General features: G+C 71.9%; 217 protein-coding genes, 4 tRNA genes, 2 pseudogenes and 1 riboswitch (1 of these 224 cut by a window edge). Of the genes and pseudogenes, 117 read left to right on the forward strand and 106 right to left on the reverse strand.

What is annotated here, in order from left to right:
- Positions 1-234: 234 nt before the first annotated feature.
- On the reverse strand, positions 235-1,095 hold the full coding sequence (locus tag ACFYYW_RS35405; RefSeq protein WP_352319460.1) for an amidohydrolase: 861 nt from the start codon (positions 1,093-1,095) through the stop codon (positions 235-237).
- 241 nt (positions 1,096-1,336) lie between these two features.
- Between ACFYYW_RS35405 and ACFYYW_RS35410 the strand changes: the two genes are divergently transcribed.
- Positions 1,337-2,320 carry a LacI family DNA-binding transcriptional regulator gene (locus ACFYYW_RS35410; RefSeq protein ID WP_352319462.1) on the forward strand — a complete coding sequence of 328 codons (984 nt, stop codon included), beginning with the start codon at positions 1,337-1,339 and terminating at the stop codon, positions 2,318-2,320.
- Here the strand turns inward: ACFYYW_RS35410 and ACFYYW_RS35415 are convergent.
- Both ACFYYW_RS35415 and ACFYYW_RS35420 read right to left on the reverse strand, forming a co-directional pair.
- Positions 2,262-3,593 (reverse strand): aromatic amino acid lyase, encoded by a 1,332-nt coding sequence (locus ACFYYW_RS35415; protein WP_387655439.1) that lies wholly within the window; start codon positions 3,591-3,593, stop codon positions 2,262-2,264. The genes ACFYYW_RS35410 and ACFYYW_RS35415 overlap by 59 nt on opposite strands.
- A gap of 11 nt (positions 3,594-3,604) precedes the next feature.
- Positions 3,605-3,985, reverse strand: coding sequence for a phage holin family protein (locus ACFYYW_RS35420; protein ID WP_352319465.1), 381 nt, complete (start codon positions 3,983-3,985; stop codon positions 3,605-3,607).
- Between the two features lie 115 nt (positions 3,986-4,100).
- Here ACFYYW_RS35420 and ACFYYW_RS35425 point away from each other — a divergent pair, with 115 nt between their 5' ends.
- Complete coding sequence (locus tag ACFYYW_RS35425) at positions 4,101-4,376, forward strand: hypothetical protein (RefSeq protein WP_352319467.1); 276 nt, start codon at positions 4,101-4,103, stop codon at positions 4,374-4,376.
- Positions 4,377-4,383: 7 nt separating this feature from the next.
- Here the strand turns inward: ACFYYW_RS35425 and ACFYYW_RS35430 are convergent, their stop codons facing one another.
- Positions 4,384-5,157 carry an FAD:protein FMN transferase gene (locus ACFYYW_RS35430; protein WP_352319469.1) on the reverse strand — a complete coding sequence of 258 codons (774 nt, stop codon included), beginning with the start codon at positions 5,155-5,157 and terminating at the stop codon, positions 4,384-4,386.
- 50 nt (positions 5,158-5,207) lie between these two features.
- Positions 5,208-5,930: a hypothetical protein gene (locus ACFYYW_RS35435; RefSeq protein WP_387655444.1), complete on the reverse strand. Its 723-nt coding sequence runs from the start codon at positions 5,928-5,930 to the stop codon at positions 5,208-5,210.
- A 52-nt stretch (positions 5,931-5,982) separates the two neighbouring features.
- On the opposite strand from ACFYYW_RS35435, the gene ACFYYW_RS35440 reads away from it, so the two are divergent.
- The 4 genes from ACFYYW_RS35440 (at position 5,983) to ACFYYW_RS35455 (ending at position 10,203) form a co-directional block, all read left to right on the forward strand.
- Positions 5,983-6,375 carry an OsmC family protein gene (locus ACFYYW_RS35440; protein WP_352319472.1) on the forward strand — a complete coding sequence of 131 codons (393 nt, stop codon included), beginning with the start codon at positions 5,983-5,985 and terminating at the stop codon, positions 6,373-6,375.
- Positions 6,376-6,661: 286 nt separating this feature from the next.
- Complete coding sequence (locus ACFYYW_RS35445) at positions 6,662-7,585, forward strand: nucleoside hydrolase (RefSeq protein WP_387655447.1); 924 nt, start codon at positions 6,662-6,664, stop codon at positions 7,583-7,585.
- Positions 7,586-7,626: 41 nt separating this feature from the next.
- Positions 7,627-7,703: transfer RNA gene (locus tag ACFYYW_RS35450), tRNA-Lys, on the forward strand.
- Positions 7,704-7,803: 100 nt separating this feature from the next.
- Positions 7,804-10,203, forward strand: coding sequence for a helicase-associated domain-containing protein (locus tag ACFYYW_RS35455; protein ID WP_387655450.1), 2,400 nt, complete (start codon positions 7,804-7,806; stop codon positions 10,201-10,203).
- Here ACFYYW_RS35455 and ACFYYW_RS35460 read toward each other — a convergent pair whose 3' ends face one another.
- A complete protein-coding gene (locus ACFYYW_RS35460) occupies positions 10,204-10,764 on the reverse strand; it encodes an NADAR family protein (protein WP_387655453.1) in 561 nt (186 codons plus the stop codon). It abuts the gene before it with no gap.
- Positions 10,765-10,911: 147 nt separating this feature from the next.
- Between ACFYYW_RS35460 and ACFYYW_RS35465 the strand changes: the two are divergent.
- A pseudogene (locus ACFYYW_RS35465) lies at positions 10,912-10,998 on the forward strand (IS5/IS1182 family transposase); the annotation flags it as partial.
- Positions 10,999-11,086: 88 nt separating this feature from the next.
- On the opposite strand, the gene ACFYYW_RS35470 reads toward ACFYYW_RS35465, so the two are convergent.
- Together ACFYYW_RS35470 and ACFYYW_RS35475 are read right to left on the reverse strand one after the other, a co-directional pair.
- The gene (locus tag ACFYYW_RS35470) at positions 11,087-11,713 is read right to left on the reverse strand and encodes a hypothetical protein (protein ID WP_387655456.1); all 627 of its coding nucleotides are present in this window, start codon (positions 11,711-11,713) and stop codon (positions 11,087-11,089) included.
- A 130-nt stretch (positions 11,714-11,843) separates the two neighbouring features.
- Positions 11,844-12,692 (reverse strand): DUF4429 domain-containing protein, encoded by an 849-nt coding sequence (locus tag ACFYYW_RS35475; protein WP_387655458.1) that lies wholly within the window; start codon positions 12,690-12,692, stop codon positions 11,844-11,846.
- A gap of 31 nt (positions 12,693-12,723) precedes the next feature.
- On the opposite strand from ACFYYW_RS35475, the gene ACFYYW_RS35480 reads away from it, so the two are divergent.
- Positions 12,724-13,308, forward strand: coding sequence for an HD domain-containing protein (locus ACFYYW_RS35480; protein WP_352319481.1), 585 nt, complete (start codon positions 12,724-12,726; stop codon positions 13,306-13,308).
- Here ACFYYW_RS35480 and ACFYYW_RS35485 read toward each other — a convergent pair.
- The gene (locus ACFYYW_RS35485) at positions 13,296-14,015 is read right to left on the reverse strand and encodes a FadR/GntR family transcriptional regulator (protein WP_352319483.1); all 720 of its coding nucleotides are present in this window, start codon (positions 14,013-14,015) and stop codon (positions 13,296-13,298) included. The genes ACFYYW_RS35480 and ACFYYW_RS35485 overlap by 13 nt on opposite strands.
- A 138-nt stretch (positions 14,016-14,153) precedes the next feature.
- On the opposite strand from ACFYYW_RS35485, the gene ACFYYW_RS35490 reads away from it, so the two are divergent.
- The 5 genes from ACFYYW_RS35490 to ACFYYW_RS35510 are packed head-to-tail and all read left to right on the forward strand — an operon-like array spanning position 14,154 to position 20,559.
- Complete coding sequence (locus tag ACFYYW_RS35490; protein ID WP_387655462.1) at positions 14,154-15,758, forward strand: ABC transporter substrate-binding protein; 1,605 nt, start codon at positions 14,154-14,156, stop codon at positions 15,756-15,758.
- Positions 15,755-16,714 (forward strand): ABC transporter permease, encoded by a 960-nt coding sequence (locus tag ACFYYW_RS35495; protein WP_357996617.1) that lies wholly within the window; start codon positions 15,755-15,757, stop codon positions 16,712-16,714. The genes ACFYYW_RS35490 and ACFYYW_RS35495 overlap by 4 nt, the downstream gene beginning before the upstream one ends.
- Positions 16,714-18,645, forward strand: a complete 1,932-nt coding sequence (locus tag ACFYYW_RS35500; protein ID WP_387655465.1) for a dipeptide/oligopeptide/nickel ABC transporter permease/ATP-binding protein — start codon at positions 16,714-16,716, stop codon at positions 18,643-18,645. The genes ACFYYW_RS35495 and ACFYYW_RS35500 overlap by 1 nt, the downstream gene beginning before the upstream one ends.
- Complete coding sequence (locus ACFYYW_RS35505) at positions 18,638-19,630, forward strand: oligopeptide/dipeptide ABC transporter ATP-binding protein (protein ID WP_387655468.1); 993 nt, start codon at positions 18,638-18,640, stop codon at positions 19,628-19,630. Before ACFYYW_RS35500 ends, ACFYYW_RS35505 begins: the two co-directional genes overlap by 8 nt.
- A complete protein-coding gene (locus ACFYYW_RS35510; RefSeq protein WP_352319492.1) occupies positions 19,627-20,559 on the forward strand; it encodes a dihydrodipicolinate synthase family protein in 933 nt (310 codons plus the stop codon). Before ACFYYW_RS35505 ends, ACFYYW_RS35510 begins: the two co-directional genes overlap by 4 nt.
- 7 nt (positions 20,560-20,566) lie before the next feature.
- On the opposite strand, the gene ACFYYW_RS35515 is transcribed toward ACFYYW_RS35510, so the two are convergent.
- The 3 genes from ACFYYW_RS35515 to ACFYYW_RS35525 form a co-directional block, all read right to left on the reverse strand.
- Positions 20,567-22,231 carry a catalase gene (locus tag ACFYYW_RS35515; RefSeq protein WP_387655471.1) on the reverse strand — a complete coding sequence of 555 codons (1,665 nt, stop codon included), beginning with the start codon at positions 22,229-22,231 and terminating at the stop codon, positions 20,567-20,569.
- Between the two features lie 85 nt (positions 22,232-22,316).
- Positions 22,317-23,261: a sugar kinase gene (locus ACFYYW_RS35520; protein WP_387655474.1), complete on the reverse strand. Its 945-nt coding sequence runs from the start codon at positions 23,259-23,261 to the stop codon at positions 22,317-22,319.
- Positions 23,258-24,025 carry an IclR family transcriptional regulator gene (locus ACFYYW_RS35525; RefSeq protein ID WP_387655477.1) on the reverse strand — a complete coding sequence of 256 codons (768 nt, stop codon included), beginning with the start codon at positions 24,023-24,025 and terminating at the stop codon, positions 23,258-23,260. The genes ACFYYW_RS35520 and ACFYYW_RS35525 overlap by 4 nt, the downstream gene beginning before the upstream one ends.
- A gap of 110 nt (positions 24,026-24,135) precedes the next feature.
- On the opposite strand from ACFYYW_RS35525, the gene ACFYYW_RS35530 reads away from it, so the two are divergent.
- From ACFYYW_RS35530 to ACFYYW_RS35540, 3 genes are read left to right on the forward strand one after another with little or no spacing between them, the layout of a single operon-like run.
- Complete coding sequence (locus ACFYYW_RS35530) at positions 24,136-25,386, forward strand: extracellular solute-binding protein (protein WP_387655480.1); 1,251 nt, start codon at positions 24,136-24,138, stop codon at positions 25,384-25,386.
- The gene (locus ACFYYW_RS35535; protein ID WP_364412564.1) at positions 25,383-26,273 is read left to right on the forward strand and encodes a sugar ABC transporter permease; all 891 of its coding nucleotides are present in this window, start codon (positions 25,383-25,385) and stop codon (positions 26,271-26,273) included. The genes ACFYYW_RS35530 and ACFYYW_RS35535 overlap by 4 nt, the downstream gene beginning before the upstream one ends.
- A complete protein-coding gene (locus ACFYYW_RS35540; protein WP_387655483.1) occupies positions 26,270-27,091 on the forward strand; it encodes a carbohydrate ABC transporter permease in 822 nt (273 codons plus the stop codon). Before ACFYYW_RS35535 ends, ACFYYW_RS35540 begins: the two co-directional genes overlap by 4 nt.
- Here the strand turns inward: ACFYYW_RS35540 and ACFYYW_RS35545 are convergent.
- Both ACFYYW_RS35545 and ACFYYW_RS35550 read right to left on the reverse strand, forming a co-directional pair.
- Complete coding sequence (locus ACFYYW_RS35545; RefSeq protein WP_387655486.1) at positions 27,062-28,168, reverse strand: winged helix DNA-binding domain-containing protein; 1,107 nt, start codon at positions 28,166-28,168, stop codon at positions 27,062-27,064. The two genes, ACFYYW_RS35540 and ACFYYW_RS35545, sit on opposite strands and share 30 nt — an antisense overlap.
- 50 nt (positions 28,169-28,218) lie before the next feature.
- Positions 28,219-29,349, reverse strand: coding sequence for an alpha-hydroxy-acid oxidizing protein (locus ACFYYW_RS35550; RefSeq protein ID WP_387655489.1), 1,131 nt, complete (start codon positions 29,347-29,349; stop codon positions 28,219-28,221).
- A gap of 81 nt (positions 29,350-29,430) precedes the next feature.
- On the opposite strand from ACFYYW_RS35550, the gene ACFYYW_RS35555 reads away from it, so the two are divergent.
- Positions 29,431-31,128, forward strand: coding sequence for a protein kinase (locus ACFYYW_RS35555; protein ID WP_387655492.1), 1,698 nt, complete (start codon positions 29,431-29,433; stop codon positions 31,126-31,128).
- Positions 31,129-31,141: 13 nt separating this feature from the next.
- Here the strand turns inward: ACFYYW_RS35555 and ACFYYW_RS35560 are convergent, their stop codons facing one another.
- From ACFYYW_RS35560 to ACFYYW_RS35570, 3 genes are all read right to left on the reverse strand, one after another.
- Positions 31,142-34,405: a protein kinase gene (locus ACFYYW_RS35560; protein ID WP_387655494.1), complete on the reverse strand. Its 3,264-nt coding sequence runs from the start codon at positions 34,403-34,405 to the stop codon at positions 31,142-31,144.
- Positions 34,406-34,501: 96 nt separating this feature from the next.
- The gene (locus ACFYYW_RS35565) at positions 34,502-35,056 is read right to left on the reverse strand and encodes a GNAT family protein (RefSeq protein ID WP_352319509.1); all 555 of its coding nucleotides are present in this window, start codon (positions 35,054-35,056) and stop codon (positions 34,502-34,504) included.
- Between the two features lie 12 nt (positions 35,057-35,068).
- Positions 35,069-35,578: a shikimate kinase gene (locus ACFYYW_RS35570; protein ID WP_387655496.1), complete on the reverse strand. Its 510-nt coding sequence runs from the start codon at positions 35,576-35,578 to the stop codon at positions 35,069-35,071.
- Between the two features lie 38 nt (positions 35,579-35,616).
- Between ACFYYW_RS35570 and ACFYYW_RS35575 the strand changes: the two genes are divergently transcribed.
- Both ACFYYW_RS35575 and ACFYYW_RS35580 read left to right on the forward strand, forming a co-directional pair.
- On the forward strand, positions 35,617-35,898 hold the full coding sequence (locus ACFYYW_RS35575; protein ID WP_352319513.1) for a hypothetical protein: 282 nt from the start codon (positions 35,617-35,619) through the stop codon (positions 35,896-35,898).
- A gap of 13 nt (positions 35,899-35,911) precedes the next feature.
- Entirely contained in the window at positions 35,912-36,295 is a 384-nt protein-coding gene (locus tag ACFYYW_RS35580; protein ID WP_352319515.1) for a ChaB family protein, read from the forward strand.
- A gap of 5 nt (positions 36,296-36,300) precedes the next feature.
- Here the strand turns inward: ACFYYW_RS35580 and ACFYYW_RS35585 are convergent, their stop codons facing one another.
- A complete protein-coding gene (locus ACFYYW_RS35585; protein ID WP_387655500.1) occupies positions 36,301-38,127 on the reverse strand; it encodes a transketolase in 1,827 nt (608 codons plus the stop codon).
- A 125-nt stretch (positions 38,128-38,252) separates the two neighbouring features.
- Entirely contained in the window at positions 38,253-38,633 is a 381-nt protein-coding gene (locus ACFYYW_RS35590; protein ID WP_352319519.1) for a helix-turn-helix domain-containing protein, read from the reverse strand.
- Between the two features lie 130 nt (positions 38,634-38,763).
- On the opposite strand from ACFYYW_RS35590, the gene ACFYYW_RS35595 reads away from it, so the two are divergent.
- Together ACFYYW_RS35595 and ACFYYW_RS35600 are read left to right on the forward strand one after the other, a co-directional pair.
- Complete coding sequence (locus ACFYYW_RS35595) at positions 38,764-39,171, forward strand: RidA family protein (protein WP_387655504.1); 408 nt, start codon at positions 38,764-38,766, stop codon at positions 39,169-39,171.
- A 137-nt stretch (positions 39,172-39,308) separates the two neighbouring features.
- On the forward strand, positions 39,309-39,824 hold the full coding sequence (locus ACFYYW_RS35600; protein WP_387655507.1) for a GNAT family N-acetyltransferase: 516 nt from the start codon (positions 39,309-39,311) through the stop codon (positions 39,822-39,824).
- A 423-nt stretch (positions 39,825-40,247) separates the two neighbouring features.
- On the opposite strand, the gene ACFYYW_RS35605 is transcribed toward ACFYYW_RS35600, so the two are convergent.
- Both ACFYYW_RS35605 and ACFYYW_RS35610 read right to left on the reverse strand, forming a co-directional pair.
- Positions 40,248-41,252 carry an SDR family oxidoreductase gene (locus ACFYYW_RS35605; RefSeq protein ID WP_352319525.1) on the reverse strand — a complete coding sequence of 335 codons (1,005 nt, stop codon included), beginning with the start codon at positions 41,250-41,252 and terminating at the stop codon, positions 40,248-40,250.
- A gap of 8 nt (positions 41,253-41,260) precedes the next feature.
- Complete coding sequence (locus ACFYYW_RS35610) at positions 41,261-41,527, reverse strand: hypothetical protein (RefSeq protein WP_352319527.1); 267 nt, start codon at positions 41,525-41,527, stop codon at positions 41,261-41,263.
- A gap of 54 nt (positions 41,528-41,581) precedes the next feature.
- Here ACFYYW_RS35610 and ACFYYW_RS35615 point away from each other — a divergent pair, with 54 nt between their 5' ends.
- The 3 genes from ACFYYW_RS35615 to ACFYYW_RS35625 are packed head-to-tail and all read left to right on the forward strand — an operon-like array spanning position 41,582 to position 43,616.
- Positions 41,582-42,589 carry a DNA topoisomerase IB gene (locus tag ACFYYW_RS35615; RefSeq protein ID WP_387655512.1) on the forward strand — a complete coding sequence of 336 codons (1,008 nt, stop codon included), beginning with the start codon at positions 41,582-41,584 and terminating at the stop codon, positions 42,587-42,589.
- 45 nt (positions 42,590-42,634) lie between these two features.
- On the forward strand, positions 42,635-42,883 hold the full coding sequence (locus tag ACFYYW_RS35620; protein WP_352319530.1) for a BON domain-containing protein: 249 nt from the start codon (positions 42,635-42,637) through the stop codon (positions 42,881-42,883).
- Positions 42,876-43,616, forward strand: coding sequence for a metallophosphoesterase (locus tag ACFYYW_RS35625; RefSeq protein ID WP_352319532.1), 741 nt, complete (start codon positions 42,876-42,878; stop codon positions 43,614-43,616). The genes ACFYYW_RS35620 and ACFYYW_RS35625 overlap by 8 nt, the downstream gene beginning before the upstream one ends.
- A gap of 11 nt (positions 43,617-43,627) precedes the next feature.
- Here the strand turns inward: ACFYYW_RS35625 and ACFYYW_RS35630 are convergent, their stop codons facing one another.
- Both ACFYYW_RS35630 and ACFYYW_RS35635 read right to left on the reverse strand, forming a co-directional pair.
- A complete protein-coding gene (locus ACFYYW_RS35630) occupies positions 43,628-45,409 on the reverse strand; it encodes a PP2C family protein-serine/threonine phosphatase (RefSeq protein ID WP_387655516.1) in 1,782 nt (593 codons plus the stop codon).
- A 136-nt stretch (positions 45,410-45,545) separates the two neighbouring features.
- On the reverse strand, positions 45,546-45,695 hold the full coding sequence (locus ACFYYW_RS35635) for a GPGG-motif small membrane protein (protein WP_165959640.1): 150 nt from the start codon (positions 45,693-45,695) through the stop codon (positions 45,546-45,548).
- A 71-nt stretch (positions 45,696-45,766) separates the two neighbouring features.
- Here ACFYYW_RS35635 and ACFYYW_RS35640 point away from each other — a divergent pair, with 71 nt between their 5' ends.
- Positions 45,767-46,720 carry a TIGR03557 family F420-dependent LLM class oxidoreductase gene (locus ACFYYW_RS35640; RefSeq protein ID WP_387655518.1) on the forward strand — a complete coding sequence of 318 codons (954 nt, stop codon included), beginning with the start codon at positions 45,767-45,769 and terminating at the stop codon, positions 46,718-46,720.
- A gap of 87 nt (positions 46,721-46,807) precedes the next feature.
- On the opposite strand, the gene ACFYYW_RS35645 is transcribed toward ACFYYW_RS35640, so the two are convergent.
- Positions 46,808-47,293, reverse strand: coding sequence for a DUF1360 domain-containing protein (locus ACFYYW_RS35645; RefSeq protein WP_352319538.1), 486 nt, complete (start codon positions 47,291-47,293; stop codon positions 46,808-46,810).
- A 151-nt stretch (positions 47,294-47,444) separates the two neighbouring features.
- Here ACFYYW_RS35645 and ACFYYW_RS35650 point away from each other — a divergent pair, with 151 nt between their 5' ends.
- Positions 47,445-47,996 (forward strand): nucleotidyltransferase, encoded by a 552-nt coding sequence (locus ACFYYW_RS35650; protein WP_352319540.1) that lies wholly within the window; start codon positions 47,445-47,447, stop codon positions 47,994-47,996.
- Positions 47,997-48,152: 156 nt separating this feature from the next.
- Here the strand turns inward: ACFYYW_RS35650 and ACFYYW_RS35655 are convergent, their stop codons facing one another.
- Positions 48,153-48,497, reverse strand: a complete 345-nt coding sequence (locus ACFYYW_RS35655; RefSeq protein WP_352319541.1) for a PRC-barrel domain containing protein — start codon at positions 48,495-48,497, stop codon at positions 48,153-48,155.
- 133 nt (positions 48,498-48,630) lie between these two features.
- Here ACFYYW_RS35655 and ACFYYW_RS35660 point away from each other — a divergent pair, with 133 nt between their 5' ends.
- The 5 genes from ACFYYW_RS35660 (at position 48,631) to ACFYYW_RS35680 (ending at position 54,393) form a co-directional block, all read left to right on the forward strand.
- Complete coding sequence (locus tag ACFYYW_RS35660) at positions 48,631-49,446, forward strand: SAM-dependent methyltransferase (RefSeq protein ID WP_387655522.1); 816 nt, start codon at positions 48,631-48,633, stop codon at positions 49,444-49,446.
- Positions 49,447-49,637: 191 nt separating this feature from the next.
- Positions 49,638-50,507, forward strand: coding sequence for a DMT family transporter (locus ACFYYW_RS35665; protein ID WP_387655525.1), 870 nt, complete (start codon positions 49,638-49,640; stop codon positions 50,505-50,507).
- Positions 50,508-50,674: 167 nt separating this feature from the next.
- Complete coding sequence (secA2, locus tag ACFYYW_RS35670) at positions 50,675-52,825, forward strand: accessory Sec system translocase SecA2 (RefSeq protein ID WP_352319546.1); 2,151 nt, start codon at positions 50,675-50,677, stop codon at positions 52,823-52,825.
- Positions 52,826-52,879: 54 nt separating this feature from the next.
- Positions 52,880-53,254 (forward strand): VOC family protein, encoded by a 375-nt coding sequence (locus ACFYYW_RS35675; RefSeq protein ID WP_352319548.1) that lies wholly within the window; start codon positions 52,880-52,882, stop codon positions 53,252-53,254.
- A gap of 164 nt (positions 53,255-53,418) precedes the next feature.
- Positions 53,419-54,393, forward strand: coding sequence for a DMT family transporter (locus ACFYYW_RS35680; RefSeq protein WP_387655529.1), 975 nt, complete (start codon positions 53,419-53,421; stop codon positions 54,391-54,393).
- Here the strand turns inward: ACFYYW_RS35680 and ACFYYW_RS35685 are convergent.
- Complete coding sequence (locus ACFYYW_RS35685) at positions 54,362-55,522, reverse strand: FAD-dependent monooxygenase (protein ID WP_387655532.1); 1,161 nt, start codon at positions 55,520-55,522, stop codon at positions 54,362-54,364. The genes ACFYYW_RS35680 and ACFYYW_RS35685 overlap by 32 nt on opposite strands.
- A gap of 82 nt (positions 55,523-55,604) precedes the next feature.
- Between ACFYYW_RS35685 and ACFYYW_RS35690 the strand changes: the two genes are divergently transcribed.
- Positions 55,605-56,177: a TetR/AcrR family transcriptional regulator gene (locus ACFYYW_RS35690; protein ID WP_387655534.1), complete on the forward strand. Its 573-nt coding sequence runs from the start codon at positions 55,605-55,607 to the stop codon at positions 56,175-56,177.
- Between the two features lie 42 nt (positions 56,178-56,219).
- Here the strand turns inward: ACFYYW_RS35690 and ACFYYW_RS35695 are convergent, their stop codons facing one another.
- From ACFYYW_RS35695 to ACFYYW_RS35705, 3 genes are all read right to left on the reverse strand, one after another.
- Positions 56,220-56,345 carry a hypothetical protein gene (locus tag ACFYYW_RS35695; RefSeq protein WP_352319556.1) on the reverse strand — a complete coding sequence of 42 codons (126 nt, stop codon included), beginning with the start codon at positions 56,343-56,345 and terminating at the stop codon, positions 56,220-56,222.
- 169 nt (positions 56,346-56,514) lie between these two features.
- Complete coding sequence (locus ACFYYW_RS35700; RefSeq protein ID WP_387655537.1) at positions 56,515-58,911, reverse strand: hypothetical protein; 2,397 nt, start codon at positions 58,909-58,911, stop codon at positions 56,515-56,517.
- A 24-nt stretch (positions 58,912-58,935) separates the two neighbouring features.
- Positions 58,936-59,511, reverse strand: a complete 576-nt coding sequence (locus ACFYYW_RS35705) for a GNAT family protein (protein ID WP_352319560.1) — start codon at positions 59,509-59,511, stop codon at positions 58,936-58,938.
- Between the two features lie 107 nt (positions 59,512-59,618).
- On the opposite strand from ACFYYW_RS35705, the gene ACFYYW_RS35710 reads away from it, so the two are divergent.
- From ACFYYW_RS35710 to ACFYYW_RS35720, 3 genes are read left to right on the forward strand one after another with little or no spacing between them, the layout of a single operon-like run.
- Positions 59,619-60,821 (forward strand): acyl-CoA dehydrogenase family protein, encoded by a 1,203-nt coding sequence (locus ACFYYW_RS35710; protein WP_387655540.1) that lies wholly within the window; start codon positions 59,619-59,621, stop codon positions 60,819-60,821.
- Positions 60,818-61,981, forward strand: coding sequence for an acyl-CoA dehydrogenase family protein (locus tag ACFYYW_RS35715; RefSeq protein WP_387655543.1), 1,164 nt, complete (start codon positions 60,818-60,820; stop codon positions 61,979-61,981). Before ACFYYW_RS35710 ends, ACFYYW_RS35715 begins: the two co-directional genes overlap by 4 nt.
- Complete coding sequence (locus ACFYYW_RS35720) at positions 61,978-63,033, forward strand: acyl-CoA dehydrogenase family protein (RefSeq protein ID WP_387655546.1); 1,056 nt, start codon at positions 61,978-61,980, stop codon at positions 63,031-63,033. The genes ACFYYW_RS35715 and ACFYYW_RS35720 overlap by 4 nt, the downstream gene beginning before the upstream one ends.
- On the opposite strand, the gene ACFYYW_RS35725 is transcribed toward ACFYYW_RS35720, so the two are convergent.
- On the reverse strand, positions 62,992-63,606 hold the full coding sequence (locus ACFYYW_RS35725) for a TetR/AcrR family transcriptional regulator (RefSeq protein WP_387655549.1): 615 nt from the start codon (positions 63,604-63,606) through the stop codon (positions 62,992-62,994). The genes ACFYYW_RS35720 and ACFYYW_RS35725 overlap by 42 nt on opposite strands.
- Before the next feature lie 149 nt (positions 63,607-63,755).
- Here ACFYYW_RS35725 and ACFYYW_RS35730 point away from each other — a divergent pair, with 149 nt between their 5' ends.
- Positions 63,756-64,520 carry a nuclease-related domain-containing protein gene (locus tag ACFYYW_RS35730; RefSeq protein WP_352319568.1) on the forward strand — a complete coding sequence of 255 codons (765 nt, stop codon included), beginning with the start codon at positions 63,756-63,758 and terminating at the stop codon, positions 64,518-64,520.
- Between the two features lie 6 nt (positions 64,521-64,526).
- Here ACFYYW_RS35730 and ACFYYW_RS35735 read toward each other — a convergent pair whose 3' ends face one another.
- Positions 64,527-65,906, reverse strand: a complete 1,380-nt coding sequence (locus ACFYYW_RS35735; protein WP_364412518.1) for a VWA domain-containing protein — start codon at positions 65,904-65,906, stop codon at positions 64,527-64,529.
- A complete protein-coding gene (locus ACFYYW_RS35740; RefSeq protein WP_352319572.1) occupies positions 65,899-66,738 on the reverse strand; it encodes a MoxR family ATPase in 840 nt (279 codons plus the stop codon). The genes ACFYYW_RS35735 and ACFYYW_RS35740 overlap by 8 nt, the downstream gene beginning before the upstream one ends.
- Before the next feature lie 101 nt (positions 66,739-66,839).
- Between ACFYYW_RS35740 and ACFYYW_RS35745 the strand changes: the two genes are divergently transcribed.
- From ACFYYW_RS35745 to ACFYYW_RS35780, 8 genes are all read left to right on the forward strand, one after another.
- Positions 66,840-66,913, forward strand: a tRNA-Lys gene (locus ACFYYW_RS35745).
- A gap of 212 nt (positions 66,914-67,125) precedes the next feature.
- On the forward strand, positions 67,126-68,265 hold the full coding sequence (locus ACFYYW_RS35750) for an aminotransferase class V-fold PLP-dependent enzyme (RefSeq protein ID WP_387655553.1): 1,140 nt from the start codon (positions 67,126-67,128) through the stop codon (positions 68,263-68,265).
- Positions 68,262-69,572, forward strand: a complete 1,311-nt coding sequence (locus ACFYYW_RS35755; protein WP_387655556.1) for an ABC transporter substrate-binding protein — start codon at positions 68,262-68,264, stop codon at positions 69,570-69,572. The genes ACFYYW_RS35750 and ACFYYW_RS35755 overlap by 4 nt, the downstream gene beginning before the upstream one ends.
- Complete coding sequence (locus ACFYYW_RS35760; protein WP_364412512.1) at positions 69,569-70,438, forward strand: sugar ABC transporter permease; 870 nt, start codon at positions 69,569-69,571, stop codon at positions 70,436-70,438. The genes ACFYYW_RS35755 and ACFYYW_RS35760 overlap by 4 nt, the downstream gene beginning before the upstream one ends.
- Positions 70,435-71,244 carry a carbohydrate ABC transporter permease gene (locus tag ACFYYW_RS35765; protein ID WP_352319580.1) on the forward strand — a complete coding sequence of 270 codons (810 nt, stop codon included), beginning with the start codon at positions 70,435-70,437 and terminating at the stop codon, positions 71,242-71,244. Before ACFYYW_RS35760 ends, ACFYYW_RS35765 begins: the two co-directional genes overlap by 4 nt.
- A 2-nt stretch (positions 71,245-71,246) precedes the next feature.
- A complete protein-coding gene (locus ACFYYW_RS35770) occupies positions 71,247-72,890 on the forward strand; it encodes a glycoside hydrolase family 36 protein (protein ID WP_387655560.1) in 1,644 nt (547 codons plus the stop codon).
- Entirely contained in the window at positions 72,891-73,907 is a 1,017-nt protein-coding gene (locus tag ACFYYW_RS35775) for a LacI family DNA-binding transcriptional regulator (RefSeq protein WP_364412506.1), read from the forward strand. It abuts the gene before it with no gap.
- Complete coding sequence (locus tag ACFYYW_RS35780) at positions 73,904-75,244, forward strand: hypothetical protein (RefSeq protein ID WP_387655563.1); 1,341 nt, start codon at positions 73,904-73,906, stop codon at positions 75,242-75,244. Before ACFYYW_RS35775 ends, ACFYYW_RS35780 begins: the two co-directional genes overlap by 4 nt.
- A 46-nt stretch (positions 75,245-75,290) precedes the next feature.
- Here ACFYYW_RS35780 and ACFYYW_RS35785 read toward each other — a convergent pair whose 3' ends face one another.
- Positions 75,291-75,911, reverse strand: coding sequence for an L-threonylcarbamoyladenylate synthase (locus ACFYYW_RS35785; RefSeq protein ID WP_387655566.1), 621 nt, complete (start codon positions 75,909-75,911; stop codon positions 75,291-75,293).
- Positions 75,912-75,995: 84 nt separating this feature from the next.
- Positions 75,996-76,760 carry a hypothetical protein gene (locus ACFYYW_RS35790; RefSeq protein WP_387655568.1) on the reverse strand — a complete coding sequence of 255 codons (765 nt, stop codon included), beginning with the start codon at positions 76,758-76,760 and terminating at the stop codon, positions 75,996-75,998.
- A gap of 236 nt (positions 76,761-76,996) precedes the next feature.
- Between ACFYYW_RS35790 and ACFYYW_RS35795 the strand changes: the two genes are divergently transcribed.
- The 5 genes from ACFYYW_RS35795 (at position 76,997) to ACFYYW_RS35815 (ending at position 83,983) form a co-directional block, all read left to right on the forward strand.
- The gene (locus ACFYYW_RS35795; RefSeq protein ID WP_387655571.1) at positions 76,997-77,623 is read left to right on the forward strand and encodes a hypothetical protein; all 627 of its coding nucleotides are present in this window, start codon (positions 76,997-76,999) and stop codon (positions 77,621-77,623) included.
- Positions 77,624-77,759: 136 nt separating this feature from the next.
- Entirely contained in the window at positions 77,760-79,469 is a 1,710-nt protein-coding gene (locus ACFYYW_RS35800) for an ATP-binding protein (protein WP_352323316.1), read from the forward strand.
- 10 nt (positions 79,470-79,479) lie between these two features.
- Positions 79,480-80,619 carry an exonuclease SbcCD subunit D gene (locus tag ACFYYW_RS35805; RefSeq protein ID WP_387655574.1) on the forward strand — a complete coding sequence of 380 codons (1,140 nt, stop codon included), beginning with the start codon at positions 79,480-79,482 and terminating at the stop codon, positions 80,617-80,619.
- A complete protein-coding gene (locus tag ACFYYW_RS35810; RefSeq protein WP_387655577.1) occupies positions 80,619-83,039 on the forward strand; it encodes an AAA family ATPase in 2,421 nt (806 codons plus the stop codon). The genes ACFYYW_RS35805 and ACFYYW_RS35810 overlap by 1 nt, the downstream gene beginning before the upstream one ends.
- Positions 83,036-83,983, forward strand: a complete 948-nt coding sequence (locus ACFYYW_RS35815) for a hypothetical protein (protein ID WP_358288212.1) — start codon at positions 83,036-83,038, stop codon at positions 83,981-83,983. The genes ACFYYW_RS35810 and ACFYYW_RS35815 overlap by 4 nt, the downstream gene beginning before the upstream one ends.
- A 5-nt stretch (positions 83,984-83,988) precedes the next feature.
- Here the strand turns inward: ACFYYW_RS35815 and ACFYYW_RS35820 are convergent, their stop codons facing one another.
- Both ACFYYW_RS35820 and ACFYYW_RS35825 read right to left on the reverse strand, forming a co-directional pair.
- Entirely contained in the window at positions 83,989-85,176 is a 1,188-nt protein-coding gene (locus tag ACFYYW_RS35820) for a HAMP domain-containing sensor histidine kinase (protein ID WP_352323320.1), read from the reverse strand.
- Positions 85,173-85,829, reverse strand: a complete 657-nt coding sequence (locus tag ACFYYW_RS35825; protein WP_352323321.1) for a response regulator transcription factor — start codon at positions 85,827-85,829, stop codon at positions 85,173-85,175. Before ACFYYW_RS35825 ends, ACFYYW_RS35820 begins: the two co-directional genes overlap by 4 nt.
- A 135-nt stretch (positions 85,830-85,964) precedes the next feature.
- On the opposite strand from ACFYYW_RS35825, the gene ACFYYW_RS35830 reads away from it, so the two are divergent.
- From ACFYYW_RS35830 to ACFYYW_RS35845, 4 genes are all read left to right on the forward strand, one after another.
- Positions 85,965-86,486, forward strand: a complete 522-nt coding sequence (locus ACFYYW_RS35830; protein WP_387655581.1) for a hypothetical protein — start codon at positions 85,965-85,967, stop codon at positions 86,484-86,486.
- On the forward strand, positions 86,486-87,616 hold the full coding sequence (locus ACFYYW_RS35835; RefSeq protein ID WP_387655584.1) for an efflux RND transporter periplasmic adaptor subunit: 1,131 nt from the start codon (positions 86,486-86,488) through the stop codon (positions 87,614-87,616). Before ACFYYW_RS35830 ends, ACFYYW_RS35835 begins: the two co-directional genes overlap by 1 nt.
- 107 nt (positions 87,617-87,723) lie before the next feature.
- Entirely contained in the window at positions 87,724-88,491 is a 768-nt protein-coding gene (locus ACFYYW_RS35840) for an ABC transporter ATP-binding protein (RefSeq protein WP_387655586.1), read from the forward strand.
- Positions 88,491-89,705, forward strand: a complete 1,215-nt coding sequence (locus ACFYYW_RS35845) for an ABC transporter permease (RefSeq protein ID WP_387655588.1) — start codon at positions 88,491-88,493, stop codon at positions 89,703-89,705. Before ACFYYW_RS35840 ends, ACFYYW_RS35845 begins: the two co-directional genes overlap by 1 nt.
- Positions 89,706-89,780: 75 nt before the next feature.
- Here ACFYYW_RS35845 and ACFYYW_RS35850 read toward each other — a convergent pair whose 3' ends face one another.
- The 4 genes from ACFYYW_RS35850 to ACFYYW_RS35865 form a co-directional block, all read right to left on the reverse strand.
- Positions 89,781-90,245 (reverse strand): hypothetical protein, encoded by a 465-nt coding sequence (locus tag ACFYYW_RS35850; protein WP_387655590.1) that lies wholly within the window; start codon positions 90,243-90,245, stop codon positions 89,781-89,783.
- A 90-nt stretch (positions 90,246-90,335) separates the two neighbouring features.
- A complete protein-coding gene (locus ACFYYW_RS35855) occupies positions 90,336-90,905 on the reverse strand; it encodes a DUF421 domain-containing protein (protein WP_387655592.1) in 570 nt (189 codons plus the stop codon).
- Positions 90,902-91,933: a rod shape-determining protein gene (locus tag ACFYYW_RS35860; RefSeq protein WP_387655595.1), complete on the reverse strand. Its 1,032-nt coding sequence runs from the start codon at positions 91,931-91,933 to the stop codon at positions 90,902-90,904. Before ACFYYW_RS35860 ends, ACFYYW_RS35855 begins: the two co-directional genes overlap by 4 nt.
- Positions 91,934-92,017: 84 nt before the next feature.
- Positions 92,018-92,515 carry a helix-turn-helix transcriptional regulator gene (locus ACFYYW_RS35865; protein ID WP_387655598.1) on the reverse strand — a complete coding sequence of 166 codons (498 nt, stop codon included), beginning with the start codon at positions 92,513-92,515 and terminating at the stop codon, positions 92,018-92,020.
- A gap of 56 nt (positions 92,516-92,571) precedes the next feature.
- Here ACFYYW_RS35865 and ACFYYW_RS35870 point away from each other — a divergent pair, with 56 nt between their 5' ends.
- The 4 genes from ACFYYW_RS35870 to ACFYYW_RS35885 all read left to right on the forward strand — a co-directional run bounded on the left by ACFYYW_RS35870 (position 92,572) and on the right by ACFYYW_RS35885 (position 96,387).
- Positions 92,572-94,026: an MDR family MFS transporter gene (locus ACFYYW_RS35870; protein WP_387655600.1), complete on the forward strand. Its 1,455-nt coding sequence runs from the start codon at positions 92,572-92,574 to the stop codon at positions 94,024-94,026.
- A gap of 47 nt (positions 94,027-94,073) precedes the next feature.
- On the forward strand, positions 94,074-94,274 hold the full coding sequence (locus tag ACFYYW_RS35875) for a DUF5302 domain-containing protein (protein ID WP_387655603.1): 201 nt from the start codon (positions 94,074-94,076) through the stop codon (positions 94,272-94,274).
- A 165-nt stretch (positions 94,275-94,439) separates the two neighbouring features.
- A riboswitch (cyclic di-AMP (ydaO/yuaA leader) is annotated at positions 94,440-94,574 on the forward strand.
- A 175-nt stretch (positions 94,575-94,749) separates the two neighbouring features.
- Positions 94,750-95,457 (forward strand): hypothetical protein, encoded by a 708-nt coding sequence (locus tag ACFYYW_RS35880; protein WP_387655606.1) that lies wholly within the window; start codon positions 94,750-94,752, stop codon positions 95,455-95,457.
- 54 nt (positions 95,458-95,511) lie between these two features.
- Positions 95,512-96,387 carry an alpha/beta fold hydrolase gene (locus ACFYYW_RS35885; RefSeq protein WP_387655608.1) on the forward strand — a complete coding sequence of 292 codons (876 nt, stop codon included), beginning with the start codon at positions 95,512-95,514 and terminating at the stop codon, positions 96,385-96,387.
- A 78-nt stretch (positions 96,388-96,465) separates the two neighbouring features.
- Here the strand turns inward: ACFYYW_RS35885 and ACFYYW_RS35890 are convergent, their stop codons facing one another.
- From ACFYYW_RS35890 to ACFYYW_RS35910, 5 genes are all read right to left on the reverse strand, one after another.
- Entirely contained in the window at positions 96,466-96,837 is a 372-nt protein-coding gene (locus tag ACFYYW_RS35890) for a hypothetical protein (protein ID WP_352323333.1), read from the reverse strand.
- A gap of 26 nt (positions 96,838-96,863) precedes the next feature.
- On the reverse strand, positions 96,864-97,235 hold the full coding sequence (locus tag ACFYYW_RS35895) for a roadblock/LC7 domain-containing protein (RefSeq protein ID WP_352323334.1): 372 nt from the start codon (positions 97,233-97,235) through the stop codon (positions 96,864-96,866).
- Between the two features lie 32 nt (positions 97,236-97,267).
- On the reverse strand, positions 97,268-98,095 hold the full coding sequence (locus ACFYYW_RS35900; protein WP_387655613.1) for a DUF4388 domain-containing protein: 828 nt from the start codon (positions 98,093-98,095) through the stop codon (positions 97,268-97,270).
- A gap of 3 nt (positions 98,096-98,098) precedes the next feature.
- A complete protein-coding gene (locus ACFYYW_RS35905; protein ID WP_352323336.1) occupies positions 98,099-98,473 on the reverse strand; it encodes a roadblock/LC7 domain-containing protein in 375 nt (124 codons plus the stop codon).
- A 137-nt stretch (positions 98,474-98,610) separates the two neighbouring features.
- The gene (locus tag ACFYYW_RS35910) at positions 98,611-98,961 is read right to left on the reverse strand and encodes a helix-turn-helix domain-containing protein (RefSeq protein WP_357978540.1); all 351 of its coding nucleotides are present in this window, start codon (positions 98,959-98,961) and stop codon (positions 98,611-98,613) included.
- Between the two features lie 54 nt (positions 98,962-99,015).
- Between ACFYYW_RS35910 and ACFYYW_RS35915 the strand changes: the two genes are divergently transcribed.
- Positions 99,016-99,618, forward strand: a complete 603-nt coding sequence (locus ACFYYW_RS35915) for an NAD(P)-dependent oxidoreductase (protein WP_387655617.1) — start codon at positions 99,016-99,018, stop codon at positions 99,616-99,618.
- Here ACFYYW_RS35915 and ACFYYW_RS35920 read toward each other — a convergent pair.
- A complete protein-coding gene (locus tag ACFYYW_RS35920) occupies positions 99,612-100,829 on the reverse strand; it encodes a DUF4032 domain-containing protein (protein ID WP_352323339.1) in 1,218 nt (405 codons plus the stop codon). The genes ACFYYW_RS35915 and ACFYYW_RS35920 overlap by 7 nt on opposite strands.
- A gap of 23 nt (positions 100,830-100,852) precedes the next feature.
- Between ACFYYW_RS35920 and ACFYYW_RS35925 the strand changes: the two genes are divergently transcribed.
- Positions 100,853-102,421 carry a DUF885 domain-containing protein gene (locus ACFYYW_RS35925; protein WP_387655620.1) on the forward strand — a complete coding sequence of 523 codons (1,569 nt, stop codon included), beginning with the start codon at positions 100,853-100,855 and terminating at the stop codon, positions 102,419-102,421.
- A 77-nt stretch (positions 102,422-102,498) separates the two neighbouring features.
- Here the strand turns inward: ACFYYW_RS35925 and ACFYYW_RS35930 are convergent, their stop codons facing one another.
- Positions 102,499-103,137, reverse strand: coding sequence for a class II aldolase/adducin family protein (locus tag ACFYYW_RS35930; protein ID WP_387655623.1), 639 nt, complete (start codon positions 103,135-103,137; stop codon positions 102,499-102,501).
- Between the two features lie 54 nt (positions 103,138-103,191).
- Positions 103,192-103,776, reverse strand: coding sequence for a TetR/AcrR family transcriptional regulator (locus tag ACFYYW_RS35935; protein ID WP_352323342.1), 585 nt, complete (start codon positions 103,774-103,776; stop codon positions 103,192-103,194).
- Between the two features lie 73 nt (positions 103,777-103,849).
- Here ACFYYW_RS35935 and ACFYYW_RS35940 point away from each other — a divergent pair, with 73 nt between their 5' ends.
- The 4 genes from ACFYYW_RS35940 to ACFYYW_RS35955 all read left to right on the forward strand — a co-directional run bounded on the left by ACFYYW_RS35940 (position 103,850) and on the right by ACFYYW_RS35955 (position 107,965).
- A complete protein-coding gene (locus ACFYYW_RS35940; RefSeq protein ID WP_387655627.1) occupies positions 103,850-104,770 on the forward strand; it encodes a carbohydrate kinase family protein in 921 nt (306 codons plus the stop codon).
- On the forward strand, positions 104,767-105,981 hold the full coding sequence (locus ACFYYW_RS35945; protein ID WP_387655630.1) for an aminotransferase class III-fold pyridoxal phosphate-dependent enzyme: 1,215 nt from the start codon (positions 104,767-104,769) through the stop codon (positions 105,979-105,981). Before ACFYYW_RS35940 ends, ACFYYW_RS35945 begins: the two co-directional genes overlap by 4 nt.
- Positions 105,982-106,756: 775 nt before the next feature.
- Positions 106,757-107,593, forward strand: coding sequence for a hypothetical protein (locus tag ACFYYW_RS35950; protein WP_387655633.1), 837 nt, complete (start codon positions 106,757-106,759; stop codon positions 107,591-107,593).
- A 123-nt stretch (positions 107,594-107,716) separates the two neighbouring features.
- Complete coding sequence (locus ACFYYW_RS35955; protein WP_387655636.1) at positions 107,717-107,965, forward strand: hypothetical protein; 249 nt, start codon at positions 107,717-107,719, stop codon at positions 107,963-107,965.
- Positions 107,966-107,974: 9 nt separating this feature from the next.
- On the opposite strand, the gene ACFYYW_RS35960 is transcribed toward ACFYYW_RS35955, so the two are convergent.
- Complete coding sequence (locus tag ACFYYW_RS35960; RefSeq protein ID WP_387655639.1) at positions 107,975-108,418, reverse strand: NUDIX hydrolase; 444 nt, start codon at positions 108,416-108,418, stop codon at positions 107,975-107,977.
- Between the two features lie 92 nt (positions 108,419-108,510).
- Between ACFYYW_RS35960 and ACFYYW_RS35965 the strand changes: the two genes are divergently transcribed.
- Both ACFYYW_RS35965 and ACFYYW_RS35970 read left to right on the forward strand, forming a co-directional pair.
- Complete coding sequence (locus ACFYYW_RS35965) at positions 108,511-109,053, forward strand: RNA polymerase sigma factor (protein WP_387655641.1); 543 nt, start codon at positions 108,511-108,513, stop codon at positions 109,051-109,053.
- Positions 109,050-110,033 carry a hypothetical protein gene (locus ACFYYW_RS35970; RefSeq protein ID WP_387655644.1) on the forward strand — a complete coding sequence of 328 codons (984 nt, stop codon included), beginning with the start codon at positions 109,050-109,052 and terminating at the stop codon, positions 110,031-110,033. The genes ACFYYW_RS35965 and ACFYYW_RS35970 overlap by 4 nt, the downstream gene beginning before the upstream one ends.
- A gap of 33 nt (positions 110,034-110,066) precedes the next feature.
- Here ACFYYW_RS35970 and ACFYYW_RS35975 read toward each other — a convergent pair whose 3' ends face one another.
- On the reverse strand, positions 110,067-111,431 hold the full coding sequence (locus ACFYYW_RS35975) for an alkyl sulfatase dimerization domain-containing protein (RefSeq protein ID WP_387655647.1): 1,365 nt from the start codon (positions 111,429-111,431) through the stop codon (positions 110,067-110,069).
- Between the two features lie 155 nt (positions 111,432-111,586).
- On the opposite strand from ACFYYW_RS35975, the gene ngcE reads away from it, so the two are divergent.
- From ngcE to ACFYYW_RS36005, 6 genes are all read left to right on the forward strand, one after another.
- Complete coding sequence (ngcE, locus tag ACFYYW_RS35980; RefSeq protein ID WP_352326099.1) at positions 111,587-113,035, forward strand: N-acetylglucosamine/diacetylchitobiose ABC transporter substrate-binding protein; 1,449 nt, start codon at positions 111,587-111,589, stop codon at positions 113,033-113,035.
- Positions 113,036-113,039: 4 nt separating this feature from the next.
- Positions 113,040-113,957: a sugar ABC transporter permease gene (locus ACFYYW_RS35985; protein ID WP_352326100.1), complete on the forward strand. Its 918-nt coding sequence runs from the start codon at positions 113,040-113,042 to the stop codon at positions 113,955-113,957.
- Entirely contained in the window at positions 113,957-114,811 is an 855-nt protein-coding gene (locus tag ACFYYW_RS35990; protein ID WP_352326101.1) for a carbohydrate ABC transporter permease, read from the forward strand. Before ACFYYW_RS35985 ends, ACFYYW_RS35990 begins: the two co-directional genes overlap by 1 nt.
- Positions 114,812-114,891: 80 nt before the next feature.
- Positions 114,892-115,437 (forward strand): superoxide dismutase family protein, encoded by a 546-nt coding sequence (locus ACFYYW_RS35995; protein ID WP_387655652.1) that lies wholly within the window; start codon positions 114,892-114,894, stop codon positions 115,435-115,437.
- A 48-nt stretch (positions 115,438-115,485) separates the two neighbouring features.
- Positions 115,486-116,592, forward strand: coding sequence for a low temperature requirement protein A (locus tag ACFYYW_RS36000; protein WP_387655655.1), 1,107 nt, complete (start codon positions 115,486-115,488; stop codon positions 116,590-116,592).
- Between the two features lie 8 nt (positions 116,593-116,600).
- Complete coding sequence (locus ACFYYW_RS36005) at positions 116,601-116,939, forward strand: nuclear transport factor 2 family protein (protein WP_387655658.1); 339 nt, start codon at positions 116,601-116,603, stop codon at positions 116,937-116,939.
- Here ACFYYW_RS36005 and ACFYYW_RS36010 read toward each other — a convergent pair.
- The 4 genes from ACFYYW_RS36010 to ACFYYW_RS36025 all read right to left on the reverse strand — a co-directional run bounded on the left by ACFYYW_RS36010 (position 116,932) and on the right by ACFYYW_RS36025 (position 119,583).
- Entirely contained in the window at positions 116,932-117,297 is a 366-nt protein-coding gene (locus ACFYYW_RS36010) for a hypothetical protein (protein ID WP_387655660.1), read from the reverse strand. The two genes, ACFYYW_RS36005 and ACFYYW_RS36010, sit on opposite strands and share 8 nt — an antisense overlap.
- Positions 117,294-117,842, reverse strand: a complete 549-nt coding sequence (locus tag ACFYYW_RS36015) for a MarR family transcriptional regulator (protein ID WP_352326106.1) — start codon at positions 117,840-117,842, stop codon at positions 117,294-117,296. Before ACFYYW_RS36015 ends, ACFYYW_RS36010 begins: the two co-directional genes overlap by 4 nt.
- A gap of 65 nt (positions 117,843-117,907) precedes the next feature.
- The gene (locus ACFYYW_RS36020; protein WP_387655663.1) at positions 117,908-118,879 is read right to left on the reverse strand and encodes a pirin family protein; all 972 of its coding nucleotides are present in this window, start codon (positions 118,877-118,879) and stop codon (positions 117,908-117,910) included.
- 65 nt (positions 118,880-118,944) lie between these two features.
- The gene (locus ACFYYW_RS36025) at positions 118,945-119,583 is read right to left on the reverse strand and encodes a GntR family transcriptional regulator (RefSeq protein WP_352326109.1); all 639 of its coding nucleotides are present in this window, start codon (positions 119,581-119,583) and stop codon (positions 118,945-118,947) included.
- 112 nt (positions 119,584-119,695) lie between these two features.
- Between ACFYYW_RS36025 and ACFYYW_RS36030 the strand changes: the two genes are divergently transcribed.
- Genes ACFYYW_RS36030 through ACFYYW_RS36070 form a run of 9 tightly spaced genes read left to right on the forward strand, consistent with a single transcriptional unit; the run spans position 119,696 to position 131,109 of the window.
- Complete coding sequence (locus tag ACFYYW_RS36030; protein ID WP_352326110.1) at positions 119,696-121,642, forward strand: beta-galactosidase; 1,947 nt, start codon at positions 119,696-119,698, stop codon at positions 121,640-121,642.
- Positions 121,639-122,970: an aminomethyl-transferring glycine dehydrogenase subunit GcvPA gene (gcvPA, locus tag ACFYYW_RS36035; protein ID WP_387655666.1), complete on the forward strand. Its 1,332-nt coding sequence runs from the start codon at positions 121,639-121,641 to the stop codon at positions 122,968-122,970. Before ACFYYW_RS36030 ends, gcvPA begins: the two co-directional genes overlap by 4 nt.
- Positions 122,967-124,523: an aminomethyl-transferring glycine dehydrogenase subunit GcvPB gene (gene gcvPB / locus ACFYYW_RS36040; protein ID WP_352326113.1), complete on the forward strand. Its 1,557-nt coding sequence runs from the start codon at positions 122,967-122,969 to the stop codon at positions 124,521-124,523. Before gcvPA ends, gcvPB begins: the two co-directional genes overlap by 4 nt.
- Positions 124,524-124,526: 3 nt before the next feature.
- A complete protein-coding gene (locus ACFYYW_RS36045; protein ID WP_387655669.1) occupies positions 124,527-125,729 on the forward strand; it encodes an ATP-NAD kinase family protein in 1,203 nt (400 codons plus the stop codon).
- Entirely contained in the window at positions 125,726-126,481 is a 756-nt protein-coding gene (locus ACFYYW_RS36050; RefSeq protein ID WP_352326115.1) for an SDR family NAD(P)-dependent oxidoreductase, read from the forward strand. Before ACFYYW_RS36045 ends, ACFYYW_RS36050 begins: the two co-directional genes overlap by 4 nt.
- 34 nt (positions 126,482-126,515) lie before the next feature.
- Positions 126,516-127,805: an extracellular solute-binding protein gene (locus ACFYYW_RS36055; protein ID WP_387655672.1), complete on the forward strand. Its 1,290-nt coding sequence runs from the start codon at positions 126,516-126,518 to the stop codon at positions 127,803-127,805.
- Positions 127,806-127,808: 3 nt separating this feature from the next.
- A complete protein-coding gene (locus ACFYYW_RS36060) occupies positions 127,809-128,738 on the forward strand; it encodes a carbohydrate ABC transporter permease (protein WP_387655675.1) in 930 nt (309 codons plus the stop codon).
- 10 nt (positions 128,739-128,748) lie between these two features.
- Positions 128,749-129,570 (forward strand): carbohydrate ABC transporter permease, encoded by an 822-nt coding sequence (locus ACFYYW_RS36065; RefSeq protein WP_387655678.1) that lies wholly within the window; start codon positions 128,749-128,751, stop codon positions 129,568-129,570.
- Positions 129,571-131,109, forward strand: a complete 1,539-nt coding sequence (locus ACFYYW_RS36070) for a glycogen debranching protein (RefSeq protein WP_364412455.1) — start codon at positions 129,571-129,573, stop codon at positions 131,107-131,109. It begins immediately after the preceding gene.
- 9 nt (positions 131,110-131,118) lie between these two features.
- Here the strand turns inward: ACFYYW_RS36070 and ACFYYW_RS36075 are convergent, their stop codons facing one another.
- A complete protein-coding gene (locus tag ACFYYW_RS36075) occupies positions 131,119-132,471 on the reverse strand; it encodes a serine hydrolase (RefSeq protein WP_387655681.1) in 1,353 nt (450 codons plus the stop codon).
- 133 nt (positions 132,472-132,604) lie between these two features.
- Between ACFYYW_RS36075 and ACFYYW_RS36080 the strand changes: the two genes are divergently transcribed.
- Positions 132,605-134,335, forward strand: coding sequence for a GAF domain-containing sensor histidine kinase (locus ACFYYW_RS36080; protein WP_387655684.1), 1,731 nt, complete (start codon positions 132,605-132,607; stop codon positions 134,333-134,335).
- Positions 134,328-135,005 (forward strand): response regulator, encoded by a 678-nt coding sequence (locus ACFYYW_RS36085; RefSeq protein WP_387655687.1) that lies wholly within the window; start codon positions 134,328-134,330, stop codon positions 135,003-135,005. The genes ACFYYW_RS36080 and ACFYYW_RS36085 overlap by 8 nt, the downstream gene beginning before the upstream one ends.
- A 60-nt stretch (positions 135,006-135,065) precedes the next feature.
- On the opposite strand, the gene ACFYYW_RS36090 is transcribed toward ACFYYW_RS36085, so the two are convergent.
- Positions 135,066-135,887: a spermidine synthase gene (locus tag ACFYYW_RS36090; RefSeq protein WP_387655690.1), complete on the reverse strand. Its 822-nt coding sequence runs from the start codon at positions 135,885-135,887 to the stop codon at positions 135,066-135,068.
- Positions 135,888-135,936: 49 nt separating this feature from the next.
- On the opposite strand from ACFYYW_RS36090, the gene ACFYYW_RS36095 reads away from it, so the two are divergent.
- The 4 genes from ACFYYW_RS36095 to lat all read left to right on the forward strand — a co-directional run bounded on the left by ACFYYW_RS36095 (position 135,937) and on the right by lat (position 140,128).
- Positions 135,937-137,469 carry a penicillin-binding transpeptidase domain-containing protein gene (locus tag ACFYYW_RS36095; protein ID WP_387655693.1) on the forward strand — a complete coding sequence of 511 codons (1,533 nt, stop codon included), beginning with the start codon at positions 135,937-135,939 and terminating at the stop codon, positions 137,467-137,469.
- Positions 137,470-137,544: 75 nt separating this feature from the next.
- Positions 137,545-138,192, forward strand: coding sequence for a hemolysin III family protein (locus ACFYYW_RS36100; protein ID WP_352325192.1), 648 nt, complete (start codon positions 137,545-137,547; stop codon positions 138,190-138,192).
- Between the two features lie 58 nt (positions 138,193-138,250).
- Positions 138,251-138,793 carry an HdeD family acid-resistance protein gene (locus ACFYYW_RS36105; RefSeq protein ID WP_387655697.1) on the forward strand — a complete coding sequence of 181 codons (543 nt, stop codon included), beginning with the start codon at positions 138,251-138,253 and terminating at the stop codon, positions 138,791-138,793.
- Between the two features lie 66 nt (positions 138,794-138,859).
- Entirely contained in the window at positions 138,860-140,128 is a 1,269-nt protein-coding gene (gene lat / locus ACFYYW_RS36110; protein WP_364412447.1) for an L-lysine 6-transaminase, read from the forward strand.
- A 22-nt stretch (positions 140,129-140,150) separates the two neighbouring features.
- On the opposite strand, the gene ACFYYW_RS36115 is transcribed toward lat, so the two are convergent.
- Entirely contained in the window at positions 140,151-141,377 is a 1,227-nt protein-coding gene (locus ACFYYW_RS36115; RefSeq protein ID WP_387655700.1) for an NAD(P)/FAD-dependent oxidoreductase, read from the reverse strand.
- 117 nt (positions 141,378-141,494) lie between these two features.
- On the opposite strand from ACFYYW_RS36115, the gene ACFYYW_RS36120 reads away from it, so the two are divergent.
- Complete coding sequence (locus ACFYYW_RS36120) at positions 141,495-142,163, forward strand: pyridoxamine 5'-phosphate oxidase family protein (protein ID WP_387655703.1); 669 nt, start codon at positions 141,495-141,497, stop codon at positions 142,161-142,163.
- 12 nt (positions 142,164-142,175) lie between these two features.
- On the opposite strand, the gene ACFYYW_RS36125 is transcribed toward ACFYYW_RS36120, so the two are convergent.
- The 8 genes from ACFYYW_RS36125 to ACFYYW_RS36160 form a co-directional block, all read right to left on the reverse strand.
- Positions 142,176-142,409 (reverse strand): helix-turn-helix transcriptional regulator, encoded by a 234-nt coding sequence (locus ACFYYW_RS36125; protein ID WP_352325186.1) that lies wholly within the window; start codon positions 142,407-142,409, stop codon positions 142,176-142,178.
- A gap of 155 nt (positions 142,410-142,564) precedes the next feature.
- Positions 142,565-142,640 (reverse strand) — tRNA-His (locus ACFYYW_RS36130).
- Between the two features lie 68 nt (positions 142,641-142,708).
- Positions 142,709-143,302, reverse strand: coding sequence for an oligoribonuclease (orn, locus tag ACFYYW_RS36135; protein WP_352325185.1), 594 nt, complete (start codon positions 143,300-143,302; stop codon positions 142,709-142,711).
- Between the two features lie 68 nt (positions 143,303-143,370).
- The gene (locus tag ACFYYW_RS36140) at positions 143,371-144,537 is read right to left on the reverse strand and encodes a DUF2510 domain-containing protein (RefSeq protein WP_387655706.1); all 1,167 of its coding nucleotides are present in this window, start codon (positions 144,535-144,537) and stop codon (positions 143,371-143,373) included.
- Between the two features lie 46 nt (positions 144,538-144,583).
- On the reverse strand, positions 144,584-145,993 hold the full coding sequence (locus ACFYYW_RS36145) for a hypothetical protein (protein WP_364412438.1): 1,410 nt from the start codon (positions 145,991-145,993) through the stop codon (positions 144,584-144,586).
- 22 nt (positions 145,994-146,015) lie between these two features.
- Positions 146,016-147,680 (reverse strand): protein kinase, encoded by a 1,665-nt coding sequence (locus ACFYYW_RS36150; RefSeq protein WP_387655709.1) that lies wholly within the window; start codon positions 147,678-147,680, stop codon positions 146,016-146,018.
- A gap of 114 nt (positions 147,681-147,794) precedes the next feature.
- Entirely contained in the window at positions 147,795-150,158 is a 2,364-nt protein-coding gene (locus tag ACFYYW_RS36155; RefSeq protein ID WP_387655712.1) for a protein kinase, read from the reverse strand.
- 85 nt (positions 150,159-150,243) lie between these two features.
- The gene (locus ACFYYW_RS36160; protein WP_387655715.1) at positions 150,244-150,882 is read right to left on the reverse strand and encodes a pyridoxamine 5'-phosphate oxidase family protein; all 639 of its coding nucleotides are present in this window, start codon (positions 150,880-150,882) and stop codon (positions 150,244-150,246) included.
- 71 nt (positions 150,883-150,953) lie between these two features.
- On the opposite strand from ACFYYW_RS36160, the gene ACFYYW_RS36165 reads away from it, so the two are divergent.
- A complete protein-coding gene (locus ACFYYW_RS36165; protein WP_387655718.1) occupies positions 150,954-152,348 on the forward strand; it encodes a PLP-dependent aminotransferase family protein in 1,395 nt (464 codons plus the stop codon).
- 41 nt (positions 152,349-152,389) lie between these two features.
- Entirely contained in the window at positions 152,390-153,109 is a 720-nt protein-coding gene (locus ACFYYW_RS36170) for a hypothetical protein (protein WP_387655720.1), read from the forward strand.
- Here the strand turns inward: ACFYYW_RS36170 and ACFYYW_RS36175 are convergent.
- Both ACFYYW_RS36175 and ACFYYW_RS36180 read right to left on the reverse strand, forming a co-directional pair.
- On the reverse strand, positions 153,081-154,211 hold the full coding sequence (locus ACFYYW_RS36175) for a DegT/DnrJ/EryC1/StrS family aminotransferase (RefSeq protein ID WP_387655723.1): 1,131 nt from the start codon (positions 154,209-154,211) through the stop codon (positions 153,081-153,083). The genes ACFYYW_RS36170 and ACFYYW_RS36175 overlap by 29 nt on opposite strands.
- Entirely contained in the window at positions 154,208-155,290 is a 1,083-nt protein-coding gene (locus tag ACFYYW_RS36180) for a GNAT family N-acetyltransferase (protein ID WP_387655726.1), read from the reverse strand. Before ACFYYW_RS36180 ends, ACFYYW_RS36175 begins: the two co-directional genes overlap by 4 nt.
- Before the next feature lie 157 nt (positions 155,291-155,447).
- Between ACFYYW_RS36180 and ACFYYW_RS36185 the strand changes: the two genes are divergently transcribed.
- From ACFYYW_RS36185 to ACFYYW_RS36200, 4 genes are all read left to right on the forward strand, one after another.
- A complete protein-coding gene (locus tag ACFYYW_RS36185; protein WP_358288035.1) occupies positions 155,448-156,485 on the forward strand; it encodes a phosphotransferase family protein in 1,038 nt (345 codons plus the stop codon).
- Between the two features lie 16 nt (positions 156,486-156,501).
- The gene (locus tag ACFYYW_RS36190) at positions 156,502-157,254 is read left to right on the forward strand and encodes an SDR family NAD(P)-dependent oxidoreductase (RefSeq protein WP_364412426.1); all 753 of its coding nucleotides are present in this window, start codon (positions 156,502-156,504) and stop codon (positions 157,252-157,254) included.
- Positions 157,255-157,344: 90 nt separating this feature from the next.
- The gene (locus ACFYYW_RS36195) at positions 157,345-158,736 is read left to right on the forward strand and encodes a xylan 1,4-beta-xylosidase (RefSeq protein WP_387655730.1); all 1,392 of its coding nucleotides are present in this window, start codon (positions 157,345-157,347) and stop codon (positions 158,734-158,736) included.
- A gap of 186 nt (positions 158,737-158,922) precedes the next feature.
- Positions 158,923-159,702: a class I SAM-dependent methyltransferase gene (locus ACFYYW_RS36200; protein WP_387655733.1), complete on the forward strand. Its 780-nt coding sequence runs from the start codon at positions 158,923-158,925 to the stop codon at positions 159,700-159,702.
- A gap of 175 nt (positions 159,703-159,877) precedes the next feature.
- On the opposite strand, the gene ACFYYW_RS36205 is transcribed toward ACFYYW_RS36200, so the two are convergent.
- Positions 159,878-160,453 (reverse strand): TetR/AcrR family transcriptional regulator, encoded by a 576-nt coding sequence (locus ACFYYW_RS36205; RefSeq protein ID WP_387655736.1) that lies wholly within the window; start codon positions 160,451-160,453, stop codon positions 159,878-159,880.
- Positions 160,454-160,505: 52 nt separating this feature from the next.
- Between ACFYYW_RS36205 and ACFYYW_RS36210 the strand changes: the two genes are divergently transcribed.
- Positions 160,506-160,970 carry a DUF2867 domain-containing protein gene (locus tag ACFYYW_RS36210; protein ID WP_387655739.1) on the forward strand — a complete coding sequence of 155 codons (465 nt, stop codon included), beginning with the start codon at positions 160,506-160,508 and terminating at the stop codon, positions 160,968-160,970.
- Here the strand turns inward: ACFYYW_RS36210 and ACFYYW_RS36215 are convergent.
- The 14 genes from ACFYYW_RS36215 to ACFYYW_RS36280 all read right to left on the reverse strand — a co-directional run bounded on the left by ACFYYW_RS36215 (position 160,960) and on the right by ACFYYW_RS36280 (position 177,202).
- Positions 160,960-161,934, reverse strand: a complete 975-nt coding sequence (locus ACFYYW_RS36215; protein ID WP_387655742.1) for an NAD(P)-dependent alcohol dehydrogenase — start codon at positions 161,932-161,934, stop codon at positions 160,960-160,962. The two genes, ACFYYW_RS36210 and ACFYYW_RS36215, sit on opposite strands and share 11 nt — an antisense overlap.
- A 9-nt stretch (positions 161,935-161,943) precedes the next feature.
- Positions 161,944-162,210, reverse strand: coding sequence for a hypothetical protein (locus ACFYYW_RS36220; protein ID WP_352326042.1), 267 nt, complete (start codon positions 162,208-162,210; stop codon positions 161,944-161,946).
- Complete coding sequence (locus tag ACFYYW_RS36225; protein ID WP_352326040.1) at positions 162,210-162,548, reverse strand: winged helix-turn-helix domain-containing protein; 339 nt, start codon at positions 162,546-162,548, stop codon at positions 162,210-162,212. Before ACFYYW_RS36225 ends, ACFYYW_RS36220 begins: the two co-directional genes overlap by 1 nt.
- A 75-nt stretch (positions 162,549-162,623) precedes the next feature.
- Entirely contained in the window at positions 162,624-163,829 is a 1,206-nt protein-coding gene (locus ACFYYW_RS36230; RefSeq protein ID WP_387655746.1) for a DUF418 domain-containing protein, read from the reverse strand.
- A gap of 70 nt (positions 163,830-163,899) precedes the next feature.
- Positions 163,900-167,139 (reverse strand): hypothetical protein, encoded by a 3,240-nt coding sequence (locus tag ACFYYW_RS36235; RefSeq protein ID WP_387655749.1) that lies wholly within the window; start codon positions 167,137-167,139, stop codon positions 163,900-163,902.
- 32 nt (positions 167,140-167,171) lie between these two features.
- Positions 167,172-168,488: a lipopolysaccharide biosynthesis protein gene (locus ACFYYW_RS36240; protein ID WP_387655752.1), complete on the reverse strand. Its 1,317-nt coding sequence runs from the start codon at positions 168,486-168,488 to the stop codon at positions 167,172-167,174.
- Entirely contained in the window at positions 168,481-169,284 is an 804-nt protein-coding gene (locus ACFYYW_RS36245) for a polysaccharide deacetylase family protein (RefSeq protein WP_352327063.1), read from the reverse strand. The genes ACFYYW_RS36240 and ACFYYW_RS36245 overlap by 8 nt, the downstream gene beginning before the upstream one ends.
- Positions 169,281-170,222, reverse strand: coding sequence for a glycosyltransferase family 2 protein (locus ACFYYW_RS36250; RefSeq protein ID WP_358288006.1), 942 nt, complete (start codon positions 170,220-170,222; stop codon positions 169,281-169,283). The genes ACFYYW_RS36245 and ACFYYW_RS36250 overlap by 4 nt, the downstream gene beginning before the upstream one ends.
- Before the next feature lie 11 nt (positions 170,223-170,233).
- Positions 170,234-171,067 carry a glycosyltransferase family 2 protein gene (locus ACFYYW_RS36255; RefSeq protein ID WP_387655756.1) on the reverse strand — a complete coding sequence of 278 codons (834 nt, stop codon included), beginning with the start codon at positions 171,065-171,067 and terminating at the stop codon, positions 170,234-170,236.
- Positions 171,068-171,217: 150 nt separating this feature from the next.
- Entirely contained in the window at positions 171,218-172,348 is a 1,131-nt protein-coding gene (locus tag ACFYYW_RS36260) for a GNAT family N-acetyltransferase (RefSeq protein ID WP_364391661.1), read from the reverse strand.
- Positions 172,345-172,713 (reverse strand): hypothetical protein, encoded by a 369-nt coding sequence (locus ACFYYW_RS36265; protein ID WP_352327059.1) that lies wholly within the window; start codon positions 172,711-172,713, stop codon positions 172,345-172,347. The genes ACFYYW_RS36260 and ACFYYW_RS36265 overlap by 4 nt, the downstream gene beginning before the upstream one ends.
- A gap of 274 nt (positions 172,714-172,987) precedes the next feature.
- Positions 172,988-174,517, reverse strand: coding sequence for a sigma factor-like helix-turn-helix DNA-binding protein (locus ACFYYW_RS36270; RefSeq protein WP_387655760.1), 1,530 nt, complete (start codon positions 174,515-174,517; stop codon positions 172,988-172,990).
- A 139-nt stretch (positions 174,518-174,656) separates the two neighbouring features.
- The gene (locus ACFYYW_RS36275; RefSeq protein ID WP_387655762.1) at positions 174,657-176,429 is read right to left on the reverse strand and encodes a substrate-binding domain-containing protein; all 1,773 of its coding nucleotides are present in this window, start codon (positions 176,427-176,429) and stop codon (positions 174,657-174,659) included.
- Positions 176,430-176,563: 134 nt separating this feature from the next.
- Positions 176,564-177,202: a hypothetical protein gene (locus tag ACFYYW_RS36280; RefSeq protein WP_352327056.1), complete on the reverse strand. Its 639-nt coding sequence runs from the start codon at positions 177,200-177,202 to the stop codon at positions 176,564-176,566.
- A gap of 139 nt (positions 177,203-177,341) precedes the next feature.
- Between ACFYYW_RS36280 and ACFYYW_RS36285 the strand changes: the two genes are divergently transcribed.
- Genes ACFYYW_RS36285 through ACFYYW_RS36295 form a run of 3 tightly spaced genes read left to right on the forward strand, consistent with a single transcriptional unit; the run spans position 177,342 to position 179,431 of the window.
- The gene (locus tag ACFYYW_RS36285; RefSeq protein ID WP_364412399.1) at positions 177,342-178,115 is read left to right on the forward strand and encodes a DUF4184 family protein; all 774 of its coding nucleotides are present in this window, start codon (positions 177,342-177,344) and stop codon (positions 178,113-178,115) included.
- Positions 178,108-178,923: a TrmH family RNA methyltransferase gene (locus tag ACFYYW_RS36290; RefSeq protein WP_387655765.1), complete on the forward strand. Its 816-nt coding sequence runs from the start codon at positions 178,108-178,110 to the stop codon at positions 178,921-178,923. The genes ACFYYW_RS36285 and ACFYYW_RS36290 overlap by 8 nt, the downstream gene beginning before the upstream one ends.
- Positions 178,924-178,981: 58 nt before the next feature.
- Positions 178,982-179,431 carry a group II truncated hemoglobin gene (locus tag ACFYYW_RS36295; protein ID WP_352327053.1) on the forward strand — a complete coding sequence of 150 codons (450 nt, stop codon included), beginning with the start codon at positions 178,982-178,984 and terminating at the stop codon, positions 179,429-179,431.
- Positions 179,432-179,435: 4 nt separating this feature from the next.
- Here the strand turns inward: ACFYYW_RS36295 and ACFYYW_RS36300 are convergent, their stop codons facing one another.
- The gene (locus ACFYYW_RS36300) at positions 179,436-179,729 is read right to left on the reverse strand and encodes a hypothetical protein (RefSeq protein WP_352327052.1); all 294 of its coding nucleotides are present in this window, start codon (positions 179,727-179,729) and stop codon (positions 179,436-179,438) included.
- A gap of 196 nt (positions 179,730-179,925) precedes the next feature.
- Here ACFYYW_RS36300 and ACFYYW_RS36305 point away from each other — a divergent pair, with 196 nt between their 5' ends.
- Entirely contained in the window at positions 179,926-180,573 is a 648-nt protein-coding gene (locus ACFYYW_RS36305) for a hypothetical protein (RefSeq protein ID WP_387655769.1), read from the forward strand.
- A gap of 61 nt (positions 180,574-180,634) precedes the next feature.
- Here the strand turns inward: ACFYYW_RS36305 and ACFYYW_RS36310 are convergent, their stop codons facing one another.
- Positions 180,635-181,489 (reverse strand): D-alanyl-D-alanine carboxypeptidase family protein, encoded by an 855-nt coding sequence (locus ACFYYW_RS36310; protein WP_387655772.1) that lies wholly within the window; start codon positions 181,487-181,489, stop codon positions 180,635-180,637.
- Between the two features lie 102 nt (positions 181,490-181,591).
- On the opposite strand from ACFYYW_RS36310, the gene ACFYYW_RS36315 reads away from it, so the two are divergent.
- Positions 181,592-181,783 (forward strand): DUF1508 domain-containing protein, encoded by a 192-nt coding sequence (locus tag ACFYYW_RS36315; RefSeq protein ID WP_352327049.1) that lies wholly within the window; start codon positions 181,592-181,594, stop codon positions 181,781-181,783.
- Here the strand turns inward: ACFYYW_RS36315 and ACFYYW_RS36320 are convergent.
- Positions 181,780-182,301, reverse strand: coding sequence for a DedA family protein (locus tag ACFYYW_RS36320; protein ID WP_387655775.1), 522 nt, complete (start codon positions 182,299-182,301; stop codon positions 181,780-181,782). The two genes, ACFYYW_RS36315 and ACFYYW_RS36320, sit on opposite strands and share 4 nt — an antisense overlap.
- A gap of 155 nt (positions 182,302-182,456) precedes the next feature.
- Here ACFYYW_RS36320 and ACFYYW_RS36325 point away from each other — a divergent pair, with 155 nt between their 5' ends.
- Positions 182,457-182,972 carry a hypothetical protein gene (locus ACFYYW_RS36325; protein WP_387655778.1) on the forward strand — a complete coding sequence of 172 codons (516 nt, stop codon included), beginning with the start codon at positions 182,457-182,459 and terminating at the stop codon, positions 182,970-182,972.
- Here the strand turns inward: ACFYYW_RS36325 and ACFYYW_RS36330 are convergent.
- The 3 genes from ACFYYW_RS36330 to ACFYYW_RS36340 all read right to left on the reverse strand — a co-directional run bounded on the left by ACFYYW_RS36330 (position 182,941) and on the right by ACFYYW_RS36340 (position 188,335).
- A complete protein-coding gene (locus tag ACFYYW_RS36330; protein ID WP_387655781.1) occupies positions 182,941-186,345 on the reverse strand; it encodes a BTAD domain-containing putative transcriptional regulator in 3,405 nt (1,134 codons plus the stop codon). The genes ACFYYW_RS36325 and ACFYYW_RS36330 overlap by 32 nt on opposite strands.
- 63 nt (positions 186,346-186,408) lie before the next feature.
- Complete coding sequence (locus tag ACFYYW_RS36335) at positions 186,409-187,467, reverse strand: YbhN family protein (protein WP_387655784.1); 1,059 nt, start codon at positions 187,465-187,467, stop codon at positions 186,409-186,411.
- 49 nt (positions 187,468-187,516) lie between these two features.
- The gene (locus ACFYYW_RS36340; protein ID WP_352327044.1) at positions 187,517-188,335 is read right to left on the reverse strand and encodes a PIG-L family deacetylase; all 819 of its coding nucleotides are present in this window, start codon (positions 188,333-188,335) and stop codon (positions 187,517-187,519) included.
- A gap of 38 nt (positions 188,336-188,373) precedes the next feature.
- On the opposite strand from ACFYYW_RS36340, the gene ACFYYW_RS36345 reads away from it, so the two are divergent.
- Positions 188,374-189,456, forward strand: coding sequence for a glycosyltransferase (locus ACFYYW_RS36345; protein ID WP_387655787.1), 1,083 nt, complete (start codon positions 188,374-188,376; stop codon positions 189,454-189,456).
- On the opposite strand, the gene ACFYYW_RS36350 is transcribed toward ACFYYW_RS36345, so the two are convergent.
- The 3 genes from ACFYYW_RS36350 to ACFYYW_RS36360 form a co-directional block, all read right to left on the reverse strand.
- On the reverse strand, positions 189,453-190,244 hold the full coding sequence (locus ACFYYW_RS36350; RefSeq protein ID WP_352327042.1) for an NAD(P)-dependent oxidoreductase: 792 nt from the start codon (positions 190,242-190,244) through the stop codon (positions 189,453-189,455). The two genes, ACFYYW_RS36345 and ACFYYW_RS36350, sit on opposite strands and share 4 nt — an antisense overlap.
- A 31-nt stretch (positions 190,245-190,275) precedes the next feature.
- Positions 190,276-191,739 carry a DUF2079 domain-containing protein gene (locus tag ACFYYW_RS36355; RefSeq protein ID WP_387655791.1) on the reverse strand — a complete coding sequence of 488 codons (1,464 nt, stop codon included), beginning with the start codon at positions 191,737-191,739 and terminating at the stop codon, positions 190,276-190,278.
- A gap of 115 nt (positions 191,740-191,854) precedes the next feature.
- Entirely contained in the window at positions 191,855-192,223 is a 369-nt protein-coding gene (locus tag ACFYYW_RS36360; RefSeq protein WP_387655794.1) for a hypothetical protein, read from the reverse strand.
- A 218-nt stretch (positions 192,224-192,441) separates the two neighbouring features.
- Here ACFYYW_RS36360 and ACFYYW_RS36365 point away from each other — a divergent pair, with 218 nt between their 5' ends.
- On the forward strand, positions 192,442-193,554 hold the full coding sequence (locus ACFYYW_RS36365; protein WP_387655797.1) for an SRPBCC family protein: 1,113 nt from the start codon (positions 192,442-192,444) through the stop codon (positions 193,552-193,554).
- Here the strand turns inward: ACFYYW_RS36365 and ACFYYW_RS36370 are convergent.
- A complete protein-coding gene (locus ACFYYW_RS36370; protein ID WP_364391683.1) occupies positions 193,524-194,078 on the reverse strand; it encodes a DUF1707 domain-containing protein in 555 nt (184 codons plus the stop codon). The two genes, ACFYYW_RS36365 and ACFYYW_RS36370, sit on opposite strands and share 31 nt — an antisense overlap.
- Positions 194,079-194,257: 179 nt before the next feature.
- Here ACFYYW_RS36370 and ACFYYW_RS36375 point away from each other — a divergent pair, with 179 nt between their 5' ends.
- Both ACFYYW_RS36375 and ACFYYW_RS36380 read left to right on the forward strand, forming a co-directional pair.
- Entirely contained in the window at positions 194,258-195,190 is a 933-nt protein-coding gene (locus ACFYYW_RS36375) for a sensor histidine kinase (RefSeq protein ID WP_352327176.1), read from the forward strand.
- A 10-nt stretch (positions 195,191-195,200) separates the two neighbouring features.
- On the forward strand, positions 195,201-196,340 hold the full coding sequence (locus ACFYYW_RS36380) for a low temperature requirement protein A (protein WP_387655800.1): 1,140 nt from the start codon (positions 195,201-195,203) through the stop codon (positions 196,338-196,340).
- On the opposite strand, the gene ACFYYW_RS36385 is transcribed toward ACFYYW_RS36380, so the two are convergent.
- Positions 196,337-197,311, reverse strand: coding sequence for an aldo/keto reductase (locus ACFYYW_RS36385; protein WP_387655803.1), 975 nt, complete (start codon positions 197,309-197,311; stop codon positions 196,337-196,339). The genes ACFYYW_RS36380 and ACFYYW_RS36385 overlap by 4 nt on opposite strands.
- The gene (locus ACFYYW_RS36390) at positions 197,308-197,658 is read right to left on the reverse strand and encodes a MerR family transcriptional regulator (protein WP_364412378.1); all 351 of its coding nucleotides are present in this window, start codon (positions 197,656-197,658) and stop codon (positions 197,308-197,310) included. The genes ACFYYW_RS36385 and ACFYYW_RS36390 overlap by 4 nt, the downstream gene beginning before the upstream one ends.
- Before the next feature lie 216 nt (positions 197,659-197,874).
- On the opposite strand from ACFYYW_RS36390, the gene ACFYYW_RS36395 reads away from it, so the two are divergent.
- The 8 genes from ACFYYW_RS36395 (at position 197,875) to ACFYYW_RS36430 (ending at position 204,971) form a co-directional block, all read left to right on the forward strand.
- Positions 197,875-198,492: a DUF998 domain-containing protein gene (locus ACFYYW_RS36395; RefSeq protein WP_352327172.1), complete on the forward strand. Its 618-nt coding sequence runs from the start codon at positions 197,875-197,877 to the stop codon at positions 198,490-198,492.
- Between the two features lie 110 nt (positions 198,493-198,602).
- Positions 198,603-199,061 carry a universal stress protein gene (locus ACFYYW_RS36400; protein WP_352327171.1) on the forward strand — a complete coding sequence of 153 codons (459 nt, stop codon included), beginning with the start codon at positions 198,603-198,605 and terminating at the stop codon, positions 199,059-199,061.
- Positions 199,062-199,165: 104 nt separating this feature from the next.
- Positions 199,166-200,413, forward strand: a complete 1,248-nt coding sequence (locus ACFYYW_RS36405) for an APC family permease (protein WP_387655807.1) — start codon at positions 199,166-199,168, stop codon at positions 200,411-200,413.
- A 92-nt stretch (positions 200,414-200,505) separates the two neighbouring features.
- Positions 200,506-201,009 (forward strand): TrmH family RNA methyltransferase, encoded by a 504-nt coding sequence (locus ACFYYW_RS36410; protein ID WP_352327169.1) that lies wholly within the window; start codon positions 200,506-200,508, stop codon positions 201,007-201,009.
- Between the two features lie 136 nt (positions 201,010-201,145).
- The gene (locus ACFYYW_RS36415) at positions 201,146-202,543 is read left to right on the forward strand and encodes a methionine--tRNA ligase (RefSeq protein WP_387655810.1); all 1,398 of its coding nucleotides are present in this window, start codon (positions 201,146-201,148) and stop codon (positions 202,541-202,543) included.
- A gap of 109 nt (positions 202,544-202,652) precedes the next feature.
- Positions 202,653-203,630 carry a phosphotriesterase-related protein gene (locus ACFYYW_RS36420; RefSeq protein ID WP_352327167.1) on the forward strand — a complete coding sequence of 326 codons (978 nt, stop codon included), beginning with the start codon at positions 202,653-202,655 and terminating at the stop codon, positions 203,628-203,630.
- Positions 203,631-203,680: 50 nt separating this feature from the next.
- On the forward strand, positions 203,681-204,067 hold the full coding sequence (locus ACFYYW_RS36425; protein ID WP_352327166.1) for an STAS domain-containing protein: 387 nt from the start codon (positions 203,681-203,683) through the stop codon (positions 204,065-204,067).
- Positions 204,068-204,077: 10 nt separating this feature from the next.
- Complete coding sequence (locus tag ACFYYW_RS36430) at positions 204,078-204,971, forward strand: RNA polymerase sigma factor RpoD/SigA (RefSeq protein WP_387655814.1); 894 nt, start codon at positions 204,078-204,080, stop codon at positions 204,969-204,971.
- 434 nt (positions 204,972-205,405) lie between these two features.
- On the opposite strand, the gene ACFYYW_RS36435 is transcribed toward ACFYYW_RS36430, so the two are convergent.
- From ACFYYW_RS36435 to ACFYYW_RS36445, 3 genes are all read right to left on the reverse strand, one after another.
- Entirely contained in the window at positions 205,406-206,452 is a 1,047-nt protein-coding gene (locus tag ACFYYW_RS36435; RefSeq protein ID WP_387655817.1) for a hypothetical protein, read from the reverse strand.
- Between the two features lie 442 nt (positions 206,453-206,894).
- Positions 206,895-209,405, reverse strand: a complete 2,511-nt coding sequence (locus ACFYYW_RS36440) for a Tex family protein (protein ID WP_387655820.1) — start codon at positions 209,403-209,405, stop codon at positions 206,895-206,897.
- A gap of 27 nt (positions 209,406-209,432) precedes the next feature.
- On the reverse strand, positions 209,433-210,596 hold the full coding sequence (locus tag ACFYYW_RS36445) for an amidohydrolase (protein WP_387655823.1): 1,164 nt from the start codon (positions 210,594-210,596) through the stop codon (positions 209,433-209,435).
- A gap of 501 nt (positions 210,597-211,097) precedes the next feature.
- Between ACFYYW_RS36445 and ACFYYW_RS36450 the strand changes: the two genes are divergently transcribed.
- Positions 211,098-211,571: a hypothetical protein gene (locus ACFYYW_RS36450; protein WP_387655826.1), complete on the forward strand. Its 474-nt coding sequence runs from the start codon at positions 211,098-211,100 to the stop codon at positions 211,569-211,571.
- 229 nt (positions 211,572-211,800) lie between these two features.
- Here the strand turns inward: ACFYYW_RS36450 and ACFYYW_RS36455 are convergent.
- From ACFYYW_RS36455 to ACFYYW_RS36475, 5 genes and pseudogenes are all read right to left on the reverse strand, one after another.
- A pseudogene (locus ACFYYW_RS36455) lies at positions 211,801-211,944 on the reverse strand (IS5/IS1182 family transposase); the annotation flags it as partial.
- 175 nt (positions 211,945-212,119) lie between these two features.
- The gene (locus ACFYYW_RS36460; protein WP_352328727.1) at positions 212,120-212,344 is read right to left on the reverse strand and encodes a hypothetical protein; all 225 of its coding nucleotides are present in this window, start codon (positions 212,342-212,344) and stop codon (positions 212,120-212,122) included.
- A gap of 10 nt (positions 212,345-212,354) precedes the next feature.
- Complete coding sequence (locus ACFYYW_RS36465) at positions 212,355-212,789, reverse strand: RpiB/LacA/LacB family sugar-phosphate isomerase (RefSeq protein WP_364412361.1); 435 nt, start codon at positions 212,787-212,789, stop codon at positions 212,355-212,357.
- A gap of 22 nt (positions 212,790-212,811) precedes the next feature.
- A tRNA-Met gene (locus tag ACFYYW_RS36470) sits at positions 212,812-212,887 on the reverse strand.
- Positions 212,888-213,036: 149 nt separating this feature from the next.
- Positions 213,037-213,498: a MarR family winged helix-turn-helix transcriptional regulator gene (locus ACFYYW_RS36475; protein WP_387655830.1), complete on the reverse strand. Its 462-nt coding sequence runs from the start codon at positions 213,496-213,498 to the stop codon at positions 213,037-213,039.
- Positions 213,499-213,571: 73 nt separating this feature from the next.
- Between ACFYYW_RS36475 and ACFYYW_RS36480 the strand changes: the two genes are divergently transcribed.
- Positions 213,572-214,978, forward strand: a complete 1,407-nt coding sequence (locus tag ACFYYW_RS36480) for an MFS transporter (protein WP_364412358.1) — start codon at positions 213,572-213,574, stop codon at positions 214,976-214,978.
- Here the strand turns inward: ACFYYW_RS36480 and ACFYYW_RS36485 are convergent.
- Together ACFYYW_RS36485 and ACFYYW_RS36490 are read right to left on the reverse strand one after the other, a co-directional pair.
- Positions 214,956-215,312: a DUF742 domain-containing protein gene (locus ACFYYW_RS36485; RefSeq protein ID WP_352328721.1), complete on the reverse strand. Its 357-nt coding sequence runs from the start codon at positions 215,310-215,312 to the stop codon at positions 214,956-214,958. The genes ACFYYW_RS36480 and ACFYYW_RS36485 overlap by 23 nt on opposite strands.
- Positions 215,305-217,197 carry a nitrate- and nitrite sensing domain-containing protein gene (locus tag ACFYYW_RS36490; protein ID WP_364391700.1) on the reverse strand — a complete coding sequence of 631 codons (1,893 nt, stop codon included), beginning with the start codon at positions 217,195-217,197 and terminating at the stop codon, positions 215,305-215,307. The genes ACFYYW_RS36485 and ACFYYW_RS36490 overlap by 8 nt, the downstream gene beginning before the upstream one ends.
- 160 nt (positions 217,198-217,357) lie before the next feature.
- Here ACFYYW_RS36490 and ACFYYW_RS36495 point away from each other — a divergent pair, with 160 nt between their 5' ends.
- Positions 217,358-218,917, forward strand: coding sequence for an ABC transporter substrate-binding protein (locus tag ACFYYW_RS36495; RefSeq protein ID WP_387655835.1), 1,560 nt, complete (start codon positions 217,358-217,360; stop codon positions 218,915-218,917).
- Here ACFYYW_RS36495 and ACFYYW_RS36500 read toward each other — a convergent pair.
- On the reverse strand, positions 218,893-219,078 hold the full coding sequence (locus ACFYYW_RS36500) for a hypothetical protein (protein WP_387655837.1): 186 nt from the start codon (positions 219,076-219,078) through the stop codon (positions 218,893-218,895). The two genes, ACFYYW_RS36495 and ACFYYW_RS36500, sit on opposite strands and share 25 nt — an antisense overlap.
- Positions 219,079-219,098: 20 nt before the next feature.
- Here ACFYYW_RS36500 and ACFYYW_RS36505 point away from each other — a divergent pair, with 20 nt between their 5' ends.
- Positions 219,099-219,722, forward strand: coding sequence for a hypothetical protein (locus ACFYYW_RS36505; RefSeq protein WP_352327466.1), 624 nt, complete (start codon positions 219,099-219,101; stop codon positions 219,720-219,722).
- On the opposite strand, the gene ACFYYW_RS36510 is transcribed toward ACFYYW_RS36505, so the two are convergent.
- Positions 219,691-220,794, reverse strand: coding sequence for an MFS transporter (locus ACFYYW_RS36510; RefSeq protein ID WP_387655840.1), 1,104 nt, complete (start codon positions 220,792-220,794; stop codon positions 219,691-219,693). The two genes, ACFYYW_RS36505 and ACFYYW_RS36510, sit on opposite strands and share 32 nt — an antisense overlap.
- 74 nt (positions 220,795-220,868) lie before the next feature.
- Between ACFYYW_RS36510 and ACFYYW_RS36515 the strand changes: the two genes are divergently transcribed.
- Positions 220,869-221,837, forward strand: the beginning of a protein-coding gene (locus tag ACFYYW_RS36515) for an ATP-binding protein (protein ID WP_387655843.1). It continues 1,518 nt past the right edge of the window; only the first 969 of its 2,487 coding nucleotides appear in the window; it begins with the start codon at positions 220,869-220,871; the stop codon falls past the right edge of the window.

The following is a 221,837-nucleotide window of genomic DNA, read 5'->3' on the forward strand; positions in this document are numbered from 1 at the left end:
CACTCCGTGAGGCGGCTCGGTCGCCATACGCCGGCGCCTTCCCCCGCTCTGGTCGCTTCGCTCCCGCCGCTCCTCCAGGCGCCGGCACTCCCTCGCGGATCTAATTGCCTCACTCCGTGAGGCGGCTCGGTCGCCATACGCCGGCGCCTTCCCCCGCTCTGGTCGCTTCGCTCCCGCCGCTCCTCCAGGCGCCGGCACTCCCTCGCGCGTCCAATGGCCTGCTTGGTCGCGGGGTCATGGTTGGGGGAGGCCCAGGAGGCGGCGGGGGTTGGTGGACTGGATGGCGTGGCGGGCGGCGGTGCCGAGGCCGGGGTCGGGGGCGGTGGCGTACGGGGCGTCGGAGCCGTTGACGACGACGTCCACGCCCAGCTCGCGGACGATCGCGTCGATGGCACGCGGCCCGTACGACGACGTCTCCACGTAGAAACCGGGATCGACCAGGCCGCGCCCGGTGCCGCCGCGGGCGATGAGCCGTTCGGAGTGCAGCGGCGCCAGCCCGGCCAGCAGCGCGAAGCACACCCGCAGCCGAGGATGCCGGGGCCGGACCACGGCGTGGAAGTGGTGCCAGGCCGCGTGCATCTGCTGCACGTACGGCACCAGCGCCGGCCACCACGGCGGCGTCCCCGGCGGCGGCGGCACGGCGGCCGGCCCGGGGTGCACGAACAGCGGCAGGTCCCGCTCGGTGAGCACGTCGAGCAGCCGGTCGTCCGGTACGGCGGTGGCCGGGATCTGCAGCCCGGCCAGCCCCCGGTCGAGGTCCTTGGCCAGCCGCTCCGGATCGGGCTCGCTGTGACAGGTCGCCGCCCACACCCCGAACGGCTCGCCCAGCCCGAGCGCGCCCTCGTGGTAGGCGTCGATCAGCGGCCACGCCTCCTCCGGCGGCAGGAACTCCACGCCCAGCGGGCTCGACATCGACACCAGCGCCAGGTCGAGCCCGGTGGTGTCGCGGTGCTCGTGGTCGGCCGGGTTCACCTCGTACGGCGGCTCGCCGTCGAGCAGCAGCGTCCAGCCGTCGAGCCGGGGCGGGACGGTGCGAGCGCGCAGCGCGGCGACGAACGAACCCGTCCACAGGTGCTGGTGCACGTCGATGCTCACGATCACACCTCCCTCTATTTCCTACTGAGATTACAGGTAAACGAAGTGTACTGCGAAATCAAGCAGGTGAACCGTTTCAGTGATACGGTTCAGTGAACCGCTTCACTGTCCTGTTTGTCAACGGTTCGCACGTCGAGGACGGGCCGAGAAGAAACCGGCGAGCCCGTGCGGGAGTCCGGCTTCTGTCGGTGGCAGGCAATAGGCTGGCGGGATGCCGCGGAAGAGAGCGACGATTCGGGAAGTGGCCCGCGCGACCGGCCTGTCTCCGGCGGCCGTCTCCTATGCGCTGCGTGGCATGCAGGTCTCGGAGGAGACGATGGAGCGCGTGCGCGCCGCCGCCGCCGAGCTCGGCTACGAGGCCGACCCCATCGCCAGGGCCCTGGCCAGCGGCCGCACGGGCATGATCGGCCTGCTCTGCGGCTCGCTCGAAGACCTGTGGCAGCAGTCGCTGGCGGTCGGCATCAGCAGGGGCCTGCGGGAGAAAGACCGCTACGCCCTGATCCTCGACGCGGTCGGCGACCCCGACCGCGAGCGCGCGCTCGCCCAGCAGCTCCGCGACCAGCGCGTCGACGGCATGATCGTGCAGCCGGTCGACCCGGCCGCGCCGTTCTGGGCCGAGCTGTGCGAGTCGCTGCCGGTCGTCGCGATCGGCGACTCACTGGCGGGCACGGCGGGCGAGGTCGTCTTCGACAACCGCCGGGGCGTCACGCTGGCCCTGGAACACCTGGCCGGCCTCGGTCACCGCCGGGTGGCCGTGCTCACGCCCACCCAGGCCAGCACCCCCGACCGTCCGGCCGACGTGCACGTCCTGGCCGAGGCCGACCGGCTGGGGCTCGACATCCAGGTCGTCACGGCCCCCCACGACCTGGCGGCGGCCACCTCGGCGGCCCACGAGATCCTCTCCACGTCCAGGCCGGGCGCGGTCTTCTGCTTCGCCGACTCCATCGCCTACGGCGTCTACGCCGCGGCCAAGGAGCTGGGCCTGTCCATCCCCGGCGACGTGTCGGTCATGGGCTACGACGACCACCCCATGTCGGGGCTGCTCACCCCCGGCCTGACCACCGTCGACTGGGACATCGACGGCATCGTCAGGGCCGCGGTGCGGCTCATCGCGGCCGCGGCCGACGGCGGCACCCGCCGCCGCCGGGTGGTTCAGGAGCCGACGCTCAGGGAGCGCGGCTCGGTCGCGCAAGCGCCGCCCGCGCCTCGTCCAGCTCGTCGGTGAGCTGTCCGTCGGGCTGTGCCCCCTTACGGGCCCGCACGGCGGCGACGCGCTCGCAGGCCAGCACGATCTCCAGCGGTTCGAGGCAGCGCAACGCGTGGCGGGCGGCCTGGGTGGCGAAACCGGCGTGGTCCTCGGTGCCCAGCGAGATCACCGCGGTCCCGGTCGTCACGGGCGCCGCGAGGTGGCGCAGCTCGGCCAGGGCGTCCTGGGCCACGTACTCCAGGATCATCAGCCCGGAGGCGCCCGGCCGGTCGGCCAGGAACGGCAGCTGCCCGGTGTAGGCGGGGTTCATGAGGGTGGCCAGCCGGGCGGTGCTGAGCTGGGCGGTCTGGGCCAGCGCGGCGCGCAGCGTGTCGAGGGCCAGGGCCACCGGCGCCGAGTGGAAGTTGCCGTTGTGCCAGGCCAGGGTGCCGCTGATGAGCGGGTTCTCGGTGGCGGCGTTCAGGTCGGTCTCGACGGTGGCGGTGGCACGCTCCAACGCGTCCACGGCCGCGCCGTGCACCTGCGCGAAGGCGCGGTAGCCGTACGGGTCCTGGACGCGGGTGGCCAGCTCGTGGGTGAGCAGTCCGCGCAGGCGTCCGGCCACGCGCGCCTGGCCCGGATGCGGCCTGGCCTCCTGGACGGCGGCGGCCAGCGGCTCGGCGGAGGCGTCCACAGCGGTGAAGGACAGGGCGGCCACGTCGACGGCGGCCGCCAGCAGCGCGCCCAGCCGATGGCAGGCCAGCGCGGCGTCGGCCAGCGTGGCCGCGCCCGAGCTGATGAAGGGCAGCGCGTCGCCGGAGTCGAGCGCGAAGCGCGGCCCGGCCGTCTCCTCGCCCGCCCGCCGCCAGGGCGCCTCGCCCAGCAGGCACAGGGCCGTGGTGGCGAGCGCGGTCAGGTCGCCGGTGCCGATCGCGCCGTACGTGCGGACCGGCGGCGTGAACCCGCCCGCGACCGCCTCGGCCAGGATGGGCAGCACGGCCGGGTCGATGCCCGAGCCGCCCGCCATGAGCTGGTTGAGCCGCACGACGAGCATGGCCCGCGCGCGTTCCTCCGCCACCAGGGGGCCCGCTCCGCAGGCGTGGCTGCGCAGCAGGTCGAGGCCGGGGGAGTCGAGCCGGACGTCCCGGTTGGCGCCCACGCCCGTGCTGCGGCCGTAGACCGGGCCGGTCAGCCCCTGGGCGGTGGCCCACGAGGCCCGGGCCCGATCGAGGGGACCGATCGTGACCCGGGCCCGGCCGTGGGCGGCTTCGTGCACCTGGGCGCAGGTCAGGCCGGCGCCGTTGAGCTGCATGGGGAGGGGGATCAGTCGTTGTCGGGGATGAACAGGCCGAGCAGCCAGCTGACCACGCTGATGATGATCGCGCCCCAGAAGGCGGCCGGGTAGAAGTTGTCGACGTGGAAGGGGATGTCGAACTGGCCGGCGATCCAGCTCGTCAGCAGCAGCATGGCCGCGTTGATGACGAGGAGGAACAACCCGAGGGTCAGCACGATGACCGCGCAGCCCAGCGCCTTGACGATCGGCTTCACGATGGCGTTGACGACACCGAAGATCAGGGCCACGAGGAGCAGGACGCCCCAGTACTTGGCCGAGTTCTCCGGGGCGGTGATCTTGATGCCGTCGAGGAGCTGGATGGCGACCCAGAGGGCGGCGGCCGCGGCCACGGTTCTGATGATGAATCTCACGCTGGTTGATCCTCCCACTTCGCGATCGCCGGCGCGATACATCGACGGTGCGAAGTCGATCGATAGCGCACGGTGGCGGCGGTTACCTGTGACTCATGTCGGGAAAGGGAGCGGGATGGACGCTAATGGTCTTGATTCGTTGCCCGCGGCGGAGTTGCACGACCGAGCGGTGCGGTACGCCGTACGCCATGGGGATCTGGGCTTCCTGTGGAACCTGCTGAAGGTGATCCCGGCCGCCGAGGCCGCGAGCGGTCACGAGAGTGAGACCGCCAACGACCTCAGCCGGGTGTCCGCGCTGCTCAGCGACGCGCTCGCGGCGGGCGAGGGTGAGCTGGGCGAGGCGTTGCGCCCGATCTACCTGGAATATCTGCGCGATCATCCCGACGCCTGAGCCGCGCTCAGCCCGCCAGGCGCGCCCCCGCGGCGATGCCCGAGATGCCCGGCGTGCTGACCTCCTGGCCGTCCCGGAGCACGATCATGGTGTCGTACGCGCCGGCCTGGGCCAGGTCGGTCGCGAAACGCCTGGCCAGGGTGGGGCCCATGGCGTACATGGCGGTGGCGTAGGCGTCGGCCACGCCGAGGTCGGGGCCGATCACGGTGACCGAGCCGAGCGTCTGCTGGCGTTCCCCGGTGCGCGGGTCCACCACGGCCGCGCCGCCCGAGGTGGCGATGCCGAGGTCGTGGGCGAACAGCGCCTTCCTGACGACGTCGGTGTGCGGGTCGCGGATGCCGACGCGCCACGGCTTGCCCGGGGCGGCCGAGCCGCGCACCCTGATGTCGCCGCCCGCGTTGATGCGGTGGTCACCGGCGCCGGCGTTGCACAGCGCCCGTGACAGGCGTTCCAGGGCCCAGCCCTTGATGTAGCCGGACGGGTCGATCACGCCGTTGATCCGGTGCTCGAACCAGCCGCCGGTGGCCTCGCTCAGTTCCTCGCAGCGGTGCAGGACCTCGACGAGCTCGGGGATCTGCCTGATGGTCAGGCCGTGGTTGAGTCGCCAGATCTGGCTGTCCTCCTTGGCCGGGCTGAAGGTGTCGGCCACCCAGCGCAACCAGGAGAAGGCGTCGTCGAGCAGGGGGGTGAGCTCTCGGGCCGGCAGAGCCGTGCGGATGTCGACGCTGACGGGCATGCCCATGACCGTGTCGACACGGGCGCTTCCGGGGAAAATCGTCACCTGGCCTCCTTGTCCGCTGCCCACGCTCTCATGGCGGCCGTAACGTGGGCCTAAGCCTTTTGCCCTGATTTGAAATGAACCTGTGACCTCGGGATCGCGAGGCGTGACAACGCGCCGCCGACGTACCGGGTGAACGGGCGCGGGCCCTCGACGACCACCTCGCGTTCGGCGATGTCGGGGATCTCGCGGCTGAGCCCGGAGGCGCTGATGCGCTCCTTGGCCCTCGGGTCGTGCTCGGCGCCGGTGACGAGGATGAGACCGTACCTGGCCTCCAGGTCGCGCAGCTCGCTGGTGGCGCGCTCGGCCCGGTAGACGGCCACGGTGTCCGTCCTGGTGCTCGCGCCGGCCAGCCGGGTGCGCAGGGTGTCCGGGTCCAGGCCGGACGCGATCAGCACCCGGCCCCTGGCCTGCGGGACGACCGTGTGGACGACGGTGTGGCTGCGGACCGCCATGACGGCCGCCATCGCGTACAGCAGGAGCGAGCCGACGCGGCTGAGTTCCGTCACGTACGCGGTGGAGCTCAGCTCGTGGGCCACCAGCAGCGCGCCGGCCAGGTAGCCGCCGAGCCGCAGCCGCTGCCGGGCCTGCTCGGTGCGGAGCAGGTCGGCGGCCTTGACGGTGGCGAAGCCGAGCGCGACGAGCAACGCCGCGGCGGCGTAGGCGGTGGGCCGCCAGGGGTAGCCGAACCCCGGCTGGATCGCGCCGAACTCGGCGACCGCGACCCCGCACCAGAAGAGGATGGGACCGTGACTCGCATTCACCTCACTAGCCATGTCTACGACGATGCTGAAGGAACATGAGAGCTTTCTGAGTAAGGTCTGAAACATGGCTAACGTGCGTGTTGAGCGGACAGAAGACGGCGGTTTCCGGGCCACGAACGCCCGCGGCGCCGAGGTGAAGATCGGCGGCGGCGACGACGAGGGCGTGTTCACCCCGGTCGAGCTGCTGCTCGCGGCGGTGGGCGGCTGCAACATCGTGACCGTCGAGCCGCTCACGGCCAAGCGCGGGCACCGGCTGGTGCGCCTGGCCATGACGGTGGAGTCGGAGAAGGTCGAGCCGAACAAGCTCGGGCCGGTGACGGTCACCTACGACGTGGAGCTGCCCTCGGAGGAGGCCGACGAGGTCTTCAGGGCGGTGGCCGGGCGGGTGCACGACAAGTACTGCACAGTGAGCAGATCGTTGCAGGACGGTACAGAGGTTCGATTGGAGCTTCCCTAGTCGGATTAAACGCTTATTCGACCCCGTTATGACGCGACCGTTGCATTCGTCTCGGTAGCGTTGTAGCAGGTCGAGAGGCCACAACAGACCTTCACCGATGCGGACGCGGAGGGGGACCGCGGTCCGCGAGTGCGGGACCGCCGACGTTTTTGGGGGAAGACGTCGGCCTGGACCGCCACCGATCGGGGCCGGGCAGATTTGGGGGAACTGCCCGGCCCCGATCCATGCCCGCAGCCGGCCACGGCGCTGTCCCGCCTGTCGTCGGCCATGCGTATTGTCCTGTGGTGTGAAGAAAGTTCTCATCGACTGCGACCCCGGCATCGACGACGCGCTCGCCCTGGCCCTCGCCGCCGGCTCCCCCGACCTCGACGTCGTGGGCGTCACCACCGTGGGCGGCAACGTCGACCTGGAGCTGACCACCGCGAACGCGCTGGCGCTGCGGGAGTTCCTCGACCTCGGCGGCGTGCCGGTCACGGCCGGCAGCGCGGGAGCCCTGCTGCACCGCACGGTCCGCGCCGGCCACGTGCACGGCGACACCGGTCTCGGCGACGTCGTCCTGCCCGCCCCCGTGCGTCCCCTGTCCGAGGGGCACGCGGTGGACTTCATCGTGGACGCCCTGCGTGCCGCCCCGGGCGAGATCACGCTGGTCGCGGTGGGCCCGCTGACCAACATCGCCCTCGCCGTACGCCGCGAGCCCCGCGTCGTGGAGTGGGCCAGGGAGCTGGTGATCATGGGTGGCTCGTACACCCGGGGGAACCACAACCCGGCGGCCGAGTTCAACATGCTGGCCGACCCCGAGGCCGCCGCGATCGTCTTCGAGGCCGGCTGGCAGGTGCGCCAGCTCGGCCTGGACGTGACCCTGTCCGCCCTGGTCACCGCGGACGTGCTCGACCGCATGCGGCCGCTCGGCCGGCTGTCGGAGCTGCTGGTGCCCGCCGCTCAGTTCTACGGCGTGGTGACGGCCGAGGGCGGCCCGGCCATCCACGACGCCTGCGCCGTGGCGTACGTGCTGGACCCGTCGCTGTTCACCTGCGTGCCGGCCGTGGTCAACGTGGAGACCGCCGGGACGTACACCCGCGGGATGACCGTCACCGACTTCGACCTGCGCGGACGGCCGGCGAACGCGCTGGTGGCGACGTCCGTGGACGTGAAGGGCTTCTGGGACCTGGTGCTGGGGGCGTACGGGCGGCTGGGGGAGCGGCTCGGCTGATGTGCGGGCACCGTCCGGCGGCTGATACAGTTAACCCTGTTGCGCCGCTAGCTCAGTTGGTTAGAGCAGCTGACTCTTAATCAGCGGGTCCGGGGTTCGAGTCCCTGGCGGCGCACCACACCGAAACCGCCTGGTTCACCAGGCGGTTTCGCTGCTTTCCGGGCCCCTTCGCTGCTTTCCGGGCCCCTTCGCTCCCCGCGGCTTGCGACAATCGGTCGGTGGACGAGACGTTTCCGGGGTGGCTGGCGGGGCTGGGGCACGAGCGGCTGGCCGAACTGCTGGCGGCGCGGCCCGACGTGTTGCGGCCCGTGCCGCCGCGGCGGCTGGCCGAACTGGCCGAGCGGCTCGACGCGCCGGAGTCGGTGCACCTGGCGCTGTCCAGGACCCCGCTGCCCTGCCTGCTGCTGGTGGAGGCGATCCTGGTGGCGGCCCGCAGCGGCCGGCCGCTGGCCGGCCTGGTGGCCGCCGGCGCCGAGCTGCCGGGGCTGATCGACCGGCTCGAACGCGTCGCGCTCGTACGGCGGGGTGAGGGCGGGGCGCTGCACCCGGCCGCCGGGTTGCCCGCGGTGCTGCCGACGCCCCTGGGGCTGGGGCCCGACCTGTCCGAGGTGGTCGCGCACGTCACCGTGGCCGAGCTGATCGACGTGCACCGGCGGCTGGGCGGCACGGGCACACCGCGCAGAGCGGCGCTGATCGCGTCGATCACGGCAGCCCTCGGCGATCCCGGCAGGCTGGCCCGGCTGGTCGCCCGCGCCCCGGCGGGCACTCGCGAGCTGCTGGACGACTTCCTCGATCGCGGGCCCGCGCGGGTGCTCGACGAGTTCCCGCCGCGCGGCCGGCCCCAGCCGCGGCGGCCGGCGACGCCGGCGCGGTGGGCCCGCGACCACGGTCTCGTCTGGAGCGTCGACTGGGAGCGCACCTACGTCATGCCCATGGAGGTCGGGCTCGCGCTGCGCGGGGCCGGCCACCGGATCGACCTGCCGGTCGAGCAGCCGGCGGTCCGTATCCGGCCGGTCGCCGCCGACCTGGTCGCGCACGAGGCGTCCGTGGCCGCCCTCCGCCTCCTGGACCGGGCCGCGGCCCTGCTGCAGGACGCGGCGGCGCAGCCGTTGGCCGAGCTGCAGGGCGGCGGCGTCGGGGTGAAGGAGGTGCGCCGCCTGGCGAACCGGCTGGGCTGCGACGAGGACGAGGTCCGCCTGCTGCTGGACGTCACGCACGCCGCCGGGCTGCTGGCCGCCAACCCGCCCACGCAGGTGCGCAACCGGCGCGCGACCGAGACCCGGCGTGCCGGCATCTCGCCGACCAGGGGTTACGACGCGTGGTTGCGCCTGTCGCCGGCCGACCGCTACGCCGCGCTGGTCGAGGCGTGGTGGCGGCTGCCGATCAGCCCGACCCGCCGGTACGACGGCAAACCGCGCACCCCACTGGCCCCCGCCGGGACCGGGACACCGTCCAGCGTCATCAGGGAGGTGGTGTTCGAGCGGCTCCCGGGCGCCACGGAACCGGGAGAGACGGCGACGGGAGAGACGGCGACGGGAGAGACGGCGACGGGAGAGACGGCGACGGGGGAGGCGGCGGCCGTGCCGGACGCGGAGGAGGTGGCGGCGGCCGCGAGCTGGCACCTTCCGCTGCTGCAGCGGGCGAGCTGCCGCGAGGTCGTGCTCGCGGTGCTGGCCGAGTCGAGGCTGCTGGGCCTGGTCGGCGCGGACGCCCTCAGCCCGCCCGGCCTGGCCCTCCGGACGCCGTCCGGCCCGGGGGTGGGCGAGGCCGCCGCCGGGCTGCTGGCGCAGGCCCGGCGGCAGGCGTTGTTCGGGACCGACCTGACCGCCGTGGTCACCGGCCCGCCCGCCGCCGCCCTGACGGAGGTGCTCGACCGGGCCGCCGACCGCGAGCCCGGCGGTTCGTGGCGGTTCGGCGCGTCCTCGGTGCGCCGCGCCCTGGACGCCGGTCACACCGCCGCCGGCCTCCTGTCCGCCCTGGCCGAGGTGGCCGCCGGCCCGCTGCCGCAGCCCCTGACGTACCTGATCCACGACGTCGCCCGGCGGCACGGGGAGATCGAGGTGGTCCCGGTGGGCTGCTGCGTGGTGGGCGACGACGAGGCCCTGCTGGCCGAGCTGGCCGCGCATCGCGGGCTGGCCAAGCTGCGTCCGCGCCTGCTGGCCCCCACCGTCCTGGCCAGCGCGCTCGACCCGGCGCAGACCCTGGCCCTGCTCAGGGAGGCCGGGTACGCGCCGGTCGCCCGCGCGGACGACGGCTCGCTCACCGTGACCGGCCGCACGCCCCGGCGCGCCCCGGCCCGTCCGGCCGGCCGCGAGCAGGCGGTCCTCAGCCCGGAACGCGCCGCCGCCTGGCTGGTCGCCACCGCCGGCGAGCCGCCGCCGAGCCGGCACGGCCTGCGCGACGTCTTCGCCCGGTACGCCACCGCCCTGCCCCCCAAGGCCCGCGAACGGGTGGCGATGGAGCTGGAGTACCACGGCACGGCCCGGATCGTCCACGACGGCGAGGAGCTCACCGTCAGCGGCCCGGAGCTGCGCGGCGCCGACCTCGACGTGTGGTGCCACGAGCCCGCCGAGTTCCGGCTGCTGGACCTGGCGAAGATCACCAAAGTGCTGACCTGATCAGGCGTCCAGCTCGTCGCGGGCCGCCATCAGGGCGAAACCGAGCAGGTTCAGCCCTCGCCAGGTCGCCGCGGACGCGGCGCGCTCGTCGTCGGCGGCCAGGCCGATGCCCCAGACCCGGTCCAGCGGGCTGGCCTCGACCAGCACGTGCGCGCGGGTGCCGACCAGGAACTCCCGCAGGTCCGGGTGCGCCCCGAACTTGGCGAGCGAGGCGCGGACGACGATGTCGAGCCGGTGGGCGTCCCACACGGCCTCGTCGAAGCCGCGCACGGTGCGGCCGAGCTTCTTGGCCTCGCCCGGGGTCGCGGCCAGGAGGATGCGGGCGGCGCTGTCGTGGTCGCCGAACAGCCACGCCTTGTGGGCCATCATGTAGTGCTCGGCCGAGGCGAAGGTGTGGCCGTCCTCGGTGAAGGTGACCGGCCACCACTGCGACAGGCAGCCGCGGCCGGGGCCGCCGTCGCGGGACGGGCGGTGGCCCCAGAAGTAGAGGTAGCGCGGGCGGCGGCCGTTCCGCTCCGCCTCGACGGCCTCGTCAACGGTACGGGGAAGCTGGTCGGACACCGCTCAACCGTCCCACAGGGGACGGACGCCGGCCAAGCCGATTAGGAGGTCGCGCAGACAGGCGTGCTGGTGCTACCGCGGCAGCACGACAGACACAGGTCCTGGTGATCATGGAGTTGCGACGCTCTGTGACTACCGGGGAGACTTGTGCCTGTACTTCCCTCATGGCTGCTCGAACCACTCTGGGGCCAATTCGCCGCTCTGCTGCCCGAGCGGCCGACCTGCTCGGCCACCACGATCCGCAACCAGGCGGCGGTGAGGTCGCCGCTGGGACGGACGCCCGGATCGCCGACCATGATCGCACCCCCACCCGCACGGCCTCCTACAGCCCCGGGTAGAAGCCCGAGGAGCCCAGCTGCTCGAACCAGCTCGGTGGCTCAGGCGCGGTGAACGCGTCGGTCATCGCGTCCAGCCAGGCGGCGAAGGTGGGGAAGTCTGGGGTGGAGTTGGCCAGGTCCTCCCAGCCCCCGCCTTCAACGTAGCGTGCGTGCCCTTCCTGATCGTCATAGTGGTGGTAGTAGACCGGGTATTCGCCGTCTGCGTCCGGCTGGGTGACATCGAAGCACCAGACCGCCTCGTTGTCTGCGTCGGCGAGGGCGAAGCCGACCAGGTGGTTGGTGGACAGCCGCCGGCCGTCGCCGCGGTCCACCTGCTCGGGCATATGCACGAGATCGGAGTTCAGCTCAACGATGGCATCGTCACCGACGACGACGAACTCGATGTACCTGGTGGATGAGACGTCCCAGCGCTTACAGGCGAAGGTGTTGTGCTCGGCGAGGAAAGCCCGGTAGCTGGGCGGAGCCGTCCAGTCGACGGTTCCGAAATGGGGCTTCAGCCCTGTCTCGCGGTCGCGGACGGCTTCGGCGGAGGCGGGCTCCGACGCCTCGATGACGACCGTTCCGGATTCGGCGGCGCGGTGAAGGATTGCCAGGCTCTCGTGTATCGACATCGCGGTCCTTGTTCGGGTGATCGTACGGCTACGTGCGCGTGGCTCGACGTTGGAGAACTCCGGCAGCCCGGGCGGGTAAGTCTTGGCCCAGCCCGCAGGCAGCCTCCATCCGCACCAATCCGCGTGGCCTCTAAAGCCGGCGGATCATGGCCTGCTTGGCCGCCGCGAACTCCTCGTCGGTCAGCACCCCGGACCGGTGCAGCTCGCCCAGCTCGGCCAGGCGGCGCAGCACCGCGTCGTGGGCGTCGCCGACGGAGGCCGCCGGCTCCAGCTCTTCGGGCTGCTCGCGCGGCAGCCGGGCCAGCACCGCGGCCCCCACCAGCGCGGTCGCGCCGCCGAAGCGCTGGATGCCCCAGGAGACGCAGTGGGGGTCCTTCTGCGGGGACGCGCCCGGCCCGTCGCCCTTGAGCCGGAAGCGGAGGGTGCCGTAGCCGAGGCCGGACTGCGGTTTCCACTCCACGCCCGTCAGCTCGGCCAGCGGGAACTCCTGCGACCCCGCTTGTTCCTTCTCCGTGCTGGCGAAACCCGTCCATTCCAGGCGGACGCGCTCGCCGTCGAAGATGGCCGTGCCGTCGCCGGCCGTGGCCGAGACGGGGATGGCGGGGCCGGGGAGCAGGTAGTGCTCGCAGGGGCCGGCGGGCGTCTGGTTGATCTCCAGGGTGTCGCGGACCTCGTCGGCGAAGTACTGGGCCGCGCCGGCGCGCTCCTTGGGCACCGCCAGCCGGTACGGGTCGGCGGGCGCGGCCAGCGAGCCGGCGACGAGGTCGGACAGGGGATCGGCGCCGTAGCGCAGGCGCAGGCGAAGCTGCCCGCCCTTGCGGCCGGGCTCGAACGCGCACGTCGCGATGGCCTCCAGCGGCACGGCCACCTCGCCGAGCACCTTGCGGAGCTCGTGGACGTTCTTGTCCCCGCCGGGGACGACGCGCAGCATCTCTCCGTTGAACGTCCACGAGCCGTCGGGAACGGCGATCTCGGTCATATTCTCAGCCTAGGACGTCGAGAGGAGCCCGATGAAGATCTTCACGAGCTGGATGTCGTGGGGCCAGGCCGCCGGCCCCCTGGCCGAGGCGCTCCCGTCGCAGACCGTCACGGGGTTGCGCGAGGCGGTGCGCTTCGCCCGGACGCAGCACGGCGTGCAGCAGCGTCCCACCGGGCGGCCGTACGTGGAGCATCTGCTGGAGGCGCTGGAGGTGGCGGTGGCCGGGGCGCAGGTGCGCGACCCCGACGTGCTGACCGCGATCGTGCTGCACGACGTCCTGGAGGACACCGCGTGCACCGAGCGGGAGCTGGCCCGGCGGTTCGGCGCGGAGGTGACCGGGCTCGTCCGCTGGGTGACCAGGCCCGCCGGGCGCGCGAAGGCCGACCACCTGGCCGCGCTGGCCAAGGCCCCGGCGCAGGCGGTGCTGGTGAAGCTGGCCGACCGGGTCAGCAACGTGCAGGAGTTGCAGCGCCTCCACTGGCGGTTCCAGAAGCGCTACTACCACGAGACCGTCGCCCACATCGTGCCGCTGGCCGCGCCCCACCCCTGGTTCGCCGAGTGGTACGAGGAGTGGCGGCGGCCGTGGGCCAGGCGCGTGGCCCGCTACCCCGACTGATCCCCCAGCCGGGCCAGCCGGTTGCGCACGCCGTCGAAGTGCGCGTAGACGGCCGACACCGCGGCGGCCCGGTCGCCGGCCAGCACCGCGGCGTAGATGTCGCGGTGCCGCCTGGCCACGTCGCCGGGCGGCTCGTCGGGGGCGCCGAGGTGGTCGCGGAGCTGGTGGTAGACGTCCCAGAACGCGCCGAGGAGCTGGCTGACCAGCGGGTTGCCGAGCGGCCGGTAGAGCAGGTCGTGGAAGAGCCGGTCGGTCTCGGGGGAGACCTCGCCGACCTGCGACTCGTGGTCCATGCGGGCCATGACGTCGGCCACCGGGGCGAGGTCGGCCTCCGGGCCGAGGTCGATGAGCCGCTGGACGAGCCCGCTCTCCAGGATCTCGCGGATCTCGATGAGGTGCGCCAGGTGGTTGCGGCCGTTCTGCAGGGTGATGCGGCTGTGGAAGGCCAGCTCGTCCACCAGGCCGGACAGCGACATCCGGCCGACGAACATGCCGAAGCCGTGGCGGATGTCCACGATGCCGACCGCCTGCAGAGCCTTCAGCGCCTCCCGTACGGAGTTGCGGCTGACCTGGAGCTCCTCCATGAGCTCCGACTCCGTGGGCAGCGGGTCGCCAGCGACCAGCCCGCGCCTGACGATCAGGTCTTTGACGCCCTCCTGGGCCTCGACGGCCCGGCTGGGACGTGCCGGACGCGGGACTGCGGCCATGAAGCTTCCTTTCGTCGTAGGTAACATTCCGGAAATCCTCTGTTGACCTCAAGACGCTCTGGCGTTTAGCGTCCACGTTACGCACAAGATAGGACATGGGATGTCCTACGTTCTACCTGTTCCCCCCAGGAGGCATCCGTGAGCTCTGAGTTCAGCCGCCGTGACTTCCTGCGCTACAGCGGGGCCACGGGTGCGGCGGCGTTCATCGCGGCCACCCTCTCCGCCTGTTCCGGAGGCCCGGCCTCGACCGGCTCGGTCGGCGCCGGATCGAACAAAGACCTGATCACCGCCGTCATCGGCTACGGCAACGACCAGAGCTGGGACCCGACGCAGACCGCGTCGGCGTTCGCGATGGCCGGGATCAGCCACGTCTACGAAGGGCTGCTCGACACCGACCCGGTCACCCGGGAGCCGTACCCGGCCCTGGCGACGGCGCTGCCCGCCAACGCGAACGCCACGTCGTGGACGTTCGCGCTGCGCGAGGGCGCCAAGTGGCACGACGGGCAGCCGGTCACCGCCGACGACGTGGTCTTCACCTTCGAGCGCATCCTCGGCCCCGACAACGTGCTGACCGGCAACTTCTTCAAGCCCTGGCTCCAGGAGGTGAAGAAGGTGGACGACCTGACCGTGGAGCTGGTCCTGAAGTTCCCCTTCCCCGAGGCCGCGCCCCGGCTGACCATCGCCAAGATCATGCCGAAGCACGTGTTCAGCCAGGCGGGCGCGTGGGACAAGGCCAAGAGCGGCATGACGGTCGGCTCCGGGCCGTACAGGCAGACGGCGCACAACCCCAAATCCAACACCTCCTTCGAGGCGTTCGACGGCTACAACGGCCCCCGCCCGGCCACCGTCAAGAAGATGAACTGGCTGACCATCGTCGACGCCTCCGCCCGGGTCGCCAAGATCTCCGGCGGCTCGGCCGAGGCGCAGATCGCCGACAACATCCCGTACGCCAACGTCGACCAGCTCAAGCAGCAGGGCCTCACGGTCGAGGGCGGCAAGGGCATGAACCACATGTTCCTGATGTTCAACACCGCCGCCAAGCCCTTCGACGACGTACGCGTCCGCCAGGCGCTGCACTACGCCATCGACAAGCAGAAGATGATCGACGTGGCGCTCAAGGGCCACGGCACGGCCGCCAGCTCCTTCCTCAACGAGGGCCACCCCGACCACCGGCGCGCCTCGGTCGTCTACGACCACGACCCCGACAAGGCCAGGGCGCTGCTGAAGGAGGCGGGCGTGACGAACCTGACGGTCAACCTCATGGCCGTCAACGTGAGCTGGATCGTCGACTGCCTGCCCACCATCGCCGCCTCCTGGGAGGCGGTCGGGATCAAGACCACGCTGGAGCCGCAGGACACGGCCGCGCTGTTCACCAAGATGGACCAGTTCCAGGACTACCAGGTGGTCGCGGCGGCCTCGAACCCCAACCAGTTCGGCATGGACGCCGACCTGATCCTGCACTACAACTACGTGCCCGGCGGCCTGTGGATGAAGTACAGCCACTGGGACGGCAGCAAGGACGCCGAGAAGCTGTTCGCCATGATGGACGTGGCCGGCAAGGAGACGGACAAGGCCAAGAAGAGCGAGCAGATCCACAGATATCTGGACCTGGTCGCCGAGCAGGCCGTGCTCTATCCCGTCGTCCACAACGAGCTGATGACCGCCTGGGACCCGAAGAAGCTCTCCGGCATCCGCGCCCAGCCGTACCCCGGCATCAACCTGCTGCAGGCCAAGAGGACATGACGCTCGTACTCAGGATGCTGCTGCGGCGGCTCCTCATCCTGATCCCGCTGGTCCTGGGCGTGGTCGCGTTCGTGTTCGTCGTGATGCGCTTCTCGGGCGTCAAGCCCGAGTACGCCTACTTCCAGGGCGCGAACCCCACGGCGGAGCAGATCCACCGTTTCCAGGAGGAGAACGGCCTGCTGGACCCGCTGCCGCTGCGGTACGTGCGCTTCGTCGCCGACCTCGCCCAGGGCGACATGGGCACCAGCGTGCTCACCAAGAAGCCGGTCGTCGAGTCGGTGACGACCGCCCTGCCGCTGACCCTGCAGCTCACGTTCCTCGGCCTGGCCGTGGCGATCGTGCTCTCGCTGGTGTTCGGCGTCACCGCGGCGCTGTTCCGCGACCGCTGGCCCGACCAGGCGATCCGGGTGGTGTCGCTGGTCGGCGTGGCGGCCCCGGCGTTCTGGCTGGCGCTGCTGATGATCCAGTGGCTGGCGGTCGGCGAGGGGCTGTTCCCGACCGGCGGCTACATCAACCCCGCCGACTCCCTCACCGGCTGGCTGCAGTCGATGACGCTGCCCGCGCTGTCGTTGTCGCTGCCGATCGCCGCCCAGCTCACCCGCATCATCCGCACGTCGATGGTCGAGGAACTGGACCGGGACTACGTGCGCACCGCGATCGGCAGCGGCCTGCCGATGATCGTCGTGGTCGGCCGCAACGTGTTGCGCAACGCGCTGATCAACCCGCTGACCGTGCTCGGCCTGCGCATCGGCTACCTGATCGGCGGCACGGTGGTCATCGAGACGATCTACGGCCTGCCCGGCATGGGCCAGCTCATGATCAACGCGGTGCGCGACGGCGACCCGGCCGTGGTGCAGGGCGTCGTGCTCACCATCGCGATCGGCTTCATGGTGGTCAACCTGGTCGTCGACATCCTCTACCTGCTGGTCAACCCCCGCCTGAGGAGTGCCGCCTGATGCGAAGCGGACTCACCGAACGCCTGTCCAGGCCCGGCGTCGCCTTCCGGCGGCTGCCCGCGGCGTCGTGGCCGGCGGTCGCCGTCGTCGTCCTGGTGGTGCTGGCCGCCCTGTTCGCGCCGCTGATCGCGCCGCACTCGCCGTACTTCCAGGAGGCCGCCGGCGGCGGCCCGTCGGCCGCGCACTGGATGGGCCTGGACAGCGCCAACCGCGACATCCTGTCCAGGCTCCTGTACGGCGCCCGCTGGTCGCTGATCATCGGCCTCGGCGCCACCGGCCTCGCCCTGGTCGCCGGGGCGGTCGTCGGCGCGGTCGCGGCCACCTCCCGCCGGGTCGTGGACGAGACCGTCATGCGCGTGCTCGACGTGATCATGGCCTTCCCCGGCATCGCGCTGGCCGCCGTGCTGGTCGCGGTGTTCGGCGGCAGCATCCCGGTGCTGGTCATGGCCATGGCCTTCCTCTACATGCCGTCCGTGGCCAGGGTCGTGCGGGCCAACGTGATCGCCCAGTACGGCGAGGACTACGTGGCGGCCGAGCGCGTCATCGGCGCGCGCACGCCGTACATCGTGCTCAGGCACGTCGCGGTCAACTGCGCGGCGCCGGTGCTGGTGTTCTGCACGGTGATGGTGGCCGACGCGATCGTGTTCGAGGCGTCGTTGTCGTTCATCGGCGCCGGCGTACGGCCGCCGAACCCGTCGTGGGGCAGCGTCATCGCCGACGGCAAGAACCTGGTGCTGCTCGGCGGCTGGTGGGCCACGGTCTTCCCCGGCCTGCTGATCCTGGTCACCGTGCTGGCCCTGAACATCCTGTCCGAGGGCATCTCCGACGCCTGGGCCGCCCCGGTACGCAGGGCCGCCCCCAGGAAGGACGACGCCTACGAGCAGGCCGTCCCCGGCGCCGGCCAGGTCGTCGAGCTGCCCGGCCTGGCCGAGGCCGCCCGCCGGCTGGCCGCACGCGCCCGCCCGCTGCCGGACGGGCAGCCGATCCTCAGCGTCGAACGCCTGAGAATCGGCTTCGACCCCGGCGTGGACATCGTGGACGGCGTCGGCTTCGAGGTGTGGCCCGGCGAGGTCGTCGGCCTGGTCGGGGAGTCCGGCTGCGGCAAGTCGCTGACCGCCCTGACCGTCATGGGCCTGCAACCGCGCCAGGCCCGGGTCGGCGGCCACGTGCGCTTCGACCAGAAGGAGCTGCTCGCGCTGCCGCGCCGGGCCCGCCGCCGCCTGCTCGGCCACGAGATGGCGATGATCTACCAGGACGCGCTGTCCTCGCTCAACCCGGCCATGACCATCAGGGCCCAGCTCAGGCAGCTCACCCGCAGGGGCGGCCGGCGTACCCCGGCCGAGCTGCTGGAACTGGTCGGCCTCGACGCCCGCCGCACCCTGTCCGCCTATCCGCACGAGCTGTCGGGCGGCCAGCGGCAGCGGGTGCTGATCGCGATGGCGCTCTCGCGCGACCCGAAGCTGATCGTCGCCGACGAGCCGACGACCGCGCTCGACGTGACCGTCCAGGCGCAGGTCATCGAGCTGCTGCTGCGGCTGCGCGAGGAGCTGGGGTTCGCGCTGATCCTGGTCTCGCACGACCTGGCGCTGGTCGCCGACGTCACCGACCGCGTCGTCGTCATGTACGGCGGCCAGATCGTCGAGACCGGCGCCACCGCCGCCCTGGTCGGCGAGCCCGCCCACCACTACGCGCGGGGGCTGCTCGGCTCGGTGTTGTCGCTGGAGTCGGGGGCCGAGCGGCTGACCCAGATCCCCGGCGTGGTGCCCGCGCCCGCCGACTTCCCGGCCGGGTGCAGGTTCGCCGACCGGTGCCCGATGGCCACCGGCGTGTGCCGTACGCAGACCCCGGTGCTGGCCGGAGAGGCCAGGCGGCACGCCGTGGCCTGCCACCATCCGGCGGTCGGACTCGCAGGGAGTGAGACACGTGCTTGAGCTGAACGACGTGCACGTCGTGCACAGGGCCCGCTCGGGAGGGCTGTTCTCGCGGGACCGCGTGCACGCCCTGACCGCCGCCTCGCTGACCGTCGCGCCCGGCGAGACCGTCGGGATCGTGGGGGAGTCGGGCTGCGGGAAGTCCACGCTGGCCAAGGTGCTGGTCGGGCTGCAGCGCCCGACCTCGGGCAACGTGCGCCTGAACGGCCGCGACCTGTGGACGCTGAAGCAGGACGAGCGGCGCGCGCTCGTCGGCGGCGGCGTCGGGCTGATCTTCCAGGACCCGTCCACGGCGCTCAACCGGCGGCTGCCGGTCGGGCGGATCCTGCGCGACCCGCTCGACGTGCACCGCCGGGGCACCCCCGGCGAGCGCGAGGCCCGCGTGCGCGAGCTGCTGGACCTGGTGGGCCTGCCCGCGGGCGTCGCCGGCGCGCTGCCCGGCCAGCTGTCCGGGGGGCAGCGGCAGCGGGTGGCCGTGGCCAGGGCGCTCGCCCTCGAACCGCGGCTGGTCGTCGCCGACGAGCCCACCAGCGCCCTGGACGTGTCGGTCCGCGCCCAGATCCTCAACCTGCTGCTGGACCTCAAGGACCGGCTCGGGCTGGCGATGGTGTTCATCTCGCACGACATCCAGACCGTGCGCCGGATGAGCGACCGCGTGGTCACCATGTACCTGGGCAGGATCGTCGAGCAGACGCCCGCGCGGTCGGTGCCGGGGCGGGCCAGGCATCCGTACACGCGGGCGCTGTTCTCGGCCACCCCCGGGCTGATCTCGCCCATCACCCCGATCCCGCTGGTCGGCGCGGTGCCGTCGGCCACCAGGCCGCCGAGCGGCTGCCCGTTCCGCACCCGGTGCTGGCGGGCCGACGACCTGTGCGCGGCCGAGATGCCCGCCGCCACGCGGGCCGGGGACGACCACCTCTTCCACTGCCACCACCCGGTGGCGGCCGGAGCCACCGACCTAGAGCTGATCCAGGAGCACTCATGACAGATCCCGATGTCGCCGGGGCCGCGACGGTGACCGGCGTGATCCCCCCGGTCTGCACCCCGTTCACCCCCGGCCACGAGGTGGACGCCGCCTCCCTGACCCGGCTGGTGGACCACCTGCTGGCGGGCGGGGTGGACGCGCTGTTCGTGCTCGGCTCCTCCTCCGAGGTGGCCTACCTGACCGACGCGCAGCGGCGGGTGGTCCTGGACACGGTCGTCGGGCACGTCGCCGGTCAGGTGCCGGTGCTGGCCGGGGTGATCGACATGACCACGCCGCGGGTGCTCGAACACGCCCGCGTCGCGGCGGCGGCCGGGGCGTCCGGGCTGGTGGCGACCGCGCCGTTCTACACGCGCACCCACCCCGAGGAGATCCGCACCCACTTCCGGACGATCGCCGCCCGCGCCGGCCTGCCGGTCTACGCCTACGACCTGCCGGTCAGCGTGCACACCAAGCTGAGCGCGGACCTGCTGCTCGACCTGGCCGCCGAGGGCGCGCTCGCCGGGGTCAAGGACTCCAGCGGCGACGACGGCGGGCTGCGCCAGGTCATCCTGGGCCGCCGGGCGCCGTTCAGCGTGCTCACCGGGTCGGAGGTGACCGTGGACTCCGCGCTGTGGATGGGCGCCGACGGCGTCGTGCCCGGCCTCGGCAACGTGGACCCCCACGGGTACGCCGCGCTGTACCGGGCCGCCTCCCGCGGCGACTGGGCGGCGGCCAGGGCCGAGCAGGAACGCCTGGTCAGGCTGTTCGAGATCGTCCGGGTCGGCGCGGGCCGCATGGGCGGCAGCTCGGCGGGGCTGGGCGCGTTCAAGGCCGCCCTGCACCTGCGGGGCGTCATCGACTGCCCGCTCACCGCGCTGCCGCAGATCCCGCTGAACGACGACGAGACCGGCCGGGTCGGCAAGCTGCTGGCCGCCGCCGGGCTGCTGTAGCCGTCGTTCAGAGGCCGTCGGCGTGGGCGGCCCGCTCGTTGGGCACGCAATGGGTCATCTTCAGGCCCTCCACGTCGCGCGGGCCGTTGCGCCCGAGCTTGACCAGGCGCTCCCGGTCCTCGTCGGTGAGGTCCTGGCTCGCCAGCGGCTCCAGGTGGGCGACGTCGTCCGGGGTGATGCCGAGGCCCTCGCCGACGCGCAGGCCGAGGTCGTCCTCCACGAGCAGGAAGTGCCAGACCATGCGCTCCTGGATGCGCCGGTCGCACTGGCTGAGCGCGTCGACGAAGTTGTGCACCAGGTCGTCGCGCTCCCACTGCTCCATGAGCAGGTAGCGCTGGCCGGCCTGCTTGTAGTCGTTGGTCCGCGGGATGCGCCTGCGCATGACCCGGCCGCTGATGACCGGGCCCTCCTCGTCCAGGGTCGGGTACTCGGCCTCGCGCAGGCCGCCGCGCAGCGAGGGCTCGTAGTTGATGTGCGGGTCCTCGCCGCCGGTGTCGACGAAGTACGCCATCTGGCCGTCGCGCTGGTTGGTCCTGATGGGCGCGTTCCTGGCCTGGTTGACCGGGAGTTGCAGGTAGTTCGGGCCGACCCGGTAGCGCTGGGTGTCGCTGTAGGAGAACGTCCGGCCGACCAGCATCTTGTCGTCGGAGAAGTCGAGGCCGTCCACCAGGACGCCGGTGCCGAAGGCGGCCTGCTCGTTCTCGGCGAACTGGTTCTCGACGTTGCGGTTCAGCACCAGGCGGCCGACCGGCCTGGCCGGGAACTCGTTCTCCGGCCACACCTTGGTGTCGTCGAGCGGGTCGAAGTCCAGCTCGGGGTGCTCGTCGTCGCTCATGAGCTGGACCAGCAGCTCCCACTCGGGATAGTCGCCGCGCTCGATGGCGTCGCGCAGGTCCTTCGTCGCGTGCCCGAGGTCACCCGCCTGGACGACCGCCGCGTCCGCCGCGGTCATGCTGCGCACGCCCTGCTTGGGCATCCAGTGGTACTTGACCAGGAACGTCTCGCCCTGCTGGTTGACCCACTTGTAGGTGTTCACGCCGAACCCCTGCATGTGCCGGTAGTCGGCGGGGATGCCACGCGGGCTGAACAGGTTGACCAGCATGTGCATCGACTCGGGCGTCTGGGACATGAAGTCGAAGATGCGGTTCGGGTCCTGCCGGAAGGTCACCGGGTCGGGCTTGAGCGAGTGGATGACGTCGGGGAACTTGATGGCGTCCCTGATGAAGAAGACGGCCAGGTTGTTGCCCACGAGGTCCCAGTTGCCGTCCTCGGTGTAGAACTTGATGGCGAACCCGCGCGGGTCGCGGGCGGTCTCGGCGGAGTCCCGGCCGCCGATCACGGTGGAGAAGCGCAGCGCGACGTCGGTGCGCTTGCCGGCCTCCTGGAACAGCTTGGCCCTGGTGTAGCGGCTGACCGGCTCGTCGCCGATCTTGCCGTACGCCTCGAAGTAGCCGTAGCTCAGCGTGCCCCTGGCGTGCACCACCCGTTCGGGGATGCGTTCGCGGTCGAAGTGACTGATCTTCTCCAGGAACTGGTAGTTCTCCAGCGTCGCCGGTCCGCGCGGGCCGACCGTCCGCTGGTTCTGGTTGTCGTAGACGGGATGCCCTTGTCGGTTGGTGAGCACCTCGCGCTCGTCGCTCGACTGCGGACCCTTGCTGGAGACGTCTGTCATCGCACTGTTCCTCTCCCCGGACGAGATCTTCCCCGGCTGCCCTCAAGAACGGGTCGAAAACGGGCAAAACCTCGTCCTTGGGCGGCTACCTGCTCACGTCGTCGGCGGCCCGGCCGAGCAGGCCCAGGTCGGAGCGGCGGGGCAGGCTCTCCCAGTCGCCCTGCGAGGTCACCGCGAACGCGCCCGCCGCGCAGGCGGTGTCCAGCCGCCGCTCGGGAGCCGCCCCGGCCAGCCAGTCCGCCAGCCAGCCGGCCGCGAACGCGTCCCCGGCCCCCACGGGGTCCACCTCGGTCACCCGGTACGGCCGCGCCCGCCGCAACATCCCGCCGGACAGCTCCAGCGCGCCCGCCGACCCCGACTTGACCAGCACGGACGAGGGCCCGAGCGAGGCCAGCGCCTTGGCCAGCTCCGCCGGGTCGTCCACGTCGGCGACCAGGCGGCCCTCCGGCACGGTCGCGAACAGCACGTCCACGCCGCCGACCGTCTCCCGCAGCCAGGAACCCGCCTCCTCGGCCGTCCACAGGGCCCGGCGGTAGTTGACGTCCAGCGAGACGAGCACGCCGGCCGCCCGCGCCACGGCGATCGCGTGCGCCACGGTCTCCCGGGCCGACGCCGACAGCGCCGGGGTGATCGCGGAGACGTGCAGCACGCGGGCCGAGGCGATCAGCGCCGGATCGAGGTCGGCCGGCCGCAGCCGCGACCCGGCGCTGCCCTTGCGGTAGTACCGCACGTCCACGAGGTCGGCCGTGCGCCGGCCCTTGATCATCAGGCCGGTGGGGGCGTCCGGGTCGGTGACCGCGCGCACGTCCACCCCCTCGCCGGCGAGCGTGGCCCGGATCAGGTCGCCGAACTCGTCGTCGCCCACCCGCCCGGCCCACGTCGCCCGGCGGCCGAGCCGGGCCACGCCGATCGCCACGTTCGACTCGGCGCCGCCGAGGCCCAGGTCGAAGTCGCGGGCGAAGCGCAGCGGCCCGGTACGCCGGGCGGCGAACAGCGCCATGGTCTCGCCGAAGGTCACCAGTTCGGTCATGTGGTGGGCCTGCCCAGCTTTCTGGAGATCCGCGACGCCGCCCCGGCCACCAGCGGCCCGAGCTCCCGCACCCGCGCCGCGGTGATCCGCGAGGTGAGCCCGGAGACCGAGACGGCGGCGACGACGGCGTCGTTGTGGTTGAAGATCGGCGCGGCGACGCAGCGCACCTCGGGCTCGTTCTCGCGGTCGTCCACCGCGTAGCCGCGCCGCCGGATGTGGCTCAGTTCGGCGCGCAGCCGGTCGGGGTCGGTGATGGTGTGCTTGGTGATCGGGTCGAGCGCCAGCCCGGCCAGCGCCTCCTCCGGCTGCCAGGCCAGGATCGCCTTGCCGACCGCCGTGGCGTGCATCGGGCCGCGGCTGCCGATGCGCGAGGCCATGCGCACGTTCGTCGCGTTCTCCACCTTGTCGATGTAGACGACGTGCGGGTGGTCGTAGACGACGAGGTGCACGGTCTCGCGCACCTCGCTCATCAGCCGGTGCGACTCCTCGGCGGCGACCGCGCGCAGGTCCAGCGTGGCCAGGTACGCCTGCCCGAGCCGGAGGGTGCCGTGCCCCAGCCGGTACGCCCCGGTCCTGCGGTCGCGTTCGAGCAGCCTGGCCTCCACGAGCGGGACGGTCAGCCGCAGCACCGTGCTCTTGGACAGGCCCACGGCCTCGGCGAGCTGGGTGAGCGACAGGCCGCTGTGGCCGCGTACGTGGTCCAGAACGGCCAGGGCGCGCCGGAGCGAGGCGGACTGGTTGCGGTCAGGCACGCAAGTCACCATATTCGATGAAATTTCGCGAAATGCAGCACCCTGTTGTGCACTGCACAACATCTCCTGACAGGTCTTCTCGACTCCGGAGCGAATTCCTAGTGTCTGCGCAGGAGGTAATAGTGAAGTTTCTTTACTTTGCCGCGGCCGGAACGGCCCTGCTCACGCTGGCCGCCTGCGCGCCCTCGACCGCTCCCGCCTCCGGCGGCGGCGACGAGCGGACGGGGACGCTGCGCGTCTGGCTCTTCGACGAGCCCAACCGGGCCCCCAAGGACAAGGTCGTCAACGAGGCGATCAAGGAGTTCACCGCCGCGCACGCGGACGTCAAGGTCGAGGTCACCTACATCCCCACCACGCCCGCCCGGCACGAGAAGTTCAAGGGCGCCTTCAACGACCCGGCGAGTTCCCCGGACGTCGCCGAGTACGGCAACACCGACCTGGCCGAGTACGCCGCCGCCGGCGGATTCGCCGACCTCACCGCCGACCTGAAGGGCCTGGACCTGGCCCCCGACCTGGTCAGGTCGGCCTCCGTCCAGGGCAAGCAGTACGGCCTGCCGTGGTTCATCGGCATCCGGGCCCTCTACTACCGCACCGACGTCTTCGACGAGCTGGGCCTGAAACCGCCCACGTCCGTCGCCGCCCTGACCGAGACCGCCCGCACGATCCGCAAGAAGAAGCCCGACCTGTACGGCATCGCCGTCGGCGGCGAGTACACCTTCGGCGCCCTGCCCTTCGTCTGGGACGCCGGCGGCGACATCACCTCGCTCGACTCGCCGCAGTCGCGCAAGGGCGTCAAGGCGTACACGGACCTGCTGACCGACGAGATCTGCCCGCCGCAGGCGTGCGTCTCGCTGACCGGCGGCAAGACGGTCGAGCTGTTCGCCGGCGGCAAGGCCGCGATGGGCATACTCGGCAACTTCAGCCGCTCGGCCGTGGACGCCGGCGCGGCGGCCGGCAAGTACGCCGTCGTCCCGCTGCCCGGCGCGGCCGAGGGCTCGATCGCGCCCGCTTTCGCCGGCGGCAACAACCTGGGCGTGCTGAAGAACGCCGGTCACCGCACCCTGGCCGCGGACTTCGTCAAGCTCCTGGGCGGCAAGGCGTACCAGGCCAAGATGTACGACGCGATGGGCAACCTGCCGACGCTCACCTCGGCCCGCGACGAGCTGGCGGCCAAGGACCCGTTCGTCAAGCCGTTCCTGGACACGGTGGCCAAGGGCACCCGGTTCGTGCCGGTCGACCCCGCCTGGGTGAAGATCGACAACGGCAAGGTCATCCCCACGATGCTGCAGAAGGTCGCGACCGGTCAGTCCACCGTCGAGCAGGCCACCACCGAGGCGGCCGCGGCCGTCAAGACCGCCTTCGGCCGCTCGTGAGCCGAGGTGCGACCGTCCGCCGCGGGCGCCCCTGGCTCTACCTGCTGCCCGCGGCGGCCGTGCTGGTCCCCATGTTCGGCTACCCGGTCTACATGCTGGGCCTGCTGTCGGTCTTCGACTACCGGCAGGCGCAGGTCAGCGGCGGGCAGCCGAGCACGTTCGTCGGGTTCGGCAACTACGCCGCGCTGCTCGGCGACCGGCGGTTCTGGGAGGTGCTGGCGCAGACCGTGGGGTTCGCGGCGGCGCTGGTCGTCGCGACGCTGGCGGTCGGCGCGGCCCTGGCCGTGCTGCTGACCAGGACCGGGCCGCTGCCGAGGGCGGCCCTGTCGCTGGCCGCGCTCGGCGCGTGGGCGGCCCCCGCGATGACCGGCTCCACCGTGTGGATGTTCCTGTTCGACGCCGACCTCGGCCTGGTCAACCAGGTGCTCGGGATCGACGGGTTCAACTGGTTCTACGACCGGTGGGTCACCTTCGGCGTGGTCGGCGCGACGGTCGTGTGGCACTCGTTCCCGCTGGTGATGATCACCCTCTTCGCGGGCATCCGGGCCATCCCCGCCTCGGTGCTGGAGGCGGCCGCGCTCGACGGCGCCTCGGCCTGGCAGGGGTTCTGGCGGATCATCGTGCCGATGTTGCGGCCGCTGGTCACGATCGTGGTCATCCAGTCGGTCATCTGGGACTTCAAGCTCTTCACCCAGATCTACGTGATGACCAACGGCGGCGGCGTGGCCGGGCAGAACACCGTGCTCAACGTCTACGCCTACCAGATCGCCTTCGGCTCCTCCGAGTACGGGCTCGGCTCGGCCGTCGCGGTCGTCATGACGCTGATCCTGCTGGTGATCACCCTGTTCTACATCCGGGCGCTGCGGCGCAGTGGGGAACGCCTGTGAACCGACGACGTCTTCTGCCCAACGCGGTCGCGCTGGTGGTCGCCCTGCTCACCGCGTTCCCGCTCTACTGGATGGTCCTGTCGGCGCTCAAGCCCGCCGGGGAGATCCAGTCGCTGGAGGTCAGGCCCTGGACGTCCCACCCGACGCTGGACAACTTCGTCCGGGTGCTGACCGGGGAGAACTTCGCCCGTTACCTGCTCAACAGCGCGATCGTGGCGCTCGTCGTGGTCGTATTGTCGGCCGGGGTCGCCTTCCTCGCGGCGGTGGCCGTGACCAGGTTCGCCTTCCGGTTCAGGACGACCGTGCTGATCATGTTCCTGGTCGCGCAGATGGTGCCGGTCGAGGCGCTGACGATCCCGCTGTTCTTCGTGGTCCGGGACCTGGGCCTGCTCAACACGCTGGCCTCGCTGGTGGTGGTGCAGCTCGCCTTCACGCTGCCGTTCGCGATCTGGATGTTGCGCGGGTTCGTCGCCGGGGTGCCGGAGGCGCTGGAGGAGGCGGCGATGATCGACGGCGCCGGACGCGCGACCGTGCTGTGGCGCATCCTGTTCCCGCTGGTCGCGCCCGGTCTGGTGGCGACCAGCGTGTTCTCCTTCATCACCGCCTGGAACGACTTCGTCTTCGCGCGCACCTTCATCGTCTCGGCCAAGGACAACCAGACCCTGCCCGCGGCGCTGCTCGTCTTCTTCAAGCCCGACGAGAACGACTGGGGCGGGATCATGGCGGCCTCGACGCTGATGACGATCCCGGTGCTGATCTTCTTCGTGGCGGTGCAGCGGCGGCTCGTGTCAGGGCTTGGAGGGGCGGTCAAGGACTGAGACGTCGTGCTTGTCATCGGGGGCGAGGAACTCCAGCAGCAGCCGCGCCTCCCGCTCGACCTCGTCCAGCTCGGCGATCGGCGTCCACTGGTGCACGTTGAGCGTGGAGACGCCCTTGGCCCTGGTCACCGTCCAGTCGCCGGCGGTGACGCCGTCCACCAGGATGATCCGCGGGATCACGTTCGTGCCCATGAACGACCCCTGCATGACGGCCGCGCCCCGGTCGCTGATCACCCGCGAGCGGTCGGCGTGCGACAGGAACAGGTTGTCGAAGTCGTACATCAGCCGCACCGGGGCCGGCACGTCCTCCGCCGGCCGGACGGCCTCCGGCAGGTCGTACAGCGTGCGGCCGGCGGCGTCCCTGAAGCGGACCAGGTCCATGGACTCGACGACCTCGCCCAGCCTGGTCAGGCCCGACCAGGTCTGCGCGTCCTGCACCGAGGCCGGGCCGAAGGCGGCCAGGTAGCGCCGGACCAGCTCGGCGGGCGTCATCGGCGGCACCTCGGCCGGGCCCAGCCACGACTCGGCGGTGGTGTGGGCGACCGGCCCGCTCCTGCCCCACAGCCCGCGCGGCGGCACCTGGACCAGCGGCAGCAGCCAGCGCACGCCCTGGCCGAGCGCGTGCTGGTCGTGCTCCGGCCACCGCTCGGCCAGCGCCCGCCCGAGGTCGGCGAAGGTCATCGGCCGCTCCTCCAGCAGCGCCCGGCCGGTCGCGGCCAGCTCGTCCAGGTCGACGCCCGCCAGCCGCCGGCCGAACGTCGTACGGGTCATGCGCTCGGTGACGGCCTGCAGCAGCGGCCGCATGGCCAGGCAGTCGCGGGCGGTGACCAGGTGGATGGTGGAGCGCTGCAACGCGATCCGCACCAGCTCCCGGCCGGCCAGCAGGCCCGAGACGTCCTCGGGCTTGAGCCCCTCGATGCGGTTCCACAGGCCGACGTACCAGGTGTGGGGGGTCTGCGCCTGGAGGCCGCCGAGCCGCTCGACGACCTCCTGCACGCTGCCGTCGCCGCGGCGCAGCAGCAGTTGCCGGTCGAGCGTGGCCCGGTTGAGCGCGCGCTGGGAGATGAGGGGATCCATGCGGACAAAGGTAGGGGCAATCGCGGTCACTTCCGGACCTCGATGCGCGCTCAGGCGAGCGCGCCGGGGCCCAGCTCGTCCGGCGCGGAGTAGCCGGACAGCGCGAGCGTGATGTCCAGCTCGCCCAGCAGGCAGCGCAGCACGTGCTCGACGCCCGCCTGCCCGCCCAGCGCCAGCCCGTACAGCACGGGACGGCCGACCAGCACGGCCCGCGCGCCCAGCGCGAGCGCCTTGACCACGTCGGCCCCGGTGCGCACGCCCGAGTCGAACAGCACCGTCAGCCGGTCGCCGACCGCCTCGGCGATGCCGGGCAGCGCGTCGAGCGCGGCCAGGGCGCCGTCGACCTGGCGGCCGCCGTGGTTGGACACCACGATCCCGTCGACGCCGTGCTCGGCGGCCAGGCGCGCGTCCTCGGTGCTCATGATGCCCTTGAGCACGATCGGGCCGTCCCAGTGGTCGCGCAGGAACGGCAGGTCGTCCCAGCTCAGGCCCGGGTTGGGGAACATGCCGGCCCAGTGGGCGACCGGGTTCTCGACCCCGGCGAAGTTGGGGTCGCTCAGGTAGTTGGCGATGCCCGTGCCGGCCAGGAACGGCAGGTAGCCGCGGTCGAGGTCGGCCGGACGCCAGCCGAGCAGCGTCGTGTCCAGCGTGACCACCAGCACCGAGTGGCCGGTCGCCGTGGCACGGCGCAGGAAGCTCAGGCACACGTCCCGGTCGGTCGGGTAGTAGAGCTGGTACCAGCGCGGCGCGTCCCCGCCGGCCGCCGCCACCTGCTCGAAGTCGTGGGCGGCGGCCGTCGAGTGCACGTACGGGACGCCGACCGCGGCCGCGGCCCGCACGGTGGCGAGCTCGCCCTCCTCGTGGGCCAGCGTCTGCACCCCCATGGGCGCCACCAGCACCGGCGCCGCCATCCGGGTGCCCAGCACCTCGCACGACAGGTCACGCTGCCGCGCGACGCCGCGCAGCATCCTCGGCACGATCCGGCGCCGCTGGAACGCCTCCAGGTTGGCCCGCGCGGTCGAGCCGCTGCCCGCGCTCGGCACGATGTAGCCCAGCGCCTCGGGCGACAGCACCCGCCCGGCCGCGCTTTCCAGGGCTGACAGGTCGGTGGTCAGCTCCGGCGTGCGGCCTTCGAGCATGCCCGTCAGGTAGATGCCGAGCTGGTGATCGCCTGCGTTCATGGGGCCCATCCAACCAGCCCGCCCGTCCCCGCCGCGACACCCTGATGACGGCGACCACGACGCGGCCCTACGCTGCTTCCCATGCACAAACGCGTGATCGACAACCGCTTCGAGCTGACCGAGAGGCTCGGCGGCGGTGGCATGGGCCTGGTGTGGCGCGCCTGGGACACCGCCCTCCACCGCGAGGTCGCGCTGAAGGAGGTCCGGCCGCCCGATCCCGCGTTCGAGGAGCACGACCCCGAGGCCGCCCGCGAGCTGCGGGCCAGGGTGCTGCGCGAGGCCCGCGCGCTGGCCCGGCTGAACCATCCGCACGTCGCCACCATCCACCACATCGTCGATCCGGGCGGCGACGGCTACCCGTGGATCGTCATGGAGCTGGTCACCGGCGGCTCGCTCGCCGACCGCCTCGCGCGCGGGCCGATGACGCCGTGGGAGACCGCCCGGCTGGGCCGCGAGGTGCTGTCCGCGCTGCGCGCCGCGCACGCCGTCGGCATCCTGCACCGCGACGTCAAGCCCGCCAACGTGCTGCTGCGCGAGGACGGCCGCTCGGTGCTCACCGACTTCGGCATCGCCGCCGTGCGCGAGTCGACCAGCCTGACGGCGACCGGGTCGTTCATCGGCTCGCCCGAGTACATGGCGCCCGAGCGCATCAACGGGCACGAGGGCGACCCCGCCTCCGACCTGTGGTCGCTCGGCATGCTGCTGTACGTGGCCGTCGAGGGCCGCCACCCGCTGCGCAGGAGCACCACGCTGGCGACGCTGGCCGCCGTGCTCAACCAGGAGGTGCCGCCGCCGGAGCGGGCCGGGCCGCTCGGGCCGGTGCTCGGCGCGCTGTTGCGCCGCGACCCGGCCGGACGTCCCGACGCCGAGACCCTCGACCGCATGCTCGCCGCCGCCGCCGACCCCGGCTCGGCCCCGCCCGCCTACCCGCTCCCCGCCCCGGGCCCGTTCCAGCAGGCCCCCTCCTCGCCGGGCCCGTTCCAGCAGGCCCCCTCGTCGCCGGGCCCGTTCCAGCATGGCGCGCCGTCCGGGGCCACGGTGCCGCCCGGGGCGCGGCAGGGGGCCACCGTGCCGCCCGGGGCGCCGCAGCCCTGGGGGCCGCAGCCGTCGTTCTCGCAGCCCGGCACCGTGGCCTCGCGCCGCGCCCGCCGGTCGCCGGTCGCCGCCGTGACGGCCTCCGTGGGCGCGCTGGCGGTGACCGGCGTGCTGGTCTACACGCTGCTGCCCGGCGTGCGCGGCGCGGAGGAGCCGACCCAGCCGGACACGCCGCAGATCACCCCGGTGGAGACCACCGACGTCGAGGAGCCGAAGGCGAGCGAGGAGCCGGAGCCGCAGCCGGAGAACCTGCTCACCGCCGACGGCATCCGCGCCGCGATCAAGGCGCTCAAGCCGGTCATGGGCGGCACCAAGGTCGTCCGGATGGTCGTCTACCCGACGTACGTCTCCGCCGACGCCCCGGTCAAGGGCGACCCGGCCGTCTACGACCGCTACGCCTACCGCGACGGCAGGGCCACCCGCGAGGGCACCGGCTCCACCATCCGCACCCCGGCCGTCGACCTGGCCAAGTACAACTGGGACGCCCTGCCCGGCCTGTTCAAGAAGGCCGAGAGCGTCCTCGGCGTGCGCAAGCCCACCGCGCGCTACCTCATCGTCGATCCGAACTTCGTCTTCACCAGCACCAAGCAGGTGCTGCTCGTCTACCTCAGCGACGCCTACCGCACGGGCTACCTGGTGGCCGACCCCCAGGGCAGGGTGCTCAAGACCTACCCCGCCTCCTGACCGGCCGCCCGGCTCAGCAGCCGCCCTGGTAGCCGCTCTCCGGGATCAGCCGGCTCCACTCGTCCTGGCTGAGCGGCCCGCCCGCGCGGGCGCACACCTCCTGGGCCGTCAGCGCCGGGTCCACCGGGCTCTCGCGGACGCTGCCGTCCGCCGCCACGCCGCGCAGCCTGCGGCCGTCCTGGCTGAAGGCCAGCCCCTCGGCCCACGACCCGACCTGGCCGACCTCGCGCAGCGTGCCGGCGTCCCACAGGGAGGTGCGTTCCGCGTCGATCGCGAGCAGGTCGCCGCCGGGGGAGAAGCGCAGGTCGCGTACGGGGGCCGGGCCGGTCTCGACCGAGCCGGCCCGCTCGCGCCGGCGGACGTCCCACAGCTCGACGCGTCCGCCGCCGAGCCCGATCGCCAGCGTGCGGCCGTCGGGGGAGAAGGCGAGCGCGGTGGGCCGGACGGCGGCCGGGGCGAGCGGGGTGACCTGGCCGGTGCGCAGGTCGAGCAGGTTCGTGCCGGAGGCGAGCGTCGAGCCGTCGGGGCTGAAGGCCATCGCCAGGTCGCCCGCGCCCTCGTAGGCCCTGATCCGGCGGCCGGCGCGCACGTCCCAGGTCTCCAGCAGCCGGCCGCGCGCGGTGGCCAGCGTGTCGCCGCCGGGGGACAGGGCCACGGCAGGCACGTCGCCGCCCGCGTCGATCACCGCCACCCTCCTGCCGCCCGACGCCTCCCAGACGGTGACCGGGTCGCCCGCCACGGCCAGCAGCCTGCCAGCCGCGTCGAACGCCACGTCGCCGGTGGCGGCGATCTCGGCCAGCGGCTTGCGCGCCACCACGTCGGTGAGCCGGATGGCGTTCCCGACGTCCTTGGCCGCCACCCGGCCGTCGCTCGACAGCGCGGCGGTGCGGACGCCGGAGGAGGGCGCGGGCAGGCCGGAGACGTCGAGCGAGACGACCGAGCCCAGGCCGCTCAGGTAGCGCAGGGTGCGGCCGTCGGCGGAGAAGGCCAGGTCGCCGTGCTGATCGCCGCGGAAGCGGTAGGCGCCGGCCAGCCGCCGCTCGGCCACGCTCCACAGGCGCACCTCGTCCCGGCCGGGGAGGGCGAGCAGGCTGCCGTCGGGGCTGAACACGGGCGTGCCGGCGGGGCCGTCCGCCGGCAGCTTCCCGTCGTCCGCGTCTGTCTGCGCGTCCGTCTGCGCGTCCGCCGCGAACGCGGTGGCGGCGGTGCCGGTCGTGGCGTCCTGCGCCGGCTCGGCGCCGGGCCTGAGGAGGGTCACGCCGTCGCGGCCCGCGACGGCCAGGGTGCGGCCGTCGGGGCTGAACGACAGGGGCGGCGCCGACCGGTCCGGCCCGGTCTGCGGCCGGACGGTGAACTCCCGCTCCTTGGCCCGGCCGGTCAGCGACCAGAGCTCGACCCGCCCGTCCAGGTCGGAGACCGCGGCCCGGCTCCCGTCGCGCGACACCGCCACCCGGCGGTCGAGCACGTCGAGCAGCACCTCGGCGCCCCGGTAGACCCGGGTGCGGTTGCCGCTGGTGATCGTGTACGTCCCGGTCGCGGGGGCCCGGCCGGTGGCCACCTCGACGGGCTGACCGCCGGGGCCCTCGGCGTACCGGCCGTCGTCGCTCAGCGCGGCGCTGCCCTCGGGGAGCGTGTGCGCGGCCAGCTGCCGGCCGCCGCGGACGTCCCAGACGGTCAGCGTGCGGTCGCGCCACCTGACCAGCTCGTCGCCGCGCAGCAGGTAGCCGGTCCGCTCGTCGGCCGCGGGGTCGGTGAACACGCCCAGCTCCGGCTGCGCCAGCGAGGCCTGCAACGCCACCCGCGCCTCGAACACCGGCGACATCCGCCAGGCCGCCACGCTCAGCCGCATCGCCGTACGCGGGTCGGAGGAGCGCAGCGCCTCGGCGCGGGCCGCCACGGCCCGCGCGTTGGCCTCCAGGAGGTGCCCGCGCAGCTCGCGCTCCCCGTTGAGCGTGACGGCGGACATCGACACCGCGACGGCCAGGGCGGCGGCCAGGGTCGCCATCGAGGGCCGCAGCAGCCGCCTGCGCTGCTTGGACATGGCCACGCTCGCGCCGATGAAGTCGCGTTCGAGCTGGTTGAGCCGCAGGTGGCGGCGCTTGGCCGCGGCCCAGCCGAGCGCCGTGTCGAGCCGGTCGCCCCGGTAGAGGTAGGTGTGCCCGCGCCGGTGGCGCGACCACCGGTCGGCCGCCAGGCGCAGCTCCCGGTGGACGGCCAGGCCGTCGCGCTCGTCGGCCACCCAGCCGCGCAGGCGTGGCCAGGCCCGGTAGAGCGCGGCGCTGGCCGGCGCCACCCGGTCGTCGCGCACCGCCACGAGCTTGCCGACCGCGGTCTCGGTCGGCGGCACCCGAACGCTGCGGCGTACGAGCAGCCCGGCGTCCATCAGCGGGGCCAGCACGCCGCCCTCGTCGTGGGGGTCGTCGCCGTCCATCAGGCGCAGCAGCAGGCCCGGCACCGCCTCCTGCTGGCGTGGCGTGAGCCCGGCGTAGACGCGCTCGGCCAGCTCGCCGAGCGACCTGTGCCCGGCCAGGCCCGCCGGCGGGCGCAACGCGGCGGGGTCGGCCTCGACCAGCAGCTCGTCCGCCGCGGGGCGGGCGGCGGGGTCCTTGGCCAGCGCCCGCCCGACCAGCTCGCGCAGCCCGTCGGGCAGGGCGCTCAGGTCGGGATCGACGGTCAGCAGCCGGTGCAGCACCGCGCCGAGACTGCGCCCGGAGAACGGATCGCCGCCCGTGGCCGCGTAGAGCACCACGGCCCCCCAGGAGAAGACGTCCGTCGCCGTCTCGTGGCCGCTGCCGGTCAGGATCTCGGGGGCCAGGTACGTGCACGTCGCCCCCAGCGACCCGCCGACCGCCACCCCCATGTCGATCACCTTGGGGCCGCCCGCCGCCAGCAGCACGCTCTCCGGTCGCAGGTCCCGATGGGTGAGCCCGGCCGCGTGCAGCGCGCGGAGCGCCCCGGCCAGCGCGCCCGCCAGCGCCGCCAGCTCCTCGCCCCGGTACGGCCCGTGCCGCTCGACCGCCTGCCGCAGGTCGGGCCCGTCGACGAACTCGCTCACCACGTAGGGGATGCCGTGATCGACCCCGCAGGCGACCACCTCCGCCAGGTGCGGGCAGCTCACCCGCGCGACCGGCTCGACCTCGACCCTGGGCACCTTCACCGCGTAGCGGCGGCCCTCGTCGTCGTAGGCGTCGTAGACCACCCCGCGCGCGCCCGCGCCGAGCCGGGCGGCCAGCCAGAAGCCGCCCAGCCTCTCGGGATCACCAGGCACCAAGCGCATCGTCACTGATGCTTAGATGCGCCGGACCGGCCGTTGGTTGTCGGTGAACGACCACAGGTCCCCCGCGCGCCTCGGGGGACCCATGCGTCATGATCATTATGCCAGGCTTCTGGATCTTGACTGCCACTCCGGCCGCAGCACCGACATCGTCACGGAGTCGTGCCACTCGCCCTCCCACAGCAGGGTGTCGCGCTGCACGCCCTCCTCCACGAACCCGATCCTCTTGTAGACGTGCCGCGCCCGGTCGTTGAAGGCGAAGACGCCGAGGCCGATGCGGTGCAGCGGCGTGGTGGCGAAGGCGTGGTCGAGGACCAGCTCGATCGCCTCGGTGCCGTAGCCCCTGCCGAAGACCCGGGCGCCGATCAGCGCGATGCGCAGGTTGCACGACAGGTTGTGCCGGTCGAGCTCGTTGAGCACGACCTCGCCGACGTACTCGTCGCCGGCCATGATGGCCAGGTCGAGCCGGTCGGCGTGCTCGCCCCTCGTGCTGTACCACTGGCGGGCCACCTCGTGGTCGACCTCGCCGTGCGAGCCCGTCAGCCGCTGCACCTCCGGATCGCTGATCAACGTGATCAGGCCCTCGACGTGCTCGGGGCCGACGGGGAGCAACCTGACGCGCTCACCCGTCAAAGTGGGTTTCTCGGCGAACATCCCCTCTGGGTATCAGTCCTGCTCATCGGCGGGCAAACCCATTTTCCGCAGGGCCGCGTCGCGCACCTCCTCGGGGGTCAGCACGCCGACGTCGCACGTCAGGTCCGCCACCTGCCGGAAGTAGTCCTCGCGCCGGGCCCGCATCGCGGCCGGCTGGAACTCGGGACGGTGCGCGCCCGAGCTCATGCGCCGGGCCAGGACGGCGTCGGCGGCGTCCACCCAGACCACGAACGCCTCGCGCAGCGCCTCGCGCACCCGGGGGTCCTCCACGGTGCTGGCCGCCGCCGCGATCACCTTCGGCTCGCCCGCCAGCGCCGCCAGCACGTGCTCGGCCTCGTACCGGTGCAGCGCCTCGGCCCCTTCGCGGACGGCGATCTGCGCCGCCGTGCCGCCGTGCTCCTTCTCCAGGAACGGGTCGCTGTCCGTGAACGGCATCCCCAGCGCGGTGGCGAGGAGGCGGCCCGCGGTCGTCTTACCCGATCCCATCAGCCCGATCACCACGACTGGTTTGTTTTTCGACATGTGGATAGAGGTTCCTTCGTGTCAAGGAGGTAAATCTGATGACCATCGCCGGAAGCATCATCCTCATCATGCTCGGTGCGATCCTCACGTGGGCCGTCGAGTTCGACCTCGCCGGCCTCGACATCAACGTCGTCGGCGTCATCCTCATGCTCGGTGGCCTGGCGGGGCTGCTGTTCGGCATCTACCGGATCAGCGTCACCCGCAGGGCGGTCGGCCCGATCGACGAGCCGGTTCACCGGCACGAGATCTACGAGGAGCCGGAGACCCGCAGGACCACGGTGTACGAGGAGCGCCGCCACTACGACGAGCCGCCGCTGTAGGAGGTGAATCGACATGCCAGCCGTTGACGAGCTGCCGTCGACCATCAAGCGTTCGCCGAAGAAGGCACAGAACACGTGGATCAAGGCGCACGACTCCGCCGTGAAGGAGTACGGAGAGGGGCGGCGAGCGCACATGACCGCGTTCGCCGCACTCAAGCACTCCTTCGAGAAGGTCGGAGACCACTGGGAGCCCAAGGGGCAGAAGGGACCGTCCGACAAGGGCGCGACCGACCGCTCCGGCAGGACCGACGAGGGCGTGGACGCCAACGCCAGCAAGGAGCACTTGCAGGGCGTGGCGTCCAGGCTCGGGGTGCGCGGCCGATCCAGGATGACCAAGAAGGAGCTGGTGGACGCCATCAAGAAGGCCAACAGGAAGGCCACGGCGAAAGCCCGCTAGTTCCTTCACAACAACCGCTTGACCGCCTCGGCAATCGCGTGGCGGTCTATGCGGGCGTCCGCGAGCTGTTCCTCAGGCGTCGCCGACCCGGGCAACCCGGTCACGGCGAGCTTCACCACCCGCGGGCCGAGCTCGCTGACGGCGTCCAGCACGGCGTCGCCGAGCCCGCCCTCCGGCCGGTGATCCTCGACCGTGATCAGGTTGCCCGTCGTCGTGGCGGCCTCCACCAGCACCGCCGCGTCCACCGGCTTGACCGAGTACAGGTCGATCACGCCGACCGGCATGCCGGCCGCCGCCAGCTCGTCGGCCGCGGCCAGCGCCTCGTGCACCGTGATCCCGGCCGCCACGATCGTGGCCCGGTCGTCGGGCGAGCGCCGCAGCACCCGCGAGCCGCCCACCGGGAAACGTTCGCCGGGCGGGTAGATGACCGGCGTCTCGCCGCGGGTGGTGCGCAGGTAGGACACCCCTGACACGTCCGCCAGCTCGACGGTCAGCGCCGCCGCCTGGTTGGCGTCGCACGGGTACAGCACCGTGCTGCCGTACACGGCCCGCATCATGGCCAGGTCCTCCAGGCCCATCTGCGAGGGGCCGTCCTCGCCGATCGAGACGCCGGCGTGCGAGCCGACCAGCCGGATCGACGCCTGGCTCACGCCGGCCATCCTGATGAAGTCGTGCGCCCTGGTCAGGAACGCCGCGAAGGTGGCCGCGTACGGGGTCCAGCCGCGCACCGACAGGCCGACGGCCGCCGCCACCAGCTGCTGCTCGGCGATGTACATCTCGAAGAAGCGCTCGGGGAACGCCTGGCCGAACTCCTCGGTCTTGGTGGAGTCGGCCACCTCGCCGTCCAGCGCCACCACGTCGCCGCGGGCCGCGCCGAGCGCCGTCAGCGCCGCGCCGAACGCCGCCCTGGTCGCCGTCTTCGAGCCGACCTCGTACTCCGGCAACGTCGCCGGGCGCGGGTCGAAGTGGAACGGCTCGGCCTCGCCCTCCGGACGGTGCACGTCCACATGGACGCTGCGCGGCCCGCCCAGCTCGTCGATGGCCTTGTCGGGGTCCTTGAGCGCCTTGCCGTGCGCGCCCTCCCGGTTCTCGACCTCGACGACCCCCTCGCCCTTGCGCGTCTTGGCCAGGATCACGGTGGGACGCCGGCGGGTGTTGCAGGCGTCGCCCAGCGCGAAGTCGATCTGGCCGGGGTCGTGGCCGTCGATCTCGATCGTGTGCCAGCCGAAGGCGCCGAACCGGCGCGCGTACGCCCCCGTGTCCCATCCGTGCCGGGTCGGGCCGCGTTGCCCCAGCCGGTTCACGTCCACGATCACGACCAGGTTGGCCAGCCCCTCGGCCCCGGCGTGCTCGGCCGCCTCCCAGATGGACCCCTCGGCCAGCTCACTGTCACCGCACAGCACCCACACCCGGTACGGCAGCCGTTCCAGCCGTCCCGCCATGGCCACGCCCACGCCCACCGGCAGTCCCTGACCGAGCGAGCCGGTCGCGACGTCCACCCAGGGCAGCCGGGGGGTGGGGTGCCCCTCCAGCCGGCTTCCCCGGCGCCGGAACGACAGCAGCTCCTCGTCGTCGATGACCTTCGCCGCCTTGTAGAGCGAGTAGAGAAGGGGGGAGGCGTGGCCCTTGGAGAAGATCAGGTGGTCGTTGCCGGGGTTGTCGGGGCGGTCGAAGTCGTACCTGAGGTGACAGGCGAACAGCACGGCCATCAGGTCCGCCGCCGACATCGACGAGGTGGGGTGCCCGGAACCGGCCGCCGCGGCGGCGCGTACGGAGTCGACGCGCAGCTGCGCGGCCAGTTCGGTCAAGTACTGGAGATCGCGTTCAGGCATCAAGACCCTCCTCGTGAGTTTCACGCCGCCTACCCCCTGGGCGGCGCTTAACTCGGGCCTGACGTCACCTGACCCCATTTGTCGGCAGTTGAAACCTCCCGCGCGTGGGCGGTCCGCGGCCGGTGTCAGGCGTCGAAGCGGCGGCGGGCGGCCTCGATGTCGCCGAGGTGACGCTGCGTCCACGCGCACATCGCGTCGACCGTCGCGCGCAGGGCCCGTCCCGGCTCGGTGAGGGTGTACTCCACCCGCGGCGGCACGGTGGGATACACGGTCCGCTCGACCAGCCCGTTGCGCTCCAGCATGCGCAGATTCTGGGTGAGCATCTTGTGGCTGATGCCCTCCACCTGGTCGCGCAGCTCGCCGAACCGCAGGGTGCCCTCGCCGATGGCCTCGATGATCAGGAACGCCCACTTGTTGGCGACGTCCGTGAAGATCTCCCGCGCCAGGGAGTCGGCCCGCCTCAGGTCCGCCTCGCCGGCCGAGCCCTTGAACTGCTTGGTCACCATGAGGTTCCCCAGTCACTGAAAAGTGCGTTCTTCCACGTCAGCGGACACTCTCCTACAGTTCCCCAGTAACCACAAGAGAGTCTTGGGCGGCCGCACGCATCCCGGCCGCCCCCGTCAGGAGGCCCACACCATGCCCGTCACCCTGCTGAACTCCGAGGGCCTGCCCGAGATCGACGTCTACCACCAGACGGCGGTCGCGTCGGGCACGAGGCTGGTCTTCGTCGCCGGCCAGGTCTCCTGGGACGCCGAGGGCGCCACCGTCGGCGCGGGCGACCTCGCCGCGCAGGTCGAACAGTGCTACCTCAACGTCGCCACCGCCGTCGCGGGGGCCGGCGGGTCGTTCGACGACGTGGCGAAACTGACCGTCCACGTCGTGGACTGGACCCCCGACAAGATGCCCGCGCTCCTGGACGGCATCTCCCGGGCGAAGGCGAAACTGGGCACGACGGCGACCCCACCGGCAACCCTGCTCGGCGTGGCGGCCCTGTCCGTCCCGGCCCACCTGGTCGAGGTCGAAGCCACCGCGATCCTCCCGTAAGGGAACGCGCGCTGTACTGAGCCCAACTGAGAAACGTCGTTGAAAACCCACTTCTCAGTTGTGCTCTGCGGGCCGGCAGGTCGAACCCTCGTCCCCCGGCGGGGGCGCCAACGGTGGCGAACAGTAGTGTCTGAGTCATGCCTGACGTGATCACGGTTCAGCCCGCGCAACCCGGTGACGGGGACGTCCTCGGCGAGATTCACGCCCTGTCCTGGGGTGTCTCGCACGGCCCGCTGTGCGCGCCGAAGGTCGCCGCGGCCGGGATCGAGGAGCGGCGCGGCAAGTGGCACGGCATCCTGGCCGAGGGCGGGGACTCGATCCTCCTGGCGCGCCTCAACGAGCGGCCCGGGGCCTTCGCCCGGTTCGGGGCCTCCACCTCCCGTCCCGGCTCCGCGGAGATCTATACCTTCTTCGCCCATCCGGACGTCTGGGGCAGCGGCATCGCCGGCGTTCTGCTGACGGCCGTCCTGGACGCGGCACGCGACGCCGGGTACGACGACGTGCACCTGTGGACGATCCGGGACTCCGCCCAGGCCTGTCGTTTCTACGCCAAGAACGGCTTCACCGAGACCGGCAGGACGCACGACCACGAGTTCGAGGAGGGGCCCGCGCTGGCCTTGATCGAGCTGGAACGAGCCTTGCCGGGACGCTGAGCCCAACTGTCTTGATCGGTTCGGGCGGCCGTCTGAAGCCGAGAGCTGCGACTTCGGACAACGTAGTGATCGGGAAACGCTCCTGCTGCCGAGTCGGTGACCTTCGGGATGGCTGGTGGGGATCAGTGGGTCCGCTGCCGAGGATGGGCGCTGGCAAGGGGCCTTGCCTCGGTATGGGAAGTCATGTGAGGCCCAGCCCGGGATGGGCTCCCGTTGCCCAGCCGGTAACCGGGTGTCGGGCGGGTGACCATGGCGAGCGTAGCGAGCATCCCGCGGCCCAGCCGGTAACCGGGTCCGGAACGGGTGACCATGGCGAGCGCAGCGAGCATCCCGGGTGGGCTCCCGCGGCCCGCCCGATAGCCAGGTGCCGGGCGGGGGCCAGGGAAGAAGGGCCGTCGCCCGGTCAGGGGCAACGGGCGTCGGTCAGCGGGTGAACCGGCGGGCCGCCGCGGCCGCCGCGGCCACACCCCCCGCCGCCAGCAGCACCGCGCGCCGGTGCTGGGAGAGCCACACCTGCGGGCTGTGACCGTGTGAGCGCCGGTCGAACGTGCCGTGCGCGCCGTAGTCCTTGTCGTCGTCGGCCGGCTCCCAGAGGTTCGACACCCCGCTCGGCTGCTTCTCGTCCGTCTGCTGGGACTGGATGCCGGTCCTGGCGAGGTACCGGTCCACGAGGGCGGGGGCGACGCGCTGGGCCATGAGGGTGGCCGCGGTGCTGGCGCCCACCCAGTATTCCTTGCGTCCGGGGTGCTCGGCGGCGTACACGATGGCGCGCGCCGCGACCTCCGGCTGGTAGATCGGGGGTACGGGCTGGGGGTGCCGCCGCAGCTTGGACAGGACCCACTCGAACTGAGGGGTGTTGACCGCGGGGAGCTGGACCAGCGTGACGTCGATGCCGCTCCGGTCGGCCAGGAGCTCGGTGCGCAGCGACTCGGTGAAGCCCTTGATGGCGTGCTTGGCCCCGCAGTACGCCGACTGGAGGGGGATGCCGCGATGGCTCAGGGCCGAGCCGACCTGGACGATGGTTCCGGCGTTGCGGGGGCCCATGAGGTCGAGGGCGACCTTGGTGCCCCACACGTAGCCGAGGTACGTCACCGAAGTGGTACGAGCGTACTCATCTGGCGAAATATCGGTGAACTTGGCGAAGACTGAGGAAAAGGCGGTGTTGATCCAGGCCGAGATCGGTCCCATCTCCGCCTCGACGCGTTCCGCCGCCGCCTTCACCTGCTCGTACTCGGCCACGTCCGCCTCGTAGACCTTCGCGTCCCCGCCCGCGGTTCCCACGTCCACGGCGGCCGCACCCAGGCCCGCCGTGCCGCGGGCGATCAGGGCCACCCGCGCGCCGCGAGCGCCCAGCTCGCGCACCACCGCCCGTCCGACCCCGCCGCTCGCGCCCGTCACCACTACCACGCGTCCTCGAAGGGATGCCATGTCGGTTGTCAGCCTGCCTCTCCCGTGTTTCGGTCCTTCTGCCGCCGGATCGCCAGGGCGATGTCGACGATCGTGATGATGAACAACACGATCGCGATCCCTGCCATCACCGGCGCGCCTGCTATGAGTCCCAGCACCGTGAACGCGAAGAGGAACACCAGAATGAACGATCCCACCCTGATGTGCACCACGTCGCGCGGTGTGGCGGGCACCATGGGGTGGCCTTTCCGGTCACCCTCTTCGTGCCATCTACCGTCATCCGTGTTCTCAGGCATGCCGCTCACCTGCCCGTCCTGTTTGCTGCCTAACGTGCTGGGTAGCCGCCCTGCGTGCCCGAGCTACATCCCAGTGACCAGAGTGAGCCGGGGATCGTCAGGCGCCGTCGCGGGCGCGGGTTCAGCTACGAAGGACCGGACGGGCGGCCGGTGCGCGACAAGGCGACGCTGGAGCGCATCAGGTCGCTCGTCATCCCCCCGGCGTGGAAGGACGTGTGGATCTGCCCGTCCCCGTACGGCCACCTCCAGGCCGTCGGCGTGGACGCGGCCGGACGCCGGCAGTACCGCTACCACGACCTCTGGCGCGAGCAGCAGGACAAGGCGAAGTTCGACCACGTGCTGGAGGTGGCCGAGCGCCTGCCCGCGTTCCGCAAGGCCGTGGACGACCGCCTCAAGGGCCGCGGCCTGACCAGCAACCGGGTGCTGGCCGCCGCCGCCCGCCTGCTGGACGTCGGCTTCTTCAGGATCGGCGGCGAGAGTTACGACACCTACGGCCTGGCCACCCTGCGCATGGAGCACGTGACCTGCAGCAACGGCGTTGTGACCTGCGCCTACCAGGCCAAGGGCGACATCTCCCGCGAGGTCGTGGTGGCCGATCCCGGAGCCTGCACGGTGCTGCGGTCGCTCAAGGCGCTCGGCGCGGAGGGCGAGCTGCTCCGCTACCGCCGCCCGGAAGGCGGCTGGGGCGATGTCAGGAGCGAGGACATCAACGACTACCTGCGCGAACTGGTCGGCTGCGAGGTCACCGCCAAGGACTTCCGCACCTGGCACGCGACCGTCCTGGCCGCCGTGGGCCTGGCGGTCTCCAAGCACGCCCGGGGGAACGGCACCGCCAGGAAGCGGGCGGTCACCCGGGTGATGCGGGAGGTGGCCGAGTACCTGGGCAACACGCCGACCGTGGCGCGGGCGTCGTACGTGGACCCGCGGGTGGTGGAGGCGTACGACCAGGACAGGACGATCGCCGCGGCCCTCACCGAACTCGGGGCGGACGCCGATTACGGGCAGCTCGCCACCCACGGGACGGTGGAACGGGCCGTTATAGACCTTATTCGCGCCGTTTGAGCCGTTAATCCCCGGGCATGCGGCGACAATAGAAGGAGGCAAGCGATGGAAGCTCCGCAGTACGTCGCGGCCCGCGTCCAACAGGCGCTGGCCGAAGACGGACGCACGCACGAGCTGGGCATCAAGGTCGACGTCCGCGGCGACCAGTTGTTCCTGCGTGGTCAGGTGAGCGGAGCCGAGCAGCGCGACAGGCTCGGCCAGGTGGCGCGGGAGATCGCGCCCCAGCTGCACCTGCACAACGAGATACGCGTGGTCGACGTCTCGGCGCCGGGGGAGGATGAGCATCTTGACTGACCTGCGAATCGCGGCGGTGGGCGACATCCACCTGGGCGAGGACGTCAGAGGCCAGTACCGGCGCAGGCTTGAGGGCATCGAGGAACGTGCCGACGTGTTCATGGTCGCGGGAGACCTCACCCGGCACGGCACGCTGGAGGAGGGCCGGGTCGTGGCCGACGAGCTGCGCGACCTGCCCATCCCCACCGTGGCGGTCCTGGGCAACCACGACTACCACTCCGACCTGCAGTACGAGATCGCCGCCGAGCTGCGCGACGCCGGCGTCATCGTGCTCGACGACGACGGCGCGGTGATCCAGTGCGGTGACCGGAAGCTGGGCGTGGTCGGCGGCAAGGGGTTCGGCGGCGGGTTCGCCGGCAAGAGCGCCAGCGAGTTCGGCGAGCGCGAGATCAAGAACTTCATCTCCCACACGCGCTACATCGCCGAGGCGTGGAAGGTCGCGCTGAAGGAGCTCGTGGCCGACCAGCGCGTGGTGCTGTCCCACTACTCCCCGATCAAGGAGACGCTGGAGGGCGAGCCGCTGGAGATCTACCCCTTCCTCGGCAGCTACCTGCTGGCCGAGGCGGTGGACACGGCGGGCGCCGACCTCATCCTGCACGGGCACGCCCACAAGGGCACGGAGAAGGGCATGACCTCGGGCGGCATCCGGGTGCGCAACGTCGCCCTGCCCGTCCTCGGCAGGGCGTACGGCGTCTACTGCCTGGAGGAGCCGGGCAACAACTACGACGACTGACCCCGAGGGCGTCACAACACGCGTGCGGCGATCACGCACACGTCGTCGGTGGACTCGTCGGCGCCGAGCCGCCGCAGCAGGCAGTCGATCATCTGCTCGGGATCGTCCCCCACGCACGAGCGCGAGGCCCGCAGGAGCGCGGCGATGCCGGCGTCCAGGTCCTGCCCGCGCCGCTCCACGACGCCGTCGGTGTACAGGACCAGGGTGTCGCCGGGTTCGAGCTGGGTGACGGTCATGTCGTACTCGGCCGCGTCGAACGCCCCGAGCAGCGTGCCGGTGATCCCGTCGATGGCCTGCCCGCGCCCGTCCCTGATCAGGACGGGCGCGAGGTGCCCGGCGTTGGTCCAGGCGAACGTGCGGCGCTCGGGGTCGAAGTGGCCGATGATCGCGGTGCCGGTGACGGTGACGTCCTCGTTGGAGTGCACGATGAGGTCGTTCAGCCAGGTGGCGAGCTGACCGGCGGGAGCGCCGGTGTAGGCCAGGCCGGCCAGCCCCGAGCGCATCTGCAGCATGATGCTCGCGGCGGTCAGGCCGTGGCCCATGGCGTCGCCGATGGCCAGCAGCACGCGGCCGTCGGTGATCAGCCGGGCCTTGAACCAGTCGCCGCCCAGCCTGGCCAGATCCTCGCTCGGCAGGTAGCGCACGCCGACGGCGAGCCCCGGCAGCGGGATGAGGCCCCGGCGGATCGGCAGGATCGTGTTCTGCAGCTGGACGGTGATCCGGTGCTCCTGCTCGGCCCGTTCCTTCTCCTTGGTCGCCTGCTCGTGCGCCACGGCCAGCGCGCGTTCCCTGCGGCGGTTCTTGGTGACGTCCTGGACCAGGCACCGGACCTTGACCGGCACGCCGTCCCCGTCGAGGAGCGGCTCGCTGTAGACGCACAGGTGGCGCACGCCGTGCCGGTGCTGGATGCGGAACTCGTTCTCCACGGCCTCGCGGAACTCCAGCAGCGTGCGCATCTGCTCGTCCATGACGGGGAGGTCCTCGGCGACCACCACGCCGGGCAGCTCCTCCAGCGGCATCGGGCCGTCGGCGCGGGCGCGGCCGAACATCTCGTACATCTGCGGCGTCCACAGGGTGCGCTCGGTCGCCAGGTTCCACTCGCCCCAGCCCAGCTCGGCCAGACGTTGGGCGCGTTCCCAGCCGGAGACCAGCAGCTCCTCGTCGTCGAGGATGCGCCAGCTCACCAGCAGGCCCTCGTCCACGCGCGCGGCGCGCACGGCCAGGGTCGCCGGCCACAGCCGGTAGTCCATGGCCTCGACGAACTCCAGCGGCATGTGGTGCAGGGACTCGCCCGACTCGTACACGGCGATGTAGTCGTCCAGCAGGCCCGAACTGGCCACGCCGGGGCTGACCGACAGCAGGCGGCGGCCGACCAGGTCGTCGGCCGTGCGTCCGGCGGGGGTCCTGGCGTGCTTGTTCGCGGCCAGGACGAGGAAGTCCACGACGCGGCCCGCGTCGTCGTGGACGGGGGTGAGGAAGAGGGCCGAGGCGTGCACGCCCGCCAGCATGCCGCGTACCCACTCGGGCACCTCGGGCCGTTCGAGCACCTGCTCGGACGGCCGTTCGATGCCCTTGGCGACCTCGATGAGATCCAGACCGCTGTGCTGGGCCATCCTGGCGAGTTGCTCGGCGGCCTCGCCTGGGCGGATGTTGAGCCGGGTGGCCAGGCGGGCCGTGGCCTCGTCGAGGATGGCCTGGGTACGCAGGTGGCGGCGTACGTGAACAAGTTGCTCACGGACCCGTGCCGAAGCCGCGTTCATCTCGAAGCGGCTGAACGGCGGAAATCTGCTCACTCGCTCCCCATGCCCGATCAATCGGGATTGAGGGCTGGTGGTGCTGTTATTTCGGCAAAACTATGGGGTCCGCTGGGCCGTTCTCGAGGTTCGGCCCAGCGGGTTGTCACGGACGGAGTGCGGGGCGGCGTGCGCCCTACACATTGAAGATGCTGACCCCGCCCGGGCCCACGAGGAAGCCGAGGACGATGAGCACGATCCCCCAGAGGAGGTCGCGACGGGCCAGAATCACGTAGATCCCGGAGATGACGAGGATGACGGCGATGATCCAAAGCAAAGTAGCCATGTGACTGCAACTGCCCCCACGCGCGACTCCTTAACATGTTTTCCTCCGCCGTAACGGGCAGGTGGTGATCCATGACGACATTCGGCTATTTCTTGTCGTGCGAGGAACACGCACCCAAAGAACTGGTACGTCAGGCCAAGGCCGCCGAACGCGCCGGTTTCGAGGCTCTGTGGATCTCCGACCACTTCCACCCCTGGCTGGACGAGCAGGGCCAGGCGCCCTTCGTCTGGTCGGTGATCGGCGCGGTGGCCGAGGCGACCTCCCTGCCCATCACCACGGCCGTCACCTGTCCCCTCATCCGTACGCACCCGGTCGTCGTCGCGCAGGCCGCCGCCACCACCGGGGCGCTCACCGGCGGACGTTTCCGGCTCGGCGTGGGCACCGGCGAGGCGCTGAACGAGCACGTCGTCGAGTCGCGCTGGCCCCCGCTCAGCGAGCGCCTGGAGATGCTCGAAGAGGCCGTCGGGCTGATGCGCGAGCTGTTCACCGGCAAGCTGGTGACCCACCGGGGCGCCCACTACCGCGTGGACACCGCCCGGCTCTACACGCTGCCCGACGAGCCGGTGCCCATCCTGATGTCGGGGTTCGGCGAGAAGTCCACGACGCTGGCCGGCCGGCTGGCCGACGGCTACATCTCCACCGCGCCGGACGCCGAGTCCGTCACACGGTTCCGCGAGGCGGGCGGCGCGGGCAAACCGGCGCTCGGCGGCCTGAAGGCCTGCTACGCCGCCGACGAGGCCACCGCGCGCAGGACCGTCCACCGCCTGTGGCCCACGCAGGGGATCAAGGGGGAGGCGTCGCAGATCCTGCCGCTGCCCCGCCACTTCGAGCAGCTCGCCGAGTCGGTCACCGAGGACGAGGCCGTGGGCGGCAGCCCGGTCGGCCCCGACCCCGAGGTCCACGCGCGGGCGCTCAAGGAGTACGTGGACGCTGGCTTCGACGAGGTCTATGTCAACCAGATCGGCACGGAGCAGGACGCGTTCTTCGACTTCTACGAACGCGAGGTGCTCCCGAGAGTGCGCTGACCGGCCGGCTTCGTCGGCTCGACGTGCCCGAGGGTGCGCTGACCGGCCGGCTTCGTCGGCTGGACGTGCCCGAGGGGGCGCTGACAGCTAGTCGGCCGACTTCATCAGCTTGGCGTACCCGAGCTGCAGCCAGTCGGAGATGGCCACCGCGGTCATCGTGGCGCCGACGAGCCTGGTCACCCTGGGGGCGAAGACCAGGCCGACGGCGTACGCGGTGGCCGCCCACTGGGCCAGGCAGAACGGGCAGGCCAGCAGCTCGCCCATCGGCCCGCGCGGCTCCTCCTGGACCTCGGAGGGGCCGCCCTGGCCCTCGTACCTGGTGAAGGGCGCCCGCAGGGGGCTCATGACCGGGTCCTTGGCCAGGCGCCGGGAGACCTTGTGCGTGCAGGCCGCCATGAGCGCGATGTCGAGGACGCCGACCCGTTCGGGCAGCTTCCGCTTGGTGAGCACCGCGGCCGCCGCCGCCCCGGCCACCCCTGCGCCGTACGTGGCGAGGATGCCCAGGTAGCCGCCCAGCGGACGATCATGCCCGTTGCCGTAGGCGCGTTCCGTCTTCTCCAGCATGTCGGTCATAGGGTGTGGCGCTACCCTCAACCCCTGCCTCTACGCGCCGTCCCTCGGGGTGTCTCTTGGGCTGTTCCCAACGTCTACATGACGATCGTGAGGGTAGCCCGGAACCATGAGCAGCCATGGTCATGCGGTCACTGACGCCATCCTTGACACATTGAAGCGCGCGAGCTCCGGGCTGAAGGACGCCGGGGTGAAGTTCGCGCTGGCCGGCGGCTGCGCGGCCTATGCGAGAGGCGCCGCCCCCTCCTTGCACGACGTCGACTTCGTGCTCACCGAGCATGACGTGCCCGCCGCCCTGGAAGCCCTGCGCGGGCTGGGCTTCGAGACCGCCAAACCGCCGGAGGACTGGCTGGTCAAGGCGTACGACGAGGGCCGGCTGGTCGATCTGATCTTCCGCGTCTCCGACCATGAGATCACCGAGGAACTGCTGGACCGGGCCGAGCCGCTGAAGGCGTCGGCGGTGATCGTGCCCGTGCTGGAGGCCACCGACCTCGTCATCTCCTGGCTGCTGCCGCTGTCGGAGCACGCCTGCGACTACGGCTCCCTGCTGGCCCAGGTGCGGGCGCTGCGCGAGCAGGTGGACTGGCCGCGGGTGGTGGCGGTGGTGGCCGACTCGCCGTACGCGACGACGTTCGTGACGCTGCTGGAGCGGCTGGGCGTGCTGAGCGAGCCGGTGGTGGCCAGCGGCGAAAGCCGGTGGCCGTGACCCCGCGCCCCTGACCCCGCGCCCCTGACCCCGCGCCCCTGACCCGGCGGCCCTGAAAAGCCCGGAAAGGCCCAGAAAAGCCCAGAAAGGCCCGGAACGGGCGGAGGGCCGCGCCCTGATCGGACGCGGCCCTCCCTCTAGGACAGACTGCGAGGGTCACCCGCCGTAGCGGCCGTAGTAGTCACCCAGCCGCGTGCGGTACTCGGGCTCCTTGTACCTGCCCTCGTCGAACTCGGGCGCGTCCTTGATCTCGGCCTTGGTGCGCGCGACGTGCACGTTGCGCTCCTGAGGGTCGATGCGCGTGACGACCTGCGCCGGCAGCATGACCTTCTTGCCGAAGATCCAGGGACCGGTGTCGACGATGATGTAACTCTCGCCGACCTCGTACGTCGCCTCGTCGACGGACCCGATCTTCCCGTCGGTCGCCTGGACGTGGTACCCCACGAGATCCAGGCTCTGGCCGCGGTCATAGACGTCAGGACGATAGTTCCAGAGCTCCATCGGGCTCTCTTCCTCTCTTCTTCCGTCTTTTCTCGGGCAAGACCTCCGCTACCCGGACAGACTCCGGTAAACCTCCAACAAAGCGTCGGTGGCGGCGGCTACGATCCGCGTCACGGACTGGAAAGGGGGCCGGATGACCGTCGGCGAGGCGCAGGAGTGGGCCCCTCCGGGCGTCGACGTCACGCGTCCCAGCGTGGCCCGCGTGCACGACTGCCTGCTCGGCGGCGTGGAGAACTTCTCCGTCGACCGCTCGGTGGCGCGCCGGCTCAAGGACGCCGTGCCCGAGGTGGTCGACCTCGTCTGGTGCAACCGGGCCTTCATCGGCCGGGTCGTCGACTTCCTCGTCCGCGAGGCGGGCATCAGGCAGATCGTCGACCTCGGCGCCGGGCTGCCGACCATCGAGAACACCCACGAGGTCGCCCAGTTCGCCGACCCCCGTACCCGGGTCGTCTACGTGGACATCGACCCCATGGTCGAGCCGCACGCCCGCGCCATCCTGAGCGGCAACCCCCACGCCACCGCGATCACCGCCGACGCCCGCGACGTCGACGCCGTGCTCGGCCACCCCGAGCTGGGCCGCCTGATCGACCTCGACCAGCCCACGGCCCTGCTGGCCATCGGGCTGCTGCACCTGTTCCCCGACGCCGACGACCCCCACGGCCTGGTCCGGCGGTACGTCGCCGAACTCGCCCCCGGCAGCCACCTGGCCGTCTCCAACATGCTGGCCTCCGGCAACCCCAAGGCCAAGGCGCTGGAGGCGCTGCTCCAGGCCACGATGGGCACCGGCCACTTCCGCGAGCGCGCGGCGATCGAGGCGTACTTCGACGGTCTCGTGCTGGTCGAGCCCGGGGTGGTGCACTTCCCCGAGTGGCACCCCGACGAGCGGCTGCCCGGCCCGCTGGCCCCCTGGGAAGAGCTGCTGCTGGGAGGCGTGGCCCGCAAGCCGTGAAACCCGGGTGCTTTCGCGGCGGAGGGACGGCTAGGGTGGCGCCCATGCCGCGTCGATTCCTCGTCTGCTCCCCGCCGCCGGCCCTCTAGCGGGCGGCGGCGTCTCAGGATTCTCCGGGTCTGAGCGATCCGGGGGTGGTTGCTGCCCGCATACGGGCCCATTCCGACCACTCCATCCGGAGAACTCCTGTCATGACCCCTGTCTCCGCCCGCCGTGGCGCCGTCTACGTCTCCGTGGCCGCCACGGCCTGGGGCACCGGCGGCGCCGCCGGCGCGCTGCTGTTCGAGTCGGGCCACCTCGGCCCCGTCGGCGTCTCGCTCTGGCGCTACCTGCTCGGCGCCGCCTTCCTGCTCGCGCTCACCCGCCGCGCGGCGCGTCCGCGCCGGCTCACCTGGCACGTGCTGCCGATCGGGGCCGGCATGGCCGTCTACCAGACCGCGTACTTCGCGGCCATCGCCGGGTCCGGCGTGGCGGTCGCGACGGTCGTGACCATGGGCGCCACGCCGATCATCACCGCCCTCGGCGGGCGGCTGCTGCTGCGCGAGCCGCTCGGCCCGGTCGCCCGTGCCGCGCTGGCCGCCGCGCCGGTCGGGCTCGTCCTGCTCACCTGGGAGTCCGTCGTCCAGGCCCGCTCTCTGTCCGGCATCGGGTACGCCCTGCTCTCGGCCGCCGGGTACGCCGGCGTGACACTCTTCTCCCGCCACCACAGGGCGGCCGACCCGCAGGCCGCCGCGGTCGGCGGTTTCGTGGTCGGGGCGGCCTGCCTGGCGCCCTTCGCCCTCCCGGCGGGCGTGCTGCCCGAGCTGAGCCTGTCGTCGGTGGCGCTGCTGCTCTACCTGGGCGCGGTGCCCACCGCCCTGGCCTACGGCCTGTTCTTCCGCGCGCTCACCGCGTTGCCGGCCACCACGGTCTCGATCATCTCGCTGGGCGAGGCGGCCGGGGCGGCGCTGATCGGCGTCCTGCTGTTCGGCGAGCGGCTGACCCCGCTCGCCTGGTGCGGGTGCGCGCTCCTGCTCGCCGCGGTCGCCGTTCTCGCGCTGAAAGCGGAAACGGAGATGTGAGGTCCAGGGCCCGTGATGAGTTAAGGTCCGGTACGGCGACGCTTGCCGTATCGTCGCTCCGTTCTCTCATTTCGGCATAACGGAACGGCGCCGGCGAAAAGTGCGTTGGAGGAACTGTGGCCTCGATAAAGGGAATATTCAGAAACCTCCTGGATCGTCCAGGCGGCGTGAACCTGAGCCCCTATCTGAAGATCGTCAAGGCGGCCGAAGAGCGCGCCGGCCGCGTCGGGAAGCTCGACGAGCTGCCGACGCCGGCCATGGACGATCTGGCCGAGTTCTGCGCCGTCGTGCGTGAGGCCGCCGACCGCACCCTCGGGCTCCGGCCGTACGACGTTCAGTTGCTGGGCACGCTCGCCCTGCTCGACGGCAAGGTGGCGGAGATGGCGACCGGCGAGGGCAAGACCCTGTCGGGCGCCATGGCCGCCGCCGGCTACGCGTTGCAGGGCAAGCGCGTCCACGTGATGTCCGTCAACGACTACCTGGCCAGGCGCGACGCCGAGTGGATGGGCCCGCTCTACGAGGCGCTCGGCGTCAGCGTGGGCTGGATCGACCAGAACTCCACCCCGGAGGAGCGCCGCGCCGCCTACGCCAAGGACGTCACGTACGGGCCGGTCAGCGAGATCGGCTTCGACGTGCTGCGCGACCGGCTGCGCACCGACCCGGCCGAGATCGTGGTGCCCGCGCCCGAGGTGGCGCTGATCGACGAGGCCGACTCCGTGCTGGTCGACGAGGCGCGGGTGCCGCTGGTGATGGCCGGCGCGGCCGACCCCGGCAGCGCGGTGCCGGAGATGGCGGCGCTGGTGCGCACGCTCGTCCGCGGCTACCACTACGAGATCGACGAGCAGGCGCGCAACGTCTACCTCACCCCCAAGGGCGCCGACAGCGTCGAGAACATCCTCGGCGTCGAGCTCTACGACGAGCACGAGCCCGGCACCCTCATCGAGCTCAACCTCGCCCTGCACGCCCACGCGCTGCTCGCCCGCGACGTCGACTACATCGTGCGCGACGGCAGGGTGCAGCTGATCAACCCCTCGCGCGGCCGGGTGGCGCTGCTGCAGCGCTGGCCCGACGGGCTGCAGGCGGCCGTGGAGGCCAAGGAGGCGCTGCCGCCGAGCGAGAAGGGCGAGATCCTCGACTCGATCACCGTCCAGGGGCTGATCCGCCGCTACCCGCAGATCTGCGGCATGACGGGCACCGCCGTCGCGGTCAACGAGCAGCTCGGCGAGTTCTACGGCCTCAAGGTCGCGGTCATCCCGTCCAACCGGCCGTGCGTGCGCCAGGACGAGCCCGACCGCATCTACCCGACCGTCCCCGACAAGGACGCCGCGCTGGTCGAGGAGATCCAGGAGGTGCACGAGACGGGCCGGCCGATCCTCATCGGCACCCTCGACGTGGCCGAGTCGGAGAACCTCGCCAAGCTGCTGCAGCGCCGCGGCATGGAACCGGTCGTCCTCAACGCCAAGAACGACGCCGAAGAGGCCACGATCATCTCCAGGGCGGGCGAGCGCGGCGCGATCACCGTCTCCACCCAGATGGCCGGTCGCGGCACCGACATCCGGCTCGGCGAGGGCGTGGCCGAGCTCGGCGGCCTCTACGTGATCGGCTCCGGCCGCCACGCCAGCAGCCGCCTCGACGACCAGCTCCGCGGCCGGGCCGGCCGCCAGGGCGACCCGGGCGGCTCGGTCTTCTTCGTCAGCATGACCGACGACCTGATCACCCAGTTCGTCCCCGACGAGCGCCCGCCCGCCCCCGACCCCGACGGCCTGGTGCGCCACCGGCGCGGCGCGTACATCGTGGGCCACGCCCAGCGGGTGGCCGAGGGCGTCAACCTGGAGATCCACCGCAACACCTGGCGCTACACCCGCCTGCTCGAACACCAGCGTGAGCTGATCCTCGAATGGCGCGACAAGGTCCTGCACGGCGACGCCGCGGCCAAGGCGCTGGCCGAGGCCGACCCCGAGCGCTGGGCCGAGCTGCCCGAGGACACCAGGGACGAGACGGCCCGCCAGATCGTCCTGCACGCCATCGACACCTGCTGGACCGAGCACCTGGCCTTCCTCAACGACCTGCGCGAGGGCATCCACCTGCGCGCGCTGGGCCGGATGAGCCCGGTCGACGAGTTCCAGCGGGAGGCCGTGGCCGAGTACAAGGCGCTGCAGGCCGAGGTCGAACGCCGCTCGCTGGAGTCGTTCGAGGCCCCCGAGCCCGACCTCAAGCGCCCGTCGGCCACCTGGACGTACCTGGTGCAGGACAACCCGTTCGGCACGGAATGGGACCGGATCCTCAAGCGGGTGACCGCCGCCACGCGCCGCGGCTGAACCCGCCGGGCGTACCTGACAGAAGATGACAGGTACGCCCGACAGAATGGACGCATGACGACGAAAGCCAAGCTCATCGCCTTCACCATCGACTGCGACGACCCCCGGAAGCTGGCCGCCTTCTACCACGAGGTGACCGGCTTCGAGATCCAGTACTCGGAGGAGGAGTACGCGGCGATCGGTGACGGCTCCACGAACATCTACTTCGGCCGGGTCCCCGGTTACAAGCCGGGCGAGTGGCCCAGCGCCGACAAGAAGTTCCATCTCGACTTCCGCGTGCCCGACCTGGACAAGGCGGTCGAGGAGTACACCGCGCTCGGGGCGGTCAAGCCGGAGTTCCAGCCGGGCGTCACCGAGGAGGGCACGCGCTGGATCGTGCTGCAGGACCCGGAGGGCCACCTGTTCTGCGTGGTGCCCGAGCAATCGTAGGCCCCGCGACGCCCCCGCGGGGGCTCAAGGATCAGCCACAAGTTCCTGCAGGTGGCAGCCCCAATTGGGCGATTTATCAGCCTAAAGAATGATGGTAGTGCTCCGCTCGGCTCTTAAGCTGGAGCAATGCTCCTGCACGGACCCCTGCCCCTGCGTGGGCGCCGATGACCTGGATCGGACTGCTCATCGCGCTGGCCGGAGCGCTGGGATACGCGCTCGGCGCCGCCCTCCAACAGTACGAGGCCGTGGCCGCGGGCGCCTCGCTCAAGCTGGTCCGGCGCCCCCGCTGGTGGATCGGCGGCGTCATCGGCTTCACCGGGGCGTGCCTGCACGCCGTGGCGCTCAGCTTCGCGCCGCTGGTGGCCGTGCAGCCGATCAGCGTGGCCACCCTGGTGTTCGCGGTGCCGCTGGCCGCCTTCATGTACGGGCGCAGGCCGTACCGGGCGGAGATCCTCGGCTCGATCGCCGTGGCCGTGGGCCTGCTCTGGCTCATGCTGCTGGTGCCCCAGCACAACGTCACGCCCCGGCTGAGCAGCGGCGCCGCGCTCGCCTTCCTGGGCGTCATCGCGGCGATCGCGCTGGTGTCGCAGGTGCTCGCGCGGCGCTTCCACGGGCCCGCGCGGGCGCTGCTGCTGTCGGTGGGCGCCGGCGTCGTGACGGCGAGCGTCTCGACGTTCGTGCGGGTGGTCGGCGGCGGGCTGGAGGGCGACTGGGGGCGGCTGATCCACTGGTTCACGCTGGCCGTGCCGGTGCTGCTGGTCTGCGCGGTGGTGCTGCTCCAGCGCTCGTACGCGGTCGGCTACTTCGGCATCGCCTACGCCGGCGTCCAGGTCATCGACCCGATCACCTCGGTGCTGGCGGGGGCGATCCTGCTCGGCGAACCGCTGCCCGCCAGCCCCTCCACGGCGATCCCCGCCCTGCTGGCCGGGGCGCTGACCATCGGCGGCACGATCACCCTCGGCCGCCTCACCCCCGACCACTCCAAGCCGGCCCCGGCCCCCGCTCCCGTCCCCCCGGTGCTGACCTCCGCCACGGTGGCCGCCGAGGCCGCGTCCAAGGCGTCCAAGACGTCCGGGACGGCCGCCGAGACGGCCTCCGAGGGCGCGGTCACCGGTCGGCGGCCCGCGTCCGGTCAGTGACCGCCGCCACCGGCGGACGCCAGGCCAGCACGTCGTCCATCGAACGCAGCATCAGCTCCGGGCTGAGCCGGCCCGCCACGGTCACCGCGAGGTCGCGCAGCCGTACCGCGAGCGGGTTGCGCAGCTTGGTGACCCGGCAGATCGTCATCGACCGCCGCACGACGTCCGACGTGCGCGCCAGCCGGGCCGCGGTGTAGGCGGCCAGGTCGCCGTCCGCCAGGTGCGCGAGCACCACGGCGTCCTCCAGCGCCTGGCAGGCGCCCTGGCCCAGGTTCGGGGTCATCGGATGGGCCGCGTCGCCCACCAGCGCCGCCCTGCCCCGGTGCAGGGCGGGCAGCGGCGTCCTCAGGTAGTGGACGTCGTTGCGGATGATCCGGGCGGGGTCGGCGGCCCGCAGCAGCGCCGGGATCGGCTCGTGCCAGCCGCCGAACCTGCGCAGCAGCTCCTCCCGCTCGTCCCCGTGGGCGGCGCCGGCGGGTGACAGGTCGGTGGCGTACAGGTAGACCAGGTCGTCGGTGAGCTGGTGGACGCCGAACACCAGCCCCCTGCCCCAGCTCTCCGACCGGGGGATCTCCAGCCCGTTCCGCGGGACGAGCGCCCGCCACGCCGTCACCCCCGAGTACACCGGCCCCGGATGGCCGGGGAAGAGCGCCCGCCGGGTCGCCGAGCGGATGCCGTCGGCGCCCACGACGAGGTCCGCCTCGATCTCGCCCGCGTCCGTGCGCACGATCCCGCGCTCGGCGTCCACGCCCGTCACGGTGACGCCCAGCCGCAGGACGCCCGGGTCCAGCGCGCCGGCGAGCACGTCCATGAGGGTCGCCCGCAGCATGACCACCACCGAGTCCCCGTACCGGGCGTCGGCGTGGTCGGTCGTGGTGCGCGTCAGCCAGCGGCCGTCCGCCCGCCGCACGCCGAGCGGCCCCTCCACCGTGGACAGCTCGCGCACCCGGTCGCCCAATCCCAGCGTGTCGAGCGCCTTGAGGGCGTTGGCGGCGACCGCCAGCCCCGACCCGACGGGCTCGACGGCGGCCGCCCGCTCAAGGACGCTCACCTCCCACCCCCTGCGGCGCAGGGCCACGCCGCAGGCCAGCCCTCCGATGCCGCCACCGATCACCACAGCCTTGGGCATGACGCCTCCTCGCTTACTACGTCTGTAGTGCGAGCGTACTACACCTGTAGTTCGCTCGCACTACCCCTGTAGTATTCGGTCCGTGAAACGAGCGGACGCCGTCGCAGACACGGCCATCACCCTGCTGGCCGAGCGCGGCATGCGCGGCCTCACCCACCGCGCCGTGGACGAGGCGGCCGGGCTGCCGCCCGGATCCACGTCCAACCTGGCCCGCACCCGGGCCGCGCTGCTGGAGCTGACCCTGTCCCGGCTCACCGAGCTGGAGATGAAGGCCATGGCGATCGCCTACGAGCCGGTGGCGCTCACGCTCGACGACCTGCCCGCCCGGCTGGCCGAGGCGGTGCGCGTGCAGCTCGACGACCGCCGGCGCACCCTGGCCCGCTACGAGCTGGCCCTGGAGGCCACCAGGCGTCCCGAACTGCGCGAGATCTACAACCGGGCGAGCCGCCACTTCCGAGACCCGGCGCCCGCCATGCTGGCCGCCCTGGGGTCGAAGGACCCGGTGCGCCACGCCCGCCAGCTCGTGGCCTTCGGGGAGGGGCTGATGTTCGACGCGATCGCGGGCGCGGGCTCCGTGCCCACCGTGGAGGAGCTCACCCTCGCACTGCGCGACCTGCTGACCGGCATGCTGCGTGACGAGGGCGCCGGCGGATAGGACCGCCGGCGCCCGTGTCGGCCGTGCGTGACCTCGGGCGGCCTACTTCTCGCCGCCCGTGTCCTCGCCGTCCCTCGCGTGCTTGCCGCGAGGCTCCCGGTGGCCGTCGGCCGCGCCGGACTCGGCCTCCGGCGACTCGTCCTTGGGGGGTGCCTCATGCCTGCCCATACGGGGGGAACTCTCCTTCTCTTCGACCAACAGCTCACGGTGACCGTATGACTACAGTTACGTGCCCGGCAAGGGGGTTGGTTCAAGATCCACGCAACGAATTCGAGAATAATTCGCGTAACGCCGTGATCAGCCGGAATCGGCAGTGGTCAGCCGGGATCAGCCGCCGTCAGCCGGGACAGGTCGGTCGGTAGGGCACCTCGGGCAGGTGCCGGGCCCAGTCCGCGGCCGACAGGCCCCCGTAGCGGGCGCACACCGCCGACGCCGGGTCGCCGGCCGTGGGCGAGCGGGCCAGGTCCAGCGTGAGCACCGTTCCGCCGGCGGCCAGCACGCGGGCCGTACGCCCGTCGCCGGCCAGCACCGCCCGCGCCGGCCGGTCCGCGCCGCCCACCGGCACCTGACGTTCGGCCAGCAGCACGCGGTCGGGGACGCGCCACACCCGCACCCGGTCGTTGTCCGTCCCGGCCAGCAGCCGGCCGTCCGGGCTGAAGCGCAGGTGGCCGGGGGAGGGCCGCAGCCGGGTGCCGAGCACGGGCACGCCGTCCAGGTCGTAGATCTGGATGCCGGTCTCCTCGGCGATGGCCACCCGCTCGCCGTCCGGCGCGAACGTCGTGTACTCCCACGGCATCCGGTCCAGCCACGGCGCGGGCGTGACGCGGTCGCCGCGCCTGATCGCCGAGCGCCGGCCGTCGAACGTCAGCGCCACCCGGTCACCGGGGCCGGCCACCGCGTACTCGCCGACGAAGGCCGCCCGGCGGGCCCGCAGGTCCCAGGCCCACCGCTCGCCCGACTGCCGGGCCGCCGCGAACAGCAGCCCGCCGCCCGGGCTGAACCACGCCGACTGCTCGCCCGGCGCGCCCAGCCCCCTCCCGAACGGCGGCCCCACGCCCTGCCCCGACGCCGTGTCCCACAGGTACGACCGGTCCACGCCGACGAGGGCCAGCGTGCGCCCGTCGGGGGACCAGGCCATCGCCCGCACGCTCTGCTCGGGACCGGCCGTCTCGGCCAGCCGCCGGTGCCCGGGGACGTCGTAGACGCGTACCGTGTCGTCGGTCAGCGCGGCCAGCCGGGAGCCGTCGTCGCTGATCGCGTACAGCGAGCGCGGCCCGGCCTGCGGGTCGGTGAAGACGTCCACGGCCGGGTCGGCGGCCGCCGCCGTCAGCGCCCGCCGCGCCTGCGGCACCCGGGCCAGCCGCCAGGCCGCCAGGCTCAGCCGGCGCGCGGTCACCGGGTCGGCCACCCGCAGCGCCTCGGCCCGCGACGCGGCGACCCTGGCCATCGCCTGCTCCAGCCGCCCTTCGGCGGCCCCGCGCTGCCACACCGCGAGCAGCGCCGCCAGCAGCGCGACCGACAACAGGCCCGACAGCAGCCCGACCATGAGCCGCCGCCGCCTGCGCGCGCCGCCGCGGGCCCGCGCGAGGGCCTCGTCCAGGAAGGTCTGCTCGCCGGGGCTCAGGGTGACCCGCCGCCGCCCGCCGGCCGCCCACGCCATCGCCTGGTCGAGGGGTTCGCCCTGGTAGAGGTCGGACTCGCGGCGCCCGCCCGCCTCCCAGGCGCGCGCCGCCCTGGCCAGCTCCCGGTGCACGGCCAGGCCTTCCCGCTCGCCGTCCAGCCACTCGTGCAGGCGCGGCCAGGCCCGCAGCAACGCCGTGTACGTGATCGTGAGGGATCCGCCGTCGCCGATCGTGAGGATCCCGGCCTTCCCGTACGCCTCCAGCACCCGGTCGATCGCGGCCACCTCGTCGGGGGCGCGTCCGGCGACCAGGTCGTCACGGAGGGCGGGGGCCACGGTGTCGCCGCCGGACTCGTCGAGCCCGACCAGGCGCAGGAAGACCTCGGGCACCAGATCCTGGTCCGCCCGGCAGAGCTGGAGGTAGATGGCCTCGGCGCGGACGCCGAGCGGCGGGTCGTCGACCGGCTCCGGCGGCAGCAGGCGGCCGAGCTGGGACTGCGGGGCGTCGAGCAGGGACATGAGCAGGTGGCGGGCGTCCGGGCGCCGGTCGGGGTCGTCGTGGAGCGCGGCGGCGACCAAGCCGCGTAACAGCCGGTCGAGGCGCTCCCCGTTGCCTAATCGCTCGGTGAGCCCGTACGCGGCGAACAGCAGGACGCGCCCCCACGCCTGGACGTCGTCCGCCGGCCCGGCCTCGGAGTCGGCCAGCCCCAGCCCCACCAGGCGCGGCCCCTCGACGCCTAAGATGATCTTGTCGGGCGTGAGCGACCCGTGCACCGCCCCCGCCTCGTGCACCGCGGCCAGCGCGGTGGCCGTGGCGGCGGCCAGGCGGTAGAGGTCGTCACCGGCGAAGGGGCCGTGCCGCTCGACGACCTGGCGCAGCGTCGGCCCCTCGATGTACTCGCTGACCAGGTACGGCGGATCGCCCTGCGGGCACGCCTCGACCAGTCGCGCCGCGTGCACCGAGCGCACCTGCGGGACCGTCGCGTACGCGCCCGGTCCTGGCAGGTGGAGGGCATGGCGACCGCCCGACTCGTCGTAGGCCTCGCGGACGGTGGTCCGCCCGCCGCCGTCGAGCCGGGCGCCGAGCCAGTAGCCTCCCAGCCGATCAGTCATGCGGGATTAGATGCCGCCTTCCGTTCAGCGGTTCAGTCGAGCCCGGTGCTCCGGCCATTCCTCTTCGAGGATGCCGAAATAGACCGTGTCGCGCCAGGTGCCGTCGGGCCTTCTGCGGTGGCGGCGCAGGGTTCCCTCGTGCACGCCGCCGATGCGCCGGATGGCGGCCTGGGAGCGCAGGTTCAGCACGTCGGTCTTGAGCAGGACCCGGTTGAACCCGAGTCCGAAGGCGTGGTCGAGCAGCAGCAGCTTGCAGTTGGTGTTCACCGCGGTGCGCCAGTGGGCGCGGCCGTACCAGGTCCAGCCGATCTCGACGCTGTCGTCGAAGCCGGGCACGTCGATGTAGGTCGTCCAGCCGCCCGGCCGTCCGGTCTCCTTGGGGATCACCGCGAACGGCACGTGCTGGTCGTCGCCGATGAGCGCGCGGGCCGTCCTGGCCAGGTCCTCCTCGGTGCGCGGGGTGGCGATCGGCAGCCAGCGCCACAGCTCGTCGTCCCCGCCGCCGGCGGCGAACAGGTCGGGGACGTGTTCCAGGGTGAGCGGCTCTAGGCGCACGACGTCGTTCTCCAGCACCACGGGCGCGGGCAGCTTGGCGGTCATGCCGCCACGATAGGCGGCGGTCCCGTCGCAGGTTGACGGCCACCTGGCCCTTTTTGCGGGGAACCACCTGTCGACATCCATACCGGCCGGTCGGTAGGCTCACCGGCATGGACTTCGCCTTCGACACCGTCACCGAGGACCTGCGCGAGCGCCTGCTCCGCTTCATGGACGAATGCGTCTATCCGGCCGAGCCCGCCTTCGAGGAGCAGGCCGCGGCCGCCGGCTGGAGCCCGCCCCCGCTGCTCGACGACCTCAAGGACGAGGCGAGGAAGCGCGGCCTGTGGAACCTGTTCCTGCCCGGGGAGCACGGCGCCGGCCTGACGAACCTCCAGTACGCCCCGCTGGCCGAGATCATGGGCCGCAGCCCCAGCATCGCCCCCACCGCCACCAACTGCGCCGCCCCCGACACCGGCAACATGGAAGTGCTGGCGATGTTCGGCAGTCAGTGGCAGCGCGAGGAGTGGCTGCGCCCGCTGCTCGACGGCGAGATCCGGTCGGCCTTCGCGATGACCGAGCCCGACGTCGCCTCCTCCGACGCCACCAACATCGCCACCTCGATCGTCCGCGACGGCGGCGAGTACGTCATCAACGGCCGCAAGTGGTTCATCTCCGGCGCGATGAACCCCAACTGCAAGATCTTCGTCGTCATGGGCAAGACGAACCCCGACGCGCCCAAGCACCGGCAGCAGAGCATGGTCCTGGTGCCGCGCGACACCCCGGGGCTGCACGTCAAGCGCGGCATGCACGTCTTCGGCTACACCGACGCCGACCACGGCGGCCACGCCGAGGTGATCTTCGAGGACGTGCGCGTACCGGTCGAGAACCTGATCGGCGAGGAGGGCGGCGGCTTCGCCATCGCGCAGGCCAGGCTCGGCCCCGGCCGCATCCACCACTGCATGCGCCTGATCGGCATGGCCGAGCGCGCGGTCGAGCTGATGTGCCGGCGGGCCCTGGCCAGGACGGCGTTCGGCAAGCCGGTCGCCCAGCAGGGCGTGGTCCAGGACTGGATCGCCGAGTCCCGCATCAGGATCGAGCAGTTGCGCCTGCTCGTGCTCAAGACCGCCTGGCTGATGGACACCGTGGGCAACCAGGGCGCCCACACCGAGATCCAGGCCATCAAGATCTCCACCCCGATCACCGTCGAATGGATCCTGGACAAGGCCATCCAGGTGCACGGCGCGGGCGGCGTCTCCCAGGACTTCCCGCTGGCCGCGCTCTGGGCGGGCGCCCGGTCCCTGCGTCTGGCCGACGGCCCCGACGAGGTGCACAAGCGGTCCCTGGCCCATCGCGAGCTGAAGAGGTTCATGTGAACGAAGCGCAGATCAAGGAGCGCGTGCGCGCGTTCCTCGGCGAGCACGACCCCGAGGGGGACCGGCTGGAGTTCCTGCGGGCCAGGTTCGACGCCGGGCTGGCCTGGGTCTGGTTCCCCGAAGGGCTCGGCGGCCTCGGCGCGGCCAGGGAGCTGCAGCAGGTGGTCGAGCACGAGCTGGCCGGCACGCCGCAGATCAACAGCGGCGTCCAGGGCATCGGCCTCGGCATGGCCGCGCCGACGATCCTGGCGTTCGGCACGCCGGAGCAGAAACGACGCTTCCTGCGCCCGCTGTGGACCGGCGAGGAGATCTGGTGCCAGCTCTTCAGCGAGCCCGGCGCCGGCTCCGACCTGGCCACGCTCGCCACCCGCGCGGTCCGCGACGGCGAGGAGTGGGTGGTCGACGGCCAGAAGGTCTGGACGTCGGGCGCCCACCACTCCCGCTGGGCCATCCTGGTCACCCGCACCGACCCGGACGTGCCCAAGCACCGCGGCATGACGTACTTCGTCTGCGACATGCACGCCCCCGGCGTCGAGGTGCGGCCGCTGCGGCAGATCACCGGCGAGGCCGAGTTCAACGAGGTGTTCCTGACCGGCGTGCGGCTCTCCGACGACCTGCGGCTGGGCGAGGTCGGCGACGGCTGGCGGGTCGCGCAGACCACGCTGATGAACGAGCGCGTCGCGATCGGCGGCGCGCCCGTGCGGCGCGGCGGCGGCATGGTCGGCGCGGTGCTGGAAGCCTGGCGCGAGCACCCCGAGCTGCGCACCCACGACCTGCACCAGCGGCTGCTGGCGTTGTGGGTGGAGGCCGAGGTCACCCGCCTGTCCGGGGCCCGGCTGCGCGAGCAGCTCGCCGCCGGCCAGCCCGGCCCCGAGGGCTCGGGCATGAAGTTGTCGTTCGCCAGGCTCAACCAGGCGCTGTCCGGCTTCGACGTCGAGCTCCGCCGCGACCTCGGCTACGACGACTGGACGTTCCGCCGCTCGGAGGACGTCGACTTCTACGGCCGCGGCCCCGGCTACCGCTATTTGCGGGCCAAGGGCAACTCGATCGAGGGCGGCACGTCCGAGATCCTGCGCAACATCATCTCCGAACGGGTGCTCGGCCTGCCCTCCGAGCCCCGCGTCGACAAGGACGTGCCCTGGAAGGACCTGCCGCGATGACTCTGCTCTACTCCGAGGTCGAGGAGGAGCTGCGGGCGGCCGTGCGCGGCCTGCTCGCCGACCGCTGCCCGCCCGCCGCGGTGCTCGGGCGCGTCGAGTCGCAGCCCTACGACCTGGACCTGTGGAAGACGCTGGCGGGCGAGATCGGCGTCGCCGGGCTGCTCGTGCCCGAGGAGCTGGGCGGCGCGGGCGCCTCGGCCAGCGAGGCGGCCGTCGTGCTGGAGGAGCTGGGCCGGGCCGTGGCGCCGGTGCCGTTCCTGACCAGCGCGGTCCTGGCCACCAAGGCGCTGCTGCCCACCGGTGACGCCCTGCTCGGCGAGCTGGCCGAAGGACGCAGGACGGCGGCGCTGGTCGTGTCGTTCGCGGCCTCGCCGTACCGGCCGGGGCGCGGGTCGTCGCTGCGGCTGGCGGACGGGCGGCTGTCCGGCACCGTCACCGGCGTGGCCGGCGCGGACGTGGCCGACGTGCTCCTCGTCCCCTTCGAGGGCAGGCTGTACGAGGCCGAGGGCGCCACCGTGGAGGTCGTGCCCTCGCTCGACCTGACCCGGCCGGTCGCCACCGTCACCCTGTCCGGGGCGCAGGTCCGCGACGTCGGCGCGTGCGACCTGGCCGGCGTGCTGAGGTTCGGGGCCGGGCTGCTGGCCTCCGAGCAGGTCGGCGTGGCCGAGTGGTGCCTCGACACGACGCTCGCCTACGTCAAGGAGCGCCACCAGTTCGCCCGGCCGGTCGGCTCGTTCCAGGCGATCAAGCACCGGCTGGCCGACCTGTGGCTGGACGTCGTCAGGGCCAGGGCCGCCGCCCGCGGCGCGGCCGCCGATCCCGGGGACATCGCGGTCGCGGTGGCGCAGTCGTGGAACGCGGGGGTGGCGGTGCACGCCGCCGAGGAGGCGGTGCAGCTCCACGGCGGGATCGGGATGACCTGGGAGCATCCCGTGCATCTGTATCTCAAGCGCGCCAAGGCCACCGAGATCGCGCTCGGCACGCCCGGCGACCATCGGGAGGCGCTGGCCTCATTCGCCGGCGTCCCCGGCCCCGAGGGAGTTCAGCAGTAGGTCGGCGAAGTGCTTGCCCACCTGGGCGCCGGTCAGCGGCCCGTCCGCGTGGAACCAGGTGCCCAGGTGGTGCACCGAGCCGAAGAAGTAGTCGACGACCAGCTCGGCGGGCACCCGGTCGCTGAGCACGCCGGTGCGCTGCCCCTCGGCCACCAGGTCGCGGAAACGCTCGTGGTAGCGGCGGCGCTCGGCGCGCACGGTCTTCTGCTTCTCGGTCGCGAGCAGGTGCATCGACCGGAAGAAGATCTTGGAGTCGTCGAGGTTGGCGGTCGTGGTCTCCACGACGTCGGCCGCGGCCCGGTGCAGCCGCTCGCGGATCGTGCCGGGGCCGTCGGCGATGCGCGTCAGCCGGTCCATCTGCATGCGGAGCAGGCGGGCGTAGATCTCGTGCAGTAGATCGTCTTTTGAGTCAAAATAGTGGTACATGGCGCCCTTGGTGACGCCGGCCGCCTGGACGATCTCCTGGACCGAGGTCCCCTCGAATCCACGGGCCGCGAACAGCCGGGTCGCCTCGGCGAGCAACCGCTGCCGAACGGGTTCTTCCTTCACATCGTCCCCCTTGTCACCCGCCATAGCATACCGACTGGTCGGTTGACGGTCTTGCAGGTTTTATTTGCGTCACCTTAGGCTCGCCTTGGTTCGTACTTGGGTATGCCTCCGTCCGGCGAGGGATCTTCGGAGTGGCAGATCCTGAGGGTTTCTACTCATTCGGGGAGTTTGCCGTGCCCGGTGGCTCTATCTACGTGCAGCAGGACGAGAAGTACACAGGCTCATCCCCGCAGTGGTGGTACGAGAAGTTCTGGCGCGAGGACGCGCCCAACCGCCGCCGCTCCCGGTACGTCAAGGCAGGCGTGGGCGCGGTGGGCGGCATCCTGCTGGCGCTGCGGTTCGGCTCGGAGTACATGCTGTTCTGGGGGGCCGTCACCGCCGGTCTCGTGGCCGCCGTCGACTGGTACATCGACTGGCGCGCCTTCCGCGCGACGGCCGTCTGGCGCGGCGCCCGGCGCGGTGAGCTGATCACCGGCAGGCTGCTGCGCAGGCAGCTCGCCAGGCGCGGCTACCAGGTGCTCGACGGCCGCGCGATCCGCGACCAGGCCTCCATCGACCACCTCGTGATCGGCCCGACCGGCATCTGGGTCATCGACAACGAGTCCTGGAGCCCCGACACCGAGATCGGCTGCTACAACGGCAGGCTGTTCTTCAGCGAGAAGTACGGCACCAAGTGGGCCAAACCGCTGGTGGACACCGCCGAGGCCTTCGCCGAGCTGCTGACCCGCGAGACCGGGATCGAGGTCACGATCTCGCCCATGCTGGCCGTCCACTGCGGGCTGCTGCCGCGCGGCGGCGTCGTGGTCGGCGAGGGGCTCACGCTGCTCAAGCCGCGCCTGGTGGCCAGGCGCATCAAGGCGGTCGACGGCGTGGTGTTCACCGACGAGCAGGTCGAGCTGCTGGCCCGCACCGCGGCCAGGGAGCTGCAGAAGGTCTGACCGCCGTCAGGCCAGCGTCTCGATGAACGCGGTGAGCTGGGCGACGTTGCGGCACTCGTGCATCTCCACCACGGTGCCGTACTCGCTCGCGACCGAGTCGCCGGTGTCCCACTGCTGCCTGGGCTCGGGGTTGAGCCAGTAGGCGTGGCGGGCCCCCGACGTCAGGCGCCTGAGCACGTCGAGGGCCGGCGGCTGGTAGTTGGATCGGGCGTCGCCGAGGATCAGCAGCGAGGTTCTGGGGCCGATGGCGTCGGAGTGCCGCTCGGCGAAGCCTTCCAGGGCGTGGCCGTAGTTCGTCCGTCCGAAGCGCGACATGTCGGCCTCGTTCGCGAGCCGCGTCATGGCCTCCACGACGTCCGCGCCGGGCACGAAGAAGCGGGTGATCTCGTCCACCCTGTCCACGAACCCGAACGCCCGCACCTTCGTGAACTGCTCCCGCAGCGCGTACGTCAGCAGCAGCGTGAAGTGCGCGAACGACGAGACCGAGTCGCTGGTGTCGCAGAGGATGACCAGCTCCGGCTTGTGCGGCCGGGGCGGTCTGAAGTGCGTGGTCAGCGGCACGCCGCCGCTCTGCAGCGAGGCCCGTACGGTGCGCCGGAAGTCCAGCCGCCCCCTGCGCCCCTTCCTGTGCTTGATCGTCAGCCGCGCGGCCAGCCGCCTGGCCAGCGGATGGACCTCCTTGCGCAGCCTGGCCAGGTCGGCCCTGGTGATGCGGAGGAAGTCGATCTGGTCGAGCGGCGGGCGCACGGCCGAGCGGGCGATGCGCTCGATCCCCGAGTCCTCGGCGATGCGCCGGCGCACGTCGGTGGCCACGGCCTCCTCGAACCGCCTAATGTTGCCGGTGACGCGCTGCCGCACGGTCTTCTCGGCCAGCCCGCCGCGTTCCTGCCCGGCCAGCACGTTCTGCAGGATGCGGGCCATCAGCGTCTCGGGCGACAGGGCACGCAGGACGCTGTAGGAGAACCAGTTCTGGCGGCCCGGCCCGGTGGTCTGCTGGCGGCCGAACCGCTCGACCATGGCCTGGGCGAACTCCCGCAGCTCGCTGTCCGTGCTGCCGGTGAGCAGCTCCGCCAGGCGCTCGCGCAGCTCGTCCACCGGGGCCGTCTGAGGGTCCAGGCGGGCTTCGGCGGGGCGGGGGGCGTACATGCCGGTCGTGGACGACGGGAACCACAGGTCGAACAGCACGTCGAAGCCCGGACGGTAGGCCGGCTTCTTGACCAGCGTGGCCGCGTAGGCGGCGCGCAGCGACTCGCGCTCGCTCAGGTCGATCACCCGCAGCGCGCGGGCCGCGTCGAGCCCCTCGGCGAGCGACACCGGCAGGCCCGCCTCGCGCAGCGCGTGCACGAAACCGACATGCCGGTCCACCAGCGATCCGCGCTCAGGCATCCGGCAGCCCCAGCTCCTTGATCGCCCGCGTCTGGTCGGAGGCGTGCTTGAGCACCACGCCCAGCGTCCCGGCCACCGTCGCCTCGTCCAGCTCCTGGCGGCCGAGGGCCAGCAGCGTGTTGGCCCAGTCGACGGTCTCGGCGACCGACGGCGCCTTCTTCAGCTCCAGCGCCCGCATGGTGGCGACCGTCCTGGCGAGCTGCTCGGCCAGGTCGGCGCGGATGGTGGGCACCTGCGCGAGCACGATGTCGCGCTCCCGCTCCGGCGTCGGGTACTCGATGTGCAGGTAGAGGCAGCGCCGCTTGAGCGCCTCCGACAGCTCGCGGGTGGCGTTGGAGGTCAGCAGCACGAACGGCCGGCGGGTGGCGGCGATCGTGCCCAGCTCGGGGATGGTGACCTGGAAGTCCGACAGCAGCTCCAGCAGCAGGCCCTCGACCTCGACGTCGGCCTTGTCGGTCTCGTCGATGAGCAGCACGGTGGGGGCGGCCGACCTGATCGCCTTCAGCAGCGGGCGTTCGAGCAGGAACTCCTCGGTGAAGATGTCGTCGTCGGCGCTGGTGGCCTGGATGCGGAGCAGCTGCTTCTTGTAGTTCCACTCGTACAGCGCGCGGGCCTCGTCGAGACCTTCGTAACACTGGAGGCGGACCAGCTCCGAGCCGGTCGCCTGGGCCACGGCCTTGGCGAGCTGCGTCTTGCCCACCCCGGCGGGCCCCTCGACCAGCAGCGGCTTGCCCAGCGCGGCGGCGAGGAACACCGAGGTGGAGATGGCGTCGTCGGAGAGGTAGTCCACGGCGGCGAGCCGCGCCGTCACGTCGGCGGGCGAGTCGAACATCGATGCTCCCTGTCTGCAGGCCGAACTTTATTCTAGCGGCAGGAGCTCGACCCAGGTCGATTCGACCAACATGCGGATCACCGGTATATTCCTCTCTGCAAGCGCCGCTAGCTCAGTTGGTTAGAGCAGCTGACTCTTAATCAGCGGGTCCGGGGTTCGAGTCCCTGGCGGCGCACCGCACGAAAGCCCCAGTTCAGTAGGCTGAGCTGGGGCTTTCGCGTTTTCCCGCAGCTCCGTGAGCTGCTGCTTCCCCGGCCCGTTATGCAATCTTTGCTTGCGGCCACAAGGAAGCTGCGTAATATGAACGTTCATATCGCTTCACCTTGTTATCCCCGGTCAGCAGCACACTCCCCCCTTCGTCATGCCTAGACGGGCCCGCCAGAGGATATGAACGTTCAAATTTTCGCAGAGCCGTCCGGCTACCTCGACTTCGCCCGGCTGGGGCCGCTCTCCCACGCGGTCGCGGCGGTCCTGGCCGAGTCGGCCCGCCGCCGCGTCGGCGACATGCCGCTGGCCTGGTTCGAGGAGCAGGTCGCGCGCACGCGCTCGGCCGCGGCGCGGCTGCTGGGGGCGGCCGAGCACGAAGTGGCGTTCCTCTCCTCCACCAGCCACGGGCTGTTCGCCGCCGCCGCCGCGCTGCCCGGAGAGGGCGTGGTGCTGCTGCCCCGGGGGGAGTTCCCCGCGAACGTCTACCCCTGGCTGCGGTTCGCGGGACGCGGCGGGCTCCGGGTGCGGTGGATCGACGAAGCGCGCCTCACCCCACAGGTGCTGGCCGAGCACCTGGACGCGTCGGTGCGGGCACTCTCGGTCAGCGCGGTCGACGCGCTCACCGGCTACCCGGCGCCGCTGGGCGCGCTGAAGGAGGTGCTCGGGCCGGGACGCGTGCTCGTCGTGGACGCGATCCAGGGGCTGGGCGTCGTGCCGCTGGAGGTGGAGGCCGCCGACGTGCTGGTCTGCGGCGGGCAGAAGTGGCTGCGCGCCGGATGGGGGGCGGCTCTCTTCCTGGCCCGCGACCGCGTCGCCGGGCTGATGGCGCCAGGACTCGGCGGGTGGTCGGGGGTCGAGGACCCGCTGGCGGGGCCCGCGCCCCGGCCGCCGCTCGCGGGAGCGGCCGCGCACACGATGACCAATCCCGACTGGTCCGCCGTGGCCGCCCTGGGCGTCGCGATCGAGCTGGTCCTGGAGGCCGGCGTCGCGGAGATCGGCCGCAGGACGGCCGATCGGCTGGGTGAGCTGCTCGACACGGCCCGCGCCGCCGGGGCACGGGTGCTGCTGGACGCGCCCGCCGGCGCCGGCGGACCGGCGCCGCCCGGCGCCGGCCGTGGCACCGCGGAGTGGAGCGGGATCGGGTCCTTCACGATGCCCGGCCAGGATCCGGCGGCCGTCCATGCCGCGCTGGCCGCCGCCGGGCTCACCACGACTCTGCGGGGCGAGTGGATCCGTCTGTCGCCCCACGCCACCACCTCGGGCGAGGCCGTACAGCGTCTGGCCGCCGCCCTGCACCCCCCGAGAAAGGAATCATCATGAACCGACCTCTCGTCACGGTCGTCTCCGCGACTCTCGCCCTGGCCGTCACGGCCTGCGGCGGCGGGGGCGGGAGCGACCAGACGTCCACCGGTCCCGTGAAGATCACGGTCTGGAGCTGGAAGCCCGCCTCCGACGGGCTGGTCTCGGTGGCCAAGGACTTCGAGCAGGCGAACCCCGGCATCAAGGTCGACGTCCAGGTGGTCGGCAACCCCGCGATCTGGGAGAAGATCACGGTGGGGATGGCCGCGGGAGGCAAGGGCTTGGGGGACGTCCTGCACATCGGCATCGACTACCTGCCCGGATACATGGAGAAGTTCCCCGGCGGGCTGGCGGACCTGAGCGAGCTGGGCGCCGACAAGTACAAGGACGCCTTCGCCAAGGGGCTGTGGCCGACGGTCACCGGCAAGGACGGCAAGGCGTACGCGATGCCGTGGGAGGTCAACCCGGTCGGCTTCTTCTACCGTTCGGACCTGTTCGACAAGGCGGGCATCGACTCGGCGGCGATCAGGACCTGGGACGACGCGATCGAGGCGGGCAAGAAGCTCAAGGAGAAGACGGGCGCCTATCTGATCGGCCTGAACAAGCCGGCGGCCGGCAGCGTGGACATGGACCTCTTCCAGTCGCTGCTGCAGCAGCAGGGCGCCTTCTACTTCGACCGTCAGGGAGAGGTCACGCTCTCCTCGGCGCCCGCCGTGCAGGCGATGACCCTGATCAAGAAGATGAACGACGCCGGGATCGTCGCCGACACCTCCGGCGAGGGCACGCGGAAGAAGCTGATCAGCGAGAACAAGGTCGCGGTGCTGCCGTGGGCGGCCTGGGCGGTCGGCTACATCCCCGAGATGTGGCCGGAGCAGAAGGGGCTCTGGCGCGTCATGCAGCCGCCGGCCGTCGTGCCGGGCGGCAAGCGCACCGCGATCGTCAACTCCACGTACCTGTCGGTCTCCGGGACCAGCCCGCACAAGGCGGAGGCGTTCAAGTTCCTGGAGTACGCGCTGACCAGGCCCGAGGTCGTCAACAAGGCGTTCAAGGACGGCGGGGTCTTCCCCGCCCTGAACGCCGCCTACGCCGACCCGCGCTTCACCGCCAAGACGGACTACTACGGCGGGCAGCCCGCCCTCAAGACCTTCGTGGACGCGCTGGGCGAGGGCGCGGACGCCACCTACTACTCCGGCGACTACGCCCGCGCGCTGAAGATCGCCAGTGACGCGCAGACCCAGGTCCTGCTGAAGGGCGCCGACCCCGCCGCCGCGCTGAGCCAGGCGGCCCAGCAGCTGTCCCAGCAGTCCGGCAGGAAGCTCGCGGGATGACCGGCCGCCTGCTCACCAGGAGAAACGTTCCGTACTTCCTGGTGCTGCCCGCGCTGCTCGGCTTCGTCTGCTTCAAGGCCTATCCGATCCTGGCGGCGGCCTACATCAGCCTGACGACCGGCGCCGGGGCGGCGCGTTCCTTCGCCGGACTGGACAACTACGTCAGGCTGGTGAACGACCCGCTGTTCTGGACGTCGTTGTGGAACACCGCGCTGATCCTCGTCGTCCAGGTCCCGATCATGCTGATCCTCGCGCTGCTGCTGGCGCTGGGCCTCAACTCCAGGCTCGTACGGCTGCGCGCCCTGTGGCGGCTCGGCGTCTTCATGCCCTCGCTGACCGGCCTGGTCGCCTACGGCGTGATGTTCTCGGTGATCCTCAGCAAGGACTCCGGCCTGCTCAACTGGCTGCTCGGCCTCTTCGGCGTCAGCCCGATCGACTGGCTGGGCAGCCCCTTCTGGGCGCGAATCGCCATCGTCATCGCGCTGACCTGGCACTACTGCGGCTACAACGCGGTGATCTACCTGGCCGGGCTGCAGAGCATCGCGAAGGAGCTGTACGAGGCGGCGATGGTCGACGGCGCGGGAGCGGTCCGCCGCTTCTGGTCGATCACCGTCCCGCAACTGCGGCCGATCCTGCTGCTGACGATCGTGTTGTCGGCGATCGGCACGCTGCAGCTGTTCGACGAGCCGTTCGTGCTCACCGGCGGCGGCCCGGACAACTCCACCCTGACGATCTCCCTCTACCTGTACCAGAACGGCTTCCGCTACTTCGACTTCGGTTACGCCTCGGCGATCGCCTACGCGCTCACGCTGATCGTGGCCGGCTTCGGGCTGGTGCAGCTCAAGCTCACCGGAGGCAGGAAATGAAGGGCTGGCTGCTGACCTTCGCGCTCGCGGCGTGCTTCGCCCTGTGCGTCGGCCCGTTCTACTGGCTGACCATGGCGGCCACGCACGCCAACGCCGACATCTTCGGCGCCACGCCCACGTTCTCGCCGGGCGACCAGCTCGGAGCGAACACCGCGAAGCTGGAGGAGTCCATCGGCCTGCTGCACGTGCTGGGGAACACGCTGCTCGTGGCGACCGTCCAGACGTCGATCGCGCTGGTCGTGGCGTTGCTGGCGGGCTACGCGTTCGCCAAGTTCGAGTTCCGTGGCAGGAACGCCTTCTTCGTCCTGCTGCTGTCGACGCTGGTGATCCCGGGCGGCGTCACCATCATCCCGATCTTCGAGATGATGAACGACCTCGGGCTGATCGACACCTTCCCGGCGCTCATCCTGCCGAACCTGACCGTCCCGTTCGGGATCTTCCTCATCCGGCAGTCGCTGCAGGCCGTCCCCGACGAGTTGCTGGACGCGGCGCGCGTGGACGGGGCGGGGGAGCTCCGGGTGTTGTGGCGGGTGGTGGTGCCGGTCATGCGGCCCGCGCTCGCGGCGTTGGCGGTCTTCCTGTTCCTCGGCGCGTGGAACGACTTCCTGTGGCCGCTGATCGCGCTGCGCACGCCCGGGATGTTCACCCTGCCGGTCGCGCTGGCCACCCTCCAGGGGCTGGCCAGGACCGACTTCGGCCAGGTCATGGTGGGCACCGCGATCTCCGCGCTGCCCATGATGATCCTCTTTCTCGTCCTTCAGAAACAGTTCATCTCCGGCCTGCTGGCCGGGGCCACGAAAGGTTGACCATGCAGATCTGGGAGCCGCACGCCCTCGGGGAGACGACCGTCGTCCGCGCGGGCGAGGTCGAGGTGGCGATAGCCGGTACGGAGGCGATCACGGTCACCCCGGTCGCGCCGGACGTCTGGCTGATCGACGCCCCCGAAGGGACCGCGGCGCAGTGGAGACTGCCGTGCGTCGACGCCGCGGCCTTCTGGACGCCGGGCTCGGGCACCCGCTGGATCCCGCCGATCTGGAGCTCTGCGACGGCGGCCGGGCTGGTCTCCGGCGCGCCCGTCGTCAGCCTTGTCGGCACGGCGGGGGCCAACCTGTGCACGGTGGCCCTGGCCTCGGTGACCGGCAGCTTCACCGGCGGCGTGATCGAGGAGACCGGCGAGTTCGTCTTCACCGTGCAGAACGAGGGGCTGCGGATCCGGCTGGACCTGTCGGACCGGCAGTTCTCCGCGGCGCTGACCGAGGTCGCCGGATGGTGGCAGGAGGGCCGCGACCTCCCGCCCACGCCGCGTCAGGCCAGGCTGCCCGTGTACTCGACCTGGTACAGCATGCACCAGGAGGTCTCGCGGGAGTCGGTGGAGCTCCAGGCCAGGCTGGCGAAGGAGCTGGGCTGCGCCACGATGATCGTGGACGACGGGTGGCAGACGGCCGACCGGTCGCGGGGGTACGCCTTCTGCGGCGACTGGGAGCCCAACATCTCCGGCATCCGGCAGCACATCCAGAAGGTCCAGAACGACGGCATGGCCTACCTGCTGTGGTACGCGCTGCCGTTCGTGGGCAAGCACAACGCCGCGTTCGAGCGTTTCGAGGGGAAGTTCCTGCGCTACCTCGACCACATGGACGCGGCCGTCCTCGACCCGCGTCACCCCGAGGTGCGCACGTTCCTCGTCGGCAAGCTGGCGCGAGCGGTGGAGGAGTGGGGCGCGGACGGCCTGAAGATCGACTTCGTCGACCGTTTCGGCACCGACGAAGGGGTGGCCGAGCTGCTGCGCGAGCTCGACGTCAGGCTCCGGGCGGCGAAGCCGGACGTGCTCATCGAGCACCGCCAGCCGTACACGAGCCCGGGTCTGTGGCCGTACGCGAACATGGTCAGGGCGGTGGACTGCCCGCTCAGCCCGCAGGAGAACCGGCAGCGGACGATCGACCTGCGGCTGACCGCCGGACCTCAGGCCGTGCACTCGGACATGATCCTCTGGCATCCGGACGAGTCCGCCGAGCAGGTCGCGGTACACCTGATCAACGTGCTCTTCTCGGTGCCGCAGATCTCCGTGGACCTGGCGGCCCAGCGGCCCGACCAGCTCGCCGCCATCCGGTTCTGGCTGGGCGTCTTCCGCAGCCACCTGGCCACGCTGCAGCTCGGCGTGCTGGAACCGCACGGGGTCGAGCACGGATACCCGCTGGTGCGGGCCTACAGTGAGGAGAGCGAGGTCGTGGCCCGGTACGCTGCCCTGCCTGTGGACGTGCCGGAGACCGCAGAGCTGCTCGTGGCCAACGCCGCCCCCGACACCCGCGTCGTCCTGTACGGGCGGGGTGTCGCGACGGCCGAGGTCCGCGACTGCGGCGGGCGGCTCGTGAGCGAGAGCGAGCTGCGCTTCACCTGCGGCGCGAGCGTGGTCGAGGTACCCGTGGGGGGCCTGCTGACGGTGAGGAGAGACTGAGTGGCGGCACGCCGTGGGATCACCATCGAGGACGTCGCCCGCGCGGCCGGCGTGTCCCGCCAGACGATCTCCAACGCGCTCAACGCTCCCCAGCGGCTCAAGCCGGAGACGCTGGAACGGGTGACCCGGCTGATCGAGGAGCTCGGCTACCGGCCCGACCAGTCGGCGCGCAGCCTCAAGTCGGGCACCAGGCGCATCATCGCCTACCCGACGCCGGTGGACGACCCCGCCAACCCCAACCCGCTGATGGGCGGGTTCCTGGAGGCCGTGGTGGCCTCGGCCGGCGAGGTCGGCTACCGGATCCTGCTGCTGCGGCCGCGCCCGGGCCAGAGTCAGGAACAGGCGCTGGACGAGGTGATCGCGGCCCGCACCGTGGACGCCTTCCTGCTGTCGGACGTCATGCGCGACGACCCCAGAGTCGCGCACCTGACCGAGGCGGGGTTCCCGTTCGCCGCGTTCGGCAGGACGATGCCGGACCAGCCGCAGTCGTGGGTGGACGTCGACAGCGTTCAGGCGGTCATCGAGCTGGTCGGGCTGCTGGCCGCCAGGGGGCATCGGCGCGTGGCCTTCCTGGCCTCCGTCGGCGCGCAACCGTGGATGGAGGACCGCAGAGAGGGCTTCCGCGCCGGCGTCCGCAGGCACGGCCTGGTGGGGCAGGAGTTCTCCGCGCCGGGCGACGGCCCAGCGGAGCTCGTCACGGTCACCCGTGAGCTGCTGCGCGGCCGCAACCGCCCGACGGCCGTCGTGGCCGCCGGCGACTGGCTCGCGCTCGGCGTCTACGCCGCGGCCAGGGAGGAGGGCATCGAGATCGGCGCCGACCTCGCTCTGGCCGCCTTCGACGACCTTCCCCTCACCGCGTTCCTCCATCCCGCCCTGACCACGGTACGGCTGCCGCTCCAGCGCATCGCGCGGGCGCTGATCGGCCGGCTGATCCAGACGGTGGAGGACGGCGCGACCCCTCAGGCGGGGCTGCTGCTGCCCGGGGAGCTGGTGATCCGTCCCAGCATCGGCCCATGATGCGCATCGGCTCGGCCAGCTCCGAGCTGGTCGCGATGTTCGAGTGGGCCCGGGCGAAGGCGCTGCGCCTGCGGCACGAGGGCGGCTCGCAGGGCCCCGTCGACGTCGACGAGCACCGGCCCGAGGGGACGGGACAGGGCCGCTACCTGCCCTCCTACTGGGCGGGTTACGCACACCGCAGCGGCTTCTACGCCCGTGACTTCGCCCACCAGATCGTCGGCGCGCACCTGCTCGGCATGGCCGAGGCCAACCTCACCATGCTGCGCTGCTTCGCCGCCTCGGCCACCCCCGAGCACGGCTTCCACCCGGTGTGGGCGTTCAACTTCGACGGCTCCTACCTGTCCATCGACTACCGAGGCCCCGGCTCCTTCGTCCGCGAGCTGCCCGCGGTGTACGAGCTGGTGGAGAAGGCATGGGCCGCCTACCGATGGACCTGGGACCGCGCCTACGTCGAGGATCCCGTGCTGTGGTCCTACTACCGCAACGCGCTGACGGAGATCGTGCCGCGGGCCACCGGAAAAGGCATCTTCCAGGGCGTGGCCAGCTACAACGAGCTGGCCGGCGAGCACCTGGCGGAGGCGGGGGACTCCGTCGGCTCCCGGTACCAGGCGTACCTGGCGATGAGCGCCCTGAGCCGGGCCCGCGGCCTGGACGGCGAGGACTTCGCCGGCCGGGCCGCCGAGCTGAGGCGGCACTTCAACGAGGTCTGGAGCGTCGGCGAGAACCCCGCGGACCTGGTGCGCGGCTACACCGTGGACGGCGCCCCCGTCACCGGATGGGGCTGTGAGAACAGCTGGTTCATGCCGCTCAAGGACCTCATCGAGCCAGGTCCGCGCAACGAGGCCTACCTCGACTTCATCGACGGCCAAGCCGCCGGCCCCGAGCGTCCCCGCAACATCGAGGCCTACACGTACCTGCCCGACACCTTCTTCCGTCACGACAGGAACGCGGCCGCCTGGCGCTGGATGCGGCACGTCTTCGACCGGCGTGCGGAACCGCACGTCGCGGGCGGCCTCAACGGCGACTACCCGGAGGTGTCCTTCACTCTCGTCAGCCAGGTCGTCGAGGGCCTGCTCGGCGTCACACCCGACGTGAACGCCGTGACCACGCTGTCCCGCCTGCCCGACGACATCGCCTGGGCCGAGGTCTCGGGCATCCCCGTGGGCGACGGCACGATCACCGTCCGGCACGACGGCAGGACCGCCACCACGCTCACCAACACCTCCAGCGACACCACCTACCGCTGGCAGGCCCGCTTCCCGGACGCCCCCGCCGTGGTCACGCACGTCGCACCGGGACAGAGCGCCCAGGTCACCGCTGCCGGCCGTCCAGGGTGAGAGCCGGCTCGGCCGGCCTCCCCTTCGGGTGGCCGGCCGGGCGCGCCTATTCGAAGAGGGACGGGTCTCCGGTGCCGCGACGAAGGATCTCGGGCTCGTCCTGCGAGAGGTCCACGACGGTCGTCGGCGTGGCGCCGCATTCGCCCGAATCGATGACGGCGTCCACCAGGTGGTCGAGGCTCTCCTTGATCTCCCAGCCCTGCGTCGAGGGCTCGGTCTCGCCGGGCAGGATCAGCGTGCTCGACACCAGCGGTTCGCCGAGCTCGGCCAGCAGCGCCTGGGTGACGACGTGATCGGGGATCCGGACGCCGACGGTCTTCTTCCGGGGATGCAGCAACCTGCGCGGCACCTCCTTGGTCGCCGGCAGGATGAACGTGTACCCGCCCGGAGTCGCCGCCTTGACCAGCCGGAACACCGCGTTGCTCACATGAACGAACTGACCGAACTGCGCGAAGTCCTTGCAGACCAGGGTGAAGTGGTGGTCGCTGCCGAGGTGCCGGATCTCTCTGATCCGGTCGAGGCCGTCCTTGTTGCCCAGCCGGCACCCCAGCGCGTAGCACGAGTCCGTCGGGTACGCGATCAGCCCGTCGGCGTGCAGGGACTCGACCACCTGGCCGATCAGGCGAGGCTGGGGGTTGTCAGGGTGCAGGTCGAAGTACTTGGCCACGCATCGGATCATAGGAGCACGTACCTGCACGCATGACACGCGGCCCGGCCCGTACGGCCGGGTCACGCACCGGGCGCGGATCGTCTACGGGCGGGACGGGCGGCGCAGGCGTAAGCCGGTGAGGGCGGCGGCGAGGACCAGCGAGCCGGCCAGCACCAGCGCCCGCCCGTCGGGGCCCGCCTCGCCCCCGCCGCCCGTGTTCGCGCCACCCGTCGGCGTGGCGGTGGGCGTGTCCTCGGCGGTCTCGTCCGGGGGCGTGGCCTCCGTGTCCGAGGTGTCCTGAGTGTCTGGGGTATCCGGAGCGTCCGAGGCGTCCGGGCTCGGGGCGGTGCCGGCGGCGGTGACGGTCAGGGGGTACGACTTCGGCGCGTCCTTGTCCTGGAGCTCACACTCGATCAGGCGTCGCTGCGGGGTCGGCCCGAAGTTCACCGACGCGGGCCGGACCGTGCCCGTTCCCGGATCCCGGGGTGTGGTCCGCAGCTCGACCGTGCCCCGGGGGAGGGGGATGACCGCCCCCGGGACGATCAGGCCGGGGCTGCCGACGCCCGTCGCCGAGGTCAGCCGGTCGATCCCGCTGACGGCGGCGTAGGCGTAGAGGTTGACCTCGCCGTCCAGGCCGGTGGCGGGGGCGCGCAGCTCGGCGCCCTCGACGTACGAGCCGCGCCAGCCGATGGTCAGCTGCCGGCCTGCGGAGGCGGTCGCGGGCACGGTGAGCGTGATGTCCATCTTGACGATCTGCGTCTCGTTCGTACCGGCGGTCTTGCACGTGTACGCCGCCACCGTGCCGCTCCCGGGCGCGGGCGTGGCGAACAGCAGGACGGCCAAGGGCAGGATCAGGGGCAGGCGCACGACGTTTTCCCTTTGCGACGGATGCGACACAGAAGGGACGGCGGACGAACGCGACAGGTTGACCGGACCGTCCACATCCGGACAACGCGGGCTGTGCGGAGCTGGTTCTGTGCCGGTTCTGTCGGACCCGGGTGGTATCCATGGCTCCCATCAAGATGATCACGCTGGACGGCGGAGGCCCCGGGCTCTCGTGGAGAACGCGCAACTGAAGGTAATCGGTCTGCAACAATTCGTGCATGGCGATGTTGCGGTCAGTCAATGGCCTGCCCCACCACGGGTGCGGCGAGCTCGGGCGGGTGGCTCACGGCGCGCTGGCCGGCCCCTCGGAGTCGGCCGGGTGGCCGAGGCTGTTCCTCGGCTACAACACCCTCCCCGACCCGCCGTTCCCGCTGGTCGGCTACCTGCAGTACGAGCTGGCTCCGCCGGCGGGCGAGCTCGACCTGCCCGCGTTGCTGCGCACGATGGCCGAGTCGATGCGGGCCCAGCCCGTGCCGCCCGAGACGGCCTTCGACGAGTCCCGGCGGCGGGTGGCCACGGCGATGCGGGTCGACGCGATGGTGCTCGTCGCCCCCGCGCCTGCCCTCGCGCCGGCGGAGGGCCAGGCCGCGTGGCGACCTCCGGCGCACCGGGAGGGGCCGCGCAGGCCCGCCGCGGCGCACCGCGACGGCGCGTGGGAGCCGGCCGCGGCCCTGGCGGTCGACCGGGAGGGCGCGCAGGTGCTGCTGGTGGCCGGGCGGAGCGCCGAGGGCGGCCGCATCGGGCCGAGGCAGTCGGCCGGGCGGGCCGACCCCGCGCTGGCCGGCCTGCTGGGCGAGGTTCTCGACGCCCAGTTCGCCTGGACCAAGGCGGCCTTCGCGCTCTGACGCGGCGCGGCGAAGGCGGCAATGAGCCGGACGCATCCCCGGCCCCCGACTACTCTCCTTTGGAAGGGCATGTCTGGTGGTGGAGGGATTCGTGACGGTCAACGGGGCTGCGAGCCGCGAGGCGTCTCCTGCGGAGATGGCGACCGGTGAGGCGGTCGGCCGGGTCCTGGGCACCCAGGCCGCCTCGCCGCTGTCGTTCTGGGTCGGCCTGGAGCCCGGCAAGGTGCTCCAGCTCGACGACGTCGTGGTCACCAGGCGCGACGTGCCCGGCCACGGCCCGGTGCTGGTCGCCGGCGTGGTGACCACGGTCGAGGCCAGGCACGAGGGCGCCGCCTACGACTCCGACGTGTTCCTCATCGCCGAGGGCGCGCTGCCCGCCGCCGTGGTCGAGGTGGCCGAGGTGCGGGTGACCAGGGTCGAGCCCGAGGTGTTCGTGCCGCCGCTGCCGGGCGCGAAGGTCTTCGTGGCCGGGGCCGGCGACCGCGACCAGGCGCTCTACTTCGACGTGATGGACCGCCGGGTGCCCATGGGCATGGGCCGCGACGGCCTGCCGCTCTACGTCAACTTCGACTTCCTCGACGGCACCCGCGGCGCGCACGTGTCGATCTCCGGCGTCTCCGGCGTGGCCACCAAGACGTCCTTCGCCACGTTCCTGCTCTACTCGATCTTCAACTCGGGCGTGCTCGACGCCGAGTCGGCCAACACCAAGGCCCTGATCTTCTCCGTCAAGGGCGAGGACCTGCTCTTCCTCGACCACGACAACGTGCGCCTCGACGACCAGGCGCGGGCCGCGTACGCCCGGCTCGGGCTGCCCGCCCAGCCGTTCGGCAGCGTGCACGTGTTCGCGCCGCCGCGGCCCGGCGACCCCAACGGCGTGCCGCACGTGTCCGCCCGCACCCAGGGCGTCAGCTCGTTCTACTGGACGCTGGTCGAGCTGTGCGAGGAGGAGCTGCTGCGGTTCGTCTTCGCCGACGCCGACGACGAGCGCGCCGGCTACTCCCTGCTGGTGGGCCAGGTGGCGGCCCGGCTGAAGTCGTGGGCCGAGCCGGTCGGCGACGGCGGCGCGGTCATGATCAGGGGCACCGCCTGCCGCACCTTCGGCGACCTGGTCGAGCTGCTGTCCGACCAGTTGCAGGACGAGGCCACCCGCATCGAGTGGACCGGCGCCCAGACCCCGCTCGGCACGGTCAACGCCTTCCTGCGCAGGCTGCGCAGCGCCGTCAAGCCGCTGTCCCCCATCGTCCGCGGCGACCTGCCGTTCTTCCGGGCCCACTCGGTGCGCACGTCCGACGCCCAGGTCACCATCGTCGACCTGCACAACCTGCCCGAACGCGCCCAGCGGTTCGTGGTGGGCGTCGTGCTGCGCGGCGAGTTCCACCGCAAGGAGACCTCGGGCACGGCCAAGCCGCTGCTGTTCGTCGTGCTCGACGAGCTGAACAAGTACGCGCCGCGCGAGGGCGACTCGCCGATCAAGGAAATCCTGCTCGACGTGGCCGAGCGCGGCCGGTCGCTCGGCGTGATCCTCATCGGCGCCCAGCAGACCGCCTCCGAGGTCGAGCGCCGCATCGTCTCCAACAGCGCCGTACGCGTCGCCGGCCGCCTCGACCCGGCCGAGGCCGCCCGCTCCGAGTACGGCTGGCTGCCCCCGGCCGTCAGGGAACGCGCCACGATCGCCAAACCGGGCACCATGTTCGTCGCCCAACCGGAGATCCCGGTACCGCTGGCCGTCGCCTTCCCGTTCCCCGCCTGGGCGACCCGGCCGGCCGAGGCGGCCTCGCGGGTCAGCCCGTCGGCCGACCCGTTCCAGGGGTTGCCGGGCGTCGAAGACGACATTCCGCCGTTCTGAAGGGAGCTCGGTGAAATTCCTGCACACCGCGGACTGGCACGTGGGCAAGGTGCTCAAGGGCCGCTCCCGCATGGACGAGCACCGGGCCGTGCTGCGCGAGCTGGTCGCGGCGGCCCGCACCCACGACGTCGACGCGGTCGTGGTGGCCGGCGACCTGTTCGACACCTCCGCGCCGACGCCCGAGGCGCAGTCGCTGGTGCTCAACGCGCTCATGGCGCTGCGCGGCGACGGCCGTGACGTGGTGGTGCTGGCCGGCAACCACGACAACCCGCAGCTCTTCGAGGTCTACCGGCCGGTGCTGGGCAAGCTCGGCATGCACGTGGTGGGCGTCTTCCGCCGTCCCGACGCGGGCGGCACGCTGGCCTTCACCGCGCGCACGGGGGAGCCGGTGCGGCTGGGCGTGCTGCCGTTCCTGTCCCACCGCTATGTCGTACGCGCCGCTGAGGTGCTCACCGGCACCACCGCCGACCACAACCGTGACTACGCCACCCGCATCTCCGAGCTGGTCGGCGCGCTGACCGCGGGCTTCCAGAGCGACACCGTCAACCTGATCACCACGCACGGCACCCTGCCGGGCGGCGCGTTCGGCGGCGGCGAGCGCGAGGCCCAGTCGATCTTCTCCTACTACTTCGAGCCCAACGCCTTCCCGGTCTCCACCCAGTACGCCGCGCTCGGCCACCTGCACCGCAGGCAGCAGATCCCCGGCCCGTGCCCGATCTGGTACAGCGGCTCGCCGCTGGCCGTCGACTTCGGCGAGGAGGGCAACACGCCGGGCGCGCTGCTGGTGGAGGTCACGCCGGGGCGGCCCGCGGTGGTGCGGGAGCTGACGTTCGCCGCGGCGCGCCGGCTGCGCACGGTGCGCGGCACGCTGGAGCAGCTGGAGGGCCTGGAGGCGGGCGACGACTGGCTCAAGGTGATCGTGGAGGAGAAGCCCCGCGTCGGCCTGTCCGACCAGGTGCGCGACCTGCTGCCCGGCTCGGTCGACGTCGTCCTCGACGAGCGGTTCAGGCCGGTGCCCGCGGTGCGCCGGGCCGGGTCGGCCGCGCGCAGCCCGCGCGAGCTGTTCCGCGAGTACCTGACCGCGACCGGCCGCCACGACGACCAGGTCGCCGCCCTGTTCGACCGGCTCTACGACGAGGTGACCGGCTGATGCGTCCCCTGCTGCTGCACCTCGACCACTTCGGCAGTTTCCGCGAGCCGGCCACCGTCGACTTCTCCGACACCGAGTACTTCGCCCTGGTCGGCCCGACCGGCGCCGGCAAGAGCACGATCATCGACGCCATCTGCTTCGCCCTGTACGGCACCGTCCCGCGCTGGGGCAAGGAGAACGTCATCGCCCACGCCCTGGCGCCGTCGGCGAGCTCGGGCAAGGTGGCGCTGGTGTTCGAGAGCGACCGGCGGCGCTACGGCGTGGTGCGCTCGCTGGTCCGCGACGCCAAGGGGACCGTCCGTACCAAAGAGGCCAGGATCGACGAGCTCGACCCGGCGGCGCCGCTCGACGCGGCGTACGAGATGGTGCTGAAGCCGCTTGCCGAGGGCGAGAACGTCACGCCCGAGGTGCAGCGGGTGACCGGCCTGGAGTACAGGTTCTTCACCCAGTGCGTGGTGCTGCCGCAGGGCCGGTTCGCCGAGTTCCTGCACGCCGCGCCGCGCGAGCGCCAGGACCTGCTGGTGCAGCTGCTCGACGCCGACGTCTACGAGCTGATCAGGCAGCGGGCCGCCCGCGACGAGGAGGCCGCGCGCAACGCCGCCGCCTTCGCCCGCGACCAGCTCGCCAAGCTGGCCGGCGCGTCCGACGAGGCCGAACGCGAGCTGGCCGACCGGCTGGCCGCGCTGCGGCGGCTGGCCGGCACCATCGACACCGACCTCGACCTGCTGCGCTCCCGCGAGGGCGACATCGGGCGGGCCGAGCAGGAACGCGCGGCGGTGGCCGAGCGGCAGTCGGCGCTGGCCGCGCTGCGCATGCCGCCCGCGGTGCCGACGCTGGCCTCGGCCCGCCGCGAGGCCGCCGACGCGGTCGCCGCGCTGGAGACCGAGACGGCGTCCGTGGAGGCCGACGAGCACGAGGCGTTCGAGGCGCTGGCCGCGCTCGGCGACCGCGCCGAGCCGGTGGCCGCGCTGGCCGCCCTCGACGCCCGCGAGCGCCTCACCGCCCAGGCCGCCGACGCCCGCCGGGCGGCGGCCGAGGCCGCCACGGCGCTGGAACGCCTCACGCCCGCGGTCGCCGACGCCGAACGCGCGCTGGCCGACGCCGAGCACGAGCGCGAACGGCTGCGCGACGCCCACACCGCGGCGGGTCTGAGCCACCGGCTGGCCGTGGGGGAGCCGTGTCCGCTCTGCCTGCGCCCGCTCACCGAGCTGCCCCACCACGACAGGCCCGCCGATCTCGGCGCCGCCGACCGCGCCCTGGCAGCGGCCCGCGACCACGCTGCCCGTGGCCGGGCGGCCCTGGCCAAGGCCGAGACGTCGGCGTCCATGCTGGCCACCCAGTCGAGCCGGCTCGACGCCGAGCTGGCCGCGCTGCCCGCCCCCGGCGACCGCAACGAGATCGAAGGCCGACTGGCCGCCATCGCCAAGGCCGAGGCCCTGGCCACCGAGGCCCGTACCGCCATGCGCAACGCGCGCAAGAAGCTCGAACGCGCCCGTACCGCCGCCGAACAGGTCGAACGGCAGGCCGAGAGCGCCTGGCAGACCCTCGCGGCCACCCGCGACCGGCTGCTCGTGCTCGCGCCCACCGGCGACGCGCCGCCGCCGCTCACCCGCGACGACCTCCACCGCGCCTGGACCGAGCTGCTCGGCTGGCGCGACCGGGCCGCCGAGGCCGCCCGCGCCGCCCTGGCCGAGCGCGAGCAGGAGCTCGCCCAGGCCACCGCCCGGCTCGCCGCCGAACGCCACCGGCTGACCGAACGCCTGGCCGAGCACGGCGTCACCGTCCCGCGCAACGCCACCCCCGACCAGCTCGGCGCGGCCGTCGCCGGAGCGGTCGCGCGGGCCGACGGCGCCCTCGAACGGGTCCGCGAGGAACGCAGGCGCGCCGCCGAGCTGGAGAGCGCCGTCGCGGAGAAGGATCACGAGGCCAAGGTCGCCCACGAGCTGGCGCTGCGCCTGCGGGCCAACGCCTTCGAGCGGTGGTTGTGCGCCGAGGCCCTGGCCGTGCTGGTCGCCGCGGCGTCCGAGACGCTGATGGAGCTGTCCGACGGCCAGTACGAGCTGGCGCTCGGCGAACGCACCGGCGACATCGAGGTCATCGACCACGGCGAGGCCGGCCTGCGGCGCAGCGCCCGCACGCTGTCCGGCGGCGAGACCTTCCAGGCCGCGCTGTCCCTGGCCCTGGCGCTGTCGGGGGCCGTCGCCAGAGGGCTCGACTCGATCTTCCTGGACGAGGGCTTCGGCACCCTCGACCCGGCCACCCTCGACACCGTCGCCACCACCCTCGAACGCCTGGCCGCCGGTCAGGAGCGCATGATCGGCGTCGTCACCCACGTCCCGGCGCTGGCCGACCGGGTGCCCGCGCGCTTCGAGGTGCTGCGCGACGCGAAGGGCTCGCACGTGCGCAAGGTGGGGCCGTGAACCCGGGCTTCACCGTCGACCCCTGGGACCCGGGTTACGCCGCCGCGATCGCCGTCGAGGCCCTGTCCGAACTGGGCGCGACCAGCGCCGAGCTGGTGCTCGACATCGAGCGGCCGGCCGCCGACTGGAAGCCCGTCACGCCGGGCCCCGGCGCCGCCGCCCCCGAGACGCTGCTGGTCGCCGACGGGGTGCGCCGGATCGACGCCCGCGTGTGGGTGCACGATCCCGACCTGCCGATGCCCGTCCCCGGGATCGCCGCCTCCTACGCCGCCGGGATCGTCCGCTGCGGGCGCGAGGGGGCCGAGCTGGCCGCGATCGAGGTCAACAGGACGCTGATCTCGGCCTCGCCGTACGCGCCCGAGGTCAAGACCGCGCACGCCTCCTACCTGCCGAACAAGGCCGCCGACTCCAGCTTCGAGGAGTTGTCGCTCGCCCTGCAACGCCAGGTCACCCAGCTGGAGGTGGACCTCGCCGTCCGCCACCGGTCGCTGGGCGACGACCTGCTGCTGGTGGACGGCCCGCTGCGAGGACGCACCCACCTGCCCCGGACGGTCGGCTACATCAAGACGCACCACGCGGCGTACCTGCCGCAGCCGCAGTCGGCCGTGGTGGCCGCGCTCACGCCGGGGCAGCGCACGCCGGTGTTCCTCATGGGCACGAGCTGGCGCCGGCACGCCTGGTACCTGCGGCTGCCGGTCCAGTCGACGGCGCCGTGGGCGGGGATCGCCCGCTGCGAGGCCAGCGCCGAGCTCGACCCCGCGCAGGTCGTCGAGCTGGCCGACGCCGTCACGCTGGCCCTGCCGGCGCTGGCCGGCGTCGACTACAAGGACCCGCGCGCCCCCCAGAACCTGGTCCCGATCGGCGGCCTGGAGAAGCTGCTCCGCCACCATCTGGGCGACCCGCGCCTGCTCTACCGTTCACTGCGCACGGCCGCCCACCAGTAGCCCGGTCAGCCGGCCGGGAGGGTGGCGGTGACGACCAGGCCGCCGCCCTCGCGCGGGCGGGCCGTCACGTCGCCTCCGTGCGCGACGGCCACCGAGCGCACGATCGACAGCCCGAGCCCCGCGCTCGTCCCGGTGACCACCCGTTCGGCGCCGTGCCGGTGGAACGGCTTGAACAGCAGCGGCACGTCGTACGGGGGGATGCTCGGCCCGCTGTTGCTCACCTCCACCTCGGCCCGCCCGTCCGGCGTCGTCCGGCTCACCACCCGGACCCATCCGCCGTCGCCGAGGTTGTGCCGGACGCCGTTCTCGACCAGGTTGTGCACCAGCCGTTCGAGCAGCAGCGCGTCGCCCGCGGTCGGCGCGGGCCCGGCCTCCTCCTTCACGACGACGTTCGCCTCCGCGGCGGCGCGGGCGGTCTGGGCGACGACGTGCGAGACGATGTCGGCGAGGTCCACCGGGGAGCGGTCGGCGATCTCCTGCTCGGAGCGGGCCAGCAGCAGCAGGCCCGAGATGAGCCGCTCGTGGCGGGCGTTGATCTGCAGCAGGCTCTCGCCCAGCTCCTTGACGTCGTCGGAGGCGGTACGCCGGTGCATCGCCAGCTCCACCAGCGCCCGGTTGAGCGTCAGGGGCGTGCGCAGCTCGTGGGAGGCGTTGGCGACGAACCTGCGCTGGCCGTCGAAGGAGTGGTCGAGCCGCTCCACCATCGTGTCGAACGTGTCGGCCAGCGTCTTGACCTCGTCCGGGGGGCCGCCGAGCGCGATGCGCTCGTGCAGGCCGCGTTCGGCCATGGGGGCGGCGGCGATCCTGCGCGCGGTCTCGGTCACCAGGTGCAGCGGGGCCAGCACGCGTCCGGCCACCACCCAGCCGAGCCAGATGGCGGTCCCGCACACGACGACCAGCGCGATCGCGCCCTGGGTGAGCAGCGAGGTCGCGGCGGCCTCCCGCACCCCTTCCTCCTGCTGCCGCATCCAGTCGACGGCGGCGGCGCCGGCCAGCTCGACGCCGTCCTGCTTGAGGAAGATCACGTTCTTGCGGGTGCCGGCGGTGGTCACGAACCGGTTCTCGAACGACTGCGCGAGTTGCTGGTTGAACAGCAGGTACGTGACGCCCAGCAGGGCCAGCCCCGCCACCAGGAACAGGGCGCCGTACACGAGGGTGAGGCGCAGCCTGAGGGTGGGGTGCGGCAGTCTCATGCGATCCGGTACCCCACTCCCGGCACCGTCTCCACCACCGGCGGGTCGGCCAGCTTGCGGCGCAGCTTGAGTATCGTCAGCCGCACCGCGCCGGTGAACGGGTCGGCGTGCTCGTCCCACGCCTTCTCCAGCAGGTGCTCGGCCGAGACGACCGCGCCCTGCGCCCGCATCAGCTCGGCCAGGACGGCGAACTCCTTCTTCGACAGCGGCACGAACCGGCCGTTCCTGAACACCTCCCTGCGCCCGGGGTCGAGCGTGATCCCGGCCCGGCGCAGCACCGGGGGAGTGGCCGGGCGCGAGCGCCGTCCCAGCGCCAGGACGCGCGCCGCCAGCTCGGGGAAGGCGAACGGCTTGGACAGGTAGTCGTCGGCGCCGATGGACAGCCCGCTGACCCGGTCGTCGAGCTGGGCGGCGGCCGTGAGCATCAGCACCCGCGCGTCGGAGTCGGAGGCGACCAGCTCCCTGCACACGTCGTCGCCGTGCACGCGCGGCAGGTCGCGGTCCAGGACGACCACGTCGTAGTCGTTGACCGCGATCCGCTCCAGCGCCGCCGCGCCGTCGTGCGCGAGGTCGACCGCGTGGGTCTCGTCGCGCAGCCATTCGGCGATCGCGCCGGCGAGCACGCGCTCGTCCTCCACCACCAGCACCCGCATTCCGTACCTCCGGCTCGATTCTTGCGCGGGTGGTATTTGATCCGGATAAGCCGGAGATGGAAACACTGGAGAAACACGTCCGCGTATTGCATCTCCCCTCGTAAGGCCACCGGCTTTCGAGCGAGGAGAACATTCATGCGAGGACGATCCCTCATGGCGCTGGCCGCGGCCGCGCTGTTCCTGACGGCGTGCGGCGCCCAGGAAGGCGGGTCGGACGTGGCGTCGGTGACCGGCACCGGCACCGGCAACCAGCCGACGGCCGGCGCCACGGCCACCGCCGACCGCAACGCGCAGGCCGTGAAGTACACCACCTGCCTGCGCGAACAGGGCCTGGACATCGCCGACCCCGGCCCGGACGGCCGGATCCAGATGAAGTTCGACAAGAGCTCCGGCGGCCCGGAGAAGGTCCAGAAGGCCATGGACGCCTGCAAGGCGCTCCAGCCCGCGGGCATGAACCTGGGTAAGGGCGGCGACCCCAAGCAGGCCGAGAACATGCGCAAGCAGGCGCAGTGCATGCGGGACAACGGCGTGGAGGCGTTCCCCGACCCCGAGGGCGGCATGGTGCGCATCACGCCCGAGGTCGGCGAGGACCCCGACTTCAAGGCCGCGCAGGAGAAGTGCCGGATGAACATCGGCGGGGGACAGGGGGGCTCTTGATGGGCACGGCCACCATCGACGGAAAGGCCGAGCCGGACGCCCCTTCCCCGCGCGCCCGCCGCCGCCGCGGCGGGCGGGCGGTCCTCGCCCTCGTCGGGGTGGCCGCCGTCGCGGGGGCGGCGGTCCTGGCGGTCAATCCCGGCGGGCTGCTGGACGGCGGCGCCACCCCGTCCGCGTCGGCCGGCGCGCTGCCCCCGGCCACCACCCCGGTCACCCGCCAGACGCTGAACGACACCAGGGACGCCGACGGCGAGCTCGGCTACGGCCCCGTCACCACGGCCATGGCCAGGAAGGCCGGCACCGTCACCTGGCTCCCGGACAGCGGCGACCGGATCACCCGCGGCCGGTCCCTGTACCGCCTGGACAACAAGCCGGTCATGCTCCTGTACGGCACCACCCCCGCCTACCGCGACCTGCGGATCGGCAGCGAGGGCAAGGACGTCGAGAACCTGGAGCGCAACCTGCGCAAGCTCGGCTACGACGGCTTCACCGTGGACGACGAGTACACCTACGACACCGCCCAGGCGGTGCGGGAGTGGCAGGAGGACCGCGGCCTCGACGAGACCGGCGTGGTGGAGCTGGGACGGGTCGTCTTCGCCCCCGGCAAGGTCCGGGTGGAGAGCCTGGAGGCCGAGCAGGGCCAGCCCACCGGCCCCGGCCAGAAGATCCTCACCTACACGGGCACGAAGAAGGTCGTCACCGCCGAACTGGCCGCCGAGGACCAGCGGATGGCCAGGAAGGGCACCAAGGTCTCGGTCACGATGCCGGACGGCAAGGACGTCACCGGCCGGATCACCGAGGTGGCCACGATCATCGACCCCGGTGACGGGCAGAACGCCGACCCGGAGACCCGCCTGGAGGTGCAGGTCTCGCTGGGGAACGCCAAGGCGGCCAAGGGGCTGGACCGGGCGGCGGTGAAGGTGACGTTCACCGCCGACCGGCGCAAGGGCGTGCTGACCGTGCCGGTGTCGGCGCTGGTCGCGTTGCGGGAGGGCGGGTTCGGGGTGGAGGTGGTGGAGGGTGGCCGGTCGCGATATGTCGCCGTACGGACCGGGTTGTTCGCCGGTGGGCGCGTCGAGATCTCCGGCGACGGCCTCACCGACGGCATGACGGTGGGAATCCCGAAATGACCCCCACCTCGAACCACCCCGAAACCCACATTTCGCCCCCTGCGGACACCTCCGCCCCGAGCCTTGCGGGCACGCCCGCCACAAGCCCGGCGGAGGAGGGGCGGGCCATGATCGTGCTCGCCGGCGTGTCCCGGACCTATCCCGGCGGGGTGGCCGCGTTGGACGCGGTGTCGCTGGAGGTCCGGCGCGGCGAGCTGGTCGCCATCGTCGGCCCGTCGGGCTCGGGCAAGTCCACGATGCTCAACATCGTCGGCACCCTCGACCGCCCGTCGGCGGGCCGCGTCGAGATCGACGGCTACGACGTCTCGACGCTGTCGGACAACGAGCTCTCGGCCCTGCGCGCGACCACGATCGGCTTCGTCTTCCAGCACTTCCACCTGGCCGCCAAGGTCTCCGCCCTGGACAACGTGGCCGACGGCCTGATCTACACCGGCCTGCCGCCGGCCGAACGCCGCCGCAGGGCAGCGACGGCGCTGCGCCGCGTCGGCCTCGGGCACCGCGTCGACCACGAGCCGCACGAGCTGTCCGGCGGCGAGCGGCAGCGCGTGGCCATCGCCAGGGCGGTGGCCGGCGACCCGCCGCTGCTGCTGGCCGACGAGCCCACCGGCGCGCTGGACTCCGTCTCCGGCGCCGGCGTGATGGACCTGCTGCACGAGCTGAACGGGAGCGGCACCACCATCGTGATCATCACCCACGACCGCGAGATCGCCGCCGGCCTCCCCCGCCAGGTGAGCATGCGAGACGGCCGCATCGTCTCCGACTCGGCCTCCGACTCGGCCTCCGACTCCAGCGCGGACTTGGGCTCCGGTTCCGGTTCCGGTTCAGCGGGCGGTGGCCGGTGCGTGCGCGAGCCCGTCGAATCCGAGGTGGCGTGATGGCGACCCTGGAGCGCCCCAGGCTCTCCCCGGCCAGGATGCGCCCGCGCGACGTGATGCGCGTCGGCGCGGTCGGCCTGCGCACGCGCCCGCTGCGGGCGTTCCTGTCGGCGCTCGGCATCGCGATCGGCATCGCCGCGATGATCGGCGTGGTGGGCATCTCGTCCTCCTCCAGCGCCGAGCTGGACCGCACGCTGTCCGCGCTGGGCACGAACCTGCTCACCGTCTCCTCCGGCACCACGCTCCTGGGCGAGGCGGCCCAGATGCCGATGGACGCCGAGGCGATGATCGAGCGCATCGGCCCGGTGGAGTCGGTCTCGTCCACGGGCAAGGTGCCCGAGGCCAAGGTCTACCGCAGCGAGGAGATCCCGGCGCCCCAGACCAACGGCCTGGTCACGATCGCCGCCCGCCTCGACCTGCTGCCGACCGTGGGCGCGACGGTCCGCCGCGGCACCTGGCTCAACGCGGCCACCGAACGCTACCCGGCCGTCGTGCTCGGCTCGGCCGCCGCCCAGCGGCTCGGCATCGGCACCGTCACCCCCGACACGCAGGTGGTGATCGGCGGCATCCGGTTCACGGTGGTGGGGCTGCTCGACCCGGTGCCCCTGGCCGAGGAGCTGGACAGCGCGGCCCTGGTCGGCTGGCCGGTCGCGGAGTCCAGGCTGGACTTCGACGGGCATCCGACCACGTTCTACACCCGCTCGCAGGAGGCGAGGCTGGAGGACGTGCGGTCGGTCCTGGCCGGCACGGCCAACCCCGAGGCGTCCAGCGAGGTGGACGTCTCCCGCCCGTCCGACGCGCTGGCCGCCAAACAGGCGACCAGCCAGGCCTTCGCCGGGCTGCTGCTCGGCGTCGGGGCGGTGGCGCTGCTCGTGGGCGGCGTCGGCGTGGCCAACACGATGGTCATCTCGGTGCTGGAACGCCGCGCGGAGATCGGCCTGCGCCGGTCGCTCGGCGCGACACGGGGCCAGATCCGCACCCAGTTCCTCGCCGAGTCGCTGCTGCTGTCCGCGCTGGGCGGCGCGGGCGGGATCCTGCTGGGGGCCGGCGTCACCGTCGCCTACGCCTTCTCCCGCGGATGGCCCGCCGTGGTGCCCGCGTGGGCGACCGTCGGGGGCCTGGCGGCCACGCTGCTCATCGGCGCGGTGGCGGGGCTCTACCCGGCCGTGCGCGCCTCCCGGCTGTCGCCGACGGAGGCGCTGTCGGCGCCGTGAGACAGGCGCCCCGGGTCAGGACAGAGCGGATCAGGACAGAGCGGATCAGGACAGAGCGGATCAGGACAGAGCGGGTCAGGACAGAGCGGACCCGGGGGCGGGGGAGTAGCAGGTCGTCCTGCCGACGATCCTGACGTTCGGCCCGTCGAGCACGGTGAGCTCGAACGTCAGGTTCGTCCGGGGGTTGCGCACGACGGAGACGACCGGGGTCTCGTCACGCAGGTCGAGGTCCTCGACGATCTGGTCGTAGCCCAGGTCCTGGAGGGTGTGCAGGAGGCCGTCGGGAGCGTCGGCGGCCTCGCCCTCGGCCCGGACGAGCCGGCGCACCTGGCCGGGCACGCACGAGCGGTCCTCGGTCTCGTCGGAGCGGTCGGCCGGCGAGACGCGCAGAGGGCCGCTGGTGAGCAGGGCGTCGGTGTCGGCGGCGAGCTGCCTGGCCGCGTCCTCGAAGGAGGACTGGCGGTCGGAGGTACAGGCTGCCGCGACCGCGACGCACACGAGCACCGCGGACATCATGACCGAGCGACCAGCCAGGCGCACGTTGGGACGATATCGGAGATCAATTCCGCGCGCAGGGGGATTAACGCAATATTAATGGCCGATATCAAATTGCCATCTGGTCGCGCATTCTCAGGAGGGGCCGGATTTCAGCTCGTCCAGCTTGCGTTCGATGCGGTCGAGGCGCCGGCACAGCTCTTCCAGGTCGCCGCGTTCGGCGTCCTCCTCCTCGGGGCGCAGGCGGACCAGGAGCGAGCCGCCGGGCTCCAGGCGTACCAGGTCGGTGTCGGTGACGCTCTCGGCCCCCCGGAGCTGCAGCATCACGTTGAGGTCGGCCTGCCGCACGCCCATCCGGCGCAGCGCGGAGGGGATGAAGTGCCCGTCGCGGGCCAGGACGACCGGCGTGCCCTCGAACACCCTGCCGACCGAGGGCACGGTGGCCGCCAGCCGCACCACGATCGAGTTGACGGCCACCAGGATCACCACGCCCACCAGGCCGCCGACCAGCGAGTTGTCCGGGCCGATGATCGCGTTCTGCACGACGTTGCTCATCAGCAGCATGACCACGAAGTCGAAGTTGTTGAGCTGCGCGATGCCGCGTTTGCCGGCGATGCGGAGCAGCACGGCGATCGTCACGTAGACGGCGATCGTCCTGACGGTCTTGTCGGCGACGGAGACCCCCAGGTCGAACAGGTCGCTCACCGGCGCCTCAGCTTGGCGATCAGCCCCAGGTCCTCCACGCAGCGTCCGAGCCCCAGGGCCACCGAGTCGGTGGGCCGCTCCGCGCGCCGCACCGGCATGGACAGCCCCTCCTGCAGCCGCCGGCGCAGGCCGGGCAGCAGCGCACCGCCGCCGACCAGCACCATTCCGCGCTCGCCCAGGTCGGCGGTCAGCTCGGGAGGGCAGCGTTCCATGGTGTGCTCGGCGGCCCGCACGATGTGCTCGACCGGCTGGACGGCCGCCTCGCGCACGCGCGCCGCGGGCAGCGCCACCGCGCGCTCCTCGCCGGTGCCGGCGTCCCTGCCGCGGATCAGCACGTTCCCGGTCGGCTCCCGCGTCGCGCGCAGCTTGGCCGCCTCGGCCTCCCGCTCGTCGGCCAGCAGGCCGTGCTCGTCCTCGACCAGGCGGGCGACGGCGCGGGTCACGGCGTTGCCGCCGCCGCGCACGGTTCCGGCGGCGACCACGGCCCCGCAGGACAGCACGGCGACCCTGGTGGCGTCCCGGCCGATGTCGACGACCATGTGCCCGCTGCCGTCGCGCACCGGCAGGCCCGCGCCGAGCGCGGCGGCGATCGCGTGCTTGACCAGCAGGATCCCGCGGGCCTCCGCCTCGAAGCCGGCGTCGCGCAGCGCCACCCGCTCGATCGGCGTGAACTCGTCCGGCACGGCCATCACCAGGCGCGGCCGGGGGAAGGGGTGCCGGTGCACCTTGCGCAGGAAGTGCCTGATCATGCGCCGGGCGAGCTCGCCGTCCTGGGGCAGGCCGTCGCTGATCGGCCAGTACGTCTCGCCGTCAACGCCGTCAGCGCCGTCAACGCCGTCAGCGCCGTCAACGCCGTCAGCGCCGATCGCGCCGGTCACGGCATCGGCGCCGAAGCCGACGACCTTGCCCGTCCGCCGGTCGCGCAGGACGACCGACGGCTCGTCCAGCACGATGCCCCTGCCCTTGGCGTAGATCCTCGTGCCGGCCGCGCCGAGGTCGATCGCCAGGTCACGACCCAGGAGGCTCATCGCCGTACTGGGAGGTTGAGCATCATGCCTGGGTGTATATCCGGCGCTTCTCCAACGCAACACCAGGAACCGCAGAGTTCCGTTTTACCCTTCGCGCCGCAAGGCGGCCAGGGTCTCGTCGGCCCACTGGATGCCGGAGCGCGCCTGGTGCAGGCCCAGGGAGAGGGCGTACTTGCCGAACAGGCCCTCGGGCTGGCAGTCGAGCACCGCGAGGCGGGCCTGGAAGTGGCCCTTGATGCGCTCGACCACGGCGGCGGCCTGCTCGGCGTCGAGCAGCGCCAGCAGGAACGCCTGGAGGGCGGTCTCGCTGCGCACGGTCGCCGACGGGTCGTGGCCGACCAGCCACTCGGTGACCAGCGTGCGGCCCTCGGGGGTGATGGCGTAGATCTTGCGGCCCCGGGCACCCTCGTGCTCGACCGTCACCAGGCCGTCGGCGGCCATCTTGACCAGCTCCGGATAGATCTGCGTGTGCCCCGCCTGCCAGACGTGGTTGAGCGAGTGCTCGAACTTCTTGGCCAGGTCGTAGCCGCTGGCCGGGCCTTTGGTGGCGAGCAGGCCGAGGAGCGCGATCCGCAGGGACATGTCCGCCAGCATACCGAAGGCTTGACATGTCAGCTCTTACATATCAATCTTCACCTGTGACTAATGACATGAAGACCAAGGGCAACGGGCTGGTGTTGCTGGCGGTGCTCGGCGGGATGTTCCTGGCGATGCTCGACCAGACGATCGTCGGCACCGCGCTGCCCCGCATCACCGGCGAACTGGGCGGCACCCGGCTCTACACCTGGGTGGTCACGGCCTATCTGCTCACCTCCACGGTGACCGTGCCGCTGTACGGCCGGCTCTCCGACCAGCACGGCAGGAAGCCGCTGCTGCTCGTCGGGATGTCGGTGTTCGTCGTCGGATCGGCGTTGTGCGGGCTCGCCCAGGACATGACCCAGCTCATCGCCTTCCGCGCCGTGCAGGGGCTGGGCGCGGGCGCGTTGTTGCCGCTGTCGCTGGCCCTGGTGATGGAGATGTTCCCGCCCGGACGCAACGGCGCCCGCGTGCAGGGCGCGCTCGGCGGCGTGATGGCCTTGACGTACCTGGCCGGGCCCTTCCTGGGCGGGTTGTTCACCGACCACGCGAGCTGGCGGTGGGCCTTCTACGTGAACGTGCCGCTCGGGATCGTGCTGATCGCGATCGTGGTGCTGCGGCTGCCGTTCCGTGCGGGCACCGGCGGCGGGGGCCGGCCGGACTACGCGGGCATCGCGGTGTTCAGCGTGGCCATCAGCGCCCTGCTGCTCGGCCTGACCGAGAAGGGCCTGGACGGCAACTCCTGGACGTCCCCGTCCGTGGCCGGGCCGATCCTGCTGGCGCTGGTGCTGCTGGCCGCGTTCGTGCTGGTCGAGTTGCGGGTGGCGAACCCGGTCATGCCGATGCACCTGTTCCGGGACCGTACGTACACGCTGGTCAACGCGACCTCCTTCTTCACCGCCTTCTGCATGTACGCCGGCGTGGTGTTCCTGCCCCGCTACTTCCAGCAGGCGCTGGGCGTCAGCGCCACCGAGTCCGGGCTGAGGATCTACCCGATGACGCTGGCCATGGTGGCGGGCAGCGCGCTCATGGGCACGCTGATGTCCAGGACGCGCACGTACAAGCCGTGGCTGGTCGGGGCGCCGTTCCTGCTGGCAGCCGGCAGCCTGCTGTGCCTGAACCTCACCGTGCGCACCGACGGCCTGCTGCTGGCCGGGTGGATGGCGCTGCTCGGGCTCGGCATGGGGCCGATGTTGTCGGGGCTGACCGTGGCCGTGCAGCAGGCCGTCCCGCCGCGGTACATCGGCACGGCCTCGGCCAACCTCACCTTCTTCCGGCAGATCGGCGGCTCGGTGGCGCTGGCGCTGGCCGGCACCGCGTACACGTCGGTCATCACCACGGACGCGCCCGTCCACGGGCTCGCGGCCGCGCACGCCTCGGCGGCGGCCGTGGTCATCCCGTCGCTGGGCGTGGCGGGCGCGGTGATCGCCCTGGTCGCGCTGGTCATGATGCCCGGCAGGCGGCTGGAGCAGGCGCCCGCCGCGGAAAGCAGAGTGGAGGCCGGTTTCGCGTCGTAAGCGACGTCGTGCGAAGCTGTGGATGTCCCCAGAACCAGGAGGTCCTCATGGCGGAAACACCGGAGCCGGAAGTCAGCGAGACTCCCGAGGACGAGATGAAGCGCAAGTTCCGCGAGGCGTTGGAACGCAAGCGCGGGCAGCAGGCCGAGTCGGCCGCGGGTGGCAGGGGCGTGGACCCGTCGAAGATCCACGGGGCGCACGGTCCGGCAGCGAGTAAAAGATCCTTCAGGCGCAAGAGCGGCGGCTGAAAGGCCCGATTTAGCAGGGGGTACGGCATGCCGTGCCCCCTTTCTCTTTGCCATGATAGGTAGATCTTTACCCGGTTCATGACGATTCGTTTGTATTTGTCCGAATCTCTGGGTACGGTCTTAACCAATTACCAGCTGGTGGCGTAGTCCCTACCAGGAGAGGGACGACAGCTGGCGCCGAATCCCGACCTGTCGGGAACCGGGGACCCATCTCATTGGGGTGAGTCCGGCCATGTGCCGGTAGGGCATCTCCACGCCCGAACCCGTCAGCTAACCCGGTAGGCGAGATGGAGAGGACTTCACGCATGTACCACCTCGTCGTACCCCCGGACAGTGTAGTGACGACCGCCTGCTGAGCGGTCTCTTCCCTGACTTCCCCCACGCGCCGCGTAACCACCTTTTCGGCGCTCTGCCCGGTTACGCACCGTAGTCACGCGCGTTCCCCCTGTCCCCTCGCGAAGGACTTCACTGCTTCATGTCTCGATTTGGCCTGCGCTCTCTCGCTCTGCTGTCCGTGTCCGCCATGGGCGCGCTGACGATCTCCGCCACCGGCGCCCACGCCGACACCGGCGACGACCAGAAGATCCTGCTCAAGGGTTCCACGAAGGCCTCGTACTTCTGGGACGACTCCTCCGGCCGCGCCGGCGACACCGGCCTGCCCGCCAGCGGCAAGCCCATGCAGAAGGGCCTGGCCGCCAGCCCCAGCTGGCCCCTCATGACCGAGGGTTACGTGACCTACAACGGCAAGAAGATGCCGTTCTTCGTGGGCGACCGCGGCCCCGGCGAGCCCTCCAGCCGCGGCGTCATGCTCGACCTCGACGCCAAGACCTTCGCCGAGCTGACCGGCGGCACCTTCAACCCCGACACGCTCGGCGTGGACGGCAACGGCGGCCAGGGCCACATCAAGATCGACTACGTCATCACCAAGTGGGGCGACGGCAAGGGCAAGAAGAACTACCCCGTGGCCTTCTCCACCGGCGCATGGGGCCGGTTCGACGACAACCCGGCCGAGCCCCCCAAGGTGCTGGCCGAAAAGCCCGCCGACGACGCGGCCGGTTCCGCCGGCGGCCAGGTCGGGAAGACCGTCGCGATGGGCGGCACCGTGATGGCCGGCGTGCTCGTGCTGGCCGGCGGCGGCGTGGTGCTCGGCGGCGAGCGTCTGCGCAAGCTCCTCAACGACTGATCTCGGGGCAGACCGCTCTTTACGCCCCACGACCAGAATGACATTCTGGTCGCTGTGATCCAGCGTGCAGCCGCCAACGGCATCGAGATCGCCTACGAGAGCTTCGGCTCCCCGGAAGGCAGGCCCCTGCTGCTCATCATGGGACTCGGCGCCCAGCTCATCCACTGGGACGACGAGTTCTGCGAACTCCTGGCCGAGCAGGGCCACCACGTCATCAGGTTCGACAACCGCGACGCGGGCCTGTCCACCCACCTCCACGACGAGGGCGTGCCCGCATGGGGTGCGCCCTCGCCGTACGTGCTGGACGACCTGGCCGACGACAGCGCCGGGCTCATGGACGTCCTGGGCCTGCCCGCCGCGCACGTCGTCGGCGCCTCGATGGGCGGGATGATCGCCCAGGCGCTGGCCATCCGGCACCCCGCCCGCGTGCTGAGCCTGACCTCGATCATGTCCACGCCCAGCCCGCAGGCGGCCCCGCCGACCGAGGCGGCCGCCGCGGTGCTCCTCGCCAAGCCCGCGACCGACCGCGAGGGGGTCGTCGCCGGCGCGCTGACCACCTGGGCCGTGCTCGGGTCCCCCGGCTGGGAGCTGGACCGCGAACGCGTCACCAGGCTGGCCGGGCTCGCCTTCGACCGCTGCCACGACCCGGCCGGCACCGCCCGCCAGCTCGCCGCCATCATGGCCTCGGGCGACCGCACGTCCGCGCTGGGCGGGCTGAAGGTGCCCGCGCTGGTCATCCACGGCGAGGACGATCAGCTCGTGCCGCTCGCCGGCGGGCGGGCCACGGCCGCCGCCATCCCGGGCGCCCGCCTGGTCACCTACCCCGGCATGGGCCACGACCTGCCGCGCCCCCTCTGGTCCGCGATCATCGCCGAGATCACCGCCCACACCGGCTCCGCGACGCCCGCCCGGCCGGAGCCCGCCGCGTGACCCGCCGCACGGCCCGCCCCACGGCCCGCCCCACGGCCCGCCCCACGGCCCGCCGCGGAGCCTTTGTCGCGCGGGCCGTCAGAGCTCCAGCTTCTCTTCGATGACCTTGAGCATGTGCCGGGCCAGGGCCAGGTTGGCCCGGTTGCGGTCGAGGGCGAGGTAGAGGAACAGGCCCTTGCCGCTGCGGCCGGTCAGCGGGCGGATGATGTGGTACTGGGCGGTCAGCGTGATCAGGATGTCCTCGATGCCGTCCTTGAGGCCCAGCGAGTCCATCGTGCGCAGCTTGGCCTTGATGACCTCGGTGTTGCCCGCCGCCGCGACCTGCAGGTCCAGCTCCTTCGAGCCGCCGAGCGTGCCGAGCGCCATGCCGCTGCCGTGGTCGACGATCGCCGCTCCGATCGAGCCGTCGATGCTCATCATCTCTTTGAGGGAGACGTCCATGCCTGCCATGCTTTCCTCCGCTTCGGTGGGGATGGTCAGTGTTTGCGTGCCACGGCGGCCACGGAGGCCGCCGTCTTCCTGCCCTCCAGCCGGAGGAGCCCGACGTTGGCGCCGGGTCCCGCCAGAACCGTGAGGACGATCGTGGGGCCCGCGGCGTAGAAGGCCACGAACCCTGCGGTGCCGGACACGAGGGTCTCCTCGAACGTCCCGCGGCCCGCCATGGTCAGCATCCGGCCGCTCATCGCGAGCAGCGCCGCCGACAGCGCCGCCACCTGCTCGCCGGTGTCTCCTTGCAGGTCGCAGGCGATCCGCAGGCCGTCGACGGTGCACGCGACGCTGCCGGTGACGTCCGGCGTGCGGCCGCGCAGGAGCTCCATCTCGGCCAGGACCTCTTGCCGTAGCTCCACGGGTGGCCTCCTCCTGCGTCGTGAGGGGAACCTCACGGCATCTCCTCCAGGGCCTTCTTCAGCCGCAGCAGCAGCGTCAGATCGGCCGGATCAGCCGTCGGCACCGGCCCCGAGCCCGGCCCGGCGCGCCCGTCGCCGGCGGGAACGGCCACCGGGGCCGGCACCCGCTTGGGCAGCGCCTCCCCGTCGTCCGTACGGCGTTGCGCGGGCCGTACCGGATCGGGCGGGACGAGGAGGCCGGCGGCGGCCAGCCTCCTGACGGCCAGCAGCACCGAGTAGCCCGACCGGCCCAGCTGCCGGGCCAGCTCCAGCGGGGTCGCCTTGTGGTCGGCCCGTACGACGACCTCCCACTGCACCTGGCTGAGCGCCACCCCGTGCCCGGGCAGGCGCGGGACCGGCCGCACGGGCTGGCTGTCCACCTCCGGCGAGGGCCAGATGCCGGCCAGCTGCTCGCGGCGGCGGGCGGACTCCCGCACCAGCTCCTGGACGTCGAAGAACCACTGCCCGCCCAGCCAGTGCTCCTCCCCGGGCCGGAACTTCGGCCGCACGCCGGTCACCGGCAGCAGGAAGAAGGCGGCGTCGTGGACCACGCCGAGCACGGCGTACTGGAGCTCGGCCAGGGTGACCGGGCCCTCCCGGAGCAGCCGGGCGCGGCCGCCGTCGGCCTGCAGGGCGCGCAGCGCCGGCTCCGGCACCCGCCCCCTGGCCGCGAACAGCCGCTCGACGCCCGGCGTCTGGGCGCACTCCATGTACGTCACGCGCCCGTCCGACAGGTAGATCGTGCCGTTGCGGCCCAGGCGGAGCGCACCCGTCGCGCGTTCGCGGGCGAGTCCGGCCAGGAGTGAGTCGAGCGCGGCCATGGCTCAGGCGGTCAGCAGGTCGGAGATGGCCCGCAGGCGGTAACGGGCCAGGGCCAGGTTCGACCGTTCCGGGTCGAGGCGGACGTAGATGACCAGCGGCCCCTCGAAGACCGTCTCCAGCAGCCGGAGCAGGTGGTGTCCCCGGTCGGTGGTGACGATCATGTCGTCGATGCGCACGATCTCGCCGGGGCACGTCCTGGTCAGCCCGTCGGTGGTGGCGCGCAACGCCTCGGTCAGCGCCGCGGCGGACCTGTCGGCGTCCACGCCGGACGCGCTGCTGAAGGCGACCGCCATGCCGCTCGTGCCGTCGACCAGCATGGCGTCGAGCGCGCCCGGTATCGACATGACCTCAGCCAGGCAGGTGTCCACTCCCAGCACCGCGAGCCTCCCTCCGTCGTGGGACGGGGAAAGCGTAGGGGGCCACAAGAGACCAGAAGGTACGCGATTAACCGAGAGATACGTTTTTATACGGCCAGGACGAAGAAAAGCATCACTCGTGCGGAAATATGATCAATTCACGAGATTTTTTCACGATGGCGGAGGATTTCGTGCACGTTCTCCTCGGCCCACCGCGCGACCACCGAGATCGGCGCGTGCAGCGAGCGGCCGAGGTCGGTCAGCGCGTACTCCACCCGCGGTGGCACCTCGGCGAAGACCTCGCGGGTGATCAGCCCGTCCAGCTCCATGGCCCGCAGCGTCTGGGTGAGCACCTTCGGCGTCACGCCGCCGATCCGCCCGCGGAGCACGGTGAAGCGCATCGGCCCGTCGCTGAGGCTGAGCAGCACCAGCACCGACCACTTGTCGCCGATCCGGTCGAGGACCAGCCGGGTCGGGCAGTTCGGGTCGAAGGCGTCACCGGTATCCATAAGGTACTTATAGCACGATGAAGTAACCAGTATCTATTGGATACTGTGCTTCTCATGAAGATCCTCGTGTTCGGCGCGACCGGAATGATCGGCCAGCGCATCGTCACCGAACTCACCGGCCGCGGCCACGACGTCACCGGTGTCAGCCGCCGCGGTCCCGTCAAGGGCGACGTCCACGACGCCGCCACGCTCGCCAAGGGCTACGACGCCGTCGTCTGCGCCATCGCCCCGCCGCGTGACGGCACCGAGCCCGAGCCGCCGTTCCTGGCCGCCAACCGCGCCCTCATCGACGGCCTGCGCGCCGCCGGGGTGAGCCGGGTGCTGGTCGTGGGCGGCGCGGGCAGCCTCAAGGCCGGGCCGGACGTCGACCTGGTCGACACGCCCGGCTTCCCGGAGATCTACAAGAAGGAGGCCAAGGCCGCGCGGGCCGCGCTCGGGCTCTACCGGGAGGTGACCGACCTCGACTGGACCTACGTCTCACCGGCCGCCGAGATCGCGCCCGGCGAGCGCACCGGCGTCTACCGGATCGGCCGCGACGACCTGCTCAGCGACGCCGACGGCCGCAGCTTCATCACCGCCGAGGACTACGCGGTGGCGATCGCCGACGAGCTGGAGGAGCACGCCCACCCGCGCACCCGCATCACGGTCGCCTACTGATCGTCCTCGTCCGGGTCGTCGGGCAGCAGCGCCTTCTCGTCGGGCTTGTGCACCAGCACGTTGTCCACGTACGACTTCACCGCCGTGGCCAGCCCGACGTCGCCGCCCGCCGCCTCCGACAGGTACCAGCGGTGGTCGAGTATCTCGTGGAAGAGCTGCGCGGGCTCCAGCTTGCCGCGCAGCCCGGCGGGGATGTCGTCGACCGTCGGATGGAACACCTCGGCGAGCCAGCGGTGGGCGACGATGGCCTCGTCCTCGTGGCGCAGGCCCTTGGCGACCCGGTAGCCGTCCAGGTCGTTGAGCAGCCGCCGCGCCTGGTTCTCCTCCACGTCGAGCCCGGTCAGCCTGATCAGCCGGCGCTGGTGGTGGCCCGCGTCCACCACCTTCGGCCGGACGATCAGGCGGCCGGTGCCGACCTTGCGCCGCACCATCATCTCGGCGACGTCGAAGCCGAGCAGGTTCAGGCGGCGGATGCGCTGCTCCACGCGGTGCCAGTCGACCTCGTCGATGATCTCGCTGTCGGTGATCTCGGCCCACAGGCGGTGGTAGCGGGTGACGATGTCCTCGGCGGTCTCCATGGGGTCGATCGACGGGTGCAGCAGCCCGCCGGCCTCCAGGTCGAGCATCTCGCCGAAGATGTTGGTGTGGGCGACGTCGATGTCGGTCAGCCGCTGGCCCTCGCTGATCATCGGGTGCATCTCGCCGGTCTCGGCGTCCACCAGGTAGGCCGCGAAGGCGCCGGCGTCCCGGCGGAAGAGCGTGTTGGACAGCGAGCAGTCGCCCCAGTAGAAGCCGTTCAGGTGCAGGCGCACCAGCAGCACGGCGAGCGCGTCGAGCAGGCGGGTCAGCGTGTCGGGGCGCAGGGTGCCGGACATCACGGCGCGGTAGGGGAGCGAGAACTGCAGGTGCCGGGTGATCAGCGCGGCGTCCAGGCCCTCGTCGCGGCCGGTCACGTACGCCACGGGCTCGACGGCCGGGGCGTCCAGCCGGGCCAGGTCCCACAGGAGCTGGTACTCGCGTCTGGCGTACCGCTCGCTGATCTCCTTGATCGCGTAGACCTTGCCGGACAGCCGGGCGAACCGCACGACGTGGCGGGAGATGCCGCGCGGCAGATCGACCAGATGATGCTTGGGCCAGTCGGCCAGCGGGACGTCCCAGGGGAGCCGGATGAGGTCGGGGTCGCCTAGCGCGCCAGTGATCTGCAGGGGCATGAACGTCAGGATATGGTGCGTAGGTGGACGAGTTTCTCAACTGGTACTTTTCCGACCGTCCCGTCGTCGCCAGCCAATTGGGAGCCGACGGCTACGACCACACCCTCGGCGATTTCACCGCCGCCGCCTGGGAGAACAGAGCCCGGGAAGAGATCCGCTGGATCGACCGCCTCTCCGACGCCCCGGCCGACTCGCTCGACGACGCCATCGACAGAGACCTGGTCATGTCCCAGCTGAGGGGCTCGGTCGCGCTCGAATCCTGGCCCGAGTGGCGGCGCAACCCGGGCCTGTACCTCTCGGCCGTCTTCGGGTCGCTGTTCAACGCCTTCCAGCAGCGGCTCAAGCCGGAGGCCGAACTGGTCGCCGCCGCGATCTCCCGCCTGGCCGAGGTGCCCGGCGTGCTGGCCGCCTGCCAGGCCAACCTCGACCCCGACCTCGCCGCGCCGCTGCTGGTCACGCGCGGGCTCAACCAGGCCCGTACGGGCCGCAACTTCCTCACCCGCACGCTCCCCGCGATGGTCGGCGACGAGACGCTGCGCGCCCGGCTCGCCGAGGCCGCCGGACCCGCCGCCGACGCGTTCGACGCGCTGGTGTCCTTCCTCGAAAACTTCCGGTGCGGCGGCACCTGGCGGATGGGGGAGAAGCTCTACTCCACCCTGCTGCGCGAGCGCGAGATGCTCACGTACGGCGCCGCCGAGCTGCACCAGAAGGGCAGGGCCGCCTGGGCCGACCTGGACGCCCGGATGCGCCGGGTCGCCCTCGGCATGACCGGCGCCGAGGACTGGCGGGCCGCCATGGAGTCCCTCATGGACGACCACCCGCCGACCCTGGCCGACATGCGGGCCGAGTACGAGGCCGAGACCCGGCGGGCCCGCGAGTTCGTCCGCGAGCGCGGGCTGGTCACCTTCCCCGAGGGGGAGGAGTGCGAGGTCCTGCCCTCGGCCGAGTACGCCCGCCCGGTGCTGTACGTCGCCCACTACCTGGCCCCGCCGCCGCTCAGCAGCTCGCGCACGGGCATCTTCTTCGTCCCCTACACCCCCGACGACTTCACCGAGGAGCAGGTGCGCCAGCGCCTGCGCACCAACGCGCGCGCCCAGATGCCCTCGATCGCGGTGCACGAGGCCTACCCCGGGCACCACTGGCACCTGTCGTACATGGCGGACAACCCGCGTACGGTCCGCAAGGTCTTCAGGACGCCGTACTTCACCGAGGGCTGGGCCCTGTACGTCGAGAAGGTGCTGCACGAGCAGGGCTACTTCGACACCCCCGCCACCGAGCTGGCCCACCTGGACTTCCGCCTCTTCCGCGCCGCCCGGATCATCGTGGACACCGCGCTGCACTGCGAGGACATGTCGATCGAGGAGGCCGAGACGTTCATGGCCACCAAGGCGTCGCTGTCGCCCGGCACCGCCCGGGGCGAGGTGAACCGCTACTGCGCCTGGCCGACGCAGGCGCCGTCGTACCTGACGGGGGCCATCGAGATCGACCGCATCCGGGAGTCGTTCACCGGGTCGCTGCGGGAGTTCCACGACCGGATCGCCGGCTCCGGCGGCCTGCCGCTGGGCCTGGCCGAACAGGCCGCGCTGGCCTGACCGGGCCGGTCGCGCTCCCGGGGCTCCCGGGGCTCCCGGGGCTCCCGGGGCTCCCCGGGCTCCTCGGGCTCTTCGCGCTAGCTCGGGCGGCGCGGGAACGCCGGCGGGTTGGCCGCGCGGTCCACGACGGCGGCGAGCTGCTCGTCCGTCAGGACCGTCGGCCGGCCCACGGCCAGCCCGCGCACGTAGACCTCGCACAGCCACTCCAGCAGGCGGGTGGCCTCGAACGCCTGCTCCATCGTCGCCCCGATGGTCACCCCGCCGTGGTTGGCCATCAGGGCGGCCTGCTTGCCCGCCAGCGCCGCCCGCACGTTGGCGGCCAGCTCCAGCGTGCCGTAGGTGGCGTACTCGGCCACCTTGACCACGCCGCCCAGCAGCAGCGCGTTGTAGTGGACCGGCGGCAGCTCGGTCATCGTCGTGGCCACGACCGTCCCGAACACCGAATGCGTGTGCACGATCGCCTGAGTGCCCGTCGCCTGGTAGACGGCCAGGTGCATGGGGGTCTCCGACGACGGCTGCAGCTCGCCCTCGACCAGGTGGCCCTCCAGGTCCACGATCGGGCACGCCTCCGGGGTCAGCCGGTCGAGCGCCACGCCGGACGGGGTGACCGCCACCTGGTCACCCCGGCGCACACTCAGGTTGCCCGAGGTGCCGATGACCAGGCCCAGCTCGACGGCGCGCCTGCCGTACTCGCACAACTGCTCGCGGAGGCTCATGGGCGGGCATAGTAGTCGGTCGTCCGAAATACTTCCAGCTCCGGCCTCTCTCTGTCAGAGGCGGTCGAGCGCCTGGAGCATGAGCCGTTCGAGGTCGACGCGCGTGAGCCGGCCCGGGTAGAGGAGCAGGTGCAGGCTGAGGCCGTCGACCAGGGCGAGCAGGTGCTCGGCGAGGTCGTCGAGGCTGCCGTCCGCGCGCACCTCGCCGGCCGCGCGGGCCTGGGCCAGCAGCTCCCGTACGGCGGCGCGCAGCTCGTCGGCCTCGGCGCGCTGGACCTCCGCCAGCCGTTCCGAGGCCAGGCTGCGGCTCCAGAAGCTGACCTCCAGCCGGCTCTCCTGGGTGCGCTCGGCGTCCAGCGGCAGGTTGTCCAGCAGCAGCTCGCGCAGGGCGGCCAGGCCCGTGACGCCCTCGACCTTGCGCGTCAGCCGCTCCCTGATGCGCTGGTGCGACTGGCTCAGCGCCGACAGCAGGATCTCGTCCTTGTCGGCGAAGTAGTGCGCCAGCACGCCGTTGGAGTAGCCGGCCTCCTTGGCGATGGCCCTGGTGGTGGCGGCGTCGATGCCGTCCCTGACGATCACCCTGCGGGCCGCCGACAGGACCTCGGCCCTGCGCTCATCGTGATCGACGATCTTCGGCATCGGGATCCCCCCTCTTTGTCGCGGCGACTCCCACCATATTGACTTTTTATTCGGACGTCTGTCTATTTAGTCCATGACCGTCGCCACGGTCGGCGTGCACATCGTCGACATCCTCGCCAGGCCCGTCGAGCACATCCCCGAGGGCCAGGACACCGTACTCGTCGAGCAGATCCGCCTCACCGCCGCCGGCGCCGCCGCCGGAACGGCCGTGGACCTGGTCAAACTCGGCAACGACGTGATCACCATGGGCGCGATCGGGGACGACGAGCTCGGCGACTTCCTGGTGGCCGTCCTCACCAAGCGCGGCGTGGACGCCTCCCGCCTGGTCCGCAGGGCCGGCGAGCAGACCGCCGCCTCGATCCTGCCCATCCGCCCCGACGGCGGCCGGCCCAGCTTCCACGTACCCGGCGCCAACCTCGGCGTCACCCTCGCCGACCTGGACCCCGACGTGCTCCGCCGCGCCCGGGCGATCCACCTGGGCGGCATGGACGTCACCTTCGGCCTGGGCGACCCCGCCTTCTTCGCGCTCCTCGACGAGGTGCGCGCGGCCGGCACGATCGTCACGATGGACCTGCTGTCGGAGCTGCCCGACCTGCTGGCGATGGCCCGCGCGTTCCTGCCCCACGTGGACTACGTGCTGCCCAACGAGTCGCAGGCGCTGCTCATGACCGGCGACCCCGACGTGGCCACCGCCGCCGCGACCCTGCTCGCCGACGGCCCCGAGGGCGTGCTCGTCACCCTCGGCGCGGCCGGCAGCCTCGTGCTGACCTCCGGCGGCGGGCCCGAGCGGGTGCCCGCGCTGGAGACGGAGGTCGCCGACACGACCGGGTGCGGCGACGCGTACTGCGCCGGCTTCCTGACCGGCCTGCTGCACGGCCGCGACGTCGTCGAGGCCGCCCGCTGGGGCACCGCCGCGGCGGCCCGCGTGGCCACCGGGCTCGGCTCCGACGCCGGCCTCACCGACCTCGAATCCACCCTAAGGACTCTCGCATGACTGACGCCAAACTCCGCGAGCGCGCGCTGAAGGTCGTCCCCGGCGGCATGTACGGGCACCTCAACGCGGCCATCTTCGCCCCCGGCTACCCCCAGTTCTTCCAGCGCGGCGAGGGCTGCCGCCAGTGGGACGTGGACGGGCGCGAGTACATCGACCTCATGTGCAGCTGGGGACCGGTCGTGCTCGGGCACCGGCACCCGCGCGTGGAGGAGGCCGCCGCGCGCCAGCTCGCGCTCGGCGACTGCCTCAACGGCCCGGGGCCGATCATGGTGGAGCTGGCCGAGCTGCTGGTCGACACCGTGCCGAGCGCCGACTGGGCGATGTTCTCCAAGAACGGCACCGACGCCACCACCCAGGCGCTCATGGTCGCCCGCGCCGCCACCGGCCGCACGAAGGTGCTGATGGCGCACGGCGCCTACCACGGCGCCGACCCCTGGTGCACGCCCTCGACCGCCGGCACCACCCCGAACGAGCGCGCCGACCTGGTCGAGTTCACCTACAACTCGCTGGAGTCCCTGGAGGCCGCCGCCGCCACCGTCGAGGGCGACGTCGCGGCGATCATCTGCACCCCCTTCAAGCACGACTCCTTCGAGGACCAGGAACTGGTCGAGCCCGCCTTCGCCCGCGGCGCCCGCGCCCTGGCCGACCGCATCGGGGCGGCCCTGGTGATCGACGACGTGCGGGCCGGGTTCCGGATCGACCTGCGGGGGTCGTGGGAGCCGTACGGGGTGCGTCCCGACCTGACCGCCTGGTCCAAGGCCATGGCCAACGGCTACCCGATCGCCGCCGTCACCGGCACCGACGCCCTGCGCGGCGCCGCCCAGACCCTCTACACGACCGGCTCCTTCTGGTTCTCGGCCGTGGCGATGGCCGCCGCCAAGGCCACCATCGAGACCCTGCGCGACACGGACGGCATCGCCGCCATGGAACGCGCCGGCACCCAGCTCAGGGAGGGCCTGTACGCCCAGGCCAAGTCCCACGGCTTCGTCGTGAACCAGACCGGCCCGGTGACCATCCCGTGGCTCAGCTTCGACGGGGACGCCGACCTGTCCACGGCCCTGTACTGGAGCGACGCCTGCCTGCGGCACGGGGTGTACCTGCACCCGTGGCACAACTGGTTCATGTCGGCGGCCCTGACGGAGCAGGACGTGGCCCGCGCCCTCGAAGCCACCGACCAGGCCTTCACCGAAACCCGCACCCACTTCAGCTGACCCTCACCCGAACAGCCCACCCGTTTGCCCGGTCACCGGGTGGGCCTGCGGAACCCCACCCGGACGGCGCCTTCGCCGCCCTTGGCCCACCCGTTGCCCGGTTACCGGCTGGGCGTGCGGGACCCCGCCCCGGACGGCGCCTTCGGCGCCTCTGGTTCGGGCCCGTTGGCTGGCGACCGGGTGGGCCTGCGGAACCCCACCCTGGACGGCGCCTTCGCCGTTCTTGGGCCCACCCGTTGCCTGGTTACCGGCTGGGCGTGCGGGACCCCGCCCCGGAGGGCGCCTTCGGCGCCTCTGGTTCGGCCCGCCCGTTGGCTGGCGACCGGGTGGGCCTGCGGAACCCCACCCTGGACGGCGCTTTCGGCGTCCTTGGGCCCGCCCGTCGCTTGGGCGCCAGCGGCGCTTTCCGGGTCTCTGGTGGTCATCGTTGGCTGTTCCCCGGGGTAGGCCTGTGGAACGCCGCCCTGCACGGCACCTGCACGGGCTTGCCGCCCTGTTGCCCGGGTATCGGGATGGGCGTGTGAGGACCTCGCCCCGAACGGCGCTTTCGGCTCCCATGGTGGTGAGAGCCTTGGGAGTCCCGCTGCGAACGGCTCTCTGGCCTCTCAGGCGCTCCCGTGACGCCCCTTCGGCCGCGCGCTTCCCACCCTCCAGTCGTCGCATCCGGCTCGCAGCCCCCGCGACGAGCGCTCCTCTCTGGACGATGGTCACACTGCGCGCTCGTCGTGTGACAATAAGTGTCATGCCGTCCCCCCGACATGACGCTCTCCGACGGATGTTCGCCGACCGGCCTCAAGTGGCGGTGGAGATCCTGCGTGACCTGATGGGCGTCGACCTGCCCTCCACCTCGCTGGTCCGGCAGGAGGACCGCCTGTTCAACACCCGGCCTTCCGACGACATCGAGCCGGACCTCGGCATCGTGCTCGGCCCGCCTCAGAGCCCCGCGCACGCCATCATCGTGGAGATCCAGCAGGACAAGTCCAAAGACCCCCGGCAACTGGCCCGTTACGCCGCCGCGCAGTGGCTGATGCTGCGCTGCGACGTGACAGTCCTGGTCGTCTGTCCAGACCGGGGAGCCGCCGCCTACTACTCCCAGCCGATCGACACCGGGCTTACCGGCTATCGCCTCCAGGCGTACGTGCTGGGCCCGGACGACGTACCGGCGATCACCGACCCGCAAGAGGCCGCCGCCCACCTCGAACTCGCGGTCATGTCCGTCATGATCCACGGGCGTGAGCGGAAGGTCATCGAGGCGTTCGCGACCGCGCTGGCGGAAACCGTCGGCGATCACGCTCCGAAGTACAGTGAATACGCGTGCAGTATGTCCGCACCCGAGGTCAAACTCATTCTGGAGGAGATCATGGCGTCCACCGACTGGCCGGGCCACAGCCGCTTCGCCCACCAACACTTCGGCAGGGGCCATGCACAGGGCAGTCACGAGACCGCACGGAGAATCGTGCTGTATCTGCTGGACGCGCGTGGAATCGAGGTCCCCGAGGACGTTCGCGCGCGCGTCGATGCCTGTACCGACGTCGACCTGCTCATGCACTGGACCGTTCGCGCGAGCAGTGTTCAGTCCGCCCGCGACCTGTTCGACGATTCGGACGGCTGACGCACTTGGCGCCGGGTACTCAGGTGCCCCCGGTCCAGGCTCTGATCGTCCCATCTGCTGGTTCAGCAGCAGATCTTGACTGTGCTCGGGATGACGGGGTGCCGGGGCGTGGCGACGTGCCGGATGCTCGGACTGCTGGCCTTCATGGCGGGCTACAAGGAGGGCTACGGAGAGAACTACAAGGAGGAATACGAGGATCGCGCTCGGCTGGCGGGCATGAAATGTGTGCTCACGTGCCTGCTGACCGAGCGTGGGATCGAGGTGCCTGACGACGTCCGTGAGCGGATCGATGCCTGTACCGAGGTCGACCACCTCGTGGCCTGGACCGTCCGCGCCAACGCCGGACGATCTCTTCAGCAGATCTTCTCCTGACGACCGGGATCACGGCCGGGCGCCGGGCGGCGGCGTGATCCTGTAGAGCCCGTCGCCGGAGCCGGAGGCCGGGACGGCCAGTACGAGGGCGGTCGCCGGGAACAGCGGCGACGGCAGCCCGTCGTAAGGGAACCACTGCCATGAGCGGAAGACGTGCGGCTCGGTCACCGCCGGAGCGTCGGCGCCCCGGAGCATGGTGACCGCCGCAGTCACCCGCACGGCTCCCTCCGGATGGTCCAGGGCCACGCCGGTGACGAGCGGCGGCCCGGCGTCGCGGATGCCGGTCTCCTCGGCCAGCTCGCGGACGGCCGCCGCCTCGAAGGTCTCGCCGGGCTCCACCGCCCCGCCGGGCAGGCACCACGACAGGGGTTCGCCCGCCTTCACCCGCTCGCCGAGCAGCACGCGGCCGTCCGGGTCCGTGAGCAGCACGCCGACGCCTACGATGCGATTCACCGACAAAACAGACTCCTCCCGCCAAGAGCTGTAATGCTGCCAAAAATCCGGACATGGGGTGAGTGTTGTTGATGCTCACTTAAGGAGACCGGATGGGAGCCGATCCCGAGAGCCGGTTCGAGGAGATCTATGCACTCTCCTACAGACCCCTGCTCGGCTACGCGCTGCGCCGCTGCCCCGATCCCGACGACGCGGCCGACGTGGTGGCCGAGACGTTCATGATCGCGTGGCGGCGCATCGAGGAGGTGCCGGGCGGCGAGGAGGCCCGGCTCTGGCTGTACGGCGTGGCCAGGAAGGTGCTGGCCAACCACCGGCGCGGTGAACGCCGCCACGAGCGGCGCACCGAGGCGTTACGCGCGGAACTGGCCGCCGCGCCCGTGGTGGCCGGGCCGTCCGTCGAGGATCTGTCGCCGCTGGCCCGGGCGTTCAGGACGCTCTCCGACGACGACCGGGAACTGCTCACCCTGGTCGCCTGGGAGAAGCTGGACACCGGCCAGATCGCCACCGCCCTCGGCATCACCCGCAACGCCGTACGGGTGCGCCTGTACCGGGCGCGCCGGCGCTTCGCCCGCCGCCTGACCGAGGCCGGGGTCGAGCGCCCACAGTCCGTCGCCCTCGAAGGGAGCCCGTTGTGAACAGCCCCGATCCCGAGAGGAAGGCCGTTGTGAACAACTTCCGCAGGCGCGGCAAGGAGGTCGTGGTGAACATCGCCGATCTCGCCCGGGTGCGCGACGAGGAACTGGCGGGCGTGGCCGCCGGGCAGGCGTCCGGCGCGGGGGCGCGGGCGCTCATGAAGTCGATCACGTCGGAGCCGGTCACGTCCGAGCCGGTGACCGCCGGGGAGCCCGAGCCCGTCGCGCGCCGCAGGGGGCCGCGCAAGGTGTTCCTGCTGGGGCTGGTGGCGGCCGGGCTGGCCGCCGTGCTCGCCGTCACGCTGCCGATCTTCGGCCCGGTCACCGAGTACGCCAACGCCGCCGTCACCGTCAAGACCGGCGACGACTTCATCGACGTCGTCATCACCGACCCCGAGGCGGAGGCGGCGGCCTACACCGAGGCGTTCAGGGCCGTCGGCCTGGACGCCACGGTGAAGAAGATCCCGGTCGCGCCCGAGTACGCGGGCATGCTGTTCGGCCCGGCCACCCCCGGGAACTTCCCGCCGGGGACCGGCGTGACCGTTCGCGGCGCCGAGAGTTGCGCGTCGGTCTGGTGCGGCACGATCTCCATGCCGACGGGGTACCAAGGCAAGATCGTCATCGGGATCGGCCGCCCGGCCGCGCCCGGCGAGCGGTATGCCGCGATGGCGCCGAGCACGGTGGGCCTGGCCGCCGACGGCGTGGCCGGGGTCAAGCTCGTGGGCAAGCCCGTCTCGCACGCCAGGGCCGAGCTGTCGCGCCGCGGCCTCAAGATCGAGTACGTGGTGATGTGGTCGAACCCCGACGGCAGCGGCAGCGGTTACGACGTGGCCGCGGAGCACGTCAAGGACGACTGGATCGTCGACAGCGTGATGAAGGTCGCCTCGGACACGGTCAGGGTGGACGCCGTGGCTTCCGCCGACGTCCCCAAGGACTCCCTTCCGCGGGCCGACCGGCCGCAGGACGGCTGGACCGGCGGCTGAGCCCGCGAACCCCGGCGCCGGCCCCGCAGGCGTCTAAGCGCCTTCGGGCGGCGCCGGGGTTCCCCGGTCCGCCCGGGCCGAGGATTCCGTGGCGGCGCGGTCCGCCCGGGCCGAGGATTCCGTGGCGGCCCGGTCCGTCCGGGCCGAGGATTCCGTGGCGCCCCGGTCCGCCCGGGCCGAGGATTCCGTGGCGGCCCAGGTGAAAATTCCCTTCGCCATCAATGACTGTTCACCGGCCGCCCGCGCGGCGAAAACCTGGGCCCTGACCCGGTGCACACCCGCGTCGTCAGGAGCCGCCAGTGCGGCCATTTCCGCGAGATGCCCGGCGAGCCGTTCGTCGCCCTCGGAAAGGGCTTTGAGCGCCGCGTCGGCGAGCGCGTGCGGGCCGCCCGCGAGTTCCGCCACGGATTCGGCCAGCACCGCCTCGGGGGCCGGTTTGAGATTGGCCGGGTTGCCGTCGTACCAGCCGCCGTAAAGGCGCCAGAGATTGCGTACGACGAATTCCGGCTCGTCATAACGGGCCCGCAGATAGGGCCGGTCGGAATGGCGCTGCGAAGGTTTCACCGAATGCACGATCTCGTCGAGCCGGGCGCCCGCGTTGAGCAGGTCGAGCGTCTGCGTGATGATCGACTCCAGCCATTCGGCCGTCTCCAGCAGCGCCTGCCGCACGCGGTCGGCGCCGAAGACGGGCGCGCCGTGGCTGGGCAGCATGATCTCGGCGTCGAGTGCCGCCATCCGGCGCAGCGCGTGCACCCACTCGCGCGGGTAACGCTGCACCTTCTGGGGGTTGCCGCAGTTGGGGGTCACCCAGATGAACAGGTCGCCGGGCAGCAGCAGCCGGTGCTCGTGCACGTAGCCGACGGTGGCGTCGTCGGTCTCGCCCTTGGCGTGCAGCAGGTCGAAGGTCAGCCCGCCGCGCCGTACGGTCAGCGCGTCGGTGTAGGTGACGTCGGGCCGCCGGTAGTCGGCGGGCCAGCGGAGGCGGGTGTTCTGGAACTGCCGCTGGTTGATCACCGTGTTGTAACCATTTGTCAGCAGGTAGCGGTCGAACCGATCGACCACCGCCTGATGGGCGTAAACCGTGGCCCGAGGGCCGGACTCCTCGAACGGTCCGGTGCCGAAGACGTGGTCGATGTGCCCGTGGGAGTAGAACGCGGTGGTCAGCGGCGCCCGGGACCAGCGGCGGACGTCCTCGTGCAGGCGGCCGGCGGCCCACGGCCCGCCGGTGTCGAAGAGCAGCAGCTCGCCCTCGGTCTCGAAGGCGATCGCGTTGCCGAACCCGGCCCACCAGCCCACGCCTTCCGTCACGGTCTGGACGCCCTTGCCCTCCATGCCGGTGTCCACGATGCTGTCGTCAGACTCGCCGCGCCACACCCGGTCCGCGTACTCGATAATCATGTGACCCACCCTGCTTCTAGAACGTCGTTCTAGGCAAGGGATCACGGCAAGGTCACGTCTCGATTGCGCCCCCTTGACGCGTGTCGGCGGGCGTTCGTACGTTCGGGCAAACGTTTAGGAAACTTTCCTAACTGAATCCTCTTCGGGAGCCCCCCATGACCCACCCGGGCGAGATCACTCGGCGTCAGCTGCTCCGCCGCATCGGCCTGACCGCGCTCGTGGCCGGGCCCGGCGCGAGCCTGCTGAGCGCCTGCGCGACCAGCGGCGGTGGCGGTGACCAGCCCTCGGCGGCGCCCGCCACGTCGATCGCGGCGTCGGCGGACCCCAAGAACCCCTTCGGCGTCGACGTCAAGAAGCCGCTCGAAGTGGTCATCTTCAGCGGCGGCTACGGCGACTCCTACGCCAAGGACCTGCACGAAGAGCTCTACAAGAAGGCCCACGCCGGCGTCACGGTCAAGCACACCGCCACCCAGCAGATCGGCACCCAGCTCCGGCCGCGCATCGTCGGCAACGACATGCCCGACGTGATCAACAACTCCGGCCCCGAGGCGCTCGACCTGGCCGCGCTGGCCGCCGAGGGCCACCTGGCCGACCTGACCCCGCTCTACGACGCGCCCTCCTTCGACGACCCGTCCAAGAAGGTCCGCGACACGATCACGCCCCTCGTGCTGCAGAACGGCAAGCTCGACGGCAAGGACCTGGTCCTCAACTACACCGTCTCCCACCGGGCGCTGTGGTACAACGCCAAGCTGTTCGCCGCCAAGGGCTGGAGCGTGCCCAAGACCTGGGCCGAGTTCACCGCGCTCGGCGAGACGGCCAAGAAGGAAGGCATCGCGCTCTTCGCCTACCCCGGCAAGAAGGGCCCGTACTACCAGCTCTGGAACGTCCTCTACACGGCCGCCAAGATCGGCGGCAACCAGGTCATCATCGACATCGACAACCTCGTCGACAACGCCTGGAAGAGCGAGGCGGTCAAGCAGGCGGTCACCGCCTGGCTGGACATCCAGCAGAAGTACGGCGACAAGGCGTACCTGGGCCTCGACCACACCCAGACCCAGGTCAAGCAGCTGCAGAACAAGGTGCTGTTCTATCCGTGCGGCTCCTGGCTCGAGAACGAGATGACCAAGGACATCCCGTCCGACTTCGAGTACGCCCTGGCCCCCATCCCCGACGTCACCGCCTCCGACAAGATGCCGTACGGCGCGATCCAGGTCGGCGTGGGCGAGAACTTCGTCGTCGCGGCGAAGGGCAAGAACCCGCAGGGCGGCCTGGAGTACCTGCGGATCATGTTGTCGAAGGAGGGCGCGGCGGGCTTCACGAAGAAGACCAACAACCTCACGGTGGTGACCGGCGCCGCCGACAGCTCCGAGTTCCCGCCCGGCCTGGTCAGCGCCGCCAAGGCGCAGGAGGCGGCCGGCGAGAACATCATCACCGACGCCCGGTTCGAGGGCTGGTACAAGGAGCTGTTCGACTACGGCTGGGAGCAGACCAACGTCCTGATGTCCGGCCGCATCACCCCCGACGAGTTCTGCGAGCGCATGCAGAAGAAGGCCGACGACGTCAAGAAGGACGACTCCGTCACCAAGCAGACGCGGAGCGCCTGAGCACATGGAGCGGTTGCGCAAGTACGGATTCGTCATCGGGTTCCTGGCCGTCCCGGTCGCGCTTTACACGGTCTTCGTGATCAGCCCCTATGTGCAGGCTTTCCAGCTCTCGCTGACGAGCTGGAACGGCGTCAGCTCGGTCGTCCGATACGTGGGGCTGGACAATTTCGGCCGGTTGTTCGAGGACGACAATTTCTGGCAGGCCCTGCGCAATCACGGAATTCTCCTGCTGGTGCTGCCGCTCCTGACGATCGTCATCGCATTGTTCCTGTCGTTCCTGCTGAATCTCGGCGGCGGCACCCGCGGCGCGGGAATGCGCGGGGTGTGGGGGTCGAATTTCTACCGGGTGGTGTTCTTCTTCCCCCAGGTTCTCGCCGTGGCCGTGGTCGGCGTGCTGTTCCAGGCCATTTACCGTCCCGACGAGGACGGTGTGATCAACGGCACGCTGGCCAGGCTCGGGCTGTCCGAGCCCATCGGCTGGCTCACCGAGCCGGGCCTCGCGCTCTGGTCGATCATCGCGGTGATGGTCTGGCAGGCGGTCGGCTTCTACGTGGTGCTGTTCTCCGCGGGCATGGCCGCCATCCCCAAGGACTACTTCGAGGCCGCCTCGATCGACGGGGCCGGCCGCGTGCGGCTGTTCTTCTCCATCACGCTGCCGCTGCTGCGCGACACCCTCCAGGTCGGCTGGATCTACCTGGGGATCGCCGCGTTCGACGGCTTCGCGCTGATCCAGGTGCTGGCGGGCGACCGGGGCGAGCCCGACGGGGCCACCACCATCCTGCCCATCACCATCTACAAGACCGCCTTCGACTACCACAAGGTCGGCTACGCCTCGGCGATGGGCGTCGTGCTGTTCTTCCTGACCGTGACGTTCGCCGTGCTGACGCTCCGCACGACCAGGCGTGAAAGGGTTGAGCTCTGATGGCTTCGCGTGGAGCGGGCAGGCCGCGGCCCGGCGTGCTGAGCGGGCTGTCCCATGTCGCCCTGGCCGTCTGGGCCCTGCTGATCATCCTGCCGCTGTTGTGGACGTTCCTGGCCTCGTTCAAGAGCAACACCGAGATCTTCGGCGACCCGCTCCAGCTCCCGGGGGCGCTGCGGCTGGACGCCTGGGGCCGGGCCTGGGACAAGGCGCACGTCGGGCAGTACATGCTCAACACGGTCATCGTGGTGTTCTTCGGCACGGCGGGCACGATGTTGTTCGGCTCGATGGCGGCGTACGTGCTGGCCCGCTACAAGTTCCTCGGCGGCAAGCTGATCTACTACTACTTCGTCGCCGGGCTCGCCTTCCCCATCTTCCTGGCGCTCGGGCCGCTGTTCTTCGTGGTCAAGCAGTTCGGGCTGCTCGACTCGCACATCGGCCTGATCATCGTCTACATCGCGTACTCGCTGCCCTTCACGATCTTCTTCCTGGCCGCGTTCTTCCGCACCCTGCCCGAGGCGGTCGCCGAGGCGGCGCTGATCGACGGCGCCTCGCACACCAGGACGTTCTTCCAGATCATGGTGCCGATGGCCAAGCCCGGCCTGGTCAGCATCACGATCTTCAACGTGCTGGGGCAGTGGAACCAGTACCTGCTGCCCCTGGCGCTCATGGGCGGCGCGCCGGACAAGTGGCCGCTCACGCTCGGCATCGCCAGGATCTCCACCAGGGCCGGCTACGAGGCGGACTGGCCGGGCCTGTTCGCCGCGCTGAGCATGACGATCCTGCCGGTGATGGTGGTCTACATCATCTTCCAGCGGCAGATCCAGTCCGGGCTCAGCTCGGGGGCGCTGAAGTGAGTTTCGCCGAACACGGCGTGTAGCCGTACGGCTACGCGTTAGCGTGAGGGGCCTTCGTCAGCACACCTGGAGGGTCCCTCATGCGCGTGCCCGCACTCCTGCTCGTCCTGTTCACGGCCGCCGCCTGCGCCGGGCCGCCGGCGCCGCTGCAGGAGGTCACCAAGCCCAGCCCGCCGGGCGTGCCGGAGCTGAGCGGCGGCGGCGAGTTCACCTCCGGCGACACCGCGGCGATCGCCTACGACCGCCGCCTGGCCCCCGAGGGCGCGCAGGCCAGCCTCACGGCCGAGTCCACCGGCGGCGAGACCCGCACCTCGCTGGTCGTGGAGGGCTTCCTGCCCCGCCACCACTACGGCGCCCACCTGCACACCGCGCCCTGCGGCACCGACCCCGACGACGCGGGCGGCCACTACCAGCACAACCCCGGCCACGCCGACCCGGCCAGCGAGATCTGGCTCGACGTCACCACCGACGGGTCGGGCGCGGGGCGTTCGACGGCCCGCCATCCCTGGAGCCTCGACCCCGCCGCCCTGCCGAAGTCGCTGGTCATCCACGCCAGGGCCACGAAGAAGAGCGGCGCCCACGCGGGCGAGGCGGGCCCTCGGGTGGCCTGCCTGACGCTGCACTAGCCGAAAGGCGTGCATAATTACACAATTACATATTGTGGAGGTCCCGCGTTGACTAGCCGCCAGTGGCAGCCGCCCCGTTTACGGTTGTTCGAGCAGGTGCACCGCCGGGCCACCTGGCTGGAGCTACTCTACGACCTCGTCTTCGTCGTCGCGGTCGCCGAGCTGGCCGACGTGCTCGCCGGCGGGGCCGACGCCGGCCGCGTCCTGACCTTCGTCGGCCTGTTCGTGCCGGTCTGGTGGTCGTGGGCGGGTTACGTCTTCTACGCCAACCGGTTCGACACCGACGACGTCAGCCACCGCCTGCTCGCGTTGCCGCAGATCCTCGCGGTGGCCACGATGGCGGCCAGCGTCAGCGACATCGAGCAACGCTCGGCCCTGTTCGCGATCTCCTACGCCGCGGCCCGGATCCTGCTGGTCGTCGCCTACCTCAGAGCCGGCCGGCACGTCCCGGAGGCCAGGCCGCTCACCGTGCGGTACGCGGCCGGGTTCAGCGTCGCCGCGGTCATCTGGGTGGCCTCCCTCGCCGTCGAACCGCCGCAGCGGTACGCCCTGTGGGCCGTGGCGCTGGTGATCGACCTGGCCACCCCGCTGCTCAGCCGCGGCCACCAGAGCCGGCTGCCGCCGCAGAGCGAGCACCTGCCGGAGCGGTTCGGGCTGTTCGTCGTGATCGTGCTCGGCGAGGTGGTCGCCGCCGTGGTCACCGGTCTCAAGGGGCACGACGTCACGCCGTCCGTGCTGCTGGTCGCGCTGGCCGGGGTGGCCATTGCGATGGCCTTCTGGTGGTTGTACTTCGACCACGTCGACGAGTCCGTCGTGCTGCGCACCAAACTGGCCGGGCAGGTGTGGGTGTACTCGCACCTGCCGCTGTCGATGGGCCTGGTGGCGTTCGGCATCGGGATCGAGCGCGCGATCATGCACCCGTCGGGGGCGAGCTGGGCCGTCGGGGTGCCGGCCGCCGTGGTCTTCGCCGTGCTCGGCCTTCAGCACCTGTGCTCGTCCGACCGCCGGGCGGGGGCCGTCCGGCTGGCCGCCGCCGTGCTCGCCCTCGCCTCCGCCGCGCTGCCCGTCGCGGCGGCGCTCCCCCTCCTGCTGTTGTACGGCGCCGCGCAGGTGGGTTACGACCTGCTGCGCCCCTCCCCGGAAGGCACACCGTGACCCAGGACGTGACCCAGAAAGTGACCCAGGACGTGTTCGACCGCCAGCTCGCCGCCATCGCCGACGGCGACCTGGCCGCGCTGCTGGCCCAGTACCACGACGAGGCGGTGGTCGTCCGGTTCGACCGGGCGGCCAGGGGCGCCGCCGAGATCCGCGAGCTGTTCGCCGCCTACCTGGCGGCCGGGCCGCGGGTGGAGGAGATCACGTCGCTGCGCGTCGAGGACGACGTGATCTTCTACAACGCGGTCATGACCGTGGGCGGGAACCGGGTCACCACGTTCGGGACGCTGGTCGTCAAGGACGGCAGGATCTGGCGCCAGACCGCCGCCGCCCTGCCGCTCACCTGATCGCCGCCGCCATCGGCTGCCAGGGCGCGGCGTCGAAGATCAACATGATGGTCCGGATCCGCCCGTCCGGGCCCAGCCGGAAGTGCTCGGCCGTACGCTGCGTGCCGGCCGGTGTGGCGGTGTGCAGGTCGTAGACGAGGGTCGCCTCAGATTCGCCGTACAGCTCGCTGATCAGGTCGACGCCGGTCACCACGCTCACCAGGGCCTCGATGCCGGCCAGGTGACCGGCGGCGTCGGAGGAGGAGACGAACGGGCTCCTGAACGAGAAGTCCTCGCCGATCAACGCCGCCGCGGCCGGCACGTCGCCGCGGAGCCTGGCCTCGTGGTAGGCCCTGACCACCTCGCGGGCGCCCGTCATCGGCCCTCCAGGTGTGCCGCGAGCCGCTGCTGGTTGTCGGCCAGCCGCAGGCACAGGTGCCGCAGCGCGGTCAGGTCCGCGGCCGAGAAGCCCTGGAACATCGCTCGCATCGCCATCTGCGACGGCGTGCGGAACGCCTCGATCCACGCCCGGCCCTCGTCGGTGATCACGGCCAGCACCGAGCGCCGGTCGCGGCTGTCCTGGACCCGCCGCGCCAGGCCGTCGCGTTCCAGGGTGTCCACCAGGCCGGTCACGTTGCGCGAGCTGACCCCGGCGGCCTGGGCCAGGTCGCCGATGCTGATGCCGGCGCCGGCGCCCGCCGCGCCGAGGCGCAGCAGCACGTCCATCGCGCCGGAGCTGAGCCCGCGCCCCTCGCTGCCGTGCGCGCGCATGCGCTCGATCGCCTGGTACGCCGTCCGCACGGCGGCGGCCGCCTCGAAGGCCGCGGTGTCGCCGCCGCCGGCGAACTCGCTCATGGCCGCCCTGGCCCGCGGGTCGAAGAGGGAGCCGTCCGGCTCCTGGTCAAATTTATGTACGTCCTTCACAATGAATGTCTACCAGAAAACCTGAAGGCCCGTGCGGGATCGCACGGGCCTTCAGGGCGGGACGGTCAGGAGTGGGCGTGCTCGGCCGGGATCGTGCCGAGGCGGCCCGCCTGGAAGTCCTCGAACGCCTGGACCAGCTCGGCGCGGGTGTTCATGACGAACGGGCCGTGGTGGGCCACCGGCTCGCCGATCGGCTCGCCGCCCAGCACGATCACGTCGAGCGTGTCCTTGGCCTCGATCGTGATGGTCTCGCCCAGGGTGGTCAGGCCCGGCCGGTTGCCGAAGCCGTCGAAGACCGCGAGCTGCCCGCCGTGCAGCGGACGCCGCTCGGCGCCGACCGTGCCGCGGCCGGAGAGGGCGTACACCAGGGCGTTGTAGTCCTTGCGCCAGGGCAGGGTCAGCCGCGCGCCCGGGGTGATGGTGGCGTGCAGCAGCGTGATCGGCGTCTGCGTGCTGCCCGGACCGCTGTTCCCGGCCAGCTCGCCGGCGATCAGCCGGACCAGCGCGCCGCCGTCGTGGCTGCTCAGCAGCGCGACGCTGGACCGCCCGATGTCCTGGTACTTCGGCGCGATCATCTTCTTGGCGCCCGGCAGGTTGACCCAGAGCTGGATGCCGTGGAACAGCCCGCCCTTCTGCACCAGCCATTCCGGCGGCGCCTCCTTGTGCAGGATGCCGGAGGCGGCCGTCATCCACTGGGTGTCGCCGTTGCTGATCGTGCCGCCGCCGCCGTTGGAGTCGAGGTGCTCCATGACGCCGTCGATCATGTACGTGACGGTCTCGAAGCCGCGGTGCGGGTGCCAGGGCGTGCCCTTGGGCTCGCCGGCGGCGTAGTCGATCTCGCCCATCTGGTCCATCATCACGAACGGGTCGAGGTACTCGAGCTTGATCGCCGCCAGGGCGCGGCGGACGGGGAAGCCCTCGCCCTCGAACCCGCTGGGCGCGGTCTCGACGGCGAGCACCTTCCGCTCGGGCACTCCCGCCACGGGCGCGGGCACGCGGGGGAGGGTGAGCGGGTTCTCAACGGTTACGGCGGGCATGTCGCGCTCCTTCCAGCGGGATCTGCCCCATGCAACCAAGTTGAGATTTCAACTATTCCGCCGCGTCACGGGATGCGGGACATCATCCGTTCCATGCCGTTGATCCAATTGTCGCGCAGCGCCTGGACGGCCTTGGCCGGCTCGTCGGCCAGCAGGAACTCGGCGATGCGGCGGTGCTCGGCGGCCTCGCGCTCCAGGGGGGCGTCGTCGCCGGCGATCAGGTGCGCGTAGCGGCGCATGCCGGCCTTGACGCTGGTGATGAGGTCGAGCAGGCGCTCGTTGCGGCAGCCGCTCAGCAGCAGGTCGTGCCACTCGTCGTCGTGGCGCTCGATGACCTGCTGCTCGGCCACGTTGTCGGGGAAGTCCTGGGCCAGCTTGAGCAGGTCGGGGGCGATCGAGCGCAGGTGGGCCGGGTCGGAGCAGTCGAGGGCCAGCGACTCCAGGGCGGCCACGATCTCGCACAGCTCGCGGAACTCGCGCCGGCTGACCGGCGCGAACCGGAAGCCGCGGCCCTGGTTGCTCTCCAGCACGCCCTCGCCCGCCAGCGTGATCAGCGCCTCGCGCAGGGGAGTGCGGCTGACGCCCAGGTCGGCGGCGAGGGAGGCCTCGTTGATGTCGGTGCCGGCGGCGAAGTCGCCTCGGTCGAGCCGGCTCAGCAGCTCTTCCCTGATCTGCTCACGCAACGGTCGCCGCTCGATCGGCATGGGGGACTCCCTCTCGTTCAGGACAACCGAATCTTAACCCTTGACGTGATGCAAAATACTGCACTATGAATTCGGCATACAAAATATTACATTGCATGATCGAGGAGTTCGAGTGGGGCTGACCCGGATACCGGGGCTGCTGTTCGGCGGGGACTACAACCCCGAGCAGTGGCCGGAGGAGGTGTGGGCCGAGGACGCGCGGCTCATGGCCGAGGCCGGGGTCAACATGGCGACCGTCGCGGTGTTCTCCTGGTCGCGCCTGGAGCCCGAGCGCGGGGTCTACGACTTCGGCTGGCTCGACCGGGTCATCGACCTGCTGCACGAGCACGGCATCGCCGCCGACCTGGCCACCGCGACCGCGACGCCGCCGCCGTGGCTGGTGCGCGAGCACCCCGAGATGATGCCGGTCAACGCCGACGGCGTGCGGCTGGAGTTCGGCTCCCGGCAGGGCTACTGCCCGAGCTCGCCGGTCTACCGCGAGCACGCCGTACGGATGGCCACCGCGATGGCCGAGCGCTACGGCGACCACCCGGCGCTGGCCATGTGGCACATCGGCAACGAGTACGCCGACCACACGCTGGAGTGCTTCTGCCCCGAGTCCGCCGCCCACTTCCGCCGCTGGCTGGAAGAGCGGTACACGACCGTCGGCGGCCTCAACGCCGCCTGGGGCACCTCCTGCTGGGGCCAGCACTACACGTCCTTCGGCCAGGTCGAGCCGCCCAGGACGGCCCCGGGCCCGGTCAACCCCGCCCAGCTGCTCGACTGGCGGCGGTTCTGCAGCGACGCCCTCCTGGAGCTGTTCCTGGCCGAGAAGGCGGCGCTGCGCGCGATCACGCCGGACGTGCCGGTCACCACGAACTTCATGAGCATCCTGCACGGCCTCGACTACTGGAAGTGGGCCGCGGCCGAGGACCTGGTGAGCGACGACGCCTACCCCGACCCGGCCGACCCGACCTCGCACGTGCAGGTGGCGCTCAGCTACGACCTCATGCGCTCGCTGCGGCAGAAGCCGTGGCTGCTGCTGGAGTCCGCGCCGTCCGCGGTGTCCTGGCGCGAGGTGAACGTCCCCAAGCCGCCCGGCATGATGCGCCTGCACAGCCTCCAGGCGCTCGCCCACGGCTCCGACGGCGTGATGTTCTTCCAGTGGCGGCAGGCCAAGTACGGCCCCGAGAAGTTCCACTCGGCGATGTTGCCGCACGGCGGGACGCGTACCCGCGGCTGGCGGGACACCCTGGCGCTCGGCGCCGACCTGCGGCGGCTGTCGGAGGTCGCGGGCAGTGAGACCCGCGCCCAGGTCGCGCTGGTGCTCGACTGGCCGAGCTGGTGGGCCCTGGAGGCGCCGGAGTCCATGCCGTCCAACCGGCTCAGGCTCAAGGAACTGCTGCTGGCCTGGTACGCCCCGCTGCACGCCAGGGGCATCGCGGTCGACCTCGTGCCGCCCGGCCGGGACCTGTCGCCGTACGAGCTGGTCATCGCCCCGAACCTGTACATGTGCACCGCCGAGCAGGCCAAGGCGCTGGAGGCCTACCAGGGCAGGCTCGTCGTGGGCCCGTTCAGCGGCGTCGTGGACGAGAGCGACCAGGTGCACGAGGGCGGCGCGCCCGGCCCGCTGGCCGGCCTGCTCGGCATCGCCGTGGAGGAGTTCTGGCCGCTCGCCGACGGGGACGTCCAGCGCACCGGCCTGGGCGAGGCCCGCACCTGGGCCGAGTGGATCAGGCTGGAGGGCGCCGAGCCCGTCGCCCTGTTCGAGGGCGGCGACCTGGACGGCCTGCCCGCCGTCACCCGCAAGGGCACGGCCACCTACGTCGGCTGCCTGCTCGACGACGTGACGCCGGTGCTGGAGCCGCTGCTGGACGGCATCGACCGCATCGACGTGCCGCAGGGCGTGGAGGCCGTCAGGAGGGGCGGCCACCTGTTCCTCCTCAACCACACCACCGCCCCGCAGCCGGTCACGCTCCCGCACCCGGGGACGGACCTGCTCACCGGGGCCGAACTGCGGGGCGGCATCGAGCTGGCCCCGCGCGACGCCGTCGTGCTCAGGATCGAAGGAGACAAGTGACGCACCCGTACATACCCAACGCCGAGCCGGGCGTACGAGCCGAGATGCTCGCGGCGGTCGGCGCGTCGAGCGTCGACGAGTTCTACGCCGACATCCCCGCCGAGCTGCGGCTCGACCGGCCCCTCGACCTGCCGGCGCCGTTCACCGCCGAGCGCGACCTGGTGCGCCACATGAAGGGGCTGTTCGCCCGGACCACCGACACCGAGGAGGCGCTCAGCTTCCTCGGCCACGGCTGCTACCCGCACCACGTGCCCGCCGTCTGCGACGAGGTCAACTCCAGGAGCGAGTTCCTGACCGCGTACGCGGGCGAGCCGTACGAGGACCACGGCCGCTTCCAGGCCCTGTTCGAGTACGTCAGCATGATGGGCGAGCTCCTGGAGATGGACGTCGTCAACGTCCCCACCTACGACGGCTTCCAGGCCTCGGGCACCGCGCTGCGCATGGCCTGCCGCTACACCAAGCGGTCGAAGGTGCTGGTCACCGGGGCGATCGGCGCCGACAAGCTGAGCAAGCTGCGTGACTTCCTGGCCCCCGACATCACCATCGAGCTCGCCCCGGTGGCCGAGGACGGGCAGATCGGCGAGGTCGCGCTCGACGACTCCTACGCCGCCCTGTACCTCGAGACCCCGAACGTCTACGGCGTCGTCGAGACCCGTGGCCGGGAGCTGGCCGACCACGCGCACGCCGCCGGCGCGCTGCTGGTCGTCAGCGCCGACCCCATCTCCCTGGGCGTGCTGGCCCCGCCGGCCTCCTACGGCGCCGACATCGTCTGCGGCGACATCCAGTCGCTCGGCATCCACCAGAACTACGGCGGCGGCCACGCCGGCTACATCGCCACCCAGGACCACGAGCCGCTGGTCGCCGAGTTCCCCTCGCGCCTGTTCGGCATCGCCCCGACGAAGGTCCCCGGCGAGTACGGCTTCGGCGACGTCTTCTACGACCGCACCTCCTTCGCCCTGCGCGAAGAGGGCAAGGAGTGGGTGGGCACGGCCGCGGCCCTGTGGGGCATCACGGCCGGGGTCTACCTCGCGCTCATGGGCCCGCAGGGCATGAAGGAGCTCGGCGAGACCGTCCTGGCCCGCACCCGGTACGCGATGGACGCCCTGGGCCGGTCGGTCACCGTCCGGCACGCCGGCTCGGTGCACTTCCGCGAGTTCGCGATCGAGGTGGCCGACTCCGCGTCGCTGCTCGCCGCGCTGCGCGAGCGCGGCATCTACGGCGGCGTCCCGCTGGACGAGCGCACGGTGCTGGTCTGCGTGACCGAACGCCACACCATCGACGACATCGACCGGCTCGCGGCAGCCGTACAGGAGGTTGTGCAGGCATGAGCGGGCACGGAGCCGAGTCCTTCGCGGAGCTGCCGGTGGCGCCCAAGCCGCCGCTGCGCCGCTTCCACCAGGCACGCTGGGACGAGCCGATCATCTTCGAGCTGTCCAGCCCCGGCCGCCGCGGCATAGCCGTGCCCGAGCCGGGCGCGCCGAAGGTCGAGCTGCCCGAGGGCGTCGGGCGGGCCACCCCGCCGAAGCTGCCCGAGATGTCGCAGCCGCACGTGGTGCGGCACTACCTGCGGCTGTCGCAGGAGAACCTGGGCGTCGACCTCAACATCGACATCGGCCAGGGCACCTGCACGATGAAGTACAGCCCGAAGGTCAACGACCAGTTCGCCAACGCGATCGCCGAGCTGCACCCGCTGCAGCACGAGGACACCGTGCAGGGCGTGCTGGAGATCTACTGGCGGCTGGAGCGCATGCTGGCCGAGATCTCCGGCATGTCGCGGGTGTCCCTCCAGCCCGGCTCGGGCTCGGCGGCCATCTACGCCAACATCGCCATGATCAGGGCCTACCACGCCGCCCGCGGCGAGGGCCACCGGGACCAGGTCATCACCACGATGTTCTCGCACCCCTCGAACGCGGCCTGCGCCAAGGTCGCCGGGTACGAGGTCATCACCCTCATGCCGGACGCCAACGGCCTGCCCGACATCGAGGCGCTGCGCGCCGCCGTCGGCCCGCGCACGGCCGCCCTGATGATCACCAACCCCGAGGACACCGGCATCTACAACTCCCGGATCAAGGAGTTCGTGGACCTGGTGCACGAGGTCGGCGGCCTGGCCTGCTACGACCAGGCCAACGCCAACGGCATCCTCGGCATCACCAGGGCCCGCGACGCCGGGTTCGACCTGTGCCACTTCAACCTGCACAAGACGTTCTCCACGCCGCACGCCTGCGGCGGCCCGGCGGCCGGCGCCTGCGGCGTCTCGCCGGAGCTGGAGCCGTTCCTGCCCGGCCCGGTCGTCTCCTTCGACGGCGACTCCTACGGCCTGGAGACGCCCGCGCAGAGCGTCGGCAAGATCCGGCCGTTCCTCGGCGTCACCCCGAACATCGTGCGCGCCTACGCCTGGATCATGACCCTGGGCGCGAAGGGGCTGCGCGAGGTGGCCGAGACGGCGGCGCTGAACAACAACTACCTGATGCACAAGGTGCTGCAGATCCCCGGGGCCTCGGCGCCGTGGAACCAGCGCCGGATCGAGCAGGTCCGCTACTCCTGGCAGGAGCTGTCGGAGGAGACGGGGGTGCACTCGGAGGAGATCGGCGTGCGCGCCGCCGACTTCGGCGTCCACTACTGGACCAGCCACCACCCGTACCTGGTGCCGGAGCCGTTCACGCTGGAGCCGACGGAGTCGTACTCGCGGGAGGACCTGGACGAGTACGCGGCGATCCTGGAGCACGTCGCCTCGGAGGCGCGGCGGGATCCGGAGTTCGTCAAGGGCGCGCCGTACAACCAGACGATCCACAAGATCGACCCGACGCCGCTCGACGACCCCAAGCAGTGGGCGCCGACCTGGCGGGCGTACGTGCGCAAGCACCTGGCCGCGGGCGGCTGAGCCATGACGTCCGGAGGGAACGGCGTGATCGGGCTGGTCGTCAACCCGGTCGCCGGGCTGGGCGGGTCCGTGGGGCTCAAGGGCAGTGACGGCGCCGACGTGCAGCGCGCGGCCCTGGCCAAGGGCGCCGAGCCCAAGGCCGGGCGGCGGGCCGCGCAGGCCGTCGCCACGCTGCTGGCCCGCCGTCCCGGGGCCCGGCTGGTGACCGTGGCGGGGGCGATGGGCGAGGACAGCGCCCGCGCCGCCGCGGTCCCGTACGAGCTGGCGCCCTCCGGCGTCCAGGACAACGACGTGAGCACGGCCACGACCACGGCCGCGGACACCCGGGCGGCCGTCGCCGCGCTCGCCGGCGTGGACCTGCTGCTGTTCGCCGGCGGCGACGGCACGGCCCGCGACGTGCTCGACGCCGTGCGGGAGCTGGGCGGCCAGGCGCCGCCGGTGCTCGGGATCCCGGCCGGGGTCAAGGTGTACTCGGGGTGCTTCGCGCTCAGCCCGGCCACCGCCGGGTTCGTGGCCGCCGACTTCCTGGCCCGGCCGGACAGCGTCGAGGCCGAGGTGGTGGACCTCGACGAGGAGCGCTACCGCCGCGGGCTCGTCAGCCCCCGGCTCTACGGTAGCCTGCGCGTCCCGGCAGGTCGCGCGGCCCTGTCGGGGCGCAAGGCGGGCTCCTCGGACGCGGTTCCGGCCACGGTCGAGGGCATCGCCCGGGAGGTCGCGGCCCGGCTGCGGCCGGGGGCGCGCTACGTGCTCGGTCCCGGCGCCACCACGGCGGCCGTGGGCAGGGAGCTCGGGCTCGCCACCACGCTGCTCGGCGTGGACGTGATCGAGGCCCGCGCGGGCGGTGGCGCCGACCTGGTGGCCGCCGACGTGACCGAGGGGGAGCTGTTCGAGCTGGTACGCGGCCGGGAGACGGTCATCGTGCTGTCGGTGATCGGCGGCCAGGGCTTCGTGCTCGGCCGCGGCAACCAGCAGGTCTCGCCGCGGGTGCTGGACGAGGTGCTCGGCGGTGTCCCCGGTGACGGCGACCGGCTGGTCGTGCTGGCCACCCAGCAGAAGCTGGCCGGGCTCGGCGGACGGCCGCTGCTGGCCGACAGCGGGGACCAGGAACTGGACCGGAAGCTGGCCGGGCACGTACGGGTGATCACCGGATACCGCGAAAGCACGATTTATCGCATTTGTGCGGCAAGTGAGGAGTTCTACGGATGAACAGGCTCGATGGCAAGGTCGCGATCGTCACCGGCGGTGCCTCCGGCATCGGCCGGGCGACGGCGTTGCTCTTCGCCGAGGCGGGCGCCCAGGTCGTCGTCGCCGACATCGACGGCGCCGGGGCCGAGGCGACGGCCAAGGAGATCACGCGGACGGGTGCGGCCGCGGTGGCCGTCCAGGGGGACGTGTCCGCGGAGGAGGACTGCCGGCGCATCACCCGCACGGCCGTGGACACCTACGGCGGCCTGCACGTCCTGTTCAACAACGCGGGCATCATCCGCCGCACCACCGCGCTCGACCTCGACGCCGACGAGTGGGACCGGGTGATGGCGGTCAACGTGCGCTCGGTGTTCCTGATGTGCAAGCACGCCATCCCGCTCATGACCGAGGGCGGCTCGATCGTCAACACGGGCTCCGGCTGGGGCCTCAAGGGCGGTGGGAACGCGATCTCCTACTGCGCCTCCAAGGCGGCCGTCGTCAACATGACCAGGGCGCTGGCGATCGACCACGCCAAAGCCGGGATCCGGGTGAACTCCGTCAACCCCGGCGACACGAACACCCCGATGCTGCGGGACGAGGCCCGTCAGCTCAACGAGGACTGGGCCGCCTTCGAGGCCGACGCCGCCGACCGGCCGATGGGCCGCTCGGGCAGCCCCGAGGAGATCGCCCAGGCCGTCCTCTTCCTGGCGAGCGACGCCGCCAGTTACGTCACCGGTTCCGCTCTCGTCGTCGACGGCGGCGGGCTCGCGTAGCCCCCAACAGCACCACCCCCCGAAGGAGCCCATCATGAAGCGTGCGCTGGCCGTACTGGGTCTGCTCGCCACCGCCGCCACCGCCTGCAGCGGCGGTGGAGGGAACGTTCCAGGCGTGAGCGGGAACGCCGCCGCAGGGCAGGTCACCATCCGCTGGTCCACGTGGGGATCGGCGGAGGACGTCAAGCTCTACGAGTCCTTCACCAAGGACTTCGAGCAGCGTCACCCCAACATCAAGCTCAAGCTGGAGTCCGTCGCCAAGTACGAGGACTACCACCCCAAACTGCTCGCCCAGCTCACCAGCGGCACGGCCCCCGACGTGTTCTTCGTGGGCGACGACAACATCGGCAAGTTCGTCTCCGCCGGTGTCGTCTCGCCGCTCAACGACCAGCTCGCGGGCCCGGACTCCAAGAGCAAGCCCGAGGACTTCTTCGAGGGCGTGTACGGCGGCGCCAAGAAGGACGGCAAGATCTACGGCGTCCCGAACGACACCAACCCCGAGGTCCTCTGGTACGACAAGAAGGCACTGAAGGCCGCCGGCATCACCGAGGACCCGGCCACCCTCAACGCCTCCAAGCAGTGGACCATGGCCAAGTACCTGGACATGAACGCCAAGCTCAAGGCCGCGGGCCTGGGCGGGTCCGTCTACTGGAACTGGTACGGATCCACGTACTCGGTCATCTCCGGCTTCGGCGGCAAGGTCTGGGACGGCGGCAAGTTCGTCGCCACCACCGACCCCAAGTCCCGCAAGGCGCTGGAGACCCTGGCCAAGGGCTACCAGGACAAGACGTTCCTGAGCGCGGACCTGCAGCCCGCGAGCAACAGCGGGAACACCCAGCTCATCAAGCACAAGGTCGGCTTCTACGCCGGCGGCCGCTGGGTGATCGACATCGTCAAGAAGGGCGGTGAGCTGGACAACTACGACATCGTCCCGTTCCCGTCCGAGACCGGCGAGCCGATGCCCGGCGCCGTGGCGGCCTCCTACCTGTCGCTCAACAAGGGCACCAAGCAGCCCAAGGAGGCCTTCACCTTCCTGACGGAGTTCGTCAGCAAGGAGGGCCAGCTCCTGCGGCTCAAGGACGGCGGCGCGGTGCCCTCGATCAAGGGCGCCGAGCAGGTCGTGCTGGCCGGCAACTACCCCGCGCACGCCCAGACGTTCCTCGACGTGCGGGACACCGGCTTCGCGAACTACCCCGAAGAGGTCGCGGTGCCCGGCCTGACCGCCTCGATCAACGAGCACCTGATGAAGGTCTGGCAGGGCAAGCTCGGCTTCGAGCAGGGCATGACCGAGCTGCAGACCCTCGTCGACGGCAAGCTGGGCTAGCGGATGGCCGTGCTCGCCGGGCCGCGCGGCAAGACCGCCGCGCGGCCCGCCAAGAAGCTGCGCGACCGCGACGGCTGGTGGGCCGCGATCTTCCTCGCGCCGCAGGTCGGCGCGCTGGTGGTGTTCCTGGTGATCCCGCTCGGGTTCGCCGTGGTGCTGGCCTTCATGAACTGGGACGGGCTCGGCGAGAAGTCGTGGGCCGGGCTGTCCAACTTCGCCGCCCAGCTCACCGACCCGCTGTTCGGCCGCGCGGTGTGGAACACGGTCAAGCTGGCGCTGCTGACCGTGCCCTTCGGGCTGGCCCTGGCGGTGCTGATCGCGGTGGCCCTGAACAGCATCAAGGGCAGCAACGTCTACCGGGTCGTGTACTTCATGCCGGTCGTCACCAGCTCGGTGGCCGTCGCCCTGATGTGGCAGGTCATCCTGGCCGGCGACGAGAACGGCGTGCTGAACACCTCGCTGCAGCGCTGGTTCGGCGTCAGCGGCCCCGACTGGCTGCTCGACCCGGGCTGGGTCATCGTGGCGATCGCCGTGGTGACGATCTGGTCCTCGCTCGGCCTCAACGTGGTGATCTTCATGGCCGGGCTGCAGACCATCCCGCCGCAGGTCGTCGAGGCCGCCCGGATCGACGGCGCGAGCTCCTTCCGGATCTTCCGGTCGGTCACGCTGCCGCTGCTGTCGCCGACGATCTTCTTCTCCAGCGTGGTCGCGGTGATCAGCTCGTTCCAGGCGTTCGACCAGATCTACGTGCTGGTGGACCCCAAGGACAACGAGGGCGCGCGCACGATCGTGTACCACATCTTCGACCTCGGCTTCAAGAAGTTCGAGTTCGGGCCGAGCAGCGCGGCCGCCCTGATCCTGCTGGTGCTGACGCTGCTCGTGACGCTGGTCCAGTTCGCCGCGCAGAAGCGCTTCGTCCACTACGACTCGTGAGGCGGTACGCATGAGATCACGGCAGATCGGACTGCACGCCGCGCTCACGGTCGGCGGGCTGCTGATGTTGTTCCCGTTCGTGTGGATGTTGTTCACCTCCGCCAAGGGCGTGCGGCAGATGATCAACGACCCGACCGCCTGGCTGCCCGACCCCTGGACCTGGCAGAACTATCCGGACGCGCTGTCGACCATGCCGTTCGGGCTGGCGTACTGGAACAGCTTCTACATCGCCGCCCTCAACGTGGTGCTCACCCTGCTCACCTCGGCCATGGCCGCCTACGCCTTCGCCCGGATCAGGTTCAGGGGCTCGGGCGTGCTGTTCGTGCTGTTCCTGGCCACGCAGATGGTGCCGTCGCAGGTGACGATCGTGCCGCTCTACCTGATGCTGGCCAGGTTCGGCTGGATCGACTCGCACCTGTCGCTGATCGTCCCGACGATCGCGAACCCGTTCGCGGTGTTCCTGCTGCGCCAGTTCATCAGGGCGGTGCCGATCGAGCTGGAGGAGGCGGCCAGGATCGACGGCGCGGGCCGGTGGCGGTGCTTCTGGAGCATCGTCCTGCCCAACATCCGGCCCGGTCTCGGCGCGCTCGGCATCATCGTGTTCCTGGCGTCCTGGAACTCGTTCCTGTTCCCGCTGATCTTCCTGAACACGCCGGAGCTGGCCACCGTCCCGCTGCTGCTCAGCCAGTTCGCCCAGCAGCACGGCGCGACCGACTACGGGCAGATCCTGGCGGCCTCGGCGATCGCCGTGGTGCCGACGCTGATCGCGTTCCTGATCGGGCAGCGGAAGATCATCAACTCGATGGCCGCCTCCGGCCTGGGAGGAAAGTAAGTGCTGGACCTGCGCGAACGTCCCTTCACCGAGCGCGGCTCGCGGCTGCTCGTCATGGCGGCCGACGACGGCTCGCTGCGCGTCGCCGAGGCGCTCTACGAGACCCGGCTCGACGACACGACCGTCCGCGCCGGGCTGCGGTTCTACGCCGGTTCCCGGGAACTGCGCGTACGCCGGGCCCTGCCCCACCGGGTGGAGTTCGACGGTGACGTGACCCTGGCCTTCGCCGACCCCGACACCCTCGTCGCGGTCGGCGAGGGCGCCAGGGCCGTCTGGGACGGCGGCGAGGCCGCCGTGGACGGCTGCCTCACCCTGGCCGGCGAGCGGACCGTCACCGACGGCGCGAAGGTGCTGGCCGAGGCCGCCGAACGCTGGGCCGCCTGGTTCGCCCGGATGCCCGCCGTCCCCGGCGAGCTGCGCGAACGCGCCGAGCAGGCCTGGTGGACGCTGGCCGTCAACCTGGTGCGCATCCAGGGCAGGGAATCCCTCATCCCCTCCAAGTACGGCTACGTCGGCCTGTGGAACTGGGACTCCTACTTCCACGCCATCGCCCTGCGGCACGCCGACCCCGCCCTGGCCAGGGAGCAGATCCGCATCCTGCTCGACAACCAGCGCCCCGACGGCCTGATCCCGGACGTCGTGCACGACCACGGCGTGCTCGCCGAGACCACCGACCTGCCCCGCTCCGACCTGGCCCGGCTGGCCCAGCACGTCGGCGGCGAGCCGATCCGGCACGTCGTGCCCGTCACCAAGCCGCCGCTGACCGCCTGGGCGGTGTGGAAGATCCACGAGGTGGACCCCGACCCGGGCTTCCTGGCCGAGGTCTACGAGCCGCTGGTCAGGTCCCAGCAGTGGTGGTTCGCCCACTCCGACCCGGACGGCGACGGCCTGGCCGAGTACCTGCACCCGTACTCCTCGGGCCTGGACGACAGCCCCATCTGGGACGGCGGCCCGCGCGCCGAGCCCCCGGACCTCAACTCCTACCTGGCCCTGCAGTACGACCGCCTGGGTGACATCGCCGCCGCGCTCGGCAAGGACGCCGGCGAGTGGCGGGCCAGGGCCCAGGCACTGGTGGACCGCATGGTCGAACGCCGCTGGAACGGCCGCCGCTTCGTCACCAAGGTCGCCGGCGCGGCCGACGCCGACGTGCGCACGCCGCTCGACCTCATGCCGCTGCTCACCGGCCGCCTCCCGGCCGGGATCGCCGACCGGCTGGTCCAGGACCTGACCTCGCCCGCCTTCTGGGGCGAGCGGCCGGTCCCGACGGTGGCCTTCGACGACCCGCGCTTCGACCCCGACGCCATGTGGCGCGGCCCGGTCTGGCTGAACGTCAACTACCTGCTGATCGACGGCCTGCGCCGCTCGGGCCACCCGGACGTCGCCGCCGAGCTCGCCGCCCGCACCCTGGCCATGGTGCGCGACGGCGGCGGCCTGTACGAGTACTGGAACCCCCTCACGGGACGGCGGGCGGGCCGCGCCACGACCGGCTTCGGCTGGTCCTCGGCCCTGTTCGTCGACCTCGCCCACGCCGCCCTCTGAGAGCGCCCGCTACGAGGACTTGACCAGCCCGAACGCCCCCCGCGTCAGCACCAGCAGCTCCTGGGCCACCGGGCCCTGCTGGAAGGGGGCGTCCGGGTTCACGGCCGTCGTGGACACCACGTACGTCCGGCCGGCGGCCGTACGGGCGAGGAAGCTCATGGCCAGCAGGCCAGGCTCCGAGCCGCCCTTGTGCCACACGACGGGCCACTGGTTCCTGTCCAGCCGCAGCCCCGCGTCGGTGATCGACAACACCTCGCCGACGCGGGGGTCCTTCAGCCGGGCCAGGCCGCTGTAGGCGCGGCAGACCTGGGCGGGCGTGGCGAACCACTCCAGCCGGTCCAGCTCGCGCGGCTCGGCCCACGGCCGCACCTTCGACAGCGGCACCTTGTCCACGACCCCGGCCAGGTAGCCGCGGCGCGCCGACGTGCCGAGCGACAGGTACCGCTTGGCGTGCCGCGGGTAGTCGGCGCCCTTGAGCACGAACAGCTCCCGGGTCGTCAGGAACGGCACGTTGCGCCGGTCGCCGCCCCACGAGCGCACGACCCGCTCGACCGCCTTGCGACCGGCCTGGTGGATCAGCAGGTCGGTGGCGGTGTTGTCGCTGATGGAGATCATCAGCCGGGCCGCCTCCAGCACCGTCACCTTGCTGTTGTCCGGGCGGTCCTGGAGCTCGCCGCTCGGCAGGCTCTTCAGCTCGGGTTTGATCGTCAGCTCGGTGTCCCAGCCGAACGCGCCGCTCCTGATGCGCTCGGCCACCGCGCCCAGCACGTACAGCTTGAACATCGAGCCGAGCGGGAAGGTCTTCTCGCCGGCCACCGCGTGGACCGGGCGGCAGCGGCCGTCGCCGGTCAGCTCGGCGGCCAGGAAGCCGGCCCGCGGCGCGGCCTGGCGCAGCCGCTGGTCCAGCTCCGACCAACTGGCCGGCGCGACGCCGGTGAACTCGATGTAGTCGACCTTCCCGGCGCCGTCCACCCCGAGCGCGAGGGTGAACGCCTTGCCGGCCGCCGTGACGGTCGCCGACAACGACCGTTCCTGGGCCTGGTCCAGCCGGTCCAGCCGCATGTCCTCGAACCCGGCCAGCGCCTGGTTGAGCTGCGCCGGAGGGATCTGGGCGAGGAAGTCCGGCGCGAAGTGCCCGGCCAGCTCGGCGTCGCCCACGGGCAGCCGGGTGACCGCCTCCAGCAGCCAGCGGAGCTGCCGGCCGACGGGGGTGTCGGGGATCTCGGCCGCGGCGCTCGCCGTCGGGGAGGCAGCGGGGGAAGCCGTGACGGTGGCCAGGGCGGGCACGGGCTGCGTCGCGCAGGCCGTGACCGCCGCGGCCATGACGGCCGTGGCCAGTGCGGGGAACCTGTAGTGAGACATGTGCCCAGCCAACAGCCGCGGGCGGGCCCGCGCCCACCATACGGGCCGCCGTTCCGGCAGGTGGGGCTGTCCGTACGGAATGTGCGGTTAACCTCATAGACGCCCTTTCGGTTCCCCTTGACGATGGTGGTCCATGAGTTCCAGGCTGCTCGCCGGGTCGCTGGCGACCATCGGGTCCGGGAGCGTCCTGGCCGGCGCGCTGCTGGAGTCCGGGCTGCCCGTGCCGCCCCAGGAGTGGGCCTTCGCCGTCCTCGGCGTCGTGCTGCCCGGGCTGGGCTGGCTGCTCACCGTCCGCCGCCCCGACCTGCGGTACGGCTGGCTGTTCCTGGCCGCCGGAGCGTGCCTCGGCCTCGGCGCGCTCGGCACGGGCGTGGCCATCAGGTTCCACCACACCGGGCCGGTCGTCGTCTGGCTGTCCGCGCTCTTCGCCGTGTTCTACGGCCTGACCTGGGTCTTCGTCCCGCTGCTCTTCCCCGACGGCCGCCTGCCGTCGCGCCGCTGGCGGCCCGTGGCGTGGGTCGGCGGGATCGCGATCGCCATCCACACGGTGGGGCTCGGGCTGTTCGGCGGGAACCCGGCCCGGCCGCGCGAGCTGACGGCCGGATCGATCTGGGCGGCCGCGGCCGGCGGGCTGGGCCAGTTCCTCGTCTTTCTGACGGCCGTCGTCGTCCTCGCCGGGCTCGTGGGCCGCTGGTGGCGCAGCGAGCCGCCCGAGCGCGGCCAGTACGCCTGGATGGTCGCCGGCACCGCCGTCCAGCTCCTCGCGGGCGTGCTGCTGCTGTTCCTGATGGACGCGCAATTGTGGGGCGCCGCGCTGGTCGGCCTGCTCGCGGTGATGACGGCGCTGCCGGTCGCCGTCCTGGTGGGGATCGTGCGGCACCGGCTGCTCGACATCCGGTTCGGGCTGCGGGGCTCCCGCATGCACCTGATCTTCGACCTGCGGCCCACCGTGGACGAGGTGCTGTCCGGCCTCGGCACCGCGCTGGCGGCCACGCCCGAGCCGGTCGAGCAGCTCGGCAGGCTCGCCGCCGCCGTCCGCGACGGGCTGGAGGCCAGGTGGGCGGCCGTGACGCTGGCCGACGGCACCCGGGTGGCCGCGGGCGAGGAGGAAGGCGGGACGGCGCTGTCCGTGCCGGTGCGCGGCGGCCTCGGCCGCATCGAGCTCGGCCCGCGCCGAGCCGGCCGGTACGACCGGGAGGACCGGCGCTTCCTGGAGGCCCTGGCCGTGCCCGCCGGGCTGGCCGTCCAGAGCGCCGGGCTGGTCGCCCGCCTGGTCAACGCCCAGGAGGCCGAGCGGCGGCGGATCGAGCGCAACATCCACGACGGCGTGCAGCAGCAGCTCGTCGCGCTCATCGCCGGGCTGGAGCTGGCCCGCGTCACCGGCGCCGGCCCCGACGCGCTGGCCCGCCTGCGCGAGCAGGCCCGCCAGACGCTCGCCGACCTGCGCGAGCTGGCCGCCGGCATCCACCCGTCGGCCCTCAGCCAGGGCGGCCTGGTGGAGGCCGTCGAGGAACGCTGCTCCGGGCTGCCCGTGCCCACGACCGTCACCGCCGACCCCGGGCTGCGGGCCCGGCGGTTCGCCGACGAGGTCGAGGGCGCGATGTACTTCACCGTCAGCGAGGCCGTCGCCAACGCGCTCAAGCACGCCGCCGCGGCCCGGATCGAGGTACGCCTGACCCTGGCGGCGGGCCGCGTACGGGCCACCGTGGCCGACGACGGCAGGGGCTTCGCCCCGGCCACCGCCGCCCGCCGCGGCCTGGCCACGCTCGCCGACCGCCTGGACGCGCTGGGCGGCGGCATGGAACTCGACAGCGAGCCCGGAAAGGGGACACGCATGCACGCCTGGGTGCCGGCCGATGCCTGAGCCCGTCCGCACGGTCGTCGCCGACGACCACTACCTGGTGCGCGAGGGCACCCGGCAGCTGCTGGAACTGTCCGGCGAGGTGACCGTCGTCGGCGCGGTCGGCGACGCCGACGAGCTGCTGGACGCCGTGCGCAGGCTGGAGCCGCAGGTCGTCGTCACCGACATCCGCATGCCCGGCGGCGAGTGGCGGCCGGGCTTCGAGGGCATCGACGCGGCCCACCGCATCAGGGCCGGCCACCCCGGCACCGGCGTGGTGGTGTTGTCGCAGTTCTCCGACGCCCTGTTCGCCTTCGAGCTGTTCAAGCACGGGACGGCCGGGTTCGCCTACCTGCTGAAGGACCGCGTGGGCGACCTCGACGAGCTGCTCGGCGCGATCCGGGCGGTCGCCGCGGGCGGCTCGGTCATCGACCCCAAGGTGGTCGAGGGCCTGCTGGCCAGGCGCGACGTCCGCGGGCAGGGGGAGTCGCTGACCCCGAGGGAGCGGGACGTGCTGCGCGAGATGGCCCACGGCCGCTCCAACGCCGGCATCGCCCGCGCCCTGCACCTGTCGATCTCGTCGGTGGAGAAGAACGTGAACGCCATCTTCACCAAGCTGGGGCTGGAGAACAGCGGCGACGTGCACCGGAGGGTGGCCGCCGTGCTGGCCTACCTGGGGCCGTCCGGCCGCTGACCCCGCCGTCCGGCCGCTGGCCCCGCCGTCCGGCCGCTGACCCCGCCGTCCGGGCGGGGCTCAGCCGAAGACGGCCGGGGGCGGGACCGGGGCGAGCACGGCGTCGCCGTCCTTGATGGGGTGGGCGCCGCCGATGAAGTTCTGCAGCGTCTCCCCGTGCACGCAGCGCGCCTGGGTGAGGCCGCCGGCCGCGCGCCGGGACAGCAGGTCGAGCGGCAGTTCCGTGCGCGAGGCGGCGACGATCAGGTTGCCGAACCGGCGGCCCCGCATGATCCCCGGCTCGGCCAGCAGCGCCACGTGCCGGAACGCGTCGCACACCGTGGCCAGCAGCCGCTTGGCGAACGCCAGGCCCTTGCCGTCGGCCATGTTGATCAGCAGCGTGCCGTCGGGGCGCAGCACGCGGGCCAGGTCGCCCATGTACTCGGCGGTGGCCAGCTCCACCGGCATCGTGGCGCCGGTGAACGCGTCGAGCACGACCAGGTCGGCCGAGTCGTCCCACACCTTGGCCGTGCCCTCGCGGCCGCCGGCCACGATGACCTTCAGCCGGGGGACCGAGCGCAGGTCGAGCTGCTCGCGGACCAGGTTGACCAGCAGGCCGTCGGGCTCGATCACGATGTGCCGGGAGCCGGGGCGGGTGGCCGCGACGTACCGCGGGATCGTGCACGCGCCGCCCCCGACGTGGACGCAGCTCAGCGGCCCCTCCGGCAGGAGGTCGATGACGTCGGCCATGAGCCTGACGTACTCGAAATCCAGAAATGTCGGGTCTTGTAGGTCAACGTACGACTGAGGTACGCCATCCTTGGACAGCACCCAGCCGTCCTGCCTGTCCAGGTCCCGGAGAAGCTCGACCTCGCCGAACGTCACCGGATAACGGCCAGGCATCGGTTCCCGCTGTCCACGTGCCACGCTGATCCCTCCCTGGGAGAACCGTATGCGACGCAAGAGGTTGATTGTGCTCGTCATCGCGGTTGTCGCGGTATTGGCGGCGGGCGCCTTCGCCGTTCTGGCCGCCGGGCACGTCAAGGGCAGCGCCGCCAAGACCGCCGCCGCGTACTTCGACGCCTGGCGGAAGGGCGACGTCGCGGGCATGGCGCTGCTGGTCGACCGGCCGCCGGCCGACTTCTTCGACCGGCACCGCCAGCTGTCGGAGAACCTGCACGTCGAGTCGATCCGGCTCACGCCGGGGCCGGTGCGCGGCACGGGGGAGGAGTCGGCCGAGGTGCGCTTCGCGGGCGTGCGGGAGCTGACGGACCTCGGGCCGTGGCCGTTCGACAGCACGCTGCGGCTGGGCGTGCGCGACCGGGCCTGGCGGGTGCTGTGGACGCCCGAGACGCTGCACCCGCTGCTCAAGGACGGCGGCACGCTGGAGGTGGAGGAGGTCGATGCCCCGGCGGCCGAGCTGGTCACCAGCGAGGGCGCCAAGATCCCCAACGACAGCTACGCCGACGCCTACCTCAATCCGCTCAAGCCCGAGTTCGCCAAGGCCAACCACGGGCTGGAGCTGGTGTCGCGGGCGCCGGGACGGCCCGACAAGGTGCTGCTGACCCGCCTGCCGAAGGCGAACGTCGAGCGCACCACCCTGTCGCAGCCGGTCCAGGCCGCCGCCGCGCGGGCCCTGGACGGCGTGGCGAACTCCTCGATCGTGGTGCTCAGGCCGAGCACGGGCGAGATCCTGGCCCTGGCCGACCGGCTGGAGGACAACTTCAGCGCGGTGCGCGACGCCTTCCCGCCCGGCTCCACGTTCAAGACGATCGTCGCCGCCGCGCTGCTGGAGAAGGGCGTCGCCCCGGGCGACGAGATGGGCTGCCCGGCCTCGTACGCACCGGACTTCTCGGCGGCGATCAGCAACGACGGCGACGTGGACCGGGGGACCGTCACCTTCGCCGACGCCTACGCCTACTCCTGCAACACCACGTTCGTCGAGCAGGCCACCACCCGGCTGTCGCTGGAGGACCTGCGCCGGACCGCCGCCCGCTGGGGCTTCGACCGGCCGATGGCGACCGGCGTGGGCGGCCGGTGCGGCACGATGCAGCAGACCGAGGGCACGGACATGTTCTCCCTGGACGTCATCGGCCAGGGCACGGTGGTGGCCACCCCGTTGTGCATGGCCGCCGTGGCCGCCGCCGTGCAGAGCGGCACGTGGCGCTCGCCCCGCCTGCTGTCGGAGGACGACGTGCGCCGCGTGGACGGCGAGCCGTTCCCCGACGTCAAGCTGGACGAGGGCGTGGTCGGGGCGCTGCGGGAGATGATGGCCGCCGTCGTGGACCACGGGACGGCGAGCCAGGCCGGCCTGCCGGAGGGCGTGGCGGGCAAGACGGGCACCGCCGAGGTGCAGGACCAGACCTCGCACGGCTGGTTCATCGGCTACCGGGGCGACCTGGCCTTCTGCGTGTTCGTCAGGAACGGCGGATCGGGCCGCTCGGCGGCGGTGCCGATCGCCGTGCGCTTCCTGAACGGCCTGTGACGGCCCGGCCCGCGCGGACGCCTTGTGACCTTTGGCACTTCAGCTCAATCCGTAACCTACGGTACCGTAGGTTACATGACGACCATCACCGTGAAGCCGAGGCTGCGTGGCTGGTTGCACACCGGGGCGCTGCCGGTGACGCTGGTGGCCGGGTTCGTGCTCGTGGCGCTCGGCCCGACCCTGCAGGCCCGGCTGGCGGCCGGCGTCTACGCGATCACCTCGGGGCTGCTGTTCGGCATCTCGGCGACCTACCACCGGGGCACGCTGGGGCCGCGCCTGGCCGAGGTGCTGCGCAGGTTCGACCACGCCAACATCTACCTGATCATCGCGGGCACGTACACGCCGTTCGGGCTGCTCGCCCTCGACGGCGCGGCCAGGGTGGCCGTGCTCTCGGTGGTGTGGGGCGGCGCGCTGGCCGGGGTGCTGTTCCGGGTGTGCTGGATGAACGCGCCGCGCTGGCTCTACACCGTCCTGTACCTGGCGCTGGGCTGGACGGCGATCTTCGTGATGCCGCAGCTGCTCGAAGGGGCCGGGGTGGCCGCCGTCGTGCTGGTGGCCGTGGGCGGGGTCTTCTACTCGGCCGGCGCGATCGTCTACGGGCTGCGCCGTCCGGATCCGTCGCCGCGCTGGTTCGGCTTCCACGAGGTCTTCCACGCCTGCACGATCGCCGCGTACCTGGTGCAGTACATCGCGGTGTCGATCGTGGTCTATTCCCACATGTAGGTCGACATTTGACGCAAAGCTGGTCTGTTTTCGCACCAATCACGGAAAGCAGACCAGTATGCAGGAACTTACGCGTTCGTGGTGGCTGCTGCTCGTCCGCGGCATCGCCGCGATCATCTTCGGTGTGCTGGCGTTGATCTGGCCGGGGATCACTCTGCTGGTGCTGGTGATCTTCTTCGGTGCGTACGCCATCGTCTCCGGCGTCTTCGAGCTCTTCGCCGCCTTCCGGCACGGCGCCCGGTCGCGGGCCTGGCTGATCTTCTCCGGCATCGTCGGCATCGTGGCCGGCATCATGGCCTTCGCCTGGCCCGGGATCACCTCGCTCGCGCTGCTCTACCTCATCGCCTTCTGGGCCATCGTCTCCGGGATCTCCGAGATCGTGGCGGGCGTGCGGCTGCGCAAGTCCATCGAGAACGAGTGGATGTTCATCATCGCCGGCATCCTGTCGGTGATCTTCGGTGTGCTGCTCCTCATCTGGCCCGGCGCCGGAATGCTGAGCCTCGTCTGGCTGATCGGCATTTTCGCGATCCTGTATGGAATCGCGATGATTGTGCTGTCACTTCGTTTGAAGAAGTTCATTCGCGGGGCAGGAATACCGTAAATTTTACGGATACGACCGGGTTCCCTGTATGGAACCTCCGGCCTGTCTCACGACATTGGAGAAGGCATGGACGTACACACCCGCCTTGCCCGTCACCTGCTCGTCGATGGCTACCGTCTCGTCCTCGATCTCGAACTCAGCCGTGGCTCCTGGTTGGTGGACGCCCGCAACGGCCGCCGCTACCTGGACTTCTACACCTTCTTCGCGTCCGCCCCGCTCGGTGTGAACCCGCCCTTCGACCCCGACTTCGCCGCCCTGCTCGGCCAGGTCGCCCGGAACAAGCCCGCCAACCCCGACATCTACACCGAGCACCTGGCCGACTTCGTCGACACGTTCGCCCGCGTGCTCGGCGACCCCGAGCTGCCCCACCTGTTCTTCGTCGAGGGCGGCGCCCTGGCCGTGGAGAACGCGCTCAAGACCGCCTTCGACTGGAAGAGCCGGCGCAACGAGGCCGCCGGCCGCCCCCGCGACCTGGGCACCAAGGTCATGCACCTGACCCGCGCCTTCCACGGCCGCAGCGGCTACACGCTGAGCCTGACCAACACCGAGCCCGGCAAGACCGACCGCTTCCCCAAGTTCGACTGGCCGCGCATCGACGTGCCGGCCGTCCACCTCGGCGACGTCGAGGCCGCCGAGGAACGCGCGCTGGCCCAGGCCAGGGCGGCCTTCGAACGTCACCCCCACGACATCGCCTGCTTCATCGCCGAGCCGATCCAGGGCGAGGGCGGCGACAACCACATGCGCGGCGAGTTCCTGCGCGCCATGCAGGCCCTGTGCCACGAGCACGACGCCCTGTTCGTCCTGGACGAGGTCCAGACCGGCGGCGGCACCACCGGCACGCCCTGGGCCTACCAGCAGCTCGGCCTGGCCCCCGACGTGGTGGCCTTCGCCAAGAAGGTGCAGGTCGGCGGGATCATGGCCGGTCGCAGGGTCGACCTGGTGGCCGACAACGTGTTCCAGCTCAGCGGCCGGATCAACTCCACGTGGGGCGGCGGCCTGGTGGACATGGTCCGCAGCCGCGGCATCCTGGAGATCATCGAGCGCGACGGCCTGATCGCCCGCGCCGGCAGGCTCGGCGGCGTCCTGCTCGAACGGCTCACCAAGCTGGAGGCCGAGCACCCCGACACGGTCTCCGGCGTGCGCGGCAGGGGCCTGATGTGCGCCTTCGACCTGCCCGACCAGGCCGCCAGGGACGGCTACGTGACCCGGCTCAGGGAGGAGCACGGCGTGCTGGCGCTGCCCTGCGGGCCCCGGTCCGTCCGGCTGCGCCCGGCGCTGAACATCCCCGAGGCCGACCTCGAACACGGCCTGGCCGCGCTGTCGGCCGCGCTCTGAGCGCCTGCCCCCTACCCGGTGCTCACTCGGTCGAGGCGATGCTGGTGGCGCTGCGGCGCGGCCCGCCGTAGCGCCAGAAGAAGTTCAGCAGCACGCTGACCCGGTTGCGCCCGCCCAGCAGGTACGCCACGTGCACGAAGATCCAGGCCAGCCAGGCGGGCAGGCCGCGCATGGTCAGCCCGTTGCGCAGCTGGAGCACCGCCTCGGCCTTGCCGACGGTGGCCATGATCCCCGGGTCGCGGTAGGAGAAGCGGCTGATCGGCCGCCCGTGCGCGGCGGCCAGGATCTGCCTGCCCACGTGCTTGCCCATCTGGATGGCCGGCTGGGCGAGCTGGGGCAGCGCGTCCGGCTGCCCGGCCAGGTCGCCGGCCACGAAGATCTCGGGATGGCCGGGCACGGTGAGCGCGTCGGTGAGCGTGATCCGGCCGCCCTTGCCCTGCGGCAGCCCCCAGTCGGTCACCTCCTTGGGCGCGGTCACGCCGAGGGCCCAGACGGTCACGTCGCTCGGCAGGCGCGTCCCGTCCTCCAGGATGACGGCGTCCGGCTCGACGCCCGCCACTGTGGCTCCCAGGCGCATCCGGACGCCTCTCCTGCGCAGCGCCTCGGCCGCCGCGTCCCGCAGCCGGGGCTTGTACGGCGCCAGCACGTAGTCGAACCGCTCGACCAGGGTGACGCTCGTCTGGTCGGGCCGGATCTCGGGATGCGTCAGCGGCATCGTGCGGCGGCGCAGCTCGGCCAGCGTGCCCGCGGTCTCCACGCCGGTCGCGCCGCCGCCCACCACCACGACGTGGGCGCTCTCGCGCCGGCCCGCCGCGGTGTCCTCCAGGCAGTGCTGGAGATGCCGTCGCAGGTCGGCGGCGTCGCGCAGCGAGTAGATCGGCAGCGCGTTCTCCTCGGCGCCGGTCACGTGGATCCAGTTGGTGGTGACGCCGGTGGCGATCACCAGGTAGTCGTAGTCGAGGGTGGAGCCGTCCGCGAACTCCACCCGCCGGTCGGACGGGTGCACCTTGCTCAGAGCGGCCCGGTGGGCGCGGACGTTCGGCCACTTGGCGGCGAACGTGCGGATCGGGTAGGAGACGTCGGACGTGCCCATGCCCGCCGTGGCCACCTGGTAGAGCAGCGGCTGGAAGGTCGAGTAGGGGTTCCGGTCCACGAGCGTGACCAGGGCGCCGCCCTTGGCCAGTTCCCGCGTCGCGGCCAGGCCGGCGAAGCCCGCTCCCACGACGACGACGCGCGCTCTCCGCACCATGACCACGTCCCTTCCAGGATTGCGTTCCATGGTCCATATGGCACCCAGAGCATCGGTTAAACCATTTCTGCCACAGACACCACCGGGAAGAGGGGAGATCCGGGGTAGGGCACCGGTATGTCTGAGCAAGTGACCACGATGGAACGCCTGGGCCGCCGGATAGCCGAACGTCGGGAATCGCTGAACCTGAGCCGGCAGGAGCTGGCCGACAGGTCCGGCGTGGCGGTCGGCTACGTCGCCTATCTGGAGGACCAGTCCGGCATCTCGGTGCGCGAGGCCCTGGCCCGCCTGGCCGAGGCGCTGGAGACCACCGTGGACGGCCTGCTCGGGGAGGTGGCCGAGCCCGCCGGCGCGGGGCCCGCCGCGGCGCACCCCACGCTGGTGCCGCTGGCGGAGGAGGAGTGCCTGCGGCTGCTGCGGCCCGGGGGAGTGGGCCGCATCGCCTTCGAGGGCCGCTACGGCCTGACCGTGCTGCCGGTGAACTTCCGGATGTCGGAGGGGGCGATCGTGTTCCGCACCGCGGCGGGCGGCAGCACCGACGAGGATCTGAGCACGGGGGTGGAGGACGTCGAGTACGAGGTCGCGTTCGAGGTCGATCGCATCGGGGAGCTGACGCGGGGCGGCTGGAGCGTGCTCGTCCACGGCTCGCTGCACCACGTCACGGACGAGGACGAGCGGGCCGAGGCGGAGAGCACGGGCGTCGAGCCGTGGGCCGGCGGGCGGCGCCAGCACTACCTGAAGATCCGGCCCACCCGCCTGACCGGCCGCCGGATCACGACCGGCTGAACCGCCGCCGGGTCAGGAGCCGTCCTTCCTGAGCGACAACCACAGTCCGATGGCCGTGACCCGGGAGTCGACGCCGAGCTTGGCGTAGATCCGGTTGACGTGGTTCTTCACGGTCTTCTCGCTGAGGAACAGGCACTGGGCGATCTGGCCGTTGGACCGGCCCGCGGCGATCAGATCCATGACCTCGGCCTCACGTTTGCTCAAGGACGTGATCACGCTGTCGAACGCTGCGTCGTCGACTCTCATCCGGCCTCCGGGGGCGCGCAGACGGTCTGATCGCCGATGGCCCCCGTGCTTCCGGCGTTAGCGGTAGACAGCGAGCATAACTCGCATTGTCCTGATTTGGGGGCGTTGTCGGGAGAAAACGACAACAGCCGGTCCCGAGGGACCGGCTGTGCGCTTGGGGTGAGTGAAGGGACTTGAACCCTCGACATCCAGGACCACAACCTGGCGCTCTGCCAACTGAGCTACACCCACCATGGCCGCCCGCTCCGTGACGGCACAGGAAAAGTGTAGCGGGGTTCGGGAGTCTTTACGCCATCCAATTAGCCGGTGACCCGCTCGGCGAGTTGCCGGGCGGTCGCCGAGTCGGGGCCGGGCTGCGCCACGAAGATCGCCGCGCGGTAGTAGCGCAGCTCCCTGATGCTCTCCTTGATGTCGGCGAGCGCGCGGTGGCCGCCCTGCTTCTCGGGGGCCGCGAAGTAGACCCGCGGGTACCAGCGGCGCACCAGCTCCTTGATCGACGAGACGTCGACCATGCGGTAGTGCAGCCAGGCGTCGACCCCGGGCATGTCCCTGGCGATGAACGTGCGGTCGGTGCCGATCGAGTTGCCGCACAGCGGCGCCTTCTTCGGCTCCGGCACGTGCCGCCGGATGTAGTCGAGCACGAGCGACTCCGCCTCGGCCAGCGTGACGCCGCCCGGCAGCTCGGGCAGCAGGCCCGAGGCGGTGTGCATCTCGCGCACGACCTGCGACATCTGCTCCAGCGACTCAGGCGGCGGCTTGATGACCACGTCGACGCCTTCGTCGAGCAGATTGAGCTCGCTGTCGGTGATGACACAGGCCACCTCGACCAGCGCGTCGCGCCCCAGGTCGAGCCCGGTCATCTCGCAGTCGATCCAGACCAGCACGTCACTCATTCGATCTCCTCGCCCAGCGGCTCGGAGCAATCCGCCCGCTTGTTACCCCACCAGCCTAGTGCCCCCGCTTACGCGGGCTTGAGCGAGCCGAGAACCTTGGCGACCACGTCCGTGCCCAGATTGTCGGGAACGGAGATGTACAGCAACGTCGGACGCTGCCCCGCCCCGCGGTCCATGAGCACGATCGCGGCGTTCTCCTTCTTCCACTTGTAGCCGTTCTTCTCCGCGACGGCGGTGAAGTCGAGCTGGAACTGCATCACCCACGCGTCATGGTCGCCGATCTTCGTGGCCTTGTTCTCGATCAGCTTGGTGGTGTGCTGCGGCTCGTAGAACTGGGTGCTGAACTGCATGAACAGCATCTTGGCCGTGTCCTCCAGCGCAGAGGCGCCGGTGTAGGGGATGAGCGCGGCCAGCGGGCCGGCGTAGGCGTTGCCGATCCAGTCCTTGTCGCCCTCGTAGTTCTCCTGCGAGCTGGCCTGCACCCCGCTCGTCCACATCTGCTGGGACGGGTCTGTGCCGTTGACGTCGCCGTACGCGGGCACCTTCCAGCCGTCGGGCACCTGGTAGGACAGGCCGCTCCGCGGGTCGGTGATGCGGCCGTCCTGCGGCTGCGGCAGCTCGCCGCCCTGCGGGGGCAGCTCGGTCGGCGGCCCGGCGGAGGGCGGTTCGGCCGTCGGGAACGGCTGCGGCTCCTCGGTGGTGGGCGAGGCGACCGGGGTGCTGCTGCCCCGGTTGAGGAAGAAGATCCCGGCGACCACGATCAGCGCGACCACGACCAGCGCGGCCAGGCCGCCGAACACCCACGGCAGCGGGTTGCCCTGCTTGGGCGGCGGCGCCTGGCCGGGACCGGGCAGCGGACCCCCGGCCCACTGCGTGGACTGCTGTGTGGGGTGCTGTCCGAAGGCGGGCTGCTGCAGGGTGGGCGGCCCGTAGGCGGGCGGGCTCTGGGCAGGCTGCCCGCCGTAGGGAGGCTGACCCGGCGCGGGCTGCTGGTCGGCGGGCGGCCCGTAGGGCGGCTGGCCGGGCGAGGGCCGGCCGTACTGGAGCGTGGGGTTCGCCGGGGTGGCCGACCAGTCGGGGGACGACTGCGGCTGCGGCCCGGAGGACGGCTGCTGCGGCTGAGGCTGCCGCTCCTGCGCGTGGGTGGCGTCCGTCCATTGGTTGCCGTCCCACCAGCGGAGCTGCGGCTCTCCGTACGGGTCGGGGTACCAGCCCGCGGGGGTCTGCGTGGTCATGCCCGTCAGATTAGTAAGAACCGCTTTGTTGCGCATTCAGGGAAGGTCAGCACTTGTAGGTGAAGCTCGCCTTGTCGGTACGCGCCGGGCCCGGCGAGAGCACCTTCAGCGTGGCCGTGGCCTTGACGCTGCTCTTGCCCGACAACGTCCAGCGCAGCGGCACCGCGTAGGACGTCTTGTCGGCGCTCGTGCGCAGGCTGCCCTTGACGACCTCCTTGTCCAGGTTCTTGCGCCACTCGTAGCGGATCTCGCCCACGCCGCCGTTGGTGACCACCGTCCCGGTCAGGACGATCGCGCCGCCGCAGCCCAGCGTCTTCTTCGGCGCGACCACGTCGATCGACCGCACCGCCAGCTCGGGGGCGTCCGTCAGCCTGAACCAGGCCACGATCGCGCCCGCCATGACGACCGCGAAGAGCGCCGTGGACAGGATCGTGCGCCGCCGGCGTCGCCGCGACACCTTGGCCACCCGGCCTTGGGAGCGCTTGTCCGGCTGGTGGACGGTCGCGGCGCCGTCGCGTCCCTCGCGCCAGATGCGTTCGGCCGTCGTCTCCTGGCGGGGCTGCCGCACGGTCCCGGCACCGGTCCCCGGGCCGGCTTCCGGACCGCCCACCCCCGGGCCGAACTGCAGGCGGGGCGGCGACCCCGACGCCGGCACGTGCAGCAGCGTGACGATGTCGCCCTCGTCCTGGGGCGCCGGCGGCGGCTGCGCGGCGAACGCCGGCGGCTGGGCGAACGCCGACCTGCCGCGTGCCGCCCGCGCCAGCGAGTCCCGGCTGATCAGGCCGCCGGGCAGCGCCGCGCGTTCCTGGCTCAGCATGGCGCGGGCCGGTTCGAGGCCGAGTGTGACGGCCGTGCCCGCGGCCCGTTCGAACAGGCCGGCGGCCCGCGGCGCGGTCTGCGTGAAGGACGCGGCCAGCCCGCGGGCCAGCGACGCCCAGCCCGCCGCGTCCCGCTCACGCGGCGAGACCTGGCCACGGATCGCGTCGGACAGGCCGCGCTCCGACAGCAGCGCGGCCCCCTCGGCGGTGATCACCACCGTGCCCGGGTGCACCGAGCCGTGCGTGACCCCGGCGGCGTGCAGCGCGAGCAGCGTCTGGGCGGTCTCCGTCAGCACCGACGCCGCCCCCGCCGGGTCGACGGGCGCGCCGGCGAGCAGGTCGGCCAGCGTGGGGCTGACCGCCTGCGCGGTGAGCAGCCACACCTGGTCGCCCGCCGCGACGACGTCGGCCACCGGGATCAGCCCGCCCATGCCGCCCAGCACGAGGTGCTGGTCGGTCATGACGGTGTTCACCACGCGTTCCCGGACGCCGGGCAGGCCGATGACCCGCGGGTCGAACAGCAGCGCCCCGGCCCTGCGGCCGTCCGGCGAGATGGCGTCGATCCAGTTGCCGAGCTCGGTCATCCACGTGTGCTCGGTCAGCCGGAACCCGGCGATACCGTTCCTGTGGTTGTCCATCCCCCTTGGCCCCCCGGCGCGTCTAGCGCTGCTTTCTGTGGCGTCCTGTCATGCGACGTTTCACCGCAAGTGTGACCGGAACCGCGCCGGACGTCATCAGGCCGAGCGCGAGGAGTCCGGCCTGCGCCTTGCCCACCTGGTCCAGGGTGGGCGTCTGGGTGCTGCCGCCGTCGCCTCCGCCGTCGTCAGTCGAGGTCCTTGTCGGCGTCTGCGATGTCTCCGAGGGGGCCGGGCTGGTCGGCGGCTGGCTGGTCGGAGGCGTCCTGGTGGGCGGGGCGGAGGTCCGGGTGGGCGTGGGAGCGGCCGAGGTGGGCCTGCTGCCGTCGCTGCTCGTGCTGCTCCGGCCGGTGATGTCCGGCTCGGGGGAGTCGGTCGGGGTCGGCTTCGGCGTCCTGACCGGCCGCCTGGTCGGCTTCCGCGTCGGGGTCGGCTTGGGCGTCCTGGACGGCGAGGCCGCCGCCGTCGCCGTCGCCGTCGGCAGGACGGGCGGCGGGGTCGAGACGGCCGGGTCCGCCGAGGACGGCGTCGGGTCCGGCTCCGGGGTGGTCTCCTCGGGCGTCGCGGTCGGCTCCTCCTCCGTGGGCTCCTCGTCGATCACCGGGTCGGTCGCGCTGGGCGTGACCTCGCTCGTCTGGGCCCGCAGCACCGGCTCGTCGGAGGAGGAGTTGACCAGGATCACGCCCACGGCCACCACCACGCCCACGGCGACCGCGCCGATCGCGATCTTCGCCGAGAGCTTGCTCAGCAGGCGGGCGGGGTCGGGGAAACGGGTCTCGGTGAGCGCGGTCTGCGTCTCGGCGGCATCGTGCAGGGGGCTCGGGAACAGCAGGATCAGCAGGCCCGCGAGCGCGGCCAGGCGGCGGCGTCCGCGCTCCTCCCAGTCGGCGCCGTACGCCTCGGCCGCGATGGCCTCCAGCTCGGTCAGGAACGCCTCGGCGGACGGCGGCCGTTCGCCCGGCTGCTTGGCCAGGCCGCGTTCGACCAGGCTCTGGAGCGCCGAGGGCACCTCTTCGACGGGCGGCGGCGCGCTCTGGTGCTGGCGGGCCAGCGCGGCGATGTTGGGCGCCCGGAAGGGCCGGGTGCCGGTCAGGCACTCGAAGAACACGACGGTGGCGGCGTAGACGTCGGTCGCCGGCCCGGCGGCCCCGCCCGCCCACTGCTCGGGCGCCATGTACGGCGGCGTGCCCGCGGCGCTCGCCCCCTCGCCGGCCCGGACCGCGATGCCGAAGTCCACCAGCTTGCTGACGCCGTCGCCCTGGACCATCACGTTCTCGGGCTTGAAGTCGCGGTGGACGACGCCGATCGCGTGCGCGGCGGCCAGCCCCTGGAGCGAGCCCTTGAGCACGACCAGCGCCGCCTCGGCCCCGGTCGGCCCCTCGGAGCGCAGGATCTCGCGCAGCGAGACGCCGTTGACCAGCTCCATGACGATCGCCGCGCCCTGCCCCGACTCGACGTAGTCGATCAGGCGCGCGTGGTGCGAGCTCTGCAGGGTGCCCAGCAGCCGGGCCTCGTGCCGGAACCTGGCCACGAAGCCCATGTCGGACCTGAGCTCGTCATTCAGATATTTGATGGCGACTTCCACGCCGTCGTGGTCGCGCGTGGCCAGGACCACCCGGCCGGCGGCACCGCTGCCCAGTTCCCGGACTTCGGTGTAGCCGGGGACCCCCCACTGCCCTTCGCCGTACATAAACGGTCTCCTCTGGAGTCATTCGGGCCCCCACCCGCATCAAACGCTGCGTAGCTTAACCAGAGGGAAGGGCTTTCCCACCACCGATATGCCGATATGGCCGAATTTGCGAGGTTAGTCCACCGTGCCGGGCTTATCGGATGATGGGGATTCCTGCGGTTTGGGCGTTTCCTGTGGCTTTGGGGTTTCTTCGGGCTTAGGTGTCTCTCTGGGGCATTCTGTGGTTTTCCCGGTCGCCCGGTCCGGGCCGCCGGCCGCCTCCGGCGTCGTGCTCGCCGTGACGGTCCAGGTGGTGCCGCACGGGACGGTCCTGAGCGCCCGGCTCACCGTCCTGGTGTAGGCGGTGTCGCCGGACAGCGTGATGCGCTCCGAGCCGGCCGGCTCGCCGCCGAGCAGGAACCCCACGTCCAGCGTCACCGGCCGGTCGTCGGCGGTGACCACCGAGACGGTCGCCACCAGGCCGCCCTCGCCCGGACCGGCCCTGACGATCGAGACCCGCCGCACGGCGGGCGGGCAGGTGACCTCGACCCGGGCGGTCCGGACGCGGTCGCCGGCGCGGACCCGTACCGACAGGGTGGAGCCGCAGGGGCGGGCGCGGAAGACGTGGGTGAGGACGCGGGAGTAGGAGGTCCGGCCGGACAGGCTCGCCGTACGGGTGCCGACGGTCTCGCCGTCCACCGCGAACGCGGCCTCGACCGGGATCGCGCCGGTGCCGTCGGCGGTCACGCCGACCCGGGCGCGCGCGGTCAGCCCCGGCGCGTCGGGCATCGCCAGCGAGACGAACAGCCCGTTCACCCGCGTCGGACAGGCCGGCACCGATGCCGAGGAGGACCGGGCGCCGCCCGGCGCGGCGGGGGAGGTGACGACGGTCAGCGTGACGGTCCTGCCGCACGGCCGTTCGCCGAGGTCCCAGGTGAAGGCGCGGGTGTAGGACGTCGCGCCGCTCAGCCGCAGGCGCTGGACGCGGCCGTCGCCGCCCGGCGCGGTCCACGTCCCGGTGGCGGTGACGGGGGCGCCCCCGGCGGTCCGGACGGTGACGGAGGCGCGCGCGACGCCGTCGCCGTCCACCGTGACGGCGCCCACGCTCACCCCGAGAACGGTCGCGACGGGCGTCGGGGTGGGGGTCGGCGTGGGTGTCGGTTCGGGACTCGGGGTGGGGGTCGGCGTCGGGGGCCGGGTGGGCGTCACCGGGGGCTTCGGCGTGGCGGTCCTGGTCGGCCTCCTCGTGGGCCCGGCCGTCGGCGTGCGCGGCGCCCGGGTGGTGACCGGCGGCCTGGAGGTCGTCGGCGGCGGCAGCAGCTCGGGCGGGGACGCCGGCGATGGCGGCCCCTCGGCGGAGGTCCGCGGCGTCGCCTCGGGCGTGGTCGGCGGCGCGAGCACGGCCTCGGCCGTGCTCGGCGGCGCGGTCACCGCCTCCGTCGTGGCCGGCGGCACCGCGACGGCCGCGCCGACCGGCTGCTCGGCAGGCTGCCGCCGGGCGGCGAGCGCGACCACCACCGCCACCGTCACCACCGCCACCAGGGCGGTGCCCATGCCCACCCGCACCGCGTTGGACCGCAGCCCGCGGAAGACCGTCCTGGCCAGGGACGTGGTGACCTCGGGGGTGGGCTGCGGCGGGGTCGGCAGGAGCAGCGCGAGCAGGGCGACCAGCGCGGCCAGGCGCCGCCTGCCCCGCTCCTCCCAGTCCTCGCCGTACGCGGCCCGCGCCGTGGCCTCCAGCTCCTCGACGAAGGCCAGCGCGCTCGGCGGCCGGTCCCGCGGCTCCTTGGCCAGGCCGCGCCGGACGAGCTCCTGGACCGGCTCGGGCGCGTCGTGGAAGGGCACCGGCGCGTGCACGTGCTGGTAGCCGAGCACGCTGGGCTCGGTGGACCGGTACGGCCGGTGCCCGGTCAGGCACTCGAAGAAGACCGCGGTGGCCGCGTACACGTCGGTCGCCGGCGAGGCGGGCCGGCCGGCCCACAACTCCGGCGCCATGTACGGCGGCGTCCCCTCCGGATGCGTGGCCGTGCCCTGCGGCACCGCGACGCCGAAGTCCACGAGCTTGCTCGTCCCGTCGTCGCGGACGAGCACGTTCTCGGGCTTGTAGTCCTTGTGCACCACCCCGGACCCGTGGGCCCTGGCCAGGCCCAGCAGCGAGCCCTTCAGCACGACCAGCGCCGCCTCGGGCTCGGTGGTGCCGTTCTCACGCAGCAGGGCGCGCAGCGAGACGCCGTTGACCAGCTCCATCACGATGCAGGCGCCGTTCGGCTCCTGGATGTACTCCCACATCGTGGCGATGTTCGGGTCGCGCAGCGAGGTCAGCACCCGCGCCTCGGCCTGGAAGCGGGACAGGGCGGCGGGGTCGCGCAGCAGCGCCTCGGAGAGGTACTTGATCGCGACCTTCACGCCCGTCTCGTCGTGCACGCCCAGCACGACGCGCCCGCTCGCGCCCGCGCCGAGCTGTCTGATCTCCGTGTAACCGGGAGCACTCCACTCCATCGCCCTCTCCCATCAGGAGCCGGCCCACCTGATGAGACGCGTGATCAAGGAGTCGGGTTTGCCAGGTGGTTCCGGATTCATGGAACTACTCCCGACGGAGGATGTGAACCGGTATATCGATACCTTCTGGAAGTGCCGGATCCGGTTGCGGTTCGCCCCAGGACGTGACCAGCGGATGCACCCCGGCCCAGACCGGCAGCGCGTAGTCCTCCTCGTCGTCCTCCGGCGCCCCGCTGCGGATCTTGACCGACGCCTCCGCCAGCGACAGGGCCAGCACGGCGGTGGCGGCCAGCTCCTTGCGCGTGGGCGGCCGGACGTAGTCCCACTGGCCGGGGGCGAGCTGCTCGGTGAGCGCCCGCAGGGCCGCCAGCCGCTCGTCGGGGTCGCTCACCAGCCGGGCCCGGCCGTAGACGATCGCCGAACGGTAGTTGATGGAGTGGTTGAAGACCGAGCGGGCCAGCACGATGCCGTCCAGGTGGGTGACCGTGACGCACACCTCGGCGCCGTCGCCGGCCCGCAGCGAGCGCGCGCCGGTGGAGCCGTGCAGGTAGAGGGTGTCGCCGATCCGTCCGTAGCCGGTGGGCACGACCATGGGATGGCCGTCGGCCACCACGCCCAGGTGGCAGACGAGCCCGCTGTCGAGCACGTCGTAGAGGTCGTTCCGGTCGGTGCTGCCGCGGTGCTTCTCTCGGCCGAGAGCCGTGCGCGGGGTGGAGGAGAGCATGATTCGACGCTATTCGTGAAGTGGACCTATCCTGTAGGGCCACTAACCGACCCTTCCTAGAGACCACTTTCGTGCGCACCCACATTGACCTGCCGGTATCCCTGTCCCGCGACTCGGCCGTCCCGCTGACCACCCAGCTCGCCGGCTGGCTGCGGCACGCCATGATGGGCGGCGCGCTCGCGCCGGGCGAGCGGCTGCCGTCCACGCGGGCGCTGGCCGACCAGCTCAAGGTCAGCCGGACGGTCGTCACCGAGGCGTACCAGCAGCTCTACGCCGAGGGCTGGCTGGAGGGGCGCCACGGGTCCGGCACGTTCGTGGCGGCCATGGAGTCGCACGTCCCGCCGCGCGAGAGCCCGTACGAACCGGCGCCGCCCGCCCGCCGCCCCGAGGGAGAGTGGATCGACCTGCGTCCGGGGGACCCGTGGGTGCGCGACTACGACCGGGCCGCCTGGAAGCGGGCCTGGCGCAAGGCCGGCGAGCTGCCGCCCGGCGACTCGCCCGACCTGCACGGCCTGCCGCGCCTGCGCGAGCTGCTCGCCGACCACCTGCGCAGGGCCAGGGGCATGGCCGTCGGCCCGGAGAACGTCCTGGTCACCAGGGGCACCGGCAACGGCCTCGACCTGTGCGCGCTGGCCCTGCTGGCCGGCGGCGGACGGGCGGGCGTCGAGGACCCGGGCTACCACGTGGCCCGCACGGTGTTCGCGGCCAGGGGCGCCGAGGTCGTGCCCTGCCCGGTGGACGAGGACGGCGTGATCGTCGACGGCCTGCCCCGCGACCTGCGCGTCCTCTACACCACCCCCGCTCACCAGTACCCGCTGGGCGGCCGGCTGCCGATCCCGCGCCGGGAACGCCTGCTGTCCTGGGCCAGGAGCACCGGCGCCACGATCGTCGAGGACGACTACGACGCCGAGTTCCGCTACGACGTCGCCCCCCTGCCCGCCCTCTACGGCCTCGACCCCACCCGCGTCGTGCTGCTCGGCTCGCTGTCCAAGACCCTGGCCCCCGACGTCGGCGTCGGCTGGCTGGTCGGCACGCCCGACCTGGTGAGCCGGATCGCCGCCATCCGCGCCGCGGTCTCCGACCGCACCAGCGGACCGGTCCAGCAGGCCGTCGCCACCCTCCTGGAACGCGGCGACCTCGACCGCCACCTGCGCAGGATGCGCCTGGAGTACGCTCGCCGCCGGGCCGCCGTGGTGGAGATCCTCGGCCCGGTCTGCCGCCTGCGCGGCGACACCGCCGGGCTGCACGTGCTGGCCGAGCTGCCCGCGGGCGACGTCCAGGAGGTCGTGGAGCGGGCCAGGGAACGCGGCGTGCTGCTCGACCCCGCCGACCGCCACCACCACGACCGCGCCCGCCTGCACGGACTGGTCCTCGGCTACGGCTCGGCCTCGCTCAGGGACGTCCGGCGCGGCTGCGCGGTGCTGGCCGGCCTGATCCGGGATGCTCAGACCGGATTGAGTATCTGAGCGCTGGCGCCCGCCGGGCCGCCGCCTGCAGGGTGGCGGGCATGAAACCCTGGCTCCTGCCGGCCTCGCTGATCGTCACGGCGGTCGTCGCGTGGCTCGTCCTGTACGCGGGCGTGCCCCTGTCCACCCTCCTGTCGCTGGGCCTGGGCGCGATCTGCCTGGTCTGGCTGGTCGTCCTGCTGACCTTCCCGTGGAACCTGTCCTTCGCCGCCCGGCAGGTGGTGCACGACATCGCGGTCTCCCGCGAGACCGGCATCGACGTCCCGGCCCGCGGGGAGCAGGAGGCCAGGACGATCGCGCGCCGCATGCTCGTCCTCGCGGTCGCCGGGCACGTGGTCTCGGCCGTCGTGGTCGCGGTGGTCACGTTCTTCTCCGGGCGGCAGATCGGCTACTACTTCGCCGGGTTCTACCTGCTGGCCACCGCGTTCCGGCCGGCCGGGGCCTACGTCGGGCACCTGCGCGAGCGGGTCAGGACGCTGGGACGCGAGGTCCGCTACCCGCGCCTCGACGTGATCGCGCTGCGCGACCAGGTCGAGACGCTGTCCGCCGCCGCCGAACGGCTCACCCGGCAGGTCGAGGAGCTCGGCGGCGAGCTCGCGGCCACCCGGGCCGGCCTGGAACGGGCCGACCACGACCTGGAGCGCCGGATCACGCTGATGGCCCGCCGCTTCGAGGAGACCGTGGACGGCCTCAACGACAACCAGGAGATCATCACCGGGCTGCGCGCGTTCCTCAGGCTGCTTCGCGCGGACCCCGCATAGGCGGCTCCAGACCGCGCAGCACGGGCAGCGAGCGGGCCGCGTACAGCGGGTCCACGGGCAGCACGTGCCGGGCCCACCAGCGCGCGGGGCCCGGGTCCGGCGAGGCGTCGGTGAAGCCGAGGGCGTACTCGTCGTACGGCGGGTCGTACAGGTAGCCGGTGGCCACCCCGCGGCGCTCCAGCTCGGCGACGGCCGCGTCCCTGTCGCGCACCAGCAGCGGGACGCGGAACAGCGGCTGGTCCAGGTGGTCCAGCACGGCCGGCGCCACCGTGGGCAGCTCGGCCAGCCGGGCGATCCCGGCCAGCCGCCGCGCCCGCTCGCCGGGCACCTTGGCCAGACGCCTGGACTGGTACCAGCGGACCAGCCGGCCCCGCCGGGCGCGGTAGGCCGCCAGGTCGGCGCGTACCCACGGGTCGAACGGCGGCAGCGCGGGCACCTGCTTGAGCGCCAGCTCCAGCGCGTCGGGCTCCAGGGCGATGCGGTAGCCCTCGCGCTCCTCCTGCATGCCGAGGGCGCGCATGAGCGCGAGCGCCGGGCGCACGAGGTCGAGCCTGAGCGCCGCCTGCCGGGCCATGGAGGTGGCCACGCTGAACAGGTCGGCGCGCAGCGCGCCGGGGACGAGCAGCTCGTCGCGGGCGCGTTCGAGCGCTTGGAGGTCGGCGCGGTCGGTCACCGCGAGCACGCCGCCCGAGCCCGCGCCCGGATGTTTGGACAGGCTGAACACCCCCGCCTGGCCGAACGTGCCCAGCGGGCGCCCGCCGGGAGCGGTCTCCAGGGCGTGCGCCACGTCCTCGATCAGGATCTTTCCCGTGAAGGCGGACACCTGGTCGGGCAGGCCGTACAGGTTCGTCGTCAGGACGGCGTCCACCGTGGACAGGTCGACACGGGAGACGTCGATGTTGCCGTCACGCGGGGACAGCGGCGCGATCACCGGGCGCAGACCGGCGGCCAGCACGAGGAAGAGGATCTCGTCGGCCGAGACCGGAGACATGAGCAGCCGCTGACCCGGCAGGCACCAGTGGCGCAGGGCGAGGTAGAGGCCGAGGCGGTTGGATGGGAGCCACAGGCAGTGCCGCCCGGTGCGCTCCGCGATGAGTCTCACCCTTGTAGGACGGTACGCAAGCGCCCAAAAGTTTTCAACGCCTTGTCGGCGGTCTTGAGCAGCAGCGGATTGGCCATCACCGTGGCGCGCGTCTTGCGCACCGGCACCCGCATCATCCAGTGGACCCCAGCCGCGACACCGGCCCTGGCCACGCGGCCCTCCGCGACTTCCAGCTCGCCGTTCTTGAGCTTCTCCTTGTACTCCTTCTCGCCCCGGCCCATGTCGATCACCTGGACGCCCGATGCGGCGGCTGCCTCGGCCATCGCCAGGTGGTGGATGAGCCCGGGGGAGTACTTGGCGAAGGCGGTGTCGTAGGCCGGGAACCAGCCGGCCAGCGTCGTGCGGGTGCGCACCCCGAAGTGCCCGGCCACCGGCACGTCGTCGACGTAGACCATGTCGAGGACGCCGGCGAAGCTGTCGGACCGGGTCGCGAGCAGCCGCTCGACCAGCTCGACGATCCACCGCTGGGAGAACCGGTCGGTGCGCCCGGTACGCCGGTACTGGTCGGTCTTCCAGCCGAGCAGCGTGTGCAGCGGCCCGGTGTCGGTGATCGCGTAGTCGTGGCGCAGCGGCCCCGACTCGCGCTGCAGCTTGCGCGACTTGGCCAGGGTCGACTTGTACGTCTTGCCGGACCGGTCCCGCAACGTCTCGGTGTAGGGGCCGTAGCCGTCGCGCAGGTCGATGATCGGCGAGGGGTGCGTGGTGTACCGCCCGTCGAGCAGCGGCTGGCCGGAGACCAGGTGGTCGAACTCGTAGACCGACAGCCCGCAGTCCTTGATCAGCCGGTGCGGGTCGAGGTCGAGGCCCTTGGCGTGGACCAGGCCCTGCGCGTCGGTCAGCCCCGCGGCGACCGGCTTGCCGATGCCCAGCGGATGGCGTTCGAAGGGGAAGAAGCCGACGATGTCCGGCCCGTCGTACAGGACGGCCACCCGGACCAGATCCCGGAGCTCGCCCACCGTGACCGTGAACTCCGGGGACAGGAAGGGGTTGTCGAAGGCGGCGTCGGACTCCTGCAGGGCGCGCCATCGGCTGAGTTCGGGCTGTCCCAGATCACGAGGGTGGGCAACGGTGACGCGCATGGGCTCCTACTGTCGGCTTACCACAACCTGACCAGCATGCGGTCAGAGGTGTATGGCCAGGTTAAAGGATGGGCGTCCATGCCTGGGATGTGCCGGGCCTACTGTTATGCAACTCTCAGCTGGCTTTCAGGACCGAGTGGCGTTCTAATGTGTGTCCATGACCGTACCAGGGATCGACTGGCCGCGGCTGGTCTCGTGGCTGGGCAGGAACGTGCCGGACGCCGGGGAGCCGCTGTCCGTCTCGCTGATCTCCGGAGGCAGGTCGAACCTGACCTACCTGGTGGAGGCGCGCGAGCGCCGGCTGGTGCTGCGCAGGCCGCCGCTGGGTCACGTGCTGCCCACCGCCCACGACATGCGGCGGGAGTGGCGGGTCATCTCCGCGCTGGCGCCGACGCCCGTCCCGGTGCCCGAGCCCGTCGCCTTCTGCGCCGACGAGGAGGTGGTCGGGGCGCCGTTCTATGTCATGGGGTACGTGCCCGGCGCCGCCGTCCAGACCAAGGACGAGCTGGGGCGGCCGACGCCGGCCCAGACGCGGCGGCTGTCGGAGCGGCTGGCCGAGGTGCTGGCCGCCATCCACGCCGTGGACTACCGCGAGGTCGGGCTCGGCGACTTCGGCCGTCCCGAGGGATACCTGGCCCGGCAGCTCGACCGGTGGTGCCAGCAGTGGGAACGGTCGAAGACCGCCGACCTGCCCGACTACGACAGCCTCGTCCGGCGGCTGCGCGAGCGGCTGCCCGCCGCGTCCGACAGCACCCTGGTGCACGGCGACTACCGGCTGGACAACACGCTGGTGCGCCTGGCGCCGCCGCCGGCCGAGATCGAGATCATGGCCGTGGTCGACTGGGAGATGTCCACGCTCGGCGACCCGCTGGCCGACCTGGGGCTGACGCTGACCTATTGGCACGACCGCGGGGACGACGAACGGGCCCGCATCCCCGTCTCCGGGGACGTGACGGTGGCGCCGGGGTTCATGAACGCCGCCGAGTTCGCCGCCCACTACGGGAAGGTCTCCGGCCGCGACATCTCCGACCTCGGGTTCTACGTGGCCTTCGGCAATTTCAAGCTGGCGGTGATCGTGGAGGGTATCCACGCCCGGTTCAAGCAGGGTAAGACCGTGGGGGAGGGGTTCGACCGCATCGGCGCGGCCGTGCCGACCCTGATCTCCCGCGCCCATCGCATGCTCGACCAGCCCTGACCCCGCAAGGAGCCCCATGAGCACAGTTGCACTCATCACCGGAGCGGCCAGCGGCATCGGCGCCGCGGTGGCCCGGCGGCTGTCGTCGGGCGGCGCGAAGTGCGTCCTCGTCGACCGCGACGGCGAGGGCGTCGAACGGGTGGCCAAGGAGGTCGAGGGCGCGTGGCTGGCCGCCGACGTCAGCACCGAGGAAGCCTCCCTGGAGGCCGTCGCGCTCGCCGAGCAGCGGTACGGCCGCCTCGACCTGGTGCACCTCAACGCCGGCATCTCCGGGGGCGTCGACCTGGCGGACTTCGACCTGGAGCGCTACCGCGCGGTCGTCGGCGTGAACGTGGACGGCGTCGTCTTCGGCGTGCGCGCCAGCGTGCCGCTGCTGGCCAGGTCGGGCGGCGGCGCGATCGTGGCCACGTCCTCGCTGGCCGGGCTGGTGGCCTTCGCCGGCGACCCGATCTACACCATGACCAAGCACGCCGTCGTCGGCCTGGTCCGGGCGCTGGCCGAGCCGCTGTCCCAGCAGAACATCCGGATCAACGCCGTCTGCCCCGGATTCACCGACACTCCGCTGGTGGCCGCCGCGCGGGACATGTTCGTCGACGCCGGATTCCCGCTGCTCACCGCCGAGGACGTCGCCGCCGCCGTCGAGTCCGCCTTCTACGCCGAGACGCCGGGCACCCTGCTCGTCGTGCAGCCAGGTAGGCAGCCGGTGGCGTACCGTTACTCAGGGGTTCCCGGGCCCGCGGGCGGTCAGCGCCCACCCGCTTCCGATTGACATCAAGTCTGCTGCAAGCGGAACGATTACCGTCATAAGGGCCGGGCACTACCTGGCCCTTGTACGTTGCGTGATGGTAAGGAGCGTTCCGTGATCCCCACCGAGGGCAGACACGCGCGCAGACGGTCGCCATGGCCGATCGCCCTGGGAGCCGGCGTCCTCGCGGTCGTGCTCGTCGTCGGCATCATGGTCTACGCGGGCATGCGGTCGAGCCCTCGCGAGGGTTTCAAGGGCGGCGAGGTGGCCGAGGTCGGGCCCAGCCAGGCGCCGCCGCGGCTCGAACAGCCGCCCGTGCTCCACGACTGGCCCCGGTGGGGCGTCACGCACACGCAGTACAGCACCGAGACCGAGCCGCGCCAGGTCGTCGACCAGGCCAGGGGCCTGCTCGGGCGGGTGCCGATGCTGCAGAACCAGCACATCATGGGGTGGGGCGTGGGCAACCCCGAGCCGAGCCCCGGCCAGTTCAGCTTCCGCGACCTCGACCGGCGGCTGACGTTCATGGCGTCGTCGCGGGCGGTGCCGGTGATCACCCTGTGCTGCGCGCCCGACTGGATGAAGGGCGGGCAGCCCGGACGTACCGACTGGAGCAAGAACCACACCGTCGCCCCCGAGCCGGAGCACTTCGACGACTACGCCAAGCTGGCCGCGCGGGTGGCCCGGCAGTACCCGACCGTCAAGTACTACATGGTGTGGAACGAGTTCAAGGGCTTCTGGGACCCCTCGACCAACCGCTGGGACGCCGAGGGGTACACCCAGCTCTACAACAAGGTCTACGCGGCGCTGAAGAAGGTCGACCCGCAGATCAAGGTGGGCGGGCCGTACATGCCGATCGAGACCGGCTCGGGCGGCGGGCCCTCCGAGCTGAAGGGCCCCTGGGGGACCGTCGACCAGCGGGCGCTCGACGCCATCGAGTACTGGATCGAGCACAAGAAGGGCGCCGACTTCATCGTCGTGGACGGCGCCTCGATGACGACCGACAAGGGGAACATTCCCGACGACTTCGGCGCGCTCGGCAAGTTCGGCGCGATCACGAAGTGGCTGCGGGAGAAGAGCGGCGACCTGCCCGTCTGGTGGGCCGAGTGGTACGTAGAGCCGGAGAACTCCGGGTGGAGCGAGGAGCGGCGCACGGCCGTCCAGGCGGCGGCGATGATGGAGTTCGCCAGGAGCGGCGTCACCACCGCCCTGTACTGGAACCCGCAGGTGAAGGGGACGGGCCAGTGTGACGGCTGCCTCTGGGCGCCCGGGCGGGGGGACGAGATGCCGATGGCGGGGCTGCTCAGCGGGTTCACCCGGTGGTTCCCGGCGGGGGCGCGGCTCGACAGCGCGGTGACGTCGTCCGACCCGAAGGTGAAGGTGCTGGCGCAGGAGCAGCAGGTCGTCATGGTGAACACGTCCGACCGGGAGGTGACGGCCACGGTGGACGGCAAGACGGTGACGCTGGGGGCGTACGAGATCAAGTGGGCGGGAAGAGGCGGCACCTGACGGCCCCGGCGCCTTCGGCGCCCATGGTCCACCCGGCCCGTTGCCTGGTTACCGGGTGGGCCGGTTGGAGCCCGTCCCAGGGCAGCCCCCCGGCACGGTCCACCGCTTCACCGATCCAGATACGCATGAACGTAGAGTGGTCCTCCATAAGCTGAAAGTGACTGACTTGTGACGCCGGGGACCGTGATGACCGACAGCAATGCCGAGCCGCCCATCGTGCACATCCTCGACCCGATGAGCGCGGCCTACGACGCCGCCTTCGCCACCTTCCTGGCCCACACCGACCAGAAGATCCGGGCCCGCGAAGAACTGGCCCGGATCGTGGGACGGCTGCCCCACCGCCGTACGTTCATCGACGCCGGCGCGGGGACGGGCGAGACCACCGCATGGCTGGAGCCCAGGTTCGACCGGACGATCGCCATCGAGCCGAACGAGCACCTGCGGGCGGAGCTGGCCCGCCGGTGTCCCGAGGCCACGATCCTCGGCCAGGACATCGCCACCGCCGATCCGCAGGAGACCGCCGACCTGGTGTTGTGCGCGCACGTCCTGTACTACGTGCCGCAGCAGACGTGGCTGCACCAGCTCCAGAGGCTGGCCTCCTGGACGGCCGAGGGCGGCTTCGCCGTGGTCGTCATGCAGAACCCCGACAGCGACTGCATGCGCCTGCTGCGCCGCTTCACCGGCCACCGCTACGACCTGGACGCCCTCGGACGCGCCTTCGCCGCCACCGCCGGCACCGAGTGGGAGATCGGCATCAGCACCGACCCGGCCTCCGTGACCATGCCCGACCTGGAAACCGCCCTGGCGGTCGCGCAGTTCATGCTGAACGTCGTCCCGCTGCCGGAGCCGCCCGCCATGGACGAGGTCGCCGCCTACCTCCAGGAGAACTTCCGCACCCCGGACGGCTACCGCCTGAGCTGCGACCAGGACTTCCTGGAACTCCAGCGCAACGGCCCGGACGCCTGACAACCGCCCGCCCGAACAGCCCAGCGGCGTCCCGGCGGCTCCGGGATGCGGCCCGGACCGCCCCTCACCCCCGAAGCCGGCCCTGACGGACCTGCGCGATCGGGCCCGACGGACCTGCGCGATCGGGCCTGACGGACCTGCGCGATCGGGCCTGACGAACGTCCGCGGTCGGACCTCACTCGCCCTGGGACCGGGGCGGCGTGACGGCCATCGTGAACGCCGTCTCGGTGAGGAGCGTCTGGTCGAGCACGATGTGTGGCCGCGTGCCGCGTTCGAGCTGCTGGAGGCCGAGCACCACCGCCAGCGCGAGCAGCGCCCGGCGTTCCGCCTCCTCCTCGTCGAAGCCCAGCCCCACCAGGAGCCCGGCGACGAAGTCGACGCGGCGGCGGGTGACCCGGGTGACGATGTCGGCGACGCCCTCGCGTTCGGCGTCGAGGTAGAGGCGGCTCTCGCCGCCGCGCCGCCCGGCGCGGGCCGCGACCGTGCCGAACAGGGCGCGCAGCCGGGCGCGCGGCTCGGCCTCGGCGGAGGCGGCCGCGATGATGTGCTCGGTCTCCTCGGCCTCCCAGCGCTCCATGACCGCCCGGACGAGCGCGCCGCGGTCGGCGTGGTGCCAGTAGAAGGAGCCCTTGGTGGTGCCGAGGTCGCGGGCGACGGCCTCGACCCGCACCGAGTCCAGCCCGATCTTGGTGAACCGCACGTACGCCGCGTCCACCCACTGTTCCGCCGTGATCCGGCCCCCTTGCGCCATTCGCCATACGGTACCGTATAGTCCTCACCATACGGCACCGTATGGAGGCGTCATGAGAACACCCGTCTACTGGTCGTCCGCCCTGGACGACATGCCCGCGCCCGACTACGCCGACGTGGTCGTCGGTGTGCTGCCGCCGCGCGCGACCGCCGATCCGCGGGCCTGGGCGAAGGCCGTCTTCTCGGTCGCGTCGATGCCCCGCTGGATCGCCGCGGCCCTGTGGTTGCGCCAGGCGGTCGTGCCGCTGGCCGGCATCCCGCGCGCGCCGCGCGACGTCTTCCGGGTCGCCCGGGTCGAGGGGGAGGAGGCGCTGATCGTGGCCGACGACCGGCACCTGGACTTCCGCTGCGGGGTGGGGGTCGACCGCGAGGCGCGGCTCGTGCGGGTCACGACCACCGTCCGGTTGAAGGGCCGGCGCGGCCGGCTCTACTTCTGGCCGGTACGCCTCGTGCACCCGATCATCGTCCGGGCCATGCTGCGCTCCGCCCAGCGCCGCCTGGGTGCGCCTACAGGGTGACGACGACCTTGCCCGTGGCGTGGCCCTGCTCGACGTGGGCGATGGCCTCGGGCACCTGGTCCAGCCGGTAGGTCCGGCTGACGACCGGGACGACCTCGCCCGCCTCGACGAGCCCGCGCACGGCGGTCAGCGTGTCCCGGTCCGGGGCCGTGACGAAGTTGACCATGCGCTGCCGGACGAACGGCTTGGTCGCGAGCACGCGCAGGATGCGCCCGGCCGGCCCGAGCAGCGACCCGCCGCCGGAGCCCCCGTTGGGGACGTAGGTGCCGGTGGGGGTGAGGGCCCGCCGGTAGTCCGCGAGCCGCCGGTCGCCGACGTTGTCGAGGATGAGGTCGTACCGGCCGGTGTGGTGGCTGAAGTCCTGTCTGGTGTAGTCGATGACCTCGTCGGCCCCCAAGGACGCGACCAGCTCCGCCTTGCCGCCGCTGCACACGCCGATCACCTCGGCGCCCAGCGCCTTGGCGATCTGCACCGCGAACGTCCCCACCCCGCCCGCCGCGCCGACGACCAGGACCTTCTGCCCTGGTTTGACCTCACCTCTGACGGCCAGAGCCTCGTAGGCGGTCAGCGCCGCCAGCGGCACGGCCGCCGCCTGCTCGTACGTCGAACCGGCCGGCTTCTCCAGCAGCACCTTGTCCTGGGGGACGGCGACGTACTCGGCGAAGGCGCCCCGGAAGTGGCCGAACACCTCGTCGCCGGGCTTCAGCCGGGTGACGTTGCGGCCCGTCGCCTCGACCTGCCCGGCCAGGTCCATGCCGAGCCCGTCGAACGTGGGCCGGCGCAGCCCCGAGACGGCCCGCATCACGTACGGCAGGCCGCGCACGAAGTGCCAGTCGCCCGGGTTGACGGACGCGGCCCGCACCCGGACCAGCACGTCGTCGTCGCCGACCGGCGGCGGGTCGACCTCCCGCAGTTCGATGACGGCCTCGGGCGGCCCGTAGGCGGCGTAACGGATGGCTTTCATGGCACGCTCCTACTCGACGGTTCTGAGGATCTGCTCGATCGACGCCGTGCGGGCGCGCAGCTCGGCCAGGTCGGCCGCCGAGCGCTGCTGGGCGTCGAGGGTGTTCTCGGCGAGCTGCTCGAACCTGTGCACGAGCCGGCGCAGGTCGTCCTTCTGCAGGGCCTCCAGCTTCGCCTTGCGGAAGTCGAAGAGGCCGACGATGACCAGGCAGATCAGGAAGCCGGTCACGAGCAGCACGCCGAGGATGAAGATCACCTCGGGCCAGGCGGTGGGCATCAGGGGCGCTCCTTGGGCTCCGGGTCGGGCGCGGTGAGGGTCTTGGCCGCCTCGGCCAGCGCCGCTGCGGTGAGGTGGACGTCGAAGTCGGTGACTTCGTAGTACTTCATGGCCTTGCCGTCCTCGGAGAGCTCCAGCGTGCCGACGATCAGGCCGGCCGCTTCCAGCCGCCGCAGGTGCATGTGGAGGAGCGGACGGCTGACGCCGATCTCGCGGGCCAGGTGGCTCACATAGTCGCGGCCGGCGGCCAGGGTCGCGACGATGCGCACCCGCAGGGGGTTGCCCAGCGCCGCCAGCATCTCGACCAGCTCGTCACCGGTCGGCGCGGCATCGGTCATGGTTTCCCGTCACGTGAAAGATTTTCCTTACACATGAGAGCGTACCTCGCCCAAGGGGCATTTGGACAGACGATCTCAGACGGCCTGCGCGGAATCGGGAACCTTGTGCCGCTGGCCCGTGGGCCTGCGCCAGTACGTCAGGTAGCGCAGCACCCACTCCACCGGCCCGTACCGGTGTCCCTTGAGCCACCAGTGGCTGTAGAGCACCTGGACGGTGAAGATGGCCAGCGCGATCAGCACCTCGACGGCGGGGCTGACCCGGTCCACCAGGGCCAGGCCGTAACCGGTGAAGATCAGCGAGCAGATCAGCGACTGGCCCAGGTAGTTCGACAGGGCCATCCGCCCGGGGGCGGCCAGGGCCCGGCCCACCCGCGGCAGGTACGGCAGCACCCGCAGGAACGTGGCCGCGTACGCGGCGGCCAGCAGCGGCGCGGTCACCAGGTCGATGGCCTCGCCCAGGAACTTGTTCACCGTGCCGTTCCAGGCCGACTGCGTGTAGACGAAGGCGCCGGCCAGCCCGACCGTGAACCCGGTCCACTGCAACCTGCGCAGCGCCACCTTGTGCGCCGACAGGTTCCGCAGCACGCCGAGCTTGCCGACCGCCAGCCCGATCAGGCACGCGGCCAGCACCGCGGGACCCTGGAACAGCACCCGCAGCAGGACGATCAGCGACAACTTGCGCATGTGCTCGGAGATGATCTGCCAGAACACCCCGCCGAGCGCGGTGTCGGACCTGGCGGCCTCGGCGGTGCCCTCGGCGACCGTGCCGGAGGCGTCCAGGCCGACCATCGCCAGCAGGGCCAGCATCAGGAACCCGAACGCGAGCAGCAGGGTCAGCAGCCCGGCCAGCACGATCGCGGTCTTGGGGCCGATCCTGCGCAGCACCAGCAGCGCGATCCCGACGAACGCGTACGTGGTCAGGATGTCGCCGGGGAACAGCAGCACCGCGTGGGCCAGGCCGATCAGCAGCAGCCCGCCCAGGCGGCGCAGGAACATCGGCACGAACGCCCGCCCCTGCCGGACGGCCGAGTCGAGCTGGAGCGTGAAGCTGTAGCCGAACAGGAAGGAGAACAGCAGGTAGAACTTGTTCTCCATGAACAGCGTCACGGTCCAGCGCACGACCCAGTCGAGGGAGGAGTCGAAGCCGGGCTCCGCCATCCCGGCCATCCGGAAACCGGAGGCCAGGAAGGCGATGTTGACGACGAGGATGCCCAGCAGCGAGAAGCCGCGCAGGGCGTCCACAGAAGTGATCCTCGCAGCCGCGAGTCGTGCATCGGGCATGGCGGGAAGTGTCTCCTGTGTCCTCATCAGGCCTACATCATCCCGCAAAACCTTAGCGTTTCCTGTGAATTCAGTTATTTAGTGCGATGTGGATAAATCTCTCCACGATCACTGCTATAGAGATCAAGAACGACGGGATGGCCAGGAACATCAGCCCTCTGCGCGCCCGTCGTGCCCGGTTCGGCCCGTTCAGCCCGATGACCTCGTAGCCGAACAGCGCCACCCACGTCACGACCAGCGCGCCGATGCCGACGGGCGTCCAGGGCGAGGTGGGGTCGCCGCGTCCCTTGTAGGGGTTGGGATCGGGGATCTCCGTGCCCTTCACGAACTTCTTCCAGGTGTAGAGCGCGGCGTCGTCGTTGGAAAAGACTTTCTTCAGGTCGGGCGAGGCGTCGAGGGCGGCCCGGAACCGCTGCCCCCAGTCCTCCGGGAAGCCCTCGTTGAGCTGCAGGTAGCTGACCTGCCCGCGGCTCACCATCAGGTACGAGTTACGCGGCTGCTCCTTCAGCTTGGCCACCGCGTCGGCGATCTGCGTCGGGTCCTTGTGCACCAGCGCCTGCACGCCGAAGTTGACCAGCTCGACATCCCGCTCGCCCCACGGCAGGGTCGGCGTGACCTCCGGCCCCTCCTTGGGCACCAGGTAGAGCACCTTGGCGCTCGGCTTGTCGTGGTCGTAGACGTAGTGCAGGGCGGCGACCTCGCCGGTGGTGACCCGCTCGAACTTCTCGTTGCCGTACCGGGCCAGCAGGAACGCGAAGGCGAACAGCACCGCGAAGCAGGCGGCGAGCACGACCGAGACCTTCTTGGTCAGCTCGGGGTTGAAGCGCACGTTCCGCCTGCGCAGCGGCACGGTCTCCTCGCGCACGTCCGCGCTGTCGGCCGGCAGGTTCGGGAAGAACGCGTAGGCGGCCAGCAGGCAGGAGCCCGGCAGCGCGAACATGTAGATGCGCAGGCCGATCTCGCCGCCGTAGCTCTGCAGCCCCAGCGCCAGCACCGGCACGCAGAGCAGGATCAGCGCGGACCGGTCGAACACCCCGCGGCGCAGCCGCCGGAACAGTCCGGCCGCCGCCAGCGAGAGGATGACGCCGAGGATGCCGAGGCGCGCCTGCAACACCAGCGCGTGCGCCGGGTCGCTGCCCTCGACGCGGTCGGAGGTGGCGCTGCCGATGTTCTGCAGGATCTTGCCCAGGCCGCCGAAGATCGCGTCGATCTGGCCCGCCCAGAACCCGACCGTCATGTAGCTGATCCACGCCAGCGTCACGAGACCGAGGAAGAACGGCAGCGCCCACGTCAGCGAGGTCCGCTTGAAGATCAGGAAGGCCGTCACCACGCCCATCATCATGAACGGCGTGATCTGGTGCGAGGCCACCGACGCGAAGAACAACGCCAGCAACATCAGCAACATCAGCAGCTTGTCGGCCCGGTACGTGCCGGTGTTCACGATCTCGCCGGGCGTCATCGCGTCGAGCCTGCCCAGCAGCTTGCGCAGCCCCTTGGGCGGGATCGGCTTGGTACGCGGCTCCACCCGTCCGAACCAGCGCAACAGGATCGCCACGAACGCCAGATACAGGGCGAAGGTGAACCCCTGCGGCGAGAAGTAGTCCTGTCCGATCCACTGCACGAGGATGAACAGCAGCGCCGCGAACCAGCGGGCCCGCGTCGTCGCCACCACCTGGCGCAGGATCAGGACGAACGGGAGCAGGTAGAGCAGGTTCGACAGGAGCGGCGTCCACTGCAGGATCGTCGTCATGTCGGTGATGCCGGCGGCCTTGGTGACGAACGCGAACAACGCGAAGAAGCCCGGCCAGCCCATACGGGCGTCGATGCTGATCGCCGTCTCGCCCGTCCTGGAGATGAACTCCACGAAACCGGCGTGGATGTACGCCGTGGGGAAACGCGGCTCGGTGGCCACCAGGGCGCCCGCGCCGTGCAGGGCGAACGTGATGGCGGCGATCTGGAACAGCAGCAGGAACTTGCGGTCGGTGCTCTGGGCGACCGTGACGAAGAACGACACGATCATGATCAGGATGGCGATGAACGCCGTCGCCGGCAGCGCCGAGATCAGGCCCAGGCCGTTGATGTTGTCCGGGTCCACACCCCGCAGCGGCCCCGGGGGCACGCGCAGGGCGAGGATGTACATGAGCAGGCCCTCGAGCACGAGGACGACCGGCAACCACTTGGGCGCGCCGGCGATCAGCGCCGCGAGCCGCCCTCCGGCGGGCCGGCCCTGCTGTCCCGCGGCCACGGGCGCGCCTTCGCCGCCCCGCGGGCCGCCCACGCCCTGCCCGTCGCCGGAAGCCCCCGGAGCCCGCTCGACGGCCGGAGCCCGCTCGACGGCCGGAGCCCGCTCGACAACCGGAGTCCGCTCGACGGCCGGAGCCCCGGCGCCGGACGCCGCAACGGCACCGGCACCGGCCTCGGCCGTCCGGGAAGCAGGCGCCCTGAAGGCGACGGTCCTGCCGTCACCATCACCCTCGCCGTCATCGGCAGGGCCGGCCCCCTGGGTGCCGGGCGCGTCCGTGCCGGACGCGCCCGCGCTCCCCGCGTCGGCGACCCCGGTACGACCGGCGCCCGCCTCCCCGTTCGGCGAGGCGCCACCCGCGTCGGAGGACGCCCCGGAACGAGCCCCCTCCGTCGCGTCCGATCCGGAGCCCTTCGGGCCACTGACCGGACGTGCGGGTGCCGCGGAGCTCTTCGAGGAGCCGGCAGCAGGGGTGGGGGAGCCGCCCTCGGCGGCCTCGGCGGGCGGAGCCTGGGGAGGCTGCGCCACAGGCATCGGCATGGTCCCGGCGGCCGGTGAGCCCTTCGACTCCGCAGCCGCGCCCTCCCCGGACACCCCCTCGGGACCGGACGCCCCCTCGGGACCGGACGCCACCTCAGGACCGGACGCCCCCTCGGGACCGGACGCCACCTCAGGACCGGACGGCTCGGCCGCCGGAGCCGGGGCGTGGGGCGCCCTGGCGGTGAACGCGTTGGGCCCCACCGTCTTGGGCCGGGCCTCGCCGTCGCGCTCCGCGAACGCCTGCGAAGGCCCGGAAGCGGGCTCGTCAGCCGTGGGCGGGTGGCCGATGTGCAGGGGTGCGGGGACGCGGAAGGCCGTCGTCGTCTCGGCGTTCACCTCCGCCGGGGAGCCGGACGCCGCCGGCGCCTCCTCCTCGTCCGACGCCGGTGGGGACGCCGGAGCGCCTCCTTGCCCGTCGTCGAACGTCAGCCGCGGGATCACCCCCGTGGCCTCCGGATCGAAGGGCGTCTCTGTCTCCTCTCCGGCGTCCTTGCGAACGTCGGAGGAGCCGGTCTTCCCCTTAGTCATGCCATCGCCGTCCCGTTGCCTCACGTTGACCATCATGCGGCCCCGGACGACCCCTGAGTGACAGTCGGCTGCCCAGTTTCACCAAAATTGAGTATTTTGCGTAGATTTCCGAAGATCAGAAGTGCCACCAGCAGCTCGCTGAAGAGCAGCCCGTAACCCACCGCGTTCACCCCGAAGTGCGGGAAGAGGGCCACCGTGGACACCAGCACCAGCACCGCCAGCCCGATCTGCACGAGCGCCAGCGTGCGCGCGTGGCTCTGTGCCCGCAACGCGCTCAGGTACACCTCGATCAGCACCCGCGGCAGCACGGCCAGCGCCATCAGCCGCAGCAGCGTGGACCCCTCGTCGGCGAACTTGGCGCCGAAGACGGTCAGGATCAGCGGCGCCCCGATGATGGCCACCGCGATGATCGGCGTCACGATCATGAAGCCGCGCCGCAGCGCCCGCCGGCAGTTCAGAGCCAGTTTGGAACGATCGAAGGAACCCTCGACCGTCAGCGACACCGCCATGTTCATGGCCAGCAGCTCGATCATGCTGGCCAGCGTGTGGGCCATCGAGAAGCGCCCGAACGTGGCCTCGCCCACCTTGGTCGCCACCACCACGGGCACCAGGTAGACGATCGCCAGGATCGACAGGGTGCCGGGGAAGTCACCGGCCAGGAACCGGCCGATCTGCCGCAGGCCGGGCGGCTCGTGGGCGGTGCCGAGGCTCTTGACGTGCCGGGGCACGACGAAGCCGAAGATCAGCCAGTTGACCGGGATCAGCGCGAGCGCGGTGGGGATCATCCACGAGACGAAGATCCCGCCGTCGGGCAGCGCGCCGGCCAGCGCGACCAGCAGGCCCATCTTGACCAGGCCGAACACCAGGTTGTTGACCGGCACCCAGGTGGCCTTGCGCAACCCGGTGAGCACGACGTCCTGGAGTGTGAAGACGGCCCACACCAGCACCGAGGCCAGGAAGAACAACCCCGGCCCGAACCCGGCCAGCACCGAGTACGTCTTCCCCCACAGCGGCAACGTCAGCAGGAAGCCGAGCGCCGCGACCCCGCCCGTGGCGGCGGCCAGGCCGTAGCCGCGCAGGATCAGCTCGGGCGTGCGCCGACCGGCCACCGGCAGGAAGCGGGCCAGCGCGCCCACGAAGCCGAGCGCGGTCAGCGACGCGAACAGCCGCATCGCGGTGATCACCGCCTGGCCGCGCCCGAACTCCTCGGGGGTGTAGAAGTGCGCCGCCAGCAGCCAGTAGCCCATGCCGAGGGTGCCCGTGACGACCGTGTTGGCCATCAGGGCGTAACCCTGGCGGAAGAGCGGATTGCTGAGGTCGCGGAGGAGCTTTTCCCGCAGGCTAGACATTTCCGCGCACCCGCTGCAGCCCGTACCTCGTCCGCCGGACGACCGCGTACCCCTTGGTGAGGATGCGTTCGCGCAGGTAGATGAGAGGCACGGCGTTGCCTTCGACGGCGCGCTTGAACATGCTGATGGTCGTCGGCTTGCCGACCGTCAGCCGGGGGATGGCGAGCATGTCGTGGCGGTCGGCCGCGATGGTGTTGCTCACGGCGCAGGCGGCGAAGTAGCCGGCCTTGCGCACCTCCTGGCGGACCCGGGCGCTGGAGTAGCCGTAGGGGTAGGCCATGGTGGCGACCGGCGCGCCGATCTTCTCCTCCAGCAGGCCCTTGTTCCTGCGCAGCTCCTGCCGCAGGTCGTCGGTGCGGAGCTGGTCGAGCTGCGGGTGGCTGTGGCTGTGGCCGCCGATCTCGATGCCGTTCTGGGCGGCCTCGCGGGCCTGGCCCCACGACAGCATGTCGTCGAGCGGACGGCCCGCGGCGTCCTTGCCCGCGTCGGCCACCCAGCCGCTGGTCAGGAAGACCGTGGCCGGGAAGTTGTAGCGGTCGAGCAGGGGCAGCGCCTGGCTGTGGAAGTCGGCGTAGCCGTCGTCGAAGGTCAGCACGATCGGCTTCGCCGGCACCGTACGGCCGTCGATCTTGTTCAGCGCGGCCACCAGGTCGCCCAGCGTGAGCGGGGTGAACCCGCTCTCCGACAGGTAGGCGAGCTGCTCGGCCAGGTCGGACGGCCGCACGGCGTGCGGCCGCGTCTCGTCGTTGGGGCTGTCGCTGACCGAGTGGTACATCAGGATCGGAATGCGGATCATGAGCGTGCCACCTTCAGCCGTGCCGTGCCAACCACGTAACCCCAGGTCGTCCAGGCCAGGCCGACGACGATCGCGGCGGCCCTGCCGAGCCCGGACGGATCGCCGCGCAGGGCGTCGCCCACGCCGCGCAGCGCGCCGAGCGGCAGCGTCTTCATGGCGTGGGCGCGCTCGCTGGCCAGGCCGTCCTGGGTGCCGACCTCCCGCGTGACCAGGGCCTTCGACAGGCCCTCCGCGTAGCACCTGGACCTGAAGTAGGCGAAGCCCTCGCGCTGCCTGGACACCTTGTGCCCGATGACAGCGCGGGGCTCGAACAGCATGACCGAGCCCGGCTTGCGCTGGCTCAGCCTGATGCAGAACTCGGTCTCCTCGCAGCCCAGCGGGCGCGACTTGCGGCCCTGCACGCTGCGGCCGATGCCGCTGTGGAAGCCGCCGACCTCGGCGACGACCTCGCGCAGGAAGGCGGCGTTGCCGCCCATGACGTTGCGGATCGGCGCGCGTACCGCGGGCATGCCGCGGTACGTGCACCCGACCGTCCAGTCGAACTCGTACGGGAACCAGCGGGGCCGGCGCTTCGACGCCCACAAGGGGTCGGTACGCCCGCCCACGCCCACCACACCGGATTCCTGGAAGCCCTCCTCCAAAGCCTCCAGCCACCCCGCGTCGGCGACCGCGTCGTCGTCGAGAAACGCGACGATCTCACCGGTGGCCGTGGCCACGCCGGTGTTCTTGCCGCCGGACAGCCCCTGCTCGTGCGTGTTCTCCACCACAATGGCCTGTGGATAGGCGCGCTTGAGCTTCAGGTGCAGGTCCGGATTGTGGTCGACCACCAGGATCAGCTCGTGTGCCGGGCGGCTCTGGTTCTCGACCGACTCGACTGCCTGCCTGATGTCCTCCCAGCGCTCTTCTGTGTAGACGCAGATGACAACAGACGTGTTCACAACGGTTCCTCTTACGCGACGCCTCGGTCAGCGGCGGGAGTGGCGGTGGGCTCAGGCTGAGGGGCGGAGGGCTGGCGGCGCCACTCCTTCAGGATCGTCTTGAGCACACGGAAGCCATCTCGTACGGCACGCAGGTTGCTCTCGCCGTGAATGCGGTTGCGCTCGTGGCTGGGCACCTCGTGCACCTTCAGCCCGGCCTTGGCCGCCCGCACGTTCATCAGGGTCTCGACCTCGAAGCCGTCGCAGTCGAGGTCGAGCACGTCGAGGTGACGCGCCCAGAACGCGTTGTAGCCGTAGCACAGGTCGGTGTAGTTGGTCTTGTACATCACGTTGACGATGCCGGTCAGGACCTTGTTGCCCAGGCGCCGGTTGAGCGTCAGGTCGTCGCTGCCGCCCCCGGCGGCGTAACGCGAGCCCTTGACGAAGTCGGCCCCGGTCACGAGGGCGCCCACGAACGAGATGATCTCGCGGCCGTCCGTCGAGCCGTCGGCGTCGATCATGACGATGATGTCGCTGGTGCACGCGGCGAAGCCGGCGGCCAGGGCGTCGCCCTTGCCCTTGCCGGTCTGCGTGACGATCTTCACGTTGGGCCGCAGGCGCTTGGCGACCTCGACCGTGTCGTCGACGGAGTTGCCGTCGACGAGCACGATCTCGTCGACCCACTGGGGGATCGTCGCGAAGACGTGCGGCAGGTTCTCCGCCTCGTTCATCGCCGGCACGACCACGCTCACCGTCGGGGAAATGGCCAGGTGAGGGGTGACGGGCGTGAAACTCGAAGGGGGCGGCATGGAGCGCAAGGGGGACTTCTGAACCTTGCCGTTGTGCTTGGTGATCTCGGGACTCATGACGAGGGATATCCTTCCGGGACCCGGCCCTGCTCACCGCACGGAGTCATCCCCGGGTGCTGCGGGAATGACGGAGCCGACGAGCGGTGCATTGTTGGGTCCTGTGGAGTGAGGGTGTGTGCTGGTGCCGGGGGGTGATGCCGGGAGCGTTCAGCCGGCTCCCGTTGGTTCCTTGACTACATTGGGTGACTCCTGCTGCTGCTGCATCGAGGTGCGCACCCGACCAAAACCCTTGAGGACGCGGTCGGCCGCCTTATAAAGAGACGGTCGATCCAACACGATTGTTCGAGCTTTGTTGAAAGGAGTTCGGCCCATCCAGTGGACGGCCGCTGTCGCGGACGGTCGTGAGATGCGGCCCTCGGCGACGTACAGGACCCCGCTCTTGAGCCAGTCTTTGTACTCCTTGCCGCCCTTGCCCATGTCAACCATGTGCATCCCGTCGTTCGCGGCGGCCTCGGCCATCTGCAGATGGTGGACGATGCCGGGCGAGTAGCGGGCGTACTCGGTGTCGTAGGCGGGGAACCACCCTACAAGCGTTGTGGCGGTACGGAGACCGAAATGCCCGGCAACAGGCACGTCCCCGGCATAAAGCATGGTGAGGATGCCGGAGAAGTCCGATGACTTCTCGGCATGCATCATGTCGATGAGTTCGACGATCCAGGGCTGGGCGAACCGGTCGACCCGGCCGGTGCGCCGGTACTGGTCGGACTTCCAGGCCAGGAGCGTGCGCAGGACCTCGGGGTCGGTGGCGTTCCACTCGAAGCGCAGCCCGCCCTGCTCCCGGCCGAACTTGCGCTCCTTGTAGCGGACGGTCTTGAGGTTCTTGGGGGAGTTGGCCTTGACCTGCTCCAGCCAGGAGTCGAAGCCGGAGGTGAAATCCATCACGGGGGCCGGGCGCACGTCGGCCTCGTACGGGGCGAACGTCGGCTGGCCGGCGACCAGGTGGTCGAAGTCGAACACGCTGAGCTTGCAGGCGCGCAGCAGCTGCTTGGCGTCGAGCCGCAGGTCGGGGAGCGCGATCAGGCCGTGGCAGGTGGTCAGGAAGCCGCCGAGCGGCTTGCCGATGCCGAAGCTGTGCCGTTCGTACGGGAAGAACCCGGCGATGCGGTTGCCGTCGGAGATGACCGCCACCCTCACGTAGTCACGCAAGCGGTCCATCGCCACGGCGAACTCGACGGAGAGGAACGGGTTGTCCAGACTCGGATCGGCCTTCTGCAGCTCCCGCCATCGGGCGCGTTCGGCGTCTCCGAGGTCTCTCGGGCGCACTACCTGGATGTTCACCTTGCCCTGGCCCCCTGTTCGGTCTGCATGTTCTTCCCCCGGTACAACACGCGAAGCACGTACATGAACCCGCCGAGCACGGCGACCGTCGCCACGCCGGCTCTGGGCGACCATGCGTTGAACAGCAGCATGGCTTCGGCGAGGAGCACGTTCAGGACGAGGCTGGCCGCGGCTCCTACTGATAGTGCGGCAAGGGGGTCACGATCGCGCAACAGCCCCACCACCGCCGCCCCCGGCACCACCATGAGGAACAGGGAGATCAAGAACGGGCGCAGCGGGGTGTCGAGGTCGAACAGCGCGACCACGGCCCCCGCTATGCAGGCGAGCGCCAGCAGCCATGCCAGCGCTCTGCGGTGCTTGAGCATCTCCTGTTTCTCTCCTGCTCTTTCCGGTCAAGACATGGTTGATCGATTTTCATGGGACCAATCCTGGTCCGGGCACGTCAATGCCGACGCTTGGTGAGCCGTTGAGGTTCACCGGCATGGCGAAGTTTCTCCTGTGACGTCCGCCACATGACGTGGTGACTCCGGGTTTCCGGGCGTGTTCCCCAAGCTAACCAGAATGCCCTATGTGGCCTATGATGTTCGAGCCAGGGTCCTGTTTATCCCGTTATGTCCGCTCTCCCTGGGGAAGTGTTCGTCACCCTTGTGGTGCCGCGTCCACATTCGAGCTCGGCCCTTCGCTCAGGGTCTCGGACGGGTCGGCGGTGGGCGTGGGCGGATCGGAGGGGGGATCGGTCTCGGGGGAGCGGTCGGCGTTCCAGGCCAGCGAGCAACTGGCGGCGCCGCCGTTCGAGGTGAACGAGACGCGGCCGCGGCCGCCGGCGCTCGGGTCCACGACGGTCACCCAGATCGACACCGAGCCGCCCGCCTTGACCGAACCGCTGGCGGGGAAGACGTCGAGGCCCTGTGACGCGGTCGCCACCCAGGAGACCGCGGCGTTGCGGGCGCGCAGCCCGATCTTGGCGGCGCCCGCGATCGAAGCGGGACACGTCGTGCCGAGCCGGGCGACCGGCGCGGGCCTGCGGCGGCTCACCGTGGGCGCGGCCGGCCCGCCGCTGGGCCGCCGGGCGGGCCGCCGGACCGTCGGCGTGGCGGACGGGGACGTCTCCGGCGCGTCGGCGCCGGGCGTGGGCTCGGGCGTCACGTCCTCCTCCGGCGCCGGCGTGAGCTCGGCGGAGGGGGAGACGGCAGGCGTGGGCGTCCGGGTGAGCGCGGTCGGCGCGGCGTCGCCGCCGTTCAGCACGACCACCGCCCCCGTGGCGGCCAGCACGCACGCCCCGGCCAGCACCACCGGCCCGAGACGGCGCGGACGGCGGCGGCGCGAGCGCCGTTCGGCGGCCACCGGGAAGCCGGTCCGGTCGAAGTTGTCGCCGCGGTCGGTGATCAGCGTCCTGGTCTGGTCGCGCCCGGGGTCGACGCAGGTGTCCACCACCCGGTGGCGCAGCGAGAGCGGCGGGAACTCGACCGGCACCAGGTCGAGCAGGCGCGAGGCCGACACCTGGCGGTGCTTGCCCTCGGTGCACACCTCGCACCCGGCGATGTGCCCCGACAGCCGCCGCCGCAGCAACGGCGTGAGCGGCCCCTCCCAGGAGTCCACCATCGCCGACAGGTCCGGGCAGTGCGCCCGGCCCGTCTTCGCCAGGACGACCGCCGCGGCCGCGTTCTCCAGCTGGTCGCGGGCCCGGCCCAGCCGGGTGGCGGCCTGGCGGGAGGTCAGCCCCAGCACCGAGGCGACCTCGACCGGCGTCAGCCCGTGCCGCAGCGACAGCAGGACGATCTCGCGCTCGTTCCCGCTCAGCTCGCCCAGCGTCTCGCGGACCAGCCCGGCCAGCTCGGAGTCGGGCTCCCCAGGCGCCTGCGGCAGGCCCCCGGCGGGCGTGCCGCGATGCGCCATCCTGGCCCGGACCTGGAACCTGGTCAGCGCGTACACCCAGGCGCGCAGGCGGCCGGCCTCCTTCAGCCGGTCCACGCAGCCCTGCGCGGTCACCAGGGCGTCGTGCACGGCGTCGCCGGCCGAGTCCCGGTCGCCGATCAGCGTGAGGGCGTAGTCGTAGAGCCGTTCGCCGTAGGAGTCGTACAGGGCGGCGGGGGCGTCGGTGTCGGCCCGCCGCAGAGCGGCGACCAGTTCCTGATCGTCGGCGCGGCCGACCGTCGGCCATCCAGGCACGGATTCCCCTCCCCGCGGGTGGAACGGGCGCTCAGGCCCCCACGCGGGAGAGGACGCCGCCTCGATCGGCCAGGTTGACCGGCGCGGCCGCGGTCATGCCGAACCGGCATGAGCTGGTGATCCGTGTGACAGGAGTGGCTCAGCCGTCGCAGTCGGGGGCGCAGAGGCGGCGTTCCATGCCCTGGAGGAAGAAGTCGCGGACCTGGAGCACGTCCTTGGCGATGTAGGCCTCGCCGCCGGTCGTCCTGGCCAGCGCGTCCATCTGCTTGCGGCCCGCCTCGGCCTCCGGCCCGAAGGCGATGAGCAGGATGCTGATCGGCCGCTTCGGGTTGTAGGTCTTCTTGAGGTACTGCAGGATCTGGGCGTTCGAGACGCCGCCGTCGGGGTCGTCGTTGCCCGCGCCGTCCGTCAGGATCAGCAGCGTGTTGATCTTGTCTTCCTGGTACGTCTTCGTCAGCTCGGCGTAGGCGGCCTTGACGGTGTCGTTCAGGCCGGTGTCGCCGGTGGCCTTGGCCTGGATCTGCCCGAACTGCCGGACCAATGCCTGCTTGCGCAGCACGCCGTTGGTGGACTCGGCGAGCGGGCCGACGGAGACGAGTTCCTGCCAGTCCTTGCCCTGTCCGTCCATGTGGGTGGAGAACGTCCACAGGCCCAGCTCGGAGTCGGCCGGGAACAGCCCCAGGCCCTCCATGGCGATCTTGTTGATGGCCTGCATGCGGGTCATGTTCGTGCCGGGGACGGGCAGCGCCATCGTGCCGGAGACGTCGAGCAGGGTGAGCAGCCGGGTGCCGAGGTTCAGCCGCGACCAGGTCTGCACCATCGAGGCCACGCTCTTGGCGTCGGGTCTGGGCAGCGCCTCCGGCTTGTCGGGGACGAACCCCTTCTCCTTCGTCAGCGCCTCGCCCGCCTTGCCGTCGGGGCTGCGGAAGCCGGCGTCGCGCAGGATCTTCTTGGCCGCGTCCGTGCCGAGGTCCTGCCTGAAGTCCGCGGCCGCCTTCTGGGTCGCCGGGTCCTTGGTGACGATCGTGATCGGGTAGTCGAGGCTGAGCGTGCCCTCCTTGGGATAGAGGGCGACCACCGGAGCCTCGGGCTTCTTGGCGTTGTGGGCGTAGACGGCCTGCTCGGAGGCGACGCCGACCGGCACCTTGCTGCCCGACTTCACCGTCAGGCTGGCCAGCAGCGCCGCCGGGTCGGAGGCGAGCTGGCCGGAGATCTCCTTCAGCGCGCCGACCAGCGCCTTGTTCTGCCCGGCCTCCTTGGCGGAGGTGGCGGCGGCCAGCAGCGCGGCCAGCCCGGCGGAGTTCTTCTGCGGGTCGAGCGCCAGCACCCGGACCTTGCGGCCGGGACCGTCAGGGTTGGCCACGTTGGCCGCCGCGATCATGCCCGCCCAGCTCGGCGTGAGACTGGCGGACAGCTTCGCCGCGGCGGACTTGGCCGCCGCCAGCACGACGGGCGACACGGCGATCGAGCCGGCCGGCTGCGGCAGCGCCGAGCCCGCGGGGGAGTTGCGGAGGTTGCCCACCAGCAGGCTGGAGTCGGCCACCCACACGTCCGCGGCGGACTTGCCGGCGGCCAGCCCGTTCGCGGTCTTGGCCGCCGCCTCCCTGGTCACGGTGACCTCGACGCACTTGCTGTCGATCGAGTGCAGGGCCTTGGTGTAGTTGGCGGCGATCTTGTTGAGCGCGGGGTGGATGTCGGGGGTGGCCACGACGCGCAGCGGCAGCTTGCCGGCCGAGCAGTCGTGCTCCCGATTGAAGATCACGAACGCCGCGACACCGAGGAGCACGGCCAGCGCGACGGCCCCGGCCAGCGGTACGAGCACCCTGCCACGCCCGCTGACCGACCGCCTGCGGGAGGGTGGTTCCTGGGCTCGGTAGCCGCCGTCGAGCTCGTCTGTCCGGTGTCGCCCCACGATGTCCTCTTAGGTGTGTTGAGACCTTCCGGAGACCCTAGCGGGAGTTGCTCCGCAATACTCCGGGAACACTACTCGGTGGGCTCTGTGTGGCAAAACCGCTCTTTTGGTGCGCCTATTACGGAGAGTGGCGGTCAATGGCAGCAGGCGTGACCGCGCCAGGCGCGCGCTCCCTCACGCACCGCGACCGCCGCGAGGGCCACCGCCATGGCCGGATCCACCCACCACCAGCCCAGCGTGTTCAGCCACAGACCGGCCAGCACGCCGGCCGCCATGGCGGCGCAGATCAGGTTCTGGGTGCCCTCGCCGGACGTCGCCGCCGACGCCAGCCGCGCCCCCAGCCGCCGCTTGACCAGCCCCAGCGCGGGCATGCTGACCAGGCTGACCGTCGTGACCACGATGCCGAGCACGGTCGGCACGGCCCGGTGGCCGGCGTCGAGGTCGTGCGCGACGTGCCCGACCAGGTAGGGCGCGAGCAGCCAGAAGCTCACCGCCACCGCGCGCCTGGCGGTGGTCTCGGCGTGCGGCGAGAGCGTGCGGGCGCCGGTGAAGCGCCACACCACGATCAGGCTCGCCCCGGCCTCGGCGAAGGCCGACAGCCCCCACCCGATCAGCGCGACGGAATGCGCCGACAACCCGGCGGCCAGGCCCAGCGTGCTCTCCACGGCCAGCCAGGCGAGCGTGGCCACCGACAGCGCACGCGCGGCGCGGGCGGCCCGCAGCCAGTCGGCCGTCGCGGCCGGATGCTCATGAATCCGCTGGTCAGACACCATGAACCCCCGAACTCCCGGCTGTCCGGCCGGCGACAGCGTTACGTAACGTACCCATGACCCATGGTGACCTTAAGCCCTGTGCGGCAAAGGATGTTCAAGATTCACCGGATAATGGCGGTGATCGTCCGGGGGAGGGATCGTGCCGTTCACGCCCAGTCACATCGCCGCCGTGCTGCCGCTCGTGGCGTCCGGCCGGGCGCGGCGGTTCGCCGATCCGTGGGCGCTCGCGCTCGGGGCGATGGTCCCCGATCTGCCGATCTTCCTGCCGTTCCTGCCGGTCTACGGCGACTGGCACTCCTGGCAGGGCGTGCTCACCCTCGACCTGGCCGCGGTGCTGCTGCTCCTGCCGCTGTTCCACCTCGTGCTGCGCGATCCGCTGATCTCGCTGCTGCCGCCGTCCCTGGCCGGCCCGGCCGCGGCGCTCCTGCGGCCGGGCCGGCTCAGGATCCTGCCGGTGGTGGCCGGCGGCGTGATCGGCTCGGCCACCCATCTGTTCTGGGACTCCTTCACCCACTCCTACGCCTCCGCCCGCTGGGGCGCCTGGCCGGACACCCCCGTCTTCGGCACGACCAGGCTCTTCAGCGTGCTGCAGTACACCTCGTCGGCCGTCGGGCTGGCCGTGGTGGTGTGGTGGGCCTGGCGCGCGTTGTCCCGCGCCGAGGCGGCCGGCGTGCCGGGCCGCCTGCGGCTCGCGCCCGCCGTGCGGTGGGCGGTGCTGGCCGCCTGCGCGCTCGGCACGGTCGCCGGCGCCCTGCTGTGGCCGCTGGTGGACGAGCCCAACCCCGCGTTCGGCTTCCGGAGCGTGCTCACCAAGACGGGCGCGGGCACCGTGGTCGGGCTGTCGGCCGTCCTGGCCTGCTATGCGGTCGTCTGGCAGGTCAGGCGGCGCATGGCAGTATCGGAAGGTGCCTGACTACGTGTTCGACGCCGACGACCCCCGAATCGCCGACTACACCCGGCTGCGGGACGTCGAGCTGCGCAAGAGCCTGGAGGCGGAGCGCGGCCTGTTCCTCGCCGAGGGGGAGAAGGTGATCAGGCGGGCCATCGCCGCCGGCTACCCCATCCGCTCGGTCCTGACCACCCGGCGCTGGTACGAGTCGCTGTCCGACGTCATCGGCGACGCCACCGTCTACGAGGTGAGCGACGAGCTGATGACCGGCATCGCGGGCTTCCAGATCCACCGCGGCGCGCTGGCCTCCATGCGACGCCTGCCGCTGCCCACGGCCGAGAACCTGATCAAGGGCGGCGCCCGCCGGCTGCTGGTCCTGGAGGACCTGGTCGACCACTCCAACGTCGGCGCGATCTTCCGCTGCGCCGCCGCGCTCGGCGTGGACGGCGTCCTGCTCTCGCCGCGCTGCGCCGACCCGCTCTACCGCCGGGCGGTGAAGGTCTCCATGGGCGCGGTCTTCTCGATCCCGTACGCGCGGCTCGACGACTGGTACACCGGCCTCGGCGAGCTGCGGGCGGCCGGGTTCCAGACCCTGGCGCTGACCCCCGACCAGAGCGCGGTCCCCCTCGACCGGGTGCCGATGGGCGAACGCGTGGCGCTGCTGCTCGGCTCCGAGGGCGACGGCCTGTCCTCCCACTGGCTGCACGAGGCCGACCACGCGGTGTGCATCCCCATGAGCCCGGCCGCGATGGACGCGGGCGTCGACTCGCTCAACGTGGTGGCCGCGGCGGCGATCGCCTGCCACGGCCTGATGCGCTCCACCGCGCACTGACGTCCGAGGGCGCGAATGGGTCTGGTGGCGCTTCGACCAGGCGGGTAACCCTGTAATCATGCAGACCTTGTTCGAGCACGCCGGCGGCGAAGAGGGCTTACGCCGCTTCATCGAGATCTTCTACCGCAGCCTGCTGGCCGACCCGCTGCTCCAGCCGCTCTTCGGCGAGGGCAAGGCGAGCCACGTGGACAACCTGACCGCCTTCACCGTCGAGACGTTCGGCGGCCCCGACACGTTCTCGGCGGAGATGGGCGGCTTCCCGCTGCTCATCGAGGCGCACCGCGGGCTGGGCATCGAGGAGGCCCAGCGGCGGCGGTTCGTCGAGCTGTACATGGAGGCCGCCGACGCGGCGGGGCTGCCCGGCGACGAGCCGTTCCGGGCCTCGCTCCGCTCGCACGTGGAGTTCGGCACGCAGGTGGCGCTGCAGAACTCCCACGCCGAGACCGACGACCAGCTCCACCCGCTGCGCGAGGTGCCGCGCTGGGACTGGGAGCGGCCGCCGGAGTAGCCGGTCAGGGGAGGTCGGTGTCTTCGGTGAGCCAGTCGGGGTAGGCGTCGACGTCGTGCAGCACCGGCTGGGTCTCCACGGGGCCGGCGCCGCCGTTCGCGCTGATGTGCGCCGCCAGCGCGGCGGCCTGTTCGCGCGGTGTGATGAGGGTGAGCTGCCAGGAGACCCCGGCCTGCGCGGCCGGGACTTCCGCGATGTCGATCGAGGTGGCCAGCCCCGCGAGCAGGATCGTGTGCGCGAGCGCGGCGGCCTGCTCATGGCCTTCGATCGTCGTGCGGACTTCGATGAATTCCGCCATGATCTTCCTTATTGCGGAGGGGTACATTCGCCACCCTATCTGCGTGAATCGACCGCGGGGTGGGCTTCCGGCGGCCGAAATCCGCCGGGGTGGCGGCGGTTGCGACGAGCCGGTACCCGAGATCGGCGGCCTCAATCGCGACAGGATGCGGCAAGATGTGATGCGCCGATCACCGAGAGCGACCGACGGAGGTCCCGTGAAGCCGACCTGGATCATCGCGGCCGCGGTCGCGGCCACCCCGCCCGCGTTCACGACTCCGCCCGCGTTCACGACCCCGCCCGCGTTCACGACCCCGCCCGCGTTCACGACCCCGCACGTTCCCCGCGCGGGAGCGGTCGTGCGCCCGGCGGCGACCGCGCAGCCGCGGGCCGCCTCCGCCGACCGCAGCGCCCTGACCTGCGCCGTCAGCTCCCCGGCCGGCCGGCCGCTGACCTTCAGCCCGCGCATCGGCCTCACCGCGAGGCCGGTGTCGGCCCGCGGGAACCTCCAGCTCACCGGCTGCCTGTCGGGCGACGGGTCGGCCCCCTACCTGCGCTCGGGCTGGGTCGCCCTGAAGAGCGTCGGCCGGGCCTCGTGCGCGAGCGCCCGGCAGGTCCACGGCACCGCCCGCATCACCTGGTTCGGCCTCGACGGGCGGCCGGTCGGCACCTCGGAGGTGCGGACGCGGGCCGACCGGCTGGCCACCCAGAGCCCGGCCGACAGCTTCCTGACCGGCACGGTCGTGTCGGGGCCGCTGGACCGCGAGCGCGTCCACGGCACGATCACGCCCGCCATGGGCCTGCTGGCCTGCGCGACCGGCGGCCTGGGCACGCTGTCCGCGGCCGGCCGCCTCACCTTCGGCTGACCGCCCCGATCTCCGGCCGCCTCACCTTCGGCTGGTCTCCCGCAGGTCTCGGTCTTCGGGGTCAGCCGCCGGCGATCTGCTCGCCCGCGAAGTCCAGCAGCTGCTCGGCGGTGCTGAAGCGGCGCTCGTCCCCGTCGTGCAGCAGGACGCCGAACACGCGCCGGCCGCCGCGGTCGCCCGCGAACAGCAGGCAGTACTGCGCCGCGTTCGTGTACCCGGTCTTCACGCCCACGACGTCCGCGGAACGGCCGAGCAGCTTGTTGGAGTTGCGCCAGGTGTGCGCCCCGTGCAGGGCCGACTTGGCGACCTTGTACACCTTGCTGCCCACCACCGTGCGGAAGACCGGGTCGGCCATCGCCCGCTGTGCCAGCTTGACCTGGTCCACGGCGGTCGAGTAGCCGCCGTTGCCCGGCGTGGGCAGTCCGTCGGGGTTGGTGTAGCGGGTGTCGCCGAGGCCGAGCGAGCGCGCGGCCCGGTTCATCTTGGCCACGAACGCGGTCTTGCCCGGCCCGTACTCCCTGGCCAGGGCGTTGGCCGCGTCGGCGCCCGAGGGGAGCATGAGGCCGTACAGCAGGTCCCTGGCCGTGAGGCGCTCGCCCTTCCGCAGGCCGGCCGTGGTCGCGCCGTTGCTGGTCGCGTGCTTCGTGTCCGCGGCGGTGACGGTGATCGGCTCGTTCAGGCGTCCCTCGCGCAGGACGACGTAGGCCGTCATCACCTTGACCAGGCTGGCGACCGGCACCCGCCGGGTCTCCCGCTTCGCGAAGTGGATCGTTCCGTCCGAGTCCACTACATATGCCGCCCCCGCTTTCACGGTCGGGGCGTCGGCGGCTCGTGCGGCGGACGCCGGGTAAGAGATCCCCACAACCAACGCGAGTACGGCAGAGCCGATGAAACCCCCAATACGCATGCCAGACATGTTCGCAGGAGATCAAGGGTTGGTTTGCGAAACTCGGCCGTAAGTGGCCCTCAGTTGGGGGTAAATGCTTGATAGATCCGACATCTGCGGGGAGACGAGGCCGTGGCAGGCAGATTCATCATCAGTCAGGACGAGCGGGGCACCTTCCGTTTCGCGCTCGTCGCGAACAACGGGCAGACGCTGGCCGTGGGCGAGGGCTATCCGAGCAAGGCCGCCTGCGTCAACGGCATCGAGACCGTGCGCAGGAACGCCCCCGACGCCGCCATCGACGACCAGGCCCCGCCCACCGTCTAGGACGAGGCCAGGGCCTTGCGCCGACGGCGCACGAAGAACCAGGCCACGCCGGCCGCGACCACGAGCAGCAGGACCAGCGCGCTGACGGGCGAGCGGGCGGCCAGTTGCAGCCAGCCCCACACCAGCGCCGTGAGCCCGAACCACCAGATCGGCGCCCAGGTCAGGCAGCCGAGCGCGCTCGCCACCACGTACCAGGGATAGGACACCCGCAGCGCGCCCGCCACCCACGGCAGCGTGTGCCGCAGCATGGGCACCCAGAAGCAGCCGTAGACGGCCAGCGCGCCCCACTTCTCGACGACGCCCTCGATCCGCGCGATGCGCTCGCGGCCGAGCCGCACGCCGACCTTGGACTCGTAGAGCTTCTCGCCGAGCTTGCGGCCGACCCAGTAGTAGACCTGGAACGCGCCGAACAGCGCGAGGATGAGAACGGCCCCCACCAGCCAGTACGGCAGCCCGAACCAGAACGGCCGGGCGGGATCGGGGAGGGCGGCAGCCGCATGCCACATCAGCCCGCTCACCCCCACTCCAACGCCTTAGGTCAGCCTTACCTTAGTCAAGGAAGAGACGTTCCGCCACATCAGCTTGCAAGGCCAGGTCACCGGCTGCAAGTAGCCGACAACCACCCCTCAACCATCCCGCCCTATATCTGAACTGAGCAAAAGGGGTGTTGATCATGTCGTCGAGAAGTGCGGTGGTCCTGGCCGGCGGTACCGCCAACGCGGTCAAGCTCTTCGTGGCCGCGCTCGCCTTCACCAGCGCCTACGTCGGCTTCTCCGCCTACAGCAGCGCCGGGTCGGCCGCCGAGCCGGTGCGGACCGTCACCCTCTCGGCCCGCGAGCTGCCCATCACCGCCCCGGCCCGGCAGAACGTCCCCGCGCGGGCGGGCGAGATCGCCCTCAGCGCCCTGACCGACGACGCCCCCGGCTGCGGCAGGTCGTTCCTGGCCCGCGGCCTGCTGGTCAACCCGCGGCCCGGCACGACCGTCCTGTACCGCTGGCGGTTGTCGCGCTGGAGCCCGGCGACCGGGACGTGGCGCACCTACCTGGCGGACCACTCCGGGTTCGCCGGCGGCAGCCGGAACGTGGAGTGGCGGCCGCAGATCTCCGGCAACGCCGGCTGGTACCGGGTCGAGCTGATCGCCCGGCCCGGCGGGACCGTCACGAGCGAGCGTTTCCAGGTGAGCTGCTGACCGAGCGGCGCGCCGCCTCCACCCAGCGCGGCACGCCCACCCGCTGGGCCACCTCGAGAGCCTTCTCGTAGTGCTCGCGCGCCGCGTCGGGCTGGCCCAGCCGGATGGCCAGGTCGCCCAGGGTCAGCGCCACCGGCCACAACGCCACGACGCCCGTGCCCGCGCCGGCCACCCGGTCGGCGAACGGCTTGAGCTTGTCATAGCAGTCGACCATGCGCTCGCGGTCGTCGAGCAGCATGCCCGCCAGGGCCCGCCAGGTCATCACCAGCTCGTAGAGGAAGTCGGGCCGGACGGGCGGGCGGGTGGCGGCCACGGCCCTGGCGTCGTTGAGGTGCCCGGCCGAGGCCAGGGCGAGGGCGTAGGCGTCGAGCGTCCACTTGGCGCCGCGCTGGTGGGCCGGCGCCAGCAGCTCGACGGTCTCGGCCGCCCGGCCGTCGACCAGGTGCAGGCAGAACGCGGTGATCAGCGGGAGGTCCTGGCGGCCTTCGAGCATGCCGGCCCGCGCGGTCATCCTGGCGGCCTCGCGGTAGGTGCGCTCGGCGCCCGCGTAGTCGCCGGCGATCATCATGCGCTGACCGGCGTACCAGACGACGACGGCCGCGGGGGCGGACAGGTCGTACTGCTTGGCCAGGCGGTCGGCGGCGGCGGCGTGCTCGTCGGCGACGGCGAACTCGCCCCTGGCCGCCGCGCACTCCAGCAGCACCAGGTGGGCCAGGGCCTGCGTGGCCATCTGGCCCGAGCGCTGGGCGACCTCCAGCAGCTCCCTGCCGATGCCCTCGCGGGTGTCGACGGCCGGGATGTCGTAGGACTGGCGCAGCCGGCCGCTCAGCGCCGCCGCGATCAGCGTCGGGTCGCCGCTCTGCCTGGCCAGCTCCAGCGCCTCCAGCGACGCCTGCCGCCCGCGCTCGGGCGCGGAGGAGCCCTCCAGCTCCAGCGCCAGCGTGGTGAGCAGGCTCGCCCGCAGGCGCTGCTCGCCCGCCGGCAGCTCCATGAGCGCCTTCTCGGTGACGTCGACGATCTCCCACGCGGTACGGGTGAAGTCGCGGGCCATGCCCTTGTGCGGCACCGCCAGCGACGCGGCCACCTTGGCGGTGATCTCCAGATCGCCCAGCGGCAGCGCGGCGTCCATGGCCTGGCGGCGCAGCAGCCTGGCGGCCGTCATGTCGCCGCACAACGCCAGCGCCTTGATCTGCCGCAGCATCAGCCGCAGCCGCTCCTTGGCGCGCTCCGGCTCGGACTCGCGGCCCTTGCCGTCCTGGCGCGGACCGCCGCGGTCGAAGGCCGCGATGGCCTGCTCCCACAGGGTGGCCGCCTCGCGGTGGGCGAAGCGCCGCTCGGCCTGCTCGGCCGCCAGGCCCGCGTAGTGGACGGCCTTCTCGGCCGCGTCGGCCAGGAAGTAGTGGTGGGCCAGCGCCGCCACGTCGGAGGACGTGCGCTGCTCGATCACCGCGGCGACCGCGGCGTGCAGGCGGGTGCGGCGCAGGCGGGAGGCGTCGGAGTAGATCGTGTCGCGCACCAGGTCGTGGTCGAAGCGCAGCAGCCCAGGCCCCGGCTCGGTCACCAGCCCGGCCAGCAGCGCGGCCTCGACCGCCTCGATCACCGCGTCTTCGTCGCCGGCGACCGTGACCAGCACGTCGAGGTCGACGTCGCGGCCGATCACCGCGGCCTGGAGCAGGATCTGCTGGGCGCCCGCGGGCAGCCGCGAGATGCGCCGCCGCAGCACGTCGCGCACGCCCGAGGGCACCCGCGAGAGCACCTGCGTGGCGCTGGCCCGGTCGGCCGCGCCCTCGGCGTCGAGCAGCCGGACGGTCTCGCGCACGAAGAACGGGTTGCCGCCGGTGCGCTCGACGATGGACTCGACCGCGTCCTCGTCGATCTCGCGGACGCAGGTGGCCTTGACCAGCTCGGCCACGGCCTTGGGGTCGAGGCCCGACAGGCCCACGCGCAGCGGCTCAAGCCGGGCCAGGGCGGCCAGCACGTCGGACTGGCGGTCGTCGAGCTCGCTCTCCCGGCACGTCACGACCAGCAGCACGCGGCTGGTGGCCAGCAGGCTGGGCAGCGCGCGCAGCAGGGCCAGCGTCTGGTCGTCGGCCCAGTGGAGGTCCTCCAGGGTGAGCAGCACCGGCGCCCGGCGGGCCACGCCGGCGAGGTAGCCGCCGACCGCGCGGTGCAGGCGGAAGCCGCCCGAGACCTCGTCCTCGTCGGGGTCGGGGGCGGTGTCGTCGAGCAGCGGGGCCAGGAGCTGGGCGTATTCGCCGGCGCCGGTGGCGCCGATCAGCGAGCGCAGGATCTCCACCCAGGCCCAGCCCGGCGGGGTCGCGCTGGAGTCGGGGCAGGCGCCGGAGGCGGTGATCCAGCCGTCGGCGCCGAGCCTGCCGTCGAGCTGGCGCAGCAGCGTGGTCTTGCCCGCGCCCGCGACGCCGGTCACGATCGCGACCTGGAAGCGGCCGGTGCGCGAGGCGGCCGTGGTCAGCCTGGCCAGCTCGGCGTCGCGGCCGACGAACGGCTCGGGCTCCAGCGGCGGCGGCTCGACGTGCGCGGCGGCCGGCCGGGGCGGCCAGGTGTCGGTGACCGGGGCGGGCCTGGCGGGACGCGGCGGCGCGGCCAGCTCCAGCTCGGGGGCCTGGGCCAGGATGTCGGACTCCAGCTTGCGCAGCGCGGGCCCGGGGTCGATGCCCAGCTCGTCGGCCAGCATGTTCCTGGCCCTGCGCAGCGCGGCCAGCGCGTCGCCCTGCCTGCCGCAGCGGTAGAGGCCCAGCGCCAGCAGCCGCCAGCCCTCCTCGCGCAGCGGGTGCTCGGTGGTCAGCGCCTCCAGGTCGGGGACGGTCTCGGCGTGCAGGGCCAGCCGCAGGCCGGTGTCGGCGTGCCGCTCGCGGGCCACCAGGCGCAGCTCGGCCAGCCGGTTGACCTCGGCCTCCGCCCAGGGCTGGTCGGCGAAGTCGGAGTAGGGGGTGCCGCGCCACAGCCCGAGCGCCTTCTCCAGGCGGCCGCGGGCGGACTGCGGGTCGCCCTCTTCGAGGTGCTCGCCCGCCGCCCTGACCAGCTGCTCGAAGCGCAGCGCGTCGACCTGCTCGGCGGCCACGCGCAGCGCGTAGCCGGAGGCGACGGTCACCAGCAGGCGGTTGGGGCCGCCGCGCGGCCGGCCCGGTTCGAGCACCCTGCGCAGGCGGGAGATGTAGACCTGCAGGCCCGACTGGGCGCCCTTGGCGGCGTCGTCGTCCCACAGGTCGTAAAGAAGCGTGTCAACCGGCACGACCTGACCTCTGGCCACGAGAAGTCGGGCGAGGACGGCCCGCTGCCGCAACCCGCCGAGGTCGAGTTCGTCGTCGTGTTCGTACGCCTCGACTGGCCCCAGAACCCGGAACGCCACCATGTCAGCCGCCACGCTATGCGGGCTTCCGAAGGGCGCACAAGGTCTTTGATGGCTTTGGGATTGTCACTGCGGGGCCTTCGAGATCGCGGACGGGGGTTCCGCGGCGGCGTTCCGGCCGTTGCGCCTGCGCAGGAGCGCCCACGCGCCGAGCGCGAGACCGCCGAACGGGATCTCGATAGTGTAAGTCCAGAAGCCGAAAAGTAGTGCTGTCGCGACGGCCGGAGTGCCGGGCACGCCGAACGTGATCAGCATCGCGGCGACCCCGCTCTCCATGATCCCGGCCCCGCTGGGCGTGATGACGGCGCTGGTGAGCACGCGGGACAGCGCGAAGACCGCGATCGACTGGGCCAGGCCCGGCCAGGCGCCGGTGGCCGTCATGCAGGCCGCCATGATCGCCCACTGGAAGCCCAGGAAGAACACCATGCCGAGCGACAGGCCGAGCGCGCGCGTGCGGACGACCTCCGTGGTGTCGGCGCGCAGCCGGTGGAAGGCCTCGGAGGCGTGCACCTTCAGGCGCAGCAGCCGGGTGAGCCCGTCGAGCGCCCGGCCGAGCGCGGCGGCGGCCCGGTCCCAGTAGAGGGCGACCGCCACGACCAGGCACAGCGCCAGGATGGAGATCGCGCCCGTCCAGCCAGCCCGGACGAACGCCGGGTCGAGCACCTCGCCCGCCATGAGCAGCGCGATGATGCCCACGGCCGGCAGGATGAACCTGAACAACGTGTTCCAGATGCCGCTGACCAGCGTCATCACCACGATGGGCCGGTTGGCGAAGCCCCAGCCCCTGGTCATGGCGAACGACAGCGCCACCCCGACCGCGCCGCCGAACGGCAGCAGGTTGCTGACCGCGCTGCCCGCCGCGTTGAGCGCCAGGCCCTGGAGGTTGTTCAGCCCCGGCAGCGAGTTGGTCAGCACGAACGTGTACGCCAGCAGGCTCAGCAGCCACAGGGCCGTCATCAGGGCGATCTGGCCGAAGCTGAGCGCCCCGAAGACCGCGCCGATCTCGCGCCAGGAGACCGGCTTGCCGGTGAGCGCGTGCACGATCTGCGGCAGGTAGACCACGAGCAGCACGGCCAGCCCGAGCGACAGGACGGACAGGGTGATCTGGAGCGGCTTGTTCTTCATCGCCCACCAGTCTGACGGGTCGCCGGAGCCGGCACGTCACCCTCAGGTGCTACTTCGGCCATGGGTCGAAAGGGTGAGTGAGACGAGTGCCGGGCGGCAGGTCGCGGCGTACGAACCACTCGGTGCCGAAGACCAGACGGTAGAGCGGGCCGGGGACCTTCAGCATGACGGCGAGGGTGCGGTCGCTGTCGCCGCCGCTGGCCTGGGACGCGTGCGCGGCCATCGAGGCGCGCTTCTGCCGGGCGTAGCGGCGGACGTTGACCCGGTGGGTGATCGTGTCGCTCGCCGAGTACGCGCTCTCGAACGTGCGCACGTCGAACTCCGGCGGGAACTTGTAGACCCGGCCCGCCATGCGCAGCAGCCGCACCAGCGGGTCGCGGTTGACCGTCGCCTCCAGGACGATCGGCGTGCCGGCGATCTGCGCCGCCCGCTTGCCCACCCGGTGGACCTGCACGTGGTCGGGGTGCCCGTAGCCGCCGGCCGGGTCGTAGATCGACAGCAGCTCGGCCTTCTCCTCCTCCAGGATCGCCGCGAGGGCCCTGGCCGCCGCCTCGGTGTCGGCGTCGATGAAGGCGTTGTCGGGCCGCTCCTCGGCGACGCCGCCCTTGGGGCTCAGCCCGGAGTCGCCGTAGCCCAGGCACTCGACGCGGGCGCAGCCGAGCAGCGCGGCCGACTCGTAGAGCTCCTTGAGCCTGGTCTCGCGCAGTTCCTCGCCGGGGCCGATCTCGGCCAGGCCGCGCTCGCCCGCGGTGGCGACCACGAGCACCACGCGGTGGCCCTCGGCCGCGAGCATCGCCATGGTGCCCGCCGTGAGCAGGGCCTCGTCGTCGGGATGGGCGTGGAAGAAGACCGCGGTACGTGGAGGCACACGCCCAGATTAGTCTGGGAGGGGTGCGGATCTTTCACGTGAGTGACTGTTACCTGCCGAGACTCGGGGGGATCGAGGTCCAGGTGGCCGACCTGGTGCGGGCGCAGCGCGAGGCCGGGCACGACGTGGTCGTGGCCACGGCGACCAGGGGCGAGGCGCTGCCGGGCGTGCGCAGGGTCGTCGCCAGGATGCCGTTCGACCTGCCGGTCCATCCGTTCGGAGTGGGGCATCTCACTCGGGGCATCTCCGTCGTCCGGCCCGACGTGGTGCACGTGCACACCGGCGCGGTCTCGCCGTTCGCCTGGATGGGGGTGCGGGCGGCGCGGCGGGCGGGGGTGCCGTGCGTGGTCACCGTGCACAGCATGTGGGACCCGGTCACGCGGGCGCTCTACCGGCTGCTGCGGCTGGCGTTCGGCTGGCAGCGGTGGGGGCTGGTGGCCACCACGGTGAGCACCGCGGCGGCGGCGCCGATCAGGGCGGTGGCCGGGCCCGGCGTGCCGGTGCGGGTGGTCTCCAACGGCCTCGACCTGTCGGGCTGGGCGCCCGCCCCCGGCGTGCCAGCCGAGCGGGCGGAGGTGCACGTGGTGGGCGTCGGCCGGCTGGCGCCGCGCAAGCAGCCCGTACGGCTGCTCAGGCTGCTGCGGTCCGCGCGGGCGCGGGTGCCCGCCGCGATCCCGATGCGCGCCACGATCGTCGGCGACGGCCCCGCGCGCGCCCGCATGGAACGTTTCCTGGCCGAGCACGGCATGACCGGCTGGGTGTCGCTGCCCGGCCGCTACTCGCGGGAGCAGATCGCCAAGCTGCTGGAGTCGGCCGACGTCTTCGTGGCCCCGGCGCCCAGGGAGTCGTTCGGCATCGCGGCGCTGGAGGCGCGGGCGGCCGGCGTGCCGGTGGTGGCCAGGGCCCAGAGCGGCGTCGCCGACTTCGTCAAGGACGGCACCGAGGGGCTGCTCGGCCGCACCCTGGACGACCTGGCAGGGGCGGTGGCCCGGCTGTGCTCCGACGCGGGGCTGCGCCGGGAGATCGCCGCCCACAACCGCTCGACGCCGCCCGTCGCGGGCTCGTGGGCCGGGGTGCTGGAGGGGTTCGACCGGGCCTACGAGCAGGCGATCGCGCGTTAGGCCAGCCCGCCCCTGCGCAGCGTGTACTCCGGCGCGGCGAAGTCGCCGCCCTGCGGGGTGTCGTCGGTGAAGAAGGCGGCCGGCGTGCCGGTCACGCGGGCGGCGTACGACTCGGCGTCGTCCTCGGGCTCGTAGCCGAGCTCGGGGGAGAGCAGCCAGAAGCGGCGGGTGTTGGCCGAGACGGCGTAGGCGGCCAGGAAGCGCAGGCCGGGCGTGGTGACGGCGGCGTGCACGAACCCGGCGCAGTCGCGCGGGCTCAGCCAGGTCGCCAGGTGGCGGACGTCCTGCGGCTCGGGCTCCAGGCTGCCGATGCGCAGGCAGACCACTTCGAGGCCGAACTTGTCGGCGTACAGGCGGCCGAGTGCCTCGACGGCGGCCTTGCTGACGCCGTACAGGCCGTCGGGGCGCGGCGGCAGGTCGGGGGAGATCGTGGCGGTGGCCGGGTACATGCCGGTCAGGCGGTTGCTGCCGGCCAGCACCACGCGCGGCACGCCGGCCAGCCGGGCCGCCTCCAGCACGCGGTGGGTGGTCAGCACGTTGCCGTCGAGCAGGTCGGGCAGGGGCGCCTCGTCCGGCACCCCGGCCAGGTGCACGATCGCGTCGGCGCCCTTGACCAGCGCCACGGTCTCGGCCAGGTCCGACAGGTCGGTGCGGACGGCCTCCTCACCCGGCCCGGCCTCCATGGGCACCCGGTCGGCCAGGACGAGCCTGGTGGCGGACCGGCGGAGCCGCTCGCGTACGGCACCGCCCACCATGCCGGCAGCGCCGGTGAGCACGATCATCTCCATGCCGACATTGTGCGGCATCGGGCCGATGCGGTCAGTTCCGCCGGAGCACGACGTACCCGTCGCGTTCGAACACCTTCGTGTAGCCCTCGGTCTGGAGCTGCTCGACCCGGTTGCGCTGGTCGTCGGCGGAGCCGAAGGGGAACTCCCAGCGGGCGGTGTCGGCCACGATCCACGGCGCGCCGCGCGGGGCCGCGCTCCACAGCAGGACGGTGGTGCGCGAGGACAGCGCCGGGCCCACGGAGTTGACCGCCTCGACCGTCACCCCCGACGGCACCCTGCTCACCGCCTCGGCCGCGGCGGCGGCCTTGTCCTCCTTGTAGAAGGCGGGATGGTAGAGCTGGTCGAGCGCGAACCTGGGCACCAGGGTGACGGCGACGGCGCAGGCCGCGGCCGCCCAGGCCAGCTTGAGCCCCTGCCGGTCGGCGCGGCCCGTCCAGCGCAGCAGCCTCGCCAGGCCGTCCACGCCGGCGCAGAACAGGATCATCACGGTGAACGCGCTGTACTGGAAGTCGGCCTGCCACCACTGGGGACGGTCGGACAGCAGGCGTTCGAGCACGTGCGGCAGCGCCGCCAGCGACAGCGGCGACAGCAGGCACAGCAGCAACGTCGGCCAGGCCAGCAGGAACAGGGTGTCGACCTTGGCCTCGTCGCTGAAGGGCAGCAGCAGGGCGGCGAGCGGGTCGCGCAGCATCGCCAGCAGCGCGGCGGGCGCGTCGGGGCCGAGGTGGCCGTAGGCCCAGAAGTCTTTGCTGTCGCCGCCGAAGGAGGTGATCAGCAGGCCCCGGACGAGCACGACGGCCCCCGCGCCGACCAGCGCGCACACGACGCCGCGCAGGCGGTCGCCGACGACGAACAGGTACAGCCCCGCCCCGATCACCAGCAGCCCCATGTCCTCCTTGACGAGCAGGAGCCCGAGCATCGCCAGGAACGCCGGCAGCACGCGTCCGGCGTGGTAGCGCTCGATCATGATCGCGGTGAGCAGCGGGACGAACATCACCTCGTGCGCGTCGAAGGCGACGGCCTGGGCGATCGGCCACGACAGCGCGTACGCCACGGCGACCAGATAGGCCGGCCCGACGCCCAGCACCCGGCGGGTGAACAGCCACAGGAACGGGATCGCCCCCGCGAACAGCAGCGCCTGGGCCACGATGAGCGTCTCGGGCCCGTCGTGCAGCCAGTAGAAGGGCGCGAGCAGCGCGTAGATCGGGGAGAAGTGGTCGGCGAGCTGGAGGTAGTCCGTGCCGCGCTCGTGGAAGACGCCGAGCACCGGCACGTACGGCGGCCGGAGGCGGGCGTAGTTGCGCACCGCCTGGTCCACGATCACCAGGTCGAACGTGGTCGCCCGGAAGGTGGCCAGCTTGACCAGCCCGAGAACGGCGTACGCCACCGCGGCGAGCAGCGCGACGGCGCCGACCCGCACGCGGTGGCGGAAGAGCACTCTGGCGGGGAGTGCGGTGCCTGCCGGAGTCCGTGCGATCACCGTTTCGTCGGTCACGGCAGCAAGCGTAAGGGGATCATCCGGTCCTGTCCGTACCCCGTTCCGACGGACCGGACGAGGCGGTCACCGCGCCGGCCTGCCCCCCGCAGGCGGTGCGGCGACCGCGGACCGGTCAGGAGCAGGCGGCGGTGATCTTCGAGGTGAAGCCGCTCATCTTGCCGCTGAACTCGGTCGTCTTGCTGATGTCACCGCTCTGCAGGCTCTCGAAGCCGGCGGCGAAGTCGTTCAGGGCGGCCGCGACGTCGCCGTCGTACTTGCCGGCGAGCTCCTTGGTCTTGGCGGCGGCGGCCTTGGAGGCGTCGCCGATGGCCGAGGCGTCCGTGGCGTTCTTCGTGATGGCGCCGCTCCACTCGGTGGTGATCTTCGAGAGCTCGTTGACGGCGGTGTTGCAGTCAACGGCCTGGCCGACACCGCACGCGGTGGACAGAGCGGCAAGGGAGATCGTCGCGACTGCGAGGGCGAGTCGGCGAGGGGGAGTCATTTTTGGTGCCCTTCGTTGGTTTTCCGTACGAGGAGGACATTAGCGATCTCTGGTTGATCTCCGCTTGCACGCCGCTAACATTCCGGCCGTCAGGTGGGCGTAAAGCCGTGCGACAGCACGTGAAGGTTCGGCGCCTGCCTCTTGACAGCCTGTGAGGGCCGCCGGACGATGTCGCATATAGAGCAACTCGGTGCGTAATACGCAACAAGGGGTGTCGGTTGACCACCACGTCGAGCTTGATCTCCACGCTTCCCGGCCGCTCGTACACCGACCCCGACCTGTTCGCCGCGGAACAGGCCAAGATCTTCGAGGCCATGTGGTTCTGCGCCGTGCGCGCCGGCGACCTGCCGAAACCGGGGGCGTTCCGGACCGTCCAGGTGGGCACGGAGAGCGTGCTCGTGGTCCGCGGGCGCGACGGGCTGCTGCGCGCCTTCCTCAACGTCTGCCGCCACCGCGGCGCGCGGCTGTGCGTGGAGGAGCGGGGCGAGGTCAGACGGACGATCAGGTGCGCCTACCACGCCTGGTCCTACGACCTGGACGGCAGGCTGGCCGCCGCCCCCAACCTGGCGAAGATGCCCGACATCGACCGCGTCGAGTACGGCCTGGTCCCGGTGAGCCTGCGCGAATGGCTCGGGTACGCCTGGGTCTGCCTGGCCGACGAGCCGCCGTCCTTCGAGGACACCGTGACCTACGCGGCCACCGAACGCCTGGGCGACCCGGCCGCCATCGAGAACTACCACGTCGACCGGCTGGCCCTGGGCCGCCGGGTGGTCTACGACGTCAAGGCCAACTGGAAGCTGGTCGTCGAGAACTTCATGGAGTGCTACCACTGCGCCACGATCCACCCCGAGCTGGTGGCCGTGCTGCCCGAGTTCGCCGGCGGGTACGCCGCCCAGTACTACGTGGGCCACGGCGCCGAGTTCGCCGAGCGCGTCCAGGGCTTCACCGTGGACGGCGGCGCGGGCTTCGGCCGGCTCCCCGACGTGGCCCCGGAGCAGGACCGCCGCTACTACGCGATCACCGTCAAGCCGCAGGTGTTCGTCAACCTGGTGCCCGACCACGTGATCCTGCACCGGATGTTCCCCATGGCCGCCGACCGCACGGTCGTCGAGTGCGACTGGCTCTACCACCCCGACGTGGTGGCCTCGGGGGCCGACCTGACGCCGTCGGTCGAGCTGTTCCACCGGGTCAACGAGCAGGACTTCGACGCCTGCGAGCGGACCCAGCTCGGCATGGGGTCACGCGCCTACCGGGCGGGCGGCGTGCTGGTGCCGAGCGAGCACCACATCTCGGCCTTCCATCAGTGGGTGAACCAGCGTTTGCGCGGATAGCGCACCCGCAGGCCGCCGTAGTTGGCCCGCCCGCCGACCACCAGGTAGAGGGCGCCGGGCCGCTGCCTGCCCGGCACGTCGCCGACGGCGATCTGACCCCAGTCGGTCCGGAAGGCGTCCACGTTCACCACGGCGCCCTCGGGCACGGTGATCCTGGCGGAGCCGTACGTGAGGTCGAGTTCGAGGTCGACGACGGGGTGCGGGATGACGGCCTGGGACAGGTCGAGGTCGACGCCGCCGTACTGGGAGGAGATCCGCAGCCGCCGCGGGACGGCCCAGTCACCCGACCGGCGCACGTGCCCGCTCTTGGACTCCAGCTCGACCACGTCGTCGGCCGGGGGCGCCGGGGCGGGCAGATCGGTGATCAGGCCGAGCAGGTCGCCGTAGGTCCTGGCGGCGAGCGCCAGCCCGAGCCGGTCCTCCAGCTCGGGACGCGTCAGGCGGCCCTCGACGAAGGCGTGCCGGAGCTGCTCCGCCGTGCGCTCCCGGTCCTCGTCGGAGACCCGCATGTGCATTTCCGACATGTCCCGAGCATAGGTTCGCGGCGGTCAGAACGGGAGGCGTCGCCCCGAAGGGGTTCGCAGATCGAGGTGGGAGTACCGGCGCCCCCGCAGGGGCCTGCGCACGAGCTGAAGTCGCTTCACGCCCCGTAAATACCCATTTGATTGTCTAAGAGTCCTCATGCGGAGGTACCGTGTGCCTGATGTCGGCGGACCCTTTCGTGCATCCGGCCCTCTTCTACCGAGGTGACCCGGAATATGTGGCTGCCACCACGGCTTTCGTCCGCGAGGGGCTGGCGGCCGGGGAGCCCGTGGCGGTGGCCGTGCCCGCCGCGAACCTCGCCAAGATCGAGGCGGGGCTGGGCGCCGACGCGGCCCGGGTGACCCTGCTCGACATGGGCGTGGCGGGCCGCAACCCGGGGCGGATCATCCCGGCCGTGCTGCGGGCCGTCGCCGACCGGCATCCCGGCGAGCACGTGCGGATCATCGGCGAGCCGATCTGGCCCGGCCGATCGGCGACCGAATACCCGGCCTGCGCCCAGCACGAGGCGCTGATCAACCTGTCCTTCACGGGGCGGCGCGTCACGATCCTGTGCCCGTACGACCTGGCGGGGCTGACGCCCGAGGTGCTGCGCGAGGCCGAGCGCACCCACCCGGTGCTGCGCGACGCCTCCGGCGAGTGGGCCAGTTCCAGCTACGCGCCCGACGAGGTCGTCGCGCGGCACAACCAGCCGCTCGCCGAGCCGGCCACGTGCGTCTCGCTGCGCTTCGACCACACCAACCTGGCCGCCGCCCGCACCCTGGCGGCCGGCCAGGCCGAGGCGGCGGGCTTCAGTGACGACCGGCTCGACGACATCCGGCTCGTGGTGGCCGAACTCGGCGCCAACAGCCTCGACTACGGCGGCGGCGCCGGCCTGATCAGGGTCTGGATCGAGGACGCGCGGCTGGTCTGCGAGGTCGCCGACGGCGGTCACATCACCGATCCGCTGGCCGGGCGCCTGCCCGTCGAGGCACGCCGCTCCGGCTCGCGCGGCCTGCTCATCGTCAACCTGCTCGCCGACCTCGTACGCGTCCACAGCCGCCCCGGCGCGACCGCGGTCCGCGCCTACTTCGACCTGCCGGCCTCCCTGGTGTAGACATCGGAAAATGATCCGGCTGCGGCCCATGCGGGCGCGCGACGCGGGCGAGTCCCACCGCGTCGCCACCAACCTGGAACTCTTCTTCGACCTGTGCTTCGTCGTCGCTGTCTCGTTCGCCGGCTCCCAGCTCCACCACGCGCTCAGCGAAGGGCACCTGGCCGAGGGCGTCCTCGGCTACCTGACGACGTTCTTCGCCATCTGGTGGGCGTGGATGAACTACACCTGGTTCGCCTCCGCCTACGACAACGACGACTGGCTGTTCCGGGTGACCACGCTGGTCCAGATGGCGGGCGTGCTGGTGCTGGCCGCCGGGGTGCCCAGGGCGTTCCAGGAGCACGACTTCCGCGTGGTCTACGCCGGGTACGTCATCATGCGCCTGGCCATGGCCGCCCACTGGCTGCGGGCGGCCTGCGGCGACCGTCCGGGCCGGCGGACGGCCGTGCGGTACGCCGCCGGCATCTGCGTCGCGCAGGTCGGCTGGATCCCGCTGCTGGTCGTGCCGGGGGAGTGGTACCTGGCGGCGTTCGCGCTCGGCGTGGTGCTGGAGCTCGCGGTGCCCGTGTGGGCCGAGCGGGGCAGCCCGACCCCCTGGCACCCGCACCACATCGCCGAGCGGTACGGCCTGTTCACGATCATCATGATGGGCGAGAACGTGCTGGCCGCCACGGTCGCCTTCCAGGCCGAGGCGAGCGCCGCCGGCCTGCGGCCCGAGCTGATCGTCCTGGCCCTGGGCGCGCTGGTGATCGCCTTCGCCATGTGGTGGCTCTACTTCGACCCGCCGACCGCCGAGATCCTCGACTCCACCAGGCGCGCCCTGCTCTGGGGGTACGGCCACTACGCGATCTTCGCGGCGGTCGGGGCGTTCAGCGCCGGGGTGGAGGTGAGCATCGACCACGCGGCGGGCACGTCACACCTGTCCGCCACGGGCGCGGCGCTGGCCGTGTCGATGCCCGTCGCGGTGTTCCTGTCGATGCTCTGGCTGCTGCACGTGCGGCCCCACCGCTACGGCCCGGCCGACGGCGTCGCCTTCCTGGGCGCGGCCGTGCTCGTGCTGCTGTCGGCCCTCACGCCGGCGCCGATCCCGCTGACGGCGCTCGTCCTGGTCGCGCTGGTGGTCGTGACCGGCGCGACCAGGCGCGCGGCCTAGCGCTCGACCTCCGACATGTTCGGGTAGCGGGCGCCCCGGACGGCGTCCGCGGGCACGGCCCTGGCCAGGGCGTCGAGCTGGTCGGCGGTCAGCGTGACGTCGGCCGCGGCGGCGTTCTCCTCCAGGTACGTCAGGCGTTTCGTGCCGGGAATCGGCACCACGTCGTCGCCCTGGGCCAGCAGCCAGGCCAGCGCGAGCTGGGCCGGGGTGATCCCGGCCGCCGCGGCGATCTCGCGCACCCGCTCGACCAGGCGGGCGTTGTGCTCGGCGTGCTCGCCGGACATGCGGGGCAGGTGCTTGCGGAAGTCGTCGTCGGGGAGCTGGTCGGCGCTCGGCAGCGCGCCGCCGAGCAGGCCGCGGCTGATCGGCGAGTACGCCACCAGCGCGGTGCCCAGCTCCCTGGCCGCAGGCCGGATCTCGGCCTCCAGACCCCGCGTGAACAGTGAGTACTCGCTCTGCAGCGCGGCGATCGGGTGCACGGCGGCGGCCCTGCGCAGCGTGTCCGCGCTCACCTCCGACAGCCCGAGATGGCCCACCTTGCCCTGCTGGACCAGCTCGGCCATGGCGCCGACCGACTCCTCGATCGGCACGTCGGGGTTGCGGCGGTGCATGTAGTAGACGTCGATGTGGTCGACGCCGAGCCGCCGGAGCGAGGCGTCGCAGGCCGCCCTGATGTACTCGGGGCTGTTCTCGACCGTGCGCGTGCCGTCGTGGCGGTTGATGCCGAACTTGGTCGCCAGGACGACCTCGTCGCGGCGGTCCTTGACGGCCCGGCCGACCAGCTCCTCGTTGTGGCCGCGTCCGTACATATCGGCTGTGTCCAGAAAATTCATGCCAAGGTCGAGGGCGCGGTGGATGACCGCTATCGACTCCTTCTCGTCGCCTTTGCCATAGAACTCCGACATGCCCATGCAACCCAGGCCGAGGGCCGACACCCGCGGGCCGCCGGTCCCCAGGACGCGCGTCTTCACATCCGCTCCCGATAGTTGTCGATCTTGTGGTCGAGGACGTCCATGTCCGCGCTCAGCTCGGCGATCCTGACCCGGACGCGCTCGCGGTGCAGCTCCAGCATCGCCAGCCGCTCGGCGGAGGTGTGCTCGCCCATGCGGCGCAGCTCCGCGTAGCGGCACATGTCGGCGATGGGCATGCCGGTGGTCCGCAGCTTGGTGAGGAAGTCCAGCCACCGCAGGTCCGCCTCCGCGTAGTCCCGATGCCCGCTGACGTTGCGGCCGACCGAGTGGATGAGCCCGATGCGCTCGTAGTAGCGCAAGGTGTGGGCGCTGAGACCCGTACGCTGGGCGGCCTCTTGGATCGTCATGCATCCAGAGTCACCCTTCGAGTGCACTCCACGTCAAATCGGGGGTGCCGCCGACTGCACCCACCCTGAGGAGGCAGGCCCTACCCAGGGTCGTCTTTCCGCAGGTCACGGGCCTGTCCCCGGAGCCTTTCGACCAAGGTATTAGGGGACGGATCAGGGCCCGCTGGGGGCTCATCTCCGATGCCGGTAAAGGCCGCCTTACGCGAGCTTTAAGGCATGAGGGGATTGCTTGTCAGCGGATTCACGGCCATCGGCACCGGAGCCGGCGCGATGCTCACCTTGCACGCCGAGGCGGGTCTCGACCCGCTGCACAGCGTGATCAGCGAGTACGCCTTCCAGGCGTCCGGCTGGCTGCTGCCGGCCTCGCTGACGCTGTTCGCCGTGGGGTCCGGGCTGATCGCCGAGGCGCTGCGCCGCTCCGGCGCCAACCGCTGGGTCGTCGCGCTGCTGGTGGCGTGGGGAGCGAGCATGTTCCTGATCGGGGCCTTCCCGACCGACCGCCCCGGGGTGCCGCTCTCGTTGTCCGGCGGCATCCACCGCTACGCCGCCTTCGCCGCCTTCCTGGTCATGCCCGCCGCGGGGTTCCTGCTGGCCAAGGCCAGGATCCGGTACGCCAGGGCGATGCGCGTGCTGAGCGGCGTGGCCCTCGGGGCGCTGTTGCTGGTCGTGGTCCCGTACGTGGTGCGCATGTTCGGCATCCCGTTGAGCAACGACGACATCCCGGCGGGCCTGACCCAGCGCGTGGTGGTCGTGACCGAGATCGGGGTGCTGGCGCTGGCGGGCCTGTCGATGCTCAGGCCGGCGGCGCGGCGGGTGTCGGCCGTGCTGGCCTGACGCCTGGCCGGTTCGCGAGGGGCGGGATGATCTTCCCGCCCCTTTTCGCGTGAGAACGGCCCGCTCCTGGAAAGAGGGAGGGCTCTGACCTCGCCCAAGGAGCTGTGAAGATGACCATTTTGATCGCCTACGACGGTTCGGACGACTCCAAGGCCGCCATCGAGTTCGCCGGACGGGCCGTGCAGGACAGATCCGCCGTCGTGCTGACCGTGTGGGAGCGGCTGGCGATGACCTCCGCCCGCGCCTCGGCCGGGCTCATGATGACCCTCGACAACACCGCGGCCGAGGACGAGGCGATCGGCCAGGCGATGACCGAACTGGCCGGGCACGGCGCCGAACTGGCCCGCGAGGCCGGCCTCGACGCGACGCCGCGGTGCGACCTGGACTCGGTGGCGGTGTGGTCGACCATCGTGGACGTCGCCGACGAGATCGACGCCACCCTCATCGTCACCGGCACGCGGGGACTGGGCGGCGTGCGATCGTTGCTGCTCGGCAGCACCTCGGACCGCGTCCTGCACCACGCCCGGCGTCCCGTGCTGGTGGTCCCGGGCCCCGAGGCGACCTCCTGACGGCCCCGGCGGCGAGGATGTCGGTGGCGTGCGGCAGAGTGGGGGCCTCGGGATCTCCTGACCGGTGACCCGATCGAGGGTGCGGGCCGGTGGGAGGGGGCGGCATGGCCGAGGGCCTGGCGCGGCGGCTGGGCACCGGCGACGCGGTCGTCGTCGGGCTGAGCGCGATGATCGGCGCGGGCGTGTTCGCCGCCTTCGCCCCGGCCGCCGCCGCGGCGGGCGGCTCGCTGCTCGCCGCCCTCGCGCTCGCCGCCGTCGTGGCCTACTGCAACGCCACCTCCTCGGCCCGGCTGGCCGCCCTCCATCCCGAGTCCGGCGGCACCTACGTCTACGGCCGGCGGCGGCTCGGCCCGCTGTGGGGCTACCTGGCGGGCTGGGGCTTCACCGTCGGCAAGACGGCCTCGTGCGCCGCGATGGCCCTCACCTTCGGCTCGTACGTCGCCCCGGGCGCGGCCCGGCCGCTGGCCGTCGCGGCGGTCGTCGCGCTCACCCTGCTCAACCTGTTCGGCGTCCAGCGTTCGGCCGCGGTCGCCCGGGTGATCGTCGTGCTCGTGCTCGCCGTGCTGGCCGCGGTGATCGTCGCCGGGCTGGCGGGGGAGCGGCCGCCCGGAACGCCGGGCGCGGGGCTGCCCGGCTCGGGCCCGTGGGGCCTGCTCCAGGGCGCCGGGCTGCTGTTCTTCGCGTTCGCCGGATACGCCAGGATCGCCACGCTGGGGGAGGAGGTGCGCGATCCGGCCCGTGCCATCCCGCGGGCGATCGGCATCGCCCTCGGCGTCACGCTCGTCGTCTACACGCTGGTGGCGGTGGCCGCCCTGCGCACGCTCGGGGCGTCCGGGCTGGCCGGGTCCGCGGCGCCGCTGGCCGACGTCGTGCGCCGGGCGGGGGCGCCGTGGCTGGTCCCCGTCGTGGGGGCGGGGGCGGCGGTGGCCTCGCTCGGGGCGCTGCTCGCGCTGCTGCTCGGCGTCTCCCGCACCGTGCTCGCGATGGCCAGGGAGCGTGACCTGCCGGGCGTGCTGGCCGCGGTCGACCCGGAGCGCCGGGTCCCGCGCCGGGCCGAGGCGGCGGTCGGGGCCGCCGTGGTCGTGCTGCTGCTGGTGGCCGACCTGCGCGGCGCGATCGGGTTCTCCTCGTTCGGGGTGCTGGTCTACTACGCGATCGCCAACGCCTGCGCGCTGACCCTCTCCCGGGCCGAGGGCGCGCCGGTCAAGGCCGTGCCGGTGCTCGGGCTGGTGTTGTGCCTGGTGCTGGCGTTCACGCTGCCGCTCGCCTCCGTGCTCGCGGGGGTGGCCGTCTTCGCCGTGGGGCTGGCCGTCTGGGCCGTACGCCGTCGCGCGCGCGGCTCACGGGCGTAGACTGGGCGTGATTCCTCCCGACGATGGCCCGGGCGTGCCGACGAAAGCGCCCTTCTCGTGAACGTCCGCGTAAGGAACCTCCACCCGGCCGCATGAGCGGCATCCGGGTGCGCACCCCCAGAGAGCTCCAGGCCCAGCGGCGGCGCAGGCGGCCCCGATGCCTCGGCCATCTCACCGTCGCCCCTTTGTGGCCCATGCACGGCGTCAACCTCGGCACCCTGCTGCGCACCTGCGACGCGGCCGGCGCGTGCATGGCCGTGCCCCGCCTGCCCTGGGTGCCCGAGGCGCTGGCCAGGGGGAACACCCTCCGGTCCGGAGCCTGCGTCCACTGGGTCGATCCGCTGCCGTGGCTGGCCTCCCGGCGCGAGCGTGTGCTGGGCGTCGAGCTGGCCGAGAACGCCATCAGGCTGGCCGACCTGACCATGGCCCGCGAGCCGACCGTTGTCGTGCTCGGCCACGAGGCCACCGGCATCCCCGGCGAGGCGCTCGACCTGCTCGACGCCGTGGTCGAGATCCCGATGATCGGCACCGGGGCCAGCCTCAACGTGGCGGTGGCCGGGTCGCTCGTGCTCTACAAGCTGGCCGGGCTGGCCTGAGGCCGGGTACGATGGCGGACATGACGATCAGCACGGTGATGATGGCCCCGTAGGGGGTTTCACCGACGACGTCCTGTTGAGGCCCTGTGACCCGGGGCCTCTCGTCGTGTCGGGGCCCCTTTCCTGGAGGCTGCCGATGTACATCACGACGACCATCCCCTACGTCAACGCCCGCCCGCACCTCGGGCACGCGCTGGAGCTCGTCCAGGCGGACGTGCTGGCCAGGCACCACCGGCGGCGCGGCGAACCCGTGCGGTTCCAGACCGGTACCGACGACAACTCGCTGAAGAACGTGCTGGCCGCCGAGGCCGAAGGACTGCCGGTACGGGAGTTCGTGGACCGCAACGCGGCCGCGTTCGAAGGGCTGCGCGAACCGCTCGACCTGTCCTTCGACGCGTTCGTCAGGACGAGCAGCCACCCCGCGCATCGCGCCGGGGTCGAACGCATCTGGAAGGCCGTCGAACGCGACCTCTACCAGCGGCACTACGAAGGGCTCTACTGCGTCGGCTGCGAGCAGTTCTACCCCGAGGGGCCCTGCACGGAAGGGCACGAGGCGCCCTTGCAGGTGGTCTCGGAGCGGAACTGGTTCTTCCGGCTCTCCCGCTACCAGGACGCCCTGCTCGACCTCATCCGCGGCGGCGGCCTGCGCATCGAGCCGGCCGCCCGGCGCAACGAGGTGCTGGCGTTCGTCGAGGCGGGCCTGGCCGACATCAGCGTCTCGCGGTCGGCGGCGCGCGCCCGCGGCTGGGGCATCCCTGTGCCGGGGGATCCCAGCCAGGTCGTGTACGTGTGGTGGGACGCCCTCGCCAACTACGTCACCGCCCTGGAGGGGGAGGACCACGAGCGCTGGTGGGTGTCCGAGCCGGACAAGGTGCACCTGGTCGGGAAGGGGGTGATCCGCTTCCACGCCGTCTACTGGCCGGCGATGCTGCTGGCCGCCGGCGAGCCGCTGCCCTCGCAGATCTTCGTGCACGACTACCTCACCGTGAACGGCCGCAAGATCAGCAAGTCGTCCGGGACCGCCGTCGACCCGGTGGCCCTGGTGGACGCGTACGGCGTGGACGCGGTGCGGTGGTGGCTGCTGCGCGAGGTGCCGCGCGTGGGCGACGCCGACTTCACCGCGGACCGCCTGATCGCCAGGGCCGACGAGGACCTGGCCAACGGCGTGGGCAACCTGGTCAACCGGGTGGCCACCATGGTCCACCGGTTCCTGGACGGCGAGGTGCCGGAGGTGCGCGAGGAGTTCGAGCCGGGCGACGTGCACGGCGCGCTGCGGGACTTCGACTTCCGCCGGGCCGCCGGAGCGGTGTGGCGGCTGGTGGAGGAGGCGAACCGGTACGTCGAACGCGTCCGCCCGTGGCAGCAGGCGGCCGGGGAGCGGGAGGCGTCGCTGGGCGTGCTGGTGGGGGCGTGCCGGACGCTGGCCGTCCAGCTGGAGCCGTTCCTGCCGACGGCGGCGGCCCGGGTGGCGGCGGCGGTGGCGGGGGAACGGCTGCCGCGGCCGGAACCCCTGTTCCCGCGCCTGACCCGGTGAATCACGACATGTGCCGACGCGCCGATCGTGACTCGCCCCGGACGGTTGACGGTGCGGCAGGGGCGGCCTACTTTGGGCGCACTTACTGACCAGTTGGTATGGAGGTCCCATGCCCACCGTCGAGACCGTCCGGGGCCCGATCGACGTCGAACGGCTCGGCCAGACGCTCATGCACGAGCACGTGTTCGTCGTGGCCGCCGAGCACGTGGACAACTACGGCAAGGGCGCCTGGTGGGACGAGGAGTTCCGGGTCGCCGACGCCATCGCCAAGCTCGGCGCGGTGGCGGCCAAGGGCGTGCGGACGATCGTCGACCCGACGGTGTGGGGCCTCGGCCGCCACATCCCGCGCATCCAGCGGGTGGCCGCCGAGGTGCCCGGCCTGAACATCGTCGTCGCCACCGGTCTGTACGCCTTCGAGGAACTGCCCCACCAGTACGAGCACCGCGGCCCCGGCCTGTTCCTCGACATGCCCGACCCGATGATCGACGACTTCGTCCGCGACCTCACCGAGGGCATCGCCGACACCGGGGTGAAGGCCGCGCTGCTGAAATGCGTGGTGGAGCACAAGGGGCTGACGCCCGGCGTCGAGCGCATCTGCCGGGCCGTCGCGCGGGCCCACGTGCTGACCGGGGCGCCGATCACCGTCCACACGAACGCCTTCACCCAGAGCGGGCTGCTCGCGCTGGACCTGTTCGCCAAGGAAGGGGTGAACCTGGAGAAAGTGGTCGTCGGGCACGCGGGCGACAGCAACGACCTCGACTACCTGATGCGCCTGGCCGACACCGGCGCGACGCTGGGCATGGACCGGTTCGGCCTCGACGTCTACAACCCGACCGAGCAGCGCGTGGCCACGGTCGCGGCCCTGTGCCGGCGCGGATACGCCGACCGCATGGTCCTCAGCCACGACACCGCCTGCTTCATGGACTACTTCGGCGGCGCATGGGACGAGGCCAGGAACACGCTCGCGCCGAACTGGCGCTACGATCACATTCACGATGACGTTCTGGCCGCACTGCTCGGCTCTGGTGTCACCGATGACCAGATCGAACAGATGCTGGTGTTCAACCCGAGGCGCTACTTCTCGTAAAGTGGTCGAGAAGTAGACAAGTGGGAAACAACGCGGGTAGGTGGAGCTGGGTGACTTCGGAGCAGGCTTTGTCGATCAGCCTCGGACTCCAGGGCCCCTGCGTCATCGCACGGCTGACCGGGGATTTCGACTTCGGGTCCGCGGCCGAGGTGCGCGACCGGGTCACCAAGGCGCTCGACCTCACCCAGCCGCCGCTCCTCGTCATCGACATGCAGGCCGTCAGCGTCTGCGACTCCTCCGGCCTGTCCGTGCTGGTCTACCTGCACAAGGCCGTCACCGCCTCCGGCGGCAAGCTGCTGCTGTCCGGCCTGAACGGCCGGTGCAAGCACCTGTTCGCGATCACCGCGCTGGACAAGTTCTTCGACATCCGCAGCACGGCCGAGCTGGCCATCGCCGAACTCAACGAAGCCGGGAATTCACCGCCGTTCACCGGGTAGTTGCCGGTGCATGTCGGCCGCAGAGCCCGACCTGCTCGGCATGTACCTGGAGCAGATCGGAAAGAACCCCCTGCTCTCCGCCGCGGACGAAGTCGACCTCGCCCGGCGGATCGAGGCAGGACTGTACGCAGGTCACCTGATCGAGCGCGGCGCCGCGACACCGGAGCTCGAAGCCGTCGTGCGCGACGGGCGGCGGGCCAAGGACCAGCTGATCAGGTCCAACCTCCGTCTGGTCGTCGCCGCCGCCCGGCGGTACGCCTTCCGCGGGCTGCCGCTGCTCGACGTCATCCAGGAGGGCAACCTCGGGCTGATCAGGGCCGTGGAGAAGTTCGACTACACCCGCGGGTACAAGTTCTCGACGTACGGGATGTGGTGGATCCGCCAGGCCATCGAACGCGGCATCCACGACAAGAGCCGCACCGTACGGCTGCCCATCCACGTGGCCGAGGACCTGTCGCGGCTGGTCAGGACCGAGCGGCGACTCGCCGCCGACCTCGGCCGCGATCCGACGGACGACGAGCTCGCCGCGTCGGCGTCGCTCACCGCCGGGCAGGTCGCCGCGTTACGCAGGCTCGGCCAGGAGGTGGTCAGCCTGGACCTGCCGGTCGGCGAGTCCGGCGAGAGCCGCATCGCCGACATGATCGCCGACGAGGACGGGGCGGGGGTGCAGGAAGTCGCCGAACGCCGCGCCATGAGCGCCGACGTCCGGGAGGTGGTCACGTCGCTGCCGCCGCGCGAGGCGTTCGTCATCAGGCTCCGGTACGGCCTCAGCGGGCAGAAGGCGGAGAGCTACAGCGAGATCGCCGACCGCCTCGGGCTCACCAGGGAACGCATCAGGCAGTTGGAGAAGCAGGCACTGAAACGCCTCCGCCAGTACCGCCCCCTGCTGGCCTGGGCCTCCTGACCGCCCGGCCACCCGCCGCACTCCCACCTCGCCTTTTCACGCGCCGCCCCCGGACAGCGGACGGGGGCCGAGCGAGTGCTCGGCCCCCGTTCTCCTCGGGTCTTGGGTCAGGCGGTGACGAGGAGCGCGACCCCGATCAGCACCGCAACCGGGACGAGCCACATGACGGCCTCGACAGCGAACTCCTTGTACATCGCGCAAGTCTCCCTCGAAACGCCCAAGTGGGGCACTGCTAACGTCACTGCGCAGCATAGCCGCCCCCACCCCCGCCTCGATCCACCCACATCCCGGCGGACGCGCTCCCCCCGCCTCGATCCACTCACATCCCGGCCGACGCCCCCTCAGCTCGATCCACCCACCTTCAGGCCGACGCGCTCCCCCCGCCTCGGTCCACCCACATCCCGGCCGATGCCCCCCACGCCCTCAGGCGGAGCTCACAGCTGCCGGCGGGCGATGCGTTTGCCGAGTCCCGCCAGGGACTCGTCGGCCATCAGGGCGGGCAGGCGCGGGGCGTCCACGTCGATCTGGTGCAGTACGGCGGGATGGGCGCCGTTGAACCGGCTCCACGCCCGGACCACCTCCGGCATCGCCGCCACCGCCGTGTCCGACAGAATGGCCTCCCTCGGCAGCCACGACGTCAGGAACTGGCTCACCCGCGCCGGACTCCACCAAAGCGGACGCTCACCCACGAACTCCGCCAACTTCTCGAACGCCTCCCGCGCCCCGGGCACATCGGGCAGATCGTGGAAGCCGGCCATCGTGCCGTCGGGCGCCTGCCGTACGAGCCCGGGCACGGCGAGGGCCCGCGCGATGGCCAGCGGACGGACGGCGGGCAGCGTGTCGGCCACCTGGGCCCCCATGATCCGGTCGCCCAGCTCGAAGGCGTCCAGCACCCGTCCGGCCACCACCCCCGGCTCGGCCGGGCTCAGGCCCAGGTCGTCGAGGAACTTGACCTCCTCGACGACGGCGTCCACCGCGAGGCCGCCGTTGGGCTGGTCGATGCCGACGACGAGGATGTGCGGCTCCTTGCCGTTCGCGTACCTGAAGGACAGGACGGCCAGGGTCTGCTCGCCGTACGGGTCGGCCTTGCCGTACCAGGCTCCTTCGCAGGTCACCTGACCCATGCGGCGCACCCAGCCGGGCAGCTGGAGATCGGCCTCCGTCGTCCCGGGAACCTCCGCCCCCAGCACCCGCAGCGCCCCCGGCCGTGCCCCCGCTGCCGATTCGGACTCCGGAGAGGATTCCGCCCCCGCTCCCGCCTCGGATTCCGGAGAGGACTCCGGCCCGGCCCATCCGGTCCTGTCGACCGCGGCCAGGGCGGCGAGGGTGAGCCGCGACTCGGCGCTGCCGTCCTCGGCCAGCTCCCGCAGGAACGGCCCCACCTCATCGGGCTCGAGAGCGGCGGTGAGCCGGGCCGCCCAGAGCTCGGTTCGCAGCGGCGAACGCCAGCGAAGCAGGTCGCGGGCTTGGCCGACAGCCATGGAAAACACAGTCGTCCTCACCCTCCGACCGTATCGCCCCCACCAGGGAACCCCCCGCCCAGTCGGTGACTGAGCCGGCTTGAACGGCGCATCGGCGGCTGGGCCGGCCTGAACGGTGGGCTGGTGCCTGAGGCGGCCTGATGGGTGGGGCGGTGGCTGAGCTGGCCTGATCGTAGGGCCAGTGACCGGGCCAGCTTGAACCGTGGGCTGACGGCTGGGCAGGCCTGAACGGTCGGCTGGTGGTGGCACCCTCATCAGTGGGCTGGCCACTCGGGGCAGTCTCAGCGGTGGACTGGTGTCTGAGAAGGCCTGATGGGTGGGGCGGTGGCTGAGCCGGCCTGAACGGTGGGCTGGTGGCAGGGTGGCAGCCCTGATGGGGGGGGTGTTGGGAGGGGCAGCCCTGACGGGGGCCGGTTGGGGCCGGACCCCGTCAGGGGTGAGGTCAGCGGTTGTCGCCGCCGAGGCCCGCCTTGCGGAGGGCTTCGGCCATCGCGCCCATGGGGGCCGGACGGTCCTGGCGGCGCTGCCCGCCGCGCTGACCGTCGCCGCGGCCCTGACCACGACCCCCGCCGTCGCCACGGCCACCCTGGCCGCGACCGCCGTCACGCCCGCCGTCACGACCGCCACCGCCGCGGGCGCCGTCGCCCCGGCCGCCGTCGCGGCCGTCGCCGCGTGAGCCGCCGTCGCGGCCGCCCTCGCCACGGGTGGCGCTGCCGTCGCGAGCGGAGCCGTCGCGGCGGGGCTCGTTGCGGGAGCCGTCCGAACGGGCGCCCGACTTGCGGGGCGGGCGGCCCTCCGAGGACGGCTGGGTGACGTCGTCCTCCAGACGGAGGGTCAGGGAGATGCGCTTGCGCGGGATGTCCACCTCAAGGACCTTGACGCGCACGATGTCGCCCGGCTTGACCACGTCGCGCGGGTCCTTGACGAAGGTGTGGGACATGGCCGACACGTGGACCAGACCGTCCTGGTGGACGCCGACGTCGACGAACGCGCCGAAGGCGGCCACGTTGGTGACCACGCCCTCCAGGATCATCCCGGCCACCAGGTCGGAGATCTTCTCCACGCCCTCCTTGAAGGCCGCCGTCTTGAACGCCGGACGCGGGTCGCGCCCCGGCTTCTCCAGCTCGCGCAGGATGTCGGTGACGGTCGGCAGGCCGAAGGTGTCGTCGGTGAAGTCCTGCGGCCGGATCGTGTGCAGGGCCGAGGTGTTGCCGATCAGCGACTTGAGGTCGGTCTGGACCGAGCTCAGGATGCGCCGGACCACCGGGTAGGCCTCCGGGTGCACGCTGGAGGCGTCGAGCGGGTCGTCGCCGCCCGGGATGCGCAGGAAGCCGGCGCACTGCTCGAACGCCTTGGGCCCGAGCCGCGAGACATCCTTCAGCGCCGTGCGGGTGCGGAACGGCCCGTTGGCGTCGCGGTGGCGCACGATGCCCTCGGCCAGCGTCGCGCCGATGCCCGACACCCGCGTGAGCAGCGGCGCGGACGCCGTGTTGACGTCGACCCCGACCGCGTTGACGCAGTCTTCGACGACGGCGTCGAGCGAGCGGGACAGCTTGGACTCGGCCAGGTCGTGCTGGTACTGGCCGACGCCGATCGACTTGGGGTCGATCTTGACCAGCTCGGCCAGCGGGTCCTGCAGCCGGCGCGCGATGGAGACCGCGCCGCGCAGCGACACGTCGAGGTCGGGCAGCTCCTGGGAGGCGTAGGCCGAGGCCGAGTAGACCGAGGCGCCCGCCTCCGACACCACGATCTTGGTGATCGACGGCATGAGCTTGACCAGGTCGCCGGCCAGCTTGTCGGTCTCGCGCGAGGCGGTGCCGTTGCCGATGGCGATCAGCTCGACGCCGTGCTTCTGGGCCAGCGCGCCGAGCACGGCCAGCGACTGGTCCCACTGGCGCTTGGGCTCGTGGGGGTAGATGGTGGCGGTCTCGACGACCTTGCCCGTGGCGTCGACCACGGCCACCTTCACGCCGGTGCGCAGGCCGGGGTCGAGGCCCATGGTCGTGCGGCTGCCGGCCGGGGCGGCCAGCAGCAGGTCGCGCAGGTTGGCGGCGAACACGCGCACCGCTTCGTCCTCGGCGGCCTGCCACAGGCGCATGCGCAGGTCGATGCCGAGATGCACGAGGATGCGGGTGCGCCAGGCCCAGCGCACGGTCTCGGCCAGCCACGTGTCGGCCGGACGCCCCTTGTCGGAGATGCCGAACCGGGCGCCGATGCGCAGCTCGTAGTCGGCGGTCTCGTCGGGCTCCAGCGCGACGTTGAGCACCTCCTCCTTCTCGCCCCTGAACATCGCCAGGATGCGGTGGGAGGGCAGCTTGGTGAACGGCTCGGTGAAGTCGAAGTAGTCGGAGAACTTGGCCCCCGCCTCCTGCTTGCCCTCGCGCACCTTCGACACGAGCCGGCCGCGGCTCCACAGCCGCTCGCGCAGGTCGCCGATGAGGTCGGCGTCTTCGGCGAAGCGCTCGATCAGGATCGCCCTGGCCCCTTCGAGGGCCGCGCCGGCGTCGGCCACGCCCTCGGTGACGAACTCCGCGGCGACCGTGGCCGGGTGGAGCATCGGGTCGCCGAGCAGCTTGTCGGCCAGCGGCTCCAGGCCGAGCTCGCGGGCGATCTGCGCCTTGGTGCGCCGCTTGGGCTTGTAGGGCAGGTAGATGTCTTCGAGCCTGGCCTTGGTCTCGGCCGCCATGATCTGCGCGCGCAGTTCGTCGTCGAGCTTGCCCTGAGACTCGATCGACTCCAGGATCGCCGCCCTGCGCTCGTCGAGCTCGCGCAGGTAGCGCAGCCGCTCCTCGAGCGTGCGGAGCTGCGCGTCGTCGAGGGCGCCGGTGACCTCCTTGCGGTAGCGCGCGATGAACGGCACGGTGGCGCCGCCGTCGAGCAGATCGACCGCCGCCTGCACCTGCCCGTCGCGCACGCCGAGCTCTGCCGCGATCCGCTGGTGAATAGAGAGCACTTGCCTGCCTTTCGATGGTCCCGCCGGTCAATTGTGCAGGACGACGCCGTCTTTCATGACCAGAGTGCGCCGAGGGTGAACGACCACGGCCTCTCCAGGGCCGCTCGCGGGCACCACGACGAGGTCGGCGCGGTCGCCCGGGGCCAGGCCGTAGCCGGGCAGCCCGAGGGCCCGCGCGCCGCCCACGGTCGCGGCCTCCAGGGCGAGCTCGATGTCCTCGTCGCGGCGGAACGTGCTGCGGTAGGCGAGGTGCATCGCGCGCTCCAGCATGTCGCCCGAGCCGTAGGGGCCCCACAGGTCGCGGACGCCGTCGTGGCCGCAGGCGACGGTGACGCCCGCGGCGCGCAGCTTCTTGACCGGCGGCACCGGGTAGCTGTAGACGGCGGCGGTGGCGATGGCCACGCCCGCGTCGACGAAGCCCTGGATCAGGCGATCCTGGGCGGCCTCGCCGAGCTCGCCCAGCGCGTACGCGTGGCTGACCGTGACCCGGCCGCCGAGCCCCAGCGCCTTGGTGCGCTCGGTGATCAGCTCCAGCTCCCAGCCGCCGAGCGAGCCGCCGTCGTGGAGATGGATGTCGATGCGCGCGCCGAACCGGTCGGCCAGGCCGAAGATCAGGTCGAGGTGGCGCACGGGATCGCGGTCGACGCCGGCCGGGTCGAGGCCGCCGATCGCCTCGACGCCGCTGCGGAGCGCCTCGGCCAGCAGGTCGGCGGTGCCGGGGTTGGTGAGCACGCCGTGTTGCGGGAAGGCGACCTGCTGCACGTGGACGGGGGAGCGGGCGGCGGCCTCGCGCACGGCCTCCACGCCCCGCAGGCCCACGGACGGGTCGATGTCGGTGTGGGTGCGCACGTGGGTGGTGCCGGCCTCGCTCATCCGGGCCAGCAGCGCGGCGGCGCGCTCGGCGCTCGGCACCCCTAATTCGGCGCGGCGGCCCAGGTCGTTGGCGATGCGGCCGGCCAGCGAGTCGTCGGCGGAGTGGGGGACCCAGGGGCCGCCGTAGAGGGTCTTGTCGAGGTGGCAGTGGGCGTCGACGAGACCGGGCAGGACGAGCTGACCGGACACGTCGAGGACGAGGGCGCCGGGCGCGTCGAGGGACGGCCCCACCCGGTGGATGCGGCCGTCGCGGACGAGCAGGTCGGCGGGGGACGCGAGCCCCCAGGGCCGGCCGCCGCGGATCAGCACGTCGGTCATGCCCAGCACCCTAGAGGGCGGCACCGACGATTTCCGTCCCCCCGGACGTGAGGGTCATGAGCCGCCCGCGACGGCGGAAGGGGCCAGGGCCCGTCTCCGCCTGCACTCGCCGGGCCCGCTCCCTCTTGGCGAGGGGCGAGCCCGGCCTCGCTCACGGTCCGGTCCGGGAATCCGGGCCGGCGGCCAGCGCGACCCCGGACGCGGTCAGCAGCCCGATCGCGGGCAGTTCGAGCGTCGTCTTGGTCATGCCGTCACCTCTCGACGCGTGATCTCCGGCCGTGCCCCGGGACGGGCATGTGATCCAGTGCACAACGCGGGGCCGCCGCCTGTCCCGCTGTTTCAGCCTGAGCTGGAACAAGCAGCTCACGGCCTTCGCGTGGGCCTGTTCGGGAAGCCCGCCTCCCGAACAGCTTTACCGATCACTTGGCGTGAATTTGATCAGGTGCGCGTCTGCGGTGCCAGGGGGCGCGGTATCTGGGCTCCGAACACACGAGGAGTGCCATGACCTTCCGCATTCGATCCGTTCCCGCCTGTTCCGTGCTGGCGGCGGGCGTCTTGCTGCTCGGCGGAGCCGCGGCCGTCGCGGCCCAGAGCGCCGCCGCCGCCCGGACGCCTTCGACGGTGCCCGGCGACACCGGCTCGTCGAGCTGCTGCGACCACTGCAAGAAGTGCCCACCCGGCCCGACGGGTCCGCCCGGTCCGACGGGTCCGCCCGGTCAGGACGGTGTCTCCGGCCTGGAGGTCGTGCAGGAGGAGTTCACGAATCCACCGTCCTCGTCCACTCCCCGGACCGTCACGTGCAGCCCGGGCAAGGAGGTGGTGAGCGGCGGTTACGCCTTTCCCGACACCATCGCGCCCAACGTGTCGCGCCCGGCGGGAACCAACGGCTGGCAGGTGGCTCCGCCCAGCAACTACGGCTTCTCGTTCAACTTCACCGTCTACGCGATCTGCGCCAACGCGGCTCCGGGCGTCTAGACGGTGTCTCAAAGGCCCTGAGCCATTGTTCGATCGCGGCGATGGCGAGTGTGGCCTCGAAGCGGACGGCGAGTTTGTTCGAAGGCCGGCGGCGGCCCGCCCTTGGAACCGTGGCGCACCGGTGGGCGTCCTGATCGGCTTTGCTGGGGATGCACTCCTTGATCCCCGCCGGCGCAGATGAGTCGTCCGGCTCGTTCCCCGTGCCGCCGGGCGGTTCCTTCTGCAGGGGACCGTCCCGGCGCGCCCCCGCGGCGTGCTGATGGGCACGGCTGGTCGTGGAATGCACGCTCACCGTCCAGCCGAGCTTCCCGGCGGCGTCCGCCCGTCTCTGCGACGCGGCCAGGATCTTGGCCCAGGTGCCATCACGCTGCCAGCAGTGGTTCCAGCCGCGCCCACTGCGCATCGGTGAGGCCGAACCGCCGCGTCACCGCTGAGGTGTCCACGAGGGCTCCGGAGTTCAGGTTCTTCCTGGTCGTTGAACCCTTACCGGAGACCTCTCTAGCATGTCCGGCTTCGACACGCCGTTGATCAGGACTTCGGAACAGGCCCTAGTCGGGGCGGGTGGCGAACAGTTCCAGGTGGTGGCAGGAGCGGCAGCGGTAGGCGTCGATCTCCCACTTGGGACGGCCCATCAGCCGGGCGCCGCCGAAGATCCCGCGCGACAGCGCCCCCTCGACCCAGCGGGCGTACCCCCGGGAGTGCTCACCCTGGTCGGCGACGAACCCGGGTTCGAGCCCCTCCGCGCCGCAATGCGTGCACCGTAAGTTGTCCATGCCGCAGAGCCTAGATCTCCGCGAGGTGCGCCACGTTGGCCACGTCGGCCGGATCGGTGCTGGGCCGGCCGCCGAACCAGGCGTCGAGGATCTCGCCGAGCACGACGTCGGAGGTCAGGCGGAGGCTGAGGGCCAGCACGTTGGCGTCGTTCCATCTGCGCGCCCCCTCGGCGGTGTAGGCGTCGGGGCAGAGCGCGGCCCGCACGCCGGGCACCTTGTTGGCCGCGATGGAGGCGCCCGTGCCCGTCCAGCAGCAGACCACCGCCTGGTCGGCCCGGCCCTCCGCGACGTCTCTGGCGGCCAGTTCGCAGGCCCACGCCCAGTCGTCGCGCTCGCCGTCGTGGAGTGCGCCGTGGGTCAGCACCTCGTGACCCCGCCCGCGCAGCTCGGCCACGATGCGCCCGGCCACCCCGTCGTTGCTGTCCGCCGCCACCGAAATCCGCATGGGCCCATCTCTACCAGCAATGTGGTGACGGGTGCGGGGATCGAACCCGCCTGGAGCGGCTTATGAAACCGCCGGGCACACCAGCGCCCCCACCCGCCTGGAACGGGCCGGGGGCCGCCGAGCTCAACGGCGGGAGCCCCCGGACGGGTGCGGCATGCGCATTCGCCGGATGACCAGCTGGATGACCACCTGGATGACCATGGGCACGAGCATGCCGCCCGCGCCCCCGGCCCCGCAACGCGTTTTCTCAGGTGTACCGGGCGCGCATGCGCTCGCAGAAGTCGTCCGACAGCTTGGTCATCAGCCTGGACAGCTCGGCCCGCTCCTGCTCCGGCCAGTCGGACAGCACCTCCTCGAACCACTCGGTGGTGACCCGGCGGCACCTGCTCGCCACCTCGGCCCCCTCCTCGGTGAGCGCGATGCGCCAGGCCCGCCGGTCGTCGGGGTCGCGTACGCGCTCGACCAGCCCGCGCTGCTCAAGGGCCGCGACGTGCCTGGTCACGTGCGGGCTCTCGACCTGTAGCCCCTCGGCGATCATGCCGATCCTGCGGGGCTCGCCCGCGTCGAGCAGGTAGACGATGATCTGCACGTCGGGCCGGTCGAGCCGGATGCCGGCCGCCTCGGTGAGCCACTCATGGGTCTTGGCGCGGTTGAGCGTGACGACCAGCCGCCGGAAGGCCGACACCGTCCTGTTGAGATCTTCGCCCATCTGTTTGCTTACCTAACTTACGTATGTATCATCGTTTCTCGGTTACTTACCTAAGTTATCTAAAGGAGCCGACATGGCGACAGCCGTCGTACCCGCGGCGCGTGAGACGTCGATGCGCAATCCCTGGCCCACGGTGGTCTCCCTGGCGTTCGCGGCCTCCATCGCCGCCCTCCAGAACACCGCGGTGGTCCCGTTGCTTCCCGTGCTGCAGCGGGAGCTGCACGCCTCGCTCTCGGCCGTGAGCTGGACGCTCACCATCAGCCTGCTGGTCGCCGCGGTCTCCACGCCGCTGCTGTCGCGCTTCGGCGACATGTACGGCCGGCGCCCGATGATCCTCGGCGCGCTGGGCCTGCTGGTGGTGGGCTCGGTCATGGCGGCGATGGCCACGTCGCTGACCTGGTTGATCGTCGCCCGGATCCTGCAAGGGGCGGTGTCCGCGCTGGTCCCGTTGTCGATCGGCGTGGTCCGCGACCTGCTGCCCAGGCAGCAGCTCGCGACCGGCATCGGCGTGCTGAGCGCCACGATGGGGTTCGGCAGCGGCGGCGGCATGATCCTGGCCGGGCTGGCCGCCGGTGACTACCACCTGGTGTTCTGGATCACCGGCGGGATCTCGGCGGTGGCCGTCGTGATCCTGGCCTTCCTCGTGCGGGACGTGGCGCCGGCCGGCAAGGGCCGTCCCGACCTCGCCGGGGCCGCGTTGCTGACCGCCTGGCTGGTCGCGCTGCTGCTGGCGATCAGCGAGGGCGGCTCGTGGGGCTGGACGTCGCCCGGCGTGCTCGGACTGTTCGCCGCGGCCGCCGTGCTGGCCGTGGTGTGGGTGCTGGTCGAGCGCAGGGTGGCCGAGCCGCTGGTCGAGATGTCGATGCTGGTGCACAGGGGCACGATCGGCGCGACGGTCTCCTCGATGCTGCTCGGGTTCTCGTTCTTCACGATGCTGACCGGCATGTCGCAGTTCGCCCAGGTTCCGAAGGCGACCGGCTTCGGCTTCGGCGCCTCCACCCTCCAGGTCGGGCTCTTCCTGCTGCCGAGCACCCTGTTCATGCTGGTCATCTCGCTGTTCGCGGGGCGGATCATGCGCCGGTTCGCCGCCTCGTTCATGGTGGCGACGGGCGCGGGCGTGACCGGGCTCGCGGGGGCGTGGCTGGCGTTCGAGCACGGCAGCCCGGCCACTCTGTACGTGGCCTCCTCCCTCATGGGCGTCGGCCTCGGCATCGGCTACGCCGCGCTGGGCACGATGGCCGTCGAGCACGTCGAGCCGTCCAGGACCGCGCTGGCCGCGGGCGTCAACGCGCTGGTACGCATCGTCGGCGGCAGCGTGGCGGGCGCGGCCATCGCCGCGATCCTGGCCGCGCGCCCAGGCGTCCTGGGCTTCCAGTGGGTGTTCGGCACCGCCGCGGCGGCCGGGCTGGTCGCGGCGGTGTTCGCCACCGTCTACGGGATGCTGAACAGCCGGGCCGTCACAGCGCCTTCAGCCCACTGATCACTTCCAGCAGCACCTTGGCATCCGGCGCGGGGGGCGGCAGCTCGACCTGGACGAGCTGCCGCGCGTGCAGGTCGCCGACCAGCACCCGCACCACGCCGATGGGCAGGTTCAGCTCGGCGGCCACGTCCACCAGCCGGGTGGGCTTGGTGCACTTCTGCATGATGATCAGGTGCTCGGGCCCGAGCCCCACCGGGGGCGTCAGCCCGCCGGCGGTGACGATGACCGCGATGAGGTCGATGGCCTCGCTCGCGGGCACCGTACGGCCCCTGGTCAGCAGGTAGGCCGGGACGATCGGACCGGCGTCCTCGTCCAGCCAGCGCTCGTCACTCACTTGGCACCACCCGCATCACAGGACGGGCGGGCTCCTTCACGTCGGCCTCCGGTTCCGGATCGGCGACGTGCTCAGCCGGGATCAACACGATCGCGGTGGTCCCTCCATATGGTGAACCGCGTAGCGTCACGCGGATGTCGTGCCTGGCGGCCAGGCGCGAGACGACGAAAAGCCCCAGCTTGTCGCTGTCGGCCAGGTCGAACTCGGGTGGGCTGGCCAGCCGCTCGTTGAGTTCGGCCAGCTCCTGGGCGCTCAGCCCGAGCCCGCGGTCCTCGACTTCGAAGGCGAAGCCGCGGGCGGTCTCCTCGCCGCGCACGATGACCTGCGTGTGCGGCGGCGAGTAGACGGTCGCGTTCTCGATGAGCTCGGCGACCAGGTGGATCACGTCGCCGACCACCGGCCCGGCCAGGCGCTGGCCGGACATCGGCTCGACGGTGACCCGGCGGTAGTCCTCCACCTCGGCCGTCGCGCCGCGGGCCACGTCGAGCAGCGGCACCGGCTTGCTCCAGCCGCGGCCAGGGGTGGCGCCCGACAGGATGATCAGGCCCTCGGCGTGGCGGCGCATGCGGGTGGTCAGGTGGTCGAGGCGGAACAGGTCGTCCAGGGCCTCGGGGTCGGTGGCGCGGTGCTGCATGTCCTCCAGCTGGATGCGCTGGCGGTGCAGCAGGGCCTGGGAACGCCTGGCGAGGTTCCGGAAGACGTGCCCGACGCCCTCGCTGAGCTGCGCCTGGCCGATCGCGGCCTCGACGGCGGTCTGCTGGACGGTGGAGAAGGCCTGGCCGACGTCGCCGATCTCGACCGTGCTGGTGGCCACCGACAACTCCGGCATCTCCACCCTCTCGCCCTTGCGCAGCTTGGCCACCACGTGCGGCAGCCGCTCCTGGGCCACCTCCAGCGCGGCGAGCCGGAGCGCGCCCAGCTCCTTCGACAGCCGGTTGCCCATCCGGATCGAGAACACGATCGACACGATGACCAGCAGGAAACACGTGCCGGCCAGGATGAACGCCCGCGACAGGACCTGGTCGGCCACGGGGTCGGCGCGCGCGTTGAGCAGCGTGCTGGCCCGCATGAGCGACTCGCCGTACGTCTTGGAGATCGACTCGGTGGTGCTCAGCCAGCCGCGCGGCGGCGTGGCGCCGGCGATGATCCGGTCCTCCATCAGCCGCATGCGCTGGTAGACGGGGGAGGTGACGAGGGAGACCTGGGTGTCGCGCAGGCTCGCGTCCAGCTCGCCGAGCCCCTGGTCGATGAGGAAGCGCCGGTTGCCGACGATCTGGGTGAACTGCCGGCGTTCGGACGGCGTGACCGGGCCGAGCGCGATGGCCTGCTCCCTGGTCAGCAGCTCCTTGGCGTAGCCCAGCTCGATGATCACGCGGGACTGCTCGTAGATCGGGATGTCGTCGATGAGCGCGACGCGCCGGTGCAGGCCGTACAGGGAGTCGATCACGGAGTTGTACGCCTCGCCGGCGAGCAGACGGTCGGACAGGCCGTCGTCGATCTCACCCCGGATCGCGTCGAGCCTGCCGAGCTGCGTGTACACCGCGTCCACCTGCGTACGGATCTCTTCCGATCGGTCCTTGGAGTTGCTGGAGAGCTTTCTGAACTCGTCCCTGGCGGCGTCGGTGCGGGTGCGCTGGTCGGCCACGTCCTTCCGGGAGGCGGCCTGGCGCAGCAGCTTGGCCGAGGAGAGACGCTCGTGCTGGAGCTCGCTGATCAACTTGTACGCCGGATGGCGGAGGTTCGTCCAGAGTGTCTTGTACTGACGCAGCTCCAGGCTCTCGCCGGCGGTGACGGCGGTGATCACGCCCCACAACACGACCATGGAGGTCAGAGGCACGAGTAGTAGTCCGATGATCTTCATGCGGATCGTCCGGCTACGACCCATGGCACCTCACTCCGGTCGGTCCCCTGCTGGCAACCCCGGACGGGACAAGCCCAGAGGATAGCAATTCGATCACCCAATTGCCCAATTTTTCGGGACTTTTGGACATGTGTCAGTGATCTTGCAGTAGGTTTCCCCCAAATCGGTTACAGAGGGAGATGCGTTGCGCCGTCGTCTCGCAGCGGCCGCCGCGCTGGCGCTTCTGTCGGCCTGTTCCGGGCCCAGGGAGGTCCCCCGGCCCCCCGCCGCCGAGTCGGTCTTCGTGTACGCGCAGAACCTGGACGTCATCTCCGACTGGGACCCCGCGAGCTCCTACTCCAACGAGCTCATCGCCTTCCAGAACGTCTACGAGACCCTGACCCTCTGGAACCCCTTCACCAAGAAGTCTGCCCCCCGCCTGGCCACCTCCTGGCGCTCGACGCCCGACGGCCGCACCTGGACGTTCACCCTGCGCCAGGGCGCGACCTTCCACACCGGCCGGCCGGTGGACGCCGCGGCGGTCAAGGCGTCGATCGAGCGCACGATGAAGACGGGCGCGGGCGCGTCCTACATCTGGGACGCCGTCTCCTCCGTCAAGGCCGAGGACGCGAGCACGGTCACCTTCGCCCTGAAGTACGCCGTGCCGCTCGACCTGGTGGCCTCCTCGGGGTACGCGGCCTACATCTACGACACGCAGGCGGCGCCCGACCTGCGCTCATGGCTCGGTGCGGGCAGGGACGCCGGATCGGGGCCGTACACGGTGGCGGCCTGGCACCCGGGCCAGGAGGAGGAGCTGACGCTCAAGGCGTACCCGAAATACTGGGGCGGTTGGGACAAGCCGCACTACAGCACGGTCAAGTACCGCGTCGTGCCCGACCCCGACCGCGCGTGGCGGATGCTGGCCCGCGGCGAGGTGAGCTTCGTGGACCGGCTCAGCCCCCGGCTGTTCGCCAGGGCCGCGGTCACGCCCGGCGTGCGCACCAGCGAGCGGGACTCCTACCAGACGGCCATGCTGCTGTTCAACACCGCGAGCGGCCCGATGAAGGACGTGCGGGTGCGCCGCGCGGTGCAGCAGGCCGTCGACTACCGCGGCCTGGTCAGGGCGCTCAGGGGCGCGGCCGCGCCGGCCAGCGGCATCGTCCCCGAAGGGCTGACCGGCCACGTCGCCGGCCGCGCGCCCCGGCAGGACCTGACGGGCGCGGCGGCCCTGCTGGGCCGCGCCGGGTACGGACCCGGCGGCCGGCCGCTGCGGCTGCGGCTCACCTACGCGCAGGGGGACCACGACCAGCGGCTGCTGGCCACCAGCCTGGCGGCGGAGCTGAAGCCGCTGAACGTCACGCTCGACGCCCGCGCCATGTCCTGGAACGCCCAGTGGCAGCAGGGCAGGAAACGCGGCCAGGACATCTTCGTCATGTACTGGTGGCCCGACTACGCCGACGGCTACTCGTGGTTCGGCAACGTCTTCCGCAGTGGCAACCCGCCGGTGTTCAACCTGGCCTACCTGCGTGACAGGACCCTGGACGAGCTGCTCGAAGGGCTGCCCGAGCTGAGCGTGACCGACAAGGAGGCCGCGCAGGCGGCGTACGAGCAGGCCACCGGACGCGTGCTCGACGTGCGCGCCGCCGCGGCGCTGCCGTGGGTGGTGCGGTACCAGCGGGCCTACCTGGGCGGCGTCCAGGGGTACGACGACAACCCGGCCTACCCCGACGTGGTCTTCGCCTACGAGCTGCGCCCGTCCGGCTGAGCCGACTCCGACTCCGACGCCGCCTCGACCCGCTCACGCAGCCGCGTCCTGATCTCCTCGGGCGTGTACGCCCGCCGCCTGCGTTCGGCGCGCGCGATCACCACCCCCGTGGCCGCGACCCCCGCGATTCCCGCCAGACCGAGCATCTTCCACCAGCGCATGTGCCTAGGCTAGCGATGTGCTGACTCTCGACGAGGCCGTCAAGGTGACCAGAACCGGCGATCTGTGGATCTTCCGCGGCAGGTCCGTGCCCGACCGGGCCATCCAGACGATGACCAACAGCCCGGTCAACCACGTGGGCATGGCGATCGTGATCGAGGACCTGCCGCCCATGATGTGGCACGCCGAGCTGGGCAAGTCGCTGCTCGACCTGTGGTCGGGCACCCACCAGCGCGGGGTCCAGCTGCACGACCTGCGCGACGCGGTCACCGTCTGGGCCGACCGCTACGGCCAGCGTCCGTGGCTGCGCCAGCTCGAACCGCAGGCCACCCCCGAGATGGAGGACGCCGCGCTGCGCGTGGTCGCCCGGCTCGACGGCACCCCGTTCCCGTCCACCGCCCGGCTGGCCGCCCGCTGGGCCAGGGGCCGGGTCCCGCGGCGGGCCAGGAAGGAGGCCACGCTGGAGAGCGCGTACTGCGCGGAGGTCGTGGCCGTCACCTACGAGGAGATGGGCCTGCTGCCCGGCGGCCGGCGTCCCAACTGGTACGACCCGGGCAGGTTCTGGAGCGGCGACGACCTGGAGCTGCTGACCGGCCGCCGCCTCGGCCACGAGATCACCGTGGGAGTGCCGCGTACGCGGGCCTGACCCTGGCCAGCGGGATCGTCACCACGACGAGCGCGGCCACCAGCACGAAACCCAGCCGGTAACCGGTGTGCCCGAGCACCAGCCCGAAGCCCGTCGCGCCCACGCCCATCCCCGCGTCGTAGGCCAGGTTCCACAGGGCGCTGACGCGGGCCGGCTCGCCGCGCTGGAGCATCACCGTCAGCGTGGCGTTCTGCAGCACCCCGAACCCCGCCCCGAACAGCGCCATCCCGGCCACGACCGGCGCCGGTGCGGCCGTCCACGCCTGCAGCGCGATGCCCGCGGCGGCGGCGAGCAGGCCCGGCACGAGCAGCTTGGCCGGGCCGTGACGGTCGCCGAACCGGCCCGCCCACCAGCGGGCCGCCGGCGTGGCGAGCGACTGGGCGAGCAGGGCCGCCGAGGCCAGCCCGGGCGAGCCCGCCAGCGGCAGGAACGTCACCAGGACGCCGACGGACAGCGTGACCGAGCCGAAGACCAGCATCGGCGCGGCCAGCCCGCCCGTCCGCCCGCCCGCGCCGGCCGTGACGGGCCGGCCGGCGGGCAGGCCGGTCACCGCCACGAGCCCCAGGAGCGGCAGCAGCCCGGCGACCACGAGGACGGGCGCGAACCCGAGCACGTCGGCCGCCCACAGGCCCAGCGGCAGGCCGGCGACCGAGGGCACGCCGACGGCCAGGCCGTACAGGCCGAGCCCTTCGCCGCGGCGCTCGGCGGGCACCAGGTCGGCGGTGAGCGCGGTGCCGGCGACCACGAGCACGCCGAGGCCCGCGCCGCGCAGCAGCGAGACGGCCAGCACCAAGGGCAGCTCCGCCGACAGCGGCAGCAGCAGGGCGGGCAGGCCGAGCAGGACCAGGCCGAGCGCCATCGCCGCCCGGTAGCCGTGCCGCGACAGCAACCACGGGACGGCCAGCTCAGCGAGCACCGTGGACAGCATCATCGCGCCGGTCGCCAGGCCCGCGCCGGACGCGCCGGAGCCGCCGGTCGCCGCGTACAGGGGGACGGTGGAGAACAGCAGGAAGAAACCGAGCATCCCGGTCACCGAGGCGGCCATCATCAGGCTTAACGAACGCGTCATCATGCCTTCGACGATGACAAATCCCGCTCTGGTCGGGATCGGGCATGATGCGTAGCCGCCTCTTCATAATGAGAGGTGTGTTCGTGGGACGTGAGGCCGAACTGGGCCGGCTGGCCGCCGCGTGGGCCCGCACCCCGAGTGCGGTGCTGGTCGTGGGCGAGGCGGGGATCGGCAAGTCCAGGCTGGTCGCGCGGTTCGCCGGCGGGGTGGACGCGCTGGTGGCCGAGGGCGGGGCCGATCCGGGCGGGCCGGCGTACGCGCCGTTCGTGCCCGTGCTGCGCCGCCTGGTCAGGGAGTACGGCGCCGGGCTCGTGCCGGGCGGCGGGCGCAAGGGGCTGGCGTGCCTGCTGCCCGAGCTGGGGGAGCTGGACGACACGCCCGACCTGGGCCGGGCCCGGCTGTTCGAGGAGGTGCTGCTGCTGGTCGAGCGGGCCGCCGAGCGCCGTCCCCTGGTGATCGTGCTGGAGGATCTGCACTGGGCCGACCAGGCCGCCCGCGACCTGCTGGCGTACCTGCTGCGCAACCTGACGCGGCCCGGCGTGATGGTCGTCGCGACCTCGCGCGAGCCGTTGCGGCTGCCCGGCGCCGAGGTGGTCAGGGTGCCGCCGCTCGGCCGCGACGAGGTGGCCCGCCTGCTCGGCCGCGACGACGTCGACGCGATCGTGGCGCGCAGCGAGGGCAACCCGCTGTTCGCCGAGGCGCTGGCCGAGGCGGGTGACACGACCCCCGCCTCGCTGCGCGAGCTGCTGCTCGCCGGGGCCGAGAAGCTGCCGGGGCCGGGTCTCGACGTGCTGCGGATCGCCGCCGTGGCCGGGCGCAGGACGCCCCACGAGGTGCTGCGCCAGGTCGCCGGGCTCGACGACCTCGCGCTCGACGAGGCGCTGCGGCCGGTCGTCCGGGCCCGGCTGCTGCTCGTGGACGGCGACGCCTACGTCTTCCGGCACGCGCTCATCCGCGAGGCCGTCTACGACGACCTGCTCCCCGGCGAACGCCGCCGCCTGCACGCCCGCTGCGCCCCGGCCCAGCCCGAGCTGGCCGCCGACCAC

The organism is Nonomuraea sp. NPDC001831, assembly GCF_042892035.1.
In the GTDB taxonomy this organism is placed as follows: Bacteria; Actinomycetota; Actinomycetes; order Streptosporangiales; family Streptosporangiaceae; genus Nonomuraea.

Bases quoted from the DNA above. Each gene is read 5' to 3' on its own strand.
- ACFYYW_RS35415 (WP_387655439.1), bottom strand. From the start codon at position 3,593: ATGCAGCTCAACGGCGCCGGCCTGACCTGCGCCCAGGTGCACGAAGCC.
- ACFYYW_RS35425 (WP_352319467.1), top strand. From the start codon at position 4,101: ATGGACGCTAATGGTCTTGATTCGTTGCCCGCGGCGGAGTTGCACGAC.
- ACFYYW_RS35435 (WP_387655444.1), bottom strand. From the start codon at position 5,930: ATGGCTAGTGAGGTGAATGCGAGTCACGGTCCCATCCTCTTCTGGTGC.
- ACFYYW_RS35440 (WP_352319472.1), top strand. From the start codon at position 5,983: ATGGCTAACGTGCGTGTTGAGCGGACAGAAGACGGCGGTTTCCGGGCC.
- ACFYYW_RS35470 (WP_387655456.1), bottom strand. From the start codon at position 11,713: ATGTCGATACACGAGAGCCTGGCAATCCTTCACCGCGCCGCCGAATCC.
- ACFYYW_RS35475 (WP_387655458.1), bottom strand. From the start codon at position 12,692: ATGACCGAGATCGCCGTTCCCGACGGCTCGTGGACGTTCAACGGAGAG.
- ACFYYW_RS35480 (WP_352319481.1), top strand. From the start codon at position 12,724: ATGAAGATCTTCACGAGCTGGATGTCGTGGGGCCAGGCCGCCGGCCCC.
- ACFYYW_RS35485 (WP_352319483.1), bottom strand. From the start codon at position 14,015: ATGGCCGCAGTCCCGCGTCCGGCACGTCCCAGCCGGGCCGTCGAGGCC.
- ACFYYW_RS35495 (WP_357996617.1), top strand. From the start codon at position 15,755: ATGACGCTCGTACTCAGGATGCTGCTGCGGCGGCTCCTCATCCTGATC.
- ACFYYW_RS35500 (WP_387655465.1), top strand. From the start codon at position 16,714: ATGCGAAGCGGACTCACCGAACGCCTGTCCAGGCCCGGCGTCGCCTTC.
- ACFYYW_RS35510 (WP_352319492.1), top strand. From the start codon at position 19,627: ATGACAGATCCCGATGTCGCCGGGGCCGCGACGGTGACCGGCGTGATC.
- ACFYYW_RS35515 (WP_387655471.1), bottom strand. From the start codon at position 22,231: ATGACAGACGTCTCCAGCAAGGGTCCGCAGTCGAGCGACGAGCGCGAG.
- ACFYYW_RS35520 (WP_387655474.1), bottom strand. From the start codon at position 23,261: ATGACCGAACTGGTGACCTTCGGCGAGACCATGGCGCTGTTCGCCGCC.
- ACFYYW_RS35525 (WP_387655477.1), bottom strand. From the start codon at position 24,025: ATGGTGACTTGCGTGCCTGACCGCAACCAGTCCGCCTCGCTCCGGCGC.
- ACFYYW_RS35545 (WP_387655486.1), bottom strand. From the start codon at position 28,168: ATGGATCCCCTCATCTCCCAGCGCGCGCTCAACCGGGCCACGCTCGAC.
- ACFYYW_RS35550 (WP_387655489.1), bottom strand. From the start codon at position 29,349: ATGAACGCAGGCGATCACCAGCTCGGCATCTACCTGACGGGCATGCTC.
- ACFYYW_RS35555 (WP_387655492.1), top strand. From the start codon at position 29,431: ATGCACAAACGCGTGATCGACAACCGCTTCGAGCTGACCGAGAGGCTC.
- ACFYYW_RS35560 (WP_387655494.1), bottom strand. From the start codon at position 34,405: ATGCGCTTGGTGCCTGGTGATCCCGAGAGGCTGGGCGGCTTCTGGCTG.
- ACFYYW_RS35565 (WP_352319509.1), bottom strand. From the start codon at position 35,056: ATGTTCGCCGAGAAACCCACTTTGACGGGTGAGCGCGTCAGGTTGCTC.
- ACFYYW_RS35570 (WP_387655496.1), bottom strand. From the start codon at position 35,578: ATGTCGAAAAACAAACCAGTCGTGGTGATCGGGCTGATGGGATCGGGT.
- ACFYYW_RS35575 (WP_352319513.1), top strand. From the start codon at position 35,617: ATGACCATCGCCGGAAGCATCATCCTCATCATGCTCGGTGCGATCCTC.
- ACFYYW_RS35580 (WP_352319515.1), top strand. From the start codon at position 35,912: ATGCCAGCCGTTGACGAGCTGCCGTCGACCATCAAGCGTTCGCCGAAG.
- ACFYYW_RS35585 (WP_387655500.1), bottom strand. From the start codon at position 38,127: ATGCCTGAACGCGATCTCCAGTACTTGACCGAACTGGCCGCGCAGCTG.
- ACFYYW_RS35590 (WP_352319519.1), bottom strand. From the start codon at position 38,633: ATGGTGACCAAGCAGTTCAAGGGCTCGGCCGGCGAGGCGGACCTGAGG.
- ACFYYW_RS35595 (WP_387655504.1), top strand. From the start codon at position 38,764: ATGCCCGTCACCCTGCTGAACTCCGAGGGCCTGCCCGAGATCGACGTC.
- ACFYYW_RS35600 (WP_387655507.1), top strand. From the start codon at position 39,309: ATGCCTGACGTGATCACGGTTCAGCCCGCGCAACCCGGTGACGGGGAC.
- ACFYYW_RS35605 (WP_352319525.1), bottom strand. From the start codon at position 41,252: ATGGCATCCCTTCGAGGACGCGTGGTAGTGGTGACGGGCGCGAGCGGC.
- ACFYYW_RS35610 (WP_352319527.1), bottom strand. From the start codon at position 41,527: ATGCCTGAGAACACGGATGACGGTAGATGGCACGAAGAGGGTGACCGG.
- ACFYYW_RS35620 (WP_352319530.1), top strand. From the start codon at position 42,635: ATGGAAGCTCCGCAGTACGTCGCGGCCCGCGTCCAACAGGCGCTGGCC.
- ACFYYW_RS35635 (WP_165959640.1), bottom strand. From the start codon at position 45,695: ATGGCTACTTTGCTTTGGATCATCGCCGTCATCCTCGTCATCTCCGGG.
- ACFYYW_RS35640 (WP_387655518.1), top strand. From the start codon at position 45,767: ATGACGACATTCGGCTATTTCTTGTCGTGCGAGGAACACGCACCCAAA.
- ACFYYW_RS35645 (WP_352319538.1), bottom strand. From the start codon at position 47,293: ATGACCGACATGCTGGAGAAGACGGAACGCGCCTACGGCAACGGGCAT.
- ACFYYW_RS35655 (WP_352319541.1), bottom strand. From the start codon at position 48,497: ATGGAGCTCTGGAACTATCGTCCTGACGTCTATGACCGCGGCCAGAGC.
- ACFYYW_RS35660 (WP_387655522.1), top strand. From the start codon at position 48,631: ATGACCGTCGGCGAGGCGCAGGAGTGGGCCCCTCCGGGCGTCGACGTC.
- ACFYYW_RS35665 (WP_387655525.1), top strand. From the start codon at position 49,638: ATGACCCCTGTCTCCGCCCGCCGTGGCGCCGTCTACGTCTCCGTGGCC.
- ACFYYW_RS35675 (WP_352319548.1), top strand. From the start codon at position 52,880: ATGACGACGAAAGCCAAGCTCATCGCCTTCACCATCGACTGCGACGAC.
- ACFYYW_RS35680 (WP_387655529.1), top strand. From the start codon at position 53,419: ATGACCTGGATCGGACTGCTCATCGCGCTGGCCGGAGCGCTGGGATAC.
- ACFYYW_RS35685 (WP_387655532.1), bottom strand. From the start codon at position 55,522: ATGCCCAAGGCTGTGGTGATCGGTGGCGGCATCGGAGGGCTGGCCTGC.
- ACFYYW_RS35695 (WP_352319556.1), bottom strand. From the start codon at position 56,345: ATGGGCAGGCATGAGGCACCCCCCAAGGACGAGTCGCCGGAGGCCGAG.
- ACFYYW_RS35700 (WP_387655537.1), bottom strand. From the start codon at position 58,911: ATGACTGATCGGCTGGGAGGCTACTGGCTCGGCGCCCGGCTCGACGGC.
- ACFYYW_RS35705 (WP_352319560.1), bottom strand. From the start codon at position 59,511: ATGACCGCCAAGCTGCCCGCGCCCGTGGTGCTGGAGAACGACGTCGTG.
- ACFYYW_RS35710 (WP_387655540.1), top strand. From the start codon at position 59,619: ATGGACTTCGCCTTCGACACCGTCACCGAGGACCTGCGCGAGCGCCTG.
- ACFYYW_RS35720 (WP_387655546.1), top strand. From the start codon at position 61,978: ATGACTCTGCTCTACTCCGAGGTCGAGGAGGAGCTGCGGGCGGCCGTG.
- ACFYYW_RS35725 (WP_387655549.1), bottom strand. From the start codon at position 63,606: ATGGCGGGTGACAAGGGGGACGATGTGAAGGAAGAACCCGTTCGGCAG.
- ACFYYW_RS35735 (WP_364412518.1), bottom strand. From the start codon at position 65,906: ATGCCTGAGCGCGGATCGCTGGTGGACCGGCATGTCGGTTTCGTGCAC.
- ACFYYW_RS35740 (WP_352319572.1), bottom strand. From the start codon at position 66,738: ATGTTCGACTCGCCCGCCGACGTGACGGCGCGGCTCGCCGCCGTGGAC.
- ACFYYW_RS35750 (WP_387655553.1), top strand. From the start codon at position 67,126: ATGAACGTTCAAATTTTCGCAGAGCCGTCCGGCTACCTCGACTTCGCC.
- ACFYYW_RS35755 (WP_387655556.1), top strand. From the start codon at position 68,262: ATGAACCGACCTCTCGTCACGGTCGTCTCCGCGACTCTCGCCCTGGCC.
- ACFYYW_RS35760 (WP_364412512.1), top strand. From the start codon at position 69,569: ATGACCGGCCGCCTGCTCACCAGGAGAAACGTTCCGTACTTCCTGGTG.
- ACFYYW_RS35765 (WP_352319580.1), top strand. From the start codon at position 70,435: ATGAAGGGCTGGCTGCTGACCTTCGCGCTCGCGGCGTGCTTCGCCCTG.
- ACFYYW_RS35770 (WP_387655560.1), top strand. From the start codon at position 71,247: ATGCAGATCTGGGAGCCGCACGCCCTCGGGGAGACGACCGTCGTCCGC.
- ACFYYW_RS35780 (WP_387655563.1), top strand. From the start codon at position 73,904: ATGATGCGCATCGGCTCGGCCAGCTCCGAGCTGGTCGCGATGTTCGAG.
- ACFYYW_RS35795 (WP_387655571.1), top strand. From the start codon at position 76,997: ATGGCGATGTTGCGGTCAGTCAATGGCCTGCCCCACCACGGGTGCGGC.
- ACFYYW_RS35800 (WP_352323316.1), top strand. From the start codon at position 77,760: ATGGCGACCGGTGAGGCGGTCGGCCGGGTCCTGGGCACCCAGGCCGCC.
- ACFYYW_RS35810 (WP_387655577.1), top strand. From the start codon at position 80,619: ATGCGTCCCCTGCTGCTGCACCTCGACCACTTCGGCAGTTTCCGCGAG.
- ACFYYW_RS35820 (WP_352323320.1), bottom strand. From the start codon at position 85,176: ATGAGACTGCCGCACCCCACCCTCAGGCTGCGCCTCACCCTCGTGTAC.
- ACFYYW_RS35825 (WP_352323321.1), bottom strand. From the start codon at position 85,829: ATGCGGGTGCTGGTGGTGGAGGACGAGCGCGTGCTCGCCGGCGCGATC.
- ACFYYW_RS35830 (WP_387655581.1), top strand. From the start codon at position 85,965: ATGCGAGGACGATCCCTCATGGCGCTGGCCGCGGCCGCGCTGTTCCTG.
- ACFYYW_RS35835 (WP_387655584.1), top strand. From the start codon at position 86,486: ATGGGCACGGCCACCATCGACGGAAAGGCCGAGCCGGACGCCCCTTCC.
- ACFYYW_RS35840 (WP_387655586.1), top strand. From the start codon at position 87,724: ATGATCGTGCTCGCCGGCGTGTCCCGGACCTATCCCGGCGGGGTGGCC.
- ACFYYW_RS35845 (WP_387655588.1), top strand. From the start codon at position 88,491: ATGGCGACCCTGGAGCGCCCCAGGCTCTCCCCGGCCAGGATGCGCCCG.
- ACFYYW_RS35860 (WP_387655595.1), bottom strand. From the start codon at position 91,933: ATGAGCCTCCTGGGTCGTGACCTGGCGATCGACCTCGGCGCGGCCGGC.
- ACFYYW_RS35865 (WP_387655598.1), bottom strand. From the start codon at position 92,515: ATGTCCCTGCGGATCGCGCTCCTCGGCCTGCTCGCCACCAAAGGCCCG.
- ACFYYW_RS35875 (WP_387655603.1), top strand. From the start codon at position 94,074: ATGGCGGAAACACCGGAGCCGGAAGTCAGCGAGACTCCCGAGGACGAG.
- ACFYYW_RS35880 (WP_387655606.1), top strand. From the start codon at position 94,750: ATGTCTCGATTTGGCCTGCGCTCTCTCGCTCTGCTGTCCGTGTCCGCC.
- ACFYYW_RS35890 (WP_352323333.1), bottom strand. From the start codon at position 96,837: ATGGCAGGCATGGACGTCTCCCTCAAAGAGATGATGAGCATCGACGGC.
- ACFYYW_RS35900 (WP_387655613.1), bottom strand. From the start codon at position 98,095: ATGGCCGCGCTCGACTCACTCCTGGCCGGACTCGCCCGCGAACGCGCG.
- ACFYYW_RS35910 (WP_357978540.1), bottom strand. From the start codon at position 98,961: ATGGATACCGGTGACGCCTTCGACCCGAACTGCCCGACCCGGCTGGTC.
- ACFYYW_RS35915 (WP_387655617.1), top strand. From the start codon at position 99,016: ATGAAGATCCTCGTGTTCGGCGCGACCGGAATGATCGGCCAGCGCATC.
- ACFYYW_RS35920 (WP_352323339.1), bottom strand. From the start codon at position 100,829: ATGCCCCTGCAGATCACTGGCGCGCTAGGCGACCCCGACCTCATCCGG.
- ACFYYW_RS35930 (WP_387655623.1), bottom strand. From the start codon at position 103,137: ATGAGCCTCCGCGAGCAGTTGTGCGAGTACGGCAGGCGCGCCGTCGAG.
- ACFYYW_RS35935 (WP_352323342.1), bottom strand. From the start codon at position 103,776: ATGCCGAAGATCGTCGATCACGATGAGCGCAGGGCCGAGGTCCTGTCG.
- ACFYYW_RS35940 (WP_387655627.1), top strand. From the start codon at position 103,850: ATGACCGTCGCCACGGTCGGCGTGCACATCGTCGACATCCTCGCCAGG.
- ACFYYW_RS35945 (WP_387655630.1), top strand. From the start codon at position 104,767: ATGACTGACGCCAAACTCCGCGAGCGCGCGCTGAAGGTCGTCCCCGGC.
- ACFYYW_RS35950 (WP_387655633.1), top strand. From the start codon at position 106,757: ATGTTCGCCGACCGGCCTCAAGTGGCGGTGGAGATCCTGCGTGACCTG.
- ACFYYW_RS35955 (WP_387655636.1), top strand. From the start codon at position 107,717: ATGCTCGGACTGCTGGCCTTCATGGCGGGCTACAAGGAGGGCTACGGA.
- ACFYYW_RS35965 (WP_387655641.1), top strand. From the start codon at position 108,511: ATGGGAGCCGATCCCGAGAGCCGGTTCGAGGAGATCTATGCACTCTCC.
- ACFYYW_RS35975 (WP_387655647.1), bottom strand. From the start codon at position 111,431: ATGATTATCGAGTACGCGGACCGGGTGTGGCGCGGCGAGTCTGACGAC.
- ngcE (WP_352326099.1), top strand. From the start codon at position 111,587: ATGACCCACCCGGGCGAGATCACTCGGCGTCAGCTGCTCCGCCGCATC.
- ACFYYW_RS35985 (WP_352326100.1), top strand. From the start codon at position 113,040: ATGGAGCGGTTGCGCAAGTACGGATTCGTCATCGGGTTCCTGGCCGTC.
- ACFYYW_RS35990 (WP_352326101.1), top strand. From the start codon at position 113,957: ATGGCTTCGCGTGGAGCGGGCAGGCCGCGGCCCGGCGTGCTGAGCGGG.
- ACFYYW_RS35995 (WP_387655652.1), top strand. From the start codon at position 114,892: ATGCGCGTGCCCGCACTCCTGCTCGTCCTGTTCACGGCCGCCGCCTGC.
- ACFYYW_RS36010 (WP_387655660.1), bottom strand. From the start codon at position 117,297: ATGACGGGCGCCCGCGAGGTGGTCAGGGCCTACCACGAGGCCAGGCTC.
- ACFYYW_RS36020 (WP_387655663.1), bottom strand. From the start codon at position 118,879: ATGCCCGCCGTAACCGTTGAGAACCCGCTCACCCTCCCCCGCGTGCCC.
- ACFYYW_RS36025 (WP_352326109.1), bottom strand. From the start codon at position 119,583: ATGCCGATCGAGCGGCGACCGTTGCGTGAGCAGATCAGGGAAGAGCTG.
- gcvPB (WP_352326113.1), top strand. From the start codon at position 122,967: ATGAGCGGGCACGGAGCCGAGTCCTTCGCGGAGCTGCCGGTGGCGCCC.
- ACFYYW_RS36045 (WP_387655669.1), top strand. From the start codon at position 124,527: ATGACGTCCGGAGGGAACGGCGTGATCGGGCTGGTCGTCAACCCGGTC.
- ACFYYW_RS36050 (WP_352326115.1), top strand. From the start codon at position 125,726: ATGAACAGGCTCGATGGCAAGGTCGCGATCGTCACCGGCGGTGCCTCC.
- ACFYYW_RS36055 (WP_387655672.1), top strand. From the start codon at position 126,516: ATGAAGCGTGCGCTGGCCGTACTGGGTCTGCTCGCCACCGCCGCCACC.
- ACFYYW_RS36060 (WP_387655675.1), top strand. From the start codon at position 127,809: ATGGCCGTGCTCGCCGGGCCGCGCGGCAAGACCGCCGCGCGGCCCGCC.
- ACFYYW_RS36065 (WP_387655678.1), top strand. From the start codon at position 128,749: ATGAGATCACGGCAGATCGGACTGCACGCCGCGCTCACGGTCGGCGGG.
- ACFYYW_RS36075 (WP_387655681.1), bottom strand. From the start codon at position 132,471: ATGTCTCACTACAGGTTCCCCGCACTGGCCACGGCCGTCATGGCCGCG.
- ACFYYW_RS36080 (WP_387655684.1), top strand. From the start codon at position 132,605: ATGAGTTCCAGGCTGCTCGCCGGGTCGCTGGCGACCATCGGGTCCGGG.
- ACFYYW_RS36085 (WP_387655687.1), top strand. From the start codon at position 134,328: ATGCCTGAGCCCGTCCGCACGGTCGTCGCCGACGACCACTACCTGGTG.
- ACFYYW_RS36090 (WP_387655690.1), bottom strand. From the start codon at position 135,887: ATGCCTGGCCGTTATCCGGTGACGTTCGGCGAGGTCGAGCTTCTCCGG.
- ACFYYW_RS36095 (WP_387655693.1), top strand. From the start codon at position 135,937: ATGCGACGCAAGAGGTTGATTGTGCTCGTCATCGCGGTTGTCGCGGTA.
- ACFYYW_RS36100 (WP_352325192.1), top strand. From the start codon at position 137,545: ATGACGACCATCACCGTGAAGCCGAGGCTGCGTGGCTGGTTGCACACC.
- ACFYYW_RS36105 (WP_387655697.1), top strand. From the start codon at position 138,251: ATGCAGGAACTTACGCGTTCGTGGTGGCTGCTGCTCGTCCGCGGCATC.
- lat (WP_364412447.1), top strand. From the start codon at position 138,860: ATGGACGTACACACCCGCCTTGCCCGTCACCTGCTCGTCGATGGCTAC.
- ACFYYW_RS36115 (WP_387655700.1), bottom strand. From the start codon at position 141,377: ATGGTGCGGAGAGCGCGCGTCGTCGTCGTGGGAGCGGGCTTCGCCGGC.
- ACFYYW_RS36120 (WP_387655703.1), top strand. From the start codon at position 141,495: ATGTCTGAGCAAGTGACCACGATGGAACGCCTGGGCCGCCGGATAGCC.
- ACFYYW_RS36125 (WP_352325186.1), bottom strand. From the start codon at position 142,409: ATGAGAGTCGACGACGCAGCGTTCGACAGCGTGATCACGTCCTTGAGC.
- orn (WP_352325185.1), bottom strand. From the start codon at position 143,302: ATGAGTGACGTGCTGGTCTGGATCGACTGCGAGATGACCGGGCTCGAC.
- ACFYYW_RS36140 (WP_387655706.1), bottom strand. From the start codon at position 144,537: ATGACCACGCAGACCCCCGCGGGCTGGTACCCCGACCCGTACGGAGAG.
- ACFYYW_RS36145 (WP_364412438.1), bottom strand. From the start codon at position 145,993: ATGGACAACCACAGGAACGGTATCGCCGGGTTCCGGCTGACCGAGCAC.
- ACFYYW_RS36150 (WP_387655709.1), bottom strand. From the start codon at position 147,680: ATGTACGGCGAAGGGCAGTGGGGGGTCCCCGGCTACACCGAAGTCCGG.
- ACFYYW_RS36155 (WP_387655712.1), bottom strand. From the start codon at position 150,158: ATGGAGTGGAGTGCTCCCGGTTACACGGAGATCAGACAGCTCGGCGCG.
- ACFYYW_RS36160 (WP_387655715.1), bottom strand. From the start codon at position 150,882: ATGCTCTCCTCCACCCCGCGCACGGCTCTCGGCCGAGAGAAGCACCGC.
- ACFYYW_RS36170 (WP_387655720.1), top strand. From the start codon at position 152,390: ATGAAACCCTGGCTCCTGCCGGCCTCGCTGATCGTCACGGCGGTCGTC.
- ACFYYW_RS36180 (WP_387655726.1), bottom strand. From the start codon at position 155,290: ATGCGCGTCACCGTTGCCCACCCTCGTGATCTGGGACAGCCCGAACTC.
- ACFYYW_RS36185 (WP_358288035.1), top strand. From the start codon at position 155,448: ATGACCGTACCAGGGATCGACTGGCCGCGGCTGGTCTCGTGGCTGGGC.
- ACFYYW_RS36190 (WP_364412426.1), top strand. From the start codon at position 156,502: ATGAGCACAGTTGCACTCATCACCGGAGCGGCCAGCGGCATCGGCGCC.
- ACFYYW_RS36200 (WP_387655733.1), top strand. From the start codon at position 158,923: ATGACCGACAGCAATGCCGAGCCGCCCATCGTGCACATCCTCGACCCG.
- ACFYYW_RS36205 (WP_387655736.1), bottom strand. From the start codon at position 160,453: ATGGCGCAAGGGGGCCGGATCACGGCGGAACAGTGGGTGGACGCGGCG.
- ACFYYW_RS36210 (WP_387655739.1), top strand. From the start codon at position 160,506: ATGAGAACACCCGTCTACTGGTCGTCCGCCCTGGACGACATGCCCGCG.
- ACFYYW_RS36215 (WP_387655742.1), bottom strand. From the start codon at position 161,934: ATGAAAGCCATCCGTTACGCCGCCTACGGGCCGCCCGAGGCCGTCATC.
- ACFYYW_RS36220 (WP_352326042.1), bottom strand. From the start codon at position 162,210: ATGCCCACCGCCTGGCCCGAGGTGATCTTCATCCTCGGCGTGCTGCTC.
- ACFYYW_RS36225 (WP_352326040.1), bottom strand. From the start codon at position 162,548: ATGACCGATGCCGCGCCGACCGGTGACGAGCTGGTCGAGATGCTGGCG.
- ACFYYW_RS36230 (WP_387655746.1), bottom strand. From the start codon at position 163,829: ATGCCCGATGCACGACTCGCGGCTGCGAGGATCACTTCTGTGGACGCC.
- ACFYYW_RS36235 (WP_387655749.1), bottom strand. From the start codon at position 167,139: ATGACTAAGGGGAAGACCGGCTCCTCCGACGTTCGCAAGGACGCCGGA.
- ACFYYW_RS36240 (WP_387655752.1), bottom strand. From the start codon at position 168,488: ATGTCTAGCCTGCGGGAAAAGCTCCTCCGCGACCTCAGCAATCCGCTC.
- ACFYYW_RS36245 (WP_352327063.1), bottom strand. From the start codon at position 169,284: ATGATCCGCATTCCGATCCTGATGTACCACTCGGTCAGCGACAGCCCC.
- ACFYYW_RS36255 (WP_387655756.1), bottom strand. From the start codon at position 171,067: ATGAGTCCCGAGATCACCAAGCACAACGGCAAGGTTCAGAAGTCCCCC.
- ACFYYW_RS36265 (WP_352327059.1), bottom strand. From the start codon at position 172,713: ATGCTCAAGCACCGCAGAGCGCTGGCATGGCTGCTGGCGCTCGCCTGC.
- ACFYYW_RS36280 (WP_352327056.1), bottom strand. From the start codon at position 177,202: ATGGTGTCTGACCAGCGGATTCATGAGCATCCGGCCGCGACGGCCGAC.
- ACFYYW_RS36295 (WP_352327053.1), top strand. From the start codon at position 178,982: ATGCAGACCTTGTTCGAGCACGCCGGCGGCGAAGAGGGCTTACGCCGC.
- ACFYYW_RS36300 (WP_352327052.1), bottom strand. From the start codon at position 179,729: ATGGCGGAATTCATCGAAGTCCGCACGACGATCGAAGGCCATGAGCAG.
- ACFYYW_RS36310 (WP_387655772.1), bottom strand. From the start codon at position 181,489: ATGTCTGGCATGCGTATTGGGGGTTTCATCGGCTCTGCCGTACTCGCG.
- ACFYYW_RS36325 (WP_387655778.1), top strand. From the start codon at position 182,457: ATGTCGTCGAGAAGTGCGGTGGTCCTGGCCGGCGGTACCGCCAACGCG.
- ACFYYW_RS36330 (WP_387655781.1), bottom strand. From the start codon at position 186,345: ATGGTGGCGTTCCGGGTTCTGGGGCCAGTCGAGGCGTACGAACACGAC.
- ACFYYW_RS36335 (WP_387655784.1), bottom strand. From the start codon at position 187,467: ATGAAGAACAAGCCGCTCCAGATCACCCTGTCCGTCCTGTCGCTCGGG.
- ACFYYW_RS36350 (WP_352327042.1), bottom strand. From the start codon at position 190,244: ATGGAGATGATCGTGCTCACCGGCGCTGCCGGCATGGTGGGCGGTGCC.
- ACFYYW_RS36360 (WP_387655794.1), bottom strand. From the start codon at position 192,223: ATGACTCCCCCTCGCCGACTCGCCCTCGCAGTCGCGACGATCTCCCTT.
- ACFYYW_RS36370 (WP_364391683.1), bottom strand. From the start codon at position 194,078: ATGTCGGAAATGCACATGCGGGTCTCCGACGAGGACCGGGAGCGCACG.
- ACFYYW_RS36375 (WP_352327176.1), top strand. From the start codon at position 194,258: ATGTCGGCGGACCCTTTCGTGCATCCGGCCCTCTTCTACCGAGGTGAC.
- ACFYYW_RS36380 (WP_387655800.1), top strand. From the start codon at position 195,201: ATGATCCGGCTGCGGCCCATGCGGGCGCGCGACGCGGGCGAGTCCCAC.
- ACFYYW_RS36390 (WP_364412378.1), bottom strand. From the start codon at position 197,658: ATGACGATCCAAGAGGCCGCCCAGCGTACGGGTCTCAGCGCCCACACC.
- ACFYYW_RS36395 (WP_352327172.1), top strand. From the start codon at position 197,875: ATGAGGGGATTGCTTGTCAGCGGATTCACGGCCATCGGCACCGGAGCC.
- ACFYYW_RS36400 (WP_352327171.1), top strand. From the start codon at position 198,603: ATGACCATTTTGATCGCCTACGACGGTTCGGACGACTCCAAGGCCGCC.
- ACFYYW_RS36405 (WP_387655807.1), top strand. From the start codon at position 199,166: ATGGCCGAGGGCCTGGCGCGGCGGCTGGGCACCGGCGACGCGGTCGTC.
- ACFYYW_RS36410 (WP_352327169.1), top strand. From the start codon at position 200,506: ATGAGCGGCATCCGGGTGCGCACCCCCAGAGAGCTCCAGGCCCAGCGG.
- ACFYYW_RS36415 (WP_387655810.1), top strand. From the start codon at position 201,146: ATGTACATCACGACGACCATCCCCTACGTCAACGCCCGCCCGCACCTC.
- ACFYYW_RS36420 (WP_352327167.1), top strand. From the start codon at position 202,653: ATGCCCACCGTCGAGACCGTCCGGGGCCCGATCGACGTCGAACGGCTC.
- ACFYYW_RS36430 (WP_387655814.1), top strand. From the start codon at position 204,078: ATGTCGGCCGCAGAGCCCGACCTGCTCGGCATGTACCTGGAGCAGATC.
- ACFYYW_RS36435 (WP_387655817.1), bottom strand. From the start codon at position 206,452: ATGGCTGTCGGCCAAGCCCGCGACCTGCTTCGCTGGCGTTCGCCGCTG.
- ACFYYW_RS36445 (WP_387655823.1), bottom strand. From the start codon at position 210,596: ATGACCGACGTGCTGATCCGCGGCGGCCGGCCCTGGGGGCTCGCGTCC.
- ACFYYW_RS36450 (WP_387655826.1), top strand. From the start codon at position 211,098: ATGACCTTCCGCATTCGATCCGTTCCCGCCTGTTCCGTGCTGGCGGCG.
- ACFYYW_RS36460 (WP_352328727.1), bottom strand. From the start codon at position 212,344: ATGGACAACTTACGGTGCACGCATTGCGGCGCGGAGGGGCTCGAACCC.
- ACFYYW_RS36465 (WP_364412361.1), bottom strand. From the start codon at position 212,789: ATGCGGATTTCGGTGGCGGCGGACAGCAACGACGGGGTGGCCGGGCGC.
- ACFYYW_RS36475 (WP_387655830.1), bottom strand. From the start codon at position 213,498: ATGGGCGAAGATCTCAACAGGACGGTGTCGGCCTTCCGGCGGCTGGTC.
- ACFYYW_RS36480 (WP_364412358.1), top strand. From the start codon at position 213,572: ATGGCGACAGCCGTCGTACCCGCGGCGCGTGAGACGTCGATGCGCAAT.
- ACFYYW_RS36490 (WP_364391700.1), bottom strand. From the start codon at position 217,197: ATGGGTCGTAGCCGGACGATCCGCATGAAGATCATCGGACTACTACTC.
- ACFYYW_RS36500 (WP_387655837.1), bottom strand. From the start codon at position 219,078: ATGCGCTGGTGGAAGATGCTCGGTCTGGCGGGAATCGCGGGGGTCGCG.
- ACFYYW_RS36510 (WP_387655840.1), bottom strand. From the start codon at position 220,794: ATGATGACGCGTTCGTTAAGCCTGATGATGGCCGCCTCGGTGACCGGG.